Annotated in this window: 200 protein-coding genes and 4 pseudogenes (1 of these 204 only partly in view); 109 read left to right on the forward strand and 95 right to left on the reverse strand. The window is 70.2% G+C overall.

The features are described 5' to 3' along the window. A protein-coding gene (locus OG584_RS32015) for a PLP-dependent cysteine synthase family protein (protein WP_405783060.1) crosses the window boundary here: on the forward strand, positions 1-22 show its final stretch. The gene continues 1,112 nt to the left of window position 1, outside the view; 22 of the gene's 1,134 nt are visible here — the last part of the coding sequence; the start codon falls outside the window, past its left edge; its stop codon occupies positions 20-22. Between the two features lie 26 nt (positions 23-48). Here the strand turns inward: OG584_RS32015 and OG584_RS32020 are convergent, their stop codons facing one another. Beyond that, a complete protein-coding gene (locus tag OG584_RS32020) occupies positions 49-522 on the reverse strand; it encodes an SRPBCC family protein (protein ID WP_405783062.1) in 474 nt (157 codons plus the stop codon). 211 nt (positions 523-733) lie between these two features. Between OG584_RS32020 and OG584_RS32025 the strand changes: the two genes are divergently transcribed. Beyond that, positions 734-1,132, forward strand: a complete 399-nt coding sequence (locus OG584_RS32025) for a hypothetical protein (protein WP_405783063.1) — start codon at positions 734-736, stop codon at positions 1,130-1,132. A gap of 62 nt (positions 1,133-1,194) precedes the next feature. Here OG584_RS32025 and OG584_RS32030 read toward each other — a convergent pair whose 3' ends face one another. Together OG584_RS32030 and OG584_RS32035 are read right to left on the reverse strand one after the other, a co-directional pair. Next, a complete protein-coding gene (locus OG584_RS32030) occupies positions 1,195-1,896 on the reverse strand; it encodes a dienelactone hydrolase family protein (protein WP_405783065.1) in 702 nt (233 codons plus the stop codon). Positions 1,897-2,053: 157 nt separating this feature from the next. Then, positions 2,054-2,884: a DeoR/GlpR family DNA-binding transcription regulator gene (locus tag OG584_RS32035; protein ID WP_405783067.1), complete on the reverse strand. Its 831-nt coding sequence runs from the start codon at positions 2,882-2,884 to the stop codon at positions 2,054-2,056. 216 nt (positions 2,885-3,100) lie between these two features. Between OG584_RS32035 and OG584_RS32040 the strand changes: the two genes are divergently transcribed. After that, positions 3,101-5,527 (forward strand): hypothetical protein, encoded by a 2,427-nt coding sequence (locus tag OG584_RS32040; RefSeq protein WP_405783069.1) that lies wholly within the window; start codon positions 3,101-3,103, stop codon positions 5,525-5,527. Here OG584_RS32040 and OG584_RS32045 read toward each other — a convergent pair. The 4 genes from OG584_RS32045 to OG584_RS32060 form a co-directional block, all read right to left on the reverse strand. Continuing rightward, the gene (locus OG584_RS32045; protein WP_405783071.1) at positions 5,487-7,919 is read right to left on the reverse strand and encodes a right-handed parallel beta-helix repeat-containing protein; all 2,433 of its coding nucleotides are present in this window, start codon (positions 7,917-7,919) and stop codon (positions 5,487-5,489) included. The genes OG584_RS32040 and OG584_RS32045 overlap by 41 nt on opposite strands. A gap of 89 nt (positions 7,920-8,008) precedes the next feature. After that, on the reverse strand, positions 8,009-8,614 hold the full coding sequence (locus OG584_RS32050) for a hypothetical protein (RefSeq protein ID WP_405783073.1): 606 nt from the start codon (positions 8,612-8,614) through the stop codon (positions 8,009-8,011). A gap of 132 nt (positions 8,615-8,746) precedes the next feature. Beyond that, positions 8,747-9,580: an MOSC domain-containing protein gene (locus OG584_RS32055; RefSeq protein ID WP_405783075.1), complete on the reverse strand. Its 834-nt coding sequence runs from the start codon at positions 9,578-9,580 to the stop codon at positions 8,747-8,749. 51 nt (positions 9,581-9,631) lie between these two features. Next, positions 9,632-10,075: a DUF6643 family protein gene (locus OG584_RS32060; protein WP_405783076.1), complete on the reverse strand. Its 444-nt coding sequence runs from the start codon at positions 10,073-10,075 to the stop codon at positions 9,632-9,634. A 283-nt stretch (positions 10,076-10,358) separates the two neighbouring features. Between OG584_RS32060 and OG584_RS32065 the strand changes: the two genes are divergently transcribed. Further along, complete coding sequence (locus tag OG584_RS32065) at positions 10,359-11,690, forward strand: TerD family protein (RefSeq protein ID WP_405783077.1); 1,332 nt, start codon at positions 10,359-10,361, stop codon at positions 11,688-11,690. Positions 11,691-11,738: 48 nt separating this feature from the next. Here the strand turns inward: OG584_RS32065 and OG584_RS32070 are convergent, their stop codons facing one another. Then, complete coding sequence (locus OG584_RS32070) at positions 11,739-12,971, reverse strand: glycosyltransferase (RefSeq protein WP_405783079.1); 1,233 nt, start codon at positions 12,969-12,971, stop codon at positions 11,739-11,741. Between the two features lie 58 nt (positions 12,972-13,029). On the opposite strand from OG584_RS32070, the gene OG584_RS32075 reads away from it, so the two are divergent. The 5 genes from OG584_RS32075 to OG584_RS32095 all read left to right on the forward strand — a co-directional run bounded on the left by OG584_RS32075 (position 13,030) and on the right by OG584_RS32095 (position 17,476). Further along, positions 13,030-13,815 carry a glutamate racemase gene (locus OG584_RS32075; RefSeq protein ID WP_405783080.1) on the forward strand — a complete coding sequence of 262 codons (786 nt, stop codon included), beginning with the start codon at positions 13,030-13,032 and terminating at the stop codon, positions 13,813-13,815. 59 nt (positions 13,816-13,874) lie between these two features. Next, positions 13,875-14,396, forward strand: coding sequence for a hypothetical protein (locus OG584_RS32080; RefSeq protein WP_405783082.1), 522 nt, complete (start codon positions 13,875-13,877; stop codon positions 14,394-14,396). A gap of 136 nt (positions 14,397-14,532) precedes the next feature. Continuing rightward, positions 14,533-16,134 carry an apolipoprotein N-acyltransferase gene (lnt, locus tag OG584_RS32085; RefSeq protein WP_405783084.1) on the forward strand — a complete coding sequence of 534 codons (1,602 nt, stop codon included), beginning with the start codon at positions 14,533-14,535 and terminating at the stop codon, positions 16,132-16,134. A gap of 32 nt (positions 16,135-16,166) precedes the next feature. Beyond that, positions 16,167-16,661: an NUDIX hydrolase gene (locus OG584_RS32090; RefSeq protein WP_405783085.1), complete on the forward strand. Its 495-nt coding sequence runs from the start codon at positions 16,167-16,169 to the stop codon at positions 16,659-16,661. Positions 16,662-16,672: 11 nt separating this feature from the next. Continuing rightward, the gene (locus OG584_RS32095) at positions 16,673-17,476 is read left to right on the forward strand and encodes a 3-hydroxybutyrate dehydrogenase (RefSeq protein WP_405783087.1); all 804 of its coding nucleotides are present in this window, start codon (positions 16,673-16,675) and stop codon (positions 17,474-17,476) included. Here OG584_RS32095 and OG584_RS32100 read toward each other — a convergent pair. Next, complete coding sequence (locus OG584_RS32100; protein ID WP_405784395.1) at positions 17,445-18,350, reverse strand: PaaX family transcriptional regulator C-terminal domain-containing protein; 906 nt, start codon at positions 18,348-18,350, stop codon at positions 17,445-17,447. The two genes, OG584_RS32095 and OG584_RS32100, sit on opposite strands and share 32 nt — an antisense overlap. Before the next feature lie 517 nt (positions 18,351-18,867). Beyond that, the gene (locus tag OG584_RS32105; protein WP_405783088.1) at positions 18,868-19,521 is read right to left on the reverse strand and encodes a hypothetical protein; all 654 of its coding nucleotides are present in this window, start codon (positions 19,519-19,521) and stop codon (positions 18,868-18,870) included. A 145-nt stretch (positions 19,522-19,666) separates the two neighbouring features. On the opposite strand from OG584_RS32105, the gene OG584_RS32110 reads away from it, so the two are divergent. Further along, positions 19,667-20,884 (forward strand): EfeM/EfeO family lipoprotein, encoded by a 1,218-nt coding sequence (locus OG584_RS32110; RefSeq protein WP_405783089.1) that lies wholly within the window; start codon positions 19,667-19,669, stop codon positions 20,882-20,884. 214 nt (positions 20,885-21,098) lie between these two features. Continuing rightward, positions 21,099-22,952 carry a phospholipase C gene (locus tag OG584_RS32115; protein WP_405783090.1) on the forward strand — a complete coding sequence of 618 codons (1,854 nt, stop codon included), beginning with the start codon at positions 21,099-21,101 and terminating at the stop codon, positions 22,950-22,952. A gap of 89 nt (positions 22,953-23,041) precedes the next feature. On the opposite strand, the gene OG584_RS32120 is transcribed toward OG584_RS32115, so the two are convergent. The 3 genes from OG584_RS32120 to OG584_RS32130 all read right to left on the reverse strand — a co-directional run bounded on the left by OG584_RS32120 (position 23,042) and on the right by OG584_RS32130 (position 27,841). After that, the gene (locus OG584_RS32120; RefSeq protein ID WP_405783092.1) at positions 23,042-23,809 is read right to left on the reverse strand and encodes a hypothetical protein; all 768 of its coding nucleotides are present in this window, start codon (positions 23,807-23,809) and stop codon (positions 23,042-23,044) included. A 131-nt stretch (positions 23,810-23,940) separates the two neighbouring features. Next, a complete protein-coding gene (locus OG584_RS32125) occupies positions 23,941-26,316 on the reverse strand; it encodes a discoidin domain-containing protein (protein ID WP_405783093.1) in 2,376 nt (791 codons plus the stop codon). 400 nt (positions 26,317-26,716) lie between these two features. Beyond that, a complete protein-coding gene (locus tag OG584_RS32130; protein WP_405783095.1) occupies positions 26,717-27,841 on the reverse strand; it encodes an FAD-dependent oxidoreductase in 1,125 nt (374 codons plus the stop codon). A 93-nt stretch (positions 27,842-27,934) separates the two neighbouring features. Between OG584_RS32130 and OG584_RS32135 the strand changes: the two genes are divergently transcribed. After that, positions 27,935-28,660, forward strand: a complete 726-nt coding sequence (locus OG584_RS32135; RefSeq protein WP_405783097.1) for a TetR/AcrR family transcriptional regulator — start codon at positions 27,935-27,937, stop codon at positions 28,658-28,660. 422 nt (positions 28,661-29,082) lie between these two features. Here OG584_RS32135 and OG584_RS32140 read toward each other — a convergent pair whose 3' ends face one another. Next, complete coding sequence (locus tag OG584_RS32140; RefSeq protein WP_405783098.1) at positions 29,083-30,798, reverse strand: acyl-CoA dehydrogenase family protein; 1,716 nt, start codon at positions 30,796-30,798, stop codon at positions 29,083-29,085. Positions 30,799-30,840: 42 nt separating this feature from the next. Beyond that, complete coding sequence (locus tag OG584_RS32145; RefSeq protein ID WP_405783099.1) at positions 30,841-31,455, reverse strand: TetR/AcrR family transcriptional regulator; 615 nt, start codon at positions 31,453-31,455, stop codon at positions 30,841-30,843. A gap of 276 nt (positions 31,456-31,731) precedes the next feature. On the opposite strand from OG584_RS32145, the gene OG584_RS32150 reads away from it, so the two are divergent. The 3 genes from OG584_RS32150 (at position 31,732) to pgm (ending at position 36,303) form a co-directional block, all read left to right on the forward strand. Further along, positions 31,732-32,559, forward strand: a complete 828-nt coding sequence (locus tag OG584_RS32150) for a class I SAM-dependent methyltransferase (RefSeq protein ID WP_405783100.1) — start codon at positions 31,732-31,734, stop codon at positions 32,557-32,559. Between the two features lie 182 nt (positions 32,560-32,741). Further along, on the forward strand, positions 32,742-34,496 hold the full coding sequence (locus OG584_RS32155; RefSeq protein ID WP_405783102.1) for a glycosyl hydrolase family 18 protein: 1,755 nt from the start codon (positions 32,742-32,744) through the stop codon (positions 34,494-34,496). 166 nt (positions 34,497-34,662) lie between these two features. Next, complete coding sequence (gene pgm, locus OG584_RS32160; protein WP_405783104.1) at positions 34,663-36,303, forward strand: phosphoglucomutase (alpha-D-glucose-1,6-bisphosphate-dependent); 1,641 nt, start codon at positions 34,663-34,665, stop codon at positions 36,301-36,303. A gap of 54 nt (positions 36,304-36,357) precedes the next feature. Here the strand turns inward: pgm and rho are convergent, their stop codons facing one another. After that, positions 36,358-37,527: a transcription termination factor Rho gene (gene rho, locus OG584_RS32165; protein ID WP_405783105.1), complete on the reverse strand. Its 1,170-nt coding sequence runs from the start codon at positions 37,525-37,527 to the stop codon at positions 36,358-36,360. Between the two features lie 396 nt (positions 37,528-37,923). Between rho and OG584_RS32170 the strand changes: the two genes are divergently transcribed. After that, the gene (locus OG584_RS32170) at positions 37,924-38,418 is read left to right on the forward strand and encodes a DUF5709 domain-containing protein (protein WP_405784397.1); all 495 of its coding nucleotides are present in this window, start codon (positions 37,924-37,926) and stop codon (positions 38,416-38,418) included. Here OG584_RS32170 and OG584_RS32175 read toward each other — a convergent pair. Then, positions 38,412-39,548 (reverse strand): chemotaxis protein, encoded by a 1,137-nt coding sequence (locus OG584_RS32175; RefSeq protein WP_405783107.1) that lies wholly within the window; start codon positions 39,546-39,548, stop codon positions 38,412-38,414. The two genes, OG584_RS32170 and OG584_RS32175, sit on opposite strands and share 7 nt — an antisense overlap. Positions 39,549-39,645: 97 nt before the next feature. Between OG584_RS32175 and glsA the strand changes: the two genes are divergently transcribed. Then, entirely contained in the window at positions 39,646-40,971 is a 1,326-nt protein-coding gene (gene glsA / locus OG584_RS32180; protein WP_405783109.1) for a glutaminase A, read from the forward strand. A 125-nt stretch (positions 40,972-41,096) separates the two neighbouring features. Here glsA and OG584_RS32185 read toward each other — a convergent pair. Further along, positions 41,097-41,969 (reverse strand): annotated as a pseudogene (locus OG584_RS32185) (family 16 glycosylhydrolase); the annotation flags it as partial. 491 nt (positions 41,970-42,460) lie between these two features. Here OG584_RS32185 and OG584_RS32190 point away from each other — a divergent pair. Continuing rightward, positions 42,461-43,081: an LAETG motif-containing sortase-dependent surface protein gene (locus tag OG584_RS32190; RefSeq protein ID WP_405783110.1), complete on the forward strand. Its 621-nt coding sequence runs from the start codon at positions 42,461-42,463 to the stop codon at positions 43,079-43,081. A gap of 93 nt (positions 43,082-43,174) precedes the next feature. On the opposite strand, the gene OG584_RS32195 is transcribed toward OG584_RS32190, so the two are convergent. Genes OG584_RS32195 through dhaK form a run of 3 tightly spaced genes read right to left on the reverse strand, consistent with a single transcriptional unit; the run spans position 43,175 to position 45,199 of the window. Further along, positions 43,175-43,579 carry a PTS-dependent dihydroxyacetone kinase phosphotransferase subunit DhaM gene (locus tag OG584_RS32195; protein ID WP_405783111.1) on the reverse strand — a complete coding sequence of 135 codons (405 nt, stop codon included), beginning with the start codon at positions 43,577-43,579 and terminating at the stop codon, positions 43,175-43,177. Next, positions 43,576-44,172 (reverse strand): dihydroxyacetone kinase subunit DhaL, encoded by a 597-nt coding sequence (gene dhaL / locus OG584_RS32200; RefSeq protein ID WP_405783113.1) that lies wholly within the window; start codon positions 44,170-44,172, stop codon positions 43,576-43,578. Before dhaL ends, OG584_RS32195 begins: the two co-directional genes overlap by 4 nt. A gap of 34 nt (positions 44,173-44,206) precedes the next feature. After that, on the reverse strand, positions 44,207-45,199 hold the full coding sequence (gene dhaK / locus OG584_RS32205; protein ID WP_405783115.1) for a dihydroxyacetone kinase subunit DhaK: 993 nt from the start codon (positions 45,197-45,199) through the stop codon (positions 44,207-44,209). Between the two features lie 1,350 nt (positions 45,200-46,549). Between dhaK and OG584_RS32210 the strand changes: the two genes are divergently transcribed. The 4 genes from OG584_RS32210 to OG584_RS32225 all read left to right on the forward strand — a co-directional run bounded on the left by OG584_RS32210 (position 46,550) and on the right by OG584_RS32225 (position 50,873). Then, positions 46,550-47,161: a helix-turn-helix domain-containing protein gene (locus OG584_RS32210; RefSeq protein ID WP_405783116.1), complete on the forward strand. Its 612-nt coding sequence runs from the start codon at positions 46,550-46,552 to the stop codon at positions 47,159-47,161. Between the two features lie 375 nt (positions 47,162-47,536). Next, positions 47,537-48,541: an asparagine synthetase A gene (locus tag OG584_RS32215; protein WP_405783118.1), complete on the forward strand. Its 1,005-nt coding sequence runs from the start codon at positions 47,537-47,539 to the stop codon at positions 48,539-48,541. Between the two features lie 16 nt (positions 48,542-48,557). Beyond that, positions 48,558-49,580 (forward strand): response regulator transcription factor, encoded by a 1,023-nt coding sequence (locus OG584_RS32220; RefSeq protein ID WP_405783120.1) that lies wholly within the window; start codon positions 48,558-48,560, stop codon positions 49,578-49,580. A 12-nt stretch (positions 49,581-49,592) separates the two neighbouring features. Further along, positions 49,593-50,873: an ATP-grasp domain-containing protein gene (locus OG584_RS32225; RefSeq protein WP_405783121.1), complete on the forward strand. Its 1,281-nt coding sequence runs from the start codon at positions 49,593-49,595 to the stop codon at positions 50,871-50,873. Positions 50,874-51,019: 146 nt separating this feature from the next. Here OG584_RS32225 and OG584_RS32230 read toward each other — a convergent pair. The 5 genes and pseudogenes from OG584_RS32230 to OG584_RS32250 form a co-directional block, all read right to left on the reverse strand. Continuing rightward, positions 51,020-51,338, reverse strand: a pseudogene (locus OG584_RS32230) (VOC family protein); the annotation flags it as partial. 76 nt (positions 51,339-51,414) lie between these two features. Next, the gene (locus tag OG584_RS32235; RefSeq protein WP_405783123.1) at positions 51,415-54,495 is read right to left on the reverse strand and encodes an amino acid adenylation domain-containing protein; all 3,081 of its coding nucleotides are present in this window, start codon (positions 54,493-54,495) and stop codon (positions 51,415-51,417) included. Positions 54,496-54,528: 33 nt separating this feature from the next. Continuing rightward, a complete protein-coding gene (locus OG584_RS32240; protein WP_405783124.1) occupies positions 54,529-56,343 on the reverse strand; it encodes a non-ribosomal peptide synthetase in 1,815 nt (604 codons plus the stop codon). Between the two features lie 5 nt (positions 56,344-56,348). Next, positions 56,349-56,564 (reverse strand): MbtH family protein, encoded by a 216-nt coding sequence (locus tag OG584_RS32245; protein WP_405783125.1) that lies wholly within the window; start codon positions 56,562-56,564, stop codon positions 56,349-56,351. Next, a complete protein-coding gene (locus OG584_RS32250; RefSeq protein WP_405783127.1) occupies positions 56,542-57,825 on the reverse strand; it encodes a glutamate synthase-related protein in 1,284 nt (427 codons plus the stop codon). Before OG584_RS32250 ends, OG584_RS32245 begins: the two co-directional genes overlap by 23 nt. Before the next feature lie 235 nt (positions 57,826-58,060). Between OG584_RS32250 and OG584_RS32255 the strand changes: the two genes are divergently transcribed. Further along, positions 58,061-59,227, forward strand: a complete 1,167-nt coding sequence (locus OG584_RS32255; protein ID WP_405783129.1) for a LeuA family protein — start codon at positions 58,061-58,063, stop codon at positions 59,225-59,227. A 363-nt stretch (positions 59,228-59,590) separates the two neighbouring features. Here the strand turns inward: OG584_RS32255 and OG584_RS32260 are convergent, their stop codons facing one another. Next, positions 59,591-60,586, reverse strand: coding sequence for a TauD/TfdA family dioxygenase (locus OG584_RS32260; protein WP_405783131.1), 996 nt, complete (start codon positions 60,584-60,586; stop codon positions 59,591-59,593). A 214-nt stretch (positions 60,587-60,800) separates the two neighbouring features. On the opposite strand from OG584_RS32260, the gene leuC reads away from it, so the two are divergent. Genes leuC through OG584_RS32290 form a run of 6 tightly spaced genes read left to right on the forward strand, consistent with a single transcriptional unit; the run spans position 60,801 to position 70,935 of the window. Further along, on the forward strand, positions 60,801-62,189 hold the full coding sequence (leuC, locus tag OG584_RS32265) for a 3-isopropylmalate dehydratase large subunit (RefSeq protein ID WP_405783132.1): 1,389 nt from the start codon (positions 60,801-60,803) through the stop codon (positions 62,187-62,189). Between the two features lie 57 nt (positions 62,190-62,246). After that, positions 62,247-63,305 (forward strand): 3-isopropylmalate dehydratase small subunit, encoded by a 1,059-nt coding sequence (gene leuD, locus OG584_RS32270; RefSeq protein WP_405783134.1) that lies wholly within the window; start codon positions 62,247-62,249, stop codon positions 63,303-63,305. Positions 63,306-63,355: 50 nt separating this feature from the next. Beyond that, positions 63,356-64,444 carry a branched-chain amino acid aminotransferase gene (locus OG584_RS32275; protein ID WP_405783135.1) on the forward strand — a complete coding sequence of 363 codons (1,089 nt, stop codon included), beginning with the start codon at positions 63,356-63,358 and terminating at the stop codon, positions 64,442-64,444. Beyond that, entirely contained in the window at positions 64,441-65,709 is a 1,269-nt protein-coding gene (locus tag OG584_RS32280; protein WP_405783137.1) for a Zn-dependent hydrolase, read from the forward strand. The genes OG584_RS32275 and OG584_RS32280 overlap by 4 nt, the downstream gene beginning before the upstream one ends. Then, the gene (locus OG584_RS32285) at positions 65,706-69,725 is read left to right on the forward strand and encodes a non-ribosomal peptide synthetase (protein ID WP_405783139.1); all 4,020 of its coding nucleotides are present in this window, start codon (positions 65,706-65,708) and stop codon (positions 69,723-69,725) included. The genes OG584_RS32280 and OG584_RS32285 overlap by 4 nt, the downstream gene beginning before the upstream one ends. Next, the gene (locus OG584_RS32290; RefSeq protein WP_405783141.1) at positions 69,709-70,935 is read left to right on the forward strand and encodes a class I SAM-dependent methyltransferase; all 1,227 of its coding nucleotides are present in this window, start codon (positions 69,709-69,711) and stop codon (positions 70,933-70,935) included. The genes OG584_RS32285 and OG584_RS32290 overlap by 17 nt, the downstream gene beginning before the upstream one ends. Before the next feature lie 77 nt (positions 70,936-71,012). Here the strand turns inward: OG584_RS32290 and OG584_RS32295 are convergent, their stop codons facing one another. Then, positions 71,013-71,606 carry a TIGR00730 family Rossman fold protein gene (locus tag OG584_RS32295; RefSeq protein ID WP_405783142.1) on the reverse strand — a complete coding sequence of 198 codons (594 nt, stop codon included), beginning with the start codon at positions 71,604-71,606 and terminating at the stop codon, positions 71,013-71,015. Positions 71,607-71,917: 311 nt separating this feature from the next. Here OG584_RS32295 and OG584_RS32300 point away from each other — a divergent pair, with 311 nt between their 5' ends. Beyond that, on the forward strand, positions 71,918-72,526 hold the full coding sequence (locus tag OG584_RS32300; RefSeq protein WP_405783144.1) for a helix-turn-helix domain-containing protein: 609 nt from the start codon (positions 71,918-71,920) through the stop codon (positions 72,524-72,526). Next, positions 72,526-73,896 carry an MFS transporter gene (locus OG584_RS32305; protein ID WP_405783146.1) on the forward strand — a complete coding sequence of 457 codons (1,371 nt, stop codon included), beginning with the start codon at positions 72,526-72,528 and terminating at the stop codon, positions 73,894-73,896. The genes OG584_RS32300 and OG584_RS32305 overlap by 1 nt, the downstream gene beginning before the upstream one ends. A gap of 199 nt (positions 73,897-74,095) precedes the next feature. On the opposite strand, the gene OG584_RS32310 is transcribed toward OG584_RS32305, so the two are convergent. Then, on the reverse strand, positions 74,096-74,890 hold the full coding sequence (locus tag OG584_RS32310) for a phytanoyl-CoA dioxygenase family protein (protein WP_405783147.1): 795 nt from the start codon (positions 74,888-74,890) through the stop codon (positions 74,096-74,098). 461 nt (positions 74,891-75,351) lie between these two features. Then, a complete protein-coding gene (locus tag OG584_RS32315) occupies positions 75,352-76,023 on the reverse strand; it encodes a hypothetical protein (protein WP_405783148.1) in 672 nt (223 codons plus the stop codon). A 254-nt stretch (positions 76,024-76,277) separates the two neighbouring features. Here OG584_RS32315 and OG584_RS32320 point away from each other — a divergent pair, with 254 nt between their 5' ends. Together OG584_RS32320 and OG584_RS32325 are read left to right on the forward strand one after the other, a co-directional pair. Next, on the forward strand, positions 76,278-76,787 hold the full coding sequence (locus OG584_RS32320; protein WP_405783149.1) for a VanZ family protein: 510 nt from the start codon (positions 76,278-76,280) through the stop codon (positions 76,785-76,787). A 369-nt stretch (positions 76,788-77,156) separates the two neighbouring features. After that, on the forward strand, positions 77,157-77,837 hold the full coding sequence (locus OG584_RS32325) for a DUF4232 domain-containing protein (protein ID WP_405783151.1): 681 nt from the start codon (positions 77,157-77,159) through the stop codon (positions 77,835-77,837). A 49-nt stretch (positions 77,838-77,886) separates the two neighbouring features. Here the strand turns inward: OG584_RS32325 and OG584_RS32330 are convergent, their stop codons facing one another. From OG584_RS32330 to OG584_RS32370, 9 genes are all read right to left on the reverse strand, one after another. Then, complete coding sequence (locus OG584_RS32330) at positions 77,887-78,048, reverse strand: hypothetical protein (RefSeq protein WP_405783152.1); 162 nt, start codon at positions 78,046-78,048, stop codon at positions 77,887-77,889. Between the two features lie 167 nt (positions 78,049-78,215). Further along, the gene (locus tag OG584_RS32335) at positions 78,216-80,030 is read right to left on the reverse strand and encodes a CASTOR/POLLUX-related putative ion channel (protein ID WP_405783153.1); all 1,815 of its coding nucleotides are present in this window, start codon (positions 80,028-80,030) and stop codon (positions 78,216-78,218) included. A gap of 562 nt (positions 80,031-80,592) precedes the next feature. Next, positions 80,593-83,130: a carbohydrate-binding protein gene (locus tag OG584_RS32340; protein WP_405783154.1), complete on the reverse strand. Its 2,538-nt coding sequence runs from the start codon at positions 83,128-83,130 to the stop codon at positions 80,593-80,595. Positions 83,131-83,730: 600 nt separating this feature from the next. After that, positions 83,731-84,303 carry a YbhB/YbcL family Raf kinase inhibitor-like protein gene (locus OG584_RS32345; RefSeq protein WP_405783155.1) on the reverse strand — a complete coding sequence of 191 codons (573 nt, stop codon included), beginning with the start codon at positions 84,301-84,303 and terminating at the stop codon, positions 83,731-83,733. Further along, positions 84,300-84,866, reverse strand: a complete 567-nt coding sequence (locus OG584_RS32350) for an isochorismatase family protein (RefSeq protein WP_405783156.1) — start codon at positions 84,864-84,866, stop codon at positions 84,300-84,302. The genes OG584_RS32345 and OG584_RS32350 overlap by 4 nt, the downstream gene beginning before the upstream one ends. After that, positions 84,863-86,665 (reverse strand): MFS transporter, encoded by a 1,803-nt coding sequence (locus OG584_RS32355; RefSeq protein ID WP_405783158.1) that lies wholly within the window; start codon positions 86,663-86,665, stop codon positions 84,863-84,865. The genes OG584_RS32350 and OG584_RS32355 overlap by 4 nt, the downstream gene beginning before the upstream one ends. A gap of 29 nt (positions 86,666-86,694) precedes the next feature. After that, positions 86,695-87,135, reverse strand: coding sequence for a MarR family winged helix-turn-helix transcriptional regulator (locus tag OG584_RS32360; RefSeq protein WP_405783160.1), 441 nt, complete (start codon positions 87,133-87,135; stop codon positions 86,695-86,697). A gap of 107 nt (positions 87,136-87,242) precedes the next feature. Then, positions 87,243-88,001, reverse strand: a complete 759-nt coding sequence (locus OG584_RS32365; protein WP_405783162.1) for a hypothetical protein — start codon at positions 87,999-88,001, stop codon at positions 87,243-87,245. Further along, a complete protein-coding gene (locus tag OG584_RS32370; protein ID WP_405783163.1) occupies positions 87,998-88,909 on the reverse strand; it encodes a hypothetical protein in 912 nt (303 codons plus the stop codon). Before OG584_RS32370 ends, OG584_RS32365 begins: the two co-directional genes overlap by 4 nt. 108 nt (positions 88,910-89,017) lie before the next feature. On the opposite strand from OG584_RS32370, the gene OG584_RS32375 reads away from it, so the two are divergent. The 3 genes from OG584_RS32375 to OG584_RS32385 all read left to right on the forward strand — a co-directional run bounded on the left by OG584_RS32375 (position 89,018) and on the right by OG584_RS32385 (position 91,063). Further along, the gene (locus OG584_RS32375; protein WP_405783164.1) at positions 89,018-89,674 is read left to right on the forward strand and encodes a hypothetical protein; all 657 of its coding nucleotides are present in this window, start codon (positions 89,018-89,020) and stop codon (positions 89,672-89,674) included. Between the two features lie 167 nt (positions 89,675-89,841). Further along, positions 89,842-90,252, forward strand: coding sequence for an ankyrin repeat domain-containing protein (locus OG584_RS32380; RefSeq protein WP_405774445.1), 411 nt, complete (start codon positions 89,842-89,844; stop codon positions 90,250-90,252). A 43-nt stretch (positions 90,253-90,295) separates the two neighbouring features. Then, positions 90,296-91,063 (forward strand): transposase, encoded by a 768-nt coding sequence (locus OG584_RS32385; RefSeq protein WP_405773694.1) that lies wholly within the window; start codon positions 90,296-90,298, stop codon positions 91,061-91,063. A 64-nt stretch (positions 91,064-91,127) separates the two neighbouring features. Here the strand turns inward: OG584_RS32385 and OG584_RS32390 are convergent, their stop codons facing one another. Together OG584_RS32390 and OG584_RS32395 are read right to left on the reverse strand one after the other, a co-directional pair. After that, positions 91,128-92,339: an IS110 family transposase gene (locus OG584_RS32390; protein ID WP_405774447.1), complete on the reverse strand. Its 1,212-nt coding sequence runs from the start codon at positions 92,337-92,339 to the stop codon at positions 91,128-91,130. Positions 92,340-92,978: 639 nt separating this feature from the next. Next, entirely contained in the window at positions 92,979-93,308 is a 330-nt protein-coding gene (locus tag OG584_RS32395) for a hypothetical protein (RefSeq protein ID WP_405783165.1), read from the reverse strand. Between the two features lie 363 nt (positions 93,309-93,671). Here OG584_RS32395 and OG584_RS32400 point away from each other — a divergent pair, with 363 nt between their 5' ends. Further along, a complete protein-coding gene (locus OG584_RS32400) occupies positions 93,672-93,887 on the forward strand; it encodes a zinc ribbon domain-containing protein (RefSeq protein ID WP_405783166.1) in 216 nt (71 codons plus the stop codon). Here OG584_RS32400 and OG584_RS32405 read toward each other — a convergent pair. The 3 genes and pseudogenes from OG584_RS32405 to OG584_RS32415 all read right to left on the reverse strand — a co-directional run. Further along, a pseudogene (locus OG584_RS32405) lies at positions 93,877-94,277 on the reverse strand (VOC family protein); the annotation flags it as partial. The gene OG584_RS32400 and the pseudogene OG584_RS32405 overlap by 11 nt on opposite strands. Continuing rightward, positions 94,274-94,858, reverse strand: coding sequence for a dihydrofolate reductase family protein (locus OG584_RS32410; RefSeq protein ID WP_405783167.1), 585 nt, complete (start codon positions 94,856-94,858; stop codon positions 94,274-94,276). The gene OG584_RS32410 and the pseudogene OG584_RS32405, both read right to left, overlap by 4 nt. A 929-nt stretch (positions 94,859-95,787) precedes the next feature. Then, positions 95,788-96,561, reverse strand: coding sequence for a methyltransferase domain-containing protein (locus tag OG584_RS32415; protein WP_405783169.1), 774 nt, complete (start codon positions 96,559-96,561; stop codon positions 95,788-95,790). 684 nt (positions 96,562-97,245) lie between these two features. Here OG584_RS32415 and OG584_RS32420 point away from each other — a divergent pair. Beyond that, positions 97,246-98,475, forward strand: a complete 1,230-nt coding sequence (locus tag OG584_RS32420; RefSeq protein WP_405783170.1) for a hypothetical protein — start codon at positions 97,246-97,248, stop codon at positions 98,473-98,475. A 1,084-nt stretch (positions 98,476-99,559) separates the two neighbouring features. On the opposite strand, the gene OG584_RS32425 is transcribed toward OG584_RS32420, so the two are convergent. Then, positions 99,560-100,318 (reverse strand): SDR family NAD(P)-dependent oxidoreductase, encoded by a 759-nt coding sequence (locus tag OG584_RS32425; RefSeq protein ID WP_405783171.1) that lies wholly within the window; start codon positions 100,316-100,318, stop codon positions 99,560-99,562. Positions 100,319-100,465: 147 nt separating this feature from the next. On the opposite strand from OG584_RS32425, the gene OG584_RS32430 reads away from it, so the two are divergent. Next, complete coding sequence (locus OG584_RS32430) at positions 100,466-101,113, forward strand: TetR/AcrR family transcriptional regulator (protein ID WP_405783173.1); 648 nt, start codon at positions 100,466-100,468, stop codon at positions 101,111-101,113. Between the two features lie 363 nt (positions 101,114-101,476). Here OG584_RS32430 and OG584_RS32435 read toward each other — a convergent pair whose 3' ends face one another. Further along, entirely contained in the window at positions 101,477-102,913 is a 1,437-nt protein-coding gene (locus OG584_RS32435) for an amidase (protein ID WP_405783174.1), read from the reverse strand. After that, complete coding sequence (locus tag OG584_RS32440; RefSeq protein WP_405783176.1) at positions 102,910-104,619, reverse strand: MFS transporter; 1,710 nt, start codon at positions 104,617-104,619, stop codon at positions 102,910-102,912. The genes OG584_RS32435 and OG584_RS32440 overlap by 4 nt, the downstream gene beginning before the upstream one ends. Before the next feature lie 315 nt (positions 104,620-104,934). Between OG584_RS32440 and OG584_RS32445 the strand changes: the two genes are divergently transcribed. Further along, positions 104,935-105,321, forward strand: a complete 387-nt coding sequence (locus OG584_RS32445) for a hypothetical protein (protein ID WP_405783177.1) — start codon at positions 104,935-104,937, stop codon at positions 105,319-105,321. 195 nt (positions 105,322-105,516) lie between these two features. On the opposite strand, the gene OG584_RS32450 is transcribed toward OG584_RS32445, so the two are convergent. After that, positions 105,517-106,176 carry a TetR/AcrR family transcriptional regulator gene (locus tag OG584_RS32450; protein WP_405783179.1) on the reverse strand — a complete coding sequence of 220 codons (660 nt, stop codon included), beginning with the start codon at positions 106,174-106,176 and terminating at the stop codon, positions 105,517-105,519. Between the two features lie 165 nt (positions 106,177-106,341). Between OG584_RS32450 and OG584_RS32455 the strand changes: the two genes are divergently transcribed. After that, positions 106,342-107,625 (forward strand): hypothetical protein, encoded by a 1,284-nt coding sequence (locus OG584_RS32455; RefSeq protein ID WP_405783180.1) that lies wholly within the window; start codon positions 106,342-106,344, stop codon positions 107,623-107,625. A 154-nt stretch (positions 107,626-107,779) separates the two neighbouring features. Beyond that, positions 107,780-108,202: a DUF6003 family protein gene (locus OG584_RS32460; RefSeq protein ID WP_405783181.1), complete on the forward strand. Its 423-nt coding sequence runs from the start codon at positions 107,780-107,782 to the stop codon at positions 108,200-108,202. 104 nt (positions 108,203-108,306) lie between these two features. On the opposite strand, the gene OG584_RS32465 is transcribed toward OG584_RS32460, so the two are convergent. The 5 genes from OG584_RS32465 to OG584_RS32485 all read right to left on the reverse strand — a co-directional run bounded on the left by OG584_RS32465 (position 108,307) and on the right by OG584_RS32485 (position 113,943). Continuing rightward, the gene (locus tag OG584_RS32465) at positions 108,307-108,675 is read right to left on the reverse strand and encodes a DUF6479 family protein (RefSeq protein ID WP_405783183.1); all 369 of its coding nucleotides are present in this window, start codon (positions 108,673-108,675) and stop codon (positions 108,307-108,309) included. A gap of 173 nt (positions 108,676-108,848) precedes the next feature. Beyond that, positions 108,849-110,957 (reverse strand): xanthine dehydrogenase family protein molybdopterin-binding subunit, encoded by a 2,109-nt coding sequence (locus tag OG584_RS32470; RefSeq protein WP_405783184.1) that lies wholly within the window; start codon positions 110,955-110,957, stop codon positions 108,849-108,851. A 16-nt stretch (positions 110,958-110,973) separates the two neighbouring features. Beyond that, positions 110,974-111,963, reverse strand: coding sequence for an FAD binding domain-containing protein (locus OG584_RS32475; protein WP_405783186.1), 990 nt, complete (start codon positions 111,961-111,963; stop codon positions 110,974-110,976). Beyond that, positions 111,960-112,529 carry a 2Fe-2S iron-sulfur cluster-binding protein gene (locus OG584_RS32480; protein WP_405783187.1) on the reverse strand — a complete coding sequence of 190 codons (570 nt, stop codon included), beginning with the start codon at positions 112,527-112,529 and terminating at the stop codon, positions 111,960-111,962. Before OG584_RS32480 ends, OG584_RS32475 begins: the two co-directional genes overlap by 4 nt. Before the next feature lie 223 nt (positions 112,530-112,752). Further along, entirely contained in the window at positions 112,753-113,943 is a 1,191-nt protein-coding gene (locus OG584_RS32485) for a PP2C family protein-serine/threonine phosphatase (RefSeq protein ID WP_405783188.1), read from the reverse strand. Positions 113,944-114,148: 205 nt separating this feature from the next. Between OG584_RS32485 and OG584_RS32490 the strand changes: the two genes are divergently transcribed. Together OG584_RS32490 and OG584_RS32495 are read left to right on the forward strand one after the other, a co-directional pair. After that, on the forward strand, positions 114,149-115,039 hold the full coding sequence (locus OG584_RS32490) for an RNA polymerase sigma factor SigF (RefSeq protein ID WP_405783190.1): 891 nt from the start codon (positions 114,149-114,151) through the stop codon (positions 115,037-115,039). 27 nt (positions 115,040-115,066) lie between these two features. Further along, positions 115,067-115,303 carry a DUF5133 domain-containing protein gene (locus tag OG584_RS32495; protein WP_405783192.1) on the forward strand — a complete coding sequence of 79 codons (237 nt, stop codon included), beginning with the start codon at positions 115,067-115,069 and terminating at the stop codon, positions 115,301-115,303. Positions 115,304-115,422: 119 nt separating this feature from the next. On the opposite strand, the gene OG584_RS32500 is transcribed toward OG584_RS32495, so the two are convergent. After that, positions 115,423-115,872, reverse strand: coding sequence for a MarR family winged helix-turn-helix transcriptional regulator (locus OG584_RS32500; RefSeq protein ID WP_405783194.1), 450 nt, complete (start codon positions 115,870-115,872; stop codon positions 115,423-115,425). 111 nt (positions 115,873-115,983) lie between these two features. Between OG584_RS32500 and OG584_RS32505 the strand changes: the two genes are divergently transcribed. From OG584_RS32505 to OG584_RS32560, 12 genes and pseudogenes are all read left to right on the forward strand, one after another. Then, the gene (locus OG584_RS32505) at positions 115,984-116,541 is read left to right on the forward strand and encodes a quercetin 2,3-dioxygenase (RefSeq protein ID WP_405783196.1); all 558 of its coding nucleotides are present in this window, start codon (positions 115,984-115,986) and stop codon (positions 116,539-116,541) included. After that, positions 116,538-117,449 (forward strand): alpha/beta hydrolase fold domain-containing protein, encoded by a 912-nt coding sequence (locus OG584_RS32510; protein ID WP_405783198.1) that lies wholly within the window; start codon positions 116,538-116,540, stop codon positions 117,447-117,449. Before OG584_RS32505 ends, OG584_RS32510 begins: the two co-directional genes overlap by 4 nt. Positions 117,450-117,530: 81 nt before the next feature. Beyond that, positions 117,531-117,794, forward strand: a pseudogene (locus tag OG584_RS32515) (PLP-dependent aminotransferase family protein); the annotation flags it as partial. A 203-nt stretch (positions 117,795-117,997) separates the two neighbouring features. After that, positions 117,998-118,486 carry a hypothetical protein gene (locus OG584_RS32520; RefSeq protein ID WP_405783200.1) on the forward strand — a complete coding sequence of 163 codons (489 nt, stop codon included), beginning with the start codon at positions 117,998-118,000 and terminating at the stop codon, positions 118,484-118,486. Next, complete coding sequence (locus tag OG584_RS32525) at positions 118,483-118,773, forward strand: monovalent cation/H+ antiporter complex subunit F (RefSeq protein WP_405783202.1); 291 nt, start codon at positions 118,483-118,485, stop codon at positions 118,771-118,773. The genes OG584_RS32520 and OG584_RS32525 overlap by 4 nt, the downstream gene beginning before the upstream one ends. A 1-nt stretch (position 118,774) precedes the next feature. Continuing rightward, positions 118,775-119,095 (forward strand): cation:proton antiporter, encoded by a 321-nt coding sequence (locus OG584_RS32530; RefSeq protein ID WP_405783204.1) that lies wholly within the window; start codon positions 118,775-118,777, stop codon positions 119,093-119,095. Further along, entirely contained in the window at positions 119,092-119,424 is a 333-nt protein-coding gene (locus OG584_RS32535; RefSeq protein WP_405783206.1) for a Na(+)/H(+) antiporter subunit B, read from the forward strand. The genes OG584_RS32530 and OG584_RS32535 overlap by 4 nt, the downstream gene beginning before the upstream one ends. Continuing rightward, complete coding sequence (locus OG584_RS32540) at positions 119,405-120,166, forward strand: MnhB domain-containing protein (RefSeq protein WP_405783208.1); 762 nt, start codon at positions 119,405-119,407, stop codon at positions 120,164-120,166. The genes OG584_RS32535 and OG584_RS32540 overlap by 20 nt, the downstream gene beginning before the upstream one ends. Further along, a complete protein-coding gene (locus OG584_RS32545; RefSeq protein ID WP_405783210.1) occupies positions 120,163-120,507 on the forward strand; it encodes a sodium:proton antiporter in 345 nt (114 codons plus the stop codon). Before OG584_RS32540 ends, OG584_RS32545 begins: the two co-directional genes overlap by 4 nt. Positions 120,508-120,516: 9 nt before the next feature. After that, on the forward strand, positions 120,517-122,346 hold the full coding sequence (locus tag OG584_RS32550) for a complex I subunit 5 family protein (protein ID WP_405783212.1): 1,830 nt from the start codon (positions 120,517-120,519) through the stop codon (positions 122,344-122,346). 269 nt (positions 122,347-122,615) lie between these two features. Continuing rightward, positions 122,616-123,923 (forward strand): PP2C family protein-serine/threonine phosphatase, encoded by a 1,308-nt coding sequence (locus OG584_RS32555; RefSeq protein ID WP_405783214.1) that lies wholly within the window; start codon positions 122,616-122,618, stop codon positions 123,921-123,923. A 44-nt stretch (positions 123,924-123,967) separates the two neighbouring features. After that, positions 123,968-124,786 carry an MBL fold metallo-hydrolase gene (locus OG584_RS32560; protein ID WP_405783216.1) on the forward strand — a complete coding sequence of 273 codons (819 nt, stop codon included), beginning with the start codon at positions 123,968-123,970 and terminating at the stop codon, positions 124,784-124,786. 180 nt (positions 124,787-124,966) lie between these two features. On the opposite strand, the gene OG584_RS32565 is transcribed toward OG584_RS32560, so the two are convergent. The 5 genes from OG584_RS32565 to OG584_RS32585 form a co-directional block, all read right to left on the reverse strand. Continuing rightward, entirely contained in the window at positions 124,967-125,275 is a 309-nt protein-coding gene (locus tag OG584_RS32565) for a DUF6479 family protein (RefSeq protein WP_405783218.1), read from the reverse strand. Between the two features lie 107 nt (positions 125,276-125,382). Next, positions 125,383-126,105 carry a glycosyltransferase gene (locus OG584_RS32570; protein ID WP_405783220.1) on the reverse strand — a complete coding sequence of 241 codons (723 nt, stop codon included), beginning with the start codon at positions 126,103-126,105 and terminating at the stop codon, positions 125,383-125,385. Beyond that, positions 126,102-126,719 (reverse strand): SAM-dependent methyltransferase, encoded by a 618-nt coding sequence (locus tag OG584_RS32575; RefSeq protein ID WP_405783222.1) that lies wholly within the window; start codon positions 126,717-126,719, stop codon positions 126,102-126,104. Before OG584_RS32575 ends, OG584_RS32570 begins: the two co-directional genes overlap by 4 nt. After that, a complete protein-coding gene (locus tag OG584_RS32580; protein WP_405783224.1) occupies positions 126,716-127,480 on the reverse strand; it encodes a PIG-L deacetylase family protein in 765 nt (254 codons plus the stop codon). The genes OG584_RS32575 and OG584_RS32580 overlap by 4 nt, the downstream gene beginning before the upstream one ends. Then, positions 127,477-128,532, reverse strand: coding sequence for an acyl-CoA dehydrogenase (locus OG584_RS32585; RefSeq protein WP_405783226.1), 1,056 nt, complete (start codon positions 128,530-128,532; stop codon positions 127,477-127,479). Before OG584_RS32585 ends, OG584_RS32580 begins: the two co-directional genes overlap by 4 nt. A gap of 628 nt (positions 128,533-129,160) precedes the next feature. On the opposite strand from OG584_RS32585, the gene OG584_RS32590 reads away from it, so the two are divergent. Beyond that, complete coding sequence (locus OG584_RS32590; RefSeq protein WP_405783228.1) at positions 129,161-130,075, forward strand: hypothetical protein; 915 nt, start codon at positions 129,161-129,163, stop codon at positions 130,073-130,075. Between the two features lie 97 nt (positions 130,076-130,172). On the opposite strand, the gene OG584_RS32595 is transcribed toward OG584_RS32590, so the two are convergent. Together OG584_RS32595 and OG584_RS32600 are read right to left on the reverse strand one after the other, a co-directional pair. After that, entirely contained in the window at positions 130,173-130,439 is a 267-nt protein-coding gene (locus tag OG584_RS32595) for a heavy-metal-associated domain-containing protein (protein WP_405783230.1), read from the reverse strand. Between the two features lie 179 nt (positions 130,440-130,618). After that, positions 130,619-131,635, reverse strand: coding sequence for a cation diffusion facilitator family transporter (locus OG584_RS32600; protein WP_405783232.1), 1,017 nt, complete (start codon positions 131,633-131,635; stop codon positions 130,619-130,621). A gap of 281 nt (positions 131,636-131,916) precedes the next feature. On the opposite strand from OG584_RS32600, the gene OG584_RS32605 reads away from it, so the two are divergent. Beyond that, positions 131,917-132,360 carry a hypothetical protein gene (locus tag OG584_RS32605; protein ID WP_405783234.1) on the forward strand — a complete coding sequence of 148 codons (444 nt, stop codon included), beginning with the start codon at positions 131,917-131,919 and terminating at the stop codon, positions 132,358-132,360. A gap of 101 nt (positions 132,361-132,461) precedes the next feature. Beyond that, positions 132,462-133,106, forward strand: coding sequence for a DUF305 domain-containing protein (locus OG584_RS32610; protein ID WP_405783236.1), 645 nt, complete (start codon positions 132,462-132,464; stop codon positions 133,104-133,106). A 97-nt stretch (positions 133,107-133,203) separates the two neighbouring features. On the opposite strand, the gene OG584_RS32615 is transcribed toward OG584_RS32610, so the two are convergent. Next, positions 133,204-133,500 (reverse strand): hypothetical protein, encoded by a 297-nt coding sequence (locus tag OG584_RS32615; RefSeq protein WP_405783238.1) that lies wholly within the window; start codon positions 133,498-133,500, stop codon positions 133,204-133,206. 232 nt (positions 133,501-133,732) lie between these two features. On the opposite strand from OG584_RS32615, the gene OG584_RS32620 reads away from it, so the two are divergent. Then, the gene (locus tag OG584_RS32620; RefSeq protein WP_405783239.1) at positions 133,733-134,557 is read left to right on the forward strand and encodes a hypothetical protein; all 825 of its coding nucleotides are present in this window, start codon (positions 133,733-133,735) and stop codon (positions 134,555-134,557) included. 29 nt (positions 134,558-134,586) lie between these two features. Beyond that, positions 134,587-135,888: a PP2C family protein-serine/threonine phosphatase gene (locus tag OG584_RS32625; protein ID WP_405783241.1), complete on the forward strand. Its 1,302-nt coding sequence runs from the start codon at positions 134,587-134,589 to the stop codon at positions 135,886-135,888. A gap of 18 nt (positions 135,889-135,906) precedes the next feature. Here OG584_RS32625 and OG584_RS32630 read toward each other — a convergent pair whose 3' ends face one another. Beyond that, on the reverse strand, positions 135,907-136,581 hold the full coding sequence (locus OG584_RS32630) for a DedA family protein (RefSeq protein ID WP_405783243.1): 675 nt from the start codon (positions 136,579-136,581) through the stop codon (positions 135,907-135,909). A 283-nt stretch (positions 136,582-136,864) separates the two neighbouring features. Here OG584_RS32630 and OG584_RS32635 point away from each other — a divergent pair, with 283 nt between their 5' ends. Beyond that, the gene (locus OG584_RS32635) at positions 136,865-137,359 is read left to right on the forward strand and encodes a fluoride efflux transporter FluC (RefSeq protein ID WP_405783245.1); all 495 of its coding nucleotides are present in this window, start codon (positions 136,865-136,867) and stop codon (positions 137,357-137,359) included. Positions 137,360-137,423: 64 nt separating this feature from the next. After that, positions 137,424-137,798 (forward strand): fluoride efflux transporter CrcB, encoded by a 375-nt coding sequence (gene crcB / locus OG584_RS32640; RefSeq protein WP_405783247.1) that lies wholly within the window; start codon positions 137,424-137,426, stop codon positions 137,796-137,798. Between the two features lie 18 nt (positions 137,799-137,816). Here crcB and OG584_RS32645 read toward each other — a convergent pair whose 3' ends face one another. The 3 genes from OG584_RS32645 to OG584_RS32655 form a co-directional block, all read right to left on the reverse strand. Continuing rightward, positions 137,817-138,464 (reverse strand): phosphatase PAP2 family protein, encoded by a 648-nt coding sequence (locus OG584_RS32645; protein ID WP_405783248.1) that lies wholly within the window; start codon positions 138,462-138,464, stop codon positions 137,817-137,819. A gap of 159 nt (positions 138,465-138,623) precedes the next feature. After that, positions 138,624-139,352 (reverse strand): dipeptidase PepE, encoded by a 729-nt coding sequence (gene pepE, locus OG584_RS32650; RefSeq protein ID WP_405783249.1) that lies wholly within the window; start codon positions 139,350-139,352, stop codon positions 138,624-138,626. Positions 139,353-139,422: 70 nt separating this feature from the next. Continuing rightward, positions 139,423-140,241, reverse strand: coding sequence for an IclR family transcriptional regulator (locus OG584_RS32655; RefSeq protein WP_405783250.1), 819 nt, complete (start codon positions 140,239-140,241; stop codon positions 139,423-139,425). A gap of 124 nt (positions 140,242-140,365) precedes the next feature. Here OG584_RS32655 and OG584_RS32660 point away from each other — a divergent pair, with 124 nt between their 5' ends. Genes OG584_RS32660 through OG584_RS32670 form a run of 3 tightly spaced genes read left to right on the forward strand, consistent with a single transcriptional unit; the run spans position 140,366 to position 144,030 of the window. Continuing rightward, positions 140,366-141,319 carry a DUF1177 domain-containing protein gene (locus tag OG584_RS32660; RefSeq protein WP_405783252.1) on the forward strand — a complete coding sequence of 318 codons (954 nt, stop codon included), beginning with the start codon at positions 140,366-140,368 and terminating at the stop codon, positions 141,317-141,319. After that, complete coding sequence (locus OG584_RS32665; protein WP_405783253.1) at positions 141,320-142,696, forward strand: cytosine permease; 1,377 nt, start codon at positions 141,320-141,322, stop codon at positions 142,694-142,696. Continuing rightward, positions 142,693-144,030 (forward strand): M20/M25/M40 family metallo-hydrolase, encoded by a 1,338-nt coding sequence (locus tag OG584_RS32670; RefSeq protein ID WP_405783255.1) that lies wholly within the window; start codon positions 142,693-142,695, stop codon positions 144,028-144,030. Before OG584_RS32665 ends, OG584_RS32670 begins: the two co-directional genes overlap by 4 nt. Positions 144,031-144,188: 158 nt before the next feature. Here the strand turns inward: OG584_RS32670 and OG584_RS32675 are convergent, their stop codons facing one another. After that, positions 144,189-144,650, reverse strand: coding sequence for a MarR family winged helix-turn-helix transcriptional regulator (locus OG584_RS32675; protein WP_405783257.1), 462 nt, complete (start codon positions 144,648-144,650; stop codon positions 144,189-144,191). A 222-nt stretch (positions 144,651-144,872) separates the two neighbouring features. On the opposite strand from OG584_RS32675, the gene OG584_RS32680 reads away from it, so the two are divergent. The 4 genes from OG584_RS32680 (at position 144,873) to OG584_RS32695 (ending at position 148,075) form a co-directional block, all read left to right on the forward strand. Next, the gene (locus OG584_RS32680; RefSeq protein ID WP_405783259.1) at positions 144,873-145,064 is read left to right on the forward strand and encodes a ferredoxin; all 192 of its coding nucleotides are present in this window, start codon (positions 144,873-144,875) and stop codon (positions 145,062-145,064) included. A gap of 53 nt (positions 145,065-145,117) precedes the next feature. Continuing rightward, the gene (locus OG584_RS32685; RefSeq protein WP_405783261.1) at positions 145,118-146,320 is read left to right on the forward strand and encodes a cytochrome P450; all 1,203 of its coding nucleotides are present in this window, start codon (positions 145,118-145,120) and stop codon (positions 146,318-146,320) included. Positions 146,321-146,483: 163 nt separating this feature from the next. After that, positions 146,484-147,389, forward strand: coding sequence for a zinc metalloprotease HtpX (gene htpX / locus OG584_RS32690; protein WP_405783263.1), 906 nt, complete (start codon positions 146,484-146,486; stop codon positions 147,387-147,389). 101 nt (positions 147,390-147,490) lie between these two features. After that, positions 147,491-148,075, forward strand: a complete 585-nt coding sequence (locus OG584_RS32695; protein WP_405783265.1) for a hypothetical protein — start codon at positions 147,491-147,493, stop codon at positions 148,073-148,075. 15 nt (positions 148,076-148,090) lie between these two features. Here OG584_RS32695 and OG584_RS32700 read toward each other — a convergent pair whose 3' ends face one another. Both OG584_RS32700 and OG584_RS32705 read right to left on the reverse strand, forming a co-directional pair. Then, positions 148,091-148,588 (reverse strand): hypothetical protein, encoded by a 498-nt coding sequence (locus tag OG584_RS32700; protein ID WP_405783266.1) that lies wholly within the window; start codon positions 148,586-148,588, stop codon positions 148,091-148,093. A gap of 125 nt (positions 148,589-148,713) precedes the next feature. Beyond that, complete coding sequence (locus tag OG584_RS32705; RefSeq protein ID WP_405783268.1) at positions 148,714-150,507, reverse strand: hypothetical protein; 1,794 nt, start codon at positions 150,505-150,507, stop codon at positions 148,714-148,716. Positions 150,508-150,863: 356 nt separating this feature from the next. On the opposite strand from OG584_RS32705, the gene OG584_RS32710 reads away from it, so the two are divergent. From OG584_RS32710 to OG584_RS32720, 3 genes are read left to right on the forward strand one after another with little or no spacing between them, the layout of a single operon-like run. Further along, positions 150,864-151,322, forward strand: a complete 459-nt coding sequence (locus OG584_RS32710; RefSeq protein ID WP_405783269.1) for a MarR family winged helix-turn-helix transcriptional regulator — start codon at positions 150,864-150,866, stop codon at positions 151,320-151,322. Then, positions 151,322-153,106: an MFS transporter gene (locus OG584_RS32715; protein ID WP_405783270.1), complete on the forward strand. Its 1,785-nt coding sequence runs from the start codon at positions 151,322-151,324 to the stop codon at positions 153,104-153,106. The genes OG584_RS32710 and OG584_RS32715 overlap by 1 nt, the downstream gene beginning before the upstream one ends. Before the next feature lie 33 nt (positions 153,107-153,139). Then, positions 153,140-153,712, forward strand: a complete 573-nt coding sequence (locus OG584_RS32720; protein ID WP_405783271.1) for a cysteine hydrolase family protein — start codon at positions 153,140-153,142, stop codon at positions 153,710-153,712. Positions 153,713-153,817: 105 nt separating this feature from the next. Here OG584_RS32720 and OG584_RS32725 read toward each other — a convergent pair whose 3' ends face one another. The 3 genes from OG584_RS32725 to OG584_RS32735 all read right to left on the reverse strand — a co-directional run bounded on the left by OG584_RS32725 (position 153,818) and on the right by OG584_RS32735 (position 157,205). Continuing rightward, positions 153,818-154,813: an MASE1 domain-containing protein gene (locus tag OG584_RS32725; protein WP_405783272.1), complete on the reverse strand. Its 996-nt coding sequence runs from the start codon at positions 154,811-154,813 to the stop codon at positions 153,818-153,820. 64 nt (positions 154,814-154,877) lie between these two features. Continuing rightward, positions 154,878-155,711 carry a PP2C family protein-serine/threonine phosphatase gene (locus OG584_RS32730; RefSeq protein WP_405783274.1) on the reverse strand — a complete coding sequence of 278 codons (834 nt, stop codon included), beginning with the start codon at positions 155,709-155,711 and terminating at the stop codon, positions 154,878-154,880. 333 nt (positions 155,712-156,044) lie between these two features. Next, the gene (locus OG584_RS32735) at positions 156,045-157,205 is read right to left on the reverse strand and encodes a S1 family peptidase (RefSeq protein ID WP_405783275.1); all 1,161 of its coding nucleotides are present in this window, start codon (positions 157,203-157,205) and stop codon (positions 156,045-156,047) included. A 492-nt stretch (positions 157,206-157,697) separates the two neighbouring features. Here OG584_RS32735 and OG584_RS32740 point away from each other — a divergent pair, with 492 nt between their 5' ends. The 4 genes from OG584_RS32740 (at position 157,698) to OG584_RS32755 (ending at position 160,949) form a co-directional block, all read left to right on the forward strand. After that, positions 157,698-157,901 carry a cold-shock protein gene (locus tag OG584_RS32740; protein ID WP_164262258.1) on the forward strand — a complete coding sequence of 68 codons (204 nt, stop codon included), beginning with the start codon at positions 157,698-157,700 and terminating at the stop codon, positions 157,899-157,901. Between the two features lie 235 nt (positions 157,902-158,136). Further along, positions 158,137-159,633, forward strand: coding sequence for an MFS transporter (locus OG584_RS32745; protein ID WP_405783277.1), 1,497 nt, complete (start codon positions 158,137-158,139; stop codon positions 159,631-159,633). A gap of 19 nt (positions 159,634-159,652) precedes the next feature. Further along, on the forward strand, positions 159,653-160,321 hold the full coding sequence (locus OG584_RS32750; protein WP_405783279.1) for a DNA polymerase ligase N-terminal domain-containing protein: 669 nt from the start codon (positions 159,653-159,655) through the stop codon (positions 160,319-160,321). Positions 160,322-160,520: 199 nt separating this feature from the next. Further along, a complete protein-coding gene (locus OG584_RS32755; RefSeq protein ID WP_405783281.1) occupies positions 160,521-160,949 on the forward strand; it encodes a hypothetical protein in 429 nt (142 codons plus the stop codon). 131 nt (positions 160,950-161,080) lie between these two features. On the opposite strand, the gene OG584_RS32760 is transcribed toward OG584_RS32755, so the two are convergent. After that, positions 161,081-163,510, reverse strand: a complete 2,430-nt coding sequence (locus tag OG584_RS32760; protein WP_405783283.1) for a GH92 family glycosyl hydrolase — start codon at positions 163,508-163,510, stop codon at positions 161,081-161,083. A 283-nt stretch (positions 163,511-163,793) separates the two neighbouring features. On the opposite strand from OG584_RS32760, the gene OG584_RS32765 reads away from it, so the two are divergent. From OG584_RS32765 to OG584_RS32775, 3 genes are all read left to right on the forward strand, one after another. Then, a complete protein-coding gene (locus OG584_RS32765; RefSeq protein ID WP_405783285.1) occupies positions 163,794-164,300 on the forward strand; it encodes a DUF664 domain-containing protein in 507 nt (168 codons plus the stop codon). Between the two features lie 110 nt (positions 164,301-164,410). Then, the gene (locus OG584_RS32770; protein ID WP_405783286.1) at positions 164,411-166,462 is read left to right on the forward strand and encodes a SpoIIE family protein phosphatase; all 2,052 of its coding nucleotides are present in this window, start codon (positions 164,411-164,413) and stop codon (positions 166,460-166,462) included. 354 nt (positions 166,463-166,816) lie between these two features. After that, the gene (locus tag OG584_RS32775; RefSeq protein WP_405783288.1) at positions 166,817-167,896 is read left to right on the forward strand and encodes a medium chain dehydrogenase/reductase family protein; all 1,080 of its coding nucleotides are present in this window, start codon (positions 166,817-166,819) and stop codon (positions 167,894-167,896) included. Between the two features lie 72 nt (positions 167,897-167,968). Here OG584_RS32775 and OG584_RS32780 read toward each other — a convergent pair whose 3' ends face one another. After that, complete coding sequence (locus tag OG584_RS32780) at positions 167,969-168,802, reverse strand: aldo/keto reductase (RefSeq protein ID WP_405783289.1); 834 nt, start codon at positions 168,800-168,802, stop codon at positions 167,969-167,971. A 234-nt stretch (positions 168,803-169,036) separates the two neighbouring features. Here OG584_RS32780 and OG584_RS32785 point away from each other — a divergent pair, with 234 nt between their 5' ends. Next, positions 169,037-170,227, forward strand: a complete 1,191-nt coding sequence (locus OG584_RS32785) for an acyl-CoA dehydrogenase family protein (RefSeq protein WP_405783290.1) — start codon at positions 169,037-169,039, stop codon at positions 170,225-170,227. 282 nt (positions 170,228-170,509) lie between these two features. Here the strand turns inward: OG584_RS32785 and OG584_RS32790 are convergent, their stop codons facing one another. After that, a complete protein-coding gene (locus tag OG584_RS32790) occupies positions 170,510-171,454 on the reverse strand; it encodes an alpha/beta fold hydrolase (protein WP_405783291.1) in 945 nt (314 codons plus the stop codon). Positions 171,455-171,543: 89 nt separating this feature from the next. Here OG584_RS32790 and OG584_RS32795 point away from each other — a divergent pair, with 89 nt between their 5' ends. The 5 genes from OG584_RS32795 (at position 171,544) to OG584_RS32815 (ending at position 175,982) form a co-directional block, all read left to right on the forward strand. Next, the gene (locus tag OG584_RS32795) at positions 171,544-172,134 is read left to right on the forward strand and encodes a TetR/AcrR family transcriptional regulator (RefSeq protein WP_405783293.1); all 591 of its coding nucleotides are present in this window, start codon (positions 171,544-171,546) and stop codon (positions 172,132-172,134) included. Between the two features lie 203 nt (positions 172,135-172,337). Beyond that, positions 172,338-173,780 carry an NAD(P)/FAD-dependent oxidoreductase gene (locus OG584_RS32800; protein ID WP_405783294.1) on the forward strand — a complete coding sequence of 481 codons (1,443 nt, stop codon included), beginning with the start codon at positions 172,338-172,340 and terminating at the stop codon, positions 173,778-173,780. Positions 173,781-173,847: 67 nt separating this feature from the next. Continuing rightward, complete coding sequence (locus OG584_RS32805) at positions 173,848-174,132, forward strand: acyl carrier protein (RefSeq protein WP_405783295.1); 285 nt, start codon at positions 173,848-173,850, stop codon at positions 174,130-174,132. Positions 174,133-174,135: 3 nt separating this feature from the next. Next, positions 174,136-174,942 carry an alpha/beta fold hydrolase gene (locus OG584_RS32810; RefSeq protein WP_405783296.1) on the forward strand — a complete coding sequence of 269 codons (807 nt, stop codon included), beginning with the start codon at positions 174,136-174,138 and terminating at the stop codon, positions 174,940-174,942. 23 nt (positions 174,943-174,965) lie between these two features. Next, positions 174,966-175,982 (forward strand): zinc-binding dehydrogenase, encoded by a 1,017-nt coding sequence (locus OG584_RS32815; protein WP_405783297.1) that lies wholly within the window; start codon positions 174,966-174,968, stop codon positions 175,980-175,982. Between the two features lie 51 nt (positions 175,983-176,033). On the opposite strand, the gene OG584_RS32820 is transcribed toward OG584_RS32815, so the two are convergent. The 5 genes from OG584_RS32820 to OG584_RS32840 form a co-directional block, all read right to left on the reverse strand. Then, positions 176,034-176,525 (reverse strand): MaoC family dehydratase, encoded by a 492-nt coding sequence (locus OG584_RS32820; protein ID WP_405783299.1) that lies wholly within the window; start codon positions 176,523-176,525, stop codon positions 176,034-176,036. Between the two features lie 20 nt (positions 176,526-176,545). Further along, positions 176,546-178,549 (reverse strand): acetoacetate--CoA ligase, encoded by a 2,004-nt coding sequence (locus OG584_RS32825; RefSeq protein ID WP_405783300.1) that lies wholly within the window; start codon positions 178,547-178,549, stop codon positions 176,546-176,548. Continuing rightward, complete coding sequence (locus OG584_RS32830) at positions 178,546-179,241, reverse strand: 4'-phosphopantetheinyl transferase family protein (protein ID WP_405783301.1); 696 nt, start codon at positions 179,239-179,241, stop codon at positions 178,546-178,548. Before OG584_RS32830 ends, OG584_RS32825 begins: the two co-directional genes overlap by 4 nt. Before the next feature lie 111 nt (positions 179,242-179,352). Then, positions 179,353-180,471, reverse strand: coding sequence for an MFS transporter (locus OG584_RS32835; protein WP_405783303.1), 1,119 nt, complete (start codon positions 180,469-180,471; stop codon positions 179,353-179,355). A 107-nt stretch (positions 180,472-180,578) separates the two neighbouring features. Next, on the reverse strand, positions 180,579-181,373 hold the full coding sequence (locus tag OG584_RS32840) for a BTAD domain-containing putative transcriptional regulator (RefSeq protein WP_405783304.1): 795 nt from the start codon (positions 181,371-181,373) through the stop codon (positions 180,579-180,581). A gap of 1,124 nt (positions 181,374-182,497) precedes the next feature. Between OG584_RS32840 and fabG the strand changes: the two genes are divergently transcribed. Further along, positions 182,498-183,298, forward strand: a complete 801-nt coding sequence (fabG, locus tag OG584_RS32845; RefSeq protein ID WP_405783306.1) for a 3-oxoacyl-ACP reductase FabG — start codon at positions 182,498-182,500, stop codon at positions 183,296-183,298. Positions 183,299-183,348: 50 nt separating this feature from the next. Here the strand turns inward: fabG and OG584_RS32850 are convergent, their stop codons facing one another. Continuing rightward, the gene (locus tag OG584_RS32850; RefSeq protein ID WP_405783308.1) at positions 183,349-183,558 is read right to left on the reverse strand and encodes a hypothetical protein; all 210 of its coding nucleotides are present in this window, start codon (positions 183,556-183,558) and stop codon (positions 183,349-183,351) included. A gap of 194 nt (positions 183,559-183,752) precedes the next feature. On the opposite strand from OG584_RS32850, the gene OG584_RS32855 reads away from it, so the two are divergent. Next, a complete protein-coding gene (locus OG584_RS32855; protein WP_405783309.1) occupies positions 183,753-185,279 on the forward strand; it encodes an MFS transporter in 1,527 nt (508 codons plus the stop codon). 655 nt (positions 185,280-185,934) lie between these two features. After that, positions 185,935-186,078: a hypothetical protein gene (locus OG584_RS32860; RefSeq protein ID WP_405783311.1), complete on the forward strand. Its 144-nt coding sequence runs from the start codon at positions 185,935-185,937 to the stop codon at positions 186,076-186,078. A 113-nt stretch (positions 186,079-186,191) separates the two neighbouring features. On the opposite strand, the gene OG584_RS32865 is transcribed toward OG584_RS32860, so the two are convergent. The 5 genes from OG584_RS32865 to OG584_RS32885 form a co-directional block, all read right to left on the reverse strand. Beyond that, complete coding sequence (locus OG584_RS32865) at positions 186,192-186,947, reverse strand: Asp/Glu racemase (protein WP_405783312.1); 756 nt, start codon at positions 186,945-186,947, stop codon at positions 186,192-186,194. Positions 186,948-186,993: 46 nt separating this feature from the next. Further along, on the reverse strand, positions 186,994-187,986 hold the full coding sequence (locus tag OG584_RS32870) for an XdhC family protein (protein ID WP_405783314.1): 993 nt from the start codon (positions 187,984-187,986) through the stop codon (positions 186,994-186,996). A gap of 224 nt (positions 187,987-188,210) precedes the next feature. After that, a complete protein-coding gene (locus OG584_RS32875; RefSeq protein WP_405783316.1) occupies positions 188,211-189,386 on the reverse strand; it encodes an NAD-dependent formate dehydrogenase in 1,176 nt (391 codons plus the stop codon). 107 nt (positions 189,387-189,493) lie between these two features. After that, positions 189,494-190,417, reverse strand: coding sequence for a LysR substrate-binding domain-containing protein (locus tag OG584_RS32880; protein WP_405783318.1), 924 nt, complete (start codon positions 190,415-190,417; stop codon positions 189,494-189,496). Positions 190,418-190,597: 180 nt separating this feature from the next. Further along, positions 190,598-191,017: a molybdopterin-binding protein gene (locus OG584_RS32885; RefSeq protein WP_405783319.1), complete on the reverse strand. Its 420-nt coding sequence runs from the start codon at positions 191,015-191,017 to the stop codon at positions 190,598-190,600. Positions 191,018-191,302: 285 nt separating this feature from the next. Here OG584_RS32885 and OG584_RS32890 point away from each other — a divergent pair, with 285 nt between their 5' ends. From OG584_RS32890 to OG584_RS32910, 5 genes are all read left to right on the forward strand, one after another. Next, positions 191,303-191,698, forward strand: coding sequence for a molybdopterin-binding protein (locus OG584_RS32890; RefSeq protein ID WP_405783321.1), 396 nt, complete (start codon positions 191,303-191,305; stop codon positions 191,696-191,698). 95 nt (positions 191,699-191,793) lie between these two features. Then, positions 191,794-192,618: a molybdate ABC transporter substrate-binding protein gene (gene modA, locus OG584_RS32895; RefSeq protein WP_405783323.1), complete on the forward strand. Its 825-nt coding sequence runs from the start codon at positions 191,794-191,796 to the stop codon at positions 192,616-192,618. Positions 192,619-192,703: 85 nt separating this feature from the next. Beyond that, complete coding sequence (locus OG584_RS32900; protein WP_405783325.1) at positions 192,704-194,644, forward strand: ABC transporter permease; 1,941 nt, start codon at positions 192,704-192,706, stop codon at positions 194,642-194,644. Between the two features lie 88 nt (positions 194,645-194,732). Continuing rightward, positions 194,733-195,680 (forward strand): oxygenase MpaB family protein, encoded by a 948-nt coding sequence (locus tag OG584_RS32905; protein WP_405783327.1) that lies wholly within the window; start codon positions 194,733-194,735, stop codon positions 195,678-195,680. Beyond that, entirely contained in the window at positions 195,662-197,899 is a 2,238-nt protein-coding gene (locus OG584_RS32910; protein ID WP_405783328.1) for a tetratricopeptide repeat protein, read from the forward strand. The genes OG584_RS32905 and OG584_RS32910 overlap by 19 nt, the downstream gene beginning before the upstream one ends. Positions 197,900-197,975: 76 nt before the next feature. Here the strand turns inward: OG584_RS32910 and OG584_RS32915 are convergent, their stop codons facing one another. After that, on the reverse strand, positions 197,976-199,814 hold the full coding sequence (locus OG584_RS32915) for a serine hydrolase (RefSeq protein WP_405783330.1): 1,839 nt from the start codon (positions 199,812-199,814) through the stop codon (positions 197,976-197,978). Between the two features lie 170 nt (positions 199,815-199,984). Between OG584_RS32915 and OG584_RS32920 the strand changes: the two genes are divergently transcribed. The 4 genes from OG584_RS32920 to OG584_RS32935 all read left to right on the forward strand — a co-directional run bounded on the left by OG584_RS32920 (position 199,985) and on the right by OG584_RS32935 (position 205,468). Further along, the gene (locus tag OG584_RS32920) at positions 199,985-201,091 is read left to right on the forward strand and encodes a nitronate monooxygenase (RefSeq protein ID WP_405783332.1); all 1,107 of its coding nucleotides are present in this window, start codon (positions 199,985-199,987) and stop codon (positions 201,089-201,091) included. Continuing rightward, the gene (locus tag OG584_RS32925; RefSeq protein ID WP_405783334.1) at positions 201,091-202,653 is read left to right on the forward strand and encodes an acyl-CoA synthetase; all 1,563 of its coding nucleotides are present in this window, start codon (positions 201,091-201,093) and stop codon (positions 202,651-202,653) included. The genes OG584_RS32920 and OG584_RS32925 overlap by 1 nt, the downstream gene beginning before the upstream one ends. Positions 202,654-202,734: 81 nt before the next feature. Continuing rightward, complete coding sequence (locus OG584_RS32930) at positions 202,735-203,832, forward strand: calcium:proton antiporter (RefSeq protein ID WP_405783335.1); 1,098 nt, start codon at positions 202,735-202,737, stop codon at positions 203,830-203,832. A gap of 118 nt (positions 203,833-203,950) precedes the next feature. Next, the gene (locus OG584_RS32935; RefSeq protein ID WP_405784399.1) at positions 203,951-205,468 is read left to right on the forward strand and encodes a fatty acyl-CoA synthetase; all 1,518 of its coding nucleotides are present in this window, start codon (positions 203,951-203,953) and stop codon (positions 205,466-205,468) included. Positions 205,469-205,525: 57 nt separating this feature from the next. Here OG584_RS32935 and OG584_RS32940 read toward each other — a convergent pair whose 3' ends face one another. Continuing rightward, on the reverse strand, positions 205,526-206,356 hold the full coding sequence (locus OG584_RS32940) for a helix-turn-helix transcriptional regulator (protein ID WP_405783336.1): 831 nt from the start codon (positions 206,354-206,356) through the stop codon (positions 205,526-205,528). Between the two features lie 120 nt (positions 206,357-206,476). On the opposite strand from OG584_RS32940, the gene OG584_RS32945 reads away from it, so the two are divergent. Continuing rightward, positions 206,477-207,538 carry an aldo/keto reductase gene (locus OG584_RS32945; protein ID WP_405783338.1) on the forward strand — a complete coding sequence of 354 codons (1,062 nt, stop codon included), beginning with the start codon at positions 206,477-206,479 and terminating at the stop codon, positions 207,536-207,538. 188 nt (positions 207,539-207,726) lie between these two features. Here OG584_RS32945 and OG584_RS32950 read toward each other — a convergent pair whose 3' ends face one another. The 3 genes from OG584_RS32950 to OG584_RS32960 form a co-directional block, all read right to left on the reverse strand. Continuing rightward, complete coding sequence (locus tag OG584_RS32950; protein ID WP_405783339.1) at positions 207,727-208,422, reverse strand: class I SAM-dependent methyltransferase; 696 nt, start codon at positions 208,420-208,422, stop codon at positions 207,727-207,729. Between the two features lie 150 nt (positions 208,423-208,572). After that, positions 208,573-209,871 carry a phenylacetate--CoA ligase PaaK gene (gene paaK, locus OG584_RS32955; protein WP_405783341.1) on the reverse strand — a complete coding sequence of 433 codons (1,299 nt, stop codon included), beginning with the start codon at positions 209,869-209,871 and terminating at the stop codon, positions 208,573-208,575. Between the two features lie 135 nt (positions 209,872-210,006). Continuing rightward, complete coding sequence (locus tag OG584_RS32960) at positions 210,007-210,660, reverse strand: TetR/AcrR family transcriptional regulator (protein WP_405783343.1); 654 nt, start codon at positions 210,658-210,660, stop codon at positions 210,007-210,009. A 223-nt stretch (positions 210,661-210,883) separates the two neighbouring features. Between OG584_RS32960 and OG584_RS32965 the strand changes: the two genes are divergently transcribed. Beyond that, a complete protein-coding gene (locus tag OG584_RS32965; protein ID WP_405783344.1) occupies positions 210,884-212,098 on the forward strand; it encodes an NAD(P)/FAD-dependent oxidoreductase in 1,215 nt (404 codons plus the stop codon). Positions 212,099-212,147: 49 nt separating this feature from the next. Here OG584_RS32965 and OG584_RS32970 read toward each other — a convergent pair whose 3' ends face one another. Beyond that, positions 212,148-213,452: an MFS transporter gene (locus OG584_RS32970; protein ID WP_405783345.1), complete on the reverse strand. Its 1,305-nt coding sequence runs from the start codon at positions 213,450-213,452 to the stop codon at positions 212,148-212,150. Between the two features lie 71 nt (positions 213,453-213,523). Between OG584_RS32970 and OG584_RS32975 the strand changes: the two genes are divergently transcribed. Beyond that, positions 213,524-214,573, forward strand: a complete 1,050-nt coding sequence (locus OG584_RS32975; RefSeq protein WP_405783347.1) for a GlxA family transcriptional regulator — start codon at positions 213,524-213,526, stop codon at positions 214,571-214,573. Here OG584_RS32975 and OG584_RS32980 read toward each other — a convergent pair. Further along, the gene (locus OG584_RS32980; protein WP_405784401.1) at positions 214,534-216,156 is read right to left on the reverse strand and encodes an acyl-CoA synthetase; all 1,623 of its coding nucleotides are present in this window, start codon (positions 216,154-216,156) and stop codon (positions 214,534-214,536) included. The two genes, OG584_RS32975 and OG584_RS32980, sit on opposite strands and share 40 nt — an antisense overlap. A 206-nt stretch (positions 216,157-216,362) precedes the next feature. Here OG584_RS32980 and OG584_RS32985 point away from each other — a divergent pair, with 206 nt between their 5' ends. From OG584_RS32985 to OG584_RS33015, 7 genes are all read left to right on the forward strand, one after another. Then, complete coding sequence (locus OG584_RS32985) at positions 216,363-217,163, forward strand: crotonase/enoyl-CoA hydratase family protein (RefSeq protein WP_405783348.1); 801 nt, start codon at positions 216,363-216,365, stop codon at positions 217,161-217,163. 109 nt (positions 217,164-217,272) lie between these two features. After that, complete coding sequence (locus tag OG584_RS32990) at positions 217,273-218,235, forward strand: Zn-ribbon domain-containing OB-fold protein (RefSeq protein ID WP_405783349.1); 963 nt, start codon at positions 217,273-217,275, stop codon at positions 218,233-218,235. Then, positions 218,235-219,281, forward strand: coding sequence for a thiolase domain-containing protein (locus OG584_RS32995; RefSeq protein WP_405783350.1), 1,047 nt, complete (start codon positions 218,235-218,237; stop codon positions 219,279-219,281). The genes OG584_RS32990 and OG584_RS32995 overlap by 1 nt, the downstream gene beginning before the upstream one ends. Further along, positions 219,278-220,477 (forward strand): thiolase domain-containing protein, encoded by a 1,200-nt coding sequence (locus OG584_RS33000; protein WP_405783352.1) that lies wholly within the window; start codon positions 219,278-219,280, stop codon positions 220,475-220,477. Before OG584_RS32995 ends, OG584_RS33000 begins: the two co-directional genes overlap by 4 nt. A 95-nt stretch (positions 220,478-220,572) precedes the next feature. Further along, the gene (locus OG584_RS33005; protein WP_405783354.1) at positions 220,573-220,815 is read left to right on the forward strand and encodes a DUF397 domain-containing protein; all 243 of its coding nucleotides are present in this window, start codon (positions 220,573-220,575) and stop codon (positions 220,813-220,815) included. Between the two features lie 187 nt (positions 220,816-221,002). Then, positions 221,003-221,503, forward strand: coding sequence for a hypothetical protein (locus tag OG584_RS33010; protein WP_405783356.1), 501 nt, complete (start codon positions 221,003-221,005; stop codon positions 221,501-221,503). Between the two features lie 244 nt (positions 221,504-221,747). Next, the gene (locus tag OG584_RS33015; RefSeq protein WP_405783357.1) at positions 221,748-223,079 is read left to right on the forward strand and encodes an N-acetylmuramoyl-L-alanine amidase; all 1,332 of its coding nucleotides are present in this window, start codon (positions 221,748-221,750) and stop codon (positions 223,077-223,079) included. Between the two features lie 129 nt (positions 223,080-223,208). On the opposite strand, the gene OG584_RS33020 is transcribed toward OG584_RS33015, so the two are convergent. Next, positions 223,209-224,348 carry a phosphotransferase family protein gene (locus OG584_RS33020; protein WP_405783358.1) on the reverse strand — a complete coding sequence of 380 codons (1,140 nt, stop codon included), beginning with the start codon at positions 224,346-224,348 and terminating at the stop codon, positions 223,209-223,211. Positions 224,349-224,580: 232 nt separating this feature from the next. Here OG584_RS33020 and OG584_RS33025 point away from each other — a divergent pair, with 232 nt between their 5' ends. Beyond that, a complete protein-coding gene (locus tag OG584_RS33025; protein WP_405783360.1) occupies positions 224,581-226,080 on the forward strand; it encodes a hypothetical protein in 1,500 nt (499 codons plus the stop codon). Between the two features lie 97 nt (positions 226,081-226,177). On the opposite strand, the gene OG584_RS33030 is transcribed toward OG584_RS33025, so the two are convergent. Further along, positions 226,178-227,623, reverse strand: coding sequence for a PP2C family protein-serine/threonine phosphatase (locus OG584_RS33030; RefSeq protein WP_405783362.1), 1,446 nt, complete (start codon positions 227,621-227,623; stop codon positions 226,178-226,180). Positions 227,624-227,811: the final 188 nt, after the last annotated feature.

Raw genomic sequence — 227,811 nt, forward strand, 5'->3', positions numbered from 1 at the left:
CACCGGCGTCTGGACCGAGTGACGCCGCGGGCCCCGGCAGGTGAGGGTCTATGCGGTGGCCGGCGCGATACGGCTGTCCAGCTTGCGCGCGGCGTCCCGGAAGGCCCGCCCCAGGCCGGACCTTCCGAGCCGGATTCCGGCGAGCAGGGCCCCCGGCCCGTCCGCCGCGAACGTCCACTGGACGCGGGTCCCGGAGTCCGTCGCGGTGAGCCGCCATTCCTCCAGCAGGGCCCGCAGACCAGGCGCGTTGGTCTCGTCCACCCGGTAGGCGTACCGGGTTCCGGGATCGGCCGCGAGCACCGACTCCCGGAAACGGGTGCCGCCCTTGAGCCGAACCTCCCGGCCGCCCTCGGTGGCGCGGGCCATGGTCACCGCGGTGAACCACGAAGGCCAGTCCGCGACGTCATCGGCCAGAGCCCGGTAGACGGCGTCCGGCGGCGCGGAGACCCCAGCGGCGAAGACCAGGCGCAGCGGTGCGGTCTCGACGAAGTCGAGTCCGACGGGGCGGAGTCGGTGAGCCATCGGGCCGCACCTCCAGGGGTCGGTGGGAGACGGGCCCGCACACCATAGCTGACCCCCGATCAGCTGTCTGCCCCGCGGAGAGCCGCTGTCGCGGCCTCGGGCGCGGTGGGCGCGTCCGAGGCTTCCCTATCGTGCTACTGCGCAGTAAGAATCACTTCCGACGCACAGTCGTGCACCGCGCACGTCGTACCGCACCGACCCTGGAGGTCCCATGCCGGCCGCTGACCGTCCGACGAAGTACCTGGCCGCGCTCCTGGCCGGCGCGGGAGTGGCCCACTTCGTCGCCCCGCGCCAGTTCGACACGACGGTGCCGCCCTGGCTGCCCGGCAGTGCGCGGACGTACACGCAGGTCAGCGGAGCGGTCGAACTGCTGCTCGCGGCAGGTGTGGCGGTACCGGCCACCCGCAGTCTCAGCGCGCGTGCCGCCGCCGGTCTCTTCGCGGCGGTCTTCCCCGCGAACGTCCAGATGGCGTACGACTGGAGGCACCGCTCCGCGCCGCTCAGGGCGGCGGCTCTCGCCCGGCTGCCGCTCCAACTGCCTTTGATCGTCTGGGCGGAGAAGGTGAGCAGGGCCGCACGCACGACCACCGCAGCCCCGGCAGCGCACTGACACGGCCGCACCCGCCGGGACCCGCCCCGCCGGACCGCCGTGCGCGCCCCGGCGCGGTGCCGTCATACCTTCTGCGCCGCCTCGGAATCCAGCGCGACGCTTACCGCCCTGGGCAACGCGGCCAGATCCAGCAGGCCTGCGACAGTGCCGGCTGTGAGCCCGTGCCAGATGCCCGGCCTGCGGAGCATCGCGTGATCTCCGCCCGTGACCGTGAGAGCACACGCCCGCGCACCGGAGTCCCGTGCCCGGCGCACGAAGCCGGCGCTCGCGCCGGGATCGGTGGTGCGGTCGCGGTCACCGTGCAGGAGGACGACCGTACGGCCGCCGAGATGACCTGCGGGCTCATCCGGAGGGCACCAGGGGGCCAGGCCGACCACGGCCCGGACCAGCGGATGGTCCGCCGCGCTCAGCGCGGCACGGCCGCCCATCGAATGCCCGACAAGCACCACGGGGACCTCACCCGCGGCCTCGGCGAGCTCGTCGAGGGCACGCCGCGCGTCGTACGCGGCGTCCGCGCGCGGACCGTTCCAGCCCCGGTACCGGTAGCGGACCCGTCCCATCAGCACGGAGTTCCCCGCTGTGGCCTCGGCGACCCGCGCGCCGATGGGCCGCATCCGGGCCTCCGGCAGGTTCCACGGCGGCGGTGGCCGCAGCCCGTCGGCCCGGCCCCCGTGCAGGAGCAGCACCGCCGCCCGGGGGGCCGCGCAGGGCCTGGTGACTATCAGAGCGGGCTGCTGCACGCCGTCATTCCGCGGTTCGGACACGCGCGGGACTTCCTTTCTGGCCGGTTCCTCGCAGGTGTCCGTGCAGCCGTGCCGCCCGGACCCCACGTGGTCCTTCGTGGCCGGACGCGTTCCGGATTGCCGCCGCGGATCATGAGGCGTGCATCCGGGCCGGCGGGCGGCGCGGGGGTGCCGGCTGTCAGACGGTTCTGTCGCCGCCCGCCACTACCAGCCCCGGCAGGTACTCGGCGATCTCCTCGCGCGCCCCACCGGACAGCCCCGAGTCGGTGACGAACGCGTCCACGTCCTCAAGCGTCGCGAACGAACTCAGCCCGACGGTGCCCCACTTGGTGTGGTCGGCGACCACCACCACCCGCCGAGCCGACTGCACGAACCTGCGGTTCGTCTCGGCCTCCGCGAGATTGGGCGTGGAGAGCCCCGCCTCCGCCGATATGCCGTGTACACCCAGGAACAGCACGTCGAAGTGGAGCGACCGGATCGCCTGGTCGGCCACCGGCCCCACCAGGGAGTCCGACGGCGTGCGCACCCCGCCCGTCAGCACCACCGTCGCCGCTCCCGGCCGCTGACCTCCTCCGCCCGCGACGTGCTGGGCGGTGTGGAAGACATCGGCGACGCGGACCGAGTTCGTCACCACGGTCAGATCGGGAACGTCCAGCAGGTGCTGGGCGAGCGCGTAGGTCGTCGTCCCGCCGGACAGGGCGATGGCACTGCCAGGGGCGGCCATCGCCGCGGCGGCCCGCGCGATGTCCTCCTTGGCGGTCAGTTCGAGACCGGACTTGGCCTCGAACCCCGGTTCGTGCGTGGACGCCTCGACCACCGGCACCGCGCCGCCGTGAACCTTCTCGATGACGCCCTGACGAGCCAGCGCGTCCAGGTCCCGGCGGACTGTCATGTCCGAGACGTTGAGTTTGCGGGTGAGCTCGTTGACGCGGACACCGCCGCGTCGCCGTACCTCGTCGAGGATCAGCGCGCGACGCTGCTCCGCGAGCAGATTCTGATTGTCGCTCACCGCAGGGTCCTGTCCTTCCACGCGCCGATGCGGCGCCAGGGGCTCGCCCTGGTCACCGGGGATGCCTCATCCTCGCACGCAGAGTTCCCGGGCGTGCCACTGGTTGCCGCCCCTCTTCCGGGGGAGATTCAGTGAGAGCCGTGCGGCGGGCGGCAGGCGTCCAGGATTCTGGGCACACACCGCCGACCGTCCCCCTCCACGAGAGCGAGCACCGCAGTGTCCCCAGCCCCACCTGGTGAGAGCGGTACACCCGCCGTCGAACTCCTCGTCCACGGCGTCGGCGGAGCCACGCCGCAGGAGATGCTCGGCGACGCGCGCACCGTACGGGTCACCGGCGACGGCACGGCGGCGGTCTACCGCCGTGCCGACGACACCGACGCGGACGCGCACCCGCAGGACCACCGGGACCGGCCGGTCCCCGAGGCATATGTCTGGTCCAACCTCACCTCCGGCAACAGCGCCCGCGCCCTGTGGCTGCTCCTGCTCCCCTTCATGGTGGTCAACCTCGCCCACTGGATGCTGCCTTCCGGCGGGGAGCGGGCCGCCAGGCTGTACGGGGTGCTGGTACGGCTCATCGCACTCACCCTCACCGTGCTGCTCGTCGCGGCGGCCTGCGAAGTGGCGCTCGACCTGACGGCCTGGCAGTGCGCGGGGTCAGCCGACTGCTCCGGGGACAAGTCCTGGCTCGGCTTCCTGGCCGCCGCACGCGGTGGCTGGTGGGCACAGCCGGGCCGGAGACTGGCCTTGGCAGCGCTGCTCCCCGCAGCACTGACGACGCTCCTCTGGTATCTCTCCAACCGCACCTGGAGTGCCTACGAGTCCCAGCAGCCGCTGGGCGAGGACGTCCGTGCCCCGGACGCCACGGAGCCCGCGTCCACCCGAGGCGGCGAGGACGCCGACAGGGGTGGCGGGGCTGCGGCAGGTCCGGCGCTCGGCCGGCCCGGATTCTGGTACGGGCGCAGGCTCGTCGCACGACTGCGCGCGGCACACACCGCCGCGGGATTCCTTACCGTGGCCGCCGCGCTCACCGTCGCGGCCGCCGCCTTCGACCGCCGCTCCTCGGCCACCCTCCTGGAGGCCATCGGCTGGCTCCTCGAGGCAACACTGCTGGTGGCAGGAGGAGTTGTGGTCTGGGTGGTCTGCCGGCGAGGCCGCACCGAAACCCGGCTCGACGAGGAACTCGACCGCGCCGTCGTCACACTCCTGCCGGTCAGCGCCCTGATCCTGCTCGCGGTCTCCGCCGTGTACGCGGCATGGTCCCGGCCCGGATGGCGGTCGAGCGGCACCCTCCCCGGCGACCGCACCTTCGGCATCCTCACTCTGACCCAACTCGCTCTCGTGGTCGTACTGGCCGTCGTGGCCATGACGCTCTACCGCCGGGCTCCCCATACCCGTACCGCGCTGCGCGGACTGGGCGGACCCGCGGTCGCCCTGCTGGCCTGCGCTCTCGGCGGCGTGATGACGGGCGGCGTCGCCCAGCGCGTCGCCGACTGGCTCGACGGACCCGGCACCCCCGGCATGGGCAGGAGGAGCTCCATGGCAGGGCCGCCGGTGCTGCTCAGCTGGCAGGCCTCCGTCATTCCCGTCCTGCTGCTCCTGCTGCTGCTCCCGGTCGCGTACTACGCCCTGCGCACCAAGCGCCGTGAGCGCCGTATCGCCCGGACGCTGATGACGGACTATCCGGGGGAGGAGCCGGACACCGTGCGCACCCGGCAGATCGCCGGGGTCCGTGCCCGCGCCCAGCTCACGGACGCCGCACCGCCGTTCGTCGGAATCGTCTCGGCGGCCACCCTGCTGCTGGGAGCGGGCGCGCTCGCCGGCTCCTGGGCCAGCGAGAAGGTGCCGGGCCGGGCCGCCGATACGGCGCCCTCGTTCATCGCATCCGCCGTCGATGCCGCACAGGCGGCGGGTTCCTGGCTGGTGGGCCTCGGCTTCGTACTGTTCGTCACCCTGGGCAGGCGTGCCTACCGTGACGCCTCCGCCCGCCGCAGCATCGGCATCCTCTGGGACGTCGGCACCTTCTGGCCGCGTGCGGCGCATCCCTTCGCGCCGCCCTGCTACGCCGAGCGCGCCGTCCCGGACCTGACCTGGCGGATGTTCACCTGGACCGACATCACCGGAGGCAGGCTCGTCATCTCCGGCCATTCGCAGGGCAGCGTACTGGCCGCCGCCGCGGTCTGGCAGCTGCCTGCCCGGACCCGCCGCAGGGTCGCCCTGCTCACCTACGGCTCACCGCTGGAGCGGCTGTACGGGCGGTGGTTCCCGGCGTACTTCGGTGCAGGCTGTCTGGACGCCCTGCACCGCGAAGTGCCCTGCTGGCGCAATCTGTGGCGCGCCACGGACCCCATCGGGGGCTGGGTGATGTCCGGCGCAGACGTCGACCGTGGGCCACTGCTCGACCCGGTCGCCTACGGCCGCACCCGCGAACACCCTCTGCCGGACCCGGTCCTGGGCCACTCCGACTACCAGGCCGACCCGGCGTTCCCCGAGGAGCGTGCGGCGCTGCTGAGCCGGCTGGCGGCGCCGGCCCGGGGCCGCCAGCAGGTCCCGCAGCAATCGGCGGCCGGAGAGGCCGGTGCCGGCCGGGCAGCGGCGGAACAGCTCAGGGAAGGTCGGGCAGGTCCTCGGGAAACAGCAGACTGAGATCGTCGGTCGACATCTCGGAGAACTGGGCCACCCGGCCGGCGTGCCGTTCCACCATCGACTCGAACGTCTGCCGGGCAGTCCTGCCGTTACCGAAAGCGGGGCCCTTGGGGAGCACGGTGAAGTACTTCAGCAGGGCCTCCGGTGCGCCCTCGCCGAGCCGGTACTCATGCTCGTCCGCCTGCTGTTCGACAATCCGCAGCAGTTCCTCGGGGGCATAGTCGCCGAAGGTGATGGTCCGTGAGAAACGGGACGCCACACCGGGGTTGACCCCCAGGAAGCGCTTCATCTCGGCGGTGTACCCGGCGACGATCACCACCACCGCCTCCCGGTGGTCCTCCATCAGCTTGACCAGCGTGTCGATGGCTTCCTTGCCGAAGTCCCGTCCGGAGTCCTCGGGGGAGAGGGCGTAGGCCTCGTCGATGAAGAGCACCCCGCCCCTGGCCCGGTCGAACGCCTCCTGGGTACGGATGGCCGTCGAGCCGATGTGTTCGCCCACCAGGTCGACCCGGGAGACCTCCACGAGGTGTCCGCGCTCCAGCACCCCGAGCGACGCGAGGATCTCGCCGTACAGCCGCGCCACTGTCGTCTTGCCCGTACCGGGGGAGCCGGTGAACACCAGATGACGGCGGGCGGAGGCGGCCTTGAGGCCCGCGGCGGCCCGCCGGCGGCCGATCTCGATCATGTCGGTGAGGGCGCGGACCTCGCGCTTGACGCTCTCCAGGCCCACCAGGGTGTCGAGTTCACCGAGGACGTCCACCGAGGAGCGTATGGGCTCGTCCGCGGGGGCGGCGGTGGGGGCGGAAGCGGTGGCAGGGGCCGGCCGCTGGCCGGGCAGGGCGCCGAGCAGCCCGGCCGTCTGTGTCGCGGTCGCCACCACGGCAGGGGGTGCCTGAGGTTCCGTCGGCAGTCCGCTCTCGTCGCTGGTGCACTCCTCCGCGACGGGGCCGCCCGCGCCTTGGGCGCCGTCGGTGAACTCGTAGCCGCTGCGCGCGCACCGCTCGGTACGGCAGCGGGTCAGTGTCGTACGGCAGCCGTCTATGACATGGAAGCCGTAACCGGCGCTCCCCGTCACCCGGCAGCTGTGGAAAGTGCCGCGCCCCTCGGCCGAGACGTAGAAGCCGGCCTCCGTGGGCGAGGTCACGGTGCACCGTTCGATCCTCGGGTCGGCACCCTTGGTGACGATGACACCGGTCTGCGCCGCGTCGATGGTGCAGCCGCTGAGCGTGCCGCCGCTGCCGTGATCACGGAACCAGGCACCGGTGGATGCCTCCCGGATGCGGCAGTCGTCCAGCTGCGCGGTGGCGCCGTCGCTCACCGACACCGCCGTGTTGCGCACCTGGGAGAGATCGCTGTCGACCACGTCGGCGCGGGAACCCCGATCCAGTACGAAGATCGCGTCCGGTACGTCGTGCACCCGGCAGGAGTCCAGTACGACCGTCGCCCCGTCGCTGACCCACACGGCCGGGTAGTCGCCCGTGCTGTCGTGGATCTCGCACTGGTTGGCGTCCACCCGGGTGCCCGGATCCCAGACGGAAAGGCCGTTGCGCCCGAAGCGCCGGACTGTCGACCGTGTGAGCGTGAGCACGGAGCGGGACCGCAGATCGACCGCGTTCTCCGGAATGTCATGGATGTCGCAGTCCGAGAGCGTCAGGACCGCGTCCGTGTCCAGAGTGATCCCGTCGGCCGACGTGCGGTGGACGGAGCAGTCGGTGAGATGGGCGGACGCGCGCGCGGCGACCTGGACGCCGCTGCCCTTTACCTCGTAGATCTCACATCCGAAGGCCTCCAGGCCGCTGCCTTCGCCGGAGACGCTCAGCCCGGCCCCGGACGCGTGATGGATCCGGCAGCGCTCGATTCTGGGGTGCGCCCCGCCGTGCACCGAGAGGCCCGACTGACCGGCCGCGACCACCTCGCACTCCTCGAACACCCCGCCCGAGCCTTCCAGCACGCCGATGCCGACGCCCGCCGGGTTGTCCACGGTGCAGCGGCGCACGGTGGGCCGGGCCGCTCCCCGCACCTCGATGCCGACGGCAGAGCGGGTGACGACGCGCAGATCGAGCAGCTCGGGGGTGCCCTCCTCGACGAGCAGGGCGGGTGCGGACGAGTCCTGGCCCTCGACCTGGAGGTCCTGGACGACGGCGGATGCCCGCACGGTGAGCGGGATGCCGTCGGCGGGAGCGATCCGCACGGAGCCGACCGCGCCCTCGGTCCCGCGCAGCGTGATGGCGTGCTGGACGACGAGATTTTCCCGGTACGTGCCGGGAGCGACCGTCAGGACGTCGCCGTCGCCGGCGGCCTCCAGGGCTGCGGAGAGGGAGGCGTACTCGCCTGTGCGGCGCCGCCACCTCGATGTTCCGGTGTACGTCACCTGGACCGTGCCCTGTGCCATGGCGCTGTTGTGCCCCCACCTCGTGTACCCGACGGATGTGGCCCCACCGTAGCGCGCGCGGGAGGCGGGAGTTGACGCGAGAGCCGGTCTCAGCTTCCTGTGCCGGTGCGTCCCCAGTCGGGACCGGCTTCACTCCACGCGCGGTCGAGTCTGACGTACCGCCGCTGTATCAGCCGCCATACGATGAGACGGCGTCCGACGACTATGAACCCCGTCGTCGCGGCGGCCGCGCCGAACCCCGCCAGTACGGCGTGTGCCCGCACCGTGCGAGGCTTCATCGGTCTGTTGACGATATGTCCGCGGTCGTCGGTCCAGATGCGCAAGCGGTCGCCGGGGCGGTTGTCCCCCTTGAAGGTGGCCAGCGCCCCGCGGTGACGGCTGCCGTCCACGCCGGTCCAGACGGCGGCGGCCCGGCCGCTGGGCACGGCGTCCGTGATGCCGTCCGGGTTGGCCACGACCGACCGGTGGGGAAGCGCACGCACCACGGTGGCGGTCGTCATGTGCCGGTGCAGGCGCTGGACGCGGGCGGTGTCCTGGAGCACGCTGTCGGTGAGGGCGCCGCAGAGCCATCCGGTGACCGGTCCCGCGACGGCGATCAGCAGCACCGCGACGAGCGCCACCCAAGCCTCGGTGAGGTCGGTCCCGCGGCGCAGGGGATTGCGCCGCCAACGCCACACGCCGACTGCCGCTCGCACGGTCCCGCACCCCCTTCCGCATCCGTCAAGACCTCACCGGGCACGGCCTGCGTACGACTGGGGCGCAGCGAGGAAGATCTCGCTCCGTACAACGAACCTGCCGTATCTGTGAGTTCCCTGAGAAGCGGGATCTCATTCGAGGATGTGCACCGGATCACCGACGTGCAGGACGCCGGTCCCCTCGGGGATCAGATTCTGGCCGAACAGCAGATCATTGTCCACGCGGCGGTACCGGGCGAGGGTGCGCAGCGGTTCTCTGCCCCGCCCGGACGTGCGCTGGTCGATGGTGGTGACAACGCAGCGGCCGCAGGGTTTGGCCACCCGAAAGGCCACGTCACCGACCGCGATGCGGGTCCAGCCGTCCTCGGCCCAGGGCGGGACGCCCGACACGACGAGATTTGGCCGGAACCGGTCCATCGGGAGGGGTCCTTCGGCCGGCAGGTCACCCCGTGCGATGAGCGAGTTGAGGGCGTCGAGCGAGGAGAGTGTCGTGAGCAGCAGCGGATAGCCGTCGGCGAGGCTGACGGTCTCGCCCGGCCGCGCGTAGCGCGGATCGACCGGTCTCCGGACCGCCGGCTCGTCTAGATGGACCAGGCGTACGGCAGCGCCGAGATACCTGCTGAGCCAGAGGTCCGCCGCCGGGCCCGCGGGTACGACATCGACCTTGTCCCCGAAGAGCTGCGCCCCGACCGTGCCCACCGGCTCCGGCACGGCGACGGCCAGTGGATCGCACCCCGGCGCGGACAGTCTGATCCCGCCGTCCGGCAGCGGCTCGGCGGCTGCCGGTGCCAGCCGCGGCTGCTGGCGTTGAGTGACGGCCTTCGCGTTCTCGTCCACGAGCATCCACCGGCGGTCTCCGGCCAGCCCCCAGGGTTCGACCGCGGCCGAACCCGGCGCACACCCCGTGAGGGACTTGACCGGATGGATGTGGATCTCGTGCAGAACTGCGCGAACGGGCTGCGACACGGCAGTCATCCTGCCATTCGCTCCGGACGCGCGGGGACGCGGGAGGGAGAGTCAGTATCCCCGGCCCTGGTACGGGCGGTTGTACGGATCCTCGTACGGCGAGGGTGCGGGCCTCTGCGCAGCAGGGCGCATCGCCTCGTACCCGGCTCCGCCCATGGGGCGCTGCGGCTGCTGCTGCGGCCCCGGGTAGCCGCGGGGCGCTGTGGCCTGCTGCGGGATGTAGGGCGAGGGAGCGTGCTGCATCGGGCCGGGCTGTGCCATGGGCTGCGGATAGCCGTACGACGGCGCCTGCTGCGAGGGACCGGCCGGCAGCGCCGGGAGCGCAGAGGGCAGCGCCGGGAGGTAGCTGTTGCCGGTGTCGTAAGCCGAAGGGACTCGGATCGGAGCGATCTGAGGGGTGCCCCGCTCTGCGACAAGGGAATCGTAGATAGGGGTGTCCGGGAAGGACGGCGCGGAGTAGTAACCGCCGCCGTAGGTCGCACGGGGGGACGTCATGGCACATAAGTAAAGCCCACGATGTGCTGATTGGGGAGCCCGATAAGAGGGTTGTTTTGCGCGTTCCGAGTGACTGTGGACCCCCAATGCGAGCGAACTTGCAAAAAACGGTCGTCAATCCGGGCCCGGATCAGGTACAGGCCTGCTCGCGGGCCGGTTACCGACGGGTCGCCGCCAGGCGGCGCGACGATCTTCCCGTGCTCCTCGGGAGCGCTGCGCGGTGGCTGGGATTAGGTTGGGCGTACGGAAATCTACGGCTTCACGACGCCAGTTGGGGGCGAGCATGTCAATGCTTAAGGGAACCAATGTTCCGGTGTCGGCTCAGGCCGTGCGGGTCGAATTGGGATGGCAGCCGGGTCCGGGGGTGCCGGACGTCGATGCCTCGGCCCTGTTGCTGGCATCGGGAAAGGTGCGTACCGACGCCGACTTCGTCTTTTACAACCAGCCGCGGCACGCGTCGGGCGCAGTCAGCCACGAGGGAAAGACCACCGCACCGGGCACCACGACCGACACGCTCTCGGTCGACCTCTCCCGGGTGGAACCCGCCATCGAGCGCGTGGTCCTCGCGGCCTCGGCCGACGGGGGCAGCTTCGGACGCGTGCCCGGACTGTACATCCGTGTGCTCGACGCGGCGGACGGCACGGAGATCGCCCGGTTCGACAGCCAGGACGCGACGGTGGAGACGGCCTTCCTCCTCGGCGAGCTCTACCGGCGGCAGGGCGGCTGGAAGTTCCGTGCGGTCGGGCAGGGATACGGCAGCGGGCTGGAAGGGCTGGCGACCGACTTCGGGATCAGCGTGGACGACTCCCAGCGGCCCGCCCCACAGGCCGCACCCGCACCTCAAGCTCCTCCGGCCCCACAGCCCGCACCTGCACCCCAGGCCCCGCCTCCGCCGCCGGCTCCTCCTGTCGCGCCGTACAGCGCTCCCGAGCCCCCGCAGCCGCCCGCGGGGACCCCGGCACCGGCCACCCCCGTACGGCTGACCAAAGTCACCCTGACGAAGGACGCTCCGGCGGTCTCCCTCGCCAAGCAGGGCGGAACCTCCGGGGCCATGCGGGTCAACCTCAACTGGGAGTCCCGCCGGCCGGAGCCGAAGGGCTGGGCCGCCAAGCTCGGCAAGGCAGTCGCCGGGAACGGCGGTATCGACCTCGACCTCTGCGCGCTCTACGAGCTGACCGACGGCCGGAAGGGAGTCGTGCAGGCCCTGGGCAACGCGTTCGGATCGCTGAGCCGGCCCCCGTACATCCTTCTCGACGGCGACGACCGCACCGGTTCCGTCTCGGCCGGAGAGAACCTCACCGTCAACCTCGACCAGAAGAGCAGCATCCGCCGGATTCTCATCTTCGTGACCATCTACGAGGGTGCGCGGAGCTTCGCCGATCTGCACGCGACGGTCACGCTCCAGCCGCAGAACGGCGCGGCCATCGACTTCTCTCTCGACGAATGCACCGTGCCGTCCACCGTCTGCGCGCTCGCCCTGATCAGCAACAACGGCGGGGATCTCGTCGTCCAGCGCGAGGCCCGCTATCTGGTGCCCGACCGCGGCGTCAGTCCGCAGCGCACCATCGACCAGGCGTACGGCTGGGGCATGAACTGGACGCCCGGCAGGAAGTGAGCGCCGCCGTTCCCGCCGCGCCGGGCGCGGCGGGAACGGCGGCGCCGCTCAGAGGTCCTGCGCGGCGCCCGGAGGAAGGTCCGGCCCTCGCATCGCGTCCTGCGCGCCGCCGGCGTCCGGTTCCGCGACCGGCCTGGAGTAGGTCCGCCCCTTCCAGGCCGCGCCGCGCCCGCGGTAGTGCTGCACCGCGGAGTCCACCGTCATCAGCAGATACAGCAGAGCGGTGAACGGCAGAGCAAGGCCCAGCAGCGGCGACTGCCGGTAGTAGCGCAGCATCGGCACATAGGTGCCCGCCATCACCAGCCAGGCGAGCCCGCCCGCCCAGGCGGCGGGGGTGTCGCGGAACAGCAGGCCCGCGACGAGCGTGACCGGCGGCGCGAGATAGATCAGGGCCAGGCCGAGCACCGTGCCGGTGAGCAGGAGAAGGCTGTGCCTCAGCTGTGCGTACGCGCTGCGCGAGACCATCCGCCAAAGATCGCCGAGCTGTGGATAGGGACGCACGCTGTCCACCCCCTCGGCGAGCCCCAGCCAGATCCGGCCGCCGCTGCGCTGCACCGCGCGGGCCAGCGAAACATCGTCGATCACAGCCTGTCTGATCGACTCCGGGATGCGGGCGCGCTCCGCCGCCTCGGTGCGCAGCAGGACACAGCCGCCCGCCGCGGCCGCTGTGCGGCCCCCGGGCCGGTTGATCCAGCGGAACGGGTACAGCTGCGCGAAGAAGTACACGAACGCGGGCACCACCTGCCGCTCCCAGAAGCTCGCGACGCGCAGCCGCGCCATCTGGGACACCAGGTCGAGCCCTGCCGTACCGGCGGCGGAAACCAACTGGCGCAGGCTGTCCGGGGCATGGGCGATGTCGGCGTCCGTCAGCAGCAGATACTCGGGACCCCGCGCACGGGCCCTCGCGATCCCGTACCGCACGGCCCAGAGCTTTCCCGTCCAGCCGGGCTCCGGCTCGCCGGGCGAGACGACGGTCAGGGGGAGTCCGCCGTGGTGTGCCGACAGCTGCGCCGCCAGCTCCCCGGTGCCGTCGGAGCTCCCGTCGTCGACCAGCAGGATCTCGGCTTCGCCCGGATAGTCCTGAGCCAGTAGCGAAGGGAGGCTCAGCGGCAGGACCCCGGCCTCGTCCCTTGCGGGCACGACCACGGCCACGGACGGCCAGCTCCCGGGGGCGGCGCGCGGCGGCAGCCGCTGATCCGTCCGCCAGAAGAAACCCTGCCCCAGCAGGAGCCACATCCACACGGCCAGCGAACAGACGGAGATCCAGGCAATGGCGCTCATCCGCCGAAGTCTGCCCCACCGCGGCGGGCCGGGACGAGCGGTCGACTAGGGTGACCGGGTGAAGATCGCGCTCATGGACTCCGGAATCGGCCTGCTGGCGGCGGCCGCCGCGGTGCGCCGACAGCAGCCCGACGCCGATCTGGTGCTCTCCAGCGACCCCGGCAGCATGCCCTGGGGCCCGCGTACGCCGCAGGACGTCACCGCCCGCGCACTGGCAGTGGCCCGCGCGGCCGCCGCCCAGCGGCCCGACGCACTCATCGTCGCCTGCAACACCGCGTCCGTGCACGCACTGCCGGCCATCCGTGCCGCGCTCGAGCCGGACATCCCCGTCATCGGTACGGTGCCCGCCATCAAACCGGCCGCCGCCGACGGGGGGGCCGTCGCGATCTGGGCGACACCGGCGACCACCGGCAGTGACTACCAGCGTGGACTGATCGCTGAATTCGCCGCAGGCGCCGACGTCACCGAAGTGCCCTGCCCCGGACTGGCGGACGCCGTAGAGCACGCCGACGAAGCGGCGATCGACGAGGCCGTGGCCGCGGCAGCCGCGCTGACCCCGTCCGGCGTAAGGGCCGTGGTCCTTGGCTGCACCCATTACGAACTGGTCGGCGAGCGGATCGCCGACGCCGTCCGGCGGCACGGCAGCCCAGCGGCCGAGCTGTACGGCTCGGCCGGGGCCGTGGCCGCGCAGGCCCTGCGCCGCGTCAGGGCGGCGGCCGCTTCCGGTGGCTCGGCCGGGCCCCGGCTGACGGTGCTCCTCAGCGGACGCCGGGGGCCCCTTCCCGTCGCCGCGCTGACCTACGTCGAAGGCCGTCTGCTCCAGGCCGTCAGCCCCGCGCACTGACCGCCACGGCCTCCGCCGCACCGGCGCCCTCCTCGCGGAAGGTGAGTAGGCTGCTACGCATGAGGGACCACAGCGAGCCCGCCTCCCGGGTATGGACCGGCCATGCGACCAACCGCGTGCAGTGGCTGCTCTCGGTCGCCGGGGCGGCGTGCCTGGGGCTGGGAATCGAGCTGGCTGTGGCCTCCGCCTGGACGGCGGACCGCGCTCCGCTGCTGATGGCCGTGATCGGCTGTGTACTGGTCGGCCTGCTGATGCTCTACGGCACCCTCGCGTTCGTGCATGTCTCGGTGAAGGTCGACGACCACTCCTTCGAAGTACGCTGCGGCTACATCGGCCTGCCGCGCCGCCGCATTCTGCTCGACCACGTGGTGGGTGCGGACTTCGACCCGGCGGTGACCCCGCGCCAGTGGGGTGGCTGGGGATACCGGTGGCGCCCCGAGAAGGGGACCGCTGTGGTGGTGCGCCGCGGGGAGGGCCTCGTCCTCACCCTGGGGGACGGCCGCAGCTTCACGGTCACGGTCGACGACGCGGAGGCGGCCGTACGGATCATCCGCGACCGGCTGCGGCTCTCGCCCGGCTGACACGTCACCGGGGGCACCTGATGCCCGCGGGGCCCGTCGGCACGTGCGGCGGGCCGTGCTCCGGACCGTGGGGGTCACCGTGGGGTGCGGAGCCGCGCTTGCCGGACGCACAGGCCATCACCGTAGACTCCGCCTGGTGAGCGCCCCCACCACCCCCACGGACGAGCCCGAGCGGCTCGCCCCGCAGCCCGTCGAAGTACCGCGCGGACGGCGGCTGGCCCGCCGTCTCGTGCGGCCCGCCGCCGCTGCCGCGTCCGGCCTGCTGCTGTACGCGAGCTTCCCGCCGCGGCCGCTGTGGTGGCTGGCACCCGTCGCCTTCGCCGTACTGGGACTGGCCCTGCACGGCCGCAGGGCCAGGACCGGACTGGGCCTCGGCTACCTCGCGGGCCTCGGATATCTGCTGCCGCTCCTGGTCTGGACGGGCGTCGAGGTCGGGTCCGTCCCCTGGCTGGGCCTCGCGGCGGTCGAAGCGCTCTTCATCGCCGTCGCGGGGGCGGGAATCGCGTATGTCTCCCGGCTGCCGCTCGGGCCGCTCTGGGCCGCCACGGTCTGGATCGCCCTCGAAGCGGTCCGTGCCCGCGCACCGTTCGGCGGATTTCCCTGGGGGAAAGTCGCCTTCGGACAGCCGGAAGGCGTGTTCCTGCCGCTGGCCGCAGTCGGGGGCACCCCGCTGCTCGGCTTCGCCGTCGTCCTGTGCGGCTTCGGCCTCGGGGAGCTGGTGCGCCGCCGGGTCACACTGCGCCGCTTCGCGGACCGCCGGATCGTCACCGCGCTTGTCCTGGCCGTCGCACCGGTCGCGGCGGGGTTCGCCGCACTGCCACTGGTCGACGACAGCGCCCAGGACGGCTCCGCCACGGTGGCGCTGATCCAGGGGAACGTCCCCAGGATGGGACTGGACTTCGCCACCCAGCGCCGCGCGGTGCTCGACCACCACGTGAAGGAGACGCTGAAGCTGGCCGCCGATGTGAAGGCGGGCCGGGTCAAGCAGCCGGACCTGGTGCTCTGGCCGGAGAACTCCTCGGACATCGACCCGTACCTCAACGCCGACGCCTACGACGCCATCGATGAGGCGGCCAAGGCGATCAAGGCGCCCATCTCGGTCGGCGCCGTCGTCACCCCGGACAACGGTGCGGGTTCGCCGCTGAACCAGCAGATTCTCTGGGACCCCAAGAAGGGCCCGGTCGACACGTACAACAAGCGCAGGCTCCAGCCTTTCGGCGAGTACATGCCCTACCGGTCCTTCTTCCGTCTGTTCAGCTCCGATGTGGATCTCGTCCGCAAGGACTTCGTACCCGGGCACAAAGCGGCCGACTTCGACATGGCGGGAACCCACGTCGGCCCCGTCACGTGCTACGAGGCCGCCTTCGACTGGACCGTAAGGGACCAGGTGCGGGCCGGGGCGCAGATCATCTCCGTACCGAGCAACAACGCCACGTTCGACCGCAGCGAGATGACCTACCAGCAGCTCGCGATGTCGCGGGTGCGGGCCGTCGAGCACAGCAGGGCCGTGATGGTCCCTGTCACCACAGGTGTCAGTGCGGTGATCCGGCCGGACGGTTCGGTCGCACAGAAGACGAAGATGTTCACCGCCGACGCGCTGGTGGCAGATGTGCCGAAGCGCTCGTCGCAGACTCCGGCCACCCGGCTGGGGACACTTCCCGAGTGGCTGCTCGTCGCGCTCGCAGCGGGCGGTCTCGGCTGGTCGGCCGTCCGCACGGTGCAGCGGCGCAAGCAGTGAAGGAGCGGCTCGGCGCCGGTTAGGGTCGGGGCATGGCTACTCCTGACTTCATCCGAGACATCCGGGCCACCGCCGGCCACCAGCTGCTTCTGCTGCCCGGCGTGAGTGCCATCGTCTTCGACGACCAGGGGAGGGTGCTGCTCAACCGGCGCGCCGACACCGGCAAGTGGTCGATCATCGGTGGTATCCCGGAGCCGGGCGAGCAGCCCGCCGACACGGCCGTCCGTGAGGTCTACGAGGAGACGGCCGTCAGGTGCGTCGTGGAGCGGGTGGTCCTCGTCCAGGCACTCAAGAAGATCCAGTACCCGAACGGGGACCACTGCCAGTTCATGGACACCAGCCTGCTCTGCCGGGCGACCGGGGGAGCGGCCCGGGTCAATGACGAGGAGTCCCTGGACGTCGGCTGGTTCGCTGTCGACGCCCTCCCGGAGCTCGCTGAATTCGCGCTGACCCGGATCAAGCACGCACTCACCGACGAACCCACATGGTTCGAACCGGCCGGTCCCCTGCCCGGCGCCGACGCCTAGGCTCTACCTCTATGACCGCTCACACCGCCTCCGTGTCCGCACCTGCCCCTCTGGGGCTCGAACTCGCGGGCCGTACCGCGCTCGTCACCGGTGCGGCCGGCGGTATCGGCGCCGCCTGCACACTGCGGCTCGCCGCCGCCGGCGCGACGGTACGGGCCGTCGACCGGGACACGGCGGGGCTCGACGTACTCCTCGGCCGGGCGGCGGGGCTGCCGGGCACCGTCGAACCGTACGGCCTCGACCTGACCGACCTCGACGCGGCGGAGCGGTCCGCGGCGGGTGCGGACATCCTCGTCAACAACGCGGGCCTGCAGCTGGTCCGCCCCCTGGAGGACTTCCCGCCCGAGGCGTTCCACACCATCCTCACCGTGATGCTGGAAGCGCCTTTCCGGCTGATCAGGGGCGCTCTGCCGCACATGTACGGACAGGGCTGGGGCCGGATCGTCAACATCTCGTCCGTGCACGGGCTGCGCGCATCCGCCTACAAGTCCGCGTACGTCGCGGCCAAGCACGGGCTGGAAGGCCTCTCCAAGACCGCGGCGCTCGAAGGCGCCCCGCACGGTGTGACGTCGAACTGCGTCAACCCCGGCTATGTGCGCACCCCGCTCGTCGAGCAGCAGATCGCCGATCAGGCTGCCGCCCATGAGATCCCGCGCGAGCGGGTCCTCAGCGAGGTACTGCTGAAGGAGTCGGCGCTCAAGCGGCTCGTCGAGCCGGACGAGGTCGCCGAAGCGGTCGCCTACCTGTGCGCCCCGCAGGCCGCGTTCATCACCGGTACCTCGCTCACGCTCGACGGCGGGTGGACGGCACGCTAGCTCCGGAGGGGTCCGGGGCCCGGGACAGACCGCTGGCGACATAGGCGCGGGCGCTGTCCTCCAGCCGCGACTGCAGCGTGAAGAACAGTTCGGCGGCACGGATGCCCACCCAGTCCTCGGGAAGCAGCTCCGCGGGGAGCCCTGGGTCGAGATAGGGGAGCTGCCGCCAGTCGGTCAGTACGCGGACGTAGTCGGCAAATGCGCCGCGCTCGGCGCCTCCTGCCGCGTGATCCGGCAGACGGCCCAGCACCCCGGCGTGCTTCCGCACGAACTCGCCGTACAGAAGCTCCAGTTGGTCCAGGTCCCACCACTGTCGCACCTTCTCCTCCAGTGGGCCGAAGGCCAGGTGGTCGGCGCGGAAGAGGTCCGCGTAACCGTCCAGTTCCAGCCGGCGCAGCATCTCGGCCGTCGCGTCGTACAGGTGTGCCGGCGCGATGTAGACCCCCGCGGACGCCGTGCCGAACCCGAGCCGGGTCAGCCGCGAGCGCATCAGATGGCGCTTGCTGCGCTCGGACTCCGGTACCGAGAACACCGCCAGCAGCCACCCGTCGCCCGGTGTCGCGCGATCCCGGCGGAAGATCCTGCGATCGCCCTCCCGCAGTACGGAAAGGCCCTCGTCGGACAGTGCGTACCCCGCCGCTCCGCTCCGCCGTTCGGCCCGCAGGAGACCGCGCCGTTTGAGCCGGGAGATGGACGACCGCACGGCGGGGGCCTCAATGCCCAGGTCCGCGAGCAGCCCGATCAGGGTGGCCACCGAGAGCCAGCCGCCCTCAGTCCTGGAGTACAGGCCGTACACCGTCACGATGAACTGGCGTGGTTGCGCGGAACCTGGTGCGGGCTCCCGCCTCGCGGGTTCGTCCGCCTCTGCTGCGATCGTCACTCCGGGAGGCTATCAACGGCCCCGCACGCAGGCCGTTCCGCGCGCGGGCCGGGTTCCCCGAGGTCGTGACGCCTTCTCTGTCCGCTCCAGGGCCCCATCGGATGCCGCGCGACACCGGGCCGGGGAGGGCGAGGCGCAGCGCGCGGTGGTGTTCCCGCCGCCGGGTGCAGGCGGCAGGCGCCGTCGCGCGGCGCCGACGTGACACGCGGCGTCGCCCGCGGACTCGTCTCTCCGGCGGATCGGTGGCTCCCGGGAGCCACCGATCCCGGGCGTAGCGCACGGCGTCCATGTCGGTGCCGGTCCGGGTGACCTCGAACGCGCCGCCTCTGGCGGCGAAGAGGCCGCAGGCCTGCGTGGCCGCGTCCTCAACGCCCCTGCGTCCGCGGTATTCCACGGGCTGGTTCGTGTGGAGCGTCCTGGGCCCACAGCTCGGCGATGACCTTGCGACGCGTGCCCGCATCCGGCTCCGACCAGGCCGTGGCGTTCTTCTCGACGGCCGCTTCGATTTCGCTCAGGACGGCCGGGGCTCCCCGTACCAGCGCCAGGTGGTGAGGCGTGCCCGCCCCGGCAGTTCACCGCGGCCGGTGGCCCAGAGGAGTGTCGGCCAGGGCTCTGCTGCCGGCGGAGCATCAGGGAAGAGCCGCGCGAGCACCCGCGCGCACAGTCCGGCGGGTGGGCAGTGGACGAGCCCGAGACCCTCGGCCAGATCGTGGGTGTGCACCAGCGTCTCCACGATGCCCATCGCCGCGAAGCCCTCGGGGTCGGAGACTCCGAAGGTGTGGTGGGCCCGGGTCTCCGGTGGCGTCGTACGCACCATGGCGACCAGCAGTGCGCCGCTCGCCTCAAGGACCTGCAGCAGCCCCGAGGGGCCCGCCGCGCGGTCCGCGTGAATGGCATTGGCCGGTCCGCCGGGCCTCCGGCGCTCCCAGACGAAGGGCACATCGGTGTCCAGCGGGGGCACCCTCGGGCCCAGTTGGGCGGCGTACGCGAAGAGGTCGTCGCTGAGATGCTCGACGGTCTCCCAGCAGTCCCACTCGAGCGAACCCGCCCTGCCGTCCCAGGCATGCGCGGGCGCGTCGCGGAGCGTGTGGACGGCGAGCTGTACAGCTCGGTCCAGGTCCTCCGCGCTGACGGGACCCGGTGTGTTCTCGGCTGATCTGAGCATGGCAGGACCGTAGCGGGTGTCCGGGCCGTATGCCCACCGCGAATCGGGGTCCCGGCGGCGGCGAATCCGGTCCGGGCCCTGCTCCGTTGATCCATCGCGGGTCTACGATGTCGTTCTTCCGCGTACTGCTCGACAGGAGGCCGGTGTGCCGGACAGGAAGGCGCTGCGCCCTTCGCGCCGTACGCTCGTCGCGGGCGGCGCCGCGGCACTGGCCGCCGCGCTGGCGCTCGGGGGCGCCGGAGCGGCGGGACTGCTGAGTGGCCACAGCCACCCCGCGGGACCGTCCGACGGTCTGCCGCACACCCGTGTCGACGCTTCGGCGGGCAGTTGCGGGACGGGCTGGCGGCACCCGCGCCCCGGCACTCAGGTGTTCGACGTCCACAACACGTCCAGCACCCCGGTCGAGGTGTATCTGAAGGACACGGCGAGTGGGGCTGTGTACGGCGAGCTGGAAGGCCTCGGGCCCGGCACGACCCGGGCGCTCCGGGTGACCATTGCGGGAGGCTCCTATGCCTTCGGCTGCTTTCCCGACGATGCCGCGTCCGTCACCGGGCCCACCGTCCGGGTGCCGGGCGGCAGAGTGGGCGGTGGCCCGGCGGCTGCCCCCGTCAGCCAGCACGACCTGATCCCGCCGACACTGAGCTACCAGAAGTGGGTCACCGGCAGGATGGGCTCACTGGTCAGCGCCACGCGGAAGCTCAACACCGCGATCCGCTCGGGCGACTCCGCACAGGCCAGGGGGCGCTGGCTCACGGCACACCTCGACTACGAAAGGCTGGGCGCCGCCTACGGCGCCTTCGGCGACGCCGACACGGCGGTCAACGGAACGACCGCCGGTCTGGCCGGTGGCGTCAAGGACCACGGGTTCACCGGTTTCCACCGTATCGAGTACGGGCTCTGGCACGGGGAGCCGGTCAACACCCTGCGCCCGTTCGCGGACCGGCTGGTCAAGGATGTGGTGGCCCTGCGCACACAGTGGCGGCAGGCTCGGATGGACCCCCTCGACCTCGGGCTGCGGGCGCACGAAATCCTGGAGAACACCCTGCAGTTCGAGCTGACGGGACGCACCGACTACGGCAGCGGCACCAGTCTCGCGACGGCCCGCGCAAATCTCGACGGCACGCGGGTTGTCCTCTCACGGCTGCGCCCCGTGCTCACCGGCAGGTATCCCCGGATGAAGGAACTGGACGGGGAGATCGACCGGACCGGACATCTCCTGGACCGTCAGGAACACGGCGGGCACTGGACTCCGCCCGCCCGGCTCGGCCGTGCACAGCGCGAGAAGGTCGACGCCGCGGTCGGTGGTCTCGTGGAGCGGCTCGCGGACATCGCGGCGCTCTGCGACGTACGGCGGTCGTTGTGACCTGCGGTCCGGACCGGCCGAGCCGGACCGGCCGAGCCGGACCGGCCGGGGCACCGGGGCAGGCTGACGGGCCGTCGGCTCTGCGCGGAAGGTGAACATTTTGTTTTCCCACCGGATGCCACATGTTCACTCCCGTGTCATTGTGATGCATCGTGTCACCATGTTGAGAGGTGCATGTCAGATGCGCAGGGTCGGAAGTGGAAGGCGGAACCGTATGGGCAGCAAGGGCAGAGGACAAGGTGCGCGCCGCTGGGGGGCGCTGGCCGGCGCCGCCGCGCTGACCGTGCTCGGCGGCGCCACGCCCGTCTGGGCGGCGCCCCCGGCCGCAGCGCACCACGGGAGTGCGACGGCGACCCCCATCAAACATCTGGTGGTGCTCTTCGACGAGAACATCTCCTTCGACCACTACTTCGCGACCTACCCGCACGCCGCGAATACCGACGGCACGAAATTCACCCCGTCACCGCGCACCCCCCGCGACATCGACAATCTCCGCACGGCAGGTCTGCTCGACAAGAACCCCAACCAGTACCTGCCCGAGCGTCTCACCCCCGATCAGGCCGTGACCTGCGACCAGAACCACTCCTACGGTCCTGAGCAGTACGCGTACAACGGCGGTGGGGCCGACAAGTTCGTGGAGAACACCGACTCCGGCAAGTGTTCGGGCAACCTCTTCGGCGGACCCGGTCTGGCCATGGACTACTACGACGGCAACACCGTCACCGCGATGTGGAACTACGCGCAGCACTACGCCCTCAACGACAACTCGTTCGGATCGGCTTACGGTCCTTCCACGCCCGGCGCCATCGAGCTGGTATCGGGACAGACGCACGGGGTGGTCTCCACCGACCCCGCGTCGTCCACCGAGAATCCGAAGCGGACCGACAAGCCCGACCCCGCGGCGGTCGCCTCACCGGACGCGCACGGCGTCGGTACCATGATCACTGACCCGGACCCGGCGTACGACGACTGCTCGGGCAACGACCACACCAGCAAGTCCTCCCTCGCCGAACTGGGCGGCAAGAACATCGGCGACCGCCTCAACGAGAAGAACATCAGCTGGGGCTGGTTCCAGGGCGGCTTCCGGCCGAGCACCCCGTGGGACGGCACCTCGGACCGGCTCGCCAAGTGCGGTGGCACCACGCACGCCAACGTCGGCGGCGAGCAGGTCGTGGACTACAGCCCGCACCACGACCCCTTCCAGTACTACAGGTCGACGGCGAACCCGCACCACGTGGCACCGAAGTCGGTCGCCGAGATCGGCCACGCCGGCCAGGCCAATCACAACTACGACCTGACGGACTTCGACGCCGTCCTCAAGTCGGGCAACCTGCCCTCGGTGAGTTTCCTGAAGGCCCCGTCGTACCAGGACGGGCACGCCGGATACTCGGATCCGACCGACGAGCAGAACTTCCTCATCGGCCAGATCAACAAGATTCAGCAGGCCCCGCAGTGGAAGGACACCGCGGTCGTCCTCGCCTACGACGACTCGGACGGCTGGTACGACCACGTCTACGCCAGGCCGAGCAACGGGTCGCGGGACACGAGCAAGCAGACGAACGGCAACACGGTGGACTCACCGGCCTGCCGGAAGGGCCCGAAGGCGGCGGGCGGCTATGCCGACCGGTGCGGACCTGGAGCACGTCAGCCGCTGATGGTCATCTCCCCGTACGGCAAGGTCAACAAGATCGACCACACGCAGACCGAGCAGACATCCATCATCAAGTTCGTCGAGGAGAACTGGCACACCGGGCGCATCGGGGACCATTCCTTCGACACCCGGGCCGGGTCGCTGGCAGGGATGCTGGACTTCCGCCACCCGAACGGCAAGCAGGTCCTGCTGAACAAGGACGGGTCCGTCAAGTCGGCCGGACCGATCAGGCCCGTGGCGCCGGTCGCGGCCCGGATCACGGACCCGCAGCGGCAGAACGTCGCCCTCCAGGACCTCTCCGGCAGTGGAACCCCCCAGCCCGGCCTGCTGACCGCCGGAGTGCTGGCGGCCGTGGTGATCGGTGGCGCAGGGGCCGCTCTGACGGTTCGCCGCCGCTCCCACCGGAGCGCGTCCTGAGCCGTACGGTATGACGACGGGGACCGGACCGCAGTGGTCCGGTCCCCGTCGTCGTGCCGCACAGCCGGCCTGTCCCGCGCCCCGTGCACTCAGGTGGAGCCGGCCGGGCCGACCTGGGTCCGCAGCTTCGAGATGTCCACCGCCTGGCCGGGGGACGGCGTGGCAGAGGGGACCGGCTTGTCGAAGCCGGAGAAACCCACGGTCGCCAGTGTGGTCTTGTCCCTGGCCTTCACCGTGACCTGGACCGGGTAGGGCTTGCCGTGCGCCGCCACGTACAGCGTCTCCATCCGTCCGCCGCGCACCCCGCTGACCGGGACGACGTCGATTCCGTGGAGCTTCGTCACCTTGCCCTTGGTCAGCGGGGCGCCCCCGGAGGTACCCGACTCGGTGCTCGTCTTGAGGAACGAGTCCAGATCGCAGACGCTCGCCAGGCCCTGCAGCGGAGGATCCTGCGACGACCCCGTCAGATACCGGCCGTGCAGGACCGACTGCGCGGCGCTGCCTCCCGGCACCTGGTTCTTCCAGAAGGCGGCGTCCGGCTTGATCCAGACCTTGCCGCCGCGCTTGATGATCTCGACGGATCCCTGCCCGCCCAGGCTCACCGAGCCGCGGCAGTTGGCCTGCCGGTCGAGGGAGAGGTCCATCGAAGTGGGGGTGCCTCTCGAGCCGAATCGCCCATGGACGCTGATGTGCAGCGACGACGTCCCGAAGAGGGCGTCATGTGCCTTGTTGGCGATCTCCTGGGCCGGCAGCGAGGCTGTTCCGCCGTCGGCCACGGCGGAACTGCCCGCCGCGATCGTCAGAATGACTGCCGCTGAACACGCTGCCAGTGGCTTGGCCGTGCGGTGTCCTGTCAACGTCGCCTCCTGAGATGTGCCTGGTCAAGGGCGGTGAGACGTACACGACGAGGCTACGCCCGCCATGCGTGTGTCGCACGGCGGGCGCAGAGGGGGTGGTCACCGGGCGTTTCCGGCCGGTGGGAGCGGGTTCAGCCGGTGTACGCCTCCAGCTCGGAGAGCTGTGCGGCAGGCCAGCCCGTGTTGGCGGTGACGGTCACCCGCAGATAGCGGACCGCCGTTCCCGGCAGGGTGAGCGTGGCCGTATTGCCGCTCGACGGATCAAAAGTATGGTCCGCCGACGCCTTGAGCGTGCTGTACGAGGAGTTGTCCGTACTGCCCGACACGCTCAGCGTCTGGGTACGGGTGGCCCATGCCGCCGACGGGGGCAGTTTCAGCACGACGCGCTTCACGGCTTTCGCCGCTCCGAGATCCACGGTGATGGTCTGGGGGAAGGCGTGGTTGGTGCTCTCCCAGTACGTGTCGGCGTTCCCGTCGACCGCCTTGGCGGCCGGGTACACATCGGCGTGGCCGGACTCGGTGACCGGGCGGCCCTTGGCGAGGTTGCCCGGGTCGGCGGGCGGAGTCGTGGGCGGGTCGGTGGGCGGGGTGGTCGGGGGATCGGTCGGCGGGTCGGTCGGAGTGCCGCCGCCCTGCGGCACGCCACCGTTGGTCCACACCGGGGTGGGCCAGGTGCCGGTGCAGGCCGGCGGGTCGGCGTACCAGCCGGAGTTCCCGGTGCCCTGGGTGATCACGAATCCGGATCCGATGCAGTTGTAGACCGGGTTCGGCTGTGCGACGTGGGTCGCGGTGACATTGGTGAACGAGGCCGTGCCCGGTGCCTGGATCTGCAGTGCGTACGTTCCGGTGCCGTCGATCTTCACATTCTTGAAGTGCAGGCCGTTGGTCGCGCCCTCGATCAGCATGATCGCGGCGTACGAGCTGTCCAGGACCTCGCTGTCGGTGATGTTGATGTTGCCGTTCACCGGCTCGTTGAGACCGCTGAACCAGATGGCGCCGACTCCGAACTGCCAGTTGAAGTCATTGTTCCCGGTACGGATCAGGGTGTTGCGCGCGGCTGTGGTGGTGCCCGAAACGGCCGTGCCCTGACCGGAGTTGACGCCCGGATAACGGTTGGCGATGTGCAGGCCGCCGCCGTTGGTGATGGTGTCCGCCATCACGTTGTCGGAGATGGTGATGTCCTTGCCGCCGTAGGTCACGATGTTGTTCGCCAGGATCGGCAGGACCACGGTGTTGAACGTGAACTTGTTGTTGACGTTCGGGATGTTCTCCGCCCACATGGCCAGACCGTCGTCACCGGTGTTGCGTACGAAGGTGTTGGTGACCGTGGAATTGGTGACGCCCATGTGGAAGTTGACGCCGTCGGCGGTCTGGTCGAGGATGCGGCTGTTCTTGATGGTGAAGTTGTCCATCGGGCCGTCCATCCAGGCGCCGACCTTGGTGTGCTGCATCCACACGTCGTCGACCGTGGAGTTCGACAGCGCGCCGCCGATCGCGTTGACCTGGTCGTTGTCCTCGCGCTCGCGGATGTCTCCCATGATGGCGAAGTCCTTGAGGGTGACGCCGCTGCTGCCGCCCGCCGAGGCGTACTTCCCGTACACGCCGACCGCCTTGCTGCGGTCGGTCGGGTCGCGCCCGGTCAGCACGCTGTACCAGGGGCCCGCGCCCGCCAGTGTCACCTTGTCGACGACGATGTGATCCCGTACCTGGAAGGTGCCCTGCGGGATGTACACCGTCTTGCCCTGCGCCTTGCCCGCGTCGACCGCCGCCTGGATCTTGGCGGTCGAGTCGGCGGCGCCGGTCGGGTCGGCACCGAAGTCGCTCACCACGTCCAGCGCGCCGGCGGGTTTGCCGATAGGTGCGGCCACCTGCTCGAAGTCGGCCAGATCGATGGTGAAGGACGGCGACTGCGCGGTCGACGAGACCTGGAGGCGGATCTTGGTCCCGGCCGGCAGGGTCGAGCCGAACATCGTACGTGTCTCGTCGTAGAAGTGGTGCGGGTTGGTGTCGCCCGGGTTGTTGTTGAAGGGGTAACCCCCGTAATACCAGCTGTACTTGGAGGTGACCGGCACACTCTTGAGCTGACTGCCGTTGACCTTCAGATCGATGGCGGCGTCGCGCCCCGCTCCGTCTGAGGTGTCGGGGAGCGAGTACCGGAACGACATCGCGTTGGCCGGTGCGGAGAGCGTGAACTCGACGTACTCGCCGGTCGCGTCGAGGGTCACCGCCTGGCGCCCCGACGCCTCCGACGGCAGGTGGCCGTAGAGGCGGTCGGGGCCGATCAAGGTGCCGTTGGTGGCGGCGTACTCGGCCTCCTGCTCCTTGAAGGGCACGGTGGCGCCCCGGCCGGATATCCCGACGGGGGAGGGGGCCGGTACCCCTGCAGCGTGGGCGCTGGGGGCGTTGGAGAGCACCACTGCTGCGGCCGTTCCGGCCACGGCGAGTGCCATGGAGAGCGATGCGGAGATGCCGCGCCGGAACAGGCGGCGTCTTGGGGGAGGTGTCACAGACATACGTCCTTGCGGCTCGTCGGGACTCTGCGGACGCCGAAAGGCTAGGAGTGGTTCCGCAGGAAGTCTATGAGTCTGCGCAAGAAACAACGACTGCGACGCAAAATGGCGACTGTTGCGTCGGGTCGGACCGGTGCATACCGGTGTTCATCCCCCAGTAGATCCGGACGCTCAGCTAGTTGACTGCATGCGACGCGCTACGCGTCCGGGGCCGGGAGCGGCGTCAACTCGGCCCTGCGCTCGAGTAGCTGCGGCAGAGGGGCAAGCGGCTCGGAGTGACCGGGGTTGGTGGCCCGTTGGCCGTTTCCGCGCAGCATTCGCAGGATGGTGGCGGGTGAGGGATGTCGGCCCTTCTCCGGGCCGGTGATGACGAGGCGCTTGGCGATGTCGCACAGACTCAGGACAGTTTCGCTTCCGGGGCGAAGGCGGGCAGCTTCTCGAGACTGCTGCGCACGGCCTCGGCGCCGTACTCGAACATCTGCCGCTCGTAGTCGTCGACCGCGCTGAGCAGCTCCTGGCGGCCTTCGCCTGCCCCGATCAGGCAGCGGCGCAGCAGGTCGGCGTCGCGCAGCGCGGTGTTCGCGCCGTTGCCGCCGGTCGGGGAGGTGGCGTGGATCGCGTCGCCGAGCAGCGTGACCGGGCCGGACGCCCAGCGCTCGCCGGGCTTGACAGCCCGGATGGACAGCAGGGTGCTGTTGTCCGGGTCGGCCTGCTCGATCAGCGCGCGCAGCTCCGGGTGCCACCCTTCCATCCTGGAAAGCACGGCGTCCTGCGCGGTCAGGTCCCCCAGCGCGCCGTCCGGCGGCAGGATCATGGCCCAGCGCACGTAGTCGCCGATGTCGGGCAGCGTGACTTCGGGGGCCAGTTGCTCGGCGGCCTGCTTGGGCGGGGTGCGGAAGCGCATCGCGCCGAGCAGCAGGCTGACGCTGTCGTCCGTGATCTTCGAGCCGTATGCCGAGGACAGTCCGGCGAACTCGTCGGTCAGCGGGGTGCGGCCGATGACGAACCGGACGCCGGTGTCGGTCGGGGTGGTCTGCGGCGACAGCACCCCGCGGACCACGGAGGTGACGCCGTCAGCGCCGACGAGCAGGTCCGCGGTGGCCGGGTCGCGGCGGGTGAAGCGGGCCTCGACGTTGCCGTTGGCCAGCACGTGGTAGCCGGTCAGCGCGGCATCGGTGTGCACGGTGAGGCCGGTCAGCAGCAGGTGTCGCAGCACCTGCCGGTCGACCACGATGCCGGTCCGGCCCGCGCCGAGCCTGCCCGTCTCGTTCAGCTGCGGGTCCAGGATCATCTGCTGGGCGGAGGCATGCATGACGATCTCGTCCAGCAGCGGGTGCCAGCGTGTCGGCAGGCAGTCGCGCACCGCCTGGAAACCGATCGGGTCCAGTACCAGCCTGTAGCCCTGGAACCGTGCGCCGATCCCCGGGTCGCGCTCGAACACATCGGCCTCGATCCCGGCACCACGCAGACCCTGCGCGAGCGCCAGGCCTCCCAGACCGGCTCCGACGACGGAAACTCGCATCACACCTCCAGGACATCGACACGAACTTAGTTCGCTCTGACGATCTAAGTTCTACTTAACGAACTTAGATCGTGTCAAGTTATAGTGGCCGACATGACCGCCGATCCCCGCCAGCGCCGCTCAGCTCGCCACGCCCAACCCACGGCGGAGTCCGCCGCGTCTGTACCGCGCAAGAAGCCGATCACCGTCGGACGGATCACCGACGCCGCCCTGGAAGTGGTCGCCACCGAGGGGTATGACGCACTGACCATCCGCCGGGTCGCCGCCGTGCTCGGCACCGGTCCGTCGTCGCTGTACGCGCACATCGTCAACAAGGACGACATCGACGATCTTCTGATCGGCAGGCTCTACGCCGGGGTCGTGCTCCCCGAACCGGACCCGGCCGCCTGGCGCGAGCAGTTGCTCGGGGTGTACACACGGATCCGCGACCTGTACCTGGAATACCCTGGAGTCTCGCGCGCCGCGCTGGCCATGGTGCCGACCAACCTGGAAACGCTGCGGGTCGGCGAAGGAATCCTGGCGATCCTGCTCGCGGGCGGAATCGAACCGAGGGCGGCCGGATGGGCCCGCGACGCACTCTCCCTCTACGTCAGCGCCTATGCGCTGGAGCAGTCGCTGGTCCAGCGGCGGCGCCGGCACCAGGATCAGGAATGGGTACTCAGCGACGAGGAGTTGTCGGCCCGCTTCACCGCGCTGTCTGCCGAGGAATTCCCGCAGACGCGACGCCATGCGGCCGAGCTGGTCTCCGGCACCGGACACGACCGCTTCGAGTTCGCCCTCGGCCTGCTCATGGACAGTCTGCGGCCGGCATCCGGTTGACCTGCGGCGTGCGCCGGCCACAGGGTGCCGAGACGATCACAGGTCGCATCATGGGCGCGCGCTGGTCACCGGTGGAACCGGCAGGCTCTCGGGTGTCGTCGCCGAACTCGCCCCCGACGTCTGGGAGAAGCTCCGACACCCCCTGCTGCGCAGCCGCTCCAGGTCGACCTCGACCGGTTCTCGCGTGATCAAGATGGCGGCGACCAGACCGGACCGGACCGGACCGGGCCAGCCGGGGCGGACCGGACCAGCCGGGGCGGAAGCAGCGAAACCCATGACGACAGCCCGTCAGGTCGGCTGCGCAGAGCTGCTCGTCCTCTGTCTGGCGCGGCTACCCGACGCAGGTCCAACTCGGCTGTAAGGGAGACCTGTTGGCTGATGCGGTGGGCGGCGACCGGTGTCCTCCGGCGAGCCGTCCGTTCTCACTCCCGGGGTGTGACTGCCGCCCCGGAATGGCGGGCCACGATCGCTGCCGCGTCCGTGCCGCGCGGCAATATGCCGTACTGGTGTCCGCGTTCCTCGCCGAGGCGGGCGCCGACGAAGGCGTCGGCCGATGTCTGCGGTGCGTGCCGGAGCATCAGTGACGCCTGGAGCGCCAGTGCCATGGCCTCCACCGTGGCGCGTGCGCGGGTCTGTGCGGCGGCAGGGTCGCGCAGGTCCTCGGCCAGATTCCGGCGCAGTCGCCCGATGTGTGCGTCGAGTACCGGATGCGCACCGGACGTCACTTCCAGCTCGGCCCAGAAGGCGTCCAGGGAGCGGGGCGTTTTCGCGATTCCACGCAGCACGTCGAGCGCGATGACATTGCCCGACCCTTCCCACACCGCCATGACGGGCTGCTCGCGGTAGCGCCGGGCCAGCGGCCAGTCCTCGGTGTAGCCGTTGCCACCCAGGCACTCCAGCGCCTCATAGGCGTGGTGCGGGCCGCGCTTGCAGATCCAGTACTTGGACACCGCGGTCGCCAGCCGCCGGAACGCCGCATCGGATTCGCCGCTGTCCTCCTCGTAGGCGCGGGCCAGCCGCAGCGAGGTCCAGGTGGCGGCCTCCGTCTCCAGTGCCAGATCGGCGAGTACGGCGGTCATCGCCGGCTGGTCCACCAGCCGGGCGCCGAACGCGGAGCGGTACGTGGCATGCCACACGGCCTCCGAGAGCGACTGCCGCATACCGGCCGTGGAGCCGAGGACACAGTCGAGCCGGGTGTGATTCACCATCTCGATGATGGTCGGCACCCCCCGCCCCGGCTCGCCGACCCGCTGGGCCCAAGTGCTGTCGAACTCGACCTCGGAGGAGGCGTTGGACTTGTTGCCCAGCTTGTTCTTGAGGCGCTGTATCCGGACCGGGTTGCGAGTGCCGTCCGGCAGCACCCGGGGGACGAGGAAACACGTCAGCCCGGCCTCGGCCTGCGCCAGGACCAGGAAGGCGTCGGACCGCGGGGCCGAGAAGAACCACTTGTGGCCCGTGAGCAGATGGGCGCGGCCCTCGGGGTCGGAGGGCAGTGGGACCGCGTGAGTGGTGTTGGACCGTACGTCCGAGCCGCCTTGTTTCTCCGTCATCCCCATGCCGAAGGTGAGCCCGTCCTTGTTCCCCGGCGCGATCAGCCGTGGGTCGTAGATACGGCTGAACAGGCCGGGCAGCCAGTCGCGGCCCACCTCGGGGTCGCGCTGGAGCACCGGGACCACGGCGTGCGACATGGACATCGGGCAGGCGTGGCCCGGCTCGATCTGGGCGAAGAGCATGAACGAGGCGGCCCGTGCCACCGCGGCGCCGGGTTTGGGGTCGGCCCAGGCCGCGGTGTGGGCGCCATGGCGCACCGCGGCACCGATCACCTCGTGGTACGCAGGGTGGAAGTCGATCTCGTCGACGCGGTTGCCGTAGCGGTCGTGGGTGCGCAACGCGGGCGGGCTGGTGTGGGCCAGCTCGGCCCAGCCCTGGAACTCCTGCGAACCGACAAGAGCGCCGATCTCGTGCAGCTGCGGCGTGTGGTGAGCGGCGCCGAACTCCCTGACGGCCTCCACCAGTGGGGTGTTGGCACCGTACTCGTCGATGCCGACGCGGGGCGGCACCTGATTGGTCACCTCGTGCGTACGCCGTGGGGCGGGCGCGTCCGGGGCAGCAACGGCGCGTGATGGGTTCTCCGTCATGGCTGATTCCTGTCTGCGGTCGGTGGGACGGCCGGGAGTGGATCAGGGGTGGTCGCGGGCGCCGACGGCCCGGAGACAGAGAGCCGTGACCGCGGACACCACGCGCCCGGCCTCGTTCTGTCCGCCGACCGGGGAGAGTGGTCCGAGCAGCGCCTCACTGATCGCCCCGATGACCGCGGCCGCGGAGAGATCCGCTTCCTGCGCGGGGAGTTCGCCCGCAGCGACACCGGCCGCGATGATTTCCTCGGCAAGTCCGTGGTAGCCGCTGCGGTAGGTGCGGCGCTCCGCCTCCACCAAGGGGTCCACCCGTTCGGCCAGCAGCGCCCAGGCGGTCCGCGGTGATCTCAGGGCGCGGTACGAGAAGGCCTCGACCAGGGCTCTGAGCCGGTCCGCCGTGCCGCCCGCGGCCCGTACCGCCTCCCGTACGGTGGCGAGTTCATGACCGGCGGTGTGCCGGAAGACCGCTGCCAGCAACTCCTGTTTCGATGCGAAGTGGTTGTACACGCTCCCGGTGGAGACCCCGGCCCGTGTCGCGATCGCGGCGACGACGGCCGCTGCGTAACCGCCTTCGGACAGCAGGCCGCGGGCGGCTTCGAGCAAGCGCTCGCGGTGGGCCGTACGTGTCGCCTCCGTGCGGGCCGTCGGTCGGTAGGCCATGATGATCTGAACCCCGATTCATATCTTCTCTGTCACTGAACCACTCCCTGCCCGTCCTGCGCAAGAAGGGCCGGGCGGCAGCCCTCAGGGGTCCTTGCGCTGCGCCCGGGGCGCGTGGTCCGGCACCGCGTCTCGCGGCGTACCGAAAGGCCCAGGTGGCTCCGCTGCGTGGGCTCTGCGGCCCCTGCGATGCGCGGCACCGGACCACGCGACCTCATCGGCCGCTCCTGGTGCAAGGACCCCTTAGCCTGAAAGCTCTGAAAGGTGGCACGTCCCATGTCCTCACTCGTCGACGAGCCGGCGGAACGCGGCACCCGCACGGTGCGCGCCTCGACGGCGCTCTCCAGGGCCGGGGCGGTGCTCTCGGGCCGCACGGGCCCGTTCGCCCCGCAGGGCCCGACCCTCCGCGAGCTGACCGTGCAGGCCCTCTCCTCGGTGGAGCGTGGATACGACCTGCTGGCCCCGAAGTTCGACCTGACCCCTTTCCGTACGCCCGACCGGGTCCTGGAGGCGGTCGGCAGCGCCCTGCGCCCACTGGGCCCGTTCGGCGCGGGACTCGATGTCTGCTGCGGAACGGGGGCGGGAGCCGGTGTGCTGCGAGCCCTCTGCGGGGAGCGCGTCACAGGTGTGGACTTCAGCGCCGGGATGCTGGGCGCCGCCCGTCGGGCCGAGGCGGCTGACGCGTCACCGGTGGCCGAGTGGGTGCGGGCCGACGCCCGGTCGCTGCCCTTCCGGAGCGCCTTCGATCTGGCCGTGAGTTTCGGCGCCTTCGGCCACTTTCTACCCGCTGAGCGCCCCGCCCTGTTCGCCGGGGTCCACCGGGCACTTCGCCCGGGTGGGATCTTCGCCTTCCCCGTCGGGGCGCCCCAGTCCTACCGCGACCCGCTGTACTGGACGCTGCTCGGCTTCGACTCGGTGATGCGTGTGCGCAATCTGGTGTGGCGGCCGCCTTTCGTCATGTACTACCGGACGTTCCCTCTGGGTGCCGTACGGGACGATCTGACCCGCGCCGGGTTCTCCGTCGGCCTGCTGCCTCTGGAGGAGTTCGGCCGCCGCCCGGACGGCAGCCCGCACTGGCGTCTCGCCGTGGCCCGTCGGATGTGACGGGCCGGCCGTTGAGTGCCGCGTCGGGTCCGCTGGGCCGGCTGGACGTCAACTGGCCGCCGTCCGACGGGAGGTGCGAGGCAAACACTGTGGAACGAACTGGTCTGGACCCTTGACGCAACGCTGGTCCAGACCAATTATGGGGCGCGATCCGCCTGTTGTCTCACCCACTGGGAGCCTCCATGAGACGTAAGAGATCCGTCCGCGCCCTGCTGACCACCCTGGCGACCGCCGCCGCGTCCGCCGGCATGGTCCTGATCGGGGGCGGCGCGGCGCACGCTGCCCCGGCACCCCTGCCCGCCCACGTCTTCGCGCCGTACTTCGAGGCGTACAACGGCGACAGCCTCGCGGACCTCTCGCAGCAGTCCGGTGCCAAGTACCTGACCATGGCCTTCCTCCAGTCCGATGCACAGGGCTCCTGCACTCCGTACTGGAACGGCGACACGGGCCAGCCGGTGTCCTCGTCCGTGTTCGGAGCGGACATCACGACCATGCGTTCACGCGGCGGTGACGTGATCCCGTCCTTCGGCGGTTACGCGGCGGACAACGGCGGTACGGAGATCGCCGACAGCTGCACCAGCGTGGACTCCATCGCCGCGGCGTACGAAAAGGTCATCACGACCTATGACGTCTCCCGTCTCGACATGGACATCGAGGACAACTCGCTGACCAACAAGGCGGGCATCGACCGCCGCAACCAGGCGATCAAGAAGGTGCAGGACTGGGCGGCGGCCAACGGACGCTCGGTGCAGTTCTCGTACACACTGCCCACCACCACGAGCGGTCTCGCGAGCAGTGGGCTCGCGGTACTCAAGAGCGCGAACACCTACGGTGCCAAGATCGACGTCGTCAACCTCATGACGTTCGACTACTACGACAACGCCACCCACAACATGGCGAACGACACGCAGACCGCGACCAGTGGCCTGGAGAAGCAGCTCGCCTCGCTGAACCCATCCAAGAGCGAGGCTCAGCTCTGGGCGATGATCGGCGTCATCGAGATGCCGGGCATCGACGACTTCGGGGCCGCCGAGACCTTCACCACGGCCGACGCGACCTCCGTCTACAACTGGGCCACCAGCAAGGGAATCAGCACCCTCTCCTTCTGGGCGCTGCAGCGTGACAACGGCGGCTGCCCCGGAACGGGCGGCTCCGACGCCTGCTCCGGCATCGCGCAGGACACCTGGTACTTCAGCCATACCTTCGCCCCCTTCACCGGCGGCGGCAGTGTCCCGGTGACGGACGACTTCTCGCTCACGGCGGCGCCGGTGTCGGCTTCCGTGGCGCCCGGCGGCTCGGCCACCTCGACGGTGAGCACCGCTGTCGTCTCCGGAACTGCACAGAGCGTCGCGCTGAAGACCACCGGCGCGCCGGCCGGCGTGACGGCGTCCCTCAGCCCGGCATCCGTCACCGCGGGCGGTACGGCGAAGCTCACGGTCAGCGCCTCGGCATCGGCCGCGCCCGGTACGTACCCGATCACGGTCACCGGTACGGCGGGCAAGGCCAGTCACTCGAGCACCTTCACGCTGACCGTGTCGGGGCCGGGCGGCGGTACCGGATCGCTGGTGAACGGTGACTTCGAGAGCGGCTCGCTTGCGCCGTGGAACTGCGAGACCGGCGGCTCGGTCGTCGCCACTCCGGCGCACGCCGGCACGCACGCCCTCAAGGCGGTCCCGAGCTCGTCGCAGCTCGGCGAGTGCACCCAGACGGTCAAGCTCGCACCCAACACCAAGTACACGCTGAGCGGTTGGGTACAGGGCGACTACGCCTACCTGGGGGTACGGGGAGGGGCGACCGGCAGCGCCTGGACCAGCGGGAGCGGCTGGTCGAAGCTGACGGTCCCGTTCACCACAGACGCATCGGGGGCGGCAACCGTCTACCTGCACGGCTGGTACGGGCAGGGCACGGTCTACGGCGACGACTTCTCGCTGAGCTGAGCTGAGCTCAGCTGAGCCGGGCCCGTCGTACGGCGGGGCATCCACCGAACGGGCAGGAGACCCGGGATGATGAGCTGACAAACTAGTGCCGCGGTGAGGCGAAGGCTGCCTGCCGCGGCACCGGGCCCTGCCCGGGGTGTGACGACCGATGTGGAGGAGTGGCGAGATGCCGCACGAACGAGCGGGGCAGCAGGCACGACCGGAGGACCTCACCGATGTCGCCCGGCTGGTGACTTCGTACTACGCGCTGCACCCGGACCCCGATGAGCCCGCCCAGCGCGTGGCGTTCGGTACCTCGGGACACCGCGGCTCGTCCTTCGCCACCGCGTTCAACGAGGACCACATCGCCGCCACCAGCCAGGCGATCTGCGAGTACCGGGCCCGGCAGGGGACCGACGGCCCGCTCTTCGTCGGCGCCGACACCCATGCGCTCTCCGAGCCCGCCCGGGTGACCGCGATCGAGGTGTTCGCGGCCAATGGTGTGGATCTGCTCATCGACTCGGCGGACGGCTACACCCCGACGCCCGCTGTCTCGCACGCGATCCTCACGCACAACCGCGGCCGGACCTCGGCACTCGCCGACGGCGTGGTCGTCACCCCCTCGCACAACCCGCCGGCCGACGGAGGGTTCAAGTACAACCCGCCGAGCGGTGGCCCTGCCGGGTCCGACGCGACCGGCTGGATCCAGGACCGCGCCAACGACATCATCGCCGCGGGACTGAAGGACGTACGGCGGCTGCCGTACACCCGCGCTCTGGCCGCTTCCACGACCGGACGCCACGACTTCCTCGGTGCGTACGTGAGCGATCTGCCCTCGGTGCTCGACCTCGACGCCGTGCGCGCCGCCGGGCTGCGCATCGGCGCCGATCCGCTGGGCGGCGCGTCGGTCGCGTACTGGGGCAGGATCGCCGAGCAGCACCGGATCGACCTGACCGTGGTCAATCCCCTGGCCGACCCGACCTGGCGGTTCATGACCCTGGACTGGGACGGCAGGATCCGGATGGACTGCTCGTCGCCGTACGCGATGGCGTCCCTGATCGAGCGGCGGGACGAGTACCGGATCGCCACCGGGAATGACGCGGACGCCGACCGGCACGGCATCGTCACCCCGGACGCGGGGCTCATGAACCCCAATCACTATCTGGCGGCGGCGATCTCCTACCTGTACACCCACCGGGAGCGCTGGCCGGCGGGCGCGGGCATCGGCAAGACGCTGGTCTCGTCCGGAATGATCGACCGGGTGGCCGCCGACCTCGGCCGTGAACTGGTCGAGGTGCCGGTGGGCTTCAAGTGGTTCGTGGACGGCCTGGTGGACGGTTCGCTCGGCTTCGGTGGTGAGGAGTCCGCGGGCGCCTCCTTCCTGCGCCGCGACGGATCGGTCTGGACCACCGACAAGGACGGCATCATCCTGGCCCTGCTCGCCTCCGAGATCCTCGCGGTCACCGGGAAGACCCCATCCGAGCACTACGTGGCGCTGACCGAGCGTTTCGGCGCGCCCGCCTACGCGAGGATCGACGCTCCCGCCAGCCGTGAGGAGAAGGCGGTGCTGGCCAGGCTCTCGCCCGGACAGATCACCGCGGACACCCTGGCGGGGGAGCGGGTCACGGCTGTGCTCACCGAGGCGCCCGGCAATGGCGCGGCGATCGGCGGCATCAAGGTGACCACGGAGAACGCCTGGTTCGCCGCCCGCCCGTCGGGCACCGAGGACGTCTACAAGATCTATGCCGAGTCGTTCCTGGGGGCCAGTCATCTCGGCCGCGTCCAGGAGGAGGCGAAGGCCGTCGTCTCGGCGGCCCTGGCGGGCTGACGCTCCGCGGCCGGCCGTTCCCGTTTCCCGGCGGCACGCGGCCTGCTCGTGGAGTCAGGCGCCGGGAACGGTGCCGTGGATCTGACGCAGGAAGGCGGCGTTGTCGGGCGTGCGCCGGATCTTGTCCAGCAGAGCTTCGAGCATCGTCTGCCCGTCCCTGGACCGGAGCGCCCGGCGCAGCCCCTGCGCGGCGGCCAACTCGCCACCGGAAAGCAGCAGTTCCTCGTGGCGGGTGCCCGAAGGCGTGATGTCGACGGCCGGGAAGACCCGCTTCTCGGCCAGCGAACGGTCCAGTCGGAGCTCCATGTTGCCGGTGCTCTTCAGCTCTTCGAAGAAGTAGTCGTCGGCGCGCGAGCCGGTGTCGACCAGCGCGGTCGCGAGGATGGTCAGCGAGCCGCCTTCCTCGGCGAGACGCGCGGCGCCGAACAGCCGCTTCGGACCCTGCACCGCCGATGCGTCGACTCCGCCCGACAGGGTCCGGCCACCGGATGAGGCCGCGTTGTTGTGCGCCCGGCAGAGCCGGGTCAGCGAGTCGAACAGGATGACGACGTCCTCGCCCTGCTCGACGAGGCGTTTGGCGCGCTCCACGGCGAGGTCGGCGAGTGCGATGTGTTCCTTCGCGGGCCTGTCGAAGGTCGAGGCGAGAACTTCGCCGCGTACGGAGCGGCGCATGTCGGTGACCTCTTCGGGGCGCTCGTCGAGCAGCACCACCATCAGATGGCACTCCGGATGGTTCTCCGCGATGGCCGCCGCGAGTTGCTGGAGCAGCACGGTCTTGCCTGTCCTGGGCGGTGCGACGATCAGGCCGCGCTGCCCCTTGCCGACCGGGGCGACCAGATCGATGAGACGGGCCGCGGTTCCGCCGCCCGCTGATTCCAGCCGCAGCCGCTCGCGCGGGTGCAGCGGTGTCAGGTCGCGGAAGTGCGGTCGGCCCCGAAGGGCCCCGGGCGGGCGGCCGTTGACCCGGTCGACCAGGGCCGGAGCCCCGGGGCGCGCACAGGTGCCTTCGATGAAATCGCCTGCTCGCAGGCCGAATTGGCGAATCTGAGCGGCAGTCACCTGGACGTCGTCGGGAGACGGGCGGGAGCCCGGCGCCCGGTGGGTGCGGAGCAGGCCGTGGCCCCGGCCGATGATGTCGAGGACGCCTGAGGCGGCCACGGCGAGATCTTGTCGGACAGGGGGGCGTTCGAGTGTGGTGGTCATGGCGAATCCTTTCGCGGACATGCGAATCAGAGGCCCGGCGGGGGCGGAGTCGTCACGCCCCCTGCGACGGGCATGAGAGCCCGAGCCGGGAGAGGTGGTGCTTGTGAGCCGGATCGCCGATCATGAGAAGAAGGGCGCAGCGGCGAAACAATGCGATAACTGGCACCGGCGCCCTCTGAAGGGGCGTACACAAGTGCTCACCGCACCGTACCACACCTTCTGGGCTGTACCCGTTCTTCTGCTGCGCCAGCCCGTCCCGGGGGCCGCTCCCTGCCCGCCGCTGGGCCGTCCGGGACCCGTGACGTTGTCCCGACCGGGATATGCGAGCACGCTGGAGGTGCGAGGAGTCCGGCCGGGCACGTGTCCCGGAGTACGAACGGACGCACCACAGGACGGACGAAGGAGCACACCGTGGCGATGGGAGAGGACGAGGCCAGGGGTGACGACGTCTATCAGCCGGAGGGCGGCGAAGTCACCGAGGACTCGGGCATTCTCGACCGCGAGGACACGCTGACCGGCCGCGCGTCCGATCCGTACGACGAGGGCTGGTCCCCGCCCGAGCGACCGCTGGGCGTCGAGCATGCGGGCACCACCCAGGAGGAGCAGCAGGAGGGTGAGTCGCTGGAACAGCGCCTGGCCGAAGAGCTCCCCGATCCGTCGTTGCTCCGCGCACCGGGCGGCGACGGCATCGGTGACACGTCGGACAGCGACGGCGAGCCTCTGGACGACGAGGTCGGCGGCGACCGGTCGGGCCGGCTCGTGGCGCCGGACGAGGGAGCGCACGAGGAGGCCGAGAAGGACATGCTCGCGGAGGACGTCGGCATCGACGGCGGCGCGGCCTCGGCCGAGGAGGCCGCCGTGCACGTCGTCGGCGACGACACGCACGGAGATACCCGGCCGCCGGGTCAGTAGCGCAGTTCGGCTGCGACCCGGTCGTGGTCGGCGAGTGTGTCGTCGGCGACGAAGACGACCTCAGCTCCGGTGTCGAGGGCGAGCTCCACGAGCTCGTCGACGATGTCCTCACGCACGGTCTCGCCGCCGGGGTCCGGAGCTTCCTCCTCCCCGGGACCGACGGGTACCAGATGCCCCTCCTTCACCCGTACGGTCCGCCGGAAGTTCTCCTCGACGGCCAGCAGCGCCACGCGCCCCTCCCGTACCGACTCCCACACCTCGTCGAGGCCCGCGGCGAAGGTCCGCCTGCCCCGTGCGGCGTCGAGCCGCTCCGCGGCCCGCGCGGCGGTCCGTGCCCGGGACTCCCGCAGACTGGGCTCCAGCTCCCTGTACAGCTCGGGGCCCGGCCCGTTCACGAGCCCGCCGGTCTGGATCTTGCCCGCCGCGTGCCGGGTCGCGGTGCCCACCTCCTCCAGGAGACTCAGCGCGGGGGCGAGACCGACCACGTACAGCGGGCGGGGGGCCGCGGCGAGGACCGCGCCGAGCGCGCTGTCCACCTCCCGGAAGAACCGCCGGGTCTCCTCGTCCTGGAACGTGCTGGCCACGTCACCGATGCGTTCCTCGCGCTCCACATCGGTCTGCAGTTCGTCGGGGGCGGCCGGGAAACCGCTGCCGGTGTGCTCGCGCACCGTCTCCTGGGATCCGTGCCAGAGCGTGGCGCGGCCCGCGGCCAGCACGAGCACCCAGTAGGGGGTGGCACGGGCACGGGCGGCGACCAGGTTCCTGGTCAGATAGCTGTCACTGATCACCACGCGCTCCGGTACCTCGCGGGGCAGCACCCAGGTCTGGTAGTCGTCGGTGCTCGCGAAGATCACCAGGCCGTCCAGGGAGTACCGCAGATCGACCTCCGCGTGTGCCCGGTCGAGCTGGGCCCTGAGCCCGCTCCGCACCTCCCGCGACAGCGGCTCCCCGGCTTCGGTCAGAGCGTCGATCCGGTGTCCGGCCTCGGTCACGAGATTGCGCAGCCGCACCGCGTCCTGGGCGTTGTCCGGCTCCCGCCGGTGGGTCGGCATGCTCACGGACACCACCGGATGGGGCTGCTTCTTGCGCAGGCTCTGCAGGAGCGCAGGCGTCAGAGCGTTGGTTTCCATGACTCCCTTTCTGGTACTGGTCCTCCTTCACGATCCATCAGCCGCAGCACGGCTGCATCCGGACGCGGGCCGCCCGCATCCGTGATTAGCATGACGAATGGCGAAGGACGGACCCGTACTCGATGTGGTGACGGAATCCCTGTGCGAGCTCCACGACCGGCTCGGCGCGCTGCGCGACGGCGCGGTCGCCGGCTACATCCCGCAACTTGCGCTCGCGGACCCGGACACCTTCGGGCTCTCTCTGGTGAGCATGTACGGACACCGGTACGAGGCGGGCGACGCGGAACTGCCGTTCAGCATCCAGTCCGTGTCGAAGCCGTTCGTCTACGCCCTGGTCCTCTCGCTGCTGGGGCTGGACGAAGTGACCCGGTGGGTGGGCACGGAGCCGAGCGGCGAGGGGTTCAACGCGATCAGCCTGGAGCCGGACACGGGGCGGCCGGACAACGCGATGATCAATGCGGGGGCCATCGTCACTACGGCGCTGGTGCCCGGTGCCACCGGCGCGGAGCGGTTCGAACGCATCCTGGAGTGCCTGAGCCGTTTCGCGGGCCGCCGCCTGGACGTGGACGAGGCGGTGCACGCGTCGGAGGCCGAGACAGGTGACCGCAACCGCGCCCTGGCCTATCTGATGAGCAGCCTCGGGGCGCTGCCCGGCCCGCCTTCGGTCGTGGACACGTATTTCCGGCAGTGCGCGGTGCGGGTCACCACCGGCGATCTCGCGGTGATGGCATCGACGCTGGCCAACGCGGGCGTCAACCCGGTGACCGGCGAGACCGTGGTGTCCGAGACCGTCGCCTGTCAGGTGCTCGCGGTGATGGCGTCCTGCGGGATGTACGACGCGTCCGGTGCCTGGCTTCTGCGCGTGGGCCTGCCCGCGAAGAGCGGGGTGTCCGGCGGGCTGATCGCCGTGAGCCCGGCCCGGTTCGGAGTCGCAGTGCACAGCCCGCCCCTGGATGCCGCGGGTACCCCGGTGCGCGGCATCGAGGCGCTGCGGGAGCTGTCCGAGCGGTTCGGGCTCCACATGATGCGCCATCCCACACTGTCGGCGCCCACGATCACGGAGGCGGACCACGGGACGCGGACGGGGCTCGTCGCCGCGCAGGGGGCCCTGGACTTCACTGCGGCCGAGCGACTGCTGCACGGTCTCTCGGACGTGGTCCCGGAGTCCGGTGGCTGGGTCGTGCTGGACCTGCTCGATGTCACCAGCATCGAGCCCTCGGGCGCGTCGGTCCTGGCCTCCGCGCTCGCCCGTCTGGAGGCGGAGGGGCACCGGGTGGCCGTCGTGGTCGATCCGCGCGTGCCGACCGGGGCGCGGCTGACTCCCTGGCGGAGGTTCCCCTCCCGCGAGGAGGCCATCGCCTGGTGCGAGAGGGGGCGGTCCGCGGGGGGTCCGGCCGCCTCCGGTCCCGGGCCCGGCCGGTGACCCGGGTACTTCTCCGCGGTGCCGCGGGCCGGTCGTGACAGCGGCCAGGGGGAGGACCGGGCCGCGCAGCCGCGGACCGGGCCCCCTGCGGTGACTCAGTGCTGCCGGGCCTTCCCGGCAGCGGGTGCGGCGTTGCTGGTGGTGACCTGTACCTGGTCGACGACCAGTTGCTGCGGGAAAGCGGTGCTGCCGTCCGGGTCTCCGGGCCAGTACCCGCCGACGGCCAGGTTGAGGATCAGGAAGAAGGGCTTGTTGAACACCCACTGATTGCCGCCGACATCCGCGGGCGTACGAGTCTGGTAGACGGTGCCGTCCACGGACCACGTGATCGAGTCGGGTGCCCAGTCGACGGCGAAGGTGTGGAAGTCGTCGGAGAACGCCTGGCCGCCCGGGAGCGTGTAGCCGGCCCCGATGCCGGCGGAGCCGGAGTAGCCGGGACCATGGATGGTGCCGTGTACGGTCGACGGTTCGAAGCCGACGTTCTCCATCACGTCGATCTCACCGGAGTTGGGCCAGCCGACCTGTCCGATGTCGTCCCCCAGCATCCAGAAGGCGGGCCACATGCCCTGCCCCTTGGGGATCTTTATCCGCGCCTCGACATGGCCGTAGGCGGCCGAGAACTTGCCGGAAGTGTTCAGCCGTGCCGATGTGTACTCACAGGACCCGTACCAGCACTGGTAGTTGTTCGGGTTCTCCTTGCGTGCCGTGATGACCAGGTGGCCCTGACCGTCGAGAGCGGCATTGTCGCTGCCAGGCGTGTAGTACTCGCGTTCGTGGTTGTCGACATTGTCGCCGGTCTCCGTCTGCCACTTGCTGCCGTCGACGGCGGAGCCCGCCGGCCCGTCGAAGGTGTCGGAGAAGGTCGCCGCGGCCGTTTTCGCCGCCGGGCGGGCGGCGGAGGCGGGATCGGCGTTCGCGGTGGACGCGATGACGGGGGCGAGGAGCAGAGCGGACGCGGTGGCGACGAGGAGCCGCCGGGTCAGGCGTGGGGAGCCCATGGTTCTCCCTTCCGGTGCACCCAGGGGGTGCACTGAACGGGCATGTTTGACATGGATATGACAGACATGCGCAACGGGGTCGCCCGATGGGTGCGGCGACCGGGGTGGGGGGCGCGCTTCACTCCGAGATTTAAGAAGTGAACCTACCCACTGTCAAGACCTTGGTCTGTACCACTCTGCGGACTACCGAATTCATGCCTGAACGCATAGAGGCGAAGAGTGAGTTGTGTCCGCTTCATGCCTTCGGAAAGTGAACCAACCGCGTACGGCCAGCGGTTGACGGGCTGGTCCCGGCGCGCCCGGAATCCGCCGGGCGGCACCGACGTGGAGCTCCCGGCCGAGCCTCCGGAGGGCCGACGCCAACTCACCCGTGCTCCGCCAGGATTGGCTGAAGGGAGTGAAGCACGGGGCCCCTGTGGGGGCCGAGGCGCGGGAGCGGTACCCTGCGCGCGCACCGCCAAACGGGCGGCGCAGCAAGTGTGGAGGGTTTAGTGACCGTAACCAAGGGATCGTGGCGGCTCCGGGGGGCTTTCATAGCCGCGGCGGCGAGCGTGGTCGGCGTCGGTCTGTGTGCTGTCCCGGCTCAGGCGCACACACCGACGTGGACCGTTTCGTGCTCCGAGGTCAGCCTTGACCTCACTGCGTACAACGCCGGCGTCACCAACACGGTGACCGTCAGTGTGGACGGGAAGGAGCTCCTTCCCGCACAGAACTTCGGCTCGTCCTTCAGCAAGACGCTGCCGCTCGGCGAGCACACCAAGCCGCTCACCGTGCACCTCGTCGTGAAGGCCGGCGACGGGGAGCAGTTCTCGAAGGACGACACGCGGACGGCTCCCGTCTGCGCATCGTCCCCGTCGACGCCCGCCTCTCAGCCCCCGACCCAGGCCCCGAGCTCTGCGGCCCCTGCCCCGAGCAGTAAGCCGAGCTCCGCCCCCAGCAGCCCCGCGGCGGCAGCCCCCGCGCCGTCGCCGAGCGCCACTGCGCCGTCGGACCTCGCCGAGACCGGTTCTTCCAGCTCCACGCCCCTCATCGCGGGCGCGGCCGCTGTGGTCATCGTCGCCGGTGGCGGCATCATGTTCGCCGCGCGCAAGCGCCGCAGCAACCAGAGCTGACCCACCAGGGCTGCCGGCGCCTCCCGCAGGAGACGCCGGCAGTCCGGTGTGCGGAGGGCCCGTGTGAGGAAGCCCGGGATTCAGCGCACGCTCTCACGTCTTCCGGTAGTCGTACGCCTCGACGGCCGCGGCCTCCACCGCGTCCAGACCGCCCCCGGCCGAAGCGGTGACCATGGCGGCCACCGCGCCCTCCAGGAACGGGGCATCCACCAGCCGCGTGCCGTCCGGAAGTTCGTCCCCCTCGGCCAGGAGTGCCTTCACGGTCAGTACGGCACTGCCGAGGTCGACGAGGACCGCGACACCCGCGCCCCGGTCCACCGCCGCGGCTGCCGCCGAGATCAGCTCCGAGCTGGTGCCGAGCCCACCGTCCGGGGTGCCGCCCGCGGCGGCGACCGGAGCGGTCGTCGCTCCCCCCGCCAGGCCGGTCGCCAGTTCGGCGACGGCCGCCGCGACCGCCGCGCTGTGGGACACCAGGACGATTCCCACGAGGTCGCTCATGCGTCCGCCTCCGCCAGCGCGGCGAACAGCAGCGCCGACGACGTCGCCCCAGGATCCTGGTGCCCTACGCTGCGCTCACCGAGATAACTCGCCCGGCCCTTGCGGGCCAGTAGCGGTACGGTCGCCAGCGCCCCGGCCTCCGCGGCTTCCGCGGCCGAGGCGAAGGACTCCCCGAGCGCCTCGGCACCGGGAAGCAGAGCGTCCAGCATCGTCTTGTCACCCGCGGCGGCGCCGCCGAGCCTGCTCACCGCCTCGGTCCCGGCCTTCAGCGCCGCGGACAGCTGCTCCCTGGTGACGGAGGCCTCTTCCCCGAGCGCCTTCCCGGTGCGCCGCAGGAGCGTCCCGTACAGCGGCCCTGACGCGCCGCCGACGGTGGAGATGAGCTGCCGTCCGGCCAGTGTGAGGACCGCGCCCGGCGTCTGCGGCGCTGCCTTGTCGAGCGCGTCCTGCACGGCGGCGAATCCGCGCCGCAGGTTACTTCCGTGGTCGGCGTCGCCGATGGCCGAGTCCAGGTCGGTCAGCCGGTCCGCCTCCCTGTCGACGGCATCGGCCGTCCCGGCCATCCAGCGGCGGAAGAATTCGGCGTCGAGCACAGGTCCTCCTTGGTGAGTCGTTGCACGGGACGGGTCAGCAGCCCCAGCGCAGCGCGGCGGTCCGCACCGGAGCGTCCCACAGTCGCAGCAGTTCCTCGTCCACCTGGCAGAGCGTCACCGAGCAACCTGCCATGTCGAGTGAGGTCACATAGTTCCCCACGAGCGTACGGGCGACGGTCACGCCACGCTCGGCCAGTACACGCTGTACCTCGGCATTGAAGCCGTACAGCTCCAGCAGGGGAGTGGCCCCCGCACCGTTCACCAGCGCGAGCACCGGGAGGGTCGGCCGCAGATCCTCCAGGACGGCGTTCACCGCGTAGTCGGCGATTTCCCGGGAGGTCATCATCGCGCGCCGTTCACGTCCCGGCTCGCCGTGGATCCCGACACCCAACTCCAGCTCTCCGGGCGGCAGGTCGAAAGTGGGCCCGCCCTTGGCCGGGGTGCTGCAGGCACTCAGGGCGACGCCGAAGGACCGCGCGCTCCCGGTCACCTGCCTGGCCACGGCCTCGACCCGCTCCAGCGGTGCCCCTTCCTCGGCCGCGGCCCCCGCCAGCTTCTCGACGAAGAGCGTGGCCCCGGTACCACGCCTGCCTGCGGTGAAGGTGCTGTCGCTCACCGCCACGTCGTCGTTGACCAGGACCTTGGCGATCCGCACGCCCTCGTCCTCGGCGAGCTCCGCCGCCATGTCGAAGTTGAGTACGTCGCCCGTGTAGTTCTTCACGACGAACAGCACACCTTCACCGCTGTCGACGGCCGCCGCGGCCCGCACCATCTGGTCGGGGACCGGCGAGGTGAACACTTCGCCGGGGCAGGCGCCGGAGAGCATCCCGGGCCCGACGAATCCGCCGTGCAGCGGTTCGTGTCCGGACCCTCCTCCCGAGACGAGCCCGACCTTCCCGGCCACGGGCGCGTCGCGCCGTACGATCACGCGGTTCTCGACATCGACGGACAGGTCCGGGTGGGCGGCTGCCATTCCTCGCAGGGCGTCCGCGACCACGGTTTCCGGGACATTGATGAGCATGTTCACAGGTACCTCCGAGTGACGTTGGCGCTTCGGGCACTGGACTGTGTTTCGGCAGGTCAGGGCATATTCGGACTGTAGTTGAGCTTGCTGGTTCCAGGTGCTGTTCCATGGTTCCCGGCGGGGCGGAGGCCGACCGGACGCCGATTTCAGTGACGCTCCGGCAGGCTCGCCGGTCAGCCCCTGCGGGTGTGTTGCCGACGGTTCAGTATCGAACGGAGACATCCGAAGGTCACGCCTCACAGGCATGCGCAGGGGTGCGGCGTACGAAACCGCCCGGGGTCGTGTTCACTCCGGTGCGGCGCCGTGACGGCTGATCCCGCATATGGATGATCAGTCGCTCGCCTTCCTGGACCGGCTTCGGCCAGCGAGGTGTGGAATGCCCGTGTCGGCAGCGACGACGGGGCGGCAGGCTGTCCAGCGCGGACCGGGACGGGGGACACCGGCGGCGTCGTCGCCGTAGGACCCGACCGGGTCGACGGGGTTCAGCGGGAGGCGGCCGGCGGTTCGGCGAGGCTCAGTGTGCCGACCGCGGACACTCTCAGACCGGCCAGGCCGGTGGAGAACACCAGTAGGCGGCTGCGGCGGCGAGGCCCAGCCACACACGACGGGGCCGAGGGGCCGGGCATCGGACGGCGGTGCCCACCCGCTCACCGGTGACCCAGCGGGCGGTGCCTGCGGTGCGATCGGCGGGCGGTGCCTGCGCCGAGGGGCAGCGGCGCTCCTGCCCGACCCACGCGCGACAGCTGCCCGTCAGGCCCGGAAGGCTTCCGGATGGACCACGTACTGATCAGTTCGAAGTGAAGTCGCTTGCTGAACAGGCCAGTTGAGATGAGCGATGGCGCGATTGCCCGAGTTTCGGGTGATGTTGTGCCAGATGATGCGTAGGGACAGGGGGCCCCGCTGCCGCCTCCGCGCCCGTCGGAGTGCCGAACAGCCCCCGGATTCAAGCCAATTAAGGGTGTCGGTGACGTGCCCCGCCGATGCGGGCGGCCGACGCCGTCGGCGTTCGGGGGGCCGGAGTCCCTCTTCGCGCAGGTCAGGTCGAATGGCGACACGCGTCAAGCGCAGTGGCCCGGTGTACCCGGAAGAGCCACCGGTTACCGGCCACCGGCCATCGCGCCGGGGCGGCGCCACCACCACTTCCGCGTTCTCCCACCAGCAGGGACAACCTTTCGGACACGACGGGCAGCAGGTTGTCGCGAAGCACTGCGGTCAGTGTGCGTTGTCCGGAGGCTGCGGCGACAATTCGTAGCGTGGGAAAGCCAATGTCGCCCGACGCACGCCGAGCGCGGTGACACCGCAGGCCCCGCCCGTATGAGGGTTGCGCGGTCTACGATATTGCGGAGCGACCTCATGGGAAATCGCCAGTTCGCCGAGATGCTGATGCGCACGCGGTTGCGCTCCGGCATCACCCAAAAGCAACTCGCCGACCTGTCCACGGTCAGTTCGCGTGCCATACGGAACCTGGAGAAGGGCCATGTCAGCCACCCCCGCAGAGAGACCGTCCAGCTGCTGGCCGATGCGCTGCGGATAGAGGGGACCACCCGTCACCGGCTGCTGCAACTCGCCGTCGACGAAGACACCCAGAGACTTCGCACGGGATTCAGCCAGGGCGGTTCCTGCGCACCGGACTTCGGTTTGCCGGGGAACACCCGTGACCCTTTGCGCCGTTGGGGTCGGGGAATATCCGGAGCCGGCTGCGGAACGCCGCCCCCGGCTACTGCCGAACCGTCCTGGACACCACTGCCCGGCCCGCACGGAAGTGATGACATGCACGACCACGAGGAACAGAGCGACGGCCGAATGAGCTCGCAGAGGCCGGAGTACGAGTACAAGGCCGTGTCGCTGCCCGAGGGTGGGGCGCGCGCCGGAGTCATCGGTGTGCTCAACGAGGAGGGCAGTGACGGCTGGCGACTGGCGGCCGTCGACGGGGACACCGCCTATATGGAACGCCGTACGGACTGAGACCGCACGGGCCGGGAAAGCTGAGCGCCGCCGCACCGCCGCATGGCGGCAGCCGCACGGGTTCCGTACGGAGAGGGTGCGTACAGCGTCCTCCGCGGTGCACGATAACGACCCGGAAGTGGGCGGGTCCGCGCCTTTGTGCGCGGGCCCGCCCACCGCGTGTGCCGCCCGCGCGTTCACCCCCGCGCCTCCCCGTCCCGGACACCTGTTCAGAACCCGCACATTTCCGTTTCGGTTCCACGCCTCAGGGCTCGGGGTGCCGGTCAGATTCCGGCGGAAGATGCCGGAGTTGCCGCTTGCTTCCTCTAGCGTCGACCGGACGAACTTCTTCTCCTGAAACTCTGGAGAGCCTTCGAGAAGCAGGGAGCCGCGAGAATGTCAGCACCCGCGATCACGACCGGCACGGAGCTTCCGCCCGGACCGCGAGAACACCTCACATCGGACAGCACCCGTCGCATACTCCGCCTGCAGAATTCCTTTCTGCGGCACGCCCGGGATTTCCTGCGCGAAGCGGGCTTCATGGAACTCCTGCCGCCCATCATCGGCCCGGTGACCGACCCGGGAATTCGCGGTGCCAAGCAGGTCGACGTGGATTTCTACGGGCACCGCTACAAGCTGATGACGAGTGCGTTCGTCTACAAGCAGACCGCGCTGCTCGCACACGACCGGATCTTCTACGTCGCCCCGAACGTACGCATGGAGCCACTGGAGACCTGCTCCACGCAGCGTCACCTGGCCGAGTTCCACCAGCTCGACATCGAGATGGCGCACACCAGCCGCGAGGAGGTCATGGACCTCGCCGAGGGCATCATCGTCAGCGCCACACGCGCTCTGATCGCCGAGTCGCAGGACGACCTCGTCGCCCTGGGGCGCGACGTGGACGCGCTGCGGGCGATGGTGGCCGCCCCGTTCGAGCGGCTGCCGCACGCGGACGCCGTGACCCGGCTCATCGACGGCGGGCACGCCCAGAGCGCCGCCGCCGAGATCGACTGGGAGGGCGAGCGCATCCTGTCCGACGGCAGCGCCCGGCCGGTGTTCCTGACCGACTACCCCAAGGGCTCACGGGTCTTCCTGGAGCGCGAGGACAGCGAACGGCCCCGCATCCTGCGCACGTTCGACCTGCTCATGCCCGAGGGGTACGGCGAGGTCATCAGCGGTGGAGAGCGGGAGTCGGACTACCGGCGCCTGATCACCCGGATGCGTGAGACGGGGGAGAACCCGTCGAAGTACGGCTGGTACCTGGACGAGGTGAAGAAGGGGATTCCGCCGAGCGCCGGCTTCGGCCTGGGCATCCAGCGCTTCACGCGCTACCTCGTGGGTGCCGACTACGTGTGGCAGGCCACGGCCTTCCCCAAACTGCCCGGTATCGTCTCGCCCTGACCGAGGAGATGCTGACATGCCTCATGTCGCGCCCACGAACGGCTCCGCCGGGCAGCACCTGCCCGGCACCGGTACCGGCGGCCCGCCCGGCTCCCGCCCCGCTGCCCCCTACGCCCACGGCTCCCGCGTCACCGGCCCGTACGCCCCGAGCCCCCACGCCCCCCGCGGCTCCGTGCCGGAGCCGCGCACACCGGGCCGCGCCCCCGGGGACCTCGGTAGCTCGCCACGGAGCGCCATGGCCCCCGCCACCGGACTGCTGGGCACCGGCCCCCGCCGGCCGCCGCGCCCCGCCGGACCCACGACGGCGGCAATCGCCGCGGCCGGCCCCGTACCGTCGGCGCGGGGCGTGTGGCAGGCGCCGGCCCAGTCCGACGAACCGCCCCGGGTGCTGCTCCTCGACGGGGATCCCGTCTCCCGCCAGGTCTTCGGTGGCACGCTGAACGGGGACGATCAGGTGAGCCTCGTCGCCACCGGCGACAGCAGGCAGCCGCTCGCCGAATGGCCGCTGCACCGGGCCGACCTGACGATCCTGGTCTCCGGCCCGCTGGAGAACCACGTCCTGAAGGCACAGGACGTGGCGCGCCGCGGCGGCAGGGCACTCCTGGTGGGCGTCGACTGGACCAAGCACCGGCTTGACGCGGCCCTGTCGTCCGGAGTGTCGGGCTGCCTGAGCAAGGACTGGGCGCTGTGCCACCTGCCGCAGGCGGCCGCCGCCGCCGCGACCGGACACGTCGTCCTCTCGCCCGACCTGGTCGGACTGTGCGTCTCGATGCAGCCCGTGGACGCCGGGCGCGGTCTGGCACACCGCCTGCGCTGCCTGACCCGCCGGGAACGGGAAGTGCTGACCCTGCTGGCGGAGGGGATGTCCACCAGCGAGGTGTCGGACACCCTCGTGGTCTCGCAGGCCACCATCAAGAGCCATGTCTCCCACGCCCTGACCAAGCTGTGTGTACGCAACCGGCTCGAAGCCGTCCTGCTCATGCAGGCGGCCCTGGGCTGCGGTGTCCAGCACGGTGACTTCCGACCAGGAGAGATCTGAAGGGAGCAGCTCATGCCCGAATACGTTCTGGTGGGCTACAGCGCCGACCTGTTGCGCATCCTCGACGGCTTCCTGGCGCCGGACAGCGTCCTCGTCGTGGACGAACCGGAAGTGCTCGCCACGCGCGGAGCCCGGGACCGGACCAGCGAGATCGCGTGCTTCGCCGACGTGATTCCGGCACCGGTGCAGGACGGTGCCGCGCACCGGCTGCCCGACCTGGTCGCCCCTCCGCCGGGCACCCGCGCGGTGCTGCCGGGCAACGACTACGGAGTCGTGGCCGCGGCGGTCCTCGCGGACGCGTGGGGACTGCCCGGCGCGGGCACGGAGGCGGCCCGGGTGTTCCGGGACAAGCGCCGCCAGCGCCGACTCGCCGACGACGCGGGTATCCCGCAGCCCGCCTGGCGGGAGGTGGCCGATGCCGCGGAGGCTGCGCAGTTCGCCGCCGGATGCCCCCACGGCTTTGTCCTGAAGCCGGCCACCCTCCAGTCCAGCGAGGGTGTCCAGCTCCTCGACCCCGGCGCCGACATCGAGGCCGCCTGGCGGCACACCACCGCGCGCAACGCGACGGGCGGCACCATGCGCATCGATGCCGGGCCGCTCGCGTATCTGGCCGAACGCCGCCTCACCGGACCGGAGTTCAGTGCCGAGCTGCTGATGAGGGAGGGTGTACCGCTGTTCTTCAACGCCACCGCCAAGCGGCTCCTCGGCGGTGTGTACCCGGTGGAGATGGGGCACGTGGTCCCGGCGCCCGCCGGGGACGGCGTGGACACGGTGCTGCGCGAGAGCATGATGGCGCTCGCCCGAGCTGCCGGGTTCCGCACGGGAATCATGCACGGTGAGTGGATCGTCGAAGGCGGCGTGCCGCACCTGGTGGAGTGTGCGGCACGTCTGCCCGGCGACCAGATCCACCGGCTCATCGAACTCGCCTACGGATGGAGCCTGTTGGAGAACTGGTTCGTCGTCATGACCGGCGCGGCGCCCGCACGTGTACCCGAGGAGCCGGCCGGCGCCGCCATCCGCTTCCTGGACGCGCCGCACGGCCGGGTCACTTCGCTGACGGGTCTCGACGCGGCTCGCTCCGTCTCGGGGGTCTCGGACGTGAACGTGGCCGTGGACGTCGGATCGCTCGTCGAGCCGATCCGCAGCTCCTGGGAGCGCTCCGGTTTCGTGATCGCCACGGGCCCGGACGGCGAAGGCGCGGAAGCGGCTGCCCGTACGGCATCGGAACGTATCGTCATCACGACCCGCGGCGCGCCCCGGAGCGCCGCGCGGGACGTGATGGACGACGCCTGATTCGTTCTCGACGCACCGATGACCGATCAGGTGCCCCTGTCCGGCCAATGGGCGAGCCCATTGAGCCGCACGGGGGCACCTCTCCGTGCGGCGTCCGGTCGCTGGCCGCGGACCGCGGTTGCCGTGCGAGCCGGGCGCGGTCGGACGGGCTGCCACAGCTCGACCCGGTTGCCCTCGACGATCCATGACCCGGCCGAATCGACCGACACCCTCCGTGTCCTGGATGTCCTCGGACACGTCCGCTCCCTCGGTGCGCAGCTGCGCGAGCATCGCATCCAGTTCGCCCACCCGGAAGTTGAGGATGGTCTGCGGGGAGCGCGACCCGAAGTGGTCGGTCCCGGAGACCCGGACGTCGCGAACACCGGCTGCCCGACGCCACAAGCCGTGCTCGTCAGCGTCCAGGCCCAGACAGGCGCGGTACCGGGCGTTCGGCCTCCGGGCGCCACCCGCTTCGACCCAGATCAATCGCGGGGCAACTCGTACAGGCCGAAAGCGGCCACAACCCAGCGGCTTCCCGGCCGGGTTGTGGCCGCACATGTGCTCAGACCGCCTGTGTCCCCAGCTCCTGCGCCAGCTCCGCCACCGTCGGGTGGCGCAGCAGTGTGCGCAGGCGTACCTCCTGCGCGAACTCCGCCTTGATCCGCCCCAGTAGCCGCAGGGCCAGAATCGAATGGCCGCCCAGACTGAAGAAGTCGTCCTCGGCACCGACCCGTTCCAGGCCCAGCACGTCCGCGAACAGCGCGCACAGGCGCTCCTGCACGGGGCCGTCCGGGGCGCCGGAGGGCTCGGCCGTGCCCGCGTACACGGGTGCGGGCAGGGCTCGGCGGTCCAGCTTGCCGTTCGGGGTCGTGGGGAAACGGTCCACCGTCACGTACGCCACCGGCCGGAGGTGCTCGGGCAGCTCGGCCTCGGCCTGCGCGCGCAGCCCCAGTGCCCCGGGAGCCGTCCCGGCGCGCGGCAGCACGTAGGCGACGAGCCGCTGGTCACCGGGGCCTTCGGTGCGTACGAGGACGCGTACGCCGGCCACGTCCGGGTGGCGGGCGAGCGCAGCCTCCACCTCCGAGGGCTCGATACGGAAGCCTCGCAGTTTCAGCTGGTCGTCCCGCCGCCCCAGATACTCCACGGTGCCGTCGGCACGCCAGCGGGCCAGGTCCCCAGAGCGGTACACGCGCGACCCCGGCGGGCCGTAGGGGTCGGCCACAAAACGCTCGGCGGTGAGGCGGGCCGCGCCCAGGTAGCCGTGGGCCTCGCCCACCCCGCCGAGGTACACCTCGCCGACCATTCCCGGCGGCAGTACTCGCAGCTTGTCGTCCAGGACGTAGAAGTGCTTGTTGGCCACCGGACCGCCCAGCGGTACGGATCCGTCGAGGCAGTCCCGCAGCGTGACGGGCCGCCACACGGTCACCATCATGCATTCCAGCGGCGAGTAGGCATTGACCAGCCGCAGTGCGGGGCGGCGGCGCAGCAGCCGCTCCAGGTGCCGCGGGGAGGCGGCCTCGCCGCCGGTCAGCAGCAGCCGGACCGTGTCGAAGGCGGAAGGGTGCTCGTCGACCATGAAGTTGAGCAGGCTGGCGGAGAAGTGGGCGACTGTGACGCGGTGTTCGCCCATGAGGCGTACGGCGATCTCCGGCTCGGGTGTCCCGCCTGGCTGCAGGACGCAGGTGGCACCCGCGAACAGTGCGGACAACAGCTCGAAGGCGAAGGCGTCCCAGGACATCGGGGAGCACTGGAGGACGACGTCCGACCGGGTGACGCGGGCGAACTCCTGTCCCACCAGGCTGCCGACGACAGCCCGGTGCGACGCCACCACCCCCTTGGGCCTGCCCTGCGAGCCCGAGGTGAACAGCACACAGGCCGGGTCCTCGCCGTCGACCGCCACTCCCGGGTCCGTGTCCGGGAGACCGTGCAGGAGCGCCGGATCGTCGGTCCGTACCGTGTACGGGCCGACCGGGTCCGAAGCCGTGTCCGGCAGCGGGCGGTCGCTCACCACGATCCGGCAGCCGGTCGCCCGGACGCACTCGGCGGTCCGGGCGTCGGGGAACGCCGGGTCCAGCATCACGTGGCCGGCACCGGACTTGAGCGCGGCGAGCAGTGCGACGACCAGCTGCGGGCCGCGCTCAAGGCGTACGCCCACCCAGTCGCCCCTGCCGGTGCCGAGGCCGATCAGGTGGTGGGCCAGCCGGTTGGCGCGCCGGTCCAGTTCGCCGTACGAGACCCGCTCGTCGTCGAAGACGAGGGCCGTGGCCTCCGGGTCGCGCGCCACCTGGCCGGAGAACACGGTGTGTACGCACGCAGCTCGGGGGAGCGGGAAGCGGGCCCCCCGTCCCGCGGCCAGCATCCGGTCCCGCAGCCCGGGGTCGCACGGTGCCACGTCTCCGGGCCGGGTCGCCGGGTCCTCCGAGAAGACGTCGAGGACCCGTACCAGGTCGGCGGCGAGCGCACGGGCCAGTGCCTCGGGGACGCGGGCCGCGTCGTGGTGCAGCCGTACCTCCAGGCGCTCGCCGGGCGTCACCACCACCGTCACCGGGTAGTGGGCCGTCTCGGCGCAGCTGATCCCGCCGGCCCGGAGTCCGGCGAACTCCCCGGCACCGAGCGGCCCTTCGGGGGATGCGTCCACGGTCACCGTGGTGTCCAGGAGGGGTCCTGCGGCCCCTGCGGCCCGAGCGATGTCGCCCAGGCCCAGATGGTCGTGCGGATGCAGGGCCAGCCGGCGGGCGTGCACATCGGCCAGCAGGGCGGCCAGGCTCGCGCTCGCACCCGTCCGCACCCGGACCGGCACCGTGTTGACCAGCATGCCCACCATGTCCTGAACGCCGTCGAGTTCCGCCGGACGGCCGCTGAGGACAGAGCCGAACACGACGTCGTCGCCCCCGGTCTGCCGCGCGAGCACCAGCGCCCACGCGGCCTGCACCGCGGTGTTGAGCGTCACGCCCTGATCCCGTATCCGGGCGGTCAGAATGGCGGTCCGCGGTGCGGGCACCGTCTCGACCGCGGTCGACCAGCGGGGTGCCGCGCCGCCCGAGCCCGGGGCCAGCACGGTCGGTGCGGCGTCGGCCAGCTCATCCCGCCAGGCCTGTTCGGCTGCGGCGCGGTCACGGCCGGCGAGCCAGCCGAGGAATCGCCGGTAGGGCACCGCGGGAGCCAGGTCCTCGTTCGCGTACCCGGCGAGAATCTCGCGCAGCAGTACGCGGGCGCTCCAGCCGTCCAGTACGCAGTGGTGCGCGGTGACCGCGAGACGGTGCCGCTCGACGTCCTCGCGGACCAGGTCGAACCGGAGGAGCGGACCGCCCTGAACTCCGACCCCGTCGGTGCGCGCGGCGCGCAGCACCGCGCTGCCGTCGTAGGGGCCCGCCACCGACCAGTTCGGTTCGGTGTCGTGCGGAACGACCTGCACGGGTTGTCCGTTGGCGCGGTGGTGGATGCGGGCCCGCAGGTTGGGGTGGCGCACCAGCGCCCGGTGTACCGCCGCGCGCAGCCGTTCCGCGTCCAGGGGTCCGCGCAGCGGCACGGTGTACTGCGCGACGTACACGCCTTGCTGCCCGTCCTGCGCCAGGGTGTGGAACAGCAGGCCCTCCTGCAGCGGGGTGAGGGGGAGTATCTCGTCGATGACGGGGGCGGACATGGGGCCTCCACTTCGGGACGGTCGGGACAGCGGTCAGCCGCGCGACAACTGCGCCGCCAGGGACTCGTACTCACGCGGGTCCAGGTCGGGCAGCAGCTCCGGCTCCGTATCCGGGCCGGGCGTGGTCCCGGGGGCTGCCGCGGAGGCCAGTTCGGCCAGTGAGGCGGCGCCGACGACATCGGCCACGGTGATCCCGATGCCGCGAGCGACGGCCCGGTTCACCAGACGCATGGCCGCCATGCTGTCGCCGCCGAGACCGATGAAGGAGTGGCCCGGCGCCGCATCTCCGGCGGTCAGCCCCAACACCTCCTCGGTGGCCGCGCACAGCCAGGCCTCCGGAGCTCCATCGGCCGGTCGCGCGGCCGGTGCCGGGGAGCCCGGCCGGGGAGCCGGGCCGGGCCGGGGCGGCTCGGGCAGCGCGGCCCGGTCGAGCTTGCCGTTGCCGGTCAGCGGGACCCGATCGAGAACGGCCCACGCGGTGGGCACCATCGTCTCCGGCAGTGAACCGCGCAGGTGCTCGCCCAGCGCCTGCCCGTCGGGCGCGGGCCTGCCCGGCGCGGGCACCACGAAGCAGGCCAGCCAGCGATCGCCGTCCGGCGGCCCGGCACACACCACTGCCGCCTGCGCGACGGCCGGATGCGCGGACAGCACCGTCTCGATCTCGCCGAGTTCGATGCGCCGGCCGCGGAACTTCACCTGGCCGTCCGCCCGGCCGATGAACTCCAGCACGCCGTCGTTCCGCCGCCGTGCCAGGTCCCCTGTGCGGTACAGCCGGGAGCCCGGAGGCCCCAGGGGACTGGCCACGAACCGCTCAGCGGTCAGTCCCGGCCGGGCGAGATAGCCCTCGGCGAGCTGCACGCCGGACAGGTACAGCTCGCCCGTCACGCCCGGAGGCAGCGGGTCGAGCCGCTCGTCCAGGACGTGCGCGCCGGTGTCGCTCACCGGACGGCCGATCGGCACACTGTCCGGATCCGCGCCCGGACGGCAGTGCCAGGCCGTGGCAGCCACCGTCACCTCGGTGGGCCCGTACAGGTTGTGCAACTCGGCGTCCAGCAGGCGCAGGCAGCGATCGCGCAGGGACACCGGCAGCGCCTCGCCGATGCAGACGATCCGGCGCAGTGAGCGGCAGCGGTCGGTGACCTGTGCGTCCAGGAAGAGCCGCAGCATGGAGGGTACGAACTGCACCGTGGTCACGCCCCGGCGCGCGATGAGCGCGGCCAGCCCGTGCGGTTCCCGCTCGAGACCCGGCGGCGCGACGACGAGCGCGGCGCCGCAGATCAGCGGCCAGAAGTACTCGTAAGTGGAGACGTCGAAACCGACCGGGGTCTTGACCAGTACCCGGTCGTCGGCGTTCAGGGGCACTGCTCGCTGCATCCACCGCAGATGGCTGACGATGGCCTCCTGGCGCACCACGACGCCCTTGGGGCGTCCGGTGGACCCGGAGGTGTAGATGACGTAGGCGGGGTCCTCGGCGCGGGCCCGTCGCACCGGCCCCTCCCCGGTGTCCGCGGACGCCGGGGGCACGGGCAGCGCGGTGAGTACCCGGTCCGGGGCGGCCTCGTCGAGGATCAGCTCGGTGCGGCGCTGCGGGGTGTCCGCGTCGAGCGGCAGGTAGGCCGCGCCCGCACTCTCCACGCCGAGCAGGGCGACCACCAGATCGGGGGAGCGGTCCATGCGCACCGCCACCACGCTGCCCGGCCCGATGCCGTCGCGGCGCAGCGCGTCGGCGACCTCCTGCACCCGGCGGGCCAGCGCCGCGTAGTCGAGGGTGACCCGGTCCGCGATCACGGCTGTGGCGTGCGGTGTGCGTTCCGCCTGCGCGGCGAAGAGGCCGGCGAGGGTCGTCACCGCGCTCACCGTGCCCGGGAGGGCGCCGGTTCGCCCGCACGGTCCGCGACCACCGCGAAGTGGCGGTCCACGAACTCCAGGCAGGCCGCCCGGTCGCGCTCCGTCAGCGCCACCCGCCAGCCGTCCGGGACGGCGAGCGGCGCGGGCCACAGCGAATAGCGCTCCTGGTCGTTGGCGAGCACCAGGTAGGGGGCCGAGTCATCCTCGAACGGATGCGTCATGGGACACCTCTTCTTCCTTGTGTATGGCCGGCAGCGGACCGACGTCGTCCCTGTTCACCGTGGCCGTGTCGTACTTACCGAGGGCGCTGATGAGCATGCGCACCTCAAGGTCGAGACAGGCCGCCAGGCGCAGCAGGCCCCGCTCGGGATCCTCGTCGGCGGCGACGAGGGCTGCCCGGCCCAGGCCCACCGCGCGGGCTCCCAGGGCCAGGCACTTCACCGCCCGAGTCCCTTCCCACACGCGCCCGCCCGCCAGCAGGCAGCCGGGCCCCTGCCCGGTCGCCAGCAGGCAGTCGAACAGCGGGAGGCCCACATGGTCCAGGAAGCAGCCGGGCGCCCAGCCTGTGCCGCCCTCGGCTCCGTCCACCGTGACGCTGTCCGCGCCGGCCTCCCAGGCCACGCGCGCGGCGGCGCCGACGTCCCGGCCGGGGTGGAGCTTCACCCACACCCGGGCCCGGGGGTAGTTGTTCCGCATCAGATTGATCTGCTGGCGCAGGATCTCCTCGGTGTACGTGCCGGGGCTGGAGGCGCGCAGCGTCCGGCCGTCATCCGGCATCGGCAGGAGCGCGTACTGCTCCGCGACCGCCGCCGCGGCGGCATCGTCCAGCAGCGTCATCCCGCCCAGGCCCGGCTTCGCGCCCTGCCCGGTCTTGAGCTCGAAGGCCAGCCGGCCCTCCTCCAGGAACGGCTGGGCCGCCGGATCGCTGTAGACCAGGTTCCACACCTCGGCGTCGGCGTCCTCGGTGCTCTGCTGCACCACGATCCCGCCGTGCCGCCCGTCGCCTTCCTCCCCGTACGCCTCGATCCGCGCCAGCAGCGCCTTCGCGGGCTGGTCGCCTAGGCGTCCGTAGCCGATGACCGGCACCACGTTCTCGCCGACCACCAGGGGGATCCCCAGCCGGCCCGCCTGCTTGCCGAGCGAGGTGCCCAGGTCGCCGCGGGCGGCGGCGGTCGACCCGAACGCCGAGACGTAGAAGGGCAGTCGGGACGGGAAGCCACCGATGGTGGTCTCCAGGTTCACGTCCGAGGGCATCGGTTCGCACCCCAGGTCGATCAGCTTCTCCAGGCGCTGCTCCATGAACACCGGCGGGAGCAGCCGCAGCCGCTCCAGCGGGTCGTCGCGCGCCGGTCCCGCCCAGCCGCTGCCGTAGAGCGTGGAGCCGTAGCCGTCCAGTGGCGGAAAGGCCGCCTCAATACCCGTGCGTGCGCGCTCACGCACGGCGGCTTCCGGAAATCCTGGCGCGCGCAGCATGCCGCTCATGCGGGCCTCCCCTAATGGAATATGAGATCCCGTCGTATCGGGTGGCACCAACCTAGACCCAGGCTGTGCGACACCCGGAACTTCCGGTCGGAACTTCCGCTGGAAATCGCATATTTAACTCCCGAGGTGGTCTTTCTCCCCTGCGGGTGGAAGGAGTTGGACGCGGGAATGATTGACCGGAACTCTGCGCCGTGGGTCCATGAGGGCATCTGGAACGCCGCGAAAGGGGCTACCGATGGAAGAACGTCGAGTTTCAATTTTCGACACCACTCTGAGGGATGGCGAACAGGCGCCGCGCAATTCGATGACCCCGCAGCAGAAACTGGAACTCGCGCTGCGGATCGAGGCACTCGGGGTGGACGTCGTCGAGGCCGGGTTCCCCGCCTCGTCGCCGGCGGAGGCCGAAGCGACCCGCCTCATCTCCCGCAACCTCACCAGCGCCTGGTTCACCACCTTCTGCCGAACCGTGCGCACCGACATCGACTGCGCCGTGGCCGCGGGCGGCACCCGCCGGCACGAGGTGCAGATACTCGCCACATCGAGCGAACTGCACCTGGAGCGCAAGCGCCGCATCTCCGCCAGGGAGTCGATCGACGAGATCGTCAACTCCGTGGAGCACGCCCGGAAGCTGGGCGTGCCCCGCGTCTCGCTCGCCCTCGAGGACGCGTCGCGCGGCTCCGACAGCCTGCTGCGCGCCCAGATCGAGGCGGGTACGGACGCGGGCATCACCTGCGTCGTGGCGGCCGACACCTCGGGCTGCATGACGCCGCAGGAGTACGGCGGGATGATAGGCAAGGTGCGCTCGTGGGCACCGCCGCACGTGAGCGTGTTCACCCACTGCCACGAGGACTTCGGGCTCTCCACCGCCAACAGCCTGGCCGGGCTGCAGGCGGGGGCCGACGGCGTCCAGACGACGCTGGGCGGCATCGGGGAGCGCGCCGGCAACGCGGCCATGGAGGAACTGGTCGCGCTCCTCACGTACAAGCGCGCCTCCCTGGGCCTGTACACCGACATCGACACCAGGGCCATGTACGCCGCCTACACCGCGCTGCGCCACATCATCAAGCTCGACCAGCCGCGCAACAAGGCGGTCTTCGGGGCGTACGCCTTCGGCAGCGCCGCCGGGATCCACCAGGCAGGGATCCTGCGGGACCCGTCCACCTACGAGTTCGTGGAGCCCGAGCGCTTCGGCCGTGAGCGCTCCATGCTCATCGCCCGCCACTCGGGCCGAGCCGTGCTGCGGCACCTGCTCGACACGATGGGCGTGCACATCGACGACGAACGGATGGAGGCGTTGTACCGCCGGCACATCAGCGAGCGCACCGGGGGCGACTGCGAGGACATCTCCGTGCTGCGCAGGAGGCTCGCCGACGAACTGCTCACCGTCGGGGCGGGCCGCTGAGGCGGGCCTTCGTCACCGCGGGCACGGGCGGTGGGAAGCGGACGACACAGTCCGCTTCCCACCGCCCTCGTCGTGCCCGTGCCAGGCTCGCGGGGCCTACGGAGCACCAGGCCCGCGGGGAGAGTCGTGCAGGAGACTCAACGGACGGCGCGGAACAGCGGGTCGCCGGGGGCGCGGTGGCCCGGCGGCTCGCTGCATCGCTGGATCGCCGTCCGGAACCCTCCGGGGCGCGGCAGCGTACGGGCAACGGCAACGGCAACGGCAACGGCAACGGCAATGGCAACCGCAACGGCAGTGAACGCGCACGGGTGAGGGCGGCCCGCCTGTGTGGGCGGGCCGCCCGGTCGCACCGCGCGATGGCCGTCAGTCGTCGATCAGGCCCTCCACCCCGTTCTTCCAGCGGCCGGAGTAGCGGTCGGCCGCCGCACGGTCCCGGAAGGCGTACGTCTTCAGCAGCCAGCGCGTGGCCGCCCGCTCCGCGTCGAGGATCTCGATGCGGTCCCTGCTGTGCAGACCGTCCTGGTTGGCGAACAGCAGCAGATCCCCGTCGCGCAGCCGGTGGCGTTGCTTCTCGGCGACCACCAGAGCGTTCTTGAGTCCCAGCAGCGCGTCCTTGGCCTGGCCCGGCGCCTCGGGGACCACCGACGTCGTCGTCTCCAGGTAGCGGATCGAGTGGTCGCCCTCCAGGATCGGGTGTGCGCCGGACGAGTGCTGGCTGCTGTTGGTGTCCCGTGAGAAGACGTCGAAGGACGTCGTGAAGTAGGGCCGGCGCAGGATCCGCTGGTCCTGTTCCGACAGGTTGCGGAGCAGTTCGCGGCCGCTGACGAAGGTCGTGTAGATGACCTCGTCCTGCGGGCAGCGCATGCCGAGCAGGGCGATGTGGTCGGCACGCGCCCAGTGCGCGGTGCGGTCGTTGTGAAAGGGCAGTTCGCTGTCGCTGAACCCCGTCTTCATGCCGCTGTACTTGTTGATCGCGATGACGTCGGTGAAGAAGTCACCGTTGTTGCGGCTGCCGTACGCCATCAGCGGAGTGTCGGTCAGCCGGGCGACCAGCGCCAGGAACGCCTCCCCGACGAAGGTCGTCTTCTTGCGGTACTTGTCCGCCACCGGATCGTCGAGGTCGAGTTCGGGCACATTCGGGTCGACGGGGCAGTTCCGTATCACGTGTGCTTCGCTGCGCCCGCTCCTGCGGTCCTGCCGGATACGCGAGCACACGTCCACCAGGAATGGCGGAGGGGTCACCCGGGCCACGCCTGCGACGAATTCCTCATGGTCCCGGTACGGATTGTGCGGTACGGCCCCGAGCGCGGCGAGGAGTTCGTCGTGCTGGGGCGGCGTGAGTACGTGAATGGGTTCCATTCCGCCATCGTCCGCCCGCTTTCCGCGCGAATCATCGATCGAGTGGCCGAGTGGACTCCACCCGGGGGCGAGTGAGTTCATCACGGCTGTCGATTCCGGGGCCGCGCTCCAGGTGTTTCGATGAGCCGCAGGAAGCGATCACGTACCCCCTGCGCCGGACGCGTCGGGCGGGAACGCGCCGGACGAAGAGATCACGGATGCGGAGGTATCCGCCGTGGCACCACAGACACTGGCCGCGAAGGTGTGGCGCGAGCATGTCGTGCGCCGTACCGGGGCCGGGAACGACCTCCTCTACATCGACCTCCACCTATTGCACGAGGTGAACACCCCGCAGGCCTTCGCCGGGCTGCGGGCCGCGGGCCGCACGGTCCGCAGGCCCGACCTGACCGTGGGCACCGAGGACCACACCACTCCCACGATCGCGGTCGACCGGGCCGACCCCGACGCCGCGCGCCGCCACCAGCGCCGCCTCATGGCGCGCAACTGCGCGGAGTTCCGGATCCCGCTGCACCGGCTCGGCACCGCATCGCAGGGCATCGTGCACGTCATCGGGCCCGAACTCGGCCTGGTGAGGCCGGGGATGACCGCCGTGTGCTGCGACTCGCACACCACTACCCTCGGCGCGTTCGGCGCCCTGGCCCTCGGAATCGGCACCAGCCAGGTGGAGCACGTCCTGGCCACTCAGACCCTGCCGCTGGCCAGGCCCCGGGACATGGCCGTGACGGTGACCGGCACCCTGCCCGCGGGCAGCACCGCCAAGGATCTCGCCCTCGCGGTGATCAACCGGGTGGGTACGGGCGGCGCCCAGGGCCACATCGTGGAGTTCCGCGGCCCCGCGGTGCGGGCGCTGTCCATGGAGGGGCGGATGACGCTGTGCAACATGGCCGTCGAAATGAGCGCACGGGCCGGCCTCGTCGCCCCCGACGACGCCACGCGCGACTACCTGGCACGCACCGCGCCGCGCGACGCCGGACGCTACGACGGCCTGGCGCTGCACGGCGACGACGGCGCGGCCTTCGACCGAGAGATCGAGATCGACGGCACACGCGTGCTGCCCCGCGTGTCGTGGGGCACCAACCCGGCCCAGAGCGTCCCGATGGACGGCCGGGTGCCCGACCCGCGCGACCTGGCCGACGAGGCCGAGGCCACCGCCGCCCGCCGGGCCCTGGACTACATGGACCTCGTCCCCGGAACCGCCGTGCGGGACATCGCGGTCGACACCGTGTTCATCGGCTCCTGCACCAACAGCCGCATCGAGGACCTGCGGGCCGCGGCCGACGTCCTGGACGGCCACCGGGTCCGGGTCGGCACTGTCATCGTGCCCGGCTCCGCCCGCGTGCGTGAGGCGGCTGTTGCCGAGGGCCTGGACCGGATCTTCGCCCGCGCGGGGGCCGACTTCCGCGCGGCACCGGGCTGTTCCATGTGCGTCGGCCTGGGGGAGGACCGGCTCGGCGCCGGGGTGAGGTCCGCCTCCACCACCAACCGCAACTTCGAGGGCCGCCAGGGTACCGGGTCCCGTACCCACCTGGTCTCGCCGGCCGTCGCCGCGGCCACGGCTGTACGCGGCCGGATCGCGGGGCCCGACGACCTGTCAGAGGCGTGAGCGGCGCCCACTCCCGGCACCATCCCACCACCGCACCGACGAGGAGAGGAGACGGCCGTGACCGTGTCCCCGGCCACCCAGTCCCCGGCGCCCGCGTCCGACCCGCGCCGGCCCGCCACCGGCCACGCCGGAACGGCGGTACCGCTGCGCATCCGCGACGTGGACACCGACCAGATCATCCCCGCGCGGTTCTGTACGAACACCGAACGGACCGGCTTCGCCCGGGGCCTGTTCGCCGACCGGCGGGCCGAGCCCGGTTTCGTCCTGGACGACCCCCGCCACCGCGGCGCCACCGTGCTCGTCGCCGCCGAGAACTTCGGCACCGGCTCCTCGCGTGAAGCCGCCGTCTGGGCGCTCGCCGACCACGGGATCCGCGCCGTCCTGTCGCCCCGCTTCGGTGACATCTTCCGCGCCAACGCCTGGCTCAACGGCCTGTACGCCGTCCCCGTGCCCCAGAGCTTCGTGGACGCCGTATGGCACGCCGTCGACGAGGACCCAGCCACCGAGGTCCGGATCGACGTGAACGACCTCACGGTCACCGCGGCCGGGCTCGTCCAGCCCTTCGACCTCGACGCCGACACCCAGAACCGGCTGCTGCGCGGCCAGGACGCCATCGGCGCCACCCTGCACCACGAGGACGACGTCCGCGCGTACGAGGAGCGCAGGACCCCCACCCCGACGACCGCGGTGCGCTTCCCGGCCCCCGGTCCCCGCGGCGCCCGGCGCCGCCGTCCCGCCCAGGAGGCGACCGTGTCACCCACCCTGTCACCCGAGGACGCCGTGCACACGATGTACCGCCGTATCGACGAGGGCGACTTCGCCGGCTTCGCCGAGCTGTTCGACGAGCACGCCGTCTACCACCGGCCCGGCAGCCCGACCCTGGCGGGCCGCGACGCCATCGAGTCGTACTACCGCGAAGGACGCACCGTCGCCGACGGCTCCCACACCCTGACCCGGGTGCTCCTGAGTGACGGTGCCGTCGCCGTCGACGGCACCTTCAGCGGCCACCTCACCAACGGCCGCGAGCAGGCCCACCGTTTCGCGGAGATCTTCGAGTTCGCACCCGGGGGGCTCATCGCCCGCCGCGACTCCTTCCTGTTCGTCTGCAACTTCTGAGCGCCACCCGTCCGCGGCTGCCACACCAACGAGCACGTGAGGACACCCACATGACCGTCAGCACCGCCGCACCCGCCACCGTGAGTGGTGAGGCAGGCATCTTGAAGGCAGAGATCGGCGGCTTCACGCCGCACATGGTGACCCTGCAGTGGACCGAGGACGACGGCTGGACCCAGCCCCTGCTCGGCCCGCACCAGAACCTGTCCGTGTCACCGGCGAGCGCCGCGCTGCACTACGGCCAGTCGATCATCGAGGGCCTCAAGGCGCACCGTCAGTCCGACGGCTCCTTCGCCGTCTTCCGGCCCTTCGACCACGCCCGCCGCTTCCGCAGCTCCGCCCGCCGCCTGTCGATGCCGGAGCTGCCGGAGGAACTCTTCGTCGGCTCCCTGGAGCGGCTGGTCGAGGCCAACCGCGAGGTCGTGCCCGACCGGCCTGGACACAGCCTGTACCTGCGGCCGTTCATGTTCGCGTCGGAGGCCAACGTGGTGCCGCGCCCCGCCCGCGCGTACACCGTGGTCTTCATTTCCTTCCTCATGGGCAGCTACCTCGGCGAGGACGCGGACGCCGTGACCGCGTGGGTCTGCCGCGACTTTCCCCGCGCCTTCCCCGGCGGCACCGGAAGCGCGAAGACCCCCGGCAACTACGCCCCCACCATGCCCGCCCAGCTCGCCGCGGGGCGGGCCGGTGCCCAGCAGGTGGTCTGGCTGGACGCGAGGGAGGGCCGCTGGGTGGAGGAGATGGGCAGCGCCAACCTGTTCTTCGTACGAGGCCACGGCGCCGACCGTACCGTCGTCACCCCGCCGCTGAGCGGCACCTTCCTGCCCGGCATCACGCGCGACTCGGTCATCGCCGTCGCCGCTGAGCTGGGCCACCGGGTCGTGCAGGAGCCCGTCGCGATCGACCAGTGGCGCGCCGACTGCGAGTCGGGCCTGATCACCGAGACCTTCGGCTGCGGCACCGCCGCCGTCGTGACCGCCGTCGGCGGCGTCCGCGACGGCGACGAGGAATGGCACGTCGGCGACGGCACCCCCGGCCCCGTCACCCGGGCCGTCCGCGAGCGCCTGCGCGCCCACCACCACGGACTGGTCCCCGACGTCCACGACTGGCGGCACCCCGTGGCGGAGGGACGGCAGGGATGACCACGACGACCACACCCCTGCTCCCCACCCGCGTCGACGCCGACCGGCTGCTGTCGAACCTTGAACGGCTGCGCGCCATCGGCGCCACCCCCGAGGGCGGCGTCACGCGCCGCGCGTTCAGCCGGGAGGACGTCAAGGGCCAGGAGTTCGTGGCCGGCCTCATGCGTGAAGCCGGCCTCGACGTGCGCGTCGACGCCGCCGCCAATCTGGTCGGCACCCGGCAGGGACGCGGCGGGACAGGGGCGCCCCTGGTCCTCGGCTCGCACCTGGACACCGTGCCCGGCGGCGGAGCCTACGACGGCGCGTACGGAGTGCTCGCGGCCGTCGAGGTCGCCCACACCCTGCACGAGAGCGGCACGGTGCTCGACCGTCCGCTGTGCGTGATGGCGTTCAGCAACGAGGAGGGCACCACCGGCACCCCCGCCATGTTCGGCTCCCGTGCGGTCGCGGGCTGTCTGGAACCGGGCGAGCTGGATCTGGTGGTCACCGGGCAGGACCGCGCCCTGGCCCAGGTCCTGGACGCGGCGGGAGGCGACAGCAGGTGCGTCGACGACGTGCGCCGTGCACCCGGCTCCGTCGCCGCCTACCTCGAACTGCACATCGAGCAGGGCCCGGTGCTCATCGGCTCCGGCACCGACATCGGGATCGTGGAGGGCATCTCGGGCCGCCTCACCGCCGAGGTCACCGTCCAGGGGCAGGCCAACCACGCGGGCACCACCCCCATGGCGGACCGACACGACGCGCTGCTCGCCGCCGCGCGCCTCACCGTCGCCGTCCCCTCGCTCACCGGCCCCGGCGGCGTCGTACGCGTCGCGACCGTCGGTGACTGCCAGGTCTCGCCCGGAGCCTGGAACGTCGTCCCCGGCCGGGCCCGCGTGATCGTCGACCTGCGCGACATGTCCGAGGACAACCTGCGGGCGGGACTCGACCGGCTGCGGGCCATGGGGCAGGAAGCGGGGAGCGCGACCGGCACCACCGTCGACGTCACCGAGGTCCAGCGGGTGAGCCCCACCCCCTGCGACCCCGGCCGGCGCGCCACCGTGCGCCGGGTGGCCGACGCTCTCGGCCTGTCCAGCGTCACCCTGCCCAGCGGCGCCGGCCACGACGCCCAGTGGATGGCCCGAGTCGCCCCGACCGGCATGATCTTCGTGCCGAGCGAGGACGGCGCGAGCCACGTCCCCTACGAACACACCGCGCCCGCCGATCTCGTCCGCGGCGCGGGCGTGCTGCTCGGCTGCACCCTCCTGGAGGGAATGACGACATGACAACCGCCACCCGCGTGCCTGCCCTCCCGATCCAACGGGGTATGTGGCTCGCCTCCCAGCTCGACCCGATCGGCTCCGAGTTCACCGTGTCCTGCGCGCTGCGCCTGACCGGCCCGCTGGACCCCGCGGCGCTGAGCCAGGCGCTGCGCGACGTGACCGGCCAACAGCCCCTGCTGCGATCGCGGTTCGCCCGCTACGGCCAGAGCGGCCTGTCCCTGGTCGTCGACCCGGGCCTGGCGGCCGCGCCGGCACAGACCGACCTCACCGCCCTGCCCCCGGCGCGAGCGGAGACCACCGCCCGCGACCTCGTCGCCGAGGCCGCCCGTGTCCCCTTCGACCTGGAGCGAGGCCCACTGCTGCGCGCCATGCTGCTGCGCCTGGCACCCGATGACCACGTCGTCGCCCTGCATCTGCACCACGCCGTGTGCGACGGCGACTCCGTGCAGCTCCTGTACGACGCCTGGAGCCGCGCCTACACGCGGCGCACCGCCCCGGACGGCCCCCACGATCCCGCCCTCGAGGAGCGCCACGCGCACGACGACACCCCGGACTACCACCGGCACGCCACCCTCTCCGAGGCAGAACGCGCGGAGGGGCTCGCCTACTGGAGCCGCCACCTCGACGGCGCGACCCCGCTTGCCCTGCCGCTGACCGGACACCCCGGGCGCACAGGACGGGACGGCGCCGGCCACAGCTTCCCCGTTCCGCCCGCCCTGCTGCGGCGCGTCGACGCCTTCGCCCGTGAAGCCCGCACCACCCGCTACAGCGTGCTGCTGACCGCGTTCTGCGCCCTCCTCGGGCGCCTGTGCCGCACCGAGGAGGTCACCGTCGGCACCACGGCTTCGACCCGCCTCGACGAGGACGCCCAGCACGTGATCGGCCCGCTGTTCAACACCCTCGCGCTGCACACCGCGACCCCCGGCGGCACTGCCTTCCGCGACGCCGTCGCCACGGTGACCGACACCGTCCTGGACGCCTTCGAGCACGTACGGGTGCCGTTCGAGGACGTCCTCGACACCGTGCGCACCGCCGCCTCCTCCGGGCTGCGCAACCCGCTGTTCAACGTCTTCTTCGAACTCGACCACGCCACTGCCCCCGCCCTGCGCCTGCCGGGCTGCGCGACGGCGCCCTTCCGCTTCCCCGACCACGCACCCAAGACCGACCTCATGCTCGCCCTGAGGCCCGAAGGCGAAGGACTCACCGGCGAGTTCACCTATCGCACCACCGCCTGCGACGACGCGGGCATCCGCGCCGTCGCCGACGGGTTCACCGCCCTGCTCGACGCCGCCCTCCACGCGCCCGGCACCGCGCTGAACGACCTGCCCGTGATGTCGCCGGCCCGTCGCGACGACGCCCTCCAGGCGTTCGCCGACGGCGGCCGCACGGCCTTCGCCGACACCTGCGTGCACCGCCTCTTCGAACAGCAGGCGCGGCGCACCCCCGGCGCCGTAGCGGTTCGTGAGCTGGGCGGTGGCGGGCGGACGCTGAGCTACGAGGAGCTGAACGGGCGGGCCAACCGGCTGGCCCGCCACCTGCGCGCCCAGGGCGTCGCCCCGCACGACCGGGTCGCGCTGCTGCTGCGCCGCTCACCGGACCTCGTAGTGGCCTGCCTGGCCGCGTGGAAGGCCGGAGCCGCGTATGTGCCCCTGGACCCCGCTTTCCCCGACGCCCGCCTGGAGTTCGTCACCGAGGACAGCGGGGCGTGCCTGGTCGTCACCGAGTCCGGGCTTGCCGGACGGGCTGCCGCTCTCGGCGTCGACGTCGTCGTGCTCGATGAGGCAGGGTCCGCCGTCGCCGCTCACCCCGGCACCGACCTGCCCGACGGACCGGGCCCGGACGCGCTCGCCTACGTCATCCACACCTCCGGATCGACCGGCAAGCCCAAGGGCGTCCTCGTGGAGCATCGCGGGCTCGCGAACTTCCTGGACTGGTGCGTGCGCCGCTACGCCGCCGAAGGCGACGGCGGGGCACCACTGTTCTCTTCCATGGCCTTCGACATGGTGGTGCCCGACCTCTACACCCCGCTGCTCATGGGCCAGGCCGTGGCACTCGCCCCCGACGGCCTGCCACCGGACCGCCTGGGGGAGGTGCTGGCCTCGGGAGCCCCGTACAGCTTCATCAAACTCACCCCCGGCCACCTGGAACTGCTCACTGCCCAGCTCGCCCCCGACCAGGCACGCGACCTGGCCCGGCTGCTCGTCGTCGGGGCCGACGCCTTCCCGCCGGCGGCCCTGGCCGCCTGGCGTGTGCTCGCCCCCGACCTGCCCCTGGTGAACGAGTACGGGCCGACCGAGGCGACCGTCGCCAACAGCGTGTACGAGATCCCGTCCCAAGCGGCCCCCGGCACGTGCGAGAGCGACGAGCCCGCCACGCTGCCCATCGGCAGGCCCATCCCCAACACCACCCTGTACGTCCTCGACGACGACCGCCGGCCCGTACCCCCCGGCGTCATCGGCGAAATCCACATCGGCGGCACCTGTGTGGCCCGCGGCTACGCCAACCGGCCGGAGACCACCGCCGAACGGTTCGTCGACGACCCGTTCGGCCCGCCCGGTGCCCGGCTCTACCGCACCGGCGACCTGGGCCGCTGGCTGCCGGACGGGCAGGCGGAGTTCTGCGGCAGGTCCGACCACCAGGTCAAGATCAACGGCTACCGTGTCGAACCCGGTGAGGTCGAGGCGGCCCTGGGGGCCGTCCCCGGCGTACGCCAGGCCCTCGTGGTCACCTCCGACACCCCCTCCGGAACTCCCGCCCTGGTCGCCCATGTCGTACCCGAGCCCGGTACCGCGTTCGACGCCGCCGCCCTGCGCGCGGAACTCGCCCACATCCTGCCCGCACACCTGGTGCCCGCCCAGGTCCTCGAACTCGCCCGCGTCCCGCTCAACGGCAACGGCAAGGTCGACCGGTCGGCGCTCCCGCGGCCCGAGTGGGGCACCGGCTCCCCGGCAGCGCTGCGCGGCCCGCGCACCCCCACCGAGGAAGCGGTCACCCAGGCATGGGCCGAGGTCCTCGGCCTGGCCCCCGAGGCCTTCGGACCCGACGACAACTTCTTCGGGCTCGGCGGCAACTCCCTGCTCGTCCTGACCGTCGTGGCCCGGTTGCGCGGCCTGCTCGGCGCCGAACTCACCTTCGCCCGATTCCTTCAGGACCCCACCGTCGCCGGGGTCGCCGCAGCCGTCAGTGACGAGGACCGCCCGGCCGGCGGGCACAGCCTGTCCCAGCTCGCCCCCGACGGCGACGGCACGCCCACCGTGTTCGTCCATCCGCTGGGCGGAACCGTTTTCTGCTACCGCCACCTGGTCGAGATACTCAGCGGCGAGGCCCCCCTGTACGGACTCACCCTGGGTGCCCTGCGCGGTGAGGACTCCGACGGCGACGACCGGCTTGAGGACACCGCCGCCCGCTACGCCGCCGAGATCCGCGACGCCGTGTCCGGACCGGTCAACATCGTCGGCTGGTCGGCGGGCGGTGTCACCGCCTTCGAGACCGCCCGCCGGCTGCGTGCGCTGGGCGGCCAGGTCGCCCAGCTGGTCCTTCTCGATCCCAGCCCGCCGCAGGAGAACACCCGCTGGCGCGGATACGTACGCCAACTGCGCCGCATCCGCTCCCGGCTGGGGCTCGCCGGGGACGAGGAGCGGGAGGAGGAGTTCCAGGCCGTCCTGCGCGGCGACCTGTTCCAGGCCATGGGCATCGACCCGGCCACCTGCCGCGACTACTCCCTCTTCCCCCAGGACGTGCTGCACATCTGGCAGCGCCAGCTGGAGACCCTCGGCGGCTACGAAGTCGGCCACTACGACGGCCCGATGACGGTCCTCACCTCACAGGAGCGCGACGGGGACGACCAGATCCTGCTCGTGGCCAAGTGGCAGGAGCACGCCGGCGGACCCGTCAAGCACATACAGGTGGCCGGCGACCACCTCGGCATGATGCGGCTGCCCGCCGCCGCCTCCTCGGCCGCGGCACTGCGGGAACTGATCGCCGGGGACGGGAGGGCACAACATGACCGTGCACGCTGACGCCGAACAGATCATCGGCGAGTTCTACTCCGAGTTCCCCTACCCCTGGCACGCCACCCGGCTCACCGCACCCGACGACCCCACCCTCCACCCGGCGCTCCTGGCCCAGGAACTGGGCGACTTCACCCACCGGCGCGTGCCGCGCGACGCGCGGATCTGGGTGCCCGGCTGCGGAGTCAACCAGGCCCTCATCGTCGCCCTGCGCTTCCCGGACGCCGAGGTCGTCGGCAGTGATGTCTCCACGGACTCCCTCGACCTGTGCCGGACCGCCGGCGACCAGCTCGGCGCGCGCAACCTGACCCTGCGCGAGGAGGGCATCACCGACGCCGGGTACCGCGAAGAGTTCGACTACGTCGTGTGCACCGGGGTGATCCACCACCACCCCGACCCCGGACTGCTCCTGGACCGGCTCGCCACGGCCCTCAAGCCCTCCGGCGTGCTGGAGCTGATGGTGTACAACACCTACCACCGGCGCGAGATCACCGCGTTCCAAGGGGCCATGCGGCTGCTCGGCCGCGAACAGGACCTGTGGTTCGCCCGCCGGGTCGCCGGCACCCTCACCCGTGACAGCGAACTGACCCGTCAGCTGCGAGCGGACCTCGGCGAGCCGGAGGAGCAGTTCGCCGACAGCTGGCTCAACCCCTGCGAGCGCAACTTCACCGTCCGTACCCTCCACGAGACGGCCCGCGCGGCCGGTCTCGCCCTGGAGGCACCCTGTGCGAGCCAGCTGGCCACCGGACTCGACCTGTACGACTGGCGGGTGCCCTGCACGGACGACCAACTGCGCCGTCGGAGCGAGGCGTTGGACGACGTGACGCGCTGGCAGGTCACCCAGGCGCTCAGCGTCGACCGAAGCCCCCTGCTGTGGTTCTACCTGCGCCGCACGGACAACCCGCTCCCCGCGCTGTGCGAGGCCGATCGCGACGAGGCGTTCCTCGATGCCGTACTCGCCCCCGTGACCGCGAGCGAGCGGGTATGGGTGATGGGCCGCTCCGGCGGCTACCGGCCACTGGACGCGCCGCAGCCCCTGGTCACCGGCCCGCCCCCGGCGGCGCCCTGGCTGGCGGGGGAGGCTGACGGCACGCGCCCGCTGCGCGAGCTCTTCGCGGCCCGGGGCGGCGTACCTGCCCGCGACGAGCTGCGTGACCTGCGTATCCGGCTCACCACACCGTCCTTCCCGCACCTCAGGGCGGTGACCCAGGGCGGGTGAGACGAACGGAAGGGGTGGGGTCCCGCACCGGAAACGGCGCGGGACCCCACCCCTGTGCGCTCTCGGGCCGGTGGCGCTCAGGCGGGCACCATCCGCGCCGTGGGCGCCGGGCGGGGCAGCCCCAGCATGTCCAGCGCCGCATCCGTGCCGTCCGCGACCCGGACGATGGAGCGCTCGCGGGCCGTGAAGAAGCCTTCTTCCTCCATCCGGTCGAGCATCGATATCAGCGGCTGGAAGAATTCCCGCACGTTGACCAGCACGACCGGCTTTTGGTGATAGCCCAGCTGGTTCCAGGTTGCCACCTCCATCAGTTCGTCCAGAGTGCCGAATCCGCCGGGCAGCACCAGAAATGCGTCCGAGAGCCGGTATATCAGGGCCTTGCGCTCGTGCATGCTGGGCACCACGAAGATCTCACCGCAGGCCTCGACGGCCCGCTCCCGCTCGTGCAGGGCGTGTGGAATCACCCCGGTCACCTTCGCGCCGGCCCGGTGCGCGGCCTGCGACACGGCGCCCATGACGCCTGAACCGCCCGCTCCGTACACCAGGTCGGCGCCTCGCCGCCCGAGCGCGTCGCCGAGCGCGGTGGCGGACTCCACGTAGAGCGGGGTCCGGCCGCCACGTGATCCGCACAGCACGCCGACGCGGCGCGCGCCTGAGGGTGGAAGAGCCATATCGAAATCCTTTCCTCGTGAGGTTCGACGGATCTTTTCCGGCAGGCTAGACAATTCACGTGGGTATTTGGGCAGGCCGGAATGGATTTCCACCGCGGGAGGAAGAACGAGGAGGAGTGGGGAGCCGTGAAAGGAGGAGCAGCGAATCCCGCACCCCATTTCCAGCAAGTGAAATAAATATTTCGAAACTCCTCGCATTCCTCTCCGGCCAGGGAGTTCTCCCTCGCGTTCCTCCAGGAATGGCCTGATCCAACGCCTCATGACCCGTCACGGCCTTGCGGAGTCGATGGACCCGAGCGCAGTATTGAAAGATGTCTTTCACGTCACGAGCGAACCCCGGAACCGGCCCCGGCCGGGTGCCGATCACCGACGTGCGCGTCCTCGGCGCCTTCGCCCACCCCCTGCGCCTGCGCCTGCTCCACCACCTGATGCGCACGGGGCCGGCCACCGCGAGCCGATGCGCCGAGGTGACGGGTGACTCGGCCTCCAACTGCAGCTACCACCTGCGCCTGCTCCACCGATACGGACTCGTCGAGCGGGCCGAGGCCGAGGAGGGTGCGGACGCGCGCGACCGGCCCTGGCGGGCCGTGGCCACCGGCTTCGACTTCCTTCCGGACGGCGACGCACCCGAGACGCTGGCCGCCCACTCCGCGGTCGTCGGCGCCGAACTGGGCGAACTCACCCGGCTGGCCAGGTCCTTCCTCGCGGGCTTCGGCTCCCTGGACGAACCCTGGCAGCGCGCAGCGGTGTTCGACTCCTACGCGCTCACCCTCACCCCGGACGAGCTGGTCCACCTCACCTCGGTCATCGACCTGCTGGTGCGGCCGTACATCATCGCCCATCGGGAACAGGTGCCGCCCGAGGCGTCCGAGATCAGCTTCAGCGTCCAGGCGTTCCGCCGCCCCAAGGAGCTCAGTTGATGAGGACATCCCGTAAACAGAAGCCCCCCGACAGCACCGGCACCGCCCGCAACTCGCCGATACACCACCAGCGTTTCCGGGCACTCTGGGCGGCCGGACTCATCGACGACACGATCGACTGGATGCTCGTCACCGCCATCCCGATCTTCGTCTACCGCATGACCGGCTCGGCCATGACGACCTCTCTCGCCTTCCTCATCGAACTCGCTCCCGGCGTCCTGGTCAGCCCCCTCGCCGGAGTCGCCGCCGACCGCCTGGACCGCAGGAAACTGCTTCTCGGCTGTACGTTGCTCCACGCGGCCCTGGTCACCCTGCTGCTCCTCGTCTCCTCCGGTGACCAGCTCTGGCTCGTCTACCTGGTGATCGCCGGGCGCGCGGTCTGCGCACAGTTCGTCCTCACCTCCAAGAACGCCCTGCTGCCGGACCTGGTCGACCCCGGACAGAGCGCGGCGGCCAGCAACCTTGTCGTCCTGAACTCCAATCTCGGCCGTCTGGGTGGCAGCCTGCTCGGCGGCATCGTGGTGGCCGGAGGGCTCCGGCCGGTCGCCGCGGCCTCGGTCGTCGGCCTGCTCCTGGCGGCCGCGGTCGTCAGCCGCATCCGCCGGCCCGAGAGCACCGGGACCGTACCCGCAGAGCCGGTACCGCCACCGGCCGAGGCCGCCGAACCGGACACATCAGGCCTGGCCCAGGTCTTCCGGCACTGGCGGGAGGGCGTCGCGGTCATCCTGGACGACCGCCGACTGCGCTTCTCGTTCCTCTCCGCGATCCTCTGCGCCATCGGACAGGGCCTGTTCGTGGTCCTGTTCGTCGTCTTCGTCGCCAAGACGCTGCACGGCAGCGATGCCCAGATCGGTCTGCTGCGCAGCGTCCAGGGCATCGGCGGCATCGCGGGCGGCCTGGTACTGGGCGCCCTGGGCACCCGTGTGCACCCCAAACCGCTCATCACCTGGGGTGCCCTCGGCTTCTCGGCCCTGGCCCTGCTGATCTGGAACGCACCCGCCACCACCGCGTTCGGCGTCTACATCGGCCTGTTCGCCGTGGTCGGCCTGCCCGGAGGCATCTACTACGCGGGCGTCCTCGGCATGGTCCAGCAACGCGTCCCACCCGGACACCTGGGCCGGGCACTCGGCTCCTTCTACGCGGCGTTCAACGGTGCCCAGGCCATCGGCATGGCCATCGCGGGCCTGCTCGCCGACCGCCTGGGCCCTGTCCCGCTGCTCAACGCCCAAGCGCTCCTCTACCTGGCAGCCGGTCTCATCACCCTGCTGGTGCTGGGTACCCGCAACGCCCCGGAAATCCAGACAGCGGAGACCCCGCACCCACCCCCGACTCCCAGCACCGACCCGAAGCCTGCGACCACCTCACGCTGACCGGCGCGCCTCTGCCCGCTCCCGAAGTCCGACAAGCTCTGCGGGGGCGGGCCAGGCACGCACGCACCGTCACGCACGCACCGCCAGGCATGCGCACACGGCGGACGGGGACGCTGCGCCGCGCGTACGGAGTTGGGCGCGATCGAGGCGGCCCGGGTGGGTCGACGGCCCGCGGCTCTCGCAGGGGAAGGCTCGCGCCTCAGAGCGGGTTCAAGCCTGCCAGCACGGCACGTTCGACGGGCGAGGGCGCCGGGCCGTGCAGGTTGAGCAGGTCCGTCGGTTCCAGCGGCGGCTGGGCGAGGAATCGCGGGGTGTCTCCACCGTGCTTCTGTGCGGCGTGGATCAGAAACGGGTGGCATAGATATACGTCCCCGGCCTCCCCGGTGGCGGCCACCTCGCGACGGTGCGCGGAGAGAGGGACGGCCTCCGCGCACAACGGGAACCACGGCCGCCCCTCCTCTCCTGCTGGAGCGAGCAGCGGTGGCAGGTCGAGGTGCGAGCCGACCCGGATACGGGTCGGCGCGTCGTCGGGGCCGACGTCGGAGAAGAGGAAGAGCATCAGCAGCGCCCGCCCGCGCGAGCGCAGATTCACCCGGTAATCGCCCGTTTCCGCGGTCCAGCCCGCGTCCAGGTGCCAGCCGTCATCACCGGGGTCCTTCTCACTCGGGAACCGGAGCGGGAAGGTGCCCAGCCCGAGCGGAGCGCGCCAGCGCCCCGCACCCACCAACTGGTCGTATACCGCGTGCAGTTCGGAAGTATTGGCCGCCTCACGGAAGGCCGGTGTGGCCATGCTGCCGATCCGTACGACCGGCTCGATCCAGCTCCCGGGGTCGTCGGCGGAGTAACCGCTCGCCTCCCACAACTGCGTGCGGCACCCCTCGGCAGTACCCCTGGGGACTGCCCCCGGGACCCGGACGAATCCGTCCGTGATGAAGGAATCGATCTCGGCGTCGGACAACATCGGTATCCCCTGCGGGTTCGGCTCGTCGGTCACCCGGCAGCTTCATCGACCCCTCGCGCGAGGGCAACTCGGTTTCCTGGTGTCAGGCGGTCCGTCGAGACACTCGATGGTGATCGACCGGACACATCCGTATGACCGGCCTGCCGCATGTCGCCTGGACGCCCGCCGAAGCGGTCCTCCCCCCGGGGGCGAGTCCGTCGACTCGGCGCGCCAGCCGTCCATCGCCGACGCCTGGCGGATCTCACCGCATGCAACGCGCGTCGGCCATTCGTCGCGTGGCGGTCCGCCTCGCGCTGCGGCGGAGCGACGAGTGACGGGGCCTGCTCTTCGGCGCCGCGCTCAAAGGAGGGGGAGTTCACGAGTGGGTCTGAGCATGGGTGTTACGAGCCGCTCAAGATCGCTTCCCGTGGCCCTGGTGATCGTTTCCCAGTACTTGGCAGGGATCGGGATGTGTGACGCGGTTATGTGTGAGGGCTCAGGCTTGCTTGTGGGTGCTACCGGGCTGATGCGATCGGTGTTTCTCCGTGCTGCGCCTGCTGGACGCGTTTGACGACCATGGCGGTGATCGATGCGAGTCTGCCTGACGGGATGAACGTCCCTTGCTTCCAGGTGTACTCGATCTTTCCGATCACGGCCCCCTGCCGGACGTTGATCCCATGGCCGGTCCAGTCCGAGGCTCCGTTGGGATCGTCGATGTCGAACCCGTCGATCTCGTCTCCGGGAGGGTTTTCGCCCACTTCATCGGGTGTTCCCTCGCCTTTGAACAGGGCTGCCGCTGTCTTGATGTCGGGAAAGGAGATCAGTCGGATGACCAGTTCCTGGTCATCCAGGTTGGTGAACCCTGCAGCTCCGGCGAAGTCCGCTTTGGCGCACCACTCATCCGGCCACCCCTCTGACTGACAGTAGATGGGATCGGTGGTGTCCCAGGTCTTCCTGATTCGCTCCTCTGAGACGTCCTCCGGCACATTGAACTGATTGGGAAGCGCGGCTTTCAGCGCTTCCTCCTCCAAGGGCGCCGACTGCGGAGTGCTGGGCTTGCCGGAATCGGCTTCGGGCGCTCCCGCGCTTTCGCTTTCAGAGGTGCAGCCGGCGCTCAGCGCGACAGCCAAGGTGACGGCGGCGAGTGTTGTGATGGTCCGAGCGCCCGTCTGTCCGGCGGTGATCATTCTGCTCCTGCGTCCAGTCACTGTGTTGTCGTGATCGCTTCACGATAGATGTCTGCGGACGTCTGCGCTCACGACTTGCACATGGCCGTGCCCCGCATGGTGCCTACCGTCCTCTTGGGCTGCGTCCCGGGCGGAAGTGGTCTGTCTATGCCGAGTGGTGGGCTCAAGGAGTGCAGAGTTGTCGGTTGCAGGTTTCATGTGCGGCACTCCGTGCATCTCTGGCATGACGTGCCAGTCGAGCGTAGGTTCCTTCCATGTCTTCCTCGATGCACAGCGCCGTGATGGCAGCGCTGGCCCTGGTCCTCGCGGTAGCCGCGGTGGTTGCGTGCCGGCCGGCCGCACGGAGAACGGGCCGACCGGTCGGCATCACGCTCGCAGCGTTGCTCGCGGTGGCGGTGTGTCTGGGGATCACGCTGCCCGATCAGATCGTCGCCGGGACCGCCGGGCGTCTCGGGGCGTGCATGACCGGCGACTCGGTCCGAACCCTCACGGGCGGCTTCGCGCACAACGCCGTCAACGTAGTGCTGTGGGTGCCCATGGGGCTGCTGGGCACGCTGGCCTGCCGGCGGCCAGTGGTCGTGGCGCTCGCCGGGTCGGCGGCGTGGGTGGTGGTCGAACTGCTCCAGACGCTCGACCCCGTACGGTCCTGCCAGCCCCTCGACTGGGCGAACAACACCCTGGGCGTCGCCGTCGGTGCGCTGCTGGGGTGGCTGATCGGCCGTGCGCGCGGGCCCCGGCCGACCGGGCGGATCGGCGCGAATTAGGGGTCCTTGCACTATGAGCGTCCGGCGAGGTCGCGTGGGCAGGCGCCTTGCGCCACGCGTGGTCGGCGCACGCGACCCGGGCGGGCATAGCGCAAGGCCCCCTCAGGGCCGCCCCGGCCGGGTCCGCCGTCCCGCTGAAGTGCACTACCGTCCCGGCTGGTTGCCGCACTCAGCGTCGCCGGCAGGCCCGGTGATGGTGTGCCGTTCCTGGCTGCTGTGTGCAACAGGCTGTGTGTAACAGGAGTGTCTTAGGAATTCGCTGAGCGGAACGGTTCACCGGGCGAGGCGGGTTCTGATGATCAGAAACGCTCGCTGGTACCGGCCCGTAAGGACCGGTCGGCGCTGCCCACCGATACTGAGGAAGAAACGATGCGCGTTCACAAGCTCACCTTCGCAGCCCTCGCCGTTGCGGCCGGTCTCTCACTGACGGCCTGCCAGAACGATGACGCCGGCGCGGGACAGAGCGACTCGTCGTCGGCGTCCGGCGCCCCCTCCGGGTCCAGCGCGTCTTCCTCGGGCAGCGGTTCGGGCTCGGACAGTTCGGATCAGGGCGGCGGGAAGGAGTCCGCCGGATCGGGCTCGAACGGGAAGAATGCCGCTGCCGGGACGGGCTCCGACGCGGCAGGCAGGGCTGCCAAGTGCCGCACCGATGATCTGGCGATCACGGCTAAGGACAACACCATCGGCGGTGACACCGACGCCACCGTCGTGGTGGAGCTGACGAACCACAGCGGCCGGGACTGCGCGATCTCCGGGTACGCGGGCGTCGATCTGAAGACCACCTCTGGGCCGCTGTCCGCGAAGCGCACTGGTCAGGAGGGCAGTCCGGGCATCCTCAAGAACGGCAGGGCGATCGACTTCCCGATCACCTACCCGTTCAACAAGTCGGGCGGATCCGGTATCCGCGTCACGGGGCTTGTGGTGACCCCGCCCGACGAGACGAAGTCGGTCACCCTTTCCTGGCCGGGCGCCCGCACGCTGCCCATCACGGACGGTTCCGGCTCTCCCGTGAAGATCGGCCCGATCGGAAGCGCCGGTCAGGGAGGCTGATCTGTCCCTGTCTCTGTCTCTGTCCCTGTTCCGTTCCGCGGAGGGCTTGTCAGGGCGACGTCGTGGATGCCGCTGGGCGTCGCTCGGCCCAGCTCACGTTCGGGAACTCGCCGGTATCGTCCCGCACCGGTTCACCTCCCGGCTCCCATTCACGGCCGTTGTTCTTGAACGGGTCGGCCAGTTCCTGCTTCTTCGTGCCCGCGCTGATCACCAGGTCCCACCGGACTGGTGGTCGCGTGCCCCTCGTTGAGGTAGTGGAACCGTGCGTCCCGCAACCGACGACAACGCCGCAGGGAGCGGGTCTCCCCACTCGAACGAAGTGGAGAGCTCGGGGGAGTGCCGGACCCCGGGCCCGCGCCATGATCCGCCGCACCGGCGCTAACGGTCCCGCATGATCGCGATGACGGTGTCGGCATCGCCGAAGACCACGCGTTCGTCCTTGTCGGGATTGACCCGGACCCCGAACCGGGGGCCGGTGCCCGATCCCGCGTGGAGCCGGTAGCCGATGACGGACCGGTCGCAGCGGCGGCCGGAGGCCACGACGTCGGCGAACGCGACTTCGGGGCCCAGAGGTACGTAGTCGGCGGCCGGACCGAGGTGGATCCTGTTGCCGCCGGCGGTGAACAGCTCCTCGAACAGGGCAGCGGTACGGGGGTTTTCGCTGATCTGCGTCATCAGGAGGCTGATGAGCCGGCCGCTGACGACGAAATCGGCACCCGGGCTCATGGGAGCGATCAGCCGGTTGCGGTCGTCGGACAGTTCGGCGACCACGTGCAGTGACCGCCCTGCCGCCTGCTCGGCGGCCCGCAGATGCAGCAAGGTCTCCAGGACGTGGTAGTCGGAGTCCGCGGTACTGACGCTCCCCGCCGCGTCCGAGCCCAGCACGATCACACTGTCGTACGCCAGGACGTGCAGGTCGTGCGGGGCCCACGGTCCGCCGGGCACCAGATCGAGGCGCGAATCCGGCCCCACGTACCGGGCGAGCTGATCGATGATCAGCGGGGCCCTGCGGTTCCACCCCATGAGCAGCATCCTCGCCGACCCGGTCTCGCGCGGTGCGGGCACGACGATCACGTTCTCGTCGAACGGGAACGGTTCGTCCGAGACGATCGCGGTGGTGTCGTCCTCCGTGATCAGGACGATGCGGTCCCCCGCGGTGATCACTGTGGAAGCGGGCGGGTTGAGCGCGGGCCGTCCGTCGGGGCGCAGCAGACCGACCACGCAGGAGCGCGCGTACGACAGCAGTGCCTCGCCGTAGGTCCGGCCGGTGAGCGCGGGCTCCTGGACGGTGTGGAACTCGCTGCCCGCGAATTCCAGTAACTCCTGGTGCACGAGGGACAGTCCGGGCTGCCGCGAGCACTGGGCGAGGAGGCGGGCGGTGATGGCGTCGATGTCCAGGACCCGGCCGCCAGGACCCGCCGCGAGCACCGCGGCCGTGTGATGGCAGGGTTCGCGCACGGCGGCGACGACGGTGGTTGAGGCGGCGTCGCCGAGGACGGTACCGAGCGCAAGCAGCGTCCTTACCACCGTCCGGTCGCCCTCGTGGTCGCCCGGCGACAGGACGATGACCGCGGCCGCCGTGTGCGGGCTGACCCGGGCCAGGACGGCGGGGTCGGTGGGCGATCCGCTGCGGCAGACCACCCGTGTGGTCCCGGTGGCGCCCACCTTCGTGGTGATCTCCTCCTCCATCTGCACCTTGTCACGCGGGGCCAGCAGCGCCACGGTGGCTCTGCGCCGATGGGCGTTGGCCGTCACCAACTCGGAGATCACCGGGAACACCTGGTCCGACCAGCCGAGGACCACGGTGTGCCGCTGCTCCACGATCGTCGAGCGCCCGAGCCGCAGTTCAAGGATTTTGTCGTTCATGCCGGTGGTGATCACGCTGACGAGCGTGGAGACGAACAGCAGACTCACCAGGGCGAGCAGCACGGACAGCACGACGAACGACGGGGCCCCGACCGCACCCCCGATCCGCAGTGTGGCGCCGACCGTGGTCCACACCGCCGCCGCCTGTCCCGCGAGCGTGACGGGCACAGGCCTGCCGACCAGCACCTGGGCCACGCTCGCCGGAATGACGACGGCCAGACAGGCGAGGGTCAGACAGGCCACCAGGGTGAGGGTGCTGCGGGCCAGGAAGTTGTCGAACCAGTACCGCAGACGGGTACGGATCCGTGCTTCTGTACGTCCGCGCATTCACCCGCCCCCCCGTCCAGCCCTGTGCGACGGATCGTTCCTACCCTTGCCGCGGCGCGCCGCCACCACCGTGACCCGAAAGGATGCGAACCGCGCAATGCGGCCGAGGCGCACCCGTCGGCGTGCTACAGCCTGTGTGGGGCGGATCATGAGACGTGTCCGGCTTGGTGACGTGTTCATGGGGCGGAGGAGACCTTACGAACACCGTGCTGAACGGGGACGGGTTGGACCCAGGGGGCATGGCGGATTGGTGATCTGTCCTGGTCCGTCAGTTGATGCCGAAGGTTTTCAGGGGACGGCGGCAGGCGCGGCCGGTGCGTCGTAGGGCCGCGGCGATGGTGGTGTCGGGCGTCCTGGCGGAGCGTGCTGATGGCGAGGTGGGGCAGACTGGCCGTGGTGCGCGGCGCCTCGGTGCGGGTTCTTGGTTCTGAAGCCGAGCGCGCAGTCCGGCTGAGCCTCTCCGCGCCCCTCTCCCGACCGTCCCCGGAGGGCTGCGGATCCGCTTGCCCGATCGACGTCGGGGACTCACCTGGCGGCTGGCACAGGGGTGGCGCACGTGCTGTCAGGGCGTGATGGTGATGACCGCCCGGTCGGTCGCCGCCGCGGTGACGGAGACCGTGAAGAGCTTGGTCGACGTGTTGTAGGCGACGGCGCCGACGCTGCCGGTGGTGGCGGTGGCGGTCGGCTTGCGGGGTGCGTAGCCGTGCAGGGTCACCGGCCCCTCCCCGACGGCGAAGGCGACCGTGGCGTGCACGCTGCCGTCGTCACTGAGGTGCGGGATGCGCTTGTCGCCGTGCGGGACGAACTTCCCCGCGTCGCCCAGGAAGGCGATACCGGAGACGCCCACCGGGGCGATGACCCAGTACGTGCCGTTCCCGACGGTGGCGTGCACACTGCCGCCCGCGCCGACCAGCCTGCCGGTGGCCGCGTAGTAGTCGTAGACATAGGCCAGGCCGGTCACGCCCACCTCCGACAAGTCGAAAGAGGTCTTCTGGGACATGCCGGTCGCCACGGTGCCCCGAGTGACGCCCAGCCAGTCGATGTTGCCGCCGTTCGACCCCGTGGTCGTGGCGCGCACGGTGTTCGCGCCCGCTGCCAGCGTGACCGTCAGGCCCACGACGCCCCATGACGTCCACCAGCCGGTCGAGGGGAACGGCACGGTGTGGGGGTCGCCGCCGTTCACCGTGACCGCGAGCGGCCGGTCGGTGAAGGAGGCGTTGGCGTAGCGGAATTGCAGTGTGTAAGTGCCCGCGGCGGGGGCCTGTACCGTCCACTCCACGTAATCGGCATCGTCGTGCCGGAAGTCGGCGAAGCCGCTGCCGGTGTAGCCGGAGTTGTCCGAGCCGACGACCGCCCCCGACAGCGTCGCGTCCTCCGCCTGGTAGATCCGTTGCGGCGCGACGAAGTTCCTGGCGTAAGCAAAGACATAACGATACGTCAGGTCTGGGGTCCGGGTGACGTGTGTGGAGGCCACCATGGCGGGCAGCTTTCCGGACGCCTCCGCGACATAAGTGGCATCGGTGGGGACGATCGGCACGTCCGGCTTGACGATGACTCCGTCGGGGCGCACCACCTGGAACAGATGGCCGGCGTTCACCTTGCCCAGCGCGTCTCCGACGCCGACCGGCCCTGCCGAAAGATTCGCCAGCAGCAGGTTGTTGAGCTCACCGCTCATGAAGACGTCGGCCCACGGCCACACCCCGAGCGCGCCGGCGAGTTGTGAGTCGTACAGGAACATGTCCCACTTCGGTCGGTCGAAGCGGTCGTCACTCACCCGCATGGTTGTCAGGTTCGGGTAGCGCGTGCTCTGCAGGTAGTCACGCGGCAGTCCCATGCAGTACTGGAGGTCCATGCCGTCTGCCGCGGCGTGGTGGGCCATGTTGTCGAAGAAAGCGTCGGCGTCGGTGAGATTCTCGGCGGGCTTGGCCTTGTTGCAGAGCCAGTCCTGCTCGTAGACGACGACCCCGGCCTCGTGCAGGGAGTCCATGACGCTCTTCCAGAACGCCGGGTCGATGATGACGTCGTCGGAGAACGCGTACTGGCCGTGGTACGGGCTCGACTGGTCCATCCACCGGGCGTGGGTGACCAGCGGCATCCCCAACTTCTTCTGGAATGCGGCGAGTCCGTCCGGGAACAGCTCCTTGTCCGCCTCGTAGCGGGAAGTGCCGTCCGGCAGGTCGTTCCAGTCGCTGTCTGGGCCCTTGGGGTACCACCAGCTGTCGAGCTGCATGTAGCCCATCGGGATCTTCAGGGACGCCCACTCGTCGCGGACGGCCAGCAGCGTGCCCGTATAGCCCTTCGACTGCTCGTACTTGTAGTAGTAGTCCGCGCCGTTGTCGGTCCAGTAACCCAGGGTGTTGAGGATCGGGCCCGCGTCGTTGGCGGGCAGAGGCTTGCCCGCGAGCCGGGTCAGCGCGCTGCCCCAGGCGCGGTGGGCGGAGCCGATACCGGCCTTGGCCGACAGAATCGTCCGCCGGGTGTACCCGGCCGGCAGGGTGCCGATCGAGCTGATCACCCCGGCCGCGATCGAGCCGTCCGGAGCTTGCGTGGTCTGCGCCTCCTGGAAGTGGTTCGCCGCCGAGAGCACGAAGGTGTTGCCCGCGTCGTCGAAGAACACCCACGGGCTGTCGGACGCGCCCGCGAAGGTGTTGAACTGGAATCTCCCGAAGCAGTCGCTGTGGCTCAGTTGGTGCCCGAGTTCCGGGTAACGGGTGAAGGTCGGGAACGGGTCGGTGTTGGCGGCCGCTGTGACGTAGGTGTCGGTGAAGACGACGGACGACGCACCGTCGTACACGCGGATGCTGCCTTTCCGCGCGCCCGACCGGAAGGTGAACCCGGTCTCGCTGTAGGTGCCCAGAGCATCCGCTCCCCTTGTGGTGGTGATCCCGGTCGCCGCCGAGCCGACCGAACCGCTGAAGGTCCAGCCCAAGGCGCTCGCGGTCACCTGCCACGTGCCTGAGGTGTGCACGCTTCCCCGCAGCACCGCCGGCCGGGCGGCGGTCGCGTTGGCCCGCACGGCCCCGCCCGTCAGTGGCAGCACAAGGGCGGCGGACCCGGCACCGGTGACTCTGAGGAAATCGCGACGGTTGAACCCGGTCATGAGGTGCTCCTCGTCTCGTTGCGGTGCAGCGCAAATCGCGCGCTGCGGAGGCAGGCGACAGTGCTTCGCTGAGGTGCGGAGGAAAACGCGCACGCTGTTCGTACGCGGGATGTCGTGGCGGGTCGGCTGTTGGGCCCGTCCGGTGCGTGGGGGTGCCGTTCGCTCGGGTGGGGGATGACGCTCAGTGTGCGGTCGTGTCGGTTTTGAGGTCAACACTCAAGACGAAGAAACATTTTTCAGCATCGTTCAGTCACCTGAATCGCTGCGTAATCAGATGGGCCTGAATGCGCCCCCTGGCAAGCCAGACCTGAGATGGAGGTACATCTGTGTTCATGGTTCAGGTCTTCATTCATGGATACAACCGTGGGCCTCTGGCCGTGTCGACCACAGCCCGCTCCACGGCCCTCGTCGGCACACGGACCCACCCCGACCGGACGAAAGGCGCCCGTCGCTCCGTACACGGGAGGCTGAACGCCTCGGAACGTGCCTCCCGTTGACCTGCTCGTGCCCGGGGCAGCCGGGGCTCCGGGTTGTTCCGGAGAGCCGGCCGCCCCGGGCACGCTGCCTGTGATGTGGCTGTGTTGGGGGCCTTCGCCCCGGTCAGCGTTCGAAGACGCCGGTCAGCCGGCCGCGGCTGAGGACGGGGGAGGTGATGGTGGGCAGGAGCGTTCGGGGTCGTGCCCGCTCCGGGGGCGCCGCTCCGGAAGCACTGCCCAAAGGGCTTTCCAGGGCGAAGAGTTGGAAGACGTACTGGTGTGGCCCGTGGCCCTTGACGGGGGCGGGGCCGTGGTAGCCGCGACCGATGGTGGACCTCAGCGCCCGTACCCCTGAGCCGGGCTGTTTCCCGGCCAGGGCGCCCGGCTCCAGTTCGCCGGCTGCCGGGTCGATCAGGGCGAGGCAGTGTACGGCGGGCTTCCCGATGGGGATATCGATGTCCTCGACGACCAGGAGGAGCTGTGCGGTGCCGGCCGGGAGCGGGCTCCAAGCCAGATGGGGGGAGAGGTCCGCGCCGCCGACGTGCTTCGCGCAGTTGTCCAGTGGCATGGAACCGCCGTCGCTGAACTGCCGGCTGGTGAGGGTCAGCAGCTCGGGGCCCTGGAGGTTGGGCATCTTCCAGGCCGTGTGGGTGTCGCCTGCTCTGCGGTTGGTCAGGAGTCGGCCGAGGAGCGTCATCGTGTGGCCTCCAGACTGTCGATGACCGCGGCCGTGGTGGTGGTCTCGCCGGTCTTGGGGAAGATCCGCTCGATGCTGTTGCGGTGGGCCTCGGCGTCCGGGTCGGCCATGGCGTCGGTGGCCAGGACGACGTGGTAGCCGCAGTCGAAGGCCGCACGGGCGGACGACTCCACACCCGAGCTGGTCGAGATACCGGTCAGTACGACCTGAGTGACCCCCAGGTCCCGCAGCAGGGTGTCCAATCCCGTGTCGTGGAAGGCGTTGCGCCGCCGCTTGGTGACCAGGTGGTCGGTCGGCTGCACATCGAGCTCATCGACGAGATCGGTCCAGCCGGGCGGGAAAGCGGTGCCCGCGCCGGGCCTGCCCTTGTCGGTGCGGCCTGCGGGCTGACCGGTCACATTCACCAGGACTACCGGCAGGTCGCGCTCGCGGAACGCCGTAGCCAGCTGCGCCGAGTGTGTGACGACCGCAGCGAAGGGGTGGTCCGGGTCGGCCGGAACGATTCCCTTCTGCAGGTCGATGACGATCAGGGCCGCCTTCGGGTCCATGGATGTCAGTGTCATGGCGCTGTCCTTCTGCTGGTGGTTTCCTCGTCGTGGCTCCCACCGAGGGCGGGAGTCGCGGCTGTGGTTGACGCTTCGCGACCGGTGGCAGGCTCTGCCGCCCCGGCCGGGCGGGCGGAGTTGGCGCCGCGTAGCAGCGAAGCGATCGCGGCGAGGAAGGCGAGGGCGGCGCCGAAGGCGAACACGACGACCAGGCCGGAGTGGAAGGGGCCGGCGATCAGGGTCGGGAAGAATTCGCGTCCGGTCAGAGCCTGTTGCTGCGCCGCTGTCAGGTGGGCCAGGGCGCCGCTGGGCTGGAGAAGGTGCTGGATCGGGTTGACGCCCAGTTGCGCGGCGAACAGCGACGAGACCGGGGGCAGGCCGCCGACCTGGGCGGCGACGTGAGCCGGTACGCCCTGCTGTTGCAGGCCGCTGGTGAGCGTGTGCGGGAGGCTGCCCGCCAGCCCCGCGATCATCAGGGAGAAGAACACGCCGATGGAGACGGCGGTGCCGGAGTTCTGGAACGTGGCGCGCATGCCGGAGGCGACACCGCGCAGGTGGGTGGGCACGCTGCCCATGATCGACGAGGAGTTGGGGGAGGCGAACATGCCGCTGGCGATCCCGTTGAGCGCGATCAGTACGGCGAAGACCCAGTAGCTGAAGTCGATCGGCAGGAGCATCAGTCCCAGGAAGCTGGCGCCGAACAGCACCGCGCCGCCGGTGGCCAGGCCCCGGGAGCCGAGCCGGTCGGACAGATACCCGGAGACGGGCCCAGCGGCGAGGAAACCGGCGGTCAGCGGCAGCATGAAGATGCCGGCCCAGAGCGGCGTGTCGCTGTAGTCGTATCCGTGCAGCGGAAGCCAGATGCCCTGCAGCCAGATGATCAGTACGAACTGCATCCCGCCGCGGCCGATCGAGATGGCCAGGCCCGCCAGATTGCCGAACGTGAAGGCCCGCAGGCGGAAGAGTCCAAGTTGGATCATCGGCGCGGAGACGCGGTTCTCGATGGCGACGAATGCCGCCAGGAGGACCAGGCCGCCGGCTATGAGTCCGTCGACCAGCGGATTCGTCCAGCCCATGGTGCGCCCGCCATAGGGCTGCAGGCCGAAGGTCACGGCGATCAGGACCGCGCTGAGGCCCACAGCGAAAGTGATGTTGCCCCACCAGTCGATCCGGCCGCCGCCGCGCTTTCCGGTCTCACGCAGGGTGCGGTAGGCCCACAGGGTGAAGAACACGCCGACAGGCACGTTCACCCAGAACACCGCCCGCCAGTCCCAGGTCGACAGCAGCCCCCCGGCGACCAGGCCGATGAACATCCCGCCAAGACCGGCGACCTGGTTGATCCCCAGGGCGAAGCCACGCTGCTCCTTGGGGAAGGCGTCCGTCAGGATCGCCGCCGAATTCGCGGTGAGCATCGAGCCGCCGACGGCCTGCACCAGTCGCCAGCCGATCAGCCACATCGCCCCGTGGCCGCCGTCGAAGGGATCGAAGGACAGCAGGATCGAGGCGACGGTGAAGACCGCGAACCCGGAGTTGTAGATCCTGACCCGGCCGTACATGTCTCCCAGGCGCCCCACCGTGACCACCAGGACGGCCTGGACCAGCCGGTACCCCATGATCATCCACAGCAGATAGGCGATGTTGCCCGGAGCCAGCGGGTCCAGGTGTACGCCGCGGAAGATCGCCGGCAGGGCGATCAGCACGATGGAGCCGTCCAGTGCGGACATGAAGACCGCGGCCGTCGTATTCGTCAGCGCCGTCCACTTGTACCGGTCGGCGGCCGAGCGGCGTGGAGCGAGTGTCCTGGGAGGATCCGTCATCAGGGTGTTTCCTCGAGGTTCCTTCGGCGTCAGATGTTCTGTGCCAGTCGCTCCAGCAGCGCGGCGGCCGCTGCGAGCTGCTTCAGCTCATCCCGGGTGAACGTGCCGCTGGTCAGGGCCTGGGCGATGAGTTCAGCCCGCGCGTTGCGCTTGTCCCTCAGCGCCTGCAGGCCGGCGTCGGTCACCGTCAGCACCACGCGCCTGCCGTCGTCCGGGTCGGGGCGGCGCTCGACCAGACCCCTGGCCCGCAGCGTGCTGAGCGTCGCTCCCATGGCCTGCGCGGTGATCTGCACATCCCGGGCCAGCGCAGAAGAGGTGGTCGGGCCCGAACGGTCCAGGTGTGACAGGGCGGTCCGCTCGGGCATCGTGAGTCCGCCGTCGGTGGGCACCTGGCGCACCCGTCGCAGCAGCACACTGAAGCTCGCCAGCAGAGCTGATGCGACTCCAGCGGGATCCAGATCGTCGTTCATGTACTAAGGCTACTTTATCAAGCAGCCTTAGTAAAATCACCCCATCATGCAGCTGTGTGCCCATGTGCTGAGCGGGTGGTGACGATGGGGGTGATGCGCAAGGACCCCTAAGCCAGCAGTTCGACGAGCCGCTCTTGGACGCCGTCCTTGCCCGCTGCCGGGCTCGGCACCAGCTTGTCCCGGGCGTGGGGGTCCCGGGAGAAGAAGTGCAGCCGCCCGTCACTCCGGGCGAGGATCAGATCGCTGCTGACGCCGGCGATCTCGGCCGACCCCTGCGCGGTGTACTGGGTGACGGTGACCAGTGCGGAACGCTCCGACGCGGTGAGTACGGCCTCGGCGTCGGTCGCCGGATCGGGATCCGCAGACGCGCCTTGCGGCAGCCAGTCCGTGAGCATCCGAAGCGCCTCGTCGAGCTTGTACAGACCGATCTGGTGGATGCCCAGCGCGTCGATGCGGACCATGAGGCAGATCTGCTCGGGCTGGGGGAGTACCAGGATCCGCCACGGCTCGCCAGGCTGTGACCCGGTCGTGCGGGCGTCAAGCACCTTGCGGGCTCTCTGCTGGAACGCCACGGCGATGCCCAGGTCGCCCTGTACCTGGACCTGCTCGCCGGTATCACCCGCGAGGAGCAGTTGCCGTGCCGCCAGTGAGCGGACGGCCTCAGCGAGTACCTCGTCCGACGGGCGGGCCTCCAGAAAGTCCACGATCGCGTCGACGGCGGTGAGCTCGGCGATGGTGTACGCACCGAGCAGTACCGGCCCGGTATGCACCAGATCCACCACGGCCGAGACCAGCCCCGCGGGGACGGATGCCGCGCCGGGGTCCGACGGTGTGGCAGCGGGAACTTCGCGCGCGTCGTCGCTCATGTCGGCCTTTCCGTCTGCCACGAGCCCGCCGCAGCCGGCACGCGGCTTTCACGTAGAACTGCGGCGGCGCTCGCCGAGGGTGTCTCGGTCACCCACACCTCGGAACTCCCGAAGAGCCCCCGCCCTGCCCTGCCGGGCAGCGACCGGCCCAGCTCGGCAGCCGGGTCCGGCCGGTCCGGGGGCGGGAACCGCGCTGCCAGATCCTGGGACACGGCAGTGGCGTCGTCAGCCTCCTCGATGCGGCGAAGTGTCTGAGTCAGCAACTGTGCGACCGGGGGTGTCAGGGACGTGGGGACTGCCAGCACCGGCGACAGGTACAACGGGTGCCGCTCAGTCATCCGGGACAGGCCCCAGGGGCCGACATTGCTGCGGGTGAGCCGGTAGACCACGTAATCCATGAGATGCCGGAGGTCGTTGAGGCTGGGCAGCTTGCGCCCGCCGAAGGCCGCCGGGGTCTTCTCCAGCTGCACCCAGGTGCCCTGGGCGGTGCGTCCGTGCAGCTTCTCCCGCACCACGTGGCCGCGCATCCCGATGTCGGGATAGAGCTTCTTGTCGATGTCCCGGTGATGGCTGGACAGACGCGGATGGCTGACCTTGTCGAACAGCCAGTCCTTGTACAACTGCGGGTCGTCCACCAGCACATGGCCACCGCACAGCACATCGTGCAACTGCGGTACCTGCAAACCGTGCTGCTCCAGATCGGAAAGGATCGTCGCTTCCTCGGGGCTCAGCCGCCGGGCTGCTTCAACCAGCCCTTTCCGGTACGCCCCCGCCCGCGCAGTGATCTCGATCATGAGCCGCACCCGGTTGCGCACCGCGTCAGCCTTCTCGGCGCGCGCGGCGTCGGCAGCCGCGTCGCCGGGCCGCTCCGTGTGTGTTGCCCATGGCAGTGTGCGCTTACGCTCCACACGCCCAGTACAGCACAGCCGGTGACCACACGCACCGGCTGCTGCTCCGGTGAGAACGTTTGGCGTCCGGCGCGGGGTGGTAGCGCTGTGCTCGTGCTGACGATGCCGATGGAAACCGATTCGCTGACAGGGCGCTTCGCCGCTGACGGCTATCTGCCCCTGCCGGATTTCCTCACCGCTGACGGCCTGCGAGTACTGCGCCAGGAGGCCGGACGGCTGGAGAGGGAGGAGGCGGCCCGGCGCGACTTCACCATGGAGTCCATGGCGCACAGCCCACGGCACATGACCACCGTCGGCGGGCACCGGATCGCCCAGGAATCCGGCGTCATCGCGAACCTGTACCGGGACCCCGCCCTGCTCGCTCTCCTCAGCACGGTCTTCGACCGCCGTGTCGTGCCGGTCGAGCAGCCGGTGGAACGGCACGTGCTCAACATCCTGCACCGCCCCGGCGACACGCACGGTGCTCACACCGACGACTACCCCCTCGCTCTGGTTCTCTTCATCGACGCACCGCCCCGTCCCGCCGACGGCGGGCTGCTGGAATTCGCCCCCGGCACAGCAGACCTCGAAGCGCTGGGCGGCTCGGGCACCCGAAGCCTGCACCACCACCCGGGCCATGCCTACCTGCTGCGCAGTGACCTCACCGCTCACCGGGTGACACCTTTGAACAGACACGGTGTGCGCCGTACCGTTCTCAACTTCGCCTACACGGTCCCGGACCGTCAGACGCAGGTCACCGACTCGGCGAGCCGTCTCTACGAGTGACACGGAGCCGGGTGACTGCAGGCTCGGCGCCCCCGGCGGCCAGGCATGGTTCTCTGGATCAACGAGCCGTTCGGTGGAGAAAGACGCAGAGCGCGTACGAGTTGCAACGCCGGCTTCCGGGGGGGGTGCCCCTATCTGTTTGGTCAAGCCGGGTGAGGATGGTTGGCATGACGGATCGGGATCGGTTGGGGCGGATGGCGGTGCACTATGCCGCTGCCGATGGGGACGTGGATGTGCTGAGGGTGCTGTTGGCTGAGGGTGCCGACCCGGGGGCTGCTGATGCCGATGGCTGGACGCCGTTGCATTTTGCGGCGCAGGCCCAGGATCCCCTGGTCGTCGAAGCCCTGCTTGCCGCCGGTGTGACGGTCGATGCTGCGGACCGTCATGGCAATACGCCGCTGTGGAGGGCGGTGTTCTGTTCGCGGGGCGAGGGCGCGGTGATTCGGCTGCTGCTGGAAGCAGGTGCCGACTCCGACCGTGTGAACGCTCATGGAGCGAGCCCGCGGACGTTGGCGGACCGGATCGCCAATCACGACGTGGCCCGCCACCTTCCGGGTTGTGAAGAGACTCTCGCCTAAGACCTGTCCCGTAACTGCTGGTCACAGGTGAGATGATCTTGCTGTGTCTGGTGTGATCACGGCGTCGGAGCCGTCCTGGATAGCCCCGTTCACCGGGCTGAGCCCGCGTATCTTCGGCAAGCTGGTGACCGCGCTGCGCCGCGAAGGTGCAGATCCGGTCCGCAAGGGCCGCCCGTGGTCTCTTCCGCTGGAGGACCGGGTGCTGCTGGTAGCGGCTTACTGGCGCACGAACTTGACGTTGCGCCAGATCGCCCCTCTCTTCGGTATCTCGAAGTCCGCGGCCGACCGCATCATCGACCACCTCGGCCCGTCCCTCGCGCTGCAGCCCCGCAAGCGGTTCCGCAAGGACACCGTGCTCATCGTGGACGGCACCCTGGTGCCCACCCGCGACCACACCATCGCCGAGCAGTCCAAGAACTACCGGTACTCCACGAACCACCAGGTCGTTATCGACGCCGACACTCGGCTCGTTGTGGTGGTCGGCCGGCCTCTGCCCGGCAACCGCAACGACTGCAAGGCGTGGGAGGAGTCCGGCGCGAAGGCCGCCGTCGGCAAGACGATGACAATCGCCGACGGCGGCTATCCGGGCACCGGGCTGGTGATGCCACACCGGCGCCGCAACGGCGAGGAACTGCCCGACTGGAAACACGCCCACAACAAGTCCCACAAACAGGTCCGCGCCCGCGTAGAGCACGTCTTCGCCCGCATGAAGACCTGGAAAATCCTCCGCGACTGCCGCCTCAAGGGCGACGGCGTCCACCACGCCATGCTCGGCATCGCCCGCCTGCACAACCTCAACCTCGCCGGATAGACGAGCGGTCGGGCTGGTCACCGCCCACGTCCACACCAGGCAGAGATCATTTACGGGACAGGTCTTAGGCTCCGCTGTCGGCCGTGGCGGGTCGCGGTTCGTAGAAGGTTCCGTCGCGGAGCATCGCGAAGAGGACGTCGGCCCGTCGTCGGGCGAGGCAGAGCAGTGCTTGGGTGTGGTGCTTCCCTTGGGTGATCTTCTTGTCGTAGTAGGTCCGCGATGCCGGGTCGCCTAGGGCGGCGAAAGCGGAGAGGAAGAAGGCCCGTTTGAGCTGCTTGTTTCCTCTCCGGGATGGCTGTTCGCCGCGGATCGAGGAGCCTGAGCTGCGGGTCGCGGGGGCGAGTCCTGCATAGGCGGCGAGGTGGCCGGCGGTCGGGAAGGTGCTGCCGTCGCCGACCTCGATCAGGATCCGTGCTCCGGTCCTGACGCCGACTCCCGGCATCGACCTCAGGACCTTCGAAAGGGGGTGGGCCTCCAGGAGTTCCTCGATCCGTGCGGCCAGAAGTTTGCGCTGGTCGAGGACCGCTGTCAGGGATCCGGCCAGGCTCGGGACGATCAGTGCCGCCGCCTCGGTGCCCGGGACGGTGACGGTCTGCTCGTCCAGGGCGTCGAAGATGTCCTCGCCCAGTCGTTCTGCCATCCGTGGGGCCTTCGGCCGCAACAGCGTGACCAGGCGGCGCCGACCCGCCTTGCGGATCTGGGCGGGTGACCCGAACCGCTCCAGCAAGGTCAGGACGGCCGGGTGCTGCAACCGCGGCCCCAGAACTCGCTCCAGCGACGGATGGATCTGGGTCAGCAGGCCGTGGAGCCGGTTCGCGACCCTCGTTGCCTCCCCGGCCAGGTCGTCGTCGAACCCGACGATCATCTCCAGTTCGGCGATCGTCTCGTCCTCGCCGTCGATCGCCCGCAGCGTGTGAGGCATCGCGCGGGGCGCGTCCGCGATGATGAACGCATCCTTCGCGTCCGTCTTGGCCTCGCCCGGGTAGAGGTCGGCGATCCGCCTCATCGTCAGGCCCGGTAAGTAGGCGACCGGGCAGCCCATGTCCCGTGCGACCGCCAGCGGCAGGGCGCCAATTGAGGCCGGCTGGTCGACCACGACCAGCACCGTCCCGTGCTTGGCCTTCAGCTTGGCGAACAGCTCCCGGAGCTTGGGTTCGGTGTTGGGCAGCCGCTTGTCGAACGCCTTCTTCCCGGCCGGTGTGACGGCGGTAGCGTGGTGTTCGCCCTTGCCGACGTCCAGGCCGAGGAAGACGTCGATGTCGCCGGTATCGATCACGTGCAGGCCCCTCCACCACGCTTTCGTCCGGCCTTGCCTCGGCACCGAGCTGCCACATCCACGTTACGGAGAGCTCTTCCGGCTCGGGTGAAGCCGGTGCTCAAGCCCCTCATCAGCGGTCCGTCGATGCCTCCGGACCCGGTGACACCACCCCCCGGATCATGAACAACAAGGGGGGGAAGTCATGCCGGACCCGAAGGCCGGAGGCCCCATTGCGGAGCCACGAAAAAGGTAACGGGGGGGGGCGTCGTCTGCGATCCCGAACACTTCGGTTTCGGTCTGCGCCGGATGGTGCCGCCGTGTGTGCGCGGGGATTTCCAAAACTTTCGGGCCTGGCGGGCAGGGTGGCTTCGAACTGCTCGACCTGGCTCTCGGCGAGCACCCGCGGACCGACCGGCTGGCGGGCCCGGCCAACTTCATTGAGCCGACCGCGCGGGGCGCCAGGACTTCCGGGTCGATCTGCGGTGCGGCCGGTGCCCCGTCGCCCATCCAGACCACGCCCGTGCGCAGCGTGAAAGGGCGGTTGCGCAGGCGTCACGAGACCGGAAGCCCCATAGGCAAGAGCCCAAGAGGACCTACAAGGACGCCCCTCTTCGATGGCCGGCCCGGCTGAAGGTCACCTCAGCGCCGGGACCCGCTTCAGTTCGCGTATTTGATGCTGACCCAGCCAGTGGTACCGGCCTTCAAGCCTGTCTTCGACGTCTTGTCGAGCTTGATCTTGAACCAGCCCGGGTAGCCCTCTGTCTGCCAGCCGCAGTCCCCCTTGTAGAGAATGCCCAGCGACGAGTAGTTGGTCCCGTGCCCGGTCCGGAAGTTTACGCCGTTGGTGTTGACGACTATGGAGCCCGTTTGGCAGCTCCCTGCCGCAGATGCGGTGGGCGCCAGGGCCACACTCGTGCCGGCGCCCATCATGGCGACCGACAGAACGACAGCAGAGCGTCGGACGATGCGCTCTCTGAGCTTGACCATTTCGAACCTCACCTGAGTAATCGCGACTCCCCTCGTAGGGCAGGCGCGGGATGTTGCATGAAACGATCACTTAACCACAGGCCCAAAGTCCCCTCACCCATGGGCTGTTCATGAGGAAGAGGACTGAGCGCGCTGGAACAAGTCGGCTGGCCCTCAGCTCCCCGAGGCCCGCCCCAGCGGACACTCGGGCCGAGCGCCACGCCAGGAGGTATTTCGAGGCCGTCCGACCACTGTCCCGTTCGGGCCGCAGCCACAACTCCGCAGCCCCCGGCGGGCGATGAAGAACATGACCCGCTCCGCGTCCGGCGCCCAGGATGCACCCAGGCAGAACGTGGCAGCCTAGGCCGGACTGAACGCCTCACGATGGCCATCCTCGCTGTCGGCTTCGGCGAGATCCGCCGCCGGATCGAGTGCGAAGCCGAACGCCACGGCGTGAAGGTCACCGCGGTCAACCCCGCCCAACCCTCGCAGACCTGCCACTGGTGCGGGCATCCCGACCGCAAGAGCCGACGCACCCGCTCCGGATTCCAGTGCGCGCGACCGGTGCCCGAGCCGGACGCGGGCGGGCTGCTGCGGTGATGCCGTCGGGATGTTCGAACGGCCACTCCACCAGCTCGATCCGGTAACCGTCCGGGTCCGTGAGCCACGACGTCTTCGGGTCGTGAGGGCCACCCGGACACTGGACGGGTTCCAGCCCCAGGCCGGCTTCGGCCGGCGTCGTCCGGGTGACTGTCGGCGTGTCAACCTGGATCGCGGGGCGGTCGATTCCGCTGCCCACATCGACGCGTCCGTGGGCGGGACGGTGTACCAGTTCGAGGGAGGCCGCCGGTTCGCCGGGGAACTTGAGGGCCACAAGGCGGCTCCGGTCGTCGAACTCGACCCCTCCCAGCTCGCCGTAGCCCAGGCGGAGCAGAAGGGGAGCGAGTGCTCCAGATCGGTGACGCGGTAGGCGACGAAGAGTGTCTTCATGCGGCCTCCCCGGGCCGGCGCACCCGGTAGCGGAGGTGCGTGACGTCTCGATCCTCGAGCCGTCGGACGAGGTCGAGTTCGATGTGACCACCACCGAGGTGGTCGAACAGCCGTCGACCGCCCCCGAGGAGGACCTGCACCAGGTGGATCTCCATCTCGTCCATCTGCCCGGCTCGGAGGAGCGCTTGGGCAGCCCCCGCGCCATGGACCATGACCGGCCGGTCCCCGGCGGCGGCGCGAGCCTGACGGGCGCAGTCCTCGACGTCGGTGACGAAACGCGCGTGGCCGGGTGGCACGTCCCCGTCATCCACCTGGTGGGTGAGGACCAGGACCGGCACGCCGTCGTGATGGTCGCCCTGCCAGCGCCCGGCGAGTTCGAAGGTCCGTCGGCCGGAAATCACCGCGCCGGTTGCCAGCGCTTCGCGGTAGATCTGGCCGCTCGGACCGTCGGATTCCCGATCGTCGAGCCAGTTGAAAAGCCGTCCGCCGTTGCGTCCGAGCTCCTGACCTGGCCGATCGTCTGGCCCGGCGATGTAGCCGTCGAGCGACATCGACATGTACAGCCGAATCGGATTGTGCATCCTGGCCTCCCTCTCTCCTCCATGACAACGGAACTCGCCGTTTCGTGATCCGCCGACGGGGCGGGCACGTCACAAGGAAGACTTCAGGCAACCGTCAATCTCATCGGCCTGACGCGCCGGCCCTGCTGCCCAGGCGTGCGGGCGGGGCAGCGACGTTGGAATTGGATGCGGTGGCCGGGACAACGACGGCCAGGAGAGGCTAGGCGGCGAGAGCGAGTGTGGGCGTACCGTCGGAACACGTTATTGATCATGCTCCGGTTCCAGCCCGGCTCCTGTCCAGCTGACAGTGCGTTAGGGGATGCCTCGCCCGGATAGGCGGCCATTTTCACCGAAGTAACTGCCTGGCAAGGGTGCCCAGGGTCGGGAGGAGAGAGCACCAGTAGAGCGACAACTCGAATCACGTACGAGCCCGGGATCCGGTCGCTGGCACCGCTGAGGGTCGCTGCAAGGGCAACGAACTGGCCGTGAACGACAAAAAAGGGGTGCCAAGGGCAACATGATCCTCATCGGTGTCTCCCAGCCGACGAGCAGCGCCGTGAACAACACGTGTGCAGGCCGCGTACAGCATGGGGTTCGTGGTCATCGCCGCGGCAGGCCGCCCGGGAGATGCCTGTCCCTTCTCCCCGAGGGTGGCACCCGACGCGGTGATGGCCGGCGCCACGGCCAAGAACGACAAGCTGCCTGGTATTCAATACCGACAGCGCGCTACGAGGACAGTCGCGCCGGACCGGAGCCTGACACCTGCGGTTCGACTGCGGACCGGGCCTCGGTGCTGCACCGCGGTGAAGCGGAACAACATGCGAGGCATTCGCGGTTTTGCGGCATCCGCTGTCTTTGGGCCCGGAGTCGCGGCGCGGTGTGTGGTGCGGGTGACTCCGGGCTGTGGTCCGTGGGTGTCGGTGGCGCGGGTTGTGGGTTGTGGGTTGTGTTCAGTGGGTTTTGCGGAGCAGGAAGAAGATGCTGGGTCCGAATGCTGTGCGTGCGAGGGGGGCTTGGAGGGCCTTTTCGAGGGTGTTGAGTGCGGGGGTGGGGAGGAGTCGTTTGAGTTGTGGGTGGCGGAGGTTGGATACCGACAGGGTGCGTTCAACGGTGAATCCGGTGTGTTGCATGTGTTCTGTGATGGTGTCGGGGTGGTGGTTCACGAAGGGGATGCTGTCGCGGTCGCGGTTGGTGGTGGAGCGCAGGTCGATGGGGTTGCGGGAGAGGGGGCGGCGGTTGAGTGCTGCTTTGAGGCGGTTGGCGGCGTGGGCGCTGTTGGCGACTTCGATGATGGCTCGGCCGTCGTGGCGCAGGATGCGGTGGATTTCTTTGAGGGCGTCTGTGGGGTCGGGGAGGTGGTGCATGACGCGGACCATGCTGACGAGGTCGGCGGTGGCGTTGTCGAAGGGGAGTGTGCCTGCGGGGGCGAGGCGGATTTCTACGCCTCCTTCGGCGGCGAGGTGGGTTTTCGCGGTGTCGAGTTGTTTGCGGCTGGAGTCGGTGAGTGTGACTTTTTCCGCGTAGCGTCCCAGGGTCGGTACGAGGCGTCCGTATCCGCCTCCGACGTCGACGGCGTGCGGTACGAATGTGCCGCGCAGGAGTCGGCGTAGGGCTGTGACTTCTGCCTGGTGTTCGTATTCGCGTCCGTACCAGTAGGTTCGGTAGTCCTCGTGTGTGTCGTACTGATCGGCGCGCTGGGCCGACTGGTCCGAGATGACCGTCATCTGGTGTGCTCCTCGGGTTGTGTCTTTTCTGTCCGTCGCGGGCGGACTCTGACGTCAGGTCACCTCGGATCGGTGGAGTGTGCAGCGCGAGGTGTGGGGGTGTGGGCTGCCGCATGGTCGGTGTGCTGTGGGTGGGCGGGGTGTCTGTGCAGGTGGGGGTGGAGCGGGGATCCGAATGGGCGAAATTCGTCGCGCGGCCCCGTTCGGGTGGCCCGGGTGGCTGGGGTGCCTGCGGCCGGACCGTGGTCAGGTGACGTGACGTCACGGCCCTGCGACCGGGCTTCGGTGATCTGCCGGGAGCTGGTAGGTTCTCGTTTTTACTTCAACGTCCCCCGGACTGGGGCTGGTTGAGCAGGCGCGTTGGTGTGTATTGCGGGCGCAGGGGCCTGTGGAAGTCCGTGCCTGCGGGAGCCGGACAGGCAATGTGGGGGGTCGGGGCGGGGTTCTCGGGTTCTTTGGCTGTGGGTTCTGGTGTGGTGTCCCGTTTCGTTGCGGCGGTTGGATGGTGGGTGCGCGGGGTCGGGGTTCTGGTGGGGTGGGGGTGGGGGTGATGGGCCACTTGGCGGCTGGATTGCTCATCCTTTCGCGGGAAGGGGACCCGGCGCGGCGGCAGGTACGTGACTTTCCACGGAGTCCCCCTCTAAGCATGTTCCGATAATCCGACTAATCGGAAAAGAGGACCTGATGGGTGAACTCTCACGGCGTTCCGTGCTCACCGCGGCGACGACCGCCGCCCTCGGCTCGGCCGTCGCCGGATGCAGCGACACCCTGCAGCAGCCCAGGAGTGTCGCCGGAGCCTCAGGAACCGCCGCCGCCGGCAAGCGCAAGGTCCGGATCATCGGCGACGCCTCCACCGCCGACACCGGAGCCCAGCCCAACCAGCCCCACGCCGTGCCCCTGGAACCCGGCGAGACACCGCCGCAGTTCGTCATCTTCTCCTGGGACGGCGCCGGTGAGACCGATGCCGCGCTCTTCTCCCGGTTCCTCAAGGTCGCCGAGGACCACGACGCGAAGATGACGTTCTTCCTCAGTGGCATCTTCCTGCTCCCCGAAGCGAAACGGAAGCTCTACCTCCCGCCCCACCACGCCCCCGGTGCCTCAGCGATCGGCTACCTCACCGACGCCCACATCCGCGCCACCCTCGAGCAGCTCACCAAGGCATGGAACGCCGGGCACGAGATCGGTACCCACTTCAACGGCCACTTCTGCGGAGCCGGCGGCGTCAGGGAATGGTCACCCGAGGACTGGGACTCCGAGATCGAACAAGCCATCAAGTTCGTCATGACCTGGAAGACGAACACCGGCTTCACCGACCTGCCGCCCCTGCCCTTCGACTACCGCAAGGAACTCATCGGCGGACGCGCGCCCTGCCTCGAAGGACAGCGCAACCTCCTGCCGACCGCCGCGAAACGAGGCTGGAAATACGACGCGAGCTCGCCCGGCGGCATGCAGATGTGGCCCAGCAAACGCGAAGGAGTCTGGGACTACCCCCTCCAGGCCATCCCCTTCCCCGGCCACACCTTCGAAGTCCTCTCCATGGACTACAACATCATGGCCAACCAGAACGGAGGAAACCCCAAGGGCGACCCCACAAAATTCGATGCCTGGCGCACCCAGGCCGCCGAGTCCTACAAAGCAGGCTTCGACCGCACCTACCACACCAACCGGGCACCCTACTTCGTCGGAAACCACCTCGAAACCTGGAACGGCGGCATCTACATGGACGCCGTCGAACAATTCATCCAGCAAATCGCCGGCACACCCGACACACGCCTCGTCTCCTTCCGCCAGTTCACCGAATGGCAAGAAGCCCAAGACCCCGCCGTACTCCGCAAACTCCGCACACTCGACCCCGGACACGGCCCCACAGAAGGCTGGAAACAATTCCTCGGCACCCCCGGACCGACCCGGTGACGGGCCGTCGCAGCTGCCCGATACGTCTCCGGGAGAGGAGCGTTGGGCGGGCCGTGAATCGTGTCGTACGTATGCGCCGGGCGCGCAGGAAGTCCCCCGGGGCGTTGTCGGATGTATCTCCGAGCAGTGCGTTGCCGCGATCAGGGATATCCGTCGGGTGGGCTTGGCTCGCCGGTGCGCCATCGCTCGTCCGCCGTCTTACTGCGGTCGGATTGCGGTCGGCTTCCCCAGCCGCCCCCGGCCGACTTGCTGGACAGGTACGAATCGCGAAGCGTCTAGCGCGGGCCGGTGACGGTGCCGTCGTCATGCGCGGCGAGGGCACAGCAGCCTCGCCACGTGCACGCAGGACCACGTGCACGCAGGACCACATCGACGCTTACGCCACGGGCCCGGCCGCGCGCCTGCGGATCCGGTCCTTCTTGAACTGGACCAGCCGCCACCAGCACACCCGAGCCCTGCGGCTCCCTTCTGCACCAGCTCGCCCGCCGCCGACATCATCGCCGCCGATACACGCCGGCGACTGGTGCACCGGCTGGTGAGCGAACCCGACATCGCGGTCCGCGACCGCGCGGCCGGACTGCTCCTGTTGCTGTTCGCGCAGCCCCCGTCTTCGGATCTGTGCCCTCAGCCGCGACGAGGTCCCCGACGACGGCACCACGCTGCGGCTGCGCCTGGGCACACGCCCGGTAGAGATCCCGCCGCCGCTGGACGGCATGCTCCGCGAACCGGTGCGCCACCCGGTCGGCGAGGCCCATCGTCTCGAACCCGGCCCGAGCCTATGGCTGTTCCCCGGTTCCGTGGCCGGTCGCCCGATGGAGCCGGTCAGTCTGTCGCGCAGGCTCAAGGCGCTCGGCGTCCGGCCCCGGCCCGCCAGGAACGCCTCGCTCATGGACCTGGCCGCTGAGCTTCCCGCGTTCGTTTTCAGCCGTCCGCCCGGCTTCTGCGAGCAGACCGCCGCGAACTGGATGGCCGAGGCGGCGACGAGGCCCGCTATGCCGCCCACCGGGCCCGCGGGGCGGACCGCGTCTGATGCATCTCCCGGTTCTGCCAGGTAAGGGGCGGGGCGCGCGGTGTGGGCGGGGCCCTACAGTAGGGCGCCGCCGGACACCTCGAGGCGCTGGGCGGTGACCCATCGCAGGTCCTCGGAGGCGAGCGCGGCAATCGCGTCGCCGATCTCCTGCGGTTCACCGACGCGGCCGAGCGCGGTCTGCGCGCCCAAGCCCTCGCGCATCTGCGCGTCGTCCCGCATGGCGCCGCCGTTGAAGTCGGTGGCGGTCGGCCCCGGTGCGATGGAGTTGACACGGATCTTGCGCGCCCCCAGCTCCACGGCCAAGGTCCGGCTGAGGGCCTCGACCGCCGCCTTGGAGGCCGAGTACACCGAGGTGCCGGCGCTGGTGTGGCGGCTGAGGGAGGAGGAGACGTTGATGATCCGCCCCCCGTCGGCCAGCACGGGCGCAAGCGCCTGGATGAGGAAGAACGTGCCGCGCACGTTGGTGTCCATCACCGCGTCGTAGTCGTCGACCGTGACCGCTTCCAGCGGTCCGAACAGCCCGATCCCGGCATTGTTGACCAGGACGTCCAGCCGGGTCGCCTCCCAGCGCTCCAGCTGCGAGGCCAGGTGGGAGACGAAGGCGGGAAAAGAGGCCACGTCGCTGATGTCCAGCCGCAGGGCGGCGGCCGTGGCGCCGGTGTCCTGAATGCTCTTGACCGTCTCCTCGGCCTCCTGCGCGTCGCCGCGATGGGTGACGATGACGCGCAGCCCGTGCCGGGCCAGCGACTGGGCCGTGGCCCGGCCCAGTCCGCGATTGCCGCCGGTCACCAATGCGATCTTGCCTGACTCCATGAGTGCATCTCCCTGCGGTGACGGAGCGACGACGGCGGGGGAGTACTCCCGCCGACCGAATGCGAGTCGGGCGACTCGCCTCCCCACGTAAACATCTGCACAGTGGCGAGTCAAGTGACTCGCCTCGTGATGAGTCATACTGGTCCCATGACCGCAGGACTCTCCGCGCACCATCAACGACTCGCTCAGCGCAAGCGTGAGGCGATCACCGCAGCGGCCACGAAGCTGTTCCTCGAACGGGGCTATGACGGGACCTCGCTGGCGAAGATCGCGCAGGAAGCGGTCGTCTCGAAGTCCACGCTGTTCAAGCAGTTCCCCACCAAGGCGGCGCTCTTCGAAGCCATCGTCACCGAGTACTGGGAGGGCGGGCCGGACCCGGCGGCGCCCGCGACGCAGCCCGGTGACCTGGGCGTCGGCCTGGGCGCGATCGGCCGCCAGTACGCCGAGCTGATCGGCCGGCCCGCGATGGCGGCCCTCTTCCGCATCGTCATCGCCGAACTGCCGCGCTTCCCGGAACTGGGACGGGCTCAGTTCGAGCTGGGCAAGCTGCCCTACTTCATCTCCGTCCAGCACTACCTGGAGGCCCAGCACGCCGCGGGAACTGCGGTGGTACCCGACGCGGAGAGCGCCACCAACCAGTTCCTCGGCATGATCGCCAACTACGTCCTGTGGCCGCGGATGCTGCTCGCCGACTGGAGCCCCGCACCTGCCGACGTCGGCCACGCGGTCGAGGAGGCGGTCACGACGATGCTCGCCCGCTACGGCCGCCGCGCCAACGACTCGCAGCACTCCTGAGGTCTCCGGCGCCGCTGCGGGTACGGACGGCGCCCGCCCCCGGAGCCCCGGAACTCTGCGGGAGGCCGCCTGTCAGTACCGGGGCGGCCTGTAGGCGTCATTCACGGCGACAGGGCCCGGCGGCTGTGCGGCCGCCGGGAATGCAGACGGTTTCCCCGACCCGCCGCCGCAGCGGTGCCGTGGCGCGGCACGGACATGGGGGCCAGGCGCTGCCAGCGGCTGCGGGCCCTGTCGGCATACCCTCATCCCCTTGGGTTTTCCGCAAGTCTCAGTAGCCGGACTTGCCAGTACTTCACTGGCGTACTGGGTGCGCCCTTGCCCCCCGTGTGCGCGGGGGGCGAGGGCGCGTCGTGCACGGTCAGGTCACAGGGAGAGCAGGGGTGCGTACCTGTCCCGCCAGGGGCAGGCTTCCTCCAGCTGCGCGCTGAGCCTGATGAGTGTGGCCTCGTCGGCCGGGCGCCCCACGAGGCTGACTCCGACGGGGATCTGATCCCCGGGGGTCCAGTACAGCGGAAGGCTGGCCGCGGGCTGGCCCGTCATGTTGTACGGGCTGGTGAACGCGCTGAACGCGCTCTGCCGGTACAGGTTTTCCAGCGGGTCACCGGATTCGTCGAAGTACTCGACGGGCTGCGGCAGTGACGCCAGTGTCGGGGTGAGGACGACGTCGTACTGACTGGTCGCCCGTATCGCGCGCCGGGTGGCGCGGTGCATCCCGGTGACCGCGGCCGCGAACTGCTCGCCGGACACGCCGCGTCCGTACTCCCGCCACGCCCGCGTCACCGGCCTCAGCGATGCCTCCCGGTCGGGGGCGACGGTGTATCCGAGGGACTGCACCCCCCATGCGTTCACGAAGTGGTCGCTGATCTCCGGGCCGAAGGGCGTCGGGATGTCCTCCACGATGTGACCGAGACTCTCCAGCAGCCGGGAGGCGTGCTCCCAGGCAGCCAGGCACTGCGGGTCGACGGCGACACCCGGGGTGGCCGGAGTCGCATACCGGCCGATGCGCAGTCGTCCGGGGGCGCGTTCGGCGTGGTCCAGGAATGTTTCGCCGGCCGGGAGGGGCGGCACCCAGTGCGGATCGCCCGGTTCCGGGCCGGCCAGCACATCGAGCAGGGCCGCCGCGTCACGCACCGAGCGGGCAAGTGGCCCCTGCGCGGACAGGCCTGTGACCTCCGCCCCGGCCGGGCCCGAACTCACGCGGCCCCGGGAGGGTTTGATCCCGAACAGCCCGCACACACTGGCCGGTATCCGGATCGAGCCGCCGCCGTCACTGGCGTGGGCGACGGAGACGACCCCGAGTGCCACGGCGACCGCGGCGCCACCGCTGGAGCCTCCGGCGGACAATGCCGGATTCCAGGGATTGCGAGCCGGCCCCACGAGGTCGTTGTCCGTGTAGCAACAGCACCCGAATTCAGGGGTGTTGGTCTTGCCGATGCTGATCGTGTCGGCTTCGCGCAGTCTGGTGACGGTGTGGGCGTCGACCGATGGGACATGTGCCGCGAACGCTTTCGATCCGTACGTGGTCGGGACGCCTGCGGTGTCGACGAGATCCTTCACCGCGGTGGGCACGCCGACGAGGGCCGACGGTGCGTCGCTCGCGAAGCGCTGGTCCCGCAGTGCGGCCGCGGCGGTCAGCGCCGCCTCTGGTGTCCGCGTGATGAAGGCGCCGAATCGCTCGTCGTACTCCTCGGCGCGTGCCAGGTGATGCCGCACGAGCTCCACCGGGGAAACCTCGCCCTTGCGTACGGCGGTGGCCTGTTCGAGTGCGGTCAGCGCGTGCAGTGAGGTGGGGACGGTCATACGCTCCTGCTTCCCTGAGGACTCTGTTGCATCGCGGCGACCTGCCGGGCCACCGCCTCTTCATGGTCCCTGAGATCGCGCCGGGCGTCCCGGGGCCGCCAGCGACCGGTCATCACGAAGACGAACGGCAGGAACAGCACCTGTCCGGCCAGACACACCCACCACCAGGCCTGCCACTTGCCGGGGTTGTCGGCGCTTGCCCGTGCGACCTCGGTGCCGTGCTCGCGCAGGATCTTCAGCTGTGGCGCGGCCTTCTGTACGGTGCGCAGCTGCCCGGCTCCGACCTCCTGCTGTGCGCGGGCCGACAGCGCCGGGGGCACCTTGCCGGGTGCGTACGCGCCGAGTTCGGCGAACAGCTTCGGGTGCGCACGGGTGATGGCCAGCGCGGGAGCGGCCTGGACAGACGCCTGCCTGACCTCCGGACCGTGTTCGATCAGTGGTGTCACCGTGTTCACCATGAGGGGGACGCAGGCAGCGGACAGGGCCACCGTGATGCGTACGATCCACCCCCAGACGGCGAGCCCTGTCGCGGTAGCTGCGGGATTGTGCCGTTCGACGGTCTCGGTGAAGCTCGCCATCCAGGGGGAGTAGGCGATGCCGCTGGTCACGCCGATGCCGGCCAGAATGAAGGCGAACGCGTAGTACCCGGTGTGCGGTTGTGTGGCATGCAGGGTGAACACCAGGGTGAAGCCGACCGATCCGATTCCGCCCAGCAGCATGAACGGCTTGCGTACGCGCAGCCGGTCGGAAAGCAGGCCCGCCGCGACCAGGGCGATGGCGTTCGCCCCCCAGTACCAGTCGAGCAGGGCGTTGGCGCGCTGTGCCGTGTAGCCGAAGTCCGTGGCGAAGTAGACGACGAAGTTGCCGACCGCCGCATAGTACAGGAGGAGGTACAGGCTGATGGCTACGGCGGACCCGATCACGTCGAGGCGCATCATCTGGCGCCACTGTCCGTGCAGCGCGACCTCGGCACCCAGGCCCTTGGCGCGGGCCTCGATCAGAGCCCGGTCGCGCACACTCACCATGATCTGATCGCGCAGCGCCGGGGCGAGCTCGCGGAGGCCGAACAGGGCGATCGCGAATATGACGAGCCCGCTGATGCCGGCGAACCTGATCTCGTCCTGCCAGGACGTGGAGGCCCCGTACGTACGGGAGGTGACAGCGGTGACGACCAGGCTGCCGATGATCGGCCCCATGGTCCAGTAGCCCATCGCCGAAGCCCGGCCGAGCTGCGGTGAGAAGTCGCGGATGAGGGCCGGGGTGGCGACGAGGATCATGCCCTCGACGAAGGCCAGCGCGCAGTAGCTGAGCAGATAGCTCGCCTTGCCCGGCGCGTTGGGCAGGACGAACGTGGTCAGCAGGCCGACGACGAGGAGGCCGTACACCACGATGTTCGCCCGGCCCCAGCGGTCGGCGAGACCTGCGATGAGGGAGGCGAACGCGCCGACCGCGTTGGCAGCCACCGATATGTAGACGAAGTACAGGAACGTCATGTGGTACTGACCGATGATGGCGGTCGACACCGCGTACTGGACGTACAGCTGGTAGTAGAGAACGATCGTGACGAGCACCACGATGCCCAGGTACCAGTACCGGGCGCCGCGTTCGGGATAGCGCAGCAGCCGTGGCCGGCTCAGGACCCTCAGCGCCGTCGTAGCAGGCCGCGCAGAACTCGGCTCATGCGTCGGCGGTGGAGATATCGACACCCATGCCTCCTTGTGCTGGTCAACCGGACGCCGCAGTGCGTGCTCGCCCCACGGCAGGCTAGTACCGACTAGTCGGTATGCAGAAGGGGTCGGAGCGGGGTTTGTGCGGGCGCCCCGCAGGGGCTGTCCCGCTGCCAGGCCCTCGTGAGTTCGCGCCGGGCGCCCGGGGATCCAGCGGGCAGGGCGCGCTCACCGTTGACATAGTGAGCACTATTCGAATAGCGTTACCTATATGAACATGGATGAGCGGCGACATCTGTCCGCCGGTCTCCACGCGTCTGCCGATACATCCCCACACCTCTCCCGGAGCACAGAATGACGTCCTCATCGAAAGTCGTCCGTTACCTGCTGGGGGGCCTGCTGATCGGCGGATTCTGGTACCTCAACCGCGGCAGGCCTCTGTGGGAGGAGGCGCTGCGCACGATCATCGTGTTCGCGGTGGTGATGTTCCTGATGAAGTCCCGGCTCAAGCGCAGGTCCATAGACGTGCACCTGGTTCCGCTGATCGCGTCGAAGGCTGCCCTGGTCGCCGTCGCGGCCCTGGTCGAGTCAAGGATCGAGGGTTCCGTCGGTAACCCGGCGCTCGTCGTCGCGATCGGGCTCGGACTCGGCGTCATCCTGCTCGGCCCTCTGGGGGACGGGCATTACTTCACCCGGCAGGTGCCATCATCGGCGTCGGCGCCCGCGCGGCAGGTGCGATGACGGGGTGCGCCGTCCGGTGGCCGGGGCGCCAACCCGCCCGAGTTGAACGGCTGGTACCCGCGCAGCGGTCCGAACCCGCTTACCGGGGTCGCGGCGCCGGCTCCTGGGTCGCGGCAATCTCCACGGTGTGCGGCTGGAGAACGCGGGACCGGGCTCGGCTCTCCGTGCCCTCGTCGGCCCTGCGTACGGGACGGGTCAGCGCTCTTCTTCGCCGGGAGTCGTGCGCGACGGCGCGTTGAGGCCGGCGAACAGCCAGCGGGCGGCGTTGCCGTACAGGTCCTCGGGGACCAGCGCCGGGTCGGTGCGGCGCAGTTGGACCAGCCCCTGGAACAGGGCCAGCAGGACGGTGGCGACTTGATCGAAGGGGGCATCGCCGCTCTGGCCCCGATCCCTGGCGCGGTCGGCCAGCACCCCGGTCAGCGCGTCCCGGTTGGAGCGGAACTGTGAGGCGAGGCGCTCCTGGAATTCCGGGCGGCGGATCGCGTACAGCCAGAACTCCGCCTGGAGCGGTGCCAGGTCCATGTCCTCGTCGGCGACGTCGATCACAAGGCGCGACAGCGCCGTCCGGGCTTCCTCGTTGCTGCCGCCCTGCCCGGTCACGATCGTGGCTGCCTCGGTGAGGCGGCTGCTGCTCCGGCTGGAGAGGAGCTCGACGAACAACTCGTCCTTGCTCGCGAAGTTCGAGTACAGCGCGCCGGTGGAGAATCCAGCGCTCTCCGCGATGTCGTCGACCGACGCCCCGGCGAAGCCCTTGCGGGCGAAGACCTGCGCGGCGGCTTCCAGCAACAGGGCCCGGGTGCGTGCCTTGGTTTCCGCCCGGGTCAGACGTCGCGGACGCGACTCATCGTCTTTCATATAGGGAACTTTATCGATATAGCGATAGTTACGTCAATTTTCGCGGTGCCCGGCCCGGGTGCCCAGGGCGGAGCGGTCGCAGGTCGACAGGAGGTACGCGGAGTGCAGAAGACACACGCAGTGAAGACAGGCTTTCGCCATCAACTGGGCCCGAGGCTTCGTCTGGTGGCCGCTCTGGTGGCCGTCGGACTGGTCGGCGCCGGCTGTACGTCCGGCACACCGCACGGGGCGACGTCCCACCCGGCCTCGTCCGGCACGCGGGCGACACCATCGCCCTCGGCTTCCGGTGAAGCGGCTGGTGTCCAGCCGCTGACCGACCCCGGAACCGAAGGAGCGGGGGCCTATTACTCCGACCCCTACCCCATCCATCGGGCGTCCTCGTACCACGGCGCCCGCAGCCAGTACTTCTCCGGAACCACCAAATCGCTGCTCCACTGCCCCGGCGGAACTCCCGCCCACTGCAAGGCCGGCCAGAAGGTCGAAGTCAGCGCGGGCCCCGCCCTGGTGAACGCCGCGAAGCGGTACGGCTCCCGGACGACGGTCGTCGACAACGAGAACATCTACCAGCTGGATTCCGGTGAATGGGAGATGGCGGCAACCATGTACGTGAAGAATCCCGCCTATCCGCATGCCGCCCCGTGGACGGTGGTCGTCCACGCACATGCCAGGCGCGGGTCGCCGTCCGCCGTCCCGGCGAATTGGACTGCCGACTCGCTGGTGGCCGGATCGTTCGAGCGTCCGGAAAAGGCCGACTACGACGGGAAGTACTTCGAGGACGGCGGCAAGCTGTACCTCATCTACAGCAAGCGGCTCTCCGGGCCGTCCCCGGAGGACGGGATCGTGGCACAGGAGATGGAGTCCTCCTCCCATCCCGCCGCCAGTGGGCCGGTGCTGCTCCTGGGGCCGGAGGATTCGCACGGCGGCTACAACTCGGAGTACTTCTTCGGACTCGACCAGACCAAGAAGTTCAAGCTGATCGAGACGGGAAACATCACGAGGATCGGCGGCAAGTATGTGATGGCCTATTCCACCGGTGCGTTCAATGAACGCGACTACAAGTCGGGGCTGGCGTGGTCCGACACACTGATACCTGCCCACGGTTCCTCCTACCGCAGGATCCTCCGGAAGGACTCCTCGGGAGTGTGGGGGAAGCCCGGGGGCAGCGAAGTGGACTATCTCCTGCAGACGCAGGAGAAAGCCTGGCCGAACTATGTGGCGGACCGTGTTCTTGCTCCCGGTGTGCCCTCCGTCGTCGAAGCGGACGGGAAATGGGCCCTGTACTTCGCGGGATACCTGCCGACGGACGCCCCACGGGTGCCCGGCGGAAAGTTCGATGCGAGCCACCGGCGTCCGTACGTCATGCGGCTGAAGGTGGACGTGCCCCGTAACGCCGACGTGCGGCAGGCATCCGATGCGGAACTGGCCGGCTGGGTGACCCGGGACTCCTGAGATTGAGATAACGGCCTGCGGGGCGGACGTTTGTGCGGGCAGGCGTGTTCGACTGGGAGTGCGGACAACTGGCGAATGCCGGGTGGGAATTGCCATCGTTCAGGAGCGATAACATCGGGGTGCCGATGTCCGATCGAGAAGGCGATTTCACGCGATGGCCGATGAGGCTTACCTGTTTCTGCTCCCTGACCGCCACCCCTGGCTCGGTGCGGCCCTCGCCGCCGTCGGTGAACTGGAGTGCGCGCAAACGCCTGCTGTCCACGGCTGGTTGCAGGCCCACGGGGTCTCGGGCTCCTCGGAGCAGGTCAGGATCCTCCCCGCGGAGGCGGAGGCGTTCATCCCGCAGGACGCGGAACGTCTGCCTGTGCCGTTGAGCGAGGAGGAAGCACTGCGCGTCCACCAGGCGTGCGCGCCGCGGTCCGTGACGGACATGGAGAGCGAGCTCCTGGAGTTCAGAGACACGGTCCATGACTGGGAGGGGCTCGTGCACCGTGCCCTGACCGCAGGGGTTTCCGCGCCGCGCATCGCCCAGCTGACCGGTCTCGATCCCCAGGACATCGGCCGCCTCACCGTGTGACGGCGCGGCCCGGATCCCGGCAGGAGACGACGACGTACCTCGGGCTGCCCCCGTCCGGCGGAGCGCCGCTCGTACGGCGGCAGCACGGTGCTCCCCGGCGTTACTCAGCCTCCGAGCCCGCCACTGCCGAAGCCGCCTCCGTCGTCCTTGTCCTTTCCCGGCCCGTGCGGTTCGTTTCCCTCGGGGCCCGTCCCGCCGAGCCCGGTGAGCTCGTGCGGGGTGAGCCGGTCGTCTCCCTCCACCTTCGGCACTTCGTCCGGTTCCCGGTACTCACGTACCTCGTAGACGGGCCCGCCCTCCGGCATCTTCGGCTGTTCCTCGGGTGTGGGCGGGTCCGACTCACGGTCCCGGACCCGGCGCCCCCAGGCGAACGCCGCGAGCAGGAGACCGACGATCACGAGTCCCCCGATCGCCATGAAGACCCACGCCGACGCTCCGATGGTCGCGGCGAGCTGCACATCTGGAGTGTTCATACCAGTGCACTGCCCGGCGGAGGGCTTCATATCCCCTCATTCGACGTTTTTCAGTCGCTTGAAACACATGATTCGCCCCGGAAGGTCCGCACGTTGTGCTGACTCCCTGTACTGACTCCCGCAGGCCCCGCTGTCCTGGGGACCCGCAATCCGCACCGGGCCTGCGGGCGCATTCACGGCCGTGCCGGGTCCATCGCTTCCAGCACCTTGTCGACGGTGAGCGGGAGTGAGCGCAGCCGGACGCCCGTGGCGTGGTGGAAGGCGTTGCCGACCGCAGCGGCGGTGCCGACGATGCCGATCTCGCCGATCCCCTTGCTGCCCATCGGATTGAGGTGCTTGTCCTCCTCGGCGATCCAGTGCGCCTCGATCGCGTGGACATCCGCGCAGACCGGGACGTGGTAGGAAGCGAGATCGTTCTCCACGAAGGCACCGGAGGCGGGGTCGACGGTGCTGCCCTCGGTGAGAGCCATCCCGATGCCCATCACCATGCCGCCGATGAACTGCGCCCTCGCCGTACGGGAGTTGAGGATGCGCCCGGCCGCGAACACGCCCAGCAGCCGCCGCACGCGCACCTCACCGGTCACCGTGTCGACCTCGACCTCCGCGAAGTGGGCCCCGAACGCGTGCCGGGCGTAGGGCACCGGCTGATCGGCCTGCCCGCTGGTGTCGGCGGCAGCGTGCAGACCATCGGGAGGCACCGCCCCCGCACGTTCATCGAGCAGTCCCCTGAGTGAGGTGCAGGCCTGGTGGACGGCCCAGCCCCAGGACGCGGTGCCCGAGGAGCCGCCTGCGAGAGGGGCGCTGGGCAGATCGCTGTTGCCGATGTCGACCGTCACTGACTCCACCGGTACGTCCATCGCTCCGGCGGCGACCTGGGCCAGGACCGTACGGGCTCCCGTCCCGATGTCGGTGGCGTTGATCCGTACCCGGAAGGTTCCGTCCGGCGACGCGTGTGCGGTCGCCTCGGACGGGGAGACCAGGACCGGGTAGGTCGCGGACGCGACGCCGGTTCCGATGAGCAGGCTGCCGTCGCGGCGGACAGCGGGGCGCGGGTCCCGGTCGCTCCAGCCGAATCGCCGCGCGCCCTCCGTGAGGCAGTCGGTGAGGTGACGGCTGCTGAACGGGAGGCCGCTGTCCGGTTCGGTCTCCGGTTCGTTCCGCAGCCGCAGCTCCACCGGGTCGAGGCCGGTGGCCACGGCGAGTTCGTCCATCGCCGACTCCAGCGCGTACATGCCGGGAGCCTCACCGGGAGCCCGCATCCAGGAGGGGCTGGGCACATCGAGAGGTGCGACGCGATGGGTCGTCAGGCTGTTGGGCGAGTGGTACATGACCCGCCCGGGGACAGCGGCCTGCTCCACGAATTCCTTGATGCGCGAGGTGTGGGTGATCACTTCGTGTGCCAGGGCGGTGATGACACCGTCGTGGCCCGCCCCGAGCCGGACACGGTGCAGCGTGGGGGCGCGGTGGCCGACGACCGCGGCCATCTGCCGCCGCGGCAGCGAGAGCGTCACGGGGCGTCCGGTCTGCAGGGCTGCCATGACGGCGAGCACCACATGGGGGCGGGGCGTGCCCTTGGAGCCGAAACCACCGCCGACGTGTTCGGCGACGACGGTGATGTCCTTCTCCGGGATGCCGAAGAGGGCCGCGAGGGCCTGACGGACAGCCGTCGCGCCCTGACTCGAGTCGTGCACGGTCAGATGCCCGCCGTCCCACTCCGCGGTGCTGGCGTGCGGCTCCATCGGGTGGTTGTGGAGCGGGGGGACGGTGTACGAGACATCGACCCGGACCGGCGCTCCGGCGTGAGCGGTGGTGAAGTCACCCCGTTCGCGGTCGGCGGGGTGCCCCCCGTTGGCCGACTCCGGCGCGTAGATCGCGGGATCGCCGGGTTTGAGTACCGCGTCGTGGGCGTCGGTCTCGTACTCCACCCGCACTGCCTGGGCCGCGGCACGCGCAGCTTCGAGGGTCTCGGCCACGACGAGGGCGACGTACCAGCCGTAGTGCGGCACCCGGTCGTTCTGGAGGACGCTGAGGATCGGGTCGTCGGTGTCGCCCAGCCGGGGCGCGTTGTCGGGGGTGAGTACGGCGATGGTGCCCGGAAGCGACAGGGCCTGCTGGGTATGTACGGCGGTGACCCGGCCGGATGCGATCCCGGCGGGGACCGGCCAGGCGTAGACGCGTCCGGTGGGGGAGTGTTCGGCGGCGTAGGCGGCGGCGCCGGTGACTTTCGCCCGCCCTTCCCTGCGGCTGACGGGGGCACCGGGCGCGGAAGCTTGGTGATTCACGGGAGTGCTCTCTTCCTCAGCCGCGGTTCGCGAGTCGGCCCAGCGTGTCGACGGCCAGATTTCGGGCGAGCTTCACCTTGAACGCGTTGCCGGACAGCGGTGCGGCACGCGACATCTCGGCCTCGGCCGCCCGGAGGTAGGTGCTCTCCTCGGCGGGGGCCCCGATGAGGAGCGACTCCGCGGTCACCGCGCGCCAGGGTTTGTGCGCGACACCACCGAAACCGAGGCGCGCGTACCGGATCAGGCCGTCGTCACCGACCGCCAGGACGGCGGCGACCGAGACGAGAGCGAAAGCGTAGGACGCGCGGTCGCGTGCCTTGCGGTACGCGGAGGGCAGCCCGCCGGATGCTGCGGGGACCACGACCGATGTGATCAGTTCTCCCGGCCGGATGACGGTGTCCTGTTCGGGACGGTCGCCGGGCAGCCTGTGCAGGTCGGCCACGGGTACGGTCCTCCCGCCTCCGGGGCCCACGAGTTCCACCTCGGCGTCGAGGACCGCAAGTGCCACCGCCATGTCGGAGGGATGAGTGGCCACACAGTGCGCCGAATGGCCCAGGACCGCGTGATCACGGTTGACTCCCTCGACAGCCGCGCAGCCGGAACCCGGCTCGCGCTTGTTGCAGGGCTGCCGGGTGTCCTGGAAGTACGGGCAGCGCGTCCGCTGGAGGAGGTTGCCCCCGGTGGTGGCCACATTGCGCAGCTGGCCCGACGCGCCCGACAGCAAGGCCTGGGACAGCACCGGCCAGCTCCGGCGTACCGCCGGATGGGCGGCGAGGTCACTGTTGCGCACGGTCGCCCCGATACGGAGCCCGCCGCCGGGCAGTTCGGTGACGGCGTCGAGGGGCAGCCCGCTCACGTCGATGAGGGTGCCGGGGGATTCGACGCCGAGTTTCATCAGGTCGACGAGGTTGGTACCGCCGCCGAGGAAGCGGGCGCCCGGCAGCGAGACGAAGCTGTGCACGGCGTCGTCGGTGGTACGGGCCCTGACGTATCCGAACGGCTTCATACGACCACGTCCCCGACAGCTTCGACGATCCTCGGGTAGGCGCCGCACCGGCACAGGTTGCCGCTCATGCGCTCACGGATCTCGTCCGGGCTGAGCTCGGCGGGGCCTTCGGCCGCGAGATCATCCGGCGGCGTGACGTGCGAGGGGTGCCCCGCGGCGGCCTCGGCCAGTACGCCGACCGCCGAGCAGATCTGGCCCGGGGTGCAGTAGCCGCACTGGAATCCGTCGCGGTCGAGGAAGGCTTCCTGGACGGGATGCGGGGCGTCGGCGTCACCGAGCCCCTCGATCGTGGTGATGCGGACGTCCTGGTGGGCGACGGCCAGCAGGAGGCAGCTGTTGACGCGGCGCCCGTCGGCCAGCACCGTGCACGCCCCGCACTGCCCGTGGTCGCAGCCCTTCTTCGCACCCGTCAGCCCGATCGCCTCCCGGAGGGCGTCCAGGAGCGTGGTGCGGTGGTCGAGCTCCAGGGTGTGGGCGCGTCCGTTGACCCGCAGGGTCACGGTCGACCGGGTAGGAGCCTTCCCCGACGGGTTGCGCGCATCGGGGCGTTCGCCGGCAGGCTGCATCCGTCCCTCACACCTCTCTGAGCCGCGTCGTCCGAGCCGCCGCGGGAGCGCGGGGCGGGCACGCTCATCCTGCGGCTCTTCCCCGGCGTCCGCACCCGGTGAGCCGGTGACGGGGCCCTGCCGGTTCCTCCGTACAGGGCCGTGCCGAGGCGGTCCGCGCGGCGTCGGACGTCAGGTCGGGCCGGAGCCCGGCCGGGTGAAGGGCCGGGCGCGGCGCCGCGGATCAGGCGGTGGCGTCGTCCGTGCGGTGCCGGCGGCCGAACCAGTCGAGGCAGACGACGAGCGCGTCGTCGTCCAGCGGCGACGAGCCCCGGTGGTTTCCGAGGTCCCGGAGCACCGCACGGGGCACCTGGGCCGACGGCAGGAAGCGATGGGCGGACAGCGAACGTGCCAGCGCTCGCTCCCCGTACTGCTCCCCTGTGGCGGACACGCTGTTGTAGACGCCGTCGCTGCCCACCAGGATCCGGTCGCCCGGCTCCACCCGCATGCGCTCGGCGACGTAGGCCGTCTCCTCGAACATCCCCAGAGGGAGCTGTGCGTCGAAGCCGACCGACTCGACGTGGCGCCCCCGGAGCCTCCACATGAGGGGGGACCCGGCGTCGACAGCCTCCATCTCGCCGGTGGCGAGGTCGAAGCGCAGGAGCAGGACGGAGGCGTGGAGAGCGCCGCGGTACTGCGCGTAGACGGCCTGGTCCGCGAGGCTTGCCTGGTCGGCCAGGCCGAGTCCGGCACGGCGGGCGTTGCGCAAGGCGTTGACGACCAGGTTGGTGAGAAGAGCCGCTTCCATTCCCTTGCCCATACCGTTGGTGACGGTGAGCGTGAGGTGGTGGGCCGACACCGACCAGTCGAAGTTGTCGCCGAAGATCGCGTACGCGGGTTCGAGCTGGGCTCCCAGCGAGAATTCCGGACGTGACACAGAACGGCCGGGCAGCAGCTGCCACTGCATCTCGGCTGCCAGTGTGAGTCGTGTGGCGCGGCGGGCGAGGAGATAGAGGTCGGTGTCCCGCTCGGCCACCAGGATCTCGCGGCCCAGCGCTTCGCAGATCTGCTGGATCTCCAGCAGATCCGTCTTCGCGCAGCTCGCTTCGGGGGCGCTGATGGTGAGGACGCCCATCCGGTCTCCGCGGACGGTCACCGGCACGTGCACGGTGACCGCGCCCCGCACGGCCGTCGGCTCGACGAACGGTTCCTGTGCGCCGAAGGCCCGCCCCTGCGGGCTGCCGTCGATGGGTACCGGTTCCCGGAGGGACGCCACGTCCTCCACGGCCTGGAGGGTGGTCATGCCGTAGTCGGCAAGGCGCAGTTCGGCACTCTCGGTGCCGTACTGCTCCCGCAGCGCCGCCGTTAGGACGTCGAGCAGCAAATGGGGTGCGGCGCTCCGCAAGGCCCTCTCGACGGCAGCCAATCTGTCCACGTGATCCTGCTTCTCATGTCTGCACCGGGCCGCGAGGACGGGCCGGCGACCGGCGCTGGCCTGGCACTCTTCGCCTCATCATACGTTGCACAGCAACAACTGTTTCCGCGCGACAAGAAAAATCGCGTGAGCCGGTGTGGCATCTCCAAGTGGGGGAAGTGCCACTACTGGGAAGCGTGCACGACCAGCGAGGAAGAGAAGCGATATGTCACTGATCTCCGAACGGGCCACCGGGGCGACGCGCGGGAGCGAGGCATCGACCGCCACCGATGAGTCCCCCGCCGGGCAGGCGCTGCCGTGGATCGAGGACGCGGGCAAGGTGGCCCCGAAGGACGCGCGCGCCCTGTCCAAGCTGTTCTTCGATCAGCTCCAGAGCATGGAGGAAGGCACGCGGGAGCACCAGTACGCGCGCAACACCCTCATCGAAATGAATCTTTCCCTCGTGCAGTTCGTCGCGGCACGGTTCCGCAACCGCGGCAGCGGTGACACGGAGGACATCGTCCAGGTCGGCACCATCGGCCTCATCAAGGCCATCGACCGGTTCGAGCTCTCCAGGGAAGTCGAGTTCACCACGTTCGCCATCCCCTACATTCTCGGCGAGATCAAGCGGTTCTTCCGCGACACCAGCTGGGCCGTCCATGTTCCCCGCCGGCTGCAGGAACTGCGCATCGAACTCGCCAAGGCGAAGGACGAGCTCGGCACCCGTCTGGACCGCGACCCCACCATCAAGGAACTCGCGGTCCACCTCGACCTCACTGAGGACGAAGTCATCGAGGGCGTCGTCGCCGCCAACGGTTACACCGCGGGCTCCCTGGACCTGTCCGTCGACGGCACCGACAGCGCGGCGCCCTCGGCCCGCGCGTTCGCCGACGTGCTGGGTGAGCCGGACCCCGGCATGGAGATCGTGGAGAACCTGCACGCGCTGGCCCCGCTGCTCGACGAGCTCGACGAGAGGGAGCGACGCATCATCCAGCTGCGCTTCGGCCAGGAGATGACGCAGTCGCAGATCGGGACCGAACTCGGCGTTTCCCAGATGCATGTCTCCCGTCTCCTCTCCCGCACGCTCACCAAGCTGCGCACCGGCATGTTCGCCTGACCGCCAACCCCTGAAAGAAGGACCGTCGTGCTGAGGGCTCACCCCGCGATACTGCGCGGACTTGTCGATCACTACGGCGAGGTGCTTGCGCTGCATACCGGCCAGGGCACCTGCGCCACGCGGCGTCAGCTGGAGGACGCCACGTACACGCTGTGTGTCTCCACCGGTACGCGTACGGCCGAAGCTGCCCTGATCGTTGCGGAGGAGCAGCTCGCCGCCGCTCTGTGTGAAGGGACACGGGGGGACATCGGGCTCACAGCCTGAAGGACGGCTTGCCGGGCGAGGCTCCGCCGCCCGAAATGTCCGAGAACCGCCCGCGCCGGGCCCGTACCGATCGAACGAGTCCGGGAGCGGCTCGTGCCGGGCCGGTGCCCCCGGCGGTGCTATGCCTCGGGGGCGCCGAGGACGGGTGCCGGGCCCCACGGGGCCTCCAGTGCGGCGCGCAGGGCCGTGACCGCCTGCCGGCCGATGCGCTCGGCGAGAGCCTCCTCCAGCTGTTCCAGTACGAGAGTGGCCTGCTGGTGGGCGCGCTCGCCCAGCGGGGTGCGCCGGATCAGCCGCCGCCGGGCGGAAGCGGGGTCGGGCACCTGTTCCAGCAGCCCGAGTTCCATCAGGCTGTGGGTGGCCTGATGGGCGGTCTGCCGCGTCACGCCCATCCGCCTGGCCAGCTCCGACACGGTCGTCCCGTCCTGGTCCAGGACGGCGAAGAGGCCCAGATGAGTCGGGGAGACGGGCGAGGCGCCGGCCTGCCGCAGTGCCGCAAGGAGCGCCTCGTCGAACCAGCGGCGGGCGTCGCCCAGCAATCGGGGGAGGGTGCGGTCGGCGGGGTGCATCTGTTCCTCGCGAGGGTGGCGGGTGGCCGGACGGATCTTCTGCCGCTCTTGCTGTGCGTCGATCTCTTATGTCAGGCTACCTGACACTTAGTCGATGCTCCCAGGAGAGTCATGACCATCGAGTACGCCACGCGCTACCGGCGCGCGTCACGGATACCCGCCGACCCGGGAAAGCCCTACTTCATCGAGAAGGGCGAGGGGGACCGCGCCCACCTGTTCGGGGACCTGATCACGATCTACGCGGGGGGCGAGCAGACCGAGAACACCTTCAACTTCTTCACCGTCGAAGGCCCCAAGGGCGACATCATCCCAGCGCATCTGCACACCGACACCCACGAGGTCTTCTACGTCACGCAGGGTGCTGTCCGGCTCTTCGTCGAGGACACCGAGGGGGAGCAGCAGGAGAAACTGCTGACCCCCGGCGATTTCGGATTCGTGCCCAAGAACTGCAGGCACGCCTACCGCATGGAACGCCACCACAGCCAAGTCGTCGGCGTCGCCGCGGGTCCCGGCGGTACGTTCGAGCGCTTCTTCGAGAACCTGGGCACTCCCACCGAGGCCGTCGGGCTGCCACAGGAGCCCTGTGTGCCCGAGCCGCGCAAGTTCGCCACCGTCCCCCAGGAGTACGACGTCCAGTTCCTCCCGGACCACCAGTGGCGCTTCCGGTGACCGATCGGCGTTCCCTCCTTGAGGCCATCCCCGCACCCCACCCGGACATCGCGCCTCTCCCCGCCGCGGCCATCTGCGAGCCGGGCGTACGGATGCTGCGGGGTGTGCCCTTCGCCCGGGTCGAGGGGAGCCGCCCGCTGGAACTGGACCTGTGGCTCCCCGGGAGGACCGGAGCGGGCACTGTTCCCGTTCCCCTGGTGCTGTTCGTGCACGGCGGCGCGTGGCGTGCGGGGCGGCGGGACGACATGGGCCTGCAGACGCGTGACTGGTCTCCGGGGCCGTTCGCGCGTATCGCCGCGGCAGGTATCGCTGTTGCGTGTGCCGACTACCGGCTCAGCGGCGAAGCCCGGTTCCCCGCCCCTCTCGAAGACCTCCGCGCCGCGCTGTCCTGGCTCACGCTGCGCTCGGCCGAACTGGGTCTCGATACCGGACGGACCGTGGTGTGGGGCGACTCCGCAGGCGGGCACCTGGCTTCCCTGCTGGCTCTCACCCACACCGCCCCGGCCCCCGTAGGTGCCGTCGTCTGGTACGGGCTCAGCGATCTGACCGCCCCCCGGGGCCACTACGATCCGCAGTCCGCCAGTACACCTGAAGCCATGTTGCTCGGCGGCCCCCCGGCCATGGCCGGGGAACGTGCTCGGGCCGCCAGCCCACTGTCCCTGGCCCACGAGGGTGCTCCTCCTTTTCTGCTGATCCACGGAGAGGAGGACACCATGGTCCCGTGCTCGCACAGCCAGGATCTCGCAACCAGGCTGCGGGAGACGGGCGCACCGGTGGAGCTCCGGACCGTGCCGGGCGCGGACCACTGCTGGTACGGCCTGCCCAGTGCGCGGGTCGAGGAAATCTTCGACCACTCGCTGCGGTTCGCGAAGCTGGCGACGGCATCCGGGCCGTCGCGCGACTCCTGACGTGCAGCCCGCCGCACCGACCCGGGCCGATGCCGGTGGATGCCCGGTCCGGGTCGGCCGCGGGACAGTTGAGGTCAGGCCGGGTTCGCGGTACGCAGTGATCCCCGCTCGTACTACTGCTGGTGGGAACTGCCGCGCCCCTGGCGGGCCGACATGTTCGTGGCCGCAGCAGCCCGGCACGGCATCGCGGTCACCCCTGCGGCGGCGTTCGCCGTCGGCGAGTACCGCGCTCCCAGCGCGGTCAGACTGGGTCTGGCCACACCACGCATCGACGTCCTGTCGCAGGCTCTGGCCGTCCTGGCGGAACTCGCCCGCTCCGCCCCGGACGACCACGTCTCCGACTGACGAGTCCCGAGGAGCCTCCGCTTCGCCGTGCGCCGGCCCGCGTCCGGGGCACGGTGTGTACGCACGCGCGAGGTGAGTACCGCTTCGAGCGCAGGGCAGATGGCATCGGAGGGCATGAACTGGCGTGTCCTGTCAGCGGAACGGTGCCGGCGGGAGGCCGCCGGTATACCAGGAGGTTCCACGACTTTCAGGAGGCGACCGGGATGGCCCGTGGCGCGGTGACCGTACTGTCCTTGCTGACCTGGTGGGTGCTGCTCTTCCTGCTCTACACAGTGCTGATCTCCTCCGTCTCGCCGCTGGAACTTGTGGTCGGCGGCCTCGCGGCGCTCCTCGGTGCGATCGCCGCTGAGGCGCTGCGGCGGGTCGAGCGGCCGCGGGGCACCGTGCGAGGGCTGCTCGCGGCCGGGGCGGCCTTCCCCGTGACGCTGCTGCGCGAGTGCGGGCAGCTCGCGTGCGCGGTCGCCGGCGTCATGTCCGGCCGGGGCTCCACCGGGCGCAGGGCGGCATTCCGTCTGGAGCCGGGGGCGAGCCCCGGCTGGGCGGCGGTGCTGCTGGCGGCGAGTCCGGGCGCGTGCGTCATAGACATCAGCCAGAAGGGAGGCCGGGGCGGTGAAGCGGAGTTGACGCTGCATCTGCTCGGTGGCGCCGTTTCGGGCGTGGAGCGGGCGCTGCCGGGAAGGCACGTTTCGTGAATGCCTGGTTGCTGGCCTCCTGTGTCCTGCTGCCCACCGGGATGGGGCCGTGTCTGTGGCGTGCCTGCCGGGGAGAACCCGCTGAGCGGCTGACCGGGATCACCCTGGGCGGCGCTGTGGCGGCCGCGGTGTTCCTGCTGGTCTCGCGCGGACTGAGCCGCCCCGCGTACGCCGATCTCGCCCTGGTGCTCGCGGTGCTGTCACCTGCGGGCACGCTCGTTTTCTGCCGCTGCCTGGCCGGCGGAGCCCGGCCGCTGCCGGGCCGTTCGCGGACGGAGGGCAGGTGACGTGGACATCCGTCAGATCTGTGCCGTGGCCCTGATGTGCTGCGGGTCGGCCGCCCTCGTGCTGTCGGTGCTCGCACTGCTCGTCCTTCCGGGGCCGTACGCGCGACTGCACGCGCTCGCTCCCGCCACCTCCCTCGGGCTGCCGCTGATCTGCCTCGCGCTGGCGGTGGACGCCGGACCCGGCCGCACGGCGGTCAAGTTTCTCTTCATCGCCGCTGTGATGGCGGTGACGGGCCCAGTGGTCACCATCTCCATCGCCCGCACCATCGGGGAGACCACCGGACACGAACCTCCGGGCGCCGAGCAGGGACCTCCGGCGTGAGCGGCGCCGCGGGCGGTGTCGACTTCCTGGTCGCTGTTTCCCTGCTTCTGGTCACGGTCGCGGCCACTTGCGCCGCCCTCACCCGTGACCCGGTGCGTCAGGCGGTGGTGCTGTCGGCCCTGGGGCTGTGCCTGGCCGTGTTGTTCCTGGCTGTCCAGGCGCCCGACGTGGCACTGTCGCAACTCGCGGTGGGCAGTGCGCTCACCCCGCTGCTCATTCTGCTGACGGTGCGCAAGGCGCGCCGGCTGCCGCGCGGCGACGGCCGGGATGGCCGGGGTGGCCGCGACGACCGGAAGGGGGGAGCGGCGGGTGACCAGGACGGTACGTAAAGGCGTCTTCTTCGCCGCTGCGACCGTGGTGGCGGTCGCGTTCGCCGCCGCGTGCACCGGACTCCCGCCGTTCGGCGCGCGCAGTCATCCGTACGGTGACCGGTCGGTCGCCGCTGCCATTCATCAGCGCACGGCCAACGTCATTTCCTCCATCAACTTCGACCAGCGGGCCCTGGACACCCTGGGGGAGGAGTCGATCCTCTTCGCGGCTGTACTGGGCGCCGTGGTGCTCCTGCGGCGCGCCCGCGACGAGGACCGCGAGGACCCCGAGCCGCAGTGGGTGATGCCGTCCACCCTGCTGCTCGGAGCGGGCCTGCTGCCCGTGACGGTCCTCGTCGGCATCTACGTGGTGGCGCACGGCCAGTTGACACCGGGTGGGGGATTCCAGGGCGGCGTCGTACTGGCCACCGGCCTGCACCTGGCGTACCTGGCGGCCGACTACCGCGTGTTGCGTCGCGTCCGCCCGCTGGCTCTGTACGGGGCTCTGGACGCCGTGGCGGCAGGTTCGTTCACCGTTCTCGGTCTGGCGGGCCTGATCGCGGGCGGGGCGTACCTGGAGAACACCCTTCCGCTGGGCACCTTCAACCAGCTTTCGTCCGGCGGCCTCGTACCCCTGGTGAACGCGGCTGTGGGGGTGGAGGTGGCCTCCGGGGTGATCGTGCTGCTCGCGCAGTTCCTGGACCAGGCAGTCGAGATCTCGTCCCCGCCCGACGACGGACAACATCCGCAGGAGGAATCGTGACCACGCTGCCCTTTCTCGCGGCCGGATGGATCTTCCTCGTCGGTGTGTACGGCATGGTGACCAGCCGTAACCTCGTGCACGCCGTCGGCTGCCTGGCCGTGGCCCAGTCGTCCACGTACGTCCTGCTGCTCGCCGTGGGGTACCGCCGGGGTGGCACCGCACCGGTCTTCGCGGACATCCCCCTGAGCTCCGTCGTGGTCGACCCCGTCGTGCAGGCGCTCGTCCTTACCGATGTCGTCGTCGGAGCGACGGTGACGGCCCTGCTGCTCAGCCTCGTCATCCAGATCCGCAAGCGCACCGGGACCCTCGACCCCGAGGCCCTGACCGGCCTGAAGGGCTGAGTGCGGCCCGTGCCAGGTACCGCCGACCTGCTGCCCCTCACCGTGGCGCTGCCCCTGCTGGGCGCGGCGCTGCTCGTTGTCGTCGGGCGTCTGCTGCCCCGCACCGTCAACGATGTGCTGGCACTCGCCGTCGCTGCCGCCACGTGCGCCGGGCTGCTGCTGGAGTGGCTGCGCGCCGGCGGCGGACGAGTGGTGTCCTGGTCGGGCGGCTGGACCATGACCGGCGGGGAGAGCGTCGGGATCGTTCTGGTCGGCGACCGGCTCGGTATCGGCCTGGCGCTGCTCGTCTCGGTACTGACCGTGGCCGTACTGGCCTACTCATGGCGGTATTTCGACGAACCTCCCGAGCGCCACCGCGGAGCGTTCCCCGCACTGCTGCTGCTCTTCGAGGCGGGCATGTGCGGATTCGCCCTCACCGGGGACCTCTTCAACGCCTTCGTCTTCTTCGAGCTGATGGGTGTGGTCGCGTACGCCCTCACCGGATTCCATGTGGAGGATCCCCGGCCGCTGCACGGCGCTCTCACCTTCGGCGTGGTGAACTCCCTGGCCGCGTACGCCTCGTTGCTCGGTATCGGGCTGCTCTACGCGCGAACGGGCGAACTCGGCATGGCTCAGATCAGCAGTCACCTCTCCGGGCACCGGGCCGACCCCCTCCTCGTCACCGCGTTCGTCCTGGTGACCACCAGCATGCTGGTCAAAGCTGCCATCGTCCCCTTCCACTTCTGGCTGCCCGACGCCCATGCCGTCGCCCCCACCCCGGTCTGCATGCTGATGTCCGGAGTGATGGTCGAACTCGGCGTGTACGGAACCGTGCGCATCTACCACGTCGTCTTCGCCGGACAGCACGGCATCCCGCCGGACGCGTTCGAGCACACCATGGTCGCCGCAGGGGCGGTGACGGGTGTCGTCGGAGCGGTGATGTGCTGGCAGCAGCGGCACCTCAAGCGGCTCCTCGCCTTCTCCACCATCGGCCATACCGGCCTGTTCCTGGTGGGCCTGGGCCTGCTCGGTCCTGACGGCGCGGCGGGCACAGCCGTCTACGTCGCAGGGCACGCCGGAGCGAAGGCCGCACTGTTCGGTCTTGTGGGCGTTCTGCTGGACAGATACGGGTCCGTCGATGAGCACGCGCTGCACGGCCGCGGCCGTGAACTGCGCGGAACCGGAGCGCTTTTCCTCGCGGGGGGCCTGGCGCTCGCCGGGCTTCCGCCCTTCGGTACCGGGCTGGGCAAATCACTCGCCGAGCACGCGGCAGGCGGGAGCGGGCCGTGGCTGCCCGCCCTGTACGTACTGGTGTCAGCGGTCACCGGCGCTGCCGTGCTCCGCGCCGGGCTGCGGGTGTTCTTCGGGGCGGGGCCGGTCCCCCGGCGTACCCACGCGGACCTGGAGACCAGCGGCGAGGGGGAGGAGCCCGAGGTGCGTGACCCCCGCCGGCCGGTGCCCCGCACGATGACGCTGGTACCTGCGGTCCTCATCGCCCTCTGTCTGGCGGTCGGGACGGTGCCCTCCGTCGCGGCCGCCGTCGCCGAGGGGGCGCGGGCCTTCACCGATCACGCCGGATACCTCGCGAGTGTCCGGCACGGCGGCGCCGGCGTTCCTGCCGCCGCCGCGCCCGAGGCGATCTGGACTCTGCCGGGCGTCCTGCTCGGCCTGCTGTCGGCGGGACTCGCCGTTGCCATGGCCTGCGCGGCGGTCTGGCGTCCCTCGCATGCGCTCCGGGGCGCCGGGCACCACCTGGTCGTACCCCTGCGCCGCCTGCATTCAGGGCTGCTCGGCGATTACCTGATGTGGCTGACGGTCGGCATGGCAGCCCTGCTCGTCGCTGTCGGCAGCCAGGTGTGACGGGTGGTCCGACCGGGCTGCTGTCCGCGCGTCCGCCGTATGGTCCAGCCGGAATGGCGCCGGTGACCTGATGGGGACTTGGCTGGAGGACAGCATGCCCCGCGCCTGCTCGGTACCGGTCCGCCGGCCTGGCGGCGCTCGGTCCTGGCCCGCCTTCCGTGGAGACCCACCATGTTCTGCGAACAGATTCTCCCAGCATCGGGCAACGTCTTCCGGCCGCCGCCCGCTCCCGGCGACGCGGCCATAGGGCGGCCGGGCGGATGCCAGGGATGACGGGGCCCGAAGTCGGCCACGGGGAGAAGCTGCTGCAGGAATTCCTGGACGCAGTGCACGCCACGGCGCCTACGAAGCTGCCGTCCCTGGTCGACAGCTACGCCACGAAACTGGGTGTGCGCAAGGTCGTCGTCTACCTGGTCGACCTTCAGCAGCGCCGGCTGACCCCGCTCTCCGGGGGAGAGCAGCTCCTCGTCGACCGGACCCGGGCGGGCCGTGCGTACCGCGCACTCGATCTGCGCGTGGAGGCGACCGCGGACGGCGCGCTGACCGCCTGGCTCCCTCTGGTCGACGGTGTGGAGCGCCTCGGTGTCATCGGTGTGCACACGGACTCGCTGGACAGCACGCTGCTGGACCGCTGCAGAGCTCTGGCCTCGATCCTCGCGATGGTCATCTCATCCAAGCGCACGTTCAGCGACCGGCTCGTGCAGCGGGCGCGCAGCGGCACGATGACCCTCCCGGCGGAAATGGTGCGCGCCCTGCTGCCGCCGCGCACCATCGGAAACGAATGGGCTGTCTCCACCGCGGTACTCGAACCCGCCTACGAGCTCGGCGGGGACGCCTTCGACCACTCGCTGACCGAGTCGACGCTGCACGCGGTGATCCTAGACGCCATGGGCCACAACCTCGCGTCCGGACTCACAACAGCGATCGCCATGGCCGGCTTCAGGAGCGCCCGCCGCAATGAAGCCGGGCTGCAGGAGTGTGTCGACACGGTCGACGAGGTGCTCGCCGAATGGCTGCCGGATCAGTTCTGCACCGGCATCGCCGTGCGGCTGGATCTGCTCAGCGGCGTCCTGGACTGGGTGAACTGCGGTCACCCGCCGCCCTTGCTCATCCGCGATCAGCAGGTGCTCGACCACGCGCTGGAATACCCGGGAGAGCCTCCGATGGGTGCGCCGGCCAAGCTGGCCGGCACACCGCGGGAGGTCCATCAGGTGACGCTGGAGCCAGGGGACCGAGTGCTGCTCTACACCGACGGCGTCACCGAAGCCCGTATCGATGACGGCCACGAGTTCGGGCTGACCGGCTTCACCGGATCCATCATCCGCGCCACCTCGGCGGGGGCGCTCGCCTCCGAAGCGCTCCGGCAGCTGATCCACTCCATCCTGGAGCGCCAGAGCGACACACTCCGCGACGACGCCACCATCCTGCTGATCGAATGGCGGCCACCCGTGCAACCGGGCTCCGGACCCGCCGAGTCCGCGGCGGGACACCGACACGCCGCAGACGTGGGGAAACACGCGGAAGTATGGAAGGCCGACGGCGCGGCAGAAGGACTTCAGGGGACCCGCGAGGACTGACGGGCCCTGAGGGGTGCCAGTGGGAAGAGAGGAGACCCGGCCGTATGTCTGCCTGGATCTGTGTGACCTGCGGTGTGCAGTACCCGGACACGCGACAGCCACCGGCGCACTGTCCGGTCTGCGAGGACGAGCGTCAGTACGTCGGCCCCGGGGGGCAGCGCTGGACCACGACGGGCGAGCTGGCCATCGACCACTCCTGCGAACTGCGGGAGGAGGAGCCGGACCTGGTCGGCATCGGTGTACGACCGTCGGTCGCGATCGGCCAGCGTGCGCTCCTGGTCCGCACGCCGCACGGCAATGTCCTGTGGGACTGTGTGCCCCTGCTCGACGATGCCGCGAGGCGGCAGATCGTCGGTCTGGGCGGAATCGATGCGATCTGCATGTCCCACCCGCACTTCTACGGCGCCAACATCGACTTCGCCGAGACTTTCGACGCCCGTGTCCTCATCCCGCGCGCGGACGCGAAGTGGATTCAACGGCCCTCGCACCGGATCGAGTTGTTCGACGACTACATCGAACCCGTCCCGGGAGTCACCCTGGCGCGGATCGGAGGCCACTTCGACGGTGCCTCGGTGCTGCACTGGCCCGCCGGGGCCGCAGGTAGAGGCGCGCTGCTGACCGGCGACACCGTCGCCGTCGTCCAGGACCGCCGCTGGGTCAGCTTCATGTGGAGCTTCCCCAACCTCATTCCCCTCGACGGACCCACCGTCGAGAACATCGCCCGCCGGGTCGAGCGCTTCTCCTTCGACCGTGTCTACGGAGGCTGGTGGGGACGCGTCGTGGTCGGCGACGGGGCCGCGGCGGTCCGGCGCTCGGCCGACCGCTACATCGCGCGGCTTCGAGGTGAACGGCCGCCCGGCTGAGAGGACTTCAGACCGGCGGCCCTGGTCCGGGTCGGCCGGGAGGGCAGAACCCTGTCAGGAGTGGGTGGAGTGGGAATCGCTGCCGCCGGTCCTGTGCCACATCCGGGTCGGCAAGCACGCGGTACGGTACGAATCAATGAATTGCACGGTGGCGCCCGGCGCCCTCATGGAGTTCGCGTCCTACTCCTGGTAGTTTCCCGGCTCGCTCGCTCGCGTACGGCCGTACCCCTTCATCTGATGGGGCGTGAGACGGCCGTTCTGCCGGCGCGGTACCGCGCGCGGCTCGGGGAATTCGCTGGTCTCGAAGACCGGACCGCCCTTCGGCTGCTGGGGCTGCTCCTCGGGGAGCGGCTTGGGGGACTCGCGCGCACTGAGCCTGCGGCCCCAGAGAAAGGCTGCGACGAGGACGCCGACCACGACAAGACCGGCGACCGGGAAGAGGACAACGCTCAATCCTGGTGATGCGGAAATTTCCAAGTGAGAAGCCATACGAGGCGGTTACCCGGAAGCGGAGGCCGATAACATCGCTTTCCCGCAGGCCGGACGACGGCGTGATTCAAGCCGTCCTGGAACGGCTTCGCCGGTGTTTTCCGGCATCAACCCACCGGCCCGGTTCGCGTTGCCAACCGGGCCAGGTCGTCGCCGAAACCGCCGACCGCCCGGGGGTGCAGTCGGCTCGACGTCTCGACCGGGCAGGCCGGAGTGCGCAGCACCCGGTGGCCGCCGAGTTCCAGTGCGCTGACAAGCGCGTGGTCCTCGCCCGACAGAAGAGAGGGAAAGCCGCCGACCTGCCGGTAGGCGTCGGCGGCCACCCCGAGGTTGGCGCCGTGGACGTGGGGGTGGCGCCAGGGCAGTCCGCGTGCGGGGCGTGACGCGTTGTAGAGCCGACGGTGACGGTCGGCGAGCTCGGGTACCGGTGGCCAGTGCGTCACCGTCACCGTGCCGACCACGGCTGCCCAGCCGGCGCGAGCCTGGGAGAGCTGGAACGCGAGCCAGTCGTGCGGAACAGCACTGTCGGCGTCGGTGGAGGCGAGCCAGGTGACGTCGGCGGGAGCCCCCAGCGCGGCCATGGCGTGCTGTGCGGCGACCGCGCGGGCTCTGCCCGGGTTCCGTGATTCCAGGTGCAGCACGTCGGCACCCGCTCTCCTGGCCACCTCCGCCGTGTCGTCGACGCAGGCGTCGGCTGCCACGACCGTCAGCACGCGCAGTTCTGCCAGGGCGGGGTGACGAGCGGCAGCGTTGACCGCGGCGAGAGCACGGGGCAGTAGCCCTTCCTCGTTGTGCGCGGGGATGAGCACCGCGATCGCTTCCGGCCTCATGTCAGCCCTTCCCGCCCGGCCGGCGACGGCGGCCGGGCGCCGTCAGGGCCCAGCCGGCCGAATGTCTGCAGGACGAAGTCGTCCTCGCGGTGGTCGGCTGTCAGCGTCAGACCGGGCACCCGCGCGAGGACCGGCGCGAGATCGTCCCCGGTGGCCAGGTGACCGTCAGCCGGATGGTTCCAGTGGACGGTGATGAGTGTGCCGCCGGGCTCCAGCGCGCGGACCGAGTGCCGCAGCAGAAGGTCCAGCGCAGCGGGGTCGAAGTAGTAGAGCAGCTCGGAAAGGACGATGAGGTCGAAGGTGCCGTCCGGCCACTGTTCGGGCAGAACCCGGTGCTCCACCGTTACGTTGGAGCACTCGGCAGTACGCTGCGCCGCCGTGGCGGCGGCGGACGGGACCCGGTCGCACGCGAGCAGCGCGTCGCACCGTTCAGCGAGCCGCAGCGTCAGCTCGCCCACCGAGCAGGCCGGTTCGAAGGCGCTCCGGTACCGGGGCCGGGGGAGGGCGGCGACGGTGAGGTCGTACTTGCGGCGCTCGTACCAGCGCTCGGCCAGGTGCCACGGGTCGGCCGAGTGCTCGTACATCGTTTCGAAGTAGGAAGCGGGTGTGCTCACCGGAACACCACCTCCGCAGAGCGCAGATGATGGGCGATCTCCTCGGGCGGCAGGATCGCGGCATCGCCCGGCGCCGGTCCGAGCGGGCTGATCTGGCTGGTGAAACGGTTGATCGCCGCGGTTTTCCGGGCCACCGCCACAGGCGGCAGAAGGATGCGGGCGGCATCCGCCCAGGGCACCCGGGGGTCGCCGGGGCGAGCCCAGTGCCACATCCAGACCGGGTAGTGCAGGCAGGGCACTCCGGCTGTGTCCGAGGCGGCGAGTGCCGCACGGCCCGCGGCCTCGTGGTCGGGGTGGATGTCCCCGGCCCAGGGCGCGGCACAGAGGACGGCCCCTGCCACTACGTCCGCAAGCATGCCGGCGACACGGTTCTCGTGGCGGGCCACCTCGGTGTCCGGGACATGAAGCGGCACGATGTCCGCGTCTGCGGCCCCGAGGTCGTCCAGCGCGGCGCGCGTTTCCTCGGCGCGTATGCGCGCGAGCGATTCGGGGGTCTCCACGCGGCTGTGGGGATGGGAGCGTTCTCCGTCGGTCACGGTGACAACCGTCAGGTCGAGCCCTGCGGCCGCCAGCAGGCTGATGGAGCCGCCGAAACCCAGGACTTCGTCGTCGGGGTGCGCCGCGACCACGACAGCGCGTCCAGCGGCCGGCAGCCTGAACTCCGGCAGCGCGTCCCATCCGGCCCACGCCCGCCACTCGCTCTCCTCGGTACCCGGTGCCTGGATCGGATCGGGCACCGGCTCCCGCTCTCCGCGCGTCATCGGAGGTCCTCCTCGGGCTCCGGGCGGGCGACGAGGCCGCCGAGCTCCGCGAGGTTGGCCTCGGCGTGGTGCTGGCGGAGATAGACGCCCAGATCGGCGACGTTGCGGGCGTGGCGCAGGTCGTGGCAGAGGGGGCCGGCACCGGTGGCCCGGCCCACGTGGGCCAGCGTCGCGCTGCACGCCTCTTCGACGAAGGCGCGCACGCGCAGACTGCGCACCCTGGCCGTTCCTCCGCTGTCCAGGGGGTCCCGGTCTATTTCGGCCGCTGCCTGGTGCAGCAGGGCACCCGCCGCGTGGAGCCGCATGTCGACAGCGCCCAGATGGGCGTCGGCGTGCGGGTCCGTCCTGCGATGTGCCGCGCTCCTCAGGGTGTCGGCGACCGCCAGCGCGCCGCCGTACCAGCAGGCGGCCACACCGATGCCGCCGTGCTGGAACCCCGGACGCTGTACGTAAGCCTCCACGCCGCCGACGGGCACGGCGGGCAGATCCCTGATCCGTACGTCGGGGGTGTCGCTGCCGGCCATGCCGATCGCCTGCCATGTGCCCTTCACCGGCCGGCAGCCGGGGCCGTCGGTGCTGACGGCGAAGAGCCGTCGGCCCTCCTCGGCGGTAGCGGTGATGAGGGCGTGGGTGCAGCTGTGGGCCCCGGAGCAGTACTGCTTGAGACCGTTCAGGAGCCAGCCGTCTTCGGTACGGGTGGCGGTGACGCCTTCACCGGGCGGTTCAGCCGCCCACACACCCCATCGTTCGCCGGTGCCGGGAGCGGGGCCCCGGAGTTCCGCGAGGATGGCCACCGCGTCGACATGACCTTCCACGAGTCGCGCCAGACAGAGGTCCTCCTGGGCGACGGACCAAAGGGAAGTCAGTCGGCGGGCGGTATTTCCGGCGCCGGGCAGGGGAAATTCCAGCGTGCCGCAGGCAATGTCCTTCACAACGGCGGAAAACCGTTGCGCGGTTTCCCGGCGGGCCGCCCCCGGGCTTATTCCGGAATCCTCGTCCAGTTCGCCGTCCCATTCGATTCCGGGCTCCAGCGGAGTGGTGGCCTCACCCATCCGATTTCCCCTTCGCGTACGAAAGCGAACTCGTATGAGGCTGGTCTCTGCCCGCCGGTGCTGCTCGGACGAGGCAATTCCGGCAGGGCCGGCCGGGGGTTCGGTGCATGTCGGTCTCCTCTGCCGTGACAGGTAACAGATGCCGTACGGCACACACCCTCAGTTGCGCGGTGGCTCCGCGGGCGAGGGCTGGGCTTTCGGGCGTCTCAGGCGCGGTCGACCCTCGTACTGTGACATGTGGTCGCGGAGTCGGCTCGCTGTCTCCGAGTGCCCCCCGCGGCGTGATGCAAGCACTGCTTCCGGCGGATTTCGACGCAGCCGGTCCCACCGGGTACGGGAGGCAGGCACAGGCCCGTGTGCCGTCACGCCCGTCCGCCGCCGCCTTCGCGGGCGCGGACCTGGAGGGCGGAGCGGGGCCCTGCCGGTGGCCGCAGTCTTCACGACAAGTCCACAAAGACTCATCTTGGCAGGTGCTGGTCCAGGCCATAGCCTACGTGACGCATCGCGCTCGGTAATGGCTCGTTTCGAGCAGAAATCGACATAGCGAGTGCGCGGGCCGGCGTGGATTCCGCTGCCGCTTCGACGGGGCGTGCGGTCGCTCACCGCTGCACTCCGGACGGGAGACACCATGCCCACGACGTTCCGGATCGCCGCATTAATTGCTGCGGCGTCACTTGGCGCGGCGGCCCTCGCCGCACCTGCCTCGGCGCACGCGCCGGAAAAGACGGTCCTCACACCCTACGGACGCGTACCCCAGTCCGACGTCGTGCAGGTCGACAACCACCAGAGCCTCGAAGTGGTCGACGGGCAGGTGGAGAAGGTGGACCTGCGCAGCCGTACCGTCCTCGCCCGCCTCGGCGCGGCGGCCACCGGCCCGGCCTCGGCCGACCCCTACCGTCATGCCGCGAGCCTGCGTGCGCGGGCCGGTATCGCGGCCCGGACGGACGATGCCGGTCTGGGTGGCAACTGCCCGGCCGACTGGGGCCAGAAGAACATCCAGTCGTTCAGCACCACCTGGACGGTGCCGCCCAAACCTGCGGACTCGACCAGCACGACGACATACTTCATCTGGAACGGGCTGGCCGGCGGTGCGTTGCAGCCGGTGCTCCAGTGGGGCAACGGAACCGCGGCCTACCAGATCGCGAACTGGTACTACGTCGGCGGCAAGTACGCGCACGGCACCTATCTGAGTGTCGCGCCCGGCGCGTCGCTGACCGGCAGAATCGACTACGTCTCGCAGGGCAACGGCACCTACACCTACAAGGAGTCGTTCGCCGGACATCCGTCCGCGGATGTCACCGTGAACCGGACCAGTGTCGCCGACGGTGTCATCGAGTGCTTCGAGCCGTACACCGACGGAGACGCGTCGAAGAACCCGGATGCACCCGATGTGGCGATGAAGAACATCGACCTGACCGACCAGCCCGGACACACCGCACCCCCCACCATCGCGTGGACCGGCGACAGTTCCGCTGCCGGTACCAAGGTCGTCAACGGCAGCAGCTCGAACGGTGAGGTGGATCTCTACTTCAACGGCATGTAGGCGCACTCCGGCCGGCCTGCAGGGCTGTCGGTACCCGCCGTACCCGCAGCCCTGCCGACCGCCTGCCACCCGGGGCCTCCGGGCGGACGGGGCAACGTCAGACGCGGCCCACGAGTTCGTAGCCTGCCTCGTCGACGGCGGCGCGGACGGCCTCGTCGTCCAGTGCGGCGGACGAGGTGACCGTCACCCGGCCGGTCGAGGCGACGGCCTCGGCGGAGGTGACACCGGCGATGGCCGAGATCTCCTCCGACACGGCGCCTTCGCAGTGACCGCAGGTCATGCCGGTCACCTGGAATGTGGTGGTGACGGCGTTGCCCGCGACGCCGGTCGAGGTGCTGGGGCCGGAGTCTGTCTGGGAGGCCATGGTTTCTTCCTTACGGGTTGCTGTGTGCGTGCGCGCCGGACGGGGTGAGGGGTTCCCCGGCGCGTTCCGAAGACACCGACACCGTACCCGAGGGGGGTATTCCCGTGTGTCGGCGCCCTGCCGGCCGGGATCCGCCCTGCGGGCTGTCTCACGCCGCGGGGCGCGGCACTCCGGGAGGTTCAGTGGTCGTGGGGCCCGGCGTGGTGGATGGGGCCGTGGGAGTCCTCGCAGTGCGGCCCGCTCTCGTCCGGCGGGGCAGGGGAGAGGGTGACGTCCTGGTGTCGTTCGGTGGCGCGTGCGTGGTCGACCTGGAGTGTGGTGTGGGTGATGGCCCACTTGTTCTCCAGCAGTTGTTCGAGATCGCGTCGCAGGGCATGGCAGTCGCCGCCGGGAGAGGCGAGGACATGTGCGGACAGGGCCGTCTGCTCCGAGTTGATCTGCCACACGTGCAGGTCGTGGACTTCCACGACACCGTCCTGGGCGGCGAGCTGATCACCGACGATGTCGGGGTCGGTGCCGGCGGGGGCAGCTTCGAGGAAGATGCGCCCCGAGGCGCGGACCAGGCCGGTGCCGGCGCGGAGCATGAGGGCCACCACGACCAGGGTGGCGAGGGCGTCGGCGCGGGAGAAGCCGGTGGTCAGTACGATCACGCCGGCGATGGCGGTGGCGATGAAGCCGTACAGGTCGGTGAGGATGTGCTGATAGGCGCCCTCCACGTTGAGGCTGGTGCGGTTGGCCTTGGAGATGCACCAGGCGGCCAGGAGATTGACGACGACGCCGACGAGTGCCGTGACGAGAACCGGGCCGCCGGTGACCGGGGGCGGGGCGATCAGGCGCTGCACGGCTTCGTAGGCCAGCCAGACGGCGAGCAGCAGCAGCGTGATGCCGTTGGCCTGGGCGGAGAGGATCTCGGCGCGTTTGAGGCCGAACGTGTACCCGCCTCTGGCGGGGCGGGCCGCCAGACGCATCGCGATCAGCGCCAGGACGATGGACGCGGCGTCCGTGAGCATGTGTGCGGCGTCGGAGATCAGAGCCAGCGAGTGGGCGGTCAGGCCGACGACGACTTCACCGGCCATGAAGCCGACGATCAGCGTGAGGGCGGCGCCGAGCCAGCGGCGGTCCGCGTCCTGGGCCACGCCGTGGCTGTGCCCGTGGTCGCCCGTGTCCGGATGTCCGTCGTGGTCGTGGCTGCTCACGTCATGCCCCCTGTGCGGTCGAAGAGGGGCAGTGAACCCCAGTACGGGCCGCCGGTGCAAAGCCTGCATCGATGTCGGTTACCAGTGTCGATAACACCGTCCTGCTTGCCGTCCCGGCGGGCGCTCCGGTGTCCGGCCCGGTCCGCGCGTCCCGCAGCTGCACTGCCCGGCGGTGAGGGCCGGTCGGACGCGGGATACCTTGCAGGGGTATCGTACCGCCGGGTGGCGGCCACGCGTCGCCCGGAACGGCCCAGCCGGCACGGCGGAAGCGGGGAGAGCCAGTGGACACCGGAGCCGCACGCGGGCGGCGCACCGCCCTACTGCTCGCGGTGTGCGCGGTGCTGCTCGGCCTGTTCCTCATGCACGGTGCTCCGGCCGCCGCTGCCGGCGGCTGTCACGGGGCGATGTCCATGGACGCCGTCATGCCGGGCGGCCACGATGATTCCGCGATGGTGCCTTCCGCCGCCATCCCGGCGGCGGCCCACCCCGGACCCGCGGTCCGGTCCACGACCGAGTCGGGCATGCGCGGGGCGGTGTGCGTCTCGACCCCCGCACGCGACCTCACCCCGCTGAGGTCGGCCGGTCTCATGGGCGTGGCCGCTCCGGCGGCCCCGGCCGCCCGGTCGCTCCCCGGCAGGCCGGCGCGCGCGGGGCGGACCTGCCGGCGTGGGCCACCGATAAGCGGGAGAAGTCTGCTGCTACGGGTCTGCGTCGCGCGAGCGTGACAGGGCCGCGCTGGCCCCCGGCCGACGAGGCCGGGCGCCGGCAACGGGCCCTGCTCACTGCGCGTGCCCCAGGGGTACGCGCACACCCGGAAAGACCTGACATGTCTGTTTTCCTGTATCTCCCGGAACGTCGCCGTGTCGCCGCCGCCGCAGGCGTCGCCGCTGCTCTTGCCCTCGCGCTCGCGTCCTGCGGCTCCGGCACCGAGCATTCGTCCATGCCCGGAACGCGGCACGGGAGCAGCGCCACTGCCTCCGTGCCGGGTGGCTTCAACGAAGCGGACGTTGCGTTCGCGCAGATGATGATCCCGCACCACGAGCAGGCCGTGTCGATGGCCGAACTGGCCGACGGCCGGGCATCGGACCGGGAGATCAAGAGCCTGGCCGCGGACATCGAGAAGGCCCAGGGGCCTGAGATCAACACGATGCGGGGCTGGCTGAGGTCGTGGGGCAAGTCCCCTTCCCCGTCCATGGATCACGGTATGCCGGGCATGGACCACGGGGGCGAAACCGCCATGCCGGGCATGATGTCCGGCAAGGCCATGGCCGGGCTCAAGGCCGCCAAGGGCGAGGACTTCGACAGGAGGTTCGCCGAGCTGATGATCGGGCATCACGAGGGCGCGGTCACCATGGCCGGCGACGAGCGGAAGAACGGCCGTAGCCCCGCCGCCAGGAAGCTCGCCGGCGCTGTGGTGAGGACTCAGCAGGCCGAAATCGGCACGATGCACAAGATCCTCGACCGGCTCTGAGGGCTCCGCGCCCCGCGACCAGCCGTTCGTGATCCCCGTTCCGGGCCCCTCGTCGCAGAGGCCCGGAACGGGCCGCCCGCAGGACCGGTAGGCCTCTCTACCTGCCCCGGCCTCCGCCGGGCGCCGGTTGCTGCGGGCGTGGCAGTGTCTCCGGCGCCCGGTGGGGGCGCAGATCTCTGAGCACGGACTCGACCTCGAAGAGAAGCGACTGGTAGGAGACCAGGCGCTGCCATTCGGGGTCGGGGGCGCCCGGCACCGTGGCGCCGCGGGCCGTCCACTGGGCGGCCAGCTCGTAGTACAGAGGTGTCTGGCTCTCGGTCCTGCCGCGTGCGTGCGCGCCGGACTGTCCCCCGCGCGACGGATGGGGGACTTGAGGCGCCGTCGGCTGCGGCACGGAGGCCGGTGGGGCGGTGGGTGCCCGATGGGCGTGTGCGGGAGGCGGAATGAATACCGCTGAGCCTCTGGCCGTGGTGGTAGCGGGCGCGCGTGCGTTCATGACGGGCGTAACGACCGCTGTCCGCTGGGGTAACTCAAATGGAACGGAACGATAAACTGGGATTTCACCTTTTACGGTGCAATCCATTCTGAAGTAGCTTCAAAATGGGTGATAGCACGTTGATACGGGCATGGATCCGAGGGAGCTGTGGGAGCGCCATGCCGTGCTGGCACAGGCGTTCTGCGCGAATGACGAGGAGGTGCGCCGTGCCCAGGGCGCACTCGACGAGGGACACGCGGTGCGTACGCGGACGCTTGCCGCGTTCGCGGTGACGCTGGGAAGCGACGGGACCGTGGCCGGGCTGCTGGGGCTCACCGAGCGTGAAGTGCGCCTTGCCCGGCGCACTGTGGGCAAGGACGACGCGAGGGCGGTGGCACAGGCACTCCTGGCGGAGCGCGACGCCGAGCAGCCTGAGCCGCCGCCCCCGGCCGACTGCGCGGACAGCGGTCAGATCCAGCCGGATCTGGAGGCCGGGCAGCCGTTCCACGTCACCATCCCGGCTCCACGCCCCTCGCACGTCCCGCCCGGTGTCCCCGACGACACGGTCCAGGAGCCTGCGTCCTCGCCCGCTGTGGACGCCGTTCTTGTCGGCGCCTGGAGCACAGGTGTCGATCTCTCCGTACTGGCCAACGAGCTCGGTCTCGACCTCTCCCACCTCGTCGCGAGGGCGCGGTATCTGGAGGCCCAGGGCCGTCTCACGTACGCCGCGCCGCCTCCCGCCGACCGCTCGGGGCGCCATCGCCGCGGCGGCGCCGGCGCCGAGCCGTCGGCCCCTGCCCAGCCGCAGCAGTGGTACTACCCTGCCCAGCAACAGCCGGCCCACCAGCAGGCTCCCTGGGACCAGCAGTCCCCGCTCGCCGATTTCACCACCGCCCCGATGCACGACTGGGACGGCATCCTGAACCAGTGGGACACGACCTCCAACCAGACGCTCTCCTGGCAGGGCCGCATGTGATCCCGGTGTCCGTCGTGCACACTGGCCGTGTGCCCACAGACGACGCGGAGGACCGGCTCGCGGCGGTCAGACAGGATCTTGAGCGGGCGACCGCCCGTCTGCGGCTGCTGTCCGACGCGAGCACGGCTCTGTCCAGCGTTCTCGACGCGGACGAGGCACTCAACCGGCTGGCACGGCTCATCGTCCCGCAGGTGGCCGACGCGTGCGTGGTGGATCTGGTCGTCGACGGCGGAGTGCGCCGGCTGACCGTGGTCCAGCGTGACCCGGCACGGGAACTGCCGCAGCCACCGGAGAGCCTCCCCTGGTCCGACGACTTCGACGCACCGCTGGCGCGGGTGCTCCGTGGTGCCGGAGCGGTGGCGGTGACCGGTTTCGGAACGCATACGGCGGTCGGCCCCCTCCAGTCCGCACAGCTGGAGCTCTACCGTGCGCTCGACGCCACGGGCGTGCTCATCGTGCCGCTCCAGGTGCGCAGAGAGGTCTTCGGCGCGCTCAGCCTCATCCGTACCGCATCCACCGAACCCTTCGGCGACGAGGAGACCTCCCTCGCGGCCGACCTGGGCCACCGGGCAGGACTCGCGGTCGAGAACGCCCGGCTGTACGCCATCCAGCTGCGCACGGCCGAGCAGTTGCAGCTGTCGCTCCTCCCCGACCTGTCGGGAATCGAGCACCTGGAACTCGCCGCGCGGTATGTGCCGGCGCGGGAGGGGGCCGAGGTCGGCGGTGACTGGTTCGATGCCTTCAGGCTCTGCGACGGCTCCACCGTGCTGGCCATCGGCGATGTCGTCGGACATGACCTGACCGCCGCGGTGGGGATGGGACAGCTGCGCAACATGCTGAGGTCGCTGGCGTACGACAGCGGAGACTCACCGGCCGGTGTGATGCGCCGGCTGGACGGGGTCATGCAGGGGCTGAGCACCACCGAACTGGTGACGGGCGTCATCGCACGTGTCTATACGCCCCCCACCGGGCCGTGGTTCGTGCACTGGACCAACGCGGGGCACCCGCCACCGCTGCTGACCAGCACCGCCGACGGCAGCAGGCTGCTGGAGGAGGGGCTGGCCCCGGTTCTCGGAGTGGATCCCGCCATCGAGCGGGAAGACGCGCTGACCGTGCTGGAACCGGGCTCCACTCTGCTGCTGTACACGGACGGGCTCATCGAACGGCCCGGCGAGGACATCGGGCGGGGGTTCACCAGGCTGCGTCAGCACGCCGCCAATCTCGCGGCGGAGCCGCTCCAGACCTTCTGCGACGAGCTGCTGGCGCGGCTCACGGACGGCCACTTCGACGACATCGCGGTCCTGGCGCTGCGCGTTCCCCCCGAACTGTAGGAGGGCAGCACCCGGCGCTCAGTCGTCCCAGGTGCCACTACCCGTGCTGTCGGCCTCGTCCGCCGGGCCGTCCGCCCCGTCCTCGCCGCCGTTGTCCCTGCGGCGCCGCCGGACGTACCGGATCGCGAGTACGACGACGACCAGCGCCACGAACACCAGGGCGGCCCCCCGGCCGACGAAGCGTTCGATGCTGCTGTACGCGTTTCCCGCGGCGTAACCGATCAGGGTGAAGCCGACACCCCAGACCAGCCCGCCCAGCGCGTTGAAGAGCAGGAAGGTCCGGTAGCGCATGCCCGAGGCGCCGGCGAGTGCCGGCATGACCGCACGGAAGAACGCCACGAAACGGCCGAGGAACACCGCCACCGGTCCTCTGCGACGGATCAGGTCCCGGGCGGATTCGATGCTTCTCCGGTGGCGGCGCAGGGACTGTGCCGCCAGCAGCCTCGGACCGAACCTGCGGCCGATCTCGTAACCGACGGAGTCGCCGGCGATGGCCGCCGCGACCACGATCAGGGCGAGCCAGTAGATGGACACCTGGTGCTGCGCGGCGAGCACACCCCCGATGACGGCTGCGCTCTCGCCGGGGATGACGAAGCCGAAGAACAGCGCGTCCTCGCAGAAGACCAGCCCGGCGACGACGGCGTAGACGGCCGCTCCGGACAGCCCTGCCAGCCAGTCGGTGATCGTGCCCACCGGGGCGTCCTCCTCGATCCTCTGCAGTTCCCCGCGGTCCTCGCACACCGCAGGGCCTGGTGTCCGAGGCTGTCAGCCGACGCGCTGTTCCGCACCACGGGGGCCGCAGGCGCCGGGGGCCGGCACGGTGCCGCACGGTATGATCCGGACAGCGGAAGGCCGGTGGCCTCTCGCGCGGCGGTGGGGCCCGCCGTACCCGAACTGCGGTGATCGTGCCGCCGACGGTCCCTACTTGCGATGGTGCGCCCTGACGCGCGCCGTGTCCGCCGAGTAGGAGAACCGCATGCCGAAGACCCCCGTTACGACGGTGGGAGATATCGCCGGGGCTGGTCCCGACGGCGGATTCCACGTACCCGTACAGCGTGACGAGCCGCGGCCCGCCGTTCAGGGCGCGGTCCTGGCCGCGGTCTCTGCCGGCGGTGTCGCCGGGGCGTCCGCGCGGTACGGTGCCTCGCTCCTGTGGCCCACCGCCGACGGGGCCTTTCCCTGGACGACGTACGCCGTCAACACCTTGGGCTGCGCCCTCATCGGGGTGTTGATGGTGCTCGTCACCGAGGGCCGGACGCCCCACCGGCTCGTGCGCCCCTTCTTCGGTACCGGAGTCCTGGGCGGTTTCACCACCTTCTCCACGTACACCGTGGACATCCGGCGTCTGGCCGAAGACGGACACGCCCGAACCGCACTGGGCTGTCTGGCGCTGACACTGTTCTCGGCGCTGGCGGCCGTCGGGGGCTCGGCCACGCTGACCCGCCGTCTCGTCACCCGGAGGCGGCGATGACCCGCGACGGTGCCGTGGGCATCCGCGAGGCCGTCTCCCGTACCGACCGCGAAGGTGAGGAACGTTGGACTGGCTGCTCATGATCGTCGGAGCCGCGGTCGGCGCTCCGCTGCGCTATCTCACCGACCGGAGGATCCAGTCGACCCACGACACCCTCTTCCCGTGGGGAACCTTCGCCGTCAACGTGGCCGCCTGCCTCACCCTGGGGCTCGTCACCGGCGCGGTAGCCGCCGGGGCGGCGGCGTCCCAGGTGCAGCTGCTGGTCGGGACAGGGCTCTGCGGGGCGTTGTCCACGTACTCGACGTTCTCGTACGAGACCTTGCGGCTGGCCCAGGACGGGGCCCGCTTCCTCGCCGCTGTCAACGTCGTGGCGAGTGTGGTGGCGGGTCTGGGAGCGGCGTTCGCCGGAGCCCTTGTCGCGCAGGCGGCCTGGGGGTGAGGCTCCGGTGCACCGTTGTCAGCCGGCGGCGTGCGCCCCGGCCGCCCCGGCGGTCAGGACGGGGGCCAGTACGCCCGTGCGCAGCCGCTCGACCAATGGGGTGGCGAGGCGGCGCAGAGCCAGACTGGTCAGAAGGGCGACGGGCAGAGCGAGGAGCGCCGAGCCGAGGACGTCATGGGGGTAATGGGCGCCGACGTAGACACGGGTGAAGCCCTCGAAGAGCGCGAAGAGCGCTGCGACGGCGCACAGCTTCCGGTTCAGCAGGTAGAGGGCCGCGACAGTGGCCGCGGCTGTCGTGGTGTGACCGCTGGGGAAGGCGTAGTCGGACGGGACCGGGCAGGTCTCCACGATGAACGCGTGGGGCACCGAGCGGCACGGTCTGACCTCCGAGACGAGTTTCTTCACCACCTCGGCCACGCCGAAGGCGACCACCACGCTGACCGGCACGGCCAGCGCCAGTGCCATGGACGCGCTGTCGCGGCGCCGGGCCTGCCACCAGCCGACGACCATGAGGACTGCGAACACGCCGAGGCCGACGGTGGTCCACCACTCCACCGGGCCGTTCAGCCACCTGGTGTCCCGCGCGAGGTCCGTGACGGTGGTGAACAGCGAGCCGTCGATATGTGAGCCGTCGAAGGCCAGGGGCACCGGGGGGACAGCGGTCATCAGGCGGAACTCCCGGGCTCGGTCGGGGCTGCCCGCTCCGCGGGAGAGGTGCGGTGGCCACGGGCTCGGTCTATCTACAGGACTGTAGACGGTGCCCCGAAGCGAGCCAAATCATGGACGCCGGGTGACATCTCGCCCAACAGCGGCGGCGGGTACCGCTCAGAGGGCGGGCGAGTCGAAGTGGGGCTCGCCCGCCAGCAGGCCGGATACGTCGGTGTCCACCGGCAGCTCCTGAGCAGCCGCATTCCGGGTGAACAGGACACCCGGACGTTCCCCGCTGAGCGTGGCCGCCGCTCCCACCACGCGCAGCCAGCTGCCCTCGCGCAGCCCCAGCACGGGAACGTCGTTCTCCTCCAGGAATTCCGTCAGGCGTTCCGCGCGCGTCTCGCCCTTGTGCGTGCTGTCCGGGTCCGGGTCCAGGTAGTGGGGGTTGATCTGGAAGGGCACGAGGCCCAGCGCGTCGAAGGAGGGCGGCTGCACGATGGGCATGTCGTTGGAGGTGCGGAGTGTGGGGGCGGCCATGTTGGTGCCCGCGCTGGCACCCATGTAGGGAAGCCCGCCGCGCACGGCCTCGCGTACGGCGTCACGCAGGCCCGTACGGTACAGCGCGCTCAGCAGCCGGAAGGAGTTGCCGCCGCCGATGAACACGGCGTCGGCGGCGGCGAGTTCGGCCACCGGGTCGCTGTTCTCGTGGACACCGCGCACCGAGATTCCGGCCGGCTCCAGGGCGCCGCGCACGCGTGCGGTGTACGTGTCGTGGTCGGCCAGCGCGTAGGGGACGAAGGCGAGTCGGGCGCCCTGCGGCAGGAAGCCGGTGACGGTGTCCAGGGCGTGTTCCAGGTAACCGCGTCCGTACTGGGTGGAGTTGGACAGGAGGAGCAGGTTCACGGTGGCGCTCTTTCGGAGAGGGTGAAGTGGGACCGGTGGGCCCGGGGCCGATCCGGTGGTCCGGGAAGGGTCAGGCGCGGGGGCGTCTGGTGCGCTGGGGCGGATGGGTGAGCCGCTTCTCCAGCTGCTGGGCGGCCTGTCTGAGGCTGTCGAGCCGGGGTTCGGGGCCGTCAGGGAAGCGCTGCTCGGCGCCGCCGAGGCTGAGACTTCCGTAAGGCTCCCGGCCGAGGAAGACCGGGACGGCGAGGGTGGCGATTCCGCTGTCGTACTCGCCGACCGTCCAGGCGTACCCCTGGGCGCGGATGCGGAGGAACTCCTGCTCCAGCAGATCGGCGTCGGTCACCGTCCGGTCGGTGAAGCGGGCCATCGGGCGGGCGCGGAAGAGCCGGTGGCGCTGGTCGTCGGGAAGGAACGCGTAGTAGGACTTGCTGGTCGCGCCCGCGTGCGCCGGATACAGCTCGCCGACCAGGGGGTAGTACCGCAGCGGCCCCGCCTCACCCTCCTCCGCCGCCACGCAGCGCATGTGGAAGCTGTCCGGCAGGCAGAACAGGACGGTGTCGCCGGTGGCGCGGCACAGCTCGTCCAGTACCGGCCCCGCCAGCAGTTCGAGGGATCCCGAGCGCTCCCACTGCCGGCTCAGCCGCAGTACGGCGGGGCCGATGCGGTAGCGCCTGGTCGCCGGGTCGGACACCAGGAAGCCGCGGCCCGCCAGCGTCGACAGCAGCCGCTGGGCTACGGAGGTGTCCCAGCCGAACTCGGCGGCCACCTCGGTGACGCCCCAGTCGGGCCGGGTCCGCTCGAAGGCCAGCAGGACGAGCAGCGCGCGGTCGACGGTCTGCAGCGCGCCCGCGGGTTTGCGGCGGTCCAGATCGATCTCGGCCATCGTCATCTCACCATCCAGACCCTAATTGCAAATAGAGGGAAACAGTTGCGCTCAACGCTATCGGATCCCGAATCTGCTGTCAGCACCCCCCGGAACTCAGCGGGTGCTGACGCAGCGAGAAAGGCCCCTCATGTTGAAGTACGTCCTGGACATCGTGGATCTGCTGGACGATCCCGCGGCCGACGGCAAGCGCGTCGTCGCGTACCTCGACGCGGTGGCGGGCCCCGGCGGGGCCGGTGCCTCGGTCGCCTCGGTGAGCGGCGAGCGCGGCTCCACCGACTTCGTGCAGGTCCGCATCCCGGGCCGCAGCGGACGGTCGTCGGGCGGCACCGCCCGCACCCTCGGTGTGGTCGGCAGGCTCGGCGGCGTCGGCGCCCGGCCCGAGGTGACCGGGCTCGTCTCGGACGCCGACGGAGCGGCCGCCGCTCTGGCCACGGCCGCCAAGCTGCTCGACATGCGCCGCCGCGGCGACCTGCTGCCCGGTGACGTGCTCGTCGCCACCCACATCTGCCCGGACGCCCCCACCGAGCCGCACGACCCGGTCCCGTTCATGGGCTCACCGGTGGACATCGCCACGATGAACCGTCACGAGGTGACGGAGGAGATGGAGGCGGTGCTGTCCATCGACACCACCAAGGGCAACCGCATCATCAACCACAAGGGCCTCGCCCTTTCGCCCACCGTCAAGGAGGGCTGGGTGCTGCGGGTGAGCGAGCAGCTCGGCGAGCTGCTGGCCGTCGTGACGGGTGAGCCGTTGGTCACTTACCCCGTGACGACGCAGGACATCACTCCGTACGGTAATGGGGCACACCACATCAATTCGATCCTGCAGCCTGCCACGGCGACCGCCGCTCCGGTCGTCGGCCTCGCGATCACGTCCGCTGCCGCGGTGCCCGGCTGCCAGACGGGCGCGAGCCACGAGACGGACATCGCCTCCGCCGCCCGGTTCGCCGTCGAGACCGCCAAGGTCTACGCCGCCGGACAACTCGATTTCCACGACGAGGTGGAGTTCGGCAACCTCGTCAACCGCTATGGGTCGCTGTCGCACCTGCAGACCCTCGGCCGCCAGCCCAGGGAGTCATGAATGGCAACCTCACCACCCACTGCCGAAGCCACCAAGGGCATCGGCAGCGACGACTACGCGCTCTCCCGCGTCCCGCGCGACAAGCGCTTCGGCTTCGGGAGCATGCTGCTCCAGTGGCTGGCCCAGTCGGGATCCATCTCCCAGTTCACGCTCGGGGCCACCATCGGTGTCGGCATGACCTTCGGCCAGGCGTTCCTCGCCTTCACGCTGGGCGCGGTGACCCTGGAGGTCGTGATCTTCGCGATCGGCCTGGCCGGAATGCGCGAAGGCCTGGCGACCCCGCTGCTCACCCGCTGGGTCGGCTTCGGCCGCAACGGCTCGGCGCTGGTCAGCTTCGTCATCGCGGTCAGCCTGGTGGGCTGGTTCGGCGTGCAGAACACGATCTTCGGGGACAGCGTCTCCTCCCTGGTGGGCGGTCCCTCCTGGATGTGGTGCGTGGTCGCCGGGCTGGCCGTGACCGCACTGGTGATCTTCGGCTTCAGGTACATGGCCATCTTCGCGAAGATCGTCACGCCGCTGTTCTTCGCACTGGTCGCCTGGTCGGTCATCTCCACCCTGACCAAGCACTCCTTCATGGACCTGATCCACTCGCCTGCGCCGGCCCATCACATATCGCTGGCCGTGGCCGCCACCGCCATCGCGGGCGGGTTCATGACGGGAGCGATCGTCGCGCCGGAGATGACGCGTTTCAACAGGAAGGGCTCACACGTCTTCCTGCAGAGTGCCTCGTCCATGATCCTCTCCGAGTACATCGTGGGCATGACGGGCGTCCTGCTGGGTCACCTGGTCAAGAGCAACCAGGTCTCGGACATCGTGCTGAGCACATCGGGCGCGGTCGGTGTGATCGTGGTGCTGATGTCCACCGCCAAGGTCAACGACTGGAACCTGTACGGTTCCTCGCTCGGTGTCGTCAACTTCTTCCAGGTCGTCTTCGGCAAGCGCCTGCACCGCGGCGCGGTGACCATCGTGCTGGGGCTCGCGGGCACCCTGCTGTCGGCGGTCGGCATCATGACGCACTTCACGGACTTCCTGTCACTGCTGGGCGTCGCCATCCCGCCGATCGGCGGGATCATCGTGGCCGAGTACTGGATCGTCCGGCGGATGCGCAAGCCACTGGACGAGACCCGCGAGGCCCAGACCCTGCCGGCCACTTCACCCACCTGGGTCCCGATGTCGCTGGTCATCTGGATCGCGGCGTTCTGCGTCGGCAAGCTCTACGACGGCGGCATCCCCGCGCTGAACTCGCTGATCACTGCCTTCGTGCTCTACGCGGCGCTCGGTCTGCTGGGCTGGATCAAGCCGTACGGCACCTCGACGGTGGAGGCCGCCCCGGGCCTTCCCGTCGCCGAAACCAACACCCCCGTGGGAGCGGCATGAACACCCCTGAGCCCGACACGACCGCAGCCGGACCGGTCCCCGCGTCCGAAGAGGCACAGCGCGAGGTGGTCGAACTCTGCGCCGAACTCATCCGCTTCGACACCTCCAACCCCATCAGCAACGAACGGGCCTGCGCCGACTGGGTCGTGGACCGGCTGGCCGAGGCCGGTATCGAGTCCGAGCTGATCGAGAGCGCGCCGGGCCGCGCCAGTGTCATCGCCCGTATCGAGGGCGCCGACCGTTCGCGCGGCGCGCTGATGGTCCACGGTCATCTCGACGTCGTACCGGCCGACGCGTCCGAGTGGCAGGTGCCGCCGTTCTCCGGAGAGATCCGCGACGGCTACCTCTGGGGACGCGGGGCCATCGACATGAAGGACACGGTGGCCGTCATGCTGGCCACCGCCCGGGACTTCGCCCGGACCGGCACCCGGCCCTCCAGGGACCTGGTCCTGGCCTTCCTCGCGGACGAGGAGGCGGGCGGCAAATTCGGCGGGCACTGGCTCGTCGAGCACCGGCCCGAGCTGTTCGAAGGGGTCACCGAGGCGATCGGCGAGGGCGGCGGCTTCTCCTTCGCCATCGACGACACGCGCAGGCTCTACCCGATCGAGAACGCCCAGCGCGGCATGGCCTGGATGGAGCTGACCGCCACCGGCCGGGCCGGCCACGGCTCGTCGCCCAACGACGAGAACGCGGTCACCGATCTCGCCGAGTCGCTCACCCGCATCGGGCGCCAGACCTTCCCCATCCGCCTCATCGAGCCGGTGCGAGCCCTGCTCACCGAGGCTGCCCGGCTCTACGGCGTCGAGTTCGACGAGGACGACATCGAGGGCAGCCTCGCCCGGCTCGGCCCCGTCTCGGACTTCATGCAGGTGGTGCTCCGCAACTCCGCCAACCCGACCATGTTCCAGGCCGGCTACCAGACGAACGTCATCCCCGGCCGGGCCACCGCCCGCGTCGACGGCCGCTTCCTGCCCGGTCACGAGCAGGAGCTGATCGACACCATTGACGCCCTGCTGCTGCCGTCGGTCAGCCGGGAGTGGGTCAACCACGACGTCGCGATGGAGACCACGTTCGACGGCCCGCTCGTGGACGCGATGTGCGACGCCGTGCGCGCCGAGGACCCGGACGGCCACCCGGTGCCGTACTGCAATCCGGGCGGTACGGACGCCAAGGCCTTCACCCACCTGGGCATCCGGTGCTTCGGCTTCAAGGGGCTCAAGCTCCCGCACGACCTGGACTACGGGCGGCTCTTCCACGCAGTGGACGAGCGGGTACCGCTCGAAGGGCTGCGGTTCGGGGTCCGGGTGATGACCCGGCTCTGGCAGAGCGCCTGACCACTCCGCCCCCTGGTCCCGCACCGGCCCGTATGCGCGTACGCCCTCGACGTCACTGACGCCGGGGGCGTACTGGGTGTTGCCCGGACCAGTGGCGGGGGAGACCCCGCAATCGGGCCATTCGTCCGCGCCCCGCCGGGCCGCTGTCCGCGCTGCGCTCAGGGATTGCGGTAGGCCTCGACGACGCGGCTGATCACCGCGGCCGCGGTCATCAGCTCACTGGGGCCGAAATCCCGCAGGGCGTCGTCGAGCCACCGCCGGCCGGCCTCCTCCGCGCGCGCCACGACATCGCGGCCGTCGTCGCTGACGGCGATCCGGCGGGCCCGGTGGTCGCCGGGATCCGGGACGGTGCGCACCAGCCCGCGCTCCTCCAGCCCGCGGATCTCGCGGGTGACGTGCGGCGCCTGGACCAGCAGGGCCTGCGCGATCTCGCCCATCCGCAGCGGGGCCGGCGCCGCCGCGAGCGTGCGCAGCAGCGCGAGGGACGCACGGTCGACCGTAACGTCCGCCTGAACGCGCAGCCGCATGTGCGCGCGGTTGCCCGCCATCGTGTAGGCGAGGTCGGCGAGGGACTTGTAGAGGTCTTGGGCGGCGGAACCGCCGGGCTCGGGTTGGTCCACGCCACGATGATCCCGTATGCGGTCCGCCCCGGCCGCCCACTTGCGCGGACCGGGTGAGCCCGGCGTCACCCCGGCCTGCACCGCCACCCTCCTGGGGTGGCCAGAAAGATGCCCTATGCATCGACTGGGGGTTCCCTGCGGGGTGAGCGGAGTACTACCGTCCGCGTTGAGAAGTTACTTTTGTTAAGTAACCCGCTCATCCCCTAGTGCTGGAGGAATGACGTGCAGATCACCGTGGACACCGAGAAGTGCTGTGCTGCGGGCCAGTGCGTACTCGCCGCCCCCGATGTGTTCGACCAGCGGGACGAGGACGGGATCGTGCTCGTGCTGAACAGCCGGCCGCCCGCCGAGCAGCACGCCGCCGTCGAGGAGGCCGCGCAGATCTGTCCTGCCGCCGCCATCACCCTGTCCTGACCGGGCGACCCGGCTCCCGGAACACCTCACACCCCCACTGTGGAAGGACGACGATGACCGAGGCCCCCGCCTACACGACGCGCCGCGCCGCCGGATGCCCCTTCGACCCCCCGCCGGAGATGTCCGGGCTGATGAACTCGGAACCGGTCTCCCGGGTCACGCTCTGGAACGGTGCCACGGCCTGGTACGTGACCCGGCACGCGGACCAGGTGGCGCTGCTGCGCGACGAACGCATCAGCGCCGACAACAGGCAGCCCTCCTACCCGAGCATCAGCGCCGGCAGCGAGGCCACCCGTGCCCACAACCGCACGTTCATCACGATGGACGAACCGGAACACAACGAGCAGCGCAAGAGGTTCACCGGTGACTTCACCATCAAACGGACACAGGCCCTGCGGGATCGCATAGAACGCATCATCGGCGAGCTGCTGGACGGGATGGAGAAGGCCGGATCGCCCGCCGACCTGGTCACGTCCTTCGCACTGCCGCTGCCCTCGCTCGTCATCTGCGAACTGCTCGGTGTCCCGTACGAGGACCACGGGTTCTTCCAGCGGGCGAGCGCCGTCATCGTCGACACCCGCAGCAGTGCGCAGGATGCCCTGGACGCCTCCCAGGAGCTGGTCGACTACCTGGGCGACCTGGTGGAGAAGAAGGCCGAGAACCCGGGTGACGACCTGCTCAGCCGGCTGGCTGCGGACTATCTCCTGACCGGGATCAGCACGCGGGACGAATGCGCCAAGCAGGCCCGGCTGCTGCTGGTCGCCGGGCACGAGACCACCGCCAACATGATCGCCCTCGGCACCTGCGCGCTGCTCCAGAACCCCGAACAGCTGGCCGCGGTCCGCGACGGCAGCCCCCAGCGGGTGGCGGGCGCCGTCGAGGAGCTGCTGCGGTATCTGACCATCACCCACCTGGGGCGCCGTCGCGTCGCCACCCAGGACATCGAGGTCGGGGGCCAGCTCATCAAGGCCGGCGAGGCCGTCATCTGCGCCACCGACGTCGCCAACCGCGACCCGGACGTCTTCGAGGACCCGAGCCGCCTCGACATCGACCGGCAGGCGCGCCGGCATCTCGCCTTCGGCTCGGGCCCCCATCAGTGCCTCGGCCAGAACCTCGCCCGCGTCGAGCTGCAGCTCGCCTACCCCGCTCTGCTGCGGCGCCTGCCCGGTCTGCGTCTCGACCGCCCGCTCGACGAGATCCCGTTCCGCACCGACATGGCCGTCTACGGCGTCCACGAGCTGCCCGTCGCCTGGTGAAACGGCCGGTGCCGCGGACCCTCGCACATTCGGGGCGTCCGTGGCACCGGCTTCCGCCCTCGCCCCGGGCGGCACTCAGGAAACACAGAACCCGCCGCATACCCTGCCTTTACGCGAAAGGAGGACAATTACCGAAGGGGGAGAACCGTCACAGGAGACGAAGATGACGCGAAGCCGCTACACCCTCGATCGCGGTCTCACCACGCGCATGGTGACCACCATGTTCCTGATCGGACTGCTGTACGTCGTCCTGGTGGGTGTGCTGCTGGTCCTGGTGCGTGGTGCCTGGCCGGTCATTCTGGTGATCGCGGGTGTTGTCTTCGTCGCTCAGTTCTGGTTCAGCGACAAGATCGCGGCCGTCACCATGGGCGCGCGGGAGGTGACCGCCGACGAGGCCCCCGAACTGCACGGCGCGATCGACCGGATCTGCGCGCTGGCCGACATGCCCAAACCGCGCGTGGCCATCGCCCGCAGCGACATTCCCAACGCTTTCGCGACCGGTCGCAGCGAGCGCACCGCACTCGTATGCGCCACGACGGGACTGCTGCGCCGGCTGGAGCCCGAGGAACTGGAGGGTGTCCTCGCCCACGAGATGTCCCACGTCGCGCACCGCGATGCCGCGGTGATGACGATCGCCTCGTTCCTCGGTGTGCTGGCCGGACTCATCACCAGGGCCGCCCTGTGGAGCGGGCTCGCCCGCAACAGCAGGGGCTCGGACCCCATCGGCCTCGCCATCGCGCTCGTGCCGCTGGTCAGCGCGGTGGTCTACGCGATCAGCTTCCTGCTCACGCGCCTGCTCTCCCGCTACCGGGAGCTCTCCGCCGACCGCGCCGCGGCCCTGCTCACCGGCCGCCCCTCGGCCCTCGCTTCGGCGCTCACCAAGGTGAACGGACAGATGGCGAGGATCCCGACCGAGGACCTTCGGAAGGCGGAGCCGTACAACGCCTTCTACTTCATGCCCGCGTTCGCATCGAAGGAGAGCCTGGGCCGGCTGCTCTCCTCCCACCCGACGCTCGAACAGCGCCTGGACCAGCTCGCCCGCATCTCCGCCGAACTCGCCCGCCCGTGACGCCGCGGCCCGCCGCGCGCCGGGCCCGCCGTCCGTATCCGTCCGTGGCCGGAAGGCGGGCGCCCGCCTTCCGGCCGTTCTGAACCGCAGGAGTGCACCTCGTGGGTTTTCTCGACAGCATCCTGGGCCGGAGCAAGCCGGTCCGACCCGATCTGGACCGGCTGTTCGCTCTGCCGTCCGCGGCGCTCACCCTCCAGGCGGGCACCGGGTTCACCCCCACCGGCATGGGCTCCGTCTGCTTCGCGGGCGTCGAGGGAGGCAGCTTCGCGCGGATCAAGCAGGACGTGGGGGAACTGCTCGACGCGGACACCGGGCACGGCGGCTCCCCGGTGCACTTCAGCACTGATTCGTACGGTTACACCTGGCTGCTCGCCCAGCAGCCACCCGACGACACCGCGGCACTCGTCACCGACCTGCACGCCGTCAACTCGCTTCTGGAGGACGGCGGGTTCGGCCCGCAGCTGCTCTGTTCACTGCTCTCGTTCCAGGATGCCGAGCAGCGGCCGCTCGCACTGGTCTACCTGTACAAGCGCGGCACGTTCTTTCCCTTCGCACCCGAGCCCGACGGTACGGAGAAGCGGAACAGCCCGCTGGAACTCCAGGTCAAGGCTGTCCTCAAGGACGACCTGCGGATCGAGCCCGACCTCGCGAGATGGTTCCCCGTATGGGGCGCGCCCGGTCTGTAGACCGGCTCCGCCGGTTCAGCGTTTCCACCAGCGGTCCTTCGGCCTGCGGTGGCCGGGCGCGCCCGGCGGCCCGGACTCCTGCTCGGGCGGAGGCGGGGGAGCAGTGGCATCCGGCCTGTCCGGCTCGCCGGCGACCGGCGTGCCGCTCCTGACGGAGCTGCCGGTGCCGGAGTCCGGGCGGGGCGCGACGCCGGATCCCCCTGCGGCCGTCTCCGCGTCGGACGGCGGGCGGAGGCCCTCGGTCGAGTAGCTGGTGTTGGCGATGGTGTCGACGAGCTGCTGCTCGGTGAAGTCCTCCGACCCTTCGACATGAGGGACGAATCCCACCAGCATCCCGTCGCTGAGCACCTGTGCGTCGAGACCCGCCGCCCCGTCGGTGTCCCAGATCGCCTCGATGTTCCAGTCGATGACGACGCGGACCCCGAACTGGTAGACGCCCGCCTCTGCGACGTGTGCCATCACCCCGCGGGCACGCAGCGCACTCACCAGCCGTTCGGCGCGTTCGGAGTTCATAGGCGGCATGGCCTCCCTGGGCCGCGTTCCCGGACAGGAGACGCAGCCTCACCTGCGAATAAAACGGACAAATGGTGTTGCTGATTCCACTGTATTCCCCGAGGCCGCAGAGCGGGACACCGAACTCATCGAGGGGCACGGCTGCGGCGGGCCGGCCGGCTGCGGGGGTGCGCGGTCGGGACCGAGGGCAGTTCCGCGGTGGTGATGGTCATCGGCCTGTCGCTCACCGCGATCAGGTAGAAGGCGGCTCCATTACGGGGCAGTCGGCGGAATCCGCCCGGCGGGCTGACGACGTACGAGGCCGAGCCGTGCGGGGCGATGGTGGCCGGGCCCGAGTGGACGGTCCACCAGCCGGACGTCCCCTGACCGATGCGGCCGGCGAAGTGCGGGGAGAGGGCGTGGCCCGTGGTGTTCACGGCGCGCACGCGGACCGAGGCGACGCCCAGGTGCGGCCGGTCGGTGAGCCGCGGCGTGACGCTCATCCGGAGCGGTGGCGGGCTCGCGGCCGCCACCGTGAGGCAGAGCAGGGACGGTACGACGAGCGCGGCGGCCACCGCCGCCTTCGCCCTGCGGACGCGCACGCGTGGAATCCTCGGCTGCCATGCGGTCGCAAGCGCGGACGCCGGTACGGTGGCGGCCGCCGCCAGCCACAGCGGGGTCATCAGAAGGAAGTAGCCGTCCTGTGAGCGCGTGGCGAGGTAGAAGGGCAGCCAGGGCAGCACCGTGAGGGCGGGGCCCAGCCGCCGCGCGAAGAGGAGGGTGGCGCCGAGCAGGCCGAGGAGCAGCAGCACGCTCGCGTACGAGTAGAAGTTCAGCCGGCTGCTGCCGTCGGTGAAGTAGAAGGAGATGCCCATGGCGCCCTGGCCGTGCAGGATTGCGCCCTGGGTGAAGGGCAGCAACGATCCCTCGGCCCAGTCGCGGAAGCCGTCCGCGGCGAAGTAGGCGTTCAGCGCCGCCCAGGTCAGGACCGCTGTGCCGGCGTAACGGGCGGTCACCCCCAGCGCCGTGCGCCCACCCAGCTCGCCGCGGCGCACGGCGTGGATGCCGATGAGCAGGAACGGCAGGAGGAACCAGGCCAGCTGCTGACTGGAGCAGGCCGCACCGACGCACACGGCCCGGAACACCCCGTACCGTCCGAGGCGCCCGCCCGCGCCGGTGTTGTGCCACCGCACGACAGCCGGCACCAGGAAGGCGAGGGCCACGAGGGCCGGATATCCCTGGCGCGCGTAGGCGGGCAGCAGGCCGAAGCCCAGGCAGACCGCCGTGACCGCCGGCCGCCACGGCGCGGGGAGCAGCGCCCACAGCGTGACGGTGCCGATGAGCAGCGCGGCGGTCGTCACCAGCGTCGCCGCGGCCGTGGAGTGCACCACGGCGTGGACCGGGGCGGCGAGCAGAGCGGTCAGCGGCGGATAGGCGTAGGTGTAGTCGGCGCCGCCCGACATGGTCTTGGTGACGCCGACCCGGGGATTGTCGAAGAGCCACGGCCACGGCTGGCCGTAGACCGGCCGCCCGTGCAGGATCGCGTTCGCGGCCTGAGCGGTCAGCACGCCTTCGTCGGAACCGCTGTGATCCAGCCAGTAGTTGCAGATCACCAGCGCGACCGCGAGGGCCAGCACCCCCAGGTCGACCGCTGCCAGGGCCAGGCGGCCGCGTACGGAGAGGGCGAGGACACCGCATACAAGGATTCCGGCGTAGCAGACGGTGACGACCGCCGCGACGACAGGGCCGCTCGCGATGGCCTCTGTCCAGAGGGCGCGAGTGCCGATGAACAGACTGATGACCGCGATGACAGTCAACCCGCGGTGCCACTGCGGTGGGGCGGCGCCCGTCGGCCTCTCCGCACGTGTGGCCCGGACGGGAACACCCACGGGCCGGCGTCTTCCGGCGGCCGGGTCACGTGTGGGCAGGCCGTCGTCCATGGCAGCTTCCTTCGTGTGAACCCCGGGCCGGAAAGCAACGACGGGCAACGCGCGGCCGTACGCGGCGTACGGATGCTCGTCGCACGGAGAGATGTCGTGGGACAGGCGGCGCCGGACGGCGTCCGCCGGATGGCCTCGTGCTTCGAAGGCTAGGTCGGGAGTCCTCTGCGAGGGCGGCGACATCGTGCGTCCGACACGGGTTACCAGTGCCAAAAACCCAGGTGGATGAGTGAATGGCCGTCCGGAGCGCCGTTGCGCCGAACGGCTTTCCCGGCGGTCGGCCCGAGCGGCCGCCCACTGGTTATGACAGGTTGATAAGCCTATTGTCAGTACTTTCCTGACGGTGGGGGAGCAGCGTGAACGGGACGAGCGGCGAGAGCGGTGAGCCGGCCGACGCGGCCGGGGCCGCGGTGTCGATACGGCTGGCGGTGGCACGGATCGCCCGCCGGCTGAGGCAGGCCCACCGGGTGGGCGACGTGACGCTTTCCGAGGTCTCCGTGCTCTCCCGGCTGAGCCGGGACGGAGCTGATTCCCCCGGGTCGCTCGCCGATCTGGAGCGGGTGCGCCCGCAGGCGATGGCATCGACGCTCGCCGCCCTGGAGGAACGCGGGCTGGTGTGCCGCGGGCAGGACAGCCGGGACGGCCGACGCGCGGTGATCACGGTGACCGAGGCGGGGCGCACAGTGCTGATCGACCGCCGATCGGAGTCCGTCCACCGGCTCACCGAGGTCCTCGGCGAGGAGTTCACGCCCGCTGAGAGGCGCAGGCTTCTCGACGTGGTGCCACTGCTCGACCGGCTCGCGGAGCGTCTGTGATGTCCGCACGGAGGAGCGAGAGGTCCGACGTCGGCGAGCGCTACAAATGGATCGCGCTGTCCAACACGACGCTCGGCGTGCTGATCGCGACCATGGACGCCTCGATCGTGATCATTTCCCTGCCCGCCATCTTCCGGGGCATCGGGCTCGACCCGCTGGCCCCCGGAAACATCGGCTATCTGCTCTGGATGATCCTCGGCTATCTGCTGGTCTCCGCGGTGCTGGTGGTCGCACTCGGCCGGCTCGGCGACATGTTCGGCCGGGTCCGGATGTACAACATGGGCTTCGCGATCTTCGCTTGCGCCTCGCTCGCTCTGTCGCTCGATCCGCTGAAGGGCGGTTCCGGCGCGCTGTGGCTGATCGGATTCCGTGTCGTGCAGGCAGTCGGCGGCTCGATGCTGACCGCGAACTCGGCGGCCATCCTCACCGACGCGTTCCCCGCCCGGCAGCGCGGTATGGCCCTGGGCATCAACCAGATCACCGCGCTGGCAGGCCAGTTCCTCGGTCTGCTGGCGGGCGGGCTGCTGGCCACCATCGACTGGCGCGCGGTCTTCTGGGTGAGCGTGCCCATCGGGGTGTTCGGCACGATCTGGTCGTACCGCAGCCTGCGTGAGACAGGAGCGCGTACAGCGGGCCGTATCGACTGGGCCGGAAACGTCACCTTCACGGGCGGCGCCGGCATTCTGCTCGCCGCCATCACCTACGGAATCCAGCCGTACGGCGGGCATCCGACCGGCTGGACCAACCCCTGGGTGCTCGGCGGGCTGGGCGGCGGAGTGCTGTTGCTCGTGGCCTTCTGCCTCATCGAGACCCGGGTGGCCGAACCGATGTTCCGGCTCGGTCTGTTCCGTGTACGTGCCTTCGCCGCCGGGAACCTCGCGGCCCTGCTCACCGCCATCGCCCGCGGCGGGCTCCAGTTCATGCTGATCATCTGGCTCCAGGGCATCTGGCTTCCCCGGCGCGGGTACGACTTCGAGAGCACCCCGCTCTGGGCAGGCATCTTCATGCTGCCGCTGACGGTCGGATTCCTCATCGCGGGACCGGTGTCCGGTTTTCTCTCCGACCGGTACGGCGCACGTCTCTTCTCCACGACCGGGCTGCTTCTCGTGGCCGGTGGATTCGTCGGTCTGCTGCTCCTGCCGGTGAACTTCTCGTACCCCGAATTCGCGGCTCTGCTGCTCCTCAGCGGCCTGGGCCAGGGCATGTTCTCCGCGCCGAACACCTCGGCGATCATGGGCAGTGTGCCGCCGGAACAGCGCGGAGTCGCATCGGGAATGCGCTCGACCTTCCAGAACTCGGGTACCGCCCTGTCGATCGGCCTCTCGTTCTCGCTGATGATCTCCGGTCTCGCGGGAACGCTGCCGCATGCGCTGAGCAGTGGTCTGCAAGGGCAGGGCGTACCTGCCGGGACGGCCCAACAGGTGGCGGGACTGCCGCCGGTCAGCACGCTTTTCGCCACGTTCCTCGGCAAGAACCCGGTCAGCCAGCTCCTCGCGCCCAGCGGGGTGCTGGACAAGCTGCCCGCGCACAACGTCAGCACGCTGACGGGGAAGGAGTTCTTCCCCGAACTCGTCTCCGGCCCGTTCCACCACGGACTCGTCACCGTTTTCGGCGCCGCCACCGCGATGGCGCTCGTCGCCGCGCTCGCCTCGCTGCTGCGCGGCCGCCACGACAAGGCCGGACCGGGCCCGGCCGCGGGGCCCGGTGCGACGGGCGGTACCGGCGGCGGCGACAGCACCGGCACGGCGGAGAACTCCGGTGACCGCGACTCAGCAACCCCGTGAATCCTGTGAACCCCCGTGAAAGGAAGAAGGAGCATGCCGAAGAGCGCCCTACTCGTGATGGACGTCCAGCAGGACATCGTCGAGCGTCACAGCAGTGACGCCGGGTACCTGCCACGCCTGGGCGGAGCGATCGACGCAGCCCGCGCGGCCGGTCTTCTCGTGGTGTACGTGGTGATCGGCTTCCGGCCGGGGCACCCCGAGGTCAGCCCTCGCAACAAGACCTTCCGGGCGCTTGCCGCCGGCGGCGGAGCCACGGGAGGTTTCGTCGAAGGCGACCCCGGCGCCCGGATCCACCCCGAAGTGCGACCGCGTGACGGCGACATCGTGGTGACCAAGAAACGGGTCAGCGCGTTCGCCGGGAGCGACCTGGCGATGGTGCTCGGAGCAGCGGGCACGGACAGCCTCGTGCTCACCGGCATCGCCGCCAGCGGCGTCGTGCTCTCGACCTTGAGGCAGGCCGCCGACCTGGACTTCGGTCTCACCGTGTTGGAGGACTGCTGCCTCGACGCCGATCCGGAGGTGCACCGGGTGCTGACCGAGAAGGTGTTTCCCCGTCAGGCGGACGTCGTCACCACCGAGAAGTGGGTCGCGGACCTCGGCCGGTGAGCCGGGACCGGCGCGGTGGCGGCGGCCCCTGAGGCGGGGCGGCCCCGCCTCAGGGGCCCTTGCGCCATGAGTGCGCGACCCGGGCGGGCACAGGGCGACGACCCCTCAGCCGCCGTCGCGCCGGCGGGTGTCCGACGACGGCCAGCCGCGGCGCTGATCGGCGGGCGCGAGCTGATCGACCACGTCGGCCAGCTCTTCGCAGGCCCGCTCGATGCGCCGGCGGACGTTCTTGTGCTCGGTGACGATGGCGGCCAGGAGCAGCGCGGTCAGCGCAACCGAACCGTTGAGCGCGGTGAGATTGATCATGGCTTCGAGCAGGGTGAGGCCGTGGAAAGGTCCCGTGCGCCCGGTGGCCGCGATGCCCGCCAGCACCGTGACCAGGATCGCGCAGGGCGCGCTGCCCGCCAGCTCGAAGCGGAGCGCTGCCCAGATCAGCAGGGGAAAGACCAGGAAGAGCAGGGCGTAAGGGGCTCTGGTCACCGCCGGGACCACGGCTGCTGCGGTCACCGCCAGAGCGCAGCCCTCCACCCATCTGTCGGTAGGCCGGGGAAGCCGCGCCCGCCGCAGGACGAGCAGCAGCGGGGTCACCACCAGGACGCCGACCGCGTCCCCGGCCCACCAAGCGAACCAGATCGGCCAGACACCGCTCCTGGGGATCTTGTCCTCGCTGAACAGCACAGCGGTACCGACGCTGGCGCTGATGAGCATGGCAGTGAGCGCCCCGAGGAAGATCAGGGCGGCGCCGTCCCGCACCCGGGACAGATCCATCCGGAAACCCACCTTGCGGAGCATCAGGAAGGCGCACACCGGGGCGAGCGTGTTGCCCGCCATGATGCCGATGTCGCCGGGAACGAAGCCGTGGCCGGTCGACACCACGGCGAGCAGAGCTCCGATCGCGATGCCCGGCCACATCGGCAGGCCCCAGAAGAGCAAGGAGCCCAGGGCGATTCCCGTCGGAGGCCACAGAGGCGTGACCATCGCGCCCCGCACTGTGACCTGCCTGAGCAGCCCGAGCCGGCCGGACAGGTAGTACGCGGCCGCCACGGCGAGGATCCGCAGGACTGTGGCCGTCGTACATCTCGCTGTCTCGCTGCGTGTCACGGCGCCCATCACACACCGTGCTCCGAGCCGTGGGCAGGTAAGACACGCGAGGTCCTGGGGGCTGTCATGCGGTCCGGCCGGGTGTGCTGTCGTGGCACAGCACCAGTACGGCGGCGTCGTCCTCGTGGCCTGTGAGTGCCGCGGCCTTGATGATCTCGTCGGCCAGCTCGTCGGCGTCGGCGCCGGCGAGGGCGCCCGCCCGGGTCATGACGGCGTCCAGGCCGTTCTCGATGGAGAAGGACGGCCCTTCGATCACGCCGTCGGTGACCAGGACGAACGAGCCCTGCTCCGTCAGTTTCCGCCGGGTGACCGGATAGCGCTGCTGCCCCTGGATACCCAGGGGCAGGCCGCCCGCGTCGTCGATGACGCCTGTCCGGCCGTCCGCCGAGGCCCAGATCGCCGGGACATGCCCGGCGCGGGCGCTTTCGATCTCCCAGGTGACCGGGTCGAAGCGCAGGAAGGTGCACGTCGCGAAAAGGTTGGAGTTCACCGACAGCAGCAGGTCGTTGGTCCGGCCGACAATCTCGCCCGGGTCCGACGCGGTGCTGGCGATGGCGCGCATACCGATGCGGATCTGGCCCATGAAGGCGGCTGCCTCGACGTCATGTCCCTGTACGTCGCCGATCGCGAACCCGAGCGAACCGTCCGGGAGCGGGAAGCCGTCGTACCAGTCACCGCCGATGTCCAGCCCGCTGCGGGCCGGGGTGTAGCGAGCCGCGGAACGCAGTCCGGGCAGGCCGGGGAGGCTGGCGGGAAGCATCTCGCGCTGCAGTGCCTCTGCCAGCTCCACACGCGCCTGATGAAGCTCCACCTCCCGCCGGGCCCGCGCCGTGAGCTGGTGGAGCGTGGTGAGGAGCTCGTCGGCGCTTGCAGAACGAGGAGGACGACGCCGGTTCATGAGCGGCTCCGCGGTGCGTTCGTTCCCGGACCGCGACCGGGGGTCCATGGTCGCGGCGCGGGCCGTGGTTCCGGCCCGCCGGGCCTCTCCTCTCCGACGCTCACGGTCCGTGGGTCCGGATACCGTCCCTTGCATCTTATTTCCGGAGCGGCGATCCCGCAGTCTCCGGTGGTGTACCGCGGGCGGGCCCGGCAGCCGCCTTGCAGACCCCGTGACACCGCCGGTGCCGCACCCTGCCGCGGCGCGGGCGCTCGTGCGCCGTGGCAGGGCGGCAGGGCACGGCGGCAGGGTCCGTACCGGAACGGAATACGTTCGGCGCGCTCGCGGCGGCTGTCAGGCCGTGGTGAGCGTCAGGCCGTACCGGTTCAGGACCTCGTTGATGGGCTGGAACCACGTCTGACCGCCGCTGGTGCAGTCGCCCCAGCCGCCTGATGTGGTGCCCTGGGCCTGGTCGCCGCTGATGAACGAGCCGCCGGAGTCGCCCGGCTCCGCGCATACGTTGGTCCCGGTCAGTTCGTAGACCGCCCCCTGGCTGTAGTTCACCGTCTCGTTGGTGGCCAGGACGTTCCCGCAGTGCCAGTGCGACGTGGAGCCGGAGCGGCAGATCGACGCGCCGACGGGCGCCGCCGCTGAGCCGCGGACCAGCTGGTCGGAGACCGTGCCCCAGCCGAGCACCACCGGGACCGTCCACCAGCCGTTGCCCACGCTGACCCAGGCGTAGTCGTCGCCGGGGAACGACGAACCCTGGAAGCTGCCGACGGCAGAGCCGTCCCAGCCGCTGACCGCGGCCCCCGGCTGCCCGCAGTGGCCCGCGGTGACGAAGCCGCCGTTGACGGAGAAGCCGATGGAGCAGCGGACGTTGCCCGTGTAGTACGGATCTCCGCCCACGGTGCCGGCGGACAGGGTCCGCGCGGCCGCGGGGACCGCGTGCACCGTAACGGGCCCTGTCTTGCGGGCACGCGCGACGAACGCCTGGACATCGTTGTCGTTCTTTGCTGAAGCGACGACGTCCACCACGACCCGGTTGGCCTCGGGGTCGACGTGCCAGCTGCTGACCGCCGCCGGTGCCGCCCCCTTGTCCAGCTGCTTCCTGGTCGCGTCGAGCCGGCGGGCGCTGTGTTTCACCAGCCTGACGGCAGCCCCGGTCGACCGGACGGCATCGGCCCGCCCTCCGGTGGTCAGGGCGACGGTCAGCTTGCCGCTGTTCGCGTCGTACCAGTCGCCGCCGTAGGAGTCGCCCGCGGCCCGGCGGGCCGCGCCCTGGACGGCTGTCGCCTTTCGCTCGGACGCCAGACGCGCCCGAGCCTGTCCGGCGGTCAGGCCGAGGTCCTTCTGCATGGCCGAGAGCAGGCCGGCGGAGGCCGGCAGCGCGGATCGTGGGGAGGCGGAGGAGGGGGAGCCGGCGGCGGAGGCCGGTACGAGACCTGCCGTCGCCCAGGTCCCGAGAACGAGAAGCGCGGACAGTGCGGTGCGAGTGAGCGTGCTGCGTCTCAAGGGTCTGGCCCTTCTGTTGTTCCAGCATCGTGGGGATGGAACAGCAGTCGTCCGGGCGCTCGTTCTGGGAGCGCTCTCAGACTGTGCCGCGACGGAGCGTAGCCGAAGCTGATGAGCAGGTCCATGCCAAACGAAGGGGTTCTTCGGGCGCATGGCTAGGCCCGACGTGGCGAAGCCTGAATTTCTTCTGATCTGATCTTGATTCGTACTTTCGTGTGCCTGGAGGTAGGGGCGAGTGGGACATTGATCGTCATATCGAACGCGATGAAACGGTCGGATGTGCGCCAGGAGGGGCTCAACGGATGAGCCGACGGGGTCGCCGCGCGTTCGGCCGTGTAGCGTCTCACCCAGCTGTCGTGGTTCCGAAGTACCTCTCGCCCGTGCGTACATGCACGGGCGGGTCTGCTGTTCGGCGTCTCCGAGGACCAGGGCGATCACCTCCGGCTCCCGCGAAGTGCGGGAGCCGACTTCGAGTCCCCTTGGAGGGCAATCATGGCCAGTGGCACCGTTAAGTGGTTCAACGCGGAAAAGGGTTTCGGCTTCATTGAGCAGGATGGTGGGGGCCCGGACGTCTTCGCCCACTACTCCAACATCAACGCTCAGGGCTTCCGCGAGCTGCAGGAGGGCCAGAAGGTGAACTTCGACATCACGCAGGGCCAGAAGGGCCCGCAGGCGGAGAACATCGTCCCCGCCTGATTCAGGTGGGTGTGCCCGCCTCCGGCCTGTGCCGGAGGCGGGCACTGCCGTTTCCGGATCTTCACGGGGTGTTCGGTACCTGACACGACCGCCGCGAGAGAGCGTGTGCCCGGCCGCGGTGTCCGCGCGGGCGTGTTCCGCAGGCGCGCTCTCCTGTTTGTGGGGATGATCTCCTGGGTACGGCAGTGAACGCTCTGCGCTGCCGCCGGAGCCGCCGTACGCGGGGAGGAATCTGATGACCAGTGCCGGAGGCCCCCCGGTAGGCACCATCACCACCGAGGTGCCCGCCCGGCTCGACCGGCTGCCCTGGTCCCGGTGGCACTGGATGATCGTGATCGGGCTCGGAACGGTCTGGATTCTCGACGGCCTCGAAGTCACCGTCGTGGGCAATATCGCCAGCCGGCTCTCGGAGAGCGGCAGTGGACTCTCCATCAGCGACTCCCAGGTCACCGGGCTCGGAGCCGCCCTCTACGTGGCGGGCGCCTGCTTCGGAGCGCTGGTCTTCGGCTGGCTCACCGACCGCTTCGGACGCAAGAAGCTCTTCCTGATCACCCTCGCCGTCTATCTGGCGGCGACCGCGATGACCGCGCTCTCCTTCTCGGCCTGGTGGTTCTTCCTCTTCCGGTTCCTCACCGGGTTCGGGATCGGCGGTGAGTACGCGGCCATCAACTCGGCCATCGATGAACTGATCCCCAGCAAGTACCGCGGCCGGGTCGACCTCATCATCAACGGCAGTTACTGGCTCGGTGCGATGGGTGGCGCTCTGCTCTCGGTCCTTGCCCTCAATACCGACATTTTCCCCGAAAACATCGGCTGGCGCCTCACGTTCGCGCTCGGTGTCGTTCTCGGCCTGGTGATCCTGCTGGTGCGCCGGCACGTACCGGAGAGCCCGCGATGGATGTTCATCCACGGGCAGTCCGACGGCGCGAACGCGATCGTCGACGGAGTCGAGAAGGAGATCGAGGAGGAGACGGGCTCCCGGCTTCCGAAACCGGGCAGTGCCATCACCATCGAGCAGCGCAGGAGCGTCAGTTTCGTCGAGATCGGCCGCACGCTCTTCCGCTCGTACCCCAAGCGCGCGACGCTCGGCTTCTCGCTCTTCATCGGCCAGGCGTTCCTGTACAACGCGATCACCTTCGGGTTCAGCTCCATCCTGGTGAAGTTCTTCGGCGTGTCCAGCGGCGCGACGGGCTACTTCTTCGCTGTGATCGCTTTCGGTAACTTCCTCGGCCCGCTCTTCCTCGGCAAGCTCTTCGATACCGTCGGGCGCAGGAAGATGATCTCGGGCACGTACATCCTGTCCGGACTGCTGCTCTTCGTCACCGCCTGGTTCTTCGACCAGGGCTGGCTCAACGCGACCACGATGACGGCGTGCTGGTGCGTCGTGCTGTTCTTCGCCTCGGCCGGTGCCAGTTCGGCCTACCTGACCGTGAGCGAGATCTTCCCCATGGAGACCAGGGCCATGGCCATCGCCCTGTTCTACGCGCTCGGCACGGCGGCCGGCGGTATCTCGGGCCCCCTGATCTTCTCCGGTCTCACATCGAGCGGCGTGGTCTCGGATGCGGTCCTGGCCTTCTGTATCGGTGCCGCCCTGATGGTGGCCGCCGGAGTGGTCGCCGTGCTGTTCTCGGTCGACGCGGAGGGCAAGTCGCTGGAGGACATCGCCCGCCCCCTCTCCGAACGCGCAAAGGGCGGCGGACCTGCCGCGCCGCCGAGCGCCCCCGCCGTATGAACGTCAGGAAGGCCCGGACATGAGCGGCGACGAACGCCTGGGGAAGTACCGCGGCAAACGGGATTTCGGGACGACGTCCGAACCCCGCGGCGACACGGTGCGCCACGGCGACGCGCCCTGCTTCGTGGTGCAGATCCACGACGCGCGCCGGATGCACTTCGACTTCAGGCTCGAGGTGGACGGCGTGCTCAAGTCCTGGGCGGTGCCGAAGGGGCCTTCCGCCGAGCCGAAGGACAAACGGCTCGCCGTGCCCACCGAGGACCATCCGCTGGAGTACCGGGACTTCGAGGGGGTCATTCCGAAGGGCGAGTACGGGGGCGGCACGGTCATCGTCTGGGACGAGGGGACGTACCGTCCGCTCAGTCACGACCGCCGCGGCCACGCCGTTCCGTTCGGGGATTCCATCGAACGCGGCCACGCGACCTTCTGGCTGGAGGGGTCCAAACTGCACGGGGAGTACGCGCTGACGCGATTCCACGGCGGCCGCGACAGTACCGAACCCGAGGCCTGGCTGCTCATCAAGGCCAAGGAGAAGACCGGCACGGTGCACGACAGGACCGGCAGGAGCCGGGCACCTGCGGCGCCGGGCGCGGGCGCCCCGGACCCGCGCCGGGCCCGCTCGGTCCGTACCGGAAGAACGCTCCAGCAGGTCGCCGAGAGCGCCGCGGACGGTGACGGCCGGGGCTGACGGCTCCCACCGCCCCGGAGCGGCCCGGCCGTCCCGGGGGAGGGCCGTCAGCAGGCCGACGGAGAATTCCGGATCCGGAAACGCTGGATACGTGCTGGTTGGGCAGACGCCAGTCGTGCGGGCGGCGCCACCTGTGTGGTGGTGGGACAGCCCGTGGGCCGCAGGCACCGGACCGGCGGCTTCACGAAAGGACATGTTGATGAACAGCTCCCCGGAGCAGCAGCGCGACTCCGCACCGACGGTCACCGAGCCCGTCCCGGATCTGCAGCTGCAACTGCTGGTCCGGCTGCTCGGCGACCAGCTGCGGTCGAGTCTGCCGGTCACGCTGAACGTTCCGGGCGGTGTGCTGTACGGAGATCTCATCGCGCACGAGGCCTGGAAGGCCGACTGGTCGAAGAGCCTGCGGGAGCTGGGCGGATCCGGCGCCGATGTGATGGCGGGATTCCCGGAGACCGTCGACCAGGCTCTCAGTGAACTCCACGGTGACGAGGGGCCGCACCAGTTGCCCCGCTGGATCCACTTGCGTGACGCCACGCTGGTGGCCGGCCCGGTGAACGCGGTGACGCTTCCCCTGTGGCGCGGACGGCTCGCCGATGTGTCCGGCTGGTCGCTCGGCCGGCCGGCGTGAGCCGCTGAAGACGCCCGGACCGGTAACCGGCCGCGGGGGCCGGGACGTCCGCCGTCCCGGCCCCCTGTCTCATGCCCTTGGCACCACGCCCTTTCGGACGCTGTGCCTTTGCTGCCGGCGTACCGCTGTGGTCAGTGCGGAAGGCTGCCGGGCGCGGTCGCCCAGGTGGTGTCGGGCTTGTCCGTCAGCCGGTAGGCCAGGCTTCCGCCCGATGTGACCAGCTGTGCGTCCGTCCATGAACGGTCACTGCTGCGCCCGTCGACCGAGAGCCCGCTGATGTACGGATGTGCCGGGTCCGCCGCGGGAGCACTGAGGGTGATGTCACCCCTGCCCGCGCGGCTGAGGACCGCCTTCGGGAACAGCGGGGCGCCCACCAGCATCGAGGCGCTGCCCGGCGTCTGCGGATACAGGCCGAGTGCGGAGAAGACGTACCAGGCCGACATGGTGCCGAGGTCGTCGTTCCCCGGCAGCCCGGCCGGGCCGGTGCCGTAGACGGTGTCCAGGATCTGCCGGACGGTCGCCTGTGTCTTCCAGGGCTGCCCGAGTGCGTTGTAGAGCCACGGGGCGTGGATCCCGGGCTCGTTGGTCGGGTCGTAGCGCACGGCGTCGCCGCCCTTGACCGACCAGGAGCCGTCCGCCTTGTGGAAGAAGCCGTCCAGCCGTCCGGCTGCGGCGCTCCGCCCGCCCATCTCGGCTGCCAGCCCCTGGACATCCTGCGGCACCATCCAGCTGTAGGTGGCGCTGGTGCCCTGGGCGAACCCGAGGTCGCTGCCGGGGCTGAACGGCATCACCCACGAGCCGTCCGCGTTTCGCGCCTGGATGTAGCCCGCGTCCGCGGTGGCCCGCGGGTTGAAGACATTGCGCCACCAGCTGCCGCGTGCGGTGAACTCGGCGGCCTCGTCGTTCCTGCCGAGCAGCTTCGCCCACTTCGCGAGAGCCGAGTCGGCGACCGCGTCCTCCAGCGTCTCGGCGGCGCCGCCCCAGCAGTGGCAGACGTCCTGGGGCGCGTAGTGCGAGGTCAGGTACTGGGCGAGGCCGGGCCGCTGGCCGGTGCACTGACCGGGACATCCGGCGTCGGATACGTCGTCCGGACGGGGAACGGTGGCCTGGCGCACCAGGGATTCGAAGGCGCCGCGGTAGTCGAAGTTCCGCACACCCATGGCGTAGAAGGTCGCCAGCGTCGCCGCTGTCGGATCACCTGTCATGACATGTGTGGCGCCGCTGATGTGCACCCAGCGATCCCATACACCGTCGTTCTGGCGGGAGAAGTTGTACAGCGACTGCGCGAAGTCGCCTGCGACCTCCGGCTTCAGGACGGCCAGCAGCTGTATCTGGGCGCGGTACTGGTCCCAGCCCGAGAAGTTGCTGTACTGCGCCCGCTGGCCGCGTTCGATCCGGTGCGGGGCGCCATCCATGCCTGGATAGCGGCCGTCGGTGTCGCTGATCAGGTTCGGCTGCATCAGTGAGTGGTACAGCGCTGTGTAGAACGTGGTGCGCTGCGCCGTGCTTCCGCCGCCGACCTGTACCGAGCGCAGCTCGCGGTCCCAGGCACGGCTGGTACTCCGTGCGACATCCGCGACGCCCGCCCGGGGCGCGATCTCCTTGCGGAGGTTGGTCTCGGCGCCGCCGAGGCTGACGTAGGAGATACCGAGATGCATCTTGACATCGTTGTCGGACGAGGTGTCGAAGCCGACCCAGCCACCGGAGCCGCGGCCCGCGCGGTCGGCTCCCGTCGCGTAACCCTCGCCGCCCGAACCGCTGACGGAACCGGGGGAGAGCGTTCCGTCCCGCCAGGTCCCGTTGGAGGAGAAGGCCCGGTCGAAGGAGGCGCTGAAGTACAGCTTGTAGTAGCTCTTGCGGTTGTTGGTACCGCCGTTCGCGCGGCGGCCGCAGAAGGCCCCGGTCAGCACCCAGCCGGTCACCTTGTGGTGGGCGGTGTCGATGTCGACGTGCGCGTCCTCGCTGCCGTTGAGCGAGTTGGACACGCGGAAGAGCAGATTCGCCGGCTTCCCGGCCGGGAAGGTGAAGTCGGCGACGCCGGCCCGCCGGCTGACGGCGAGATCCGCCGACGCGCCGGAGTCGAGGCCCACCCGGTAACGGCCGGGAGTGGCGCTCTCGTTCTCGTGCTTGAAGCCGGAGGCGTAGACCGCGTCCTTGGTATCGGCCGACGGGGACGAGGTGACGTCTCCGACGAACGGCATGACCGGTACGTCGCCCGCCGCGCCCGGAGCGCATCCCGCGCCGTTGACGTGGGTGAGGCTCAGGCCCCGCATCCGTGTCGTGTTGTAGTCGTAGCCGTTGGCGGCGCCGGTGTCGGTCTGGTCGCCCTTCGTGCTGGTGGGGGACCAGCCGATCATTCCGAACGGTGCGGTGGCGCCGGGGTAGGTGTTGCCGCCGTTGGACGAGCCGATGAGCGGGTCGACGTAGGCGGTCGGCCGCTGCACCGGGGCAGCGGCATCGGCCGACGGCGCGAGCAGGACGGCGGCCAGCGCGGTGGCGACTCCCACGGCGGCGGTCGACGCGAACGTCCTGCCGGGGGAGCGGGGTGGTCCGAAGAGCATGGAACGGCCTTCCGGCGGTAGCGGGTGGTCAGCACCCCGGTGGCGGCCCGTCGTCGCGCCGCCACGCAGGGGCGACGCGATCATAAGTCGCCCGGACCGTACGGGACATGACGCCGACACCCCTTCCGGTGAACGGCGGGTGAAGGGCGCCGGCACGGGTGGTGCGATGCCACGCGTGTCGAACACACTGCCGGGGCGGGGGACCGGCGAAGGTGGTGGCAGACAGACCGTCCCGGGTGCGGCCGACCGGCGCGGTTCCACTCGTACGGCCGAGGAGCAGCGGATGAACACCGCAGACGTTCTGGAAGAAGAGTTCGGCCGGATCCAGGAGGCAGTGCACGAGGTGGTCGAAGGGCTTCCGGCAGGGGATCTCGGCGACCGGCTGGACAGCGGGGCGAATTCGATCGCCTGGCTCGTCTGGCATCTGACCCGGGTGCAGGACGGCCATGTGGCCGAAGCGGCCGGGCTGGAGCAGGTGTGGCTCGCACAGGGCTGGGCCGGCCGCTTCGGGCTGCCCTTCGACGACACGGAGACCGGTTACGGCCAGAGCGCCCGGCAGACGGCCCAGGTCCAGGCGGGCGCCGAACTGCTGACCGGATACTACGACGCGGTCCACGAGCAGACCGTGGGCTTCGTCAGGGGGCTCGACGACGCGGCACTCGACCGGGTGGTGGACGAGGCATGGTCGCCGCCGGTCACGCTCGGTGTCCGGCTGGCCAGTGTCATCGCCGACGACCTGCAGCACGCGGGCCAGGCCGCCTTCGTGAGGGGAGCCCTGGAACGCCGCTAGCGACGGTCCGTTTTCCGGCCCCGTGGTCCATGGCCGGAACTGAGCCGTAATGCGGGACAAACCAGGGAAAGTTAAGCTAGGGCCCCTCAGCCCTCCTCCGGAGCGACCGTATGGCAGGACGAGAACTTCCCCTGATCGGGCCGGGAGAGCGGCTGGCCCTCAACCGCATGGGCAGTTTCGACTGGGACCTGCACGCCGGGACGCTGCAGTTCGACGAGGCCGGTCTCGCCGTCTTCGATCTGCGCCCCGACGAGTACAGCGGCCGCCCCGAATCCCTCGGCAGCCGTATCCCGCCCGAGGAGGGCAGCAGGCTCGACGCCGCGCTGGCGCAGGCCGTCCGGGACGGCCGGTCGTCGTTCGGGGTGTACTTCCAGCTGCGGCGCCGCAACGGTATCCGGCAGTGGACCCACGCACGTGGCCGGATCCTGAGGGACGAGCAGGCGGCCCCGTACCGAGTCGTCGGCATCGTGCGCAACGCCACGACCGAGCTCACCGAATTCGCCACGGTCAGTCCGATCGAAGCAGGCCGCCGGCGGATCACGAGCATGGTGCAGAGCACCACGGACGCACTGTCCAGGGCGGCCACCGTCGAAGATGTGACGGCGGTCCTCACCGGCGACGACGGTCTCGAACGCTTCGGTGCGGACGGACTGGCCCTCGGCCTGGTCGCGGGCGGCGCCCTGGAACTCGTCGCGCTCGCCGGAGACTCGATGCACGTCCTCGACGAGCTCAGGCGTCACCGGCTGGACGACTCGCTGCCGCTCACCAATGTGGTTCTCACCCAGCAGCCCCGGTTCACCACGTCGATGGGCGACCTCTCGGAGGAGTTCCCCCGGCTGCGCCCGTATGTCCGGCGCATGGGGGTCGACGCGGCGGCCTTTCTGCCGCTGATCGCACAGGCCCGCTCCATCGGCTGCCTCGCGCTGTTCTACCGGGGCCGCACCCACTTCTCGTCGGAGGACCGCAACCTCGGCCTGGGACTTGCGGCCATTGTCGCCCAGTCGCTTCAGCGTGCTGTCCTCTTCGACCAGGAGAGGGAGTTCGCCGCCACGCTCCAGTCCGCCATGCTGCCGCGCCGTATCCCCGAGTTCGCGGACGCCGAGATCGCCGTGCGCTACCACTCGGCGTGGAGCGGCAGGGAGGTCGGCGGCGACTGGTACGACGTCGTCGCTCTGCCGCGCGGCAGGGTGGGCGTCGTGGTCGGTGACGTGCAGGGCCATGACACGCACGCATCGGCCATCATGGGCCAGCTCCGCATCGCGCTGAGGGCGTACGCGGGGGAGGGGCACGCCCCGGGGACGGTGCTGGCGCGCGCATCCCGCTTCCTCGCCGAACTCGACACGGACCGCTTCGCCACCTGCACCTACGCCCAGATCGATCTGGCATCGGGCGCGATCAGGGCGGTGCGCGCCGGACACCTCGGGCCGCTGATCCGCCACACCGACGGGCGGGTCGGCTGGCCGAACGTGCGCGGTGGTCTCCCGCTCGGCCTGGGCTCGCAGTTCGGGCTGGAGGAATACCCCGAGACCCGGCTCGACCTGGTGCCCGGTGAGACTCTGCTGCTCTGCACCGACGGCCTGGTCGAGGAGCCCGGCACCGACATCGGTGTCGGAATGGACGCGCTGGCCGACGCGGTGCGCCGTGGCCCTGCGGAGGCGGAGCGGCTCGCCGACCATCTGGCCACCAGTCTCTGGGAGCGCTGGGGCACGAGTGACGATGTCGCCCTGCTGGTGCTGCGCCGGGCGCCGGACCCCGGGACCCCGCAGGCGCCCCGTATTCACCAGTACGTCCACCAGGCGGATCCGGAGGGGCTGGCGGAGGCCCGTGCCGTCCTGCGTGGCGCGCTGGAGGCCTGGGGGCTCGAGGAGCTCGTCGACGATGTCGAACTGGCGGCGGGCGAACTCCTGGTGAATGTGCTGCTGCACACGGAGGGTGGCGCGGTCCTCACCCTCGAAGTCCTGCCGGAGCCGGTGCGGCGTATCCGGCTCTGGGTCAAGGACCGGTCGAGCGTCTGGCCGCGGCGTCGCACCCCCGGCGAAGCGGCGACATCGGGGCGCGGCCTGATGATGATCGATGCGGTGTCGGCCCGCTGGGGTGTCGAGCCGCGCGGGGACGGCAAGGCCGTCTGGTGCGACTTCGAGCCGCCCGGCACCGGTCCCTGAGCGGGCGTCGCCCCGGGCGCCGGACAGGTATCCGCTGACCCGCGGGACTCCCGTACCGGGCGCACCGCGGCGGTCGGGGTGGTCAGCAGCTCCATGCGGCCGGCGAAGCGGCGGTGGAGCGCGATTCCCGGCGTCGGCGTGGCCCGGTCGCGTTGACCGAGGTGCCCGCCTTCACCGTCCTGGCCGGTTGCTCCCGTGCGGTGTCCCCTTGGCTCGCGCCTGGTCTGCTTTCGCGGACACGCCCGTCCGCTCGTACGGGCCCGTATCGCCCACCTTGACAACCGAACGTAACGGCTTCACTCTTGAGTTAGAGCTTATAACTAGAGATTGAAGCACTTACGAAAGGCAGTGACGATGACGAACACCGGCAACGACCGCTCAGCCGGGAACACCCGCTCGCGCAGGACCGGCACCGTCACCGAGGTGGTCCTGCCGGGCATCGTCGAGCCGGAGGGCCTGGAGGTGCGGAGCAGCCCCATGCCCGTCGCCGGGCCCGGCGAGGTGCTGCTGGAGATGGAGGCCACCGGTGTCTCGTTCGCCGAGCAGCAGATGCGCCGGGGCAAGTACTACGACCAGCCGGCGTTCCCCTTCGTGCCCGGATATGACGTGGTGGGCAGGGCCGTGGCGGCCGGGCCGGACGTGGACCCCGCGATGGTGGGCGGCCGGTTCGCCGCTCTGCTCAAAACCGGGGGCTGGGCGAGCCGTCAGGTGGTGTCCGCGGCGGACCTTGTCCCGGTGCCCGCCGGCGTCGACCCGGCCGAGGCCGAGACCCTTGTCGTCAACGGGATCACCGCCTGGCAGATGCTGCACCGCGCCGCCCGCGTCCGGGCCGGACAGACCGTGCTGGTGCACGGCGCCAACGGCGGTGTCGGCTCCACACTCGTGCAGCTCGCCCTGCTCGCCGGTGTCCGGGTCATCGGTACGGCTTCACACCGCCACCACGACGCCCTGCGCGCCCTCGGTGTCGTCCCGGTCGACTACCGGGCGCCCGGTCTGGGCGACCGGCTCAGGGCCGCCGCGCCGCAGGGGGTGGACGCGGTCTTCGACCACGTCGGCGGGGATGGTGTTGTCGACTCGTTCCGGCTGCTGGCGCCGGGCGGCACTCTCGTGTCCTACGGCACCGCGGCCACCCGTGACGCGCCGGGATCGTCCAGGCTGCCCGTGCTGCGCCTGGTCGCACGCCTGGCCCTCTGGAATACGCTGCCCAACGGTCGCCGCACCACCTTCTACAACATCTGGGCGGGCAAGCGGCGTGCCGCGGCGTTCAGGGCCCGCACGCGGGCCGATCTGACCCAGGTGCTGGCCCTGCTCGCCGACGGCTCGCTCACCGCCGCGGTCGCTGCCCGGCTCCCGCTGGACCGCGCGGCTGAAGCGCTGCGGCTGGCCGAGTCGGGAACGGTTGCGGGGAAGGTCGTGCTGATCCCGGCGGTGTAACCCGGCGGCCCGGTGGCGGCAGGGGCCCGGCCACCGGAACCCAGCCACCCTTGGGGCCGCCACTGCGCTGTCCTACGGGACGTAGTTGAACGTGTCCGGGTCGGGCCCGGTGCGCTCGCCGCGGTCGAGGCCGGTGATGGAGGCCATGTCGGCTTCGGTCAGCTCGAAGTCGAAGAGCGCGAAGTTCTCCTCGACCCGCGAGCGCGTGACCGACTTGGGGAACACGATGTCGTTGCGCTGGATGTGCCAGCGCAACGTGACCTGCGCCGCCGTGCGGCCGAGCCGCCGGGCGATGCCGGTGATCGTCGGGTCGTCCAGGACCTTGCCCTGAGCGATCGGCGACCAGGCCTCGGTCTCGATCCGGTGCCCGGCGCCGAAAGCGCGGACCTCGTCCTGCGTCAGATAGGGGTGGACCTCGATCTGGTTCACGGCCGGCACGATCTCGGTCTCCTGCAGGAGCCGCCGCAGATGGTGCGGCTGGAAGTTGGACACCCCGATCGCCTTCGCTCGTCCGGAGCGGTAGATCTCCTCCAGGGCCTTCCACGTCTCGACGAAGTCGCCGACGCCCGGCAGCGGCCAGTGGATCAGGAACAGGTCGAGGTAGTCGAAACGCAGCTCGGTGAGTGTCCGGTCGAACGCCTTGAGCGCGTCGTCGTGGGCGTGGAAGCCGTTGTTCAGCTTGCTGGTGACGAAGATGTCCTCGCGGGCCAGGCCGGAGTCGCGTACCGCCTGGCCGACCTCCTTCTCGTTGCCGTACATCTCCGCGGTGTCGATGTGCCGGTAGCCGGTCTCCAGGGCTGCCAGCGTCGCGGCCACGGTGTCGGCAGGCTCGATCTGATACGTGCCGAAGCCCAGCTGGGGGATGTGGATGCCGTTGTTCAAGCTGATGGTCGGAACCGCGTTCACAGTCATTCCTTGCCTCGTCCGGATGATGCTTCGGTCGGAGGGCGGCCCGCGCCGCACCCTGCGTCCAGGGTGCAACGGCCTGGGCGCCCTGTCGCTTCGGCTGCCCGGCACAGCTGCCGCCATGCGGGGTTGCGGCCCGGCGGTGGCGGCGCAGACGGGGCGGTCATCACCATTCCAAAAGAATGGAACACGTTCTACTGTGCCCTCGATCCGATGCCGCACCGAGGAGGGGCCGTGCACCTCGAATACACCCCCGAACAGCAGCAGCTGCGTACCGAGCTGCGCGTCTACTTCGCCGGTCTGGTGCCGGACAACGTGTACGCGCGGTACGCGGACCCGGCAGCTCAGAAGCTCTTCTACCGGGAGACCGTCCGCCGTCTGGGCGGTGACGGCTGGCTGGGTGTCGGCTGGCCGCAGGAGTACGGCGGGCGCGGCCTGTCCCCGATGGAGCAGTTCATCTTCTTCGACGAGGCGGCGCAGGCCGGTGTGCCGCTGCCGCTGATGGCGCTCAATACCGTCGGCCCGACCATCATGCAGTTCGGCACCGATGAGCAGAAGTCGTACTTCCTGCCGAAGATCCTCAAGGGTGAGATCGACTTCGCGATCGGCTACAGCGAGCCCGATGCGGGCACCGACCTCGCCGCGCTGAAGACCCGAGCCGTGCGCGAGGGCGACGAGGTCACCGGCCACTACACCGTGAACGGCCAGAAGATCTGGACGACGAACGGGGACACCGCCGACTGGGTGTGGCTCGCCGTCCGCACCGATCCGGCCGCCCCCGCGCACAAGGGCATCACCATGCTGCTGGTGCCGACCGACGACCCCGGCTACTCCTGCACCCTCATCAACACACTGGCCTCACACGACACCACCGCCAGCTACTACGAGGACGTCAGGGTCCCCGCGTCCCGCCGGGTCGGTGACGAGAACAAGGGGTGGCGGCTCATCACCAACCAGCTCAACCATGAGCGCGTCACCCTCGCGGCCCACGGCACGATGGCCATCCGCGCGCTGCACAACGTCCAGCGGTGGGCCGCGGAGACCGAACTCGACGCCGGGCGCCGGGTCATCGACCTCGGCTGGGTACGCGGCCGCCTCGCCCGCACGCACACCCGGCTCGACGCAATGAAGCTCCTGAACTGGCAGATGGTCAACGCCGTGCAGAACGGAACGCTCACCCCCCAGGACGCGTCCGCCGTCAAGGTGTACGGCTCGGAGGCCCGCAGGGACGCCTACGCCTGGCTGATGGAGGTCGTCGGCGCGGCCGGGCCGCTCAAGGAGGGCTCGGCCGCCGCGGTACTCCACGGCGAACTGGAGCGCGGCTACCGCTCGGCCGTCATCTTCACCTTCGGTGGCGGCAACAACGAGATCCAGCGGGAGATCATCTCCTGGATCGGACTGGGGATGCCCCGCGTGCGGCGGTAGGACTGTGTGACGAGGAGTTCTGGACCCCTCAGCCCCGCCGTTTCGGTTGACGTGAGGCCGACTGGCGGCCGGGAACGCGAAAGTGCCTTCTGATCCGGGACGAGGAACCTCGTCGCGGGGCTCCGCCGGTCCAGATGCCAGGCGCTCTCTCCGTGCAGGGAGGGTGTCGGTTCGCGTCCCTGGCTTCATCTCCCCGCCGACGGTGGAGGGGCGGTGGGCCGTGCCGGGGCACGGCCCACCGCTGATCTCGCGACGGCACCGGACCGATCAGTGCGTCGCGGACTACGCGTCACGCTCGTGATCGATGAACGCGGTCAACGCGTTCACAGTTGCGTCGGGCTGCTCGTCGGGAATGAAGTGTCCGGCCTGTGGGATGAAGACGCCGGTCGCGTTCTCTGCCCACGGGCTGAGGGAGGCGGCCATGTCGGGGATCGAGCCATGGGAGCCGGAGATTCCCAGGACCGGAGCGGTCAAGTGCCCTCGTTCGAGAGCGTCATGATTTTTACGCGCCGATTCCGCGGCGTCGCGGTAGTAGGCGAGAGACGCCGAGAGACCTCCCTCGGCTGCGATGGCGGCGGCGTAGTGGTCGATCTCGGCGCCGTCGAAGGTGTTGGGGGACAGGGCCTTGACCTTCAAGAACCAGCCGACGTAGTCACGCTCTCGGCCGGTGAGCAGAGTCTCGGGCAGTTCGGGCACCAGGTGGAAGGCGAAGTGCCAGGTCTTCCAGGCCCGGTCGGGATCCGTTGGGACGGATTCCGGGAGGGTGATTCCGGGAATGCCGGCGTCGAGCAGAGCGACACCAAGCAGGCGCGCTTCGTACTTCAGGGCCAGCGAGAAGGCAACCCAGGCCCCGATGTCGTGGCCGACGAGCCAGTACTTCGGCACGTGGAGCGCGGTCAGCGCTGCCTGGACACGCGAAGCGACGGTGTGGGTGTCGTAGCCCCCTTGAGGGCGGTCGGAGTGGCCCTGCCCCGGCAGGTCGATCGCGATCACGTGGAATCGCTCGGCAAGGCCCGGCATCACCTTGTGCCAAGCCCACCAGGTCTGCGGGAATCCGGCGAGCAGGACGACGGTGGGACCGGCAGGTCGGCCGCCTTCCACGGCGTGGAGCCGGATTCCTTCCGCATTGACCCAGCGGTGAGTGAAACCCGCAAGGTCGTACAGCGGCAACCCGGGGAGCGGGTTCTGGTCGCAGGGGCCGTTCGGGGCTATGGCGTCGTCGGTCATGAGCTGAGCCTACTGCATCTTGAACTGATTGGTTCAAGATAGGATGGGCAGGTACACAACGGCTGGTCCGAGAACGAGGTGCACGCGTGATGGCCGGGAAGAAGCAGTTCGACGTGGGCATCGCGCTCGACGCGGCGATGGTCCAGTTCTGGCGGGCCGGATACGCCGACACGTCTCTCGACGACCTGACCAGGACGACCGGACTGAACCGCAGTTCCATCTACTCCTCGTTCGGCGACAAGGACTCGCTCTACCTGCGCTGCCTGGACCGCTACGCCGCGCGGTACGGAGACAGGTACGACCAGGCGCTTTCACGTGCGTCCGAGGAACCGCTCCAGGCGGTACGGGCGTTCTTCGAAGTCACCCTGCGGCGCATCGCCGACCCCGACGTACCCGACGGATGCCTGATCGCCCAGACCGCAATGGCGGCGCCGGTGCTCAGCCCCACCATCGCGGCCCGCGCGATCGAAGCTCTGGGCTTTCAGCATGCGCGGCTGCGGACCGCCTTGGACGCCGCGCGGTTGGCCGAAGGCGATGCCGACGACTTCGCGGTTCACATAATGGCGGTCAACCAGTCGCTGGCCGTGATGAGCAGGACCAGGGCGAGCCAGAAGCAGCTCCGCACGGTCATCGACATCAGCATGAGCGCGCTCTCGCACGCCTTGCATGCCCGGAGCTAAGGGCTGTCCCGGAACGCCGCGATGCCCGAGCAGTGAAAACACCCGCCCACAGGACAGCCGGCGATCGACAACGCCTCCTCGCCCCAACCGCAACAGCGAGGTTAAGCACGCCTTTAGAGGCGATGAGGCCGTCTCTTAACCACCGCGTGGTTGTGTGTCGTCGGCACCCTTCCCGACACCCATGCGAAGCGAGGGGATCATCGATGTCGAATGTTCTGGTGATAGGCGGCGGGCCGGGAGGTTCCCTCACAGCGATGCTGCTGGCTCGTGCCGGTATCGACGTCACATTGCTGGAACGGGAAACATTCCCCAGATATCACGTCGGTGAATCGCTCACCTCGTCCTGCCGCGTCATGATGGACATCGCCGGTGTCCTGGAGAAGGTGGACGCCGCCGGATTCACCAGTCGGCGGGGTGCTCTGCTGAGGTGGGGTGCCGAGGACTGGACGATCGACTGGGCGGAGCTCTTCGGCCCGGACGTGCGCGGCTGGCAGGTGGAGCGCGCAGAGTTCGACGAGCTCCTGCTGCGGCACGCGCAGGAGCAGGGTGTCGAGGTCGTCGAGGGCGCTCATGTCAAGAAGGTCGTCTTCGACGGTGACCGTCCGGTCGCCGCGGAGTGGGTGGACACGAAGCACGGCAACGCCCAGCGGGTGAGTGAGTTCGACTTCCTTGTCGACGCCTCCGGCCGTTCGGGAGTGCTCGCCGCACAGCACTTCCGGAATCGCCGCGCCCACGAGATCTTCCGCAACGTCGCGATCTGGGGATACTGGGACGGTGGCGAGCTGCTGAAGGGAACACCCCCGGGTGGCCTCAACGTCGTTTCCACGCCCGACGGCTGGTTCTGGGTCATCCCCCTGCGGGACGAAAAGTTCAGCGTGGGGTTCGTGACGCACAAGAACCGCTTCGGCGAGCGGCGCAAGGAATTCGCATCCGACGACGAGATGCTCCTGAGTCTTGTACAGGAATCCGAGACTGTACGCGGCCAATTGGCGGGAGCCGAATTCACCGGGCCCACGCGCGTCGAGCAGGACTACTCCTACGTGGCAGACAGCTTCTGCGGCCCTGGCTATTTCCTGGTCGGCGACGCCGCGTGTTTCCTCGACCCGCTGCTGTCGACAGGAGTGCATCTGGCGATGTACAGCGCGGTCCTCGCTGCCGCATCCGTGATCGGCGCCGACAGCGAACAGATCAGCGAGCGCGAAGCGATGGGGTTCTACGAGTCCCTGTTCCGCAACGCCTACGCCCGCCTCATCGTGTTGGTGTCGGGGGTCTACGAGCAGTACAAGGGCACGGAAAGCTACTTCTGGCTCGCTCAGCGCCTGGTCCGCGAGAAGGAGCGGTACGACCGCCCGAACGGAGCCTTCGCCGAGATCTCAGCGGGGCTGAGCGACCTCAGGGACGCGGCAGACCCGCGGGGCACGAACGCCATGCCGGAGCTGATCGAGGAGGCGGAACAGGCGCGTCAGCGCGCCGATGAGAAGGCTCCGGAGGGGCAGACCGCCAATCTCAACGCGCTCAGGATCGAGCCCAGCGATCTCTACGACGAAGCCTCGGGTCTGTACCTGGTCACGCACCCGGTCCTCGGTGTCAAACGTGCCCGCCCGGCGGACGCACCCGCCGGCGACCGTGCGGAGGCCGGCCGCTGATCCCGGACTTCCGGGAGTTCAAGGGCGCCGCCCCGCTGTCACCCCAACCACAAGAAGGAGAGCAAGCATGTCCACGCTGCCACCCGAGGTGATGAAGTGGATCTACGAGCAGAACCCGGACTTCGACGATATCGACCCCGACCTCGACCTGTTCGACACCCGGCTGGTCAACTCCCTCTCGCTGATCGAGTTCGTCGTCATCGTCGAACGGGCCAGCGGACAGGCCATCGACCGGCGACAGCTCAAAACGGAGGACTTCCAGACCCTGCGCACGATTCAGGAGAAGTTCTTCCAGGGGCCGGCAGAACCGGCCCCGGCAGCCGCGCCGGCCACGGTGACGGAAGTCGGCTGAAGCGTGCCCGCGGCCACAGTCAACGGAGTCCGGCTCGTCTACCGCGTTCAGGGTGAGGGAATCCCGGTACTCCTGATCGGGCCGGCCGCGTCACCGGCAGCCGTCTGGGACCGGTACCAGGTTCCGGATCTCGTACGGGCCGGATTTCAGGTCATCACCTTCGACCTCCGCGGGAGCGCACCCTCCGACGTCCCTCCGGGCCCCTACTCGCTCGACGACTTCGTCACTGACACGGCGGAGCTGATCCGCTGGCTGGGTATCGCCCCCTGCCTGGTGGCGGGAGTCTCGATCGGCGCGATGATCGCTCAGGACCTGGCCGTGGAACACCCCGGACTGGTCGGCGGGCTCGCGCTCCTGGCGACCCGGGGCCGGTCGGACGTATTCCGTGACAGGCTGGCACGGGGCTGCGCGGATGCCATGCGGGCCGGTGACGCAGTGCCCGTGGAGTTCTCGGCTGCGGCCACGATGAGCCAGTTGTTCGCCCCCGCGAGCCTGGCCGACGACAAGTTCGCAGCGGACTGGCTGACGACGCTGACCCTCTTCCCGCAGCGGGGGGAGGGGTTCGCGGCCCAATACGAGGCCACGGTAACGAGCGACCGGCTGCTGGGGCTGCGCGGCATCCGGTGCCCGTCGCTTGTTCTCGCGTTCGCTCACGACATCGTCATGCCACCCGCCATGGCGCGCGCGGTGGCCGATGCGATAGCGGACTGCCGCTTCGAACTGCTCGAAGGGTGCGGACACTTCGGGTTTCTCGAGCGCCCCGATGAGGTCAACCGCATCCTCGTCGACTTCTTCCGCGCCGTCGTATGACGGCGTTCATCAAGGAGGGTTCCATGGAACGCCTGAATTCGACGGCGGCCCACAGTCCCCGGGACACCCGCGTAGAACTGTGTCAACGCCGCCCGGGTGAGATGTACTTCGAGATGACCGCGATCCAGTCGGAACCGCCACGGCCGGGTGAAGTGACCGTTCAGGTGTTCGCCGCAGGCCTCAACTTCAGCGACGTACTGACGGCGATGGGCCTCTCCGCGGCGTACTACGACAACTCCCCGAAACCGGGAATGGAGTGCGCCGGCGTGGTCACCGCGGTCGGTCCGGGGGTGACGGCGTTCGAGGAGGGTGACCGGGTCGCGGCCGTCGTCGAGGGGGCCTTCGCGTCCGAGGTGAACGTGCCGACGACGTCGGTCATGTCCGTGCCTGACCACATGGATTTCGCGCAGGCCGCCACGGTGCCCGTCGCTTTCCTCACGGCCTGGTACGGCCTGGTCAGCATGGCCGGCCTCCAGCGCGGAGAGCGTCTCCTCATCCACTCCGCTACCGGCGGAGTGGGCTCGGCGGCGCTGGCGGTCGCGAGGTTGCGGGGAGCCGACGTGCTCGCGACTGCTGGAACTCCCGACAAACGAACGTATCTGCATGGGCAGGGCGTCCGGCATGTCATGGACTCCCGCAGCGCGGATTTCGGGGACGAGACACTCGCGGCCACCGGCGGTGAGGGCGTCGACGTCGTCCTCAACTCCCTCACCGGAGAGCTGTTGCGCCGCAGCCTGGAGCTGCTCCGGATCCGCGGCAGGTTCGTGGAGATCGGCAAGCGGGACATCATGGCCGACGCCGCCCTCGGCCTCGGTCCCTTCCGCAACAGCCTCAGCATGCACAGCGTGGACCTCAGGCTGCTGGTCGAACGCTGCCCGGATCTCATCGGCGAACTCCTGGGAGAGCTGGCGCCCTTGTTCGCTTCGGGAGAGCTGGCACCGTTGCCCTACACCCCGTTTCCGGTGGAGCAGGCCGACGGCGCGTTCCGGAAGATGATGGGTGCACGGCACATCGGGAAGATCGTGCTGACGTTCGCCTGACGGCACGGCAGCGCGGGCGGGCGACGCTCGGGCCCGAAGCGGCTCAGGCCGCTACGGCCGGCGCTGCAGCATGTTCATGATGGTCATCGTCAGCACCGTCTCGCCGTGCTGGTTGAGTACCTCCACGTCGGTGTGGACCAGGCCGCGGTCCGGCTTCGAACGGGAGAGCCGGGCGCGGGCGACCGTGGCCCGGACCGAAAGGGTGTCGCCCGGCCGCACCGGTCGCTGCCAGCGCATCTCGTCGACTCCCGGGGAAGCGAGCGACGCGACCTTGCTGAGGTAGTTGTCCGCGTAGAGGCGCATCATCACGGCCGCGGTGTGCCAGCCGCTCGCGATCAGACCCTCGAACGGTCCGGCCTGCGCCGCCGCGGGGTCCGTGTGGAAGCTCTGGGTGTCGAAACGTCCGGCGAATTCGAGGATGTCCTGCTCGGTGAGGGTAATGCTGCCGAATACGTGCACGGTGTCCGGCACGTAGTCCTCGAAGTAACGGTCCTCGATGGGGGCAGCGAAGTTGTCGGTGGCGGCCGGAGTGGTCGTCGTCATGGGTTCCCTCTCACGCGGAGTCACGGCTCGGTCAGGCTCTGTGGACGATTACGCGTACGGTAGCGGATCGCCGCATTCTCGAAGGCGGTGAGCGATCCGGGATTGGCCAAAGCGCCCCGGGCCACCAGGGATTCGGTGTCGGCGCCGGCGAGTATGTGCTTGACCGGCACCTCCAGTTTCTTGCCCGACAGCGTGCGGGGGACGGCCGGAACCTGGACGATGTGGTCCGGGACGTGATGCTCGGAGAGTGTGCTGCGCAGCGTATTGCTGATCCGTCGGCGCAGCCCCGCGTCGAGGGTGTGCTCCCCGCGCAGCTCGACGAAGAGCATCAGCTTGTCGGCGCCACTCTCCGCCCCCTCCACGTGGACGACGAGGGAGTCGGCGACTTCGTCGACCTCTTCCACAACGGCGTAGAACTCCGCGGTTCCCAGGCGCACGCCACCGCGCTTCAGAGTCGCGTCCGAGCGCCCGCTGATCACGCAGGTGCCCCGGTCGCTGACGCTGATCCAGTCGCCGTGGTGCCACACGCCGGCGAACCTGGCGAAGTACGCGGCGTGGCGCCGTGATCCGTCGGTGTCTCCCCACAGGGCGACAGGCATGCTGGGCATCGGCCGGGTCACCACGAGTTCCCCGGTGCGGCCGATGACGGACTTGCCGGCCGGGTCGTACGCCTCGACCTTCGCCCCCAGGCAGCGGCAGCTGATCTCACCCTCGACGACGGGCAGCAGCGGAACTCCGCCGACGAAGCCGGTGCACACGTCCGTGCCCCCCGACAAGGACGTCAGCATGGGGGAAGGCGCCCCGCTGTCGGCCGACGCCTCGTACACCCAGCGGAACCCTTCCGCCGGCAGGGGCGCGCCCGTCGAACCGATGCCCCGCAGGTGTGACAGGTCCAGGTCACGCCACGGAGCGATCCCGGCCCTTCGGCAGGCCATCAGATACGGAGCCGAGGTGCCGAAGTACGTCGCCCCGGAATCCGCGGCGAGGCGCCAGGGGGAAGCGAAGCCGGGGTACGTGGGGTTCCCGTCGAAGAGCACCAGCGCGCTGCCGACGGCGAGGCCGGAGACGAGGTAGTTCCACATCATCCAGCCCGTGGTGGTGATCCAGAGGAAGCGGTCCCCGGGGCCCAGGTCGTGATGCAGGGCCAGCATCTTCAGATGTTCCAGGAGGATGCCGCCGTGGCCGTGCACGATGGGCTTGGGCAGCCCGGTCGTCCCGGACGAGTACAGCACGTACAGCGGGTGGCCGAAGCCCACCTGCGCGAAGCCGAGTCCGCCCCGCTCGGCGAGCAGTTCGTCCCAGGTCACAGCGGCTTCGACGCTGGATCCCGCATAGGGCACGGACACGGTATGCGTCAGGCTCGGCAGCGCGGCGCGGATCGCCGCGACGTCCGCCGAGCGGTCGACGAGCCGGTCACCGGAGCGAAAGGCGGTTACGGTCACCAGGACCTTCGGGGCTATCTGACGCCAGCGGTCCTGCACGGAACGCGCGCCGAACTCCGGAGCGCACGAGGAGAAAACGGCGCCCAGGCTCGCGCAGGCCAGCAGGAGCACCAGGGCCTCGGGAATGTTCGGCAGATAGGCGGCGACCCGGTCCCCGCGCCCCACCCCGAGGCCGCGCAGTCCGTGCTGCGCCCGCGCGACCTGGTCACGGAGCTGGTCGGCGGTGAGCACGACGGGCTCCCGTGACTGCGAGTGCCCGAACACCATGGGAGTCGGTCCCGCGACGCCCGGCATGCTCAGGACACGCTCGGCGTAGTTGAGCCGCGCCCCGGGGAACCACTGGACGTCCGGCATGGCAGGCGCGTCGACGAACGCGGTGGCGGGGGTCTGCGGCGTGACCTCGAAGTACTCCCACAGGGACGACCAGAAGCCATCCAGGTCGGTCACGGACCATTGCCACAATTCTGGGTAGCCGTCGAAGCGGAGGCCGCGGTGGCGGTCCAGCCAGCGCACGTAGTCGCCGATGCGCGAGCGGTCGAGAATGTCATGGGGCGGGGACCACAGAGGGGTGTCGGAATTCATGTCGGTTTCACCTCGCGGAGTGAAGGGGCGGGTGGAGGCGGGATCAGCACGACGCAGCCGACATGGCCCTGTGCCGGCTCCAGGGGAATGTCGGCCCAGGCCGAGCCGCGACCGTGGTGGTCATCGGCTATGTCGCGCAGTCCGGCGCCGGTGGCCTTCACATAGGCCTCGCGTCGGGTCCAGGTGCGGTACCAGAGTGCGGTCCTGTCCGCGGTGCCGGCCGCGGACCAGCTCTCGTACTCGTCCCGGGAGAAGAAGCCCGCCGCGATCGAGGGGAAGTCCCGCTCCACCGACATTTGTTCGATGTCGACGCCCACCCGGCACCCCCGAGTCACGGCCAGGACCGTCAGCCGCCCGGAGTGCGAGAGGTTGAAGTCGAGCTCCGGAAACGGGGGATCGGCCAGGAACGGACGTCCTTCCTCTGTGGCCCCGAAGCGGATGTCCGATACCGGCGCCCGGACGTGGCGTGAGAGGACCCGTCTCGCCAGGGCGCGACCCGTCACGTATTGGGCACGCGCGGCGCCGGTGCCGATCCGGCCGGCCTGCGAGTGTTCGTCCGGGGTCAGTTCTGCCGTGTACGCCGCGAAACGTGCACTGCGCGGGAGGGGGGCACGTGCCGTCCACACCTGTACGGGATAGCCCAACGCGTGGTACTCGCCCAGCAGTTGTGTGTCGCGGCCTGTGGTAGCCATGGACGATCGCCTCGGTGTGGTGGTGCGTCGCGGGGGCGGGCGGCGTAGTGATGGACCGGGTGACAGCGGTGCACTCTAACGGCGTTCGCTTAAGCAGCACTTACCTGTCCCTCAAGCGGTGTCGGCCCAGGTGGCGCGCACTCTGGCCGCAACAAGGACGCACGCCGGGGCCGTTACCACCGAGAAGGTGACGACGGCGGTCAGCAGATCGGTGGCGGCGGCCAGGAAGCCGACGCCGATGACGGGCAGCCCGACGCCGAGGTAGGTGATCATGTAGAAGGCGGAGAGCACCTCGGCCCGGGAACTCCGCGGCGCCAGCTCGTTCACCCTGGCCAGCGCGGCCATGAAGGTGATGCCTTGTCCCGCCCCGCCGCACGCGGCGGCCGCGAGGAGTAACCAGAGCGAGCGGGTGCCCCCGGCGACGGCCAGCATCACCAGGCCGGCGGTGAGCAGGAGGAGACCCGTTGCAGGCGAGGTCACGGTGCCCCCGCGGGCCAGTGCGTACTGCATGCCCGCGGCGAACAGCAGGAACAAGCCCCCGGCCGTGCCGGACAGGAGAAGATCGTGGCGGTGCATGATCGCTGTGGCGTACGACGGGACCATGGCGAGGAAGAGCGCGACCACGGCCCATCCCAGAACGCTGACGGCGCACGCGAGTGCGAAGCGCCCCCGGAGTGTGGCCGGGATGCGGGGCAGCTGGAAGCGCCGGGCACCGGGGCGGGTCTGTCTCGGCAGCCTGGTGGTGGCCGCCATCGCGACGGCGAGCAACGCCAGTTCGAGGAGGTAGGTCAGACGCAGCGGTAGCGGTGCGTACTGTCCGAGGAACCCGGAGAGCACCGGGCCGATCCCGCCTCCACCAGTGATCATGACGGAGGCGAGCAGGGACGCCCGCGCCCGTTCTCCCGACGGTTCCGTCTCGACCAGGGCCACGGTGAGTGCGCCGGAGGCGGCGCCGACCGAGATGCCCTGCAGCGCCCGCGCAGCGAACAGCCAGGCGACGCCGTCGGCGAGGCAGAACAGGGCGGCCGCGGTCGCCGCGAGCACGACGGCGGTCACGGCGACACGGCGGTACCCGATGCGGTCGGTCAGAGCCCCGGCGAGCATGGCCGTGGGGATCAGTGCTCCCGCGTACACCGCGAAGACGAGGGTGACCACCAGTGGCGAGAACCCGAACTCGATCTGGTACCGGGCATACAGCGGGGTCGGCATGTTCGTGCCCACGGTCAGCACGAAGAGGATGTATGCGGCTGCCGCGAAGGGAAGGCGGCCTCGGTCCCCGGGATGGCCGGACCGTTCCACGGACCCCGGCCGCCCCGGGCGACGGCGCCCGGCGACGTTCACGCGGCGTACGCGGAGGACAGCGGCCGGCGGTGGTCGTCCAGCCACGGCTCCCGGGCGAGGATCGCGCGATGCAGGTTGCACAGCCGGTTACAGGGTTCCATGCCCAACTCGTCCTGGAGTGTCCGGCGAATCTGTTTGTACGCCTCCAGACACTCGGGGATTCGCCCGCTGCGGTAGAGCGCGATCATGAGACAGGCGTGCACGTTCTCCCACATGGGGTGTTCTTGCGCGAGACCGTAGAGCTCGCCGATGAGCTGACTGTGGCGGCCCAGCCGGAGTTCCAGGGTGAGTCTCTGCTCGCGCAGGGCGTTGCGCCGCTCGTCCAACTGCTGGGCGTAGCCCTCCAGAGCGGGGGTGGTGCGCACATCGGCGAGAGCGGTGCCCCGCCAGAGCCCCAGCGACTGGGAAAGCAGCTGGGTGGCATCCAGGATCCGCTCGTTGTCGATCGCCTGCTGGGCCTTGGCCACGCTTCTTTCCAAGAGGGTGAGGTCGAGCGAGTGGCCGTCGAGTCGCATGGTGTAGCCGGATGAGGTGGTGGTGATGAGGGTGGGACTCGCACCTGCTTGGGCGAACTGGCCACGCAGCTTGGAGACATAGACCTGAAGCGCGGTGGCCGCTGTGCGCGGGGGTGTCCCGGCCCACAAGGCGCTCACGAGACGCGCGGGGGAGACAACGTGGCCCGCATGCATGCAGAACAGGGCCAGTAATGACCGGATTTTGAGAGCCTGCGGGGTAACAGTCTCGCCGGTGTCGGTCTCCATATCTATCGGGCCCAGAACTCTAAACCTCATACGCACCCTCACCTTGATTTCCGAAGGGGTCATCCATGCCGAGGTGACGCGTTAGTGCGGCAAGCCAAAGGAATCATGAATGGAGGTATGGGTGGCGTCAAGCCCTTTAAAACCCGCATCGAGTGATCTGATCAACTGCGGCGAATGGGCCGTGATGTAAAATGACTTTCCCAACGTGTCCTTAATATGCCTTTGTCACGATATTTAGCTAAATACTTGAACAGGGATTCGGGGGCGCGCTCACGTGAAGATTCGGACAGATTTCCGGATTCGGGCACTGGTGCCCGCCGGTATCGCTAAATCCTGGTAAACGGATCCGGGTGGTTACTGCCGGGTTGTATAGCAGGAGCGGCGGCTGCGGTTAAGTAAGTCTTTAGCAAGGACCGTTCGCGTGAAGGCCGGGGGTGGGATGCCACAGGATGGTGACGGTGTGCGGCTTTTGGTGCTCGGAGGGGGTTCGGGTGGCCTTTCCGTACGGCATGACGGGCCGTGCGGGGTCCCCGAGTGGTTCGAACCTCGATTGAGTGCACCGGCGAAGAGCTGTCCGCTGTCTCTTTCGTTCTGCCGCATTCTTGGTCCATGAAATTTACCCTCGCGATGGGGCGGTCGGGTTTTCGGTGAAATAAATGCCGAAGTTCTCATCGGGGCCACTCTCGTGAAGCCTTCTGCTGTCCGGAGTGCAGGCGCAAGTTTCCTGCGGATGCAGCTCCGATTCTCCCCGCGCTGAGCGCTGTTGGGCTTGGTTGTGCTTATTCCTGTTTGGCGTCGGCTCGATCACGAGTTCGCAACAGGGCTGAGAAGGGCGGGAGGAATGGAGCAGTCATTTGATGGCGCATCGTCTGCCGGGAAGTGCTGTCGATCCTGGTTCTCGCTACGGTGATCATCGCCACGGCTGAAGTCGTCCTGCTCTGCCGGTGGACTCTGCCCCCGAGGGAGTGTGGTTTGCTCCCTCCGAACGGTTCCCCGGGCCAGGGCGACCGGACCGGCTCGTGTGGGACGGTGGCCGATGCCTGCCCACAACGCCGCTTGGCGGACGCCGAGTTACCGCGGTCGGGGAATTAAGTGGCCCTTTATGGACTGATGCTTTCCTGGGGTGCCACAGCGCCGCGATCCGGGGAGAAACCTTGTCCAACGAAGACTTCGCCGAGGCCGGACAGGCCGCCACGGGAGACGCGGGAGGCGAGCCGGACGAACGGCGTTGCGCCCTGGTGACCGGGGCGGCCCGGGGTATCGGCCGGAGTATCGCCCTCCGGCTCGCCGCGGACGGGTACGACGTCATCGGCTGCTACCGGTCCGAGAGCAAGGAGGCGCGCGCGACCCAGGAGGAGGTCGAATCTCTGGGTGTCCGCGCGCTGTTCACGGCATGCGACGTACGTGACCGCGACGCCGTCGAGGAGATGGTGGCCCGTGCCGAGAGCGAGCTGGGTCCCGTCACCGCGCTGGTGAACAACGCGGGCATCACCAGGAACGGCTCTATGCCGCTGCTGGCCGGTGAGTCCTGGGACGACGTCATCGACACCAATCTCACCGGCACGTGGAACGTGTGCCAGTCGGTGCTGTACCGCTTCCTGCGTCGTAAGTCCGGGGCCTGCGTCAACATCTCCTCCATCGTCGCCCTGAGCGGCTTCGTGACCATGAGTAACTACGCTGCCAGCAAGGCGGGCATCATCGGCATGAGCAAGTCGCTCGCGCGGGAAGTCGCGGCTCACGGTGTCCGGGTCAATGTCGTCGCTCCAGGAATCACCGAGACGCAGATGATGGAGGACATCCCCGCACCGATGCGCGAGAAGATACTGGAGCGCATCCCGCTCAAGCGGTTCGGGCGCCCTGAGGACACTGCCGAACTGGTCGCCTATCTCCTCTCGGACCGCGCGGCGTACATCACCGGGCAGGTGATACGGGTGGACGGCGGTGCGGCCCTGTGACGTCCTGCGCGACCATGGGCGACCGGCCCGGTCACGGGACACATGCAGTGTCACCGCCAGGCCTCGCGGTGGATCTCCGCTTCGTGCTCCACCACCCCGGTGGGCACGTCTCTCTCCAGCCGCATGGTCGTGGCCGGCCATGGTGGTTCGACCGGTGACTCCGTGCACGGCGCGGCGCCGTCGGCCAACGGGGGTGCGGCGCGCTCACGGTCCTGGTCCGAATCGCCGGGGAGGTTGCCGGCAGACGCGGTGATCGCCATTCGGCTGTGAGGGCGAACCGCTGTCCGCCGAGCGCCGGAGTGAAATCACCGGTGTCGTGCCGAGCGAGCACTTCGTGGGCGATTTGATCTGCCGACGCGTCCTCGGCCGCAGGTGTCCGGCGCAGCCAGCGCGCGTGATCACGGCCCCGCGTTCCGTCGGTGCCTCAAGGCCGGCTTTCAGCGAGGAGTTGACGATGTCCGCACCACAACCTTCCCTCATACCGCGGCCCGTACTGTTCTGGACGGGCGTGGCCCTCATCTGCGCCGGCGTCGCCGAACACTTGTGGATGTTCATCGATGCCGCGCCCATGCACTTCGACATGTCGACGATGGGTATGTCTCCGTTGATGTGGGCGGCGATGATCTTGATCGCTGTGGGCGTGGTGGCCGCCGGGCTCGCTCTGGTGCGTCCGGCCGGAACAGGTCACACCGTCGATCTCCCGCCGGCCCCACTGACCACGGCGAAGCGCCGCCGTCTGGTCGCTGTCCTGAGCTTCGCCCTGATGGTCGACCAGATGAAACCGGCGACTCTGGCCTTCGTCTCCCCGGGCATGCGCGACGAGTTCCATCTCAGTGCTTCTCAAGTCGCCTGGCTTCCCACAGTGGCGCTGACCGGCACCGTCGTCGGCTCCCTCGTGTGGGGCCGGGCCGCGGACCGTATCGGCCGCCGGGCCACCATCCTTATCGCATCCCTGCTCTTCCTCGGCACCACCGTGTGCGGCGCCATGCCGAGCTTCAGCGGCAACCTGATCATGTGCGCCATGATGGGAATGGCGGCCGGCGGCATGCTGCCCGTCGTCTACGCCCTGATGACCGAGAGCCTGCCACCCGGCAGGCGTGCGGCCATCATGGTGCTCCAGGCCGGACTGACCACCACCGGCGGCTACATGGCCGCATCGGGGCTGGCGGCACTGCTCGTACCGCTGGCCGGCTGGCGGATGCTGTGGTTCGCCCAGCTCCCGCTGGTGCTGATGCTGATCGCGTTGAACCGGTGGATCCCCGAATCAGCGGCCTTCACCGCGGGTATGACCCGGCCCGAGCGTGTCCCGGCCTCCGCCCTGTTCCAACGGCCGCACATGGCCAGGACGCTGGTCGTCAGTGCATACGCACTGGCCTGGGGACTGGTCTACTGGGGCTTCATCATCTTCCTGCCCGGTCTGCTGGCGGCATCCGGCAACCACGGCATGTCCGCCGCCACGCTGCTGTTCATCTCGTCCCTGCTGTCCATTCCCACCTGCGCGGCGGCGGCCTGGCTGTACACGCGCTGGTCGGCCAAGGGCACCATGGTGGTCTACGGAGCCCTCACCGTCACAGCCCTCCTTGCCCTGGCCGGCATCGGAACGAACGGCAGCCGCCCCCTCATCCTGACTGCCGTGATGTTGCTGTTCGCCGGCAGCGCCGGTGTCATCGCACTGCTCGGGCCGTACACGGCCGAGGTCTATCCCACGGCCATCCGGGGTACCGCGGGCGGGTGGGCCGCGGCCGTCGGTAAATCCGGCGGAGCTTTTGGACCGCCCCTGATCGCCCTGCTGCTCTCGGGACCGGGTGGCATGCGCACGGCCGCGGTGTTCGTCGCCATTCCCATGGCCGTGGCCGCGACCGCCGTCGCGGCCCGCGGGACCAACCCGCAGAAGGCGCACGTCCCCCACGGCAGCACTCCTCTGGAGACCGAGCTCGACGCCCTCCTGCACAGCGAACCCCTCCCTGCCCCGGAGAAGTGAGTTCGCCCCTGTGGCACGGCTCCCGCTACTTGCTGTCGCGCGGCGTTGAATCGGCGGACGCCGGTTGCCTGGGGAGGCGTGGTCCGATGGGCTGCCGGGTCCGGGCGTACCGGGGCATCGAGCAGCACATCCTGGGCACCTGCCGGGGCCTGGGCCTCGGCATCACCGCCTGCGGGGCCCTGTCCCACGGCCTGCTCACGGGCCCACGCACCTTCGGCCGGCGGCGACCCGTAAACCGGTGACCACGAAACGCGCCAGAACCGATCAGGATCGCGAGCTGACAGCGACCTGCGGGGTGCTGGCCGCCGAACGCAGCAGTGTCGGCGCCGGACGGGTCGGCGCAGGCCGCCTTCGACGTCACCCCGGCCCTTCTCACCACCCGCCCCATGCCCCACATGGCAGACCGAGGGCGTCGAAGCCCGGCTCAACGGTGAGTGCGCTCTGCTGACCGATGGCCCGCCGCCCGCCGGAACCCGACCGGTTCCCGGCGGTGCCCGGCCCGTCGCGGCTGCCCCAGCCGCGCAGCACGGCCCGCCCCCGGCGCACCGCGGCGTCCGGGCGGCCCCGGCCGGGCCGACGAGCGCATTGCTCTGTTCGGCCGCACACTGAGGAGCAGTGCAGGACAGATGGCCCCTACTATCTCCGTGAGGGTTCCATGGTGTTCATAGCCGTATGTCTCCCCGCCGTGATGATGCTGCTGATGCTCGGGATGGACGCTTTCGAGAACTTCATCTCCCGACCGCCCGCTGCGTCGCCGGAAGCCGGGAAGGATCTCCCGGCGCAGCAGCCGCTGGACTGACATCCTGATCCGTGGCACGCGGCTGAAGCAGGCCGAGCGCTCACTGATCGGCCCCGAATGCGAACTGCCGCAGTGATCGGCCGATGCGGACCTTTGTGCGTCGTGCGTGCCGGTCAGGGATTCCGTGCCAGCAGTCGCTGGCGGGCTCCCCGCGCTCGTTCGCCCACAGACCCCAGCAACGACCAGACGGTCGCCTGGTTGGCGCTGATCACCGGCTTGCCGAGGCGTTCCTCGATAAGGGGGATCGCATCGTAGGTGGGCAGCGCGGTGCAGCTGACGAACAGGGCGTCGGCCTCGGGGCGGTCCCCGCGGGCAACGGCGCCCAGCACCTGCCGCTCGTCCACGGCGTAGACATCCTCGACCGTGGCGAGGCCCAGCGCCGTGAGCGCCACGACGTCGAAGCCGGACGCCTCCAGGTACGCGGTCAGCAAACGATCGACCGGGTCCAGGTAGGGGTGGATGACGGCGATACGGCGGGCGCCGACGGCGTGGAGAGCGTCGATGACGGCGCCGCTGGTCGTCAGCGCCCGCCTGGCACCGTGTTCCACCATTCCCGCCCGCAACGCCCGCTCACCGTCCACACCGTCGACGAAGGTGCAGGCGGTGCACAAGTACGCGACGGCCTGCGCCCCGCGTGCGACGAGCTCGTGGACCGGTTTGGCGGCCATGCCCGGCCTGCCGAGACGGGAGACGAGCTCCAGATTGTCCCGGTAGGCGACCTCCTCGGTGTACGCCACCGTGCACGCCACGCCCGGCGGGATCCAGCGGCGCAGCTCCTCCTGGAGCGTGAAGTCGTAGGAGGCGACCACGCCGACATGTCGCCCTGTCGCAGTACCGTGATCATCCCGACTGGGGTCTCGCTGGTCCATGCCGGCGAGGTTAGACCCCTTCGGTGCTCCGGCACCTGGACCCGTGTCAGGTGTTGATGGGCCCGGAGCTGTCGCGCAGGGCGCCTGCCGTACGCCGGTCGAGAGCACCGAGGATTTCGGCACAGATGGCGAGCGCTGTTTCCGCCGGGGTACGCGCACCCAGGTCAAGGCCGATCGGCCCGTGAATGGGTCGCAGGCTGTCTTCCGTGAAGCCCGCCTCGAGGAGGTCGGTGGTGCGCCTGCTCTGGGTGCGGCGGGAGCCGAGGGCGCCGATGTAGGGGATGCCCAGGCTGAGTGCGGTGCGCATGGCGGGGATGTCGAGATCCGGCTCGTGGCTGAGGACGATCAGACAAGCGCTGCGACGACGGTCGGCCAGGACGCGCTGGGCGTCCTCGTCGTGGTGAGCCACGTCGGCGTGCCAGCCCAGGAGGTGAGCCTGGGCGCAGAGGAGTTCGGCGAGTTCACCCCCTCCGACGATGACCAGGTGCGGAATGGCAGCAAAGGCCTCGATCAGGACGAGCCCGGCATCGGTGTAATGCGTCTCGCGGCCGGCGCGGTGGCGGGCGAGCAGCCGCCGGGCCTGTCCGGCCGCCTGTGCCGGCGCTGCGGCGTCCGGCTGATCGAGGGCGACGACGGTGCTGGCCGCTTCGGTCTGCTGGTCGTCGAGGCGGGTGAGCAGGGCGACCCCGCCACCGTCGTCGAGCCGTTCCCACCAGTGAGCGGGAATGGAGTTCAGGGGCTGGAGAAGGACTTCGGCCTGTCCGCCGCAGGTGAGGCCGGCCTGTTTCGCCTCGTTGTCATGGACGGACACCTGGCACACGTGCGCCGTGTGGCCCGGGGCGAGGGCCGCGGCCTCGGCCGCCAGATGGGTGTCGAACAACCCCTGGTACAGCGTGCCTTCGCAATGCCCGTCGCTGTCGATGAGGACGGCGTCGGCCGGACGGCGGGGGCCGAAGCCCTGCTCGGTGATCGGCCGCGCCAGCACAGCCGACCGGCCTTCGGTGATCCACCGCTGTGCGGTGTCCGCCAGTTCACGCATGTCCTGGCCCTCCCCTTCCGTGCCGTGTCGGCACCGGTGAACAGCATGGCCGGCGCAAAGTGCCCCGGGCCGGCAGTTTAGGGCAGGCACCCCCGGGGCCGGCCAGAGTGCCCGGGTGCGACGGGAGGGGTGATGGTGGGCGACCGGACCGGGGCGCTGGCGCCCGTGCGGGGGTGGCCCCGCCGAGGAGGAGCGCGGCCACCCGTTCCGGCGTCGCTGTGTGCTCAGCTTTCGGCGGTTGCGGGGTTCACCGCGTACGAGTGGGCACCCGTTCCGGCGAGCGCGCCGCCGGCGACGATCAGGTACTCGTCACGGATGGGGATCCCGTCGAACCAGGACTCCAGGATCTCGCGGGTGCCGGTGGCGTAGCGGGCCTGCGCCGAGAGCGAGGATCCCGAGATGTGCGGGGTCATCCCGTGGTGCGGCATGCTGCGCCACGGGTGATCGGCGGGGGCGGGCTGCGGGTACCAGACGTCGCCCGCGTATCCGGCCAGCCGGCCGCTCTCCAGCGCGTGCTGGACGGCCTCCTGGTCGACGATCTTCGCGCGGGCGGTGTTGATGAGGTAGGTGCCGCGCTTCATGGTGGCGAGCAGTTTCTCGTCGAACAGGTGCTCCGTCTCCGTGTGGAGGGGGGCATTGATGGTGACGACGTCGCAGTGCGGGACCATGTCGGCCGCCGACTCGTGGAAGACCAGGCCCAGTTCCTCCTCGATGGCGGAGGGCAGCCGGCGCCGGTCGGTGTAGTGCAGCTTTACGTCGAAGGGTGCGAGGCGGCGCAGCACGGCGATGCCGATGCGGCCGGCGGCGACGGTACCGACGTGCATGCCCTCCAGATCGTAGGAGCGGGCGACGCAGTCGGCGACGTTCCAGCCGCCGTCGAGCACCACCCGGTGGGACGGAAAGTAGTTGCGCACCAGGGAGAGCGTCATCATGACGACGTGCTCGGCGACGCTGATGCTGTTGCTGTACGTGACCTCCGCGACGGTGACACCGTGCGTGATGGCCGCCTCCAGATCGACGTGATCGGAGCCGATACCCGCGGTGACGGCGAGCTTGAGGTTCTTGGCGGCGGTGATGCGTTCGGCGGTGAGGTAGGCGGGCCAGAACGGCTGGGAGATGACGACGTCCGCGTCCACGAGCTCACGGTCGAAGACCGAGCCGTCGCCCTCCTTGTCGGATGTGACCACGAGCGTGTGGCCGCGGCTCTCCAGGAAGGCGCGCAGACCGAGCTCGCCGGAGACGCTGCCGAGGAGGTGTCCGGGGGTGAAGCCGACACCCCGCGAGGCCGGCGCGGACTGTCCGTCGGGGTAGGACTCGATGCGCGGCAGCCCGTCACGGGCGTAGGCGGTGGGGTATCCGTCGGTGGGGTCGTCGTACAGAACGCAGAGCACCTTGGCCATGGTCACGGCTCCTCGTCGGGGAGGGCGGACGTGCGGGAATGCCCTCACGGTCCGCTCCGTGCGGGCCGTGGTCAAAGTGAACTCTTCTATCCGCGGTAAGCCCCGGACTATGAGGCCAGGTGGGTGTGGAGCAGCGTGTCCAGCGCGTCGCGCACCCCCGCCTCCCGGGCCACCGTCAACAGGGCCCGGATCATGACAGGTTGGGGGTCCTGGGCGACAAAGGCCAGGCCGACACGCGGTCCCCGTGCGGGTCCGGCCAGGCGCACCACACGCAGGCCTGACGGGCTGCCGAACATGTGCAGCCACGCATGAGAGATAACGCTGGACCACCGGCCGGTATTCAGGTGCGCGTACAGGCCGGCCACGGTGTCCGACTCGATGGCCGGGGCCGCCGCCGAGCCGTCGGCGGCGAAGTTCTCATCCAGGATCCGGCGGTTGCGCATACGCGGTGAGAGAAGGCACAGCGGCAGCGAGGCCGCCTGCGCCCAGCGCACTTCGGTGCTCCCGGCATACGGCCCGTCGGCCGGGGTGAGCAGGACGTACCGCTCCTCGTAGAGCGGGAGCCGTCGCATGTCACGCAGCAGTTCGTCGTCGAGATAGGTCAGCGCCGCGTCGATCTCGAAGGCGGCCAGCCGGCGGCTGATGTCACGTGAGGACAGCGATTCCAGACTCACCTTCGCAGCTGGGTGGCGCTCGCAGAACGGTGCGGTGAGCAGTGAGGTGACGGTCAGGGCGGTCGGGATGGCGCCCAGCCGGAGTGTGCCGGTCAACTCGCCGTTCAGCGAGGCAAGTTGCTGGCGCAGCGCGTCACGTTCGGCAAGTACGCGGTGCGCCCAGGCCAGCACGTGCTCCCCCTCCGGGGTCAGGCCCTGGAAGCGGGCCCCGCGCCGGATGACGGGCACCCCGAGCTCGGTCTCCAGTTTGCGGATCCCCGCCGACAGCGACGGCTGGGAGACGAAGCAGGTGGCGGCGGCCCGCGCGAAGTGCCGTTCGCGGGCAAGCGCCACCAGGTACTCCAGCTGTCGCAGCACTGTTCCCCCCGAGGCGTTGGGGCCTGTTGGCCGGTGTCTCGTCCACCTCTGCCACTCCGTCGGCACTGTCGATGGCACATGAGACTGCGGCCAACCGCAAGGGGTACCGCACCCCGTATGCCGAGGGCCTCGCACCCAGCCGGGTGCGAGGCCCTCGAACCGTCGTGCGGCGGGGGCTGGTCAGAGCGCGGCGAGCGAGATCTCGGTCGACTTGATCAGCGCGACGACGGACGAGCCGGCGGCCAGCTTCAGGTCGGTGACAGCGTCCTTGGTGATGGCGGCGGTCAGTTCGCCGCCCTCCACGGACACCTTCACCGACGCCATGGCACCACCGGTGGCGACGTCGGTGATGGTGCCGGGGATTTGGTTGCGGATGGACAGGCCCTCCACCGGACCCGTCGCCAGGGACACCTCGGTGGACTTCACGAGGATCCGTACTGAGGAGTCCTCGGCGAGCCCGAGCTCCTTGACGGCCTCCAGCGTGATGGCGGCAGTGATCACCTGGCCGCCGGAGAGGCGCACCTTCACGGTTGCCATGACCTCGCCCGCGGTGACGGAGGTGACGGTGCCGACGATCTGGTTGCGGATGCTCAGGCTCATGACGGAGTACCTCACATAGGTGTTTGGCGGGGTTTGTCAGGCTGTGTGCCTGCCGTGAATCACACGCTAATGCCCTGAAACGGGCTCCGTGTGCAGGGCATCGCATACGCCAGCGAGTGGCCCCGTACGCCTGGCAGATGGGGCGGCCCCGAAGGTCACGAGATTTCCGGGACCTCCTCCTTGGCGTCATCGGGGTATTCCGGCCCCTGATTTCGCATCTGCTTCAGGTAACGGCGTGATCTTCTGGATTGCAGATAAGAGCTTTATGTTCCTAATGTGGTGCATATGCAGCTATACACCATTGGTCAGACTGCTCGCCTGCTGGGAGTCAGCCCGGACACGGCTCGTCGCTGGGCGGACGCCGGGAAGATCTCCACGCACCGGGAGGAATCCGGGCGTCGTCTGATCGAGGGGCGTGACCTGGCGGCCTTCGCTGTCGAACTGGGCCGGGGCGCTGTCGCCGAGGACGAGAACGCGCACACCTCGGTCCGCAACGCCTTCCCGGGCATCGTCACCGCCATCAAGCTCGGCGACGTCGCCGCCCAGGTGGAGATCCAGGCCGGTCCGCACCGGCTGGTCTCGCTGCTGACCCGGGAGGCCGCCGAGGAGCTGGAACTGGAAGTCGGCATGCAGGCCACCGCCCGCGTGAAGTCCACCAACGTCCACATCGACCGCGCCTGACCGGAAGCAGGGGCCGCCCCTGGCGGCCGCCGTGCGCGCACCCCCGCACCAGCGGGGCGTGCGACCAGCCCGTGACGAAGGAGCCGTACCCGCCCATGTCACTCACCTTCACCCCGCGCCGCGTCGCAGCAGGCGCCGTGACCGCTGCCGTCCTCGTCCCCGTCCTCGCCGCCTGTGGAGGCAGTGACAGCAGGAGCGACTCCACCACGGGGTCCAGCTCCTCCTCCTCCGCATCTCCCTCCGCTGCGCCGAAGGCCAACCTGACAGTGCTGGCCGCCGCCTCCCTGACCGACGTCTTCAAGACGGCCGGCGCCACGTACGAGAAGGAACACCCGGGCACAGAGGTTAACTTCTCGTTCGCCGGTTCCCAGGAGCTGGCCGCACAGGTCAAGCAGGGTGCCCCCGCGGACGTCCTGGTCACCGCCGACACCAAGACGATGGACGGCCTGAAGTCCGACACCACCGGCGCTCCGGCCGTCATCGCCAAGAACCGTCTGGTCATCGCGACCGGCAAGGGCAACCCGAAGAAGGTCAAGGACCTCAAGGACCTGACCAAGAGTGATCTCAAGGTCGTCCTGGCCGCCCCCGAGGTCCCGGTGGGCCGGTACAGCAAGGAGGTCCTGGACAAGCAGCACCTCACCGTGAAGCCCGTCTCCCAGGAGCCCAACGTCCGCGCTGTCCTGTCCAAGGTGGAACTCGGGGAGGCGGACGCGGGCATCGTCTACAAGACCGACGCGGAATCGGCCAAGGGCAAGGTCGGTACGGTCACCATCCCCGACGACCAGAACGCGATCGCGTCCTACCCCGCCGCCGCGCTCAAGGACTCCAAGCACAGCCAGGCCGCCGCCGCATTCGTGAAGTGGCTCTCCACCCCCGAAGCCCAGAAGCTCCTCCGCCAGGCCGGCTTCCAGCAGCCGTGACCTCCGGCGCACAGGGGCCGTCCGGACACCCGGACGGCCCCTCACGCGTCATCTTGTCCCGCGCCGACGTTCAGGACCCGCCCCCATGTTCCGTGGCCGCCGTATCTCCGGACCGCGTACGTCCCTCGCCCTGGCTCTTCCCGCGGCGCTCGCGGTCCTGTTCCTGTTCCTCCCGCTGGTCGGAATCCTCGCCCGTACCTCGTGGAGCGATCTCGGCACGCATCTGACCTCACCACCGGTCGTGCAGGCACTCAAGCTCTCGCTGATGGTGTCCTTCGCGGCACTGGGCCTGTCCCTGCTCCTCGGCGTGCCGCTGGCCTGGCTGCTGGCCCGTGTCGAGTTCCCCGGCAAGACCCTGGTCCGTTCCCTGGTCCTGCTCCCGATGGTTCTGCCCCCCACCGTGGGCGGTGTGGCCCTGCTGCTCGGGTTCGGACGGCGCGGCCTGCTCGGGCCGTGGCTGGAGAGCAGCCTCGGGATCGTCCTGCCCTTCCACACCTCAGGTGCGATCGTCGCCGCGACCTTCGTCGCCATGCCGTTCCTCGTCATCAGTCTCGAAGGCACCCTGGCCGGGCTCCGTCCCTCCTACGAGGAGACGGCCGCCTCACTCGGCGCATCCCCGCTGCGGGTCTTCTGCACGGTCACCCTGCCGATGGTGGCCCCCGGTCTGGCTGCCGGAGCGGCCCTGGCGTGGGCGCGTGCGCTGGGGGAGTTCGGTGCGACCATCACCTTCGCGGGCAATCTGCCCGGCGTCACCCAGACCCTGCCCCTGCAGGTCTACCTCCTCCTCCAGGACTCCCCGGAAGCCGCCACATCCGTCTCGCTGCTGCTCCTCGCCATCGCCATGGCCGTACTCGTCGGCCTGCGCGGCCGCTGGACGGGCTCCGCCGGCCGCAGGCCGCCCCGCCCCGCCGGTGGAAAGGCGGATACGGCGGACACCCCACCCGCCGTTCCACCGGCCCCGGACGCGCCGGCCGCCCCGGCGCCCGACGAGTCCTGGCCGCTGCACGCCGAGGTCACCGGCTTCAACCAGCTGAAGCTGGACGCGGATCCGGGCACCACCATCGCCGTCGTAGGGGAGAACGGCGCGGGCAAGACCACGCTGCTGCGCGCCATGCTCGGCCTCACCGACCGCGCCCACGCGACCCTCCGTCTCGGCGACACCGACGTCACCGCCCTGCCGCCGCACCGGCGCGGTGTGGCCTGGGTCCCGCAGGACGGAGCTCTCTTCCCCCACCTGACCGCGCTCAGTAACACCGCCTACGGACTGCGCGCCCACGGCACGCACAAGAGTGAGGCCCGCACGGCGGCCCAGCAGTGGCTCACCCGTCTGGGCGTGGGTCACCTCGCCCACCGCAAGCCCGCTCAGCTCTCCGGCGGCCAGGCACAACGCGTCGCTCTCGCCCGCGCGTTGGCCGCCCGCCCCCGCCTGCTGCTGCTGGACGAGCCGCTCGCCGCCCTCGACCAGACCACCCGGGCCCGTGTCCGCCACACCCTGCGCACGCACCTGTCCGGCTTCGGGGGCGTCTGCCTGATCGTCACCCATGACCCCGTCGAAGCCGTCTCGCTGGCCGACCGGGTCCTCGTCCTGGCCGACGGCGCAACCCTCCAGGACGCGACCCCCGCCGAAGTCACCCGCAACCCCCGCTCACCGTGGGTCGCCCGGCTGCTCGGCCGCAACGCCTGGCCCGGCACCACCACGGCCGACGGGTTCCGGCTCACCACCGGAGGAAGCCTCGTCACGGCGGAGGCGCTCCCGGCAGGGTCCCAAGCGCTGGCGATCATCGCACCCGAGGCCGTATCGCTCCACCAGGACCGGCCTGCCGGAAGCCCACGCAACGTCTGGCCGGGCACCGTCCGTGAGATCACCGTCGCCGGCAGCCGCCTCCGGGTCCTGATCACCTCGGACCTGGTCCCGGACATCGTCGCCGAAATCACCCCGCAGGCAGCCGCCGACCTGGGCATCACCGACGGCGCACCTGTGTGGTGCAGCGTGAAGGCAACCGAGATCGGGCTCGTCGCCCTGTAGCGGGCTCCCTGCGACCGCGGGCGACATGTCACCCTGGGAGTCACACCCGGGCCCCGGGGCGGCGGCGGACATCGAGCGGCGGAGCGGCATGACTGACGGACCGCGAACGGCGGACGGACCGGACCCCGGCCTCTTCGGCCCCGGATCGGTGACCTGGCAGGCACACGCGGACCCGGTCATGTGGATCGCCGGAGTCCGCGCCCTCTACCTCCAGGCGCTGCACCCCCGGGCCGTCCGGGGAGTCACCCAGAACTCGGACTTCCGCCGGGACGCCTGGGGAAGGCTGCTGCGCACCGCGGGCTTCGTCGGAACCATCACCTACGGCACCACCGAGGCAGCCGAGCAGGCGGGTGCCCGCGTCCGCCGGATCCACAGTCACCTCGGCGCCACCGACCCCGTGACCGGCGAGCGGTACGGGGTGGGGGAGCCGGACCTGCTGCTCTGGGTGCACTGTGCCGAGATCGACTCGTACCTGAGCGTCCTGCGCCGCTCCGGCACCCCCGTGAGCGACGCGCAGGCCGACCGCTACATCGACGAGAACCGGCAGAGCGCCCGACTGGTCGGTCTCGACCCGGCCGCCGTGCCGGCGGACCGGGCCCAACTCGCCGCGTACTTCGAAGCCGTACGCCCCGAACTCGCCGCCACGGATGAGTCCCACGAGGTCGACGACTTCCTGCGCAGACCGCCCGTGCCCGCCTTTCTCGTCCCGGCCCGCGCGGTGCTGTGGCGGCACGTGGCCTCTCTCGCGTACGACGCCCTCCCCGCGTACGCCCATGAGCTCTACGGAAGGCCGGCACCAGGCCCGGCGACGGTGACCCGACGGCTCACGGTCACCGGCAACGCCCTGCGCTGCATCCCGGACCGGCTGCGCTGGCAGCTGCCACCTGGCCATATCCTGGGGGCGATGGCACGCCTGGGGCCGGGCAGCCGCCCGGCACCGTACAAACTCCGGACACCGGACGCCATACTGGACGGACCGGGGAGGGCGCAGCTACGCGACGGGGGCGACAGCACGAGATGGCGGACACCAGGCTGATCCACGGCCGGTACCGGCTGCTCGAACCGATCGGGCGCGGGGGCATGGGTGAGGTGTGGCGTGCACGTGACGAGTCACTGGGCCGCCAGGTCGCCGTCAAGTGCCTCAAACCGCTGGGGCCCCAGCACGACCAGTCCTTCACCCGGGTACTGCGCGAGCGCTTCCGCCGCGAGGCACGGGTGGCGGCCTCGCTGCAGCACCGCGGGGTCACCGTCGTCCACGACTTCGGGGAGTACGAGGGAGTCCTGTACCTCGTCATGGAGCTGCTCGACGGCAGTAACCTCAGCCAGCTCCTGACGGCCAACGGGCGGCGTCCACTGGCCGTACCCGACGTCGTCGACATCGCGCGGCAGGTCGCGTCCGCGCTCGCCTACACCCACGAACAGGGCATCGTCCACCGGGACCTGAAGCCGGCGAACATCATGCGGCTCACCGACGGCACGGTGAAGATCTGCGACTTCGGCATCGCGCGCCTGGGCCACGACATCGGCTTCACCTCCCGGCTCACCGGCACCGGCATCGCCATGGGGACGCCGCACTACATGTCGCCGGAGCAGATCGGCGGCACCGAGGTCGATCACCGCAGCGACCTCTACTCCCTGGGGTGCGTGCTGTACGAGATCGCCACCGGGGCGCCACCGTTCGACCTCGACGATGCCTGGGCGGTACTCGTCGGACACCGGGACACCGTGCCCGAGCCACTTCGAAGCCACCGCGCCGAACTGCCCGAGTCCCTCGACCGGGCCGTCCTGGACCTGCTCGCCAAGACCCCGGAGGAACGCCCGGCGGACGCCAGGGCCTTCGGCCTGCTGCTCGGTCCGGAGACACCCGCCGCCGGGGCGTCCGCCACCGCCGAACTCGGTCCGGCGGTGCAACTTCCCCCGCGGGTGCCCCCGTTGCCCCCGTGGACCAGGTCCATGACCACCGGCCACAAAGCCACCGGGACCTGGACCGTCACCTCCACCCCGACCGACCGGGCGACAGCACTCACCGGCGAGTGGACGACCGCCGGAGCCCCGCGCGGAACCGCCGCGGTGCCTGTCCTTTCGACCGGGCAGCGGCCCACGCCGCCGCCCGGTCTCGTGGCGGCGCTCACGGGCCGCCACAACGCAGGGCTCAGCCTGAGCAGGCTGGGCCGCTGGTCGGAGGCCGGAGAGGTGCACCGGGCCGTGGCGGCCGAGCGTGAGTACGTCCTCGGCCCCCATCACCCGGACACCCTGACCAGCCGCTACGAGGTGGGCTTCGCCCTGAGCCGCACAGGCCGGGCGGCCGACGCGCTGCATGAGTTCACCCGGGTCGCCGACGGCCGGGAGCGGGCCCTGGGCGCAGACCGGCCCGAGACGCTGGCCGCCCGGCAGGAGACGGCATACGTACTGGGACAGCTCGGCCGGCACTTCGAGGCGCACCAGGTCTACGCGTCGGTGCTGGCAGCGCGGGAGCGCACCGTCGGGCCGGACCACCCGGACACCCTGCGCTGCCGGCACAACCTCGCCTTCAACCTGAGCAGGCTCGGACGGCTGGAGGACTCGTACCGGATGGCCTGCGACGTCGCGGCGGCGCGGGCCGCCGTACTCGGCGCCTCGCACCCGGACACTCTGGTGACCCGGTACGAAGTCGCCTATGCCCTGGGACAGCTGGGGCACTGGCCGGAGGCGCTGGAGATCTACCGGGAGGTGGCAGCGGCACGTGAACAGGCGCTGGGCGCCGATCACCCCGACACCCTCGCCACCCGTTACGAGGTGGCCATCAGTCTGGGCAGACTGGGCCGCAGCGAGGAAGCCCTCGAACGGTTCGGCGCACTGGTCGGCGACCGTTCCCGGGTCCAGGGGCCGTCCGACCCGGAGACCCTGCGGGCCCGCCACGGCCTGGGAGTGAACCTCGGCCGCCTCGCCCGGTGGGACGAGGCGCTCACCGAGGCGCGCGAGGTCTGCGAACTCCGTGAGCGGGCCCTGGGCGCCGATCACCCGGACACCCTCGTCAGCCGCCGCGAGATCGCTGTCGGACTCGGGTGGCTCGGCCGGTGGGCGGACGCGCTCACTGTCTACCGGGCGGTCGCCGAGTCCCGGGAGCGGGTGCTGGGACTCGACCACCCGGACACGCTGGCCAGCCGCAACGACGAGGCGCACTGCCTGGAGCAACTGGGCCACGGTGACGAGGCCGCCGAACTGTACCGGCAGGTCGCCGTGCGACGGCAGCAGCGGAGCGGGCCGGGTCTGTGAGCCGCAGCGCGGAGCCCGGCAGCGGGAGGGGAGACGGACACGCGTTGAGTCCCGCTGATCCGGCGTCACCCGCGGTTCAGTCAGCGGAACGCGCCCAGCCGTCCGCCTCGATCCGGTCCGCGTCCGCTGCCCGGTACTCGTCGAAGACCGTACGGCGGCTGTCCTCGACCACGATCCCGGTGAGGTACACCCCGCGGCCCACGTACAACTGATCGGTGGTGTAGCGCCAGCGCAGCCGCACTTCCCTGCCGCGCCAGGCCGCCAGTTCCGCATCCAGCCGGTGCCACACGCGTCCGGACCAGCCGTCCACCGACCCCGCCGGGTGCGTCCGGAGGCCCTCGCCCTCGGCGGTGGTGGAGAAGGGCACCGGCTGCCAGGACTCACCGGAGTCCACCGACGCTTCCAGGAACAGCGAATCCGCGCGCGGCTCGGTGTCCCACCACACCGCGGCGCCCAGGCGGGCCCGTTCGGACGACGGGGTGACCGCGGGCAGGGCGAGCGTGGCCGTGGCCGGACTCGCCATACCGGAGAACCAGGCCGTACGCCCGCGTGCGGGCCGCACCGGCACCGCCCGCGCCAGGCTGTTGCCGGCCTGTACGCGCGGCGCGCTCCCCGTACGCCAGTTGCGCACGGGGTGGACCGAGTTGCCGAGCATGATCAGGAAGGAGTCGGTGGAGGGGTCGAGTACCAGGCTGGTACCGGTGAAACCGGTGTGGCCAGCGGTGCGCGGGGTGGCCATCGCGCCCATGTACCAGTGCTGGTAGAGCTCGAACCCCAGGCCGTGGTTGTCGCCGGGGAACGCGGTGTTGAAGTCGGTGAACAACAGATCGACCGAGTCGGACCTGAGGATGCGGGCCTGCCCGTAGGCGCCGCCGTTCAGCAGGGTGCGGGCCAGGACGGCCAGGTCCCACGCACAGGAGAAGACTCCGGCGTGACCGGCGACGCCGCCGAAACTGTAGGCGTTCTCGTCGTGCACCTCGCCCCAGACGAGGCCGCGGTCCAGGCCCGACCAGGGCAGCCTGGCGTCCTCGGTCGCCGCGATCCCCGGCTTCCAGGCCGCGGGCGGGTTGTAGCGCGTGCGGTGCATCCCGAGCGGACCGGTGATCCCCTCGCGTACCAGTACGTCGAGCGTGCGGCCCGTGATCCGCTCAAGGACCAGCTGCATCGAGATGAGGTTGAGGTCGGAGTAGAGGTATGCGGTGCCGGGGGTATTGATCGGCGCCTCGTTCCACAGCAGCCGCAGTCTCCCCTCACGCGTCGGCTCCTTGTACAGCGCCAGCGTCGCGCGGAATCCGGAGGTGTGCGTGAGGAGCTGGCGTACCGTCATGTCCTCCTTGCCGGCCGCGCCGAACTCGGGGAGGTAGGACGCGACCGTCGCGGTCAGCTCCAGCGCGCCCCGCTCGATCTGCTGCACGGCTACGAGGGAGGTGAAGAGTTTGGAGACGGACGCCAGGTCGTAGAGGGTGTCCCGGGCCGCCGCGATCTGCTGGTCCGCGGGGAACTCCACACCGGTGTCGGACTCCTCGTTGTACGCCGAGTAGCGCACCGCGTGTCCGATCGGCTCGTGCAGTGCCACGGTGCCGCCGCGTCCGGCGAGCAGCACAGCACCCGCGTACCAGGGGTGGGTGGGGGAGGGCCCGAGGAACGACTCGGCATCGCTCACCAGCTGCCGCAGCGGGCCCGGCAGCAGTCCGGCCCGCTCCGCGGTACCGCGCCGGAGCGTCGTGCGCCGGGGACCGGACGCCGGAACGCCGGGGTCGGCGTTCCGTCCGGACCCCGGAGCCGCGGCCGGGCCGGTGGCTGCGAGAGCGGGTCCCAGCGGAAGCGATGCCAGGGCGATTGCTCCGCCGAGGGCCAGCATTCCGCCGCCCATCCGTCGCCTGCTGATGTCTCCGCCCGCAGCCATGCCGCTCATCCAAGCACTCCTTGAAACTATCTTTCGGGCCTCGATCGACTGCGGAAACTTTCTGCCATGGGTGCGGGGGTGTCAACCCTCGTACTGCGTGTCTCCGGAGCCCCAAAGAATCTGACACAGCATCAGAAAATCTCTTCCCTCGGCCGCTCCGCTGAGGCATCCTGCGCCCCATGGAGACGGAGCTGAGCAAGAAACTGGGGATCGAGCACGCAATCTTCGGCTTCACGCCCTTCCCGGCCGTGGCCGCCGCCATCACCCGGGCCGGTGGATTCGGGGTACTCGGAGCGGTCCGCTACACCGCGCCCGACGAACTGGCGCGTGATCTCGACTGGATGCAGGAGCACACCGACGGGCTGCCCTACGGCCTCGATGTCGTCATGCCCGCGAAGAAGGTGGAGGGGGTGACGGAGGCCGAGGTCGAGGCGATGATCCCGGAGGGGCACCGCCAGTTCGTCGACGAGACCCTCGCCAAGCACGGTGTCCCCGAATTCCCCGAAGGCGAGCCGTCCGGCTGGCGGATCACCGGGTGGATGGAACAGGTCGCCCGCAACCAGCTCGACGTCGCCTTCGACTACCCGATCAAGCTCCTCGCCAACGCTCTCGGCTCCCCGCCCGCCGACGTCATCGAACGCGCTCACCGGCACGATGTCCTGGTCGCGGCGCTGGCGGGCAGTGCCAAACACGCCCGGCGCCATGCCGAGGCCGGCATCGACATCGTCGTCGCCCAGGGGTACGAGGCGGGCGGCCACACCGGGGACATCGCCTCCATGGTGCTCACCCCCGACGTGGTCGACGCCGTCTCCCCGATTCCGGTGCTGGCGGCCGGCGGCATCGGCAGTGGGGAACAGGTCGCCGCGGGTATCGCCCTCGGCGCTCAGGGCGTCTGGCTCGGATCGCTCTGGCTCACCACCACCGAGGCCGAGATGCACTCCCGCGCGCTCACCCGAAAGCTCATCGAAGCGGGCTCGGGCGACACCGTGCGCTCCCGCGCGCTCACCGGCAAGCCCGCCCGGCAGCTGCGTACCGAATGGACCGACGCCTGGGACGACCCCGCCGGACCCGGCACCCTGCCCATGCCGCTCCAGGGGCTGCTCGTGGCCGACGCGGTCTCACGGATCCAGAAGTACGAGATCGCCCCGCTGCTCGGCACCCCGGTGGGCCAGATCGTCGGCCGGATGAACTCCGAGCGCGGTGTGCGGGAGGTCTTCGACGAGCTGACCCGTGGCTTCGAGCGGGCAGTCGACCGTATCAACCGCATCGCAGGACGGAGTCACTGATGGCAGCGACGGACAGCGGCGCCCCCAACGGCTTCTGGGCCCAGGCCACCGCCGATCCCGGCCGGACGGTCGTGATCGCGCCCGACGGTGAGGAGTGGTCGGCCGGACGGCTGCACACGGCCGTCAACCAGCTGGTGCACGGGCTGCGCGCCGCGGGGCTCGAGCGCGGTGACGCCTTCGCGGTCGTCCTGCCCAACAGCGTCGAGTTCCTCACCGCGTACCTCGCCGCCTCGCAGGCCGGGCTCTATCTGGTCCCGGTCAACCACCACTTCGTCGGCCCGGAGATCGCCTGGATCGTCGCCGACTCGGGTTCCAAGGTCCTCATCGCCCACGAACGGTTCGCCGAAGCGGCCACCGAGGCGGCCGACGAGGCAGGGCTGCCCGCCACGCACCGGTACGCGGTCGGCGACATACCGGGCTTCAGGCCCTACACCCAACTCCCCGGCGGGCAGCCCGGTTCCGTACCGCAGGACCGCACTCTCGGCTGGGTCATGAACTACACGTCGGGCACCACGGGGCGGCCCCGCGGCATCCGCCGCCCGCTCCCCGGCAAGGTGCCGGAGGAGACCTATCTGGGCGGGTTCCTCGGGATCTTCGGCATCAGGCCCTTCGACGGCAACGTCCACCTCGTCTGCTCGCCGCTCTACCACACCGCCGTTCTCCAGTTCGCCGGCGCGGCCCTGCACATCGGCCACCCCCTGGTCCTCATGGACAAATGGACGCCCGAGGAGATGCTGGTCAGCATCGACACGCACCGGTGCACGCACACCCATATGGTCCCGACCCAGTTCCACCGCCTCCTCGCGTTGCCCGGCGAGGTCAAGGAGCGGTACGACGTGACGTCGATGCGCCATGCCATCCACGGCGCCGCGCCCTGCCCCGACCACGTCAAGCGGGCGATGATCGAGTGGTGGGGACACTGCGTCGAGGAGTACTACGCGGCCAGCGAGGGGGGCGGCGCCTTCGCCACGGCCGAGGACTGGCTGAAGAAGCCCGGCACCGTGGGCAGGGCCTGGCCCATCAGCGAACTCGCCATCCACGACGACGACGGCAACCGGCTGCCGCCCGGCGAGCTCGGCACCGTCTACATGAAGATGTCCACCGGCGGTTTCAGCTACCACAAGGACGAGGCCAAAACGGCCAAGAACCGGATCGGCGACTTCTTCACCGTCGGCGATCTGGGCCTGCTCGACGAGGAGGGCTACCTCTTCCTTCGCGACCGCAAGATCGACATGATCATCTCCGGCGGGGTCAACATCTACCCGGCCGAGATCGAGTCCGCGCTCCTCACCCATCCCGCCGTCGCCGACGCAGCGGCTTTCGGCATCCCGCACAGCGACTGGGGTGAAGAGGTGAAGGCCGTCATCGAGCCGGCCGACGGCGTCGTGCCCGGCGAGGCCCTCGCCGCCGAGATCCTCGCCCACTGCGAGTCCCGGCTCGCCGGGTACAAACGCCCCAGGACCGTCGACTTCATCGAGACGATGCCCCGCGACCCCAACGGCAAGCTCTACAAGCGGCGGCTGCGCGAACCGTACTGGGAGGGACACGAGCGCGCGGTCTGACCCCTCGTACGCGGCGCTGCCGACCTGCCGCACCGGCGCACTCACCGTGCGGCTCCTGATCAACTCTGCCAGCGTGGCCCCATGAGAGCGCCGAGCCGGGCCCTGGCGGCACAGTGGACCACCGCGGTCCCCGTGATCGCGGTGGTGGCCCTGATCTTCAGCTGGGGCCGCGACCTGCCGGCGTTCGCGGTGGCCCTGGTGGCGCTCTGCCTGGCGGGCGCGGTGCTGGCCGCCGTGCACCACGCGGAGGTGATCGCCCACCGGGTGGGGGAGCCCTTCGGCTCGCTCGTGCTGGCCGTGGCCGTCACCGTCATCGAGGTGGCGCTCATCGTCACCCTGATGGCCGACGGCGGCTCCAAGTACTCCTCACTCGCCAGGGACACCGTCTTCGCGGCCGTGATGATTACCTGCAACGGGATCGTCGGTCTGTCTCTGCTGGTCGGCGCGGTACGCCGCGGGGTCGCCGTCTTCAACGCCGAGGGGTCGGGCACCGCCCTGTCCGCCGTGACCGCACTGGCGACACTCACCCTGGTCCTGCCGACGTTCACCAAGACGCCGGGCGCCGAGTTCAGCGGCCCGCAGCTGGCCTTCGCCGCCATCGCCTCACTCTGTCTGTACGGACTGTTCGTCGCCGTACAGACAGTGCGGCACCGCGACTACTTCCTGCCGCTCACCCAGGAGGGTGAGATCCAGGACGAGGACGGACACGCGCCGCCGCCCGGCAGACGTGCCGCCCTGCTGAGCCTCGGGCTGCTTCTTGTCGCTCTTGTCGCCGTGGTCGGCAACGCCAAGGCCATCTCGCCGACCCTGGAGTCGGGCGTCGAATCGGCGGGGCTGCCCCATGCCGTCGTCGGCGTGGTGATCGCGCTGCTCGTGCTGCTGCCCGAGACGCTCGCCGCGGTACGCGCCGCGCGCCGGGACCGTATCCAGACCAGCCTCAATCTTGGACTGGGCTCGGCCATGGCGAGCATCGGGCTGACGATTCCCGCCATCGCGCTGGCCTCCATCTGGCTCACCGGACCGCTGCTGCTCGGACTCGGAGCGACCCACATGGTGCTGCTCGCCCTGACGGTGGTGGTCGGCGTCCTGACCATCGTCCCCGGCCGGGCGACCCTGATGCAGGGCGGCATCCATCTGGCGATCTTCGCCGCGTTCGTGTTCCTGGCCGTCAGCCCGTGACACCGGATGCCGTCGGCCGGCACGTCCGGTCGGCTGCCCGTCCCGCCCGGCCCGTACCGTCACCCTTGACCGGGCCGCCGGTGAACCGCAGGATCACGCCATGACACAGGACCACGCCATGACAGGCGTACGCGACAGCACGGTCGACGGAATCCTGCGCCGCAGTGCGCGGCGCGTACCCGGACGCACCGCCGTGCGCTACGGGGACCGTTCCTGGAGTTACGCGGACCTCGATGCGGCCGTCACCACGGCGGCCGCCGTCCTGACGGAGCACGGGCTGCGGACCGGCGACCGGGTGGCTTCGTACGGCAACAACTCGGACGTCTATCTCATCGGCTTCCTCGCCTGTGCGCGGTCCGGGCTGGTGCATGTGCCGGTGAACCAGAACCTCACGGGCGACGAACTCGCCTACATCCTCGGCCAGTCGGGCAGCGCCCTGGTGCTCGCGGACCCCGGCCTCGCCGATGGTGTTCCCGAAGGGCTCCCGGTCCGTCTGCTGCGGGGGAGCGACGACTCGCTGCTGGCGGCGCTCGGCACCCCCCGGGACTTCACCCCGGAACACCCTCCCGTGGCCGAGGATCTGGTGCAGCTGCTCTACACCTCGGGTACCACCGCGCTCGCCAAGGGCGCGATGATGACCCACCGGGCACTCGTCCATGAGTACGTCAGCGCCATCACGGCCCTCGGGCTGCAGGAGACGGACCGCCCCCTGCACGCGCTGCCCCTGTACCACTCGGCTCAGTTGCACGTCTTTCTGCTGCCCTATCTGGCGGTGGGTGCCGAGAACACCATCCTGGACGCGCCGGACGCGGCCGAGGTGTTCGGACGTGTGGAGGCGGGTCTTGCGGACACCCTCTTCGCTCCGCCCACCGTATGGATCGGCTTCTCCCGTCGCCCCGACTTCGCCAGCCGTGATCTGAGCGGACTCCGCAAGGCGTTCTACGGTGCTTCGATCATGCCGGTGCCCGTCCTGGAACGGCTGCGGGAGAGGCTGCCGGGCCTGGCTTTCCACAACTGCTTCGGCCAGAGCGAGATCGGCCCCCTCGCCATGGTCCTGGGCCCTTCCGAGCACGAGGGCCGGATGGACTCGTGCGGCAGGCCCGTCCTCTTCGTCGAGGCCGCGGTGGTCGACGAGAACGGTGATGAGGTCCCCGACGGCACAGCGGGCGAAGTCGTCTACCGTTCACCGCAGTTGTGTGAGGGGTACTGGGGCAAGCCGGAGGAGACCGAGGAGGCCTTCCGGGGTGGCTGGTTCCACTCCGGCGATCTCGCGGTGCGTGACGCGCAGGGGTATTTCACCGTGGTCGACCGGGTGAAGGACGTCATCAACTCCGGTGGTGTCCTGGTCGCTTCGCGCCAGGTCGAGGACGCGCTCTACACCCACCCCGGTGTGGCCGAGGCCGCGGTCGTCGGGCTGCCTCACGACCGCTGGATCGAGGCGGTCACAGCTGTGGTCGTGGTGTGCGACGAGGCGGACGGGGTCACCGAGGCCGATCTTCTGGCCCACGCCCGCGAGAGCCTGCCGCACTTCAAGGCCCCGAAGCGGATCCTGTTCGTGGACGCCCTGCCGCGGAACGCCAGCGGGAAGATCCTCAAGCGCGAACTGCGGGACCGCTTCGCGGACCCGGCAACGTGACGCGTGTGTCCCCTCCGGGCCGGGGACGGCCCCCAATAGACCTGACCGCGGTCGACATCACCGCGCGCACAACCGGTCAAAGGCCGACTGGCTCTCATCGTCCGCGGCACGGTAGATCACCAACCGCTGGTCCGGATCCTGAAGTGGCGTAAGCACTTCGAAATCCACCGCGATCAAACCGACGTCAGGATGCCGCATCGCCTTGCGCCCGCGGCCGTTGACCATGATGTCCCGCTCGGCCCACAATCGGGCGAATTCCTCGTTATGAGCGGTGAATTCGGTGATGAGACCGGTCAGCGCCTGATCCTCGGGGTGAGCGGCCCATGCGGCGCGCAGGTGGGCGATCCCCTCCCGCACCACGCGTTCGCGGTCGACGTAGAACTCGCGGATCCGCGGATGCATCAGACACAGCCACATCGAATTGCGCTGCGACGGCGGCAGGGTGTCGAAATCGAGCAGCAGGCCCGCCATTTCGCCGTTCCAGGCCAGGATGTCGTAACGGTGGTTCATCAGCATGGCCGGCAGCGGCGACAGGTCGGCTACCAGACGGGCCAGCGGAGGCGCCGCAGCGGTGGCGAGTCTGTCGGCGTTGCGCGGACGCTGCTGGGTCAGGTCGAAGAGGTAGGCGCGTTCCTCAGGAGCCAGGCGCAGCGCCTTTGCCAGCGCCTCGACCACGTCCACTGAGGGCCGCAGCCCGCGGGCCTGCTCCAGCCGCACGACGTAGTCGATGCTGACCCCGGCCAGTTCGGCGACCTCTTCGCGGCGCAGGCCCGGGGTCCGCCGGGCCTGCCGACGCGGCGGCAGACCGAAATCGAGCGGATCCAGGCGCTCGCGCCGACTCCGCAGGAACGCGGCCAGCTCCTGTGAGGTGTCCACGGCGCGAGTCATCACGTTCGATCCTACAACCAGGGTAGGACTGGCCTTCCCAGGATCTTCTTTCCCTTATCCCCTGCGCGCGGTGCTCACAGACTCGTTGTCGCCAACGGATCACAAGCACAGGAGGACACGATGTCGCTCACCCTCGACACCTACCGGCTGCTGGGCCGCTCCGGCCTGCGGGTCTCACCGCTGGCGCTGGGCGCGGCGACCTTCGGCACCGACTGGGGCTGGGGCGCCGAGCGGGACGAGGCGCGCAAGCTCTTCGACCTCTACGTCGAGCGCGGCGGTAATCTCATTGACACCGCCGTCACCTACACCAATGGAAGCTCCGAGCGCCTGCTGGGTGAATTCGCCCGCGAAAATCGCGAGAACCTGGTGCTGGCCACGAAATACACGACGCTTCGCCGGCCCGGCGATCCGAATTCCGGGGGCAGTCACCGCAAGAACCTCTTCGCGTCGGTGGAGAGCAGTCTGCGGCAACTGAACACGGACTACATCGATCTGCTCTATCTGCACGTATGGGATTTCACGACACCGGTCGAGGAGATCCTGCGCGGCCTGGACGATCTGGTCCGGCAGGGCAAGGTCCTCTACGTGGGGATGTCCAACGTCCCGGCCTGGCAGGTGTCGCGCATGCAAGCCATCGCCGATCTGCGCGGCTGGTCGCCACTGGTCGCGCTGCAGATCGAATACAGCCTGATCGAGCGCTCCGGGGAACGTGACCTGATCCCCATGGCGCGGGAGATGGGGCTGGGAGTGATGCCGTACTCACCGCTGGCCGGCGGTGTGCTGACGGGCAAGTACAGCCGCGGCGACCTGACCGCGACGGAATCCGGCGCCGACGGCACTCGCAAGAGTCTCACCATCGCCAACGGCACGCTGACGGAACGTAACTTCGCCATCGTGGACGTCGTGAAGGAGGTGGCCACGGAGCTGGGCCGCACACCCGGCCAGATCGGGCTGGCCTGGACCCTGCAGAACCCGGGCGTGACAGCACCGGTCATCGGCGCCCGTACTCCCGCACAGCTGGAGGAGAACCTGGGCGCCCTGGAGGTTGACTTCACGGCCGCTCAGCTGGCCCGCCTCGACGAGGCCGGCGCGATCGGACTCGGAGTCCCGCACGACCTGCTCGCCGGTGCCTTCGGCCGCACGCTGACCCGCGGCGACCTGAAGGTCGAACCCCGCCGCTGACACCCGATCGAGGGCGGAGGGCAGGCTGATCTCCGGCCTCCGCCCTCGGCGTGGCCGTTGTGACGGGAGTACTCCTGGATCAGAATCTGCGCTCAGCTACGGCGCCCAGGCCGTTCAGCTGTGCGGCGCGTCCGAAAGGTGGTGCGGTCGATGTCGTGCGTCCACCTTGCACCCGCCCCGCGAGCGGTTCAAGCAGGCAGCACGGCGGGCAGCCGGGACGCCCCGGCACCCGACTCCGATTTGCGGGCGAGCAGTTGGATCTCCTGGAACTGCCGTCGGTCGGTGGGCTGGGGCTCGCGGACCATCCGGGCCACCTCGTGCAACCCCGACTCGCGCAGCATCGCAGCGAGATGGTCCGGCGACCACCGGTAGGCCGGTGTGACGGCGTGATCGAAGACCTGTGACGGGTGGGACGGACCATCACTGGCCGAAAAGCCGAGCAGCAGGTGACCGCCGGGCTTCAGTACGCGGTGGAACTCCGCTAGCACGGACGGGAGTTCGGGAGGCGGAGTATGAATGAGGGACCAACGTGAGAGCACGCCCTCCAGGATGCCGTCAGCGATGTCCAGCGCGGCCATGGAGCCCACATCGAACCGCAGGGCCGGGTAGGCCTGCCGAGCCGACTCGATCATGGCGGGGGAGACATCGACGCCAAAGACCTTCACCGCCAACTCGCTGAGATGGGCGGTGATATGGCCAGGCCCACACCCCAGGTCGGCGACCTGGCCGTCCCCGCTCGCGCTGACGACGAGCTCGGCGAAGGCGCTCAAGATCGCGCGGTCCAGCGGTCTGTCGCGCAGCTCGTCGCGGAACAGCTGCGCATAGACGGGGGCGGCGGCATCGTAGGCAGAGCGGGTGGCACCGGAAGCATCGTGTTCGGCCATGCCCGCGACAGTAGTTGCCCGCTACTGAAACCCGGTTCCATCCGCAAGGCCCGCCGGGGCCCCGCGGGCTCAGTGCGGAGCCACGCGCCACAGACATCAGGATCGGCCGGAGGGGTTTCACGGCGTGGGAGGCCGAGTATCCGAACGGCTTCAGTGAGCCGCGGGACCGTTTCGCAGATCCACGATCCGCTTGAACTTTCCCACCGACCTTTCTAGCGCTTCGGGCTCCACTACCTCGACACCGGCGGAGATCCCGATGGAGTCCTTGATGGCCGCGGCGACGGTGCGGGCCGCAGCGGCCCGCACCTCCGGCGGGGCGTCCGGCCTGGCCTCCGCCCGTACGGTGAGCGCGTCCATCCGGCCCTCGCGGGTGAGCCGCAGCTGGAAGTGCGGGGCGAGGCCGGGTGTCCGCAGCACGATCTCCTCGACCTGGGTGGGAAAGAGGTTCACTCCGCGCACGATGACGAGGTCGTCGCTGCGCCCGCTGATCCGCTCCATCCGACGGAACGCCCTGGCCGTGCCCGGCAGCAGCCGGGTCAGATCCCTGGTCCGGTACCGGATCACCGGCATGGCCTCCTTGGTGAGCGAGGTGAAGACCAGCTCCCCGTGCTCACCGTCCGGCAGGACCTCGCCGGTGACCGGGTCGACCACCTCGGGGTAGAAGTGGTCCTCCCAGATGTGCAGACCGTCCTTGGTCTCCACGCACTCCTGGGCCACGCCTGGTCCCATGACCTCGGAGAGCCCGTAGATGTCGACGGCGTCGATCGCGAACCGTTCCTCGATCTCGCGCCGCATCCCCTCGGTCCATGGCTCGGCGCCGAATATGCCGACGCGCAGCGAGGTGCTCCTGGGATCGATGCCCCTGCGCTCGAACTCGTCCAGGAGCGTGAGCATGTAGGTCGGCGTGACCATGATGACCCCGGGGCGGAAATCCTGGATCAGCTGCACCTGCCTGGACGTCATCCCGCCGGACGCGGGGACCACTGTGCAGCCGAGGCGTTCGGCGCCGTAGTGTGCACCGAGTCCGCCGGTGAACAGCCCGTAACCGTACGCCACATGCACCATGTCGCCGGGCCGCCCGCCCGCCGCCCGGATGGACCGGGCCACCACGTCCGCCCAGGTGGACAGGTCGCGCTCGGTATATCCGACGACCGTCGGGCGGCCGGTCGTGCCACTGGACGCATGAATGCGGCGGACGTCGGCGCGCGGCACGGCGAACATCCCGAACGGGTACTGGTCGCGCAGGTCGGCCTTGACGGTGAACGGAAAACGGGCCAGGTCGGCGAGGGTGCGGCAGTCCTCAGGCCGCAGCCCGGCTCTGTCGAAGGATTCGCGGTAGAACGCGACGTTCTCGTACGCGTGCCGGAGCGTCGCGCGCAGCCGCTCGGTCTGAAGCGCTTCGAGCTCCTCGCGGCCGAGTTGTTCCGCCGTGTCCAGCAGGGCACTCATGTGGTCACTCCCGTCACTCCCGGCAGGGCCGACCGGCCAACCGATCATTCGGTCGTTCTGTGTGTGATCAGTAATTCAGGAGCGGACGGGAGCGTCAAGAGCTGCGCACCGCGCGCGGCCCGTACACCCTGGCAGTCACCCGTGCGCGAGTCGGGCGGCCGACAGGGACCGGGCGAGGTCATCGATGAAGTCATGGACATCGCCCAGTTGCCGTACGCCTCCCGCCGGCCGGTCAAGCAGCAGCCTGCCGTGCACCGACGACCACACCGAGACGGCCGCCGCGTCGGGGGACTGCCCGAGCCGCACCCCGGAGTCCGCCAGCCGGCCGACCGCCGTGTGCCAGCGGGCCGCGACCTCGGCGGGCCCCTCGGCGTCCGGGCCCGCACCGTTGAACATGGCCCGGAAGCTCACCGGGTTCTCCTCCGCGAACCGGGCGTACGCGTGGGCCAGTGCGGCCAGCCGGCCGGCCGGGGAGAGTGCGCCGGCCGCTGCGGTCGCCCGGTCCAGGTCCGCCAGCAGCTCTCCGAAGAGGTGTCCGACGGCGGTACGCACGAGTTCGTCCTTGCCCGCGAAATGCCGGTAGATCGCCGGCGCGGTGATACCCGCCTCGCGCGCCACCTCCCGCAGCGACAGCGGTACCGGCCGCATCCGCTGCTCGTCGGCGATGAGCCGCAGGGTCGCCTCGACGATCTCGATGCGCAGCCTGTCGCCCTCCCCGCGGGCGTTACGGGGCCGCCGGGCGGCGGCCGGTGGCGTGGCCGCGTGCGGAGGCTCGGGGTCGTGGGGCATGGGGCAAGCCTGACACAGCGGCCGTCTGCGGGACCTGGTCCGTCAACTCCCGTACTGGGATGCGGGAGGGGATTGGCTCGGTAGGTAAACGGGTGTAAATTTCCCGACGTTCGCATCCATGTGGTGTGCGGTACGGTGCCGTGCGCCGTGATCATCGGAGCCGTATGCGCGTCGACATCGAGAAGGACAAGTGCTGTGGCGCCGGGCAGCGAGAGGTCCTCGCATGAGCCTTCCGCGCCGGGTAGTGGTCGTCGGCGCCTCTGCGGCGGGCCTCGCCGCGGCAGAGGGGCTGCGCCGCTCCGGGTACGACGGGGGGCTGGTCCTCGTGGGTGAGGAGGACCACCTGCCGTACGACCGCCCGCCGCTCTCCAAACAGCTCCTCGCCGGTGAGTGGAGCGCCGAACGGGTCCTGCTGCGGAGTGCCGGGGCGCTGGACGACCTGGATATCGAGGTGCGCTCCGGCACTCGGGTGCACGCCGTCGACCCCGCCGCCCGGGAGATACACACGGGCGGTCGCAGCCCCGTGGGTTACGACGCACTCGTTGTCGCCACCGGGGTCCGCCCCCGGATGCTGCCGGGCACGGACGGCATCGTGGGCGTGCATGCCCTGCGCACCCTGGACGACGCCGCATCGCTGCGCGAGACGCTCGCAGGCAAGCCGCACCTGGTGATTGCCGGCGGCGGCTTCATCGGCGCGGAGGCGGCGGCCGTCGCCCGCGGCATCGGCTGCGAGGTCACCCTGGTCACCGACGGGGCGGTGCCCCTCGCTGACGCGGTCGGCCACGCCATCGGGACGATGCTGACGGAGCTGCACCGTGACCACGGAGTGCGGACCGTTACCGGGGTCCTCGTCGAGGGCGTCGTCACCGACGGCGGCCGTGCGACGGGCGTACGCCTCTCCGACGGCCGCACCCTCGAAGCGGACGCAGTGCTCGTCGGCATCGGGTCGCGGCCCAACACCGAATGGCTGGAGGGAAGCGGCGTCCGGCTCGGCAACGGTGTGGAGTGCGACGCCACCCTCCGCGCCGCCGGGAACATCTGGGCCGCCGGTGATGTGGCGTCCTGGCCGGACACCGCGACCGGGGAGCGGCTGCGTATCGAGCACCGCACCAACGCCTCCGAACAGGGCCGTGCCGTCGCGCGCAACATCCTCGCCGGTGAGGGGGCCACCCCCTTCACCACTGTGCCCTACGTCTGGTCGGACCAGTACGACCGCAAGATCCAGATCCACGGCAGGACCCGTGGTGCCGACCTCGTGCACATCGTCGAAGGGAGCCTCGCCGAGCGGAAGTTCACCGCGCTCTTCGCCCGTGAGGGCAAGGTCTGCGGCGCGATCGGTGTGAACATGTTCCGGCCGCTGCGCGCCCTGCAGCCCCTGGTCGCGGCACGCACGCCGTGGGAGGCCGCGCTCGCCGGCCGGGCTGCCGCCGGGGTCTGAACCGTCACCCGATGCCGGCCCGCCCGTGGTCGAGCCGGCCCGGTGCCCGTCAACCGGGCTCGGGCCGGGGCGTGACCGCCCCGGCGGCCGGCCGCGGGACGACCAGTGAGAGCAGGGCGCCGGCGCCGCAGACCGCGCCGATCGCGGCCCACAGCGGGTCGTACGAGCCGAAGGCGTCCCTGGACACTCCGCCGAGGAATGCCGCGAGCCCGGCGCCCAGTTGGTGTGCCGCGGCCACCCAGCCGAAGACGACGGGGCTGTCCGCCCCGTACAGCTCCCTGCAGAGTGCGAGTGTCGGCGGCACGGTGGCGACGTCGAGCAGTCCGAAGACGGCCACGAAGGCGACCATCGGCGGCCGGACCGTCGCCGACATGAGTACCGGCAGACAGAACAGCGCCACTCCGCGCAGCGCGTAGTACACGGCGAGCAGCCTGCGCGGGTCGATGCGGTCCGTCAGCCATCCGGAGAAGACCGTGCCCGCGACATTGAACACGCCGATCAGCGCCAGCAGCGAGGAGGCGGTGGTCGCGAGCATCCCGTGGTCGTGCGCGGCCGGAGTGAAATGGGTCCACATCACACCGTTCGTCGAGGCCCCGCAGATCGCGAAGGTGGCCGCGAGCAGCCAGAACGGCGCGCCGCGTGCCACCGTGCACAGCACCCGGACCGTACGGACGGCCGCGCCGGGCCGGGCGGTCGGCTTCCCGGCGAACCTCCGCGCGCCGTAAGCCCGTACGCCCGCATCCGCGGGATGGTCGCGCAGCAGCGTCAGCGCCAGGGGCAGTGCGGCGCACGCGACCAGCGCCAGCAGTACGGCCGCCGTACGCCACCCGTGTCCGGAGACCACCCACGAGAGCACCGGGAGGAAGGCGAACTGCCCGAACACTCCGGCGGCGGTGAGGACGCCGCTGACCAGGCCGCGACGCCGGACGAACCAGCGCTGGGTGACCGTCGCCGCGAACGTCAGCGCCACTGCACCGGAGCCGAGCCCTATCAGCACGCCCCAGGTGAGCACGTACTGCCACGGCGCGGTCATCGCCGTACTGAGCAGCGCGCCCGCAGCGACTGCGGCCAGCGCCGTGCCCACCACCGCGCGCATTCCGAACCGGTCCATGAGAGCGGCCGAGAACGGGGCGATCGCCCCGTACACCACCATGTTCACGGAGGCCGCGAGGCCGATCGACCCGTGCGACCAGCCGAACTCCCGGTGCAGCGGGTCCGTGAACAGCCCGGCCATCGTGGTGAACGCCCCGGCCGCCACGATCGCCGACGCCGACACGGCGGCCACCTGCCAGGCCGGATGGACGTGCCCGCGCCGTGGCGGGCCGTTCGTGTACTTCGTCGCGACATCAGCCATGCACCGACTCTCGGGCTCCTGTGGGGCCCGGCGCCAGTGGCGAGATAGACATGATGTGCAAGGATCTCGCCATGAGTCTCTTCGGTGACGCGGCAGGGCCGGACGGGCGCCACAGAGTGGCCGTCCTCGTGCGCCACGGGCTTCTCCCGATGGAGCTCGGAATCGTCCACCGGCTGTTCAGAGGCGCGGTATCCGCGGCAGGTGAACCGCTTTACACCGTTCTGACCTGCACAGTCGAGCCGGGGGAGATCCGGACTGAGGCCGATGTGACGGTGAATGTCACCCTCGGCCCCGAACTGCTCGCCGAGGCGGACACCGTGGTGGTCCCGGCATCCGACGAGGACTACGCGCCGCGCGCCGCGCCGTATCTGCCGCCCGCGCTGGCCGAGGCCTTCGCGCGGATTCGCCCCGGCACCCGTCTCGCCTCCATCTGCACCGGTTCCTTCGTGCTGGCGGCGGCCGGGTTCCTGGACGGCAGGCGTGCCACCACCCACTGGCGCTCGGCCGAGGATCTGCGGCGGCTCCACCCCGCGGTCGACGTCGATGCCGATGTGCTCTACACCGACGACCGGGGTGTCCTCACATCGGCCGGGGTCGCATCGGGGATCGATCTCTGTCTGCACATGATCCGCAGCGATCACGGTGCCGCGGTGGCCAACGCGGTGGCCCGCGCCACCGTGGTGCCGCCCCACCGGGAGGGCGGTCAGGCGCAGTTCGTGCCGTGTCCGGTACCGGCCCCCGCGCCCCTCTCGACCGGTGCGGCGCGCGCCTGGGCCCTGGAGCACCTGGGGGAGCGCATCACGCTCGACGCCCTGGCGGCCCGCGCCGCGATGAGTACCCGCACATTCTCGCGGCGCTTCTGCGAGGAGGCCGGACTCACCCCCGTCCAATGGCTCACACAGCAGCGTGTCGACCTGGCCAGGCAGCTCCTGGAGGAGACTGATCTACCCGTGGACCGGGTGGCGGTGGATGCCGGATTCGGGACCGCCGCGTCCCTCCGCAGTCATCTGCACGAGGCGCTCGGGGTGTCCCCGAGCGCCTACCGTGCCACCTTCCGCGGGCCGGGCCGGGCCGTGCGGCCTCAGTCGGCTGCGACCGCGACCCCGCGTGCCCACCGGTAGTCCGCCTTGCCGCTCGGAGAACGCTGGATCTCCGGTGTTATCACCAGCTGCCTCGGCACCTTGTAACCGGCGATCCTGCTGCGGCAGTGCGCCTGGATGTCGTCCAGGCTGAGCTCGCCGGCCCCGGCGCGTATCTGCACCACGGCTGCCACGTGATTGCCCCACCGGGCGTCCGGCACCCCGGCGACCAGGGCGTCGTAGACATCGGGGTGTGACTTGAGCGCCTGCTCGACCTCCTCCGGATACACCTTCTCGCCACCGGTGTTGATGCACTGCGAACCGCGGCCCAGGACGGTGACGATGCCGGCCTCGTCCACAGTCGCCATGTCGCCGAGCAGGACCCACCGCTCGCCGTCGGCCCGGAAGAATGTCTCGGCCGTCTTCCGCGGATCGTTGTAGTAGCCGAGCGGGACGTGGCCGCGCTGGGCCAGCCGCCCCACCTCTCCGACGGCCACCTGGCGGCAGGTGGCCGGATCGACCACCGCGGTACGGGAGTTCATCCGTATCCTGAACCCCTTGTCGGGTCCGGAGTCGGGGGTCGCCGTGCCGTTGAACCCGGACTCCGAGGAGCCGAAGTTGTTCAGCAGCATCGCCGTCGGCACCAGTTCCTGGAACTGCGCACGCACCGTCTCCGACATGATGGCGCCCGAACTGGAGACGCTGAACAGCGACGAGCAGTCGATGCCGTGGAGCGGCCCGTCGAGCGCGTCGATCAGCGGCCGCAGCATCGCGTCGCCGACCAGCGAGACACTGGTGACCTTCTCCTTCTCGATGGTACGGAGCACCTCCTCCGGGACGAACTTCCGGTGGATGACGACGCGTTGACCGAAGTTGAAGCCGATGAAGGCGGTCAAGGTGGATGTGCCGTGCATCAGCGGGGGAGTGGGGAAGAAGGTGATCCCGTCGCCGCCCGCGGCCACCCGCTCGGCGAGTTCCTCCGGAGTGCTGACCGGCTCGCCCGTCGGGGCGCCGCCGCCGAGGCCCGAGAAGAACAGGTCCTCCGCCCGCCACATCACTCCCTTGGGCATCCCGGTGGTGCCCCCGGTGTAGATGATGAACTGGTCGTCGGCGGACCGCGGTCCGAAGCCCCGCCCGGCCGATCCGGCCGCCTCCGCCGCGCTGTACGGAACGGGCCTGACTCCTGGCTCCGGCGCCCCATCGGGGGGCTCACCGACGCGGATCAGATGGCGCAGCTTCTCCGTCTTCGGCAACGCCGCCGCGACCCGCCCGGTGAACTCGCCGTCGAAGACCAGCGCCGCCAGATCCGCGTCCCGGTAGAGGTAGACCAACTCCTCTGCCACGTAACGGTAGTTGACATTTACCGGCACGATCCGGGCCTTGAGGCAGGCGAGCACGGTCTGCAGGTACTCCACCCCGTTGTAGAGGTGCAGCCCCAGATGCTCGCCGGGACGTATGCCGCTGTCCATCAGATGGTGTGCGACGCGATTGGCCGCCCGGTCCAGCGCGGCGTACGTGAGCCTGCGCTCCGCTCCTGTACCGGGATGGTCGATGAACACGAGCGCCTCGCGGTCCGGAACCGCGTCGACGACGGACTCGAACAGGTCGGCAAGGTTGTACTCCACCATTTCTCCTGACGCCGGCGTCCAGTGACCCGGCGTCATTACAGCGCCGCGCACGGAAAGTGGGAAGGCCCCCCGCGAAGAAATCTGACTGACTGTCAGAAAACTATTGAACTGGGACCCCGCCTACTGCAACCTGTCTACGCGCCGCTCGCCGATCCGGCTCGGATCCCCCGAGCGCGCCCAGGTCTTGAGACGGGAGGACGGTCATGGGTGGTACAGAACACCTCGCCGTGCGGCGCGAAGGCGCGACACTGGTGCTCACACTGAACAGGCCGGAGGCGAAGAACGCGCTCTCGCTGCCGATGCTGGTCGGGCTCCACGACGGCTGGCTGGAGGCCGACGAGGACGACACGGTCCGCTCGGTGGTGCTCACCGGAGCGGGCGGCGCGTTCTGCGCCGGTATGGACCTCAAGGCGCTCGCCGGCGGGGGCATGGGCGGCGACCAGTACCGGGACCGGCTCAAGGCCGACCCGGACCTGCACTGGAAGGCGATGCTGCGCCACCACCGGCCCCGCAAACCGGTGATCGCGGCGGTCGAGGGGTACTGCGTCGCCGGAGGCACCGAGATCCTCCAGGGCACCGACATCCGGGTCGGGGCCGAGAGCGCCACCTTCGGCCTCTTCGAGGTCAGGCGCGGCCTGTTCCCGATCGGCGGCTCCACGGTGCGCCTGCAGCGCCAGATCCCCCGCACGCACGCCCTGGAGATGCTGCTCACCGGCCGCCCCTACACCGCCGCCGAAGCCGCGGCCATCGGCCTCATCGGCCATGTGGTGCCCGACGGGACAGCGCTGGACAAGGCCCTGGAGATCGCCGCGCAGATCAACGCCTGCGGGCCGCTCGCCGTCGAAGCCGTCAAGGCCTCGGTCTACGAGACCGCCGAGCTGTCCGAGACCGAGGGGCTGAAGTCCGAACTCGCCCGGGGCTGGCCGGTCTTCGACACCGCGGACGCCAAGGAGGGCTCACGCGCCTTCGCCGAGAAACGGCCGCCCGTCTACCGCAGGGCCTGACCGCGCGCCGCATCCATGCCCCGGTCCCCGTCCGGCACCCCGTCCCCTTCCGACGCTCCGGCACCCGCCGGACGAGCCCCGCGAGCAGCGGAGAATCAGGAGCCCACTCATGACAGCCGCTCCCTCACCGGAGGTGCTCCGCGCCCCCCTCGTCGTCGAGTTCCCCTTCACCCGCTCCCTCGGACCCGTGCAGAGCGCCTTCCTCACCGGACTGCGGGAGCGCACCGTACTGGGGGTGCGGACCGGCGACGGCGCGGTCCTCGTGCCACCTGTCGAGTACGACCCGGTCACCGCGGACGAGATACGCGACCTGGTCGAAGTCGCCCCCACCGGCACGGTCACCACCTGGGCCTGGAACGCGTCCCCGCGCCGCGGCCAGCCGCTGACGACGCCGTTCGCCTGGGTACTGGTGAAACTCGACGGCGCCGACACCGCCCTGCTCCATGCCCTCGACGCCAGCGGACCGGGCGCCGTGCGCTCCGGGCAGCGCGTCCGCATCCGCTGGGCGGCGGAGCGCACCGGGGCCATCACCGACATCGCCTGCTTCGAGCCGTACGAGGGCGAGCCGGCGACGACCGGAACGCCCGCGCACAGCGGCCTGTTCGACGACATGGTCACCGGCATCGTCACCCCCGCACGTCTGGACTACGTCTACAGCCCCGGCCGCGCACAGAGCGACTACATCAACGCGCTCGCCGACCGGAAGACCGTCGGCGAGCGCTGCCCCTCCTGCGCCAAGGTCTATGTCCCGCCACGCGGCGCCTGCCCCACCTGCGGGGTCGCGACGACCGACCAGGTCGAGGTCGGCCCAGCGGGCACCCTCACCACGTACTGCATCGTCAACATCAAGGCCCGCGGCCTCGACATCGAAGTCCCCTACGTCTACGGGCACATCGCCCTGGACGGTGCGGGCCTCGCCCTGCACGGGCGGATCGGCGGTATCCCTTACGACCAGGTGCGCATGGGGCTGCGCGTCGAACCGGTGTGGACGGACGGCGCCCGCTTCCCCGATCACTACCGGCCCACCGGCGAGCCCGACGCCGACTACGACACGTACAAGGAGCTGATCTGATGCGGGACGTCGCGATCGTTGCCTTCGCGCAGAGCGACCACCGGCGGAACACCGACGAGTGCTCCGAGGTCGACATGGTGATGCCGGTACTGCACAGTGTGCTCGGGCAGACCGGGCTGAGGACGAGCGACATCGGCTTCACCTGCTCCGGATCGAGCGACTACCTCGCGGGCCGGGCCTTCTCCTTCACCATGACACTCGACGGCGTCGGAGCGTGGCCGCCGATCTCCGAGTCCCATGTGGAGATGGACGGTGCGTGGGCACTGTACGAGGCATGGGTGAAGCTGCTGACGGGCGAGGCGGACACCGCCCTCGTCTACTCCTACGGCAAGTCGTCGCCCGGTTCGGTCAGGGACGTGCTGACCCGCCAGCTCGACCCCTACTACGTGGCCCCGCTCTGGCCCGACTCCGTCGCACTCGCCGCGCTCCAGGCCCAGGCGCTGATCGACTCGGGTGAGACGGACGAGCCGGCGCTCGCCGGGGTCGCCGCCCGCAGCCGCGGGGACGCCGCGGCCAACCCGCACGCCCAACTGCCCGGCGCCAGGCCGCAGGGCGACTACCTGGTACAGCCGCTGCGCACCGGCGACTGCTCGCCGGTCGGGGACGGCGCGGCGGCCGTGGTTCTCGCCGCCGGCGACCGGGCACGTGCCCTGTGCGAACGCCCCGCGTGGATCCGGGGCATGGACCACCGCATCGAGGCGCACAGCCTCGGCGTCCGCGACCTCACGGACTCACCGTCCACCCGGCTGGCCGCCGAACGGTCCGGTGCCTTCGAGCGCCCGGTCGACACCGCGGAACTGCACGCGCCCTTCACCTCCCAGGAGGTCGTCCTGCGCAAGGCGCTGCGGCTCGGTGACGACGTGCGGATCAACCCGTCGGGCGGCGCGCTCGCCGCGAACCCCGTCATGGCGGCCGGTCTCATCCGGCTCGGCGAGGCCGCCGCCCGGATCCAGCGGGGCGAGTCCGACCGGGCACTCGCACACGCGACCTCGGGCCCCTGCCTGCAACAGAACCTGGTCGCCGTCCTCGAAGGAGAGGCCCAGTGAGTACACAGCCAGCGAACAACCGAGGCGCGACGGGCAAGGAACCCGTGGCCGTCGTCGGTGTCGGCCAGACCCACCACGTCGCCGCCCGGCACGACGTGTCGATCGCGGGGCTCGTCCGTGAGGCAGCTCAACGCGCCCTGACCGACGCCGAGCTGACCTGGTCGGACATCGACGCGGTCGTCATCGGGAAGGCCCCGGACTTCTTCGAGGGCCTGATGATGCCGGAGCTCTACCTCGCCGACGCGCTCGGTGCCGTCGGCAAACCCATGATGCGTGTGCACACCGCGGGCTCGGTGGGCGGGTCCACCACACTGGTCGCCTCCAACCTGGTCGCGTCCCGGGTGCACAGAACAGTGCTCACCCTCGCCTTCGAGAAGCAGTCCGAGTCCAACGCCATGTGGGGGCTCTCACTGCCCGTGCCCTTCCAGCAGCCCCTGCTCGCAGGCGCGGGCGGCTTCTTCGCCCCGCACGTCCGGGCCTACATGCGCAGGGCGGGGGCGCCGGACACGGTCGGCTCGCTCGTCGCGTACAAGGACCGCCGCAACGCGCTGAAGAACCCGTACGCGCATCTGCACGAGAAGGACATCACCCTGGAGAAGGTCCAGGCGTCGCCCATGCTCTGGGATCCCATCCGCTACTCGGAAACCTGCCCCTCGTCGGACGGCGCCTGCGCGATGGTTCTCACCGACCGTGCTGGAGCGGCCCGTTCACCGCGGCCGCCCGCCTGGATGCACGGCGGCGCGATGCGCAGCGAGCCCACCCTGTTCGCCGGGAAGGACTTCGTGTCCCCGCAGGCCGGCAAGGACTGTGCGGCCGACGTCTACCGGCAGGCCGGGATCACGGACCCGCGCCGGGAGATCGACGCCGTCGAGATGTACGTGCCGTTCTCCTGGTACGAGCCGATGTGGCTGGAGAACCTGGGCTTCGCGGCCGAGGGCGAGGGGTGGAAGCTCACCGAGTCCGGGGCCACCGAGCTGGACGGTGACCTGCCGGTGAACCCCTCGGGCGGGGTGCTCTCGACCAATCCCATCGGTGCGTCCGGCATGATCCGGTTCGCCGAGGCCGCCCTCCAGGTGCGCGGCGCGGCCGGCGAGCACCAGGTGGACGGCGCACGCAAAGCCCTCGGACATGCCTATGGCGGCGGCTCGCAGTTCTTCTCCATGTGGCTGGTGGGTGCCGAACCGCCCACGGCCTGACCGCCGGGGAGTCGCACCGAACACCTGTGGCCTGTCCGTCGGCCGCACGGATCGCTAGGGTGTCCAGCGGACGATGAACCGGGAGGAGCACGGACGTGGCCGAGAGCACCATCCCCCAGCGGACCCTTGCGGGTTGGGACAAGCCGGACCTCGATCTCACCGACGCGGACTGGCAGTCGGGGAGCCAGGGGCGGGGCGACGTTCAGATCGCATTCGTGGACGGCTTCATCGCGATGCGTAACGCCGGCAGACCGGGCAGTCCGTCGCTGATCTTCAATCCTGGCGAGTGGCGGGCCTTCGTTCTGGGCGCACGGGAGGGCGACTTCGATCTGACCTGAGGCGCGCGGGCCCGGCCCGCGGCAGCTGCCCTGCGTGCTCCGTCCGGTCCCGCGCAGGGCGGGCAAAACGCCTCAAACACGTGCTGTGTCCGCGTAGTTACGCTGAGCTTCCGCGTGAGCGGCACTCCGCGCCGGGCTGTACCGGCCCCGGCGACGGCGGACGGTCCGGGCCACGTACCATGGCTGCATGTCCTTCCTCCGCCGCCGCAGTGCCGCCACTCCCGCGGGCCCGGACTTCGACGTCCTGGCCATGGACCCGGGTGACTGGCCCGGGAACCTCGGAGCCGGACTTCTCCCCGCGCCCGACGGAACCTGCCAGGGTGTCTTCCTGCGGTACGACCTCTTCGGCGGCCGCGGTCCCGCGATGATCATCGGTAATCTGCCGGAGGGATCACCGGCCCGCGAGGTGGGCGACGGCCAGATCCCGTTCGAGGTGGCGCAACTCCTCGCGGCCCTGGAGAACGACGAGCTCATCGAGGTGCTCGACACCGAGGACATGCCGGTGATGCAGGGCGACAACCTCCTCATCGTGCGGCGCCTGAAGCTCTCGGAGAGCAGGATCTCCTGCGTCCAGTTCGACCGCAGCGACAAGGTCCTGGTCACGATCGCCAGCTGGGACCGGCCGATCACCGACGACCTGTACGCGTTGCTGAAGCCACTGCCCGCCGAGATGTTCCAGCAGGGCTGAGGCCCGCGGTCCGGCCGCCTGCCTCTGCGGGCGGCTCTCGCACGTAAAAGTCGGGTAACACGGCTCCGTCAGAGCCTGGTCGTCATGCCTTTCGCGCTGGTCACGACCCCTGCCAGTGGTCTGGACAACTGTTTCAACAGCCGCCCTGCGCGGTGGTCTTGACGCGCCATCACGTCAGGTCGGAGAGTGCGCCCATACCGTTCGAGAGATCACCACGGCGCAACTCCCGGCAAGAAGGGCCGTCATGACGTCCAAGCAGAGGATCAGACTCGCGCTCGCACTGACCACCGCGAGCACTCTCGGCCTCGGCCTGCTCAGCCCGGCGGCGCAGGCAAGTGCGCCGGGCACGCGGCCGGAGTGTCCCCGCACCCTCGACTGCGAGTGGGCCCCTGCCGCCTATCAGCAGACCGGTGATCCCGCGGACAAGGAGACGTACGGCAACTACGACACCGCCGACCGTCCGCACACCGGGAAGATCAAGTACATCGTCCTGCACGACACCGAGGAAACCTTCGACAAGACGCTGCAGATCTTCCAGGACCCGCACAACCAGACGTCCGCGCACTACGTGGTCCGCTCCAGCGACGGTCATGTGGCCCAGATGGTCAAGGACAAGGACATCGCCTGGCAGGCGGGCAACTGGTACATCAACCAGCAGTCCATCGGGATCGAGCAGGAAGGCATCGCGAGCGAGGGCTCCAAGTGGTTCACCCCGGCGATGTACAGCTCGACGGCGAAGCTCGTGCGCTATCTCGCCGCGAAGTACGACATCCCGCTCGACCGCCAGCACATCATCGGTCATGACAACGTCCCGCCGACGAGCGCTTCCGGAACGGCAGCCATGCACTGGGACCCCGGAACCTACTGGGACTGGGACTATTTCATGAAGCTCCTCGGCAGGCCCACCGTCCCGACCGCCTCTCCTCGCAGTCAACTCGTCACCATCAGCCCGGAGTTCAAGCAGAACATCCAGGCGTTCCGGGACTGCGAGAAGAACGTCGACCTCCCCGCGCAGCCATCGAGCGCCGTGCCGCTCCACACCGAGCCGTCCACCGCGTCACCGCTCTTCTCCGACCCCGGTCTGCACACCGGCGGATCCCCCGGGACCAACTGCATCGCCGACTGGGGCAGCAAGATCAGTGCCTCGCAGCAAGCGGTGATCGCGGGACGCGCACCCGGCTGGACCGCGATCTGGTGGTACGGACAGAAGGCCTGGTTCCAGACTCCGGCGCACACCCGGACCACCACGCCGACCTCCGGATACGTGGTCGAGCCGAAGGCCGGCCGGACCGATGTGCCGGTGTACGGGGTGGCCTACCCGGAGAAGAGCGAGTATCCGGCGGACTTCACCGCCGCCCACCTGGGCACGCCCCTCCAGTACACGATCAAGAAGGGCCAGGCGTACCCCGGCGGCGGTGAGGCACCCACGGGTTACTACTACTCGCCGACGATCGACGCCTCGTACCCGTACGACCACACGTACTTCCCCGGCGCCACCAAATACGTGACCGTACAGATCGGGCACCGGGTCGGCTTCGTCAAGGCCTCCGACGTCGACATCGTGCGTACGCACTGACCCACCGGTGACGCCTGCCGCCGCGTTCACTCCCGGTGGACGCGCGACAGGGGGTGCGCCCAGTGTGTTCGGCACTGGGCGCACCCCCTGCTTGCCCTCTTCAGGGACCCGGCGTCCGGACGCCGCGGTTCAGCGGGTTCCGACAGCCGCGCGGACAGCGCGGCGGGCCAGGGCGCAGTCGTCGTGCAGCCTCCGGAGCAGCAGCCGCTGCTCCTCGCCGTGGGACAGGACGCCGGGCTGCGGCTGGTGCGCCGCGCCGGCCGGCGCGGCCTCGCGGATCGTGCGCTGGACGGCGGTCTCGTAGGTGCGGATCTCGCGGGTCAGTACCAGCATCAGATTCACCAGGAACGCGTCCCGGGCCGCGGGTCCGGCGGCCTGCGCCAGCTGGCTGATCTGGCGCCTCGCCACCGGTGCCTCGCCCAGCACGGACCACAGCGTCGCCAGGTCGTAGCCCGGCAGATACCAGCCCGCGTGCTCCCAGTCGACCAGCACCGGGCCCGCCGGTGACAGCAGGATGTTGGAGAGCAGCGCGTCACCGTGGCAGAACTGGCCCATGCCCTGCCGGCCGCCGGAGTGCGCGAGGCCGTGCAGCAGCTTCTGGAGGTCTCCCAGGTCCCGGTCGGTGAAGAGACCCAGCTCGTGGTACCTGGCGATCCGCGAGGCGTAGTCGAGGGGCTGGCCGAACAGCCCGCCGGCCGGCCGCCAGGCGTTGACCCGGGTTACCGCGCCGAGTACGGCCCGCAGATCCGCGCGGGGCGGAGTCTCCACGGGGTGGCGCTGAAGTGCCGCCGCCCGACCGGCCATCCGCTCGATCACCAGAGTGCAGTTCTCGGGATCCGCAGCGATGAGCCGCGGTACCCGGGCCGGTGGGCGGTGCCGGACGAACGTGCGGTATGTAGCTATTTCGTGGCGGAAGCTCTCCGCCCAGAGAGGGGACTGATCGATTAAGCACTTGGCAACCGCCGTCGCCCTCCCCGTCGTTCCGACGAGCAGTACGGAGCGGCTGCTCCGGCGCAGCACCTGCACCGGGTTGAACTCCGGACAGATGCGGTGCACCGAAGCGATCGCCATGCGCAGCTGCGCGCCCTGGGGGCCGGACAAGTCGATTCTCCCGCTGAGCGGTTGAGTGCCGGGCCCGGCCGCCCGCCGGACCCGGCCGGCACCGAGGGTCGCAGCGGCGTGCGAGGGGTCGAGGTATGGTCCGCCACCGGCCGGGAGGGAACGGTGCGGCCGAACTGGGGCGGACACGGAGGACGATGCTGTGTACATGGGGGAAACAGATCCCTTCGTGTGCCGACGGGTTACGTGCGCTCCCCGCCCCGGCCGCCGGTACATACCCTGGGGAGTAGGTCCGGCCGCCGGGTCGGGGTGGCGCATCACTACCTCACAACGGCCTGCGGGTGGCACACCATCTGGCGGACCCTGGCGAACCCTGGCGAATAGTCGCACGGCATCTGACACAGGGTTACTGTCAAACCAGCCGAGAACCTGGGGGCTTGACGTGACCGGAGAACCCAACACCCGCCTAGCAGACCTGTTCGGCCTGGCCGGATGGTCCAAGGGCGAACTCGCGAGACTCGTGAACCGGCAGGCGGCCGTGATGGGCCACCAGCAGCTGGCGACCGACACCTCGCGTGTGAGGCGCTGGATCGACATGGGCGAGAGCCCGCGTGACCCTGTGCCGAAGGTGCTGGCAGCCCTGTTCACCGAGCGGCTCGGCCGTGTCGTGACCATCGAGGACCTCGGGTTCGTACGACCTGGGCGCGCGGGGAAACGGCAGGCCACCGGGAACGCGGACGAGACAGCGAATCCGGACGGCCTCCCGTGGGCGCCAGAACGGACGGCAGCGGTCCTCACCGAATTCACGGGAATGGACCTCATGCTCAACCGACGCGGCTTGGTGGGCGCAGGCGCTGCGCTTGCCGCAGGCTCCGCACTCAGCAGCGCCATGCACGACTGGCTTCACACCGATCCGGCCCTGGCGTCGGACGCGCCACGCACCGATCGTCCCCTGCACGCCGAGCCCGCCGGCTTCGACCGTTACGAGGCCGCCCCCATCGGGTCGCAGGAGATCGAGGCGCTGGAGCACTCCGTCGAGATCTTCCGCGCCTGGGACGCCTCACGCGGCGGCGGACTCCAGCGCAAGGCGGTCGTGGGCCAGCTGAACGAGGTGGGAGGCATGCTCTCCTACCGCCATCCCGACTCCCTCCAGCGGCGTCTGTGGGGCGTCGCCGCCAACCTTGCCGTTCTCGCGGGCTGGATGTCCCACGACGTGGGCCTCGAACCCACGGCCCAGAAGTACTTCGTCATCGCCGCCCACGCCGCGCGCGAGGGCGGCGACCGCCCGCGCGCCGGTGAAGCTCTGTCGCGTGCCGCACGGCAGATGGTCCATCTCGGGCGTCCGGACGAGGCGCTGGATCTGATGAAGCTCGCGCATTCCGGTTCCGGCGAACAGAACCTGCCGCGCACCCGTGCGATGCTGCACACCATCGAAGCCTGGGCGCAGGCCTCACTGGGCCACGGCCAGGCCATGCGGCGCACGCTCGGCGAGGCCGAGGACCTGTTCGTCTCGGACCGCAGCGGAGAGCCGGCGCCGAGCTGGATGCAGATGTTCGACGAAGCCGACCTGCACGGGATGGAGGCCCTGGCGTACCGCACGCTCGCGGACCACGAACCGTCGGCCGCGGCGACCGCGCAGCGCCACGCGAAGCGGGCGCTCGAACTGCGGATCAACGGCCGCCAGCGGTCCAAGATCTTCGACTACATCTCGCTGGCGTCCGCCTGCTTCATCGCGGACGACCCCGAACAGGCCGACCGCTACGCCCGGCTCGCCCTGGTGTCGATGGGGGAGACCTCGTCGCACCGGACCTGGGACCGGCTCAGGGAGATGTACCGGCTCACCGGGCAGTACGCACGCCACGGGAGCATCCAGGAATTGCGGGAGGAGATCCAGCTCGCCATGCCCAAGCAGACGAAGCGCCCCAGGAACGCGCAGGCTTAGACCGACCTGCAGCGGAGGGCGGTGGTGTGAGGCTGCCGGCCGGTCGCGGAGGCGGCGAGCAGTGAAGCAGGGCAGGGACGGCGGACCGTGAGCGGTGTTACTTGCCGCCGACACGGGCGACCAGCACACAGGCGTCTTCCTGACGCTCCGTGTGGCCGCACTCCTCGATGATCGGGCGCATGCACTCCTGTGCGCTGCCTGCAGCGGCGAATCGCGGTGCCAGTGCGAGCAGTCCGTCCTCGCCCCACGCCGCCGCGGAGCCGTGGGCGGTCAGTCCGCCGGTGTGAAGTACCAGGACGTCGCCGGGCCGGAGCTGTTCCTGCGCCTGCCCGTAGGCGGTCCCGGCCATGGCGCCGAGCAGCACTCCGCTCGGCGGCGTCAGCGCGGTCCCCACGCCCTGGCGGAAGAGCACGGGCGCGGGGTGGCCTGACTGGGCCCAGGTGAGCGTCCGCGCGGCCGGGTCGTACCGGCAGCACAGTGCGCTGCCCAGGGCGGGCTGCGCGGATGCGTCGAGGAGTTCGTCGAGATGGCCCATGAGGGCTCCCGGGGCGACTCCGGCGAGGGCCATCCCGCGCAGTGCGCCCAGCAGCATCGCGACGGCGGATGTGGCGCCCACGCCGTGACCGGTCAGGTCGCCCACGGTGAGGAGTGACTGGCCGTCCGGGAGCTCCATCGCGTCATACCAGTCGCCGCCGATGCGCGAGTGAGCGGCCGACGGCAGATAGTGCGCCGCCAGGTCGAGTACCGCGGGACCGCCCTGGGGAAGCCGTACGGGACCGCGCCAGGGCGGCAGTACGGCCTCCTGTAACTCCACGGCCACCTGGCGCTCGGTCCTGGCGATCTGCTGCCGGCGCTGGAGCGAGTCCTCGCTCTCGCGCACCGTGCGCTCACTGCGCCGGAGGTCGCTGACATCGCGCAGCACGGCCCACATGGAGGCGGTGCAGCCGTCGCTGTCGAGTACCGGCTCACCCATCATGTGCAGGGTGCGCACCGTCTCGTCCGGACGCCTGATCCGGAACTCCCCGTCGATCGGTCTTCCGTCGACCAGGCAGTCGGTGACCATCGCGGTGAGCCGCGGCTGGTCGTCTGGCAGTACCACGGAGGGAAGCTCGTCCAGGGAGAGCGGGCCGCTCTCCGGCGGACGGCCGAAGATCTCGTACAGCTCCTCCGACCAGCTCACCTCGTCGGTGAGGAGATCCCAGTCGGCGCTGCCCACCCGGCCGAGCAGCGGCCCCGGGCCGGTCAGCGGGTGGGCATGGGCTCCGTGCCCGGAGGGCCCGCCGGCGGGCGATTCGGGACCGGCCGCCGGCAGCCCCTCCTTGAGCTGTCCCAGATGGGCGCCCAGGTCGTCGAGGTGGTGAAGGGCTAGATCACACAGCGCGCGCTGCCAGCGGCCCTGCACATCGTCGTCGTCCGCGACGGCGTCCCGCCGTACGGCGTCCATGTCCCCGCGCAGCAGACGGGTCCGGGCGATGAGAGCGTCGACCGTGCCCCGCTCGGGTGGCTGGGGGACGGGACGGTCCGCGAACACATGGGACGGCATGACGTACTCCGATACGGGCGCGGCGCGGCCAGAGCTGCGGGATGGACCGGTTACGACTGTTGCACAGGGAGCGAAGGCCCGTAAGGGGATTGGCAACACTCGATGCGGTGGTGCTTCTGGCATATGCCGTTGGCCGGAGGGGTGCCCCACCTCACACTGCCGATCCCGGACATCCGGAACATCTTCGC

The organism is Streptomyces sp. NBC_00859 (assembly GCF_045161865.1).
In the GTDB taxonomy this organism is placed as follows: domain Bacteria; phylum Actinomycetota; class Actinomycetes; order Streptomycetales; family Streptomycetaceae; genus Streptomyces.

Excerpts from the sequence above, each read along its gene's own strand:
- OG584_RS32415 (WP_405783169.1), bottom strand. The coding sequence starts at position 96,561 with ATGACGGTCATCTCGGACCAGTCGGCCCAGCGCGCCGATCAGTACGAC.
- OG584_RS32610 (WP_405783236.1), top strand. The coding sequence starts at position 132,462 with ATGTCTGTTTTCCTGTATCTCCCGGAACGTCGCCGTGTCGCCGCCGCC.
- OG584_RS32480 (WP_405783187.1), bottom strand. The coding sequence starts at position 112,529 with ATGCAGCCTGCCGGCGAACGCCCCGATGCGCGCAACCCGTCGGGGAAG.
- OG584_RS32850 (WP_405783308.1), bottom strand. The coding sequence starts at position 183,558 with ATGGCGATCACCGCGTCTGCCGGCAACCTCCCCGGCGATTCGGACCAG.
- OG584_RS32715 (WP_405783270.1), top strand. The coding sequence starts at position 151,322 with ATGTCCGCACGGAGGAGCGAGAGGTCCGACGTCGGCGAGCGCTACAAA.
- OG584_RS32820 (WP_405783299.1), bottom strand. The coding sequence starts at position 176,525 with ATGACGACGACCACTCCGGCCGCCACCGACAACTTCGCTGCCCCCATC.
- OG584_RS32420 (WP_405783170.1), top strand. The coding sequence starts at position 97,246 with ATGGGTGAACTCTCACGGCGTTCCGTGCTCACCGCGGCGACGACCGCC.
- OG584_RS32020 (WP_405783062.1), bottom strand. The coding sequence starts at position 522 with ATGGCTCACCGACTCCGCCCCGTCGGACTCGACTTCGTCGAGACCGCA.
- OG584_RS32580 (WP_405783224.1), bottom strand. The coding sequence starts at position 127,480 with ATGACGCGCGGAGAGCGGGAGCCGGTGCCCGATCCGATCCAGGCACCG.
- OG584_RS32645 (WP_405783248.1), bottom strand. The coding sequence starts at position 138,464 with ATGACCGCTGTCCCCCCGGTGCCCCTGGCCTTCGACGGCTCACATATC.
- modA (WP_405783323.1), top strand. The coding sequence starts at position 191,794 with ATGTCACTCACCTTCACCCCGCGCCGCGTCGCAGCAGGCGCCGTGACC.
- OG584_RS32760 (WP_405783283.1), bottom strand. The coding sequence starts at position 163,510 with ATGCTCTTCGGACCACCCCGCTCCCCCGGCAGGACGTTCGCGTCGACC.
- OG584_RS32220 (WP_405783120.1), top strand. The coding sequence starts at position 48,558 with ATGCCTCATGTCGCGCCCACGAACGGCTCCGCCGGGCAGCACCTGCCC.
- OG584_RS32505 (WP_405783196.1), top strand. The coding sequence starts at position 115,984 with ATGACCATCGAGTACGCCACGCGCTACCGGCGCGCGTCACGGATACCC.
- OG584_RS32900 (WP_405783325.1), top strand. The coding sequence starts at position 192,704 with ATGTTCCGTGGCCGCCGTATCTCCGGACCGCGTACGTCCCTCGCCCTG.
- OG584_RS32975 (WP_405783347.1), top strand. The coding sequence starts at position 213,524 with ATGAGTCTCTTCGGTGACGCGGCAGGGCCGGACGGGCGCCACAGAGTG.
- OG584_RS32870 (WP_405783314.1), bottom strand. The coding sequence starts at position 187,986 with ATGCGTGAACTGGCGGACACCGCACAGCGGTGGATCACCGAAGGCCGG.
- OG584_RS32685 (WP_405783261.1), top strand. The coding sequence starts at position 145,118 with ATGACCGAGGCCCCCGCCTACACGACGCGCCGCGCCGCCGGATGCCCC.
- OG584_RS32315 (WP_405783148.1), bottom strand. The coding sequence starts at position 76,023 with ATGATCACCGCCGGACAGACGGGCGCTCGGACCATCACAACACTCGCC.
- OG584_RS32985 (WP_405783348.1), top strand. The coding sequence starts at position 216,363 with ATGGGTGGTACAGAACACCTCGCCGTGCGGCGCGAAGGCGCGACACTG.
- OG584_RS32295 (WP_405783142.1), bottom strand. The coding sequence starts at position 71,606 with ATGGCTCTTCCACCCTCAGGCGCGCGCCGCGTCGGCGTGCTGTGCGGA.
- OG584_RS32565 (WP_405783218.1), bottom strand. The coding sequence starts at position 125,275 with ATGGCTTCTCACTTGGAAATTTCCGCATCACCAGGATTGAGCGTTGTC.
- OG584_RS32400 (WP_405783166.1), top strand. The coding sequence starts at position 93,672 with ATGGCCATCCTCGCTGTCGGCTTCGGCGAGATCCGCCGCCGGATCGAG.
- OG584_RS32890 (WP_405783321.1), top strand. The coding sequence starts at position 191,303 with ATGCAGCTATACACCATTGGTCAGACTGCTCGCCTGCTGGGAGTCAGC.
- OG584_RS32775 (WP_405783288.1), top strand. The coding sequence starts at position 166,817 with ATGACGAACACCGGCAACGACCGCTCAGCCGGGAACACCCGCTCGCGC.
- OG584_RS32360 (WP_405783160.1), bottom strand. The coding sequence starts at position 87,135 with ATGAACGACGATCTGGATCCCGCTGGAGTCGCATCAGCTCTGCTGGCG.
- OG584_RS32395 (WP_405783165.1), bottom strand. The coding sequence starts at position 93,308 with ATGGTCAAGCTCAGAGAGCGCATCGTCCGACGCTCTGCTGTCGTTCTG.
- OG584_RS32520 (WP_405783200.1), top strand. The coding sequence starts at position 117,998 with ATGGCCCGTGGCGCGGTGACCGTACTGTCCTTGCTGACCTGGTGGGTG.
- OG584_RS32355 (WP_405783158.1), bottom strand. The coding sequence starts at position 86,665 with ATGACGGATCCTCCCAGGACACTCGCTCCACGCCGCTCGGCCGCCGAC.
- OG584_RS32790 (WP_405783291.1), bottom strand. The coding sequence starts at position 171,454 with ATGACCGACGACGCCATAGCCCCGAACGGCCCCTGCGACCAGAACCCG.
- OG584_RS32210 (WP_405783116.1), top strand. The coding sequence starts at position 46,550 with ATGGGAAATCGCCAGTTCGCCGAGATGCTGATGCGCACGCGGTTGCGC.
- OG584_RS32115 (WP_405783090.1), top strand. The coding sequence starts at position 21,099 with ATGGGCAGCAAGGGCAGAGGACAAGGTGCGCGCCGCTGGGGGGCGCTG.
- OG584_RS32950 (WP_405783339.1), bottom strand. The coding sequence starts at position 208,422 with ATGGCCGAACACGATGCTTCCGGTGCCACCCGCTCTGCCTACGATGCC.
- OG584_RS32815 (WP_405783297.1), top strand. The coding sequence starts at position 174,966 with ATGGAACGCCTGAATTCGACGGCGGCCCACAGTCCCCGGGACACCCGC.
- OG584_RS32875 (WP_405783316.1), bottom strand. The coding sequence starts at position 189,386 with ATGGCCAAGGTGCTCTGCGTTCTGTACGACGACCCCACCGACGGATAC.
- OG584_RS32805 (WP_405783295.1), top strand. The coding sequence starts at position 173,848 with ATGTCCACGCTGCCACCCGAGGTGATGAAGTGGATCTACGAGCAGAAC.
- OG584_RS32830 (WP_405783301.1), bottom strand. The coding sequence starts at position 179,241 with ATGGCTACCACAGGCCGCGACACACAACTGCTGGGCGAGTACCACGCG.
- OG584_RS32620 (WP_405783239.1), top strand. The coding sequence starts at position 133,733 with ATGGATCCGAGGGAGCTGTGGGAGCGCCATGCCGTGCTGGCACAGGCG.
- OG584_RS32970 (WP_405783345.1), bottom strand. The coding sequence starts at position 213,452 with ATGGCTGATGTCGCGACGAAGTACACGAACGGCCCGCCACGGCGCGGG.
- OG584_RS32255 (WP_405783129.1), top strand. The coding sequence starts at position 58,061 with ATGGAAGAACGTCGAGTTTCAATTTTCGACACCACTCTGAGGGATGGC.
- OG584_RS32770 (WP_405783286.1), top strand. The coding sequence starts at position 164,411 with ATGGCAGGACGAGAACTTCCCCTGATCGGGCCGGGAGAGCGGCTGGCC.
- rho (WP_405783105.1), bottom strand. The coding sequence starts at position 37,527 with ATGTCCGCGAAAGGATTCGCCATGACCACCACACTCGAACGCCCCCCT.
- OG584_RS32290 (WP_405783141.1), top strand. The coding sequence starts at position 69,709 with ATGACCGTGCACGCTGACGCCGAACAGATCATCGGCGAGTTCTACTCC.
- OG584_RS32995 (WP_405783350.1), top strand. The coding sequence starts at position 218,235 with ATGCGGGACGTCGCGATCGTTGCCTTCGCGCAGAGCGACCACCGGCGG.
- OG584_RS32025 (WP_405783063.1), top strand. The coding sequence starts at position 734 with ATGCCGGCCGCTGACCGTCCGACGAAGTACCTGGCCGCGCTCCTGGCC.
- OG584_RS33015 (WP_405783357.1), top strand. The coding sequence starts at position 221,748 with ATGACGTCCAAGCAGAGGATCAGACTCGCGCTCGCACTGACCACCGCG.
- OG584_RS32560 (WP_405783216.1), top strand. The coding sequence starts at position 123,968 with ATGTCTGCCTGGATCTGTGTGACCTGCGGTGTGCAGTACCCGGACACG.
- OG584_RS32720 (WP_405783271.1), top strand. The coding sequence starts at position 153,140 with ATGCCGAAGAGCGCCCTACTCGTGATGGACGTCCAGCAGGACATCGTC.
- OG584_RS32130 (WP_405783095.1), bottom strand. The coding sequence starts at position 27,841 with ATGCGAGTTTCCGTCGTCGGAGCCGGTCTGGGAGGCCTGGCGCTCGCG.
- OG584_RS32570 (WP_405783220.1), bottom strand. The coding sequence starts at position 126,105 with ATGAGGCCGGAAGCGATCGCGGTGCTCATCCCCGCGCACAACGAGGAA.
- OG584_RS32660 (WP_405783252.1), top strand. The coding sequence starts at position 140,366 with ATGTTGAAGTACGTCCTGGACATCGTGGATCTGCTGGACGATCCCGCG.
- OG584_RS32215 (WP_405783118.1), top strand. The coding sequence starts at position 47,537 with ATGTCAGCACCCGCGATCACGACCGGCACGGAGCTTCCGCCCGGACCG.
- OG584_RS32700 (WP_405783266.1), bottom strand. The coding sequence starts at position 148,588 with ATGAACTCCGAACGCGCCGAACGGCTGGTGAGTGCGCTGCGTGCCCGC.
- OG584_RS32930 (WP_405783335.1), top strand. The coding sequence starts at position 202,735 with ATGAGAGCGCCGAGCCGGGCCCTGGCGGCACAGTGGACCACCGCGGTC.
- OG584_RS32990 (WP_405783349.1), top strand. The coding sequence starts at position 217,273 with ATGACAGCCGCTCCCTCACCGGAGGTGCTCCGCGCCCCCCTCGTCGTC.
- OG584_RS32765 (WP_405783285.1), top strand. The coding sequence starts at position 163,794 with ATGAACACCGCAGACGTTCTGGAAGAAGAGTTCGGCCGGATCCAGGAG.
- OG584_RS32665 (WP_405783253.1), top strand. The coding sequence starts at position 141,320 with ATGGCAACCTCACCACCCACTGCCGAAGCCACCAAGGGCATCGGCAGC.
- OG584_RS32260 (WP_405783131.1), bottom strand. The coding sequence starts at position 60,586 with ATGGAACCCATTCACGTACTCACGCCGCCCCAGCACGACGAACTCCTC.
- OG584_RS32060 (WP_405783076.1), bottom strand. The coding sequence starts at position 10,075 with ATGACGTCCCCCCGTGCGACCTACGGCGGCGGTTACTACTCCGCGCCG.
- OG584_RS32070 (WP_405783079.1), bottom strand. The coding sequence starts at position 12,971 with ATGAGCGCCATTGCCTGGATCTCCGTCTGTTCGCTGGCCGTGTGGATG.
- OG584_RS32460 (WP_405783181.1), top strand. The coding sequence starts at position 107,780 with ATGGCCGATGAGGCTTACCTGTTTCTGCTCCCTGACCGCCACCCCTGG.
- OG584_RS32925 (WP_405783334.1), top strand. The coding sequence starts at position 201,091 with ATGGCAGCGACGGACAGCGGCGCCCCCAACGGCTTCTGGGCCCAGGCC.
- OG584_RS32275 (WP_405783135.1), top strand. The coding sequence starts at position 63,356 with ATGACCGTCAGCACCGCCGCACCCGCCACCGTGAGTGGTGAGGCAGGC.
- OG584_RS32340 (WP_405783154.1), bottom strand. The coding sequence starts at position 83,130 with ATGACCGGGTTCAACCGTCGCGATTTCCTCAGAGTCACCGGTGCCGGG.
- OG584_RS32745 (WP_405783277.1), top strand. The coding sequence starts at position 158,137 with ATGACCAGTGCCGGAGGCCCCCCGGTAGGCACCATCACCACCGAGGTG.
- OG584_RS32945 (WP_405783338.1), top strand. The coding sequence starts at position 206,477 with ATGTCGCTCACCCTCGACACCTACCGGCTGCTGGGCCGCTCCGGCCTG.
- OG584_RS32410 (WP_405783167.1), bottom strand. The coding sequence starts at position 94,858 with ATGCACAATCCGATTCGGCTGTACATGTCGATGTCGCTCGACGGCTAC.
- OG584_RS32380 (WP_405774445.1), top strand. The coding sequence starts at position 89,842 with ATGACGGATCGGGATCGGTTGGGGCGGATGGCGGTGCACTATGCCGCT.
- OG584_RS32585 (WP_405783226.1), bottom strand. The coding sequence starts at position 128,532 with ATGGGTGAGGCCACCACTCCGCTGGAGCCCGGAATCGAATGGGACGGC.
- OG584_RS32135 (WP_405783097.1), top strand. The coding sequence starts at position 27,935 with ATGACCGCCGATCCCCGCCAGCGCCGCTCAGCTCGCCACGCCCAACCC.
- OG584_RS32140 (WP_405783098.1), bottom strand. The coding sequence starts at position 30,798 with ATGACGGAGAACCCATCACGCGCCGTTGCTGCCCCGGACGCGCCCGCC.
- OG584_RS32915 (WP_405783330.1), bottom strand. The coding sequence starts at position 199,814 with ATGAGCGGCATGGCTGCGGGCGGAGACATCAGCAGGCGACGGATGGGC.
- OG584_RS32920 (WP_405783332.1), top strand. The coding sequence starts at position 199,985 with ATGGAGACGGAGCTGAGCAAGAAACTGGGGATCGAGCACGCAATCTTC.
- OG584_RS32590 (WP_405783228.1), top strand. The coding sequence starts at position 129,161 with ATGCCCACGACGTTCCGGATCGCCGCATTAATTGCTGCGGCGTCACTT.
- OG584_RS32425 (WP_405783171.1), bottom strand. The coding sequence starts at position 100,318 with ATGGAGTCAGGCAAGATCGCATTGGTGACCGGCGGCAATCGCGGACTG.
- OG584_RS32300 (WP_405783144.1), top strand. The coding sequence starts at position 71,918 with ATGTCTTTCACGTCACGAGCGAACCCCGGAACCGGCCCCGGCCGGGTG.
- OG584_RS32655 (WP_405783250.1), bottom strand. The coding sequence starts at position 140,241 with ATGACGATGGCCGAGATCGATCTGGACCGCCGCAAACCCGCGGGCGCG.
- OG584_RS32450 (WP_405783179.1), bottom strand. The coding sequence starts at position 106,176 with ATGAAAGACGATGAGTCGCGTCCGCGACGTCTGACCCGGGCGGAAACC.
- OG584_RS32430 (WP_405783173.1), top strand. The coding sequence starts at position 100,466 with ATGACCGCAGGACTCTCCGCGCACCATCAACGACTCGCTCAGCGCAAG.
- OG584_RS32800 (WP_405783294.1), top strand. The coding sequence starts at position 172,338 with ATGTCGAATGTTCTGGTGATAGGCGGCGGGCCGGGAGGTTCCCTCACA.
- OG584_RS32555 (WP_405783214.1), top strand. The coding sequence starts at position 122,616 with ATGACGGGGCCCGAAGTCGGCCACGGGGAGAAGCTGCTGCAGGAATTC.
- OG584_RS32245 (WP_405783125.1), bottom strand. The coding sequence starts at position 56,564 with ATGACGCATCCGTTCGAGGATGACTCGGCCCCCTACCTGGTGCTCGCC.
- OG584_RS32940 (WP_405783336.1), bottom strand. The coding sequence starts at position 206,356 with ATGACTCGCGCCGTGGACACCTCACAGGAGCTGGCCGCGTTCCTGCGG.
- OG584_RS33020 (WP_405783358.1), bottom strand. The coding sequence starts at position 224,348 with ATGTACACAGCATCGTCCTCCGTGTCCGCCCCAGTTCGGCCGCACCGT.
- OG584_RS32905 (WP_405783327.1), top strand. The coding sequence starts at position 194,733 with ATGACTGACGGACCGCGAACGGCGGACGGACCGGACCCCGGCCTCTTC.
- OG584_RS32365 (WP_405783162.1), bottom strand. The coding sequence starts at position 88,001 with ATGAGCGACGACGCGCGCGAAGTTCCCGCTGCCACACCGTCGGACCCC.
- OG584_RS32595 (WP_405783230.1), bottom strand. The coding sequence starts at position 130,439 with ATGGCCTCCCAGACAGACTCCGGCCCCAGCACCTCGACCGGCGTCGCG.
- OG584_RS32105 (WP_405783088.1), bottom strand. The coding sequence starts at position 19,521 with ATGCTCAGATCAGCCGAGAACACACCGGGTCCCGTCAGCGCGGAGGAC.
- OG584_RS32670 (WP_405783255.1), top strand. The coding sequence starts at position 142,693 with ATGAACACCCCTGAGCCCGACACGACCGCAGCCGGACCGGTCCCCGCG.
- OG584_RS32475 (WP_405783186.1), bottom strand. The coding sequence starts at position 111,963 with ATGAAGCCGTTCGGATACGTCAGGGCCCGTACCACCGACGACGCCGTG.
- OG584_RS32170 (WP_405784397.1), top strand. The coding sequence starts at position 37,924 with ATGGGAGAGGACGAGGCCAGGGGTGACGACGTCTATCAGCCGGAGGGC.
- OG584_RS32080 (WP_405783082.1), top strand. The coding sequence starts at position 13,875 with ATGAGGGACCACAGCGAGCCCGCCTCCCGGGTATGGACCGGCCATGCG.
- OG584_RS32325 (WP_405783151.1), top strand. The coding sequence starts at position 77,157 with ATGCGCGTTCACAAGCTCACCTTCGCAGCCCTCGCCGTTGCGGCCGGT.
- OG584_RS32885 (WP_405783319.1), bottom strand. The coding sequence starts at position 191,017 with ATGAGCCTGAGCATCCGCAACCAGATCGTCGGCACCGTCACCTCCGTC.
- OG584_RS32150 (WP_405783100.1), top strand. The coding sequence starts at position 31,732 with ATGTCCTCACTCGTCGACGAGCCGGCGGAACGCGGCACCCGCACGGTG.
- OG584_RS32350 (WP_405783156.1), bottom strand. The coding sequence starts at position 84,866 with ATGACACTGACATCCATGGACCCGAAGGCGGCCCTGATCGTCATCGAC.
- OG584_RS33010 (WP_405783356.1), top strand. The coding sequence starts at position 221,003 with ATGTCCTTCCTCCGCCGCCGCAGTGCCGCCACTCCCGCGGGCCCGGAC.
- pgm (WP_405783104.1), top strand. The coding sequence starts at position 34,663 with ATGCCGCACGAACGAGCGGGGCAGCAGGCACGACCGGAGGACCTCACC.
- OG584_RS32705 (WP_405783268.1), bottom strand. The coding sequence starts at position 150,507 with ATGGACGACGGCCTGCCCACACGTGACCCGGCCGCCGGAAGACGCCGG.
- OG584_RS32935 (WP_405784399.1), top strand. The coding sequence starts at position 203,951 with ATGACAGGCGTACGCGACAGCACGGTCGACGGAATCCTGCGCCGCAGT.
- OG584_RS32865 (WP_405783312.1), bottom strand. The coding sequence starts at position 186,947 with ATGGACCAGCGAGACCCCAGTCGGGATGATCACGGTACTGCGACAGGG.
- OG584_RS32280 (WP_405783137.1), top strand. The coding sequence starts at position 64,441 with ATGACCACGACGACCACACCCCTGCTCCCCACCCGCGTCGACGCCGAC.
- OG584_RS32840 (WP_405783304.1), bottom strand. The coding sequence starts at position 181,373 with ATGAGGTTTAGAGTTCTGGGCCCGATAGATATGGAGACCGACACCGGC.
- OG584_RS32250 (WP_405783127.1), bottom strand. The coding sequence starts at position 57,825 with ATGAGCGGCATGCTGCGCGCGCCAGGATTTCCGGAAGCCGCCGTGCGT.
- OG584_RS32045 (WP_405783071.1), bottom strand. The coding sequence starts at position 7,919 with ATGGCACAGGGCACGGTCCAGGTGACGTACACCGGAACATCGAGGTGG.
- OG584_RS32065 (WP_405783077.1), top strand. The coding sequence starts at position 10,359 with ATGTCAATGCTTAAGGGAACCAATGTTCCGGTGTCGGCTCAGGCCGTG.
- OG584_RS32750 (WP_405783279.1), top strand. The coding sequence starts at position 159,653 with ATGAGCGGCGACGAACGCCTGGGGAAGTACCGCGGCAAACGGGATTTC.
- OG584_RS32285 (WP_405783139.1), top strand. The coding sequence starts at position 65,706 with ATGACAACCGCCACCCGCGTGCCTGCCCTCCCGATCCAACGGGGTATG.
- OG584_RS32465 (WP_405783183.1), bottom strand. The coding sequence starts at position 108,675 with ATGAACACTCCAGATGTGCAGCTCGCCGCGACCATCGGAGCGTCGGCG.
- htpX (WP_405783263.1), top strand. The coding sequence starts at position 146,484 with ATGACGCGAAGCCGCTACACCCTCGATCGCGGTCTCACCACGCGCATG.
- OG584_RS32730 (WP_405783274.1), bottom strand. The coding sequence starts at position 155,711 with ATGAACCGGCGTCGTCCTCCTCGTTCTGCAAGCGCCGACGAGCTCCTC.
- OG584_RS32155 (WP_405783102.1), top strand. The coding sequence starts at position 32,742 with ATGAGACGTAAGAGATCCGTCCGCGCCCTGCTGACCACCCTGGCGACC.
- OG584_RS32635 (WP_405783245.1), top strand. The coding sequence starts at position 136,865 with ATGCCGAAGACCCCCGTTACGACGGTGGGAGATATCGCCGGGGCTGGT.
- OG584_RS32825 (WP_405783300.1), bottom strand. The coding sequence starts at position 178,549 with ATGAATTCCGACACCCCTCTGTGGTCCCCGCCCCATGACATTCTCGAC.
- OG584_RS33030 (WP_405783362.1), bottom strand. The coding sequence starts at position 227,623 with ATGCCGTCCCATGTGTTCGCGGACCGTCCCGTCCCCCAGCCACCCGAG.
- OG584_RS32910 (WP_405783328.1), top strand. The coding sequence starts at position 195,662 with ATGGCGGACACCAGGCTGATCCACGGCCGGTACCGGCTGCTCGAACCG.
- OG584_RS32965 (WP_405783344.1), top strand. The coding sequence starts at position 210,884 with ATGAGCCTTCCGCGCCGGGTAGTGGTCGTCGGCGCCTCTGCGGCGGGC.
- glsA (WP_405783109.1), top strand. The coding sequence starts at position 39,646 with ATGGCGAAGGACGGACCCGTACTCGATGTGGTGACGGAATCCCTGTGC.
- OG584_RS32860 (WP_405783311.1), top strand. The coding sequence starts at position 185,935 with ATGGTGTTCATAGCCGTATGTCTCCCCGCCGTGATGATGCTGCTGATG.
- OG584_RS32320 (WP_405783149.1), top strand. The coding sequence starts at position 76,278 with ATGTCTTCCTCGATGCACAGCGCCGTGATGGCAGCGCTGGCCCTGGTC.
- OG584_RS32175 (WP_405783107.1), bottom strand. The coding sequence starts at position 39,548 with ATGGAAACCAACGCTCTGACGCCTGCGCTCCTGCAGAGCCTGCGCAAG.
- OG584_RS32195 (WP_405783111.1), bottom strand. The coding sequence starts at position 43,579 with ATGAGCGACCTCGTGGGAATCGTCCTGGTGTCCCACAGCGCGGCGGTC.
- OG584_RS32345 (WP_405783155.1), bottom strand. The coding sequence starts at position 84,303 with ATGACGCTCCTCGGCCGACTCCTGACCAACCGCAGAGCAGGCGACACC.
- OG584_RS32740 (WP_164262258.1), top strand. The coding sequence starts at position 157,698 with ATGGCCAGTGGCACCGTTAAGTGGTTCAACGCGGAAAAGGGTTTCGGC.
- OG584_RS32235 (WP_405783123.1), bottom strand. The coding sequence starts at position 54,495 with ATGTCCGCCCCCGTCATCGACGAGATACTCCCCCTCACCCCGCTGCAG.
- OG584_RS32755 (WP_405783281.1), top strand. The coding sequence starts at position 160,521 with ATGAACAGCTCCCCGGAGCAGCAGCGCGACTCCGCACCGACGGTCACC.
- OG584_RS32335 (WP_405783153.1), bottom strand. The coding sequence starts at position 80,030 with ATGCGCGGACGTACAGAAGCACGGATCCGTACCCGTCTGCGGTACTGG.
- OG584_RS32435 (WP_405783174.1), bottom strand. The coding sequence starts at position 102,913 with ATGACCGTCCCCACCTCACTGCACGCGCTGACCGCACTCGAACAGGCC.
- OG584_RS32500 (WP_405783194.1), bottom strand. The coding sequence starts at position 115,872 with ATGCACCCCGCCGACCGCACCCTCCCCCGATTGCTGGGCGACGCCCGC.
- OG584_RS32375 (WP_405783164.1), top strand. The coding sequence starts at position 89,018 with ATGGAAACCGATTCGCTGACAGGGCGCTTCGCCGCTGACGGCTATCTG.
- paaK (WP_405783341.1), bottom strand. The coding sequence starts at position 209,871 with ATGAGTGCCCTGCTGGACACGGCGGAACAACTCGGCCGCGAGGAGCTC.
- OG584_RS32795 (WP_405783293.1), top strand. The coding sequence starts at position 171,544 with ATGGCCGGGAAGAAGCAGTTCGACGTGGGCATCGCGCTCGACGCGGCG.
- OG584_RS32960 (WP_405783343.1), bottom strand. The coding sequence starts at position 210,660 with ATGCCCCACGACCCCGAGCCTCCGCACGCGGCCACGCCACCGGCCGCC.
- OG584_RS32145 (WP_405783099.1), bottom strand. The coding sequence starts at position 31,455 with ATGGCCTACCGACCGACGGCCCGCACGGAGGCGACACGTACGGCCCAC.
- OG584_RS32855 (WP_405783309.1), top strand. The coding sequence starts at position 183,753 with ATGTCCGCACCACAACCTTCCCTCATACCGCGGCCCGTACTGTTCTGG.
- OG584_RS32490 (WP_405783190.1), top strand. The coding sequence starts at position 114,149 with ATGTCACTGATCTCCGAACGGGCCACCGGGGCGACGCGCGGGAGCGAG.
- OG584_RS32225 (WP_405783121.1), top strand. The coding sequence starts at position 49,593 with ATGCCCGAATACGTTCTGGTGGGCTACAGCGCCGACCTGTTGCGCATC.
- OG584_RS32305 (WP_405783146.1), top strand. The coding sequence starts at position 72,526 with ATGAGGACATCCCGTAAACAGAAGCCCCCCGACAGCACCGGCACCGCC.
- OG584_RS32095 (WP_405783087.1), top strand. The coding sequence starts at position 16,673 with ATGACCGCTCACACCGCCTCCGTGTCCGCACCTGCCCCTCTGGGGCTC.
- OG584_RS32090 (WP_405783085.1), top strand. The coding sequence starts at position 16,167 with ATGGCTACTCCTGACTTCATCCGAGACATCCGGGCCACCGCCGGCCAC.
- OG584_RS32445 (WP_405783177.1), top strand. The coding sequence starts at position 104,935 with ATGACGTCCTCATCGAAAGTCGTCCGTTACCTGCTGGGGGGCCTGCTG.